Below are 224,601 nucleotides of genomic sequence, written 5' to 3'. Positions count from 1 at the left end.
ATTATAAAAAAATAAGTAATAAATTTTAATAACATGGTTATTAATAAGGATGTGGATAAATACGTAAAAAACTATTCTTATATATTATATAAATAGTTATCAACAATATCAACATATATTTTTAATAGGCGAAAAAATAGTGATATAAATATAAAATGAAGTAAGGTTAAACAAAAACATGAAGTTATTCACAATACTATCCACAATCTGTGTATAAAAAAGAATAAAGTGAATAAATTTATCAAAGTTATTCACAAACAAAACTATAATACCAAATATAGAAAAAAAATTCAATAAAAACTATAAAATTATCCACATATCAAGATAATGTGAATAGTCTTGTACACAATATCTTAATACAGCTTTTTTCTTGACACATGTCAACAATATAGTTATAATCTATTTGTAGTATGTTCAAAAATAGGTTTTTAATGTACTAATTTGCATATGCCTACTAGCTTATATCATTATATAGAAGTACTTCAGTAGTGCTCGAAGAGGGGGTGTACTTGTGAAAAGAACATATCAGCCAAAGAAAAGACAAAGAAGTAGAGAACATGGATTTAGAAAAAGAATGAAGACGAAAAATGGCAGAAATGTATTAAAAAGTCGTAGACTAAAAGGCAGAAAGAAATTGACAGCATAAGGCCGCACTATGTGGCCTTTTTCTGTAGTTATGTTTATTTTCCTTTTATAGTTTATAGTGCTATAGCAGATTGTGGGGAAGATAGATAGGAGGAGAAGCATGGAGGCTGCCAATAGACTTAGGAAGAACGAAGATTTTCGAAAAGTGTATAAAGAAGGGAACTCTATAGCTAACAAGTTGCTCATTTTGTATATAAAGAAAAATGCTTTTGATTATAATAGGGCAGGCTTCACAGTTTCAAAAAAAGTAGGAAAAAGTGTTATAAGAAGCAAGGTAAAACGACGAATGAGAGAAAGCTATCGATTGAATGATAGTAAACTGCTACAAGGCTATGATTTGGTCTTTGTTGCTAGGCAGGGATGTAATGAAGCTACTTTTCAGGAAATAGAGAGTGCATTACTTCATTTAATAGGAAAGAAAAAACTATTGAAGAAATAGAGAAAACGATTTTATTTGGAGAGTAAAAAAATGGCAAGTTTTTGTATATGGATCATCTCTTTTTATAGAAAATGGATTTCTCCTCTAAAAGCACCAACTTGTAGATTTTATCCCAGTTGTTCTCAGTACAGTATAGAGGCTTATAGTACCTATGGCTTTTTTAAGGGAACTTACTTAACTTTGAGAAGAATATTAAGGTGTCATCCTTTTCACCCGGGAGGATATGACCCTTTAAAAAAATAATATATTATAGGGGGTTTTACTTTTGGACATTATTGCACAACCGTTGGGTGCACTGCTGAGACTAATCTATCAACTAGTGGGGAACTATGGTTTATCTATTATATTATTCACTATTGTAGTGAAGTTAATTATGGTTCCTTTAACGATTAAACAAACAAAATCTATGAAAAAAATGCAGGAAGTTCAACCAAAGATAAAAGAAATTCAGGAAAAGTATAAAAATGATAAAGAAAAAATGAATACCAAAGTCATGGAACTGTATAAAGAGTATAATGTTAGTCCATTTGGAGGGTGTTTACCTTTATTAATTCAATTTCCAATCATCATTGGATTATTTTCAGTATTAAGAAATCCTCTAGATTATGGTTTTGCTCAAGAAGTAGTAGAGGCTGGTTTTTTGTGGTTACCAAGTTTATCTCAAGCAGATCCTTTAATACTACCTTTGTTGGCAGGACTTACTACCTACCTATCTAGTGCAACAATGACTTCAGCTGGCGGTAAGCAAGATCCAACACAAAACATGATGAAGTATTTCTTTCCAGTTATGATTTTTATATGGGGAAGAAGTTTTCCTTCTGGACTTACGCTGTATTGGGTAGTAAGTAACGTGTTCCAGGTAGTACAGCAGGTAATTATTAATAAACCCTATTCTCAAATAAAGGAGGGTTCCAATTAATTATGAAGTCAATAGAATCAACTGGTAAAACAATCGAAGCGGCTATTCAACAGGGGCTTGATCAATTAGAAAAGAGCAGAGAACAAGTAGATGTGAAAATTATTGAAATACCATCGAAAGGATTTTTAGGCTTAATTGGTACAAAACTAGCAAAGGTAAGGTTGACAGTGGTTGATCGTCCAGAGGATGATGTTAGGACATTCTTACAGGATTTATTTAAGGGAATGGATATCGAGGTGCAAATAGATATTGAGGCTAAGGGAGATACTTTAAATATTCATTTAGAGGGTCCTAATATGGGTGTTATTATCGGTAGAAGAGGACAAACACTAGATTCCGTACAATATTTGGCAAGTTTAGTAGTAAACAAAAATAGAGAAGATTACTTAAAGGTATTCATTGATACTGAAGACTACAGAAGAAAACGGGAAGAAACTTTAATAAAATTGGCAAATAAAATGGCTAGAAAAGTAAAAAAAGTAGGAAGAACGATTACATTAGAACCTATGAATCCTTATGAAAGAAGAATTATTCATTCTACACTGCAGGGGAATCCTTTTGTACAGACCTATAGTGAGGGGGAAGAACCTTATAGAAAGGTAGCCATTACCATTAAGAAATAAAATTTATCCGAATAATTTATTACCCTCATTTATATAAATGGGGGTCTAATAAAAGAGAAACCCAGTTTATATGCTGGGTTCATTTTTTTACTGTATTGGAGCATGAAAAATTTGGTATAATAACAGTTAATAAAAATTTCTTATAGATAATCGGTTATCTATAGCAAAATACTAATATAGAGGTGAAGTAACATGTACATAGATGATACGATAGCTGCTATAGCGACAGCTCCTGGAGAAGCGGGTATAGGCATCGTAAGAATTAGTGGAAATAAAGCTTTAGATATTGTAGATACAATTTTTCAATCAAAACCTGGGAAAAAGTTAAGTGAATTTCCTGTTAGAAGAATGACCTATGGCCATATTGTTGATCCAGATACGGGAGAAAAAATAGATGAGGTGCTAGCTTATTATACAAAGGGACCTTACACTTATACGAAGGAAGATGTGGTGGAGATCAATTGTCATGGTGGTGTAATTCCTGTAAAAAAAATATTACAGTTGGTGCTAAGAAAAGGAGCACGTGCAGCTGATGCAGGAGAATTTACAAAAAGAGCTTTTCTTAATGGAAGAATAGATTTAGCACAAGCGGAAGCAGTAATGGATTTGATCAGTGCTAAAACAGACAAAGGTTTTGATGTGGCTTTGGATCAGTTAGAGGGAGCTTTGTCCAAACAGGTGAGTAATACAAGAAAAAAACTTCTAGATATGTTGGCTCATATAGAGGTTTCTATAGACTTTGCAGAAGAAGATATTGATGAAGTTACTTTAGATTACTTATTTAACAAGGGCACAGAGGTTCAAAGGGAAATAGAGCATTTATTAAATACTGCAGATGCAGGCAAAATCTTAAGAGAAGGATTAAACACTGTTATTGTAGGAAAACCCAATGTAGGAAAATCCTCTTTACTAAATGCTTTATTAAGAGAATCAAGAGCTATTGTCACAGAGGTGCCAGGCACCACCAGAGATGTTATTGAAGAACAGTTAAATATAAGAGGGATTCCTTTAAAAATCATGGATACAGCAGGCATAAGGGAAACTGAAGATATTGTTGAAAGAATAGGTGTTGAAAAGTCTAAAGAGTTCTTTAATAAGGCGGATTTGGTTATTTTTATGTTGGATATATCAACAGAGCTTACAAGAGAAGATCTAGAGATTATGGAATTAATCCAAAATAAAAAGGCTCTGATACTCATGAATAAAATGGATCTATCTCAACGGGCGGATTTAGAGAAGATAAAAACTTTAATGGAACATAAGAAGGTTATAAAAATTTCTTTGATAGAAGAAAAAGGGCTAGAGGAAGTGGAAGAAGCTATCGAGGACTTAGTATATAAAGGAGAGGTTAGAGCAAAAGATCGGCTTTTAGTAACAAATGTAAGGCATAAAAATGCTCTAGAAAGAGGATTAAAAAATATCGGAGAAGGTATAGAAGCTATTACAAAAAAAATGCCTTTGGACTTTATTGAAGTAGATATAAAAAATACATGGGAAACATTAGGAGAAATCACAGGAGATACAGTAGCAGAAGATATTATTGATCATATTTTTAAGAACTTCTGTATTGGAAAGTAAAGTCTTGAAATTAAAGACAGTACAGAGAAAAAAATCAGTACAAGTGTTGATTTTTAACACTGTATTTAATAATTGAGCAGCTCAGATCAATATAAAAATAAAGACAAGTTATACGGAGGGGTTAGAGATGAATATTCAATATGATGCGGGAAGTTATGATGTTATTGTAGTGGGGGCAGGTCATGCTGGCTGTGAGGCCGCTCTTGCTACCTCTAGAATGAAAAAACAAACTTTAATGCTAACAACAACCTTAGATGCGATTGCCATGATGCCTTGTAATCCATCCATCGGAGGAACTGGTAAAGGGCACCTGGTAAGGGAAATTGATGCACTAGGAGGAGAAATGGGCATCAATATAGATAAGTCTTTTATTCAAAGTAAGATGTTAAATACCGCAAAGGGACCAGCAGTACATTCTTTAAGAGCTCAAGCAGATAAATTGAAATATCATGTGGAAATGAAAAAAACCATAGAAAATCAAGAGAGCTTAGAAGTAAGGCAAGCTGAAGTTGTAGATTTAATTGTAGAAGATGGTCAGGTAAAGGGTGTTGTTACTAGAACAGGGGCTGTATACTACAGTAAAGCTGTTATTTTAGCAACAGGTGTTTATCTTAGAAGTAAAGTTTATATGGGTGAAGTAAATTATGAGTCTGGTCCCAATGGTTTATTTCCCGCGAAATATCTTTCAGAAAAATTAGTAGCTTTAGGATGTAATATGAGAAGGTTTAAAACAGGAACCCCTGCAAGAATACATAAAGATAGTATTGATTTTTCCAAAATGGATATTCATGCTGGAGATAAAGAAGTGGTGCCTTTTTCCTTTTTGAACAGTAAGTTAGAGATCGATCAACATCCATGCTGGTTAACAAGAACCACAGCAGAAACTCAAAGGGTAATTACAGAAAATATTAATCGTTCTGCTATGTATAGGGGGGATATGGAGAGTATAGGTCCTAGATATTGTCCTTCGATAGAAGATAAAATTGTTCGGTTCCATGATAAACCTTCTCACCAACTTTTTATTGAGCCAGAAGGACTTGATACAAAAGAAATGTATATTCAGGGGATGTCTACCAGTTTGCCGGAGGAAATTCAGCAACAAATGATTAGAACAGTAATAGGTTTAGAAAATGCCAAAATCATGCGACCAGCATATGCTATTGAGTATGACTGTATTGATCCTACACAATTAAAACCTTCACTAGAGACTAAGCATATTCAATACTTATTTTGTGCTGGGCAGTTTAATGGCTCATCTGGATATGAGGAAGCAGCAGCCCAAGGCTTGATGGCAGGGATGAATGCTACCTTAAAAATTGAAGAAAAAGATCCTCTTATACTAGATCGGTCAGAAGCTTATATTGGTGTGTTGATTGATGATTTAGTTACAAAGGGAACCAATGAACCCTATCGTATGATGACCTCAAGAGCAGAGTATAGACTAATATTAAGACAGGATAACGCCGATTTAAGATTGACGCCTAAGGGTTATGAGGCAGGGCTGGTTACAGAAGAAAGATATGAAAGATATTTAAATAAAAAACAACAAATAGAGTCGGAAATGCAGCGATTAAAAACAACAGTTGTTTCACCCGATAAGGCCAATCCTCTACTGGAGACTTTAGGTAGTTCTCTTATAAAGACAGGGATTTCTCTTTATGATTTATTAAAAAGACCAGAGGTTTCTTATGAAACAATATCTGCTATCGATTTTCATAGAAACGAAGAAATATTGAAGGACGTAGTAAAACAGTGTGAAGTTGTTATAAAATACGAAGGTTATATCGATAAGCAACTGAAACAAATTGATCAGTTCAAAAAATTAGAAAATAAAAGACTTACTGAAGACATTAATTATAGCGAGATAGATGGACTAAGGCTAGAGGCAAGGCAAAAACTTAATGCTATTAAACCTCTTTCAGTTGGACAGGCTTCTAGAATCTCTGGTGTTTCACCAGCTGATATTTCTGTTTTGTTGGTCTACTTAGAGCAAAGAAGAAGGCAAAGAGGGGATGGGGAGTAAAAGATGACATTAGCAACATTATTAAAAGAAGGAAGCAAGGAATTAGGAATAGAACTTAGTGAAAAACAAATAGATCAGTTGTTAACATATAAAGATATTCTATTAGAATGGAATAAAAAAATGAATTTAACAGCGATTGAAGATGAGCAGGAAGTGATTATAAAACATTTTTTAGATTCTATATCCTGTATAAAAGTCCAACAACTAAAGAATAACGGAAAAGCAATAGATGTAGGTACTGGAGCAGGGTTTCCTGGTATTCCTTTAAAGGTAATTTTTCCTCAATTGAAAGTAACACTACTAGACTCTTTAAACAAGAGGATTAACTTTTTGAAAGAAGTATGCCTTCAACTAGAACTTGAAGATATGGAATTTGTTCATGGTAGAGCTGAGGATTTTGGTCAGGACAAAGGCCATAGAGAAGTTTATGATTATGCAGTGGCTAGAGCAGTAGCTCCTTTAAATATTCTAGTAGAATATTGTTTACCTTTTGTAAAAGTAGGAGGCTTCTTTGTTTGTCAAAAAGGTAAAGCTTTGGATGAAGAGTTACTTGAAGGAAAAAGAGCGATTGAAGTTTTAGGAGGTAAAGTAGTAGATCAACAACATATAACATTACCTTTTAGTGATATAACCCATAGTATTTTGGTAATAGAGAAAATAAAACAAATTCCAACAAAATATCCTAGAAAGGCTGGTAAACCTTCAAAAAACCCTCTTTAAAACCTGATAAAAAGAAGTATTTTGTAAAACAAAAAAATATTTTTCTGTTTAATAGTAGGAGGAGTCAAGGTTTTTTTATAGAATAAGTAGTATTATGAAATTTCCTTATTTAAAGAAAAGAGGGATCGGGATGAGTGTTACTGAAAGAAAAGTTCTAGAGATATGTATCGATTCTGTTATTTCCAACCCTTATCAACCTAGAAAAACTTTTTCTCAGGCAAGTTTACAAGAACTGAGTCAATCTATAAAAGCGTATGGAGTACTACAACCTATAAGTGTACGGCAAATAGGGGAAGGAAAGTATGAATTAATAGCTGGAGAGCGAAGAGTAAAGGCGGCAAAATTGGCTAACCTAAAAACAATACCTGCTATTGTTAACAATCATTTTAACGACAAAGATTCCGCTATTTTAGCTATTATAGAAAATCTTCAAAGGGAAGATTTGAATTTTATAGAAGAGGCTGAAGGATACTTTAATTTAATTGAAGATCATGGATTGACGCAACAGGAGTTGGCGCTATGTGTAGGCAAAAACCAATCTACTATTGCTAATAAACTAAGGATTCTTCGGTTGAGGGAAGATATTAAGCGAAAATTACTAGAAAACAATTTAACAGAGAGACATGCTAGAGCTTTACTAAAGCTTCCTGATGATGAATTAAGAACTTTAGTTTTAGAAAAAGTAATAAAAAACGACTATAACGTTAAAAAAACGGAAGAACTTATACAGAATATGCTGGAGGAAATAACAGCAGCAGAAGAACCTAAAAGACAACAAAAGATTAAAAGTTTTATGAACTATAAAATATATATTAATACAATTAAACAAGCCTACGATGCTATTAAAGATAAGCAAGAGAAGGCTGAATTTAAGCAGGTGGATAAGGGAGATTTTATAGAGGTAACGGTTAAAATACCAAAGGGATAATAGACAAACAAAATATAAGTTAACGATAAAAGATTACTAGAAGATACTTAGTAATCTTTTTTTATATAGGTATCATAGGTATTAAATTAATAGGAATTAAATTAATACAATTATTTCTAAAACTCTATCTAAATGTCATCCTGAGGGTAGCGAAGGATCTTGGAGTAACGAAGAATGACAAATTACGGTGCAGATGAACACCTATGACATAAATGTTAAATTTTTCCTGTTAAAGTAAGAACACCTATAACAACAAAAGCCACACCAGCAGCTGTTTGTAGATAGTGGGTAGGAATATATTTCGTAAGAAATGCTCCAGCACAAACCCCTATAAGAGAGCTAAGAATTAGAGCTAAAGATGCTCCTATAAATACTGGCCATATAGACTTACACTGTGTTGCCAACAACATTGTTTGGAGTTGGGTCTTATCTCCTAGCTCCGCAATAAATACAATAAAAAAAGTTGTCATAATCATACGTAACATTAAATAAACCTCCTCAGTAAAATGTTTATAGTAAAAAATTTTCTTTGATTTATTTTATTTTTCTTTATAGATTATGTTTATAAATCATTATATTCCTTTTAAATTTGTATTATTAGTGAAATATCTTGAAGAGCAGTATAAAAAATAAAAATCAAAAAAATATATGAAATATATTTTTTTTAAAAGGAAAATTCAAAACTTTTTAGAAATTTAATAGAGAGTAGATTGGCAGCGTCTTAGTTATCTGCTTACTAAACTAGATTATTTATATAGAGTAACAAAAGTTTTTACTAATTGTTAAAAGGGGGTAGCGGTAAATGGCTAAAATAATAGCAATCTTTAATCAAAAAGGAGGCGTAGGTAAGACTACCACAAACGTCAATCTTAGTGCTTGTATAGCTGATAAAGGTAAACGAGTATGTGTCATAGATATTGATCCTCAAGGTAATAGTACCAGTGGCTTTGGTGTAGATAAAGACCAGTTGGAATATAGTATTTATGATGTTATGTTAAATGAAGTAGATATAAAGAAGGTTATTATAAAAACAGAGTACAGCAATATAGACTTAATACCCTCTAGTAGTGAACTAGCAGGAGCGGAAATAGAACTGGTTTCCACAAAGGAAAGAGAGACAATTTTAAAAAGGGCTATTCATACAATTAAAGATAATTATGACTATATCTTTATAGACTGTCCCCCTTCCTTAGGACTACTAACAATTAACTCTTTGTCTGCAGTAAATAGTGTACTTATACCTATTCAATGTGAATACTATGCTCTTGAAGGAGTAAGCCAACTGATGAATACGATACAGCTAGTCAAAAGTAGTTTGAATTCAGAGTTAGAAATTCAAGGGGTGGTTTTAAGTATGTTTGATGGTAGAACAAATCTATCTATACAGGTAGTAGATGAAGTAAAAAACTATTTTAAAGGAAAAGTATATACCACAATTATACCTAGAAATGTAAGGCTTGCTGAGGCTCCTAGTCATGGACAACCAGTTATTTACTATGATAAAAAATCTAAGGGGGCAGAGGCTTACTTAGAATTAGCGGAAGAATTTATAGAATTAGAAGAGGATGTGATTTAAATGACCAAACCAGTAAAAAGAAAAGGATTAGGTAAAGGATTGCAGGCCCTCATACCCCAAATAGATACGATACAGCTTGTAGAAGAATCGGTTCAAGAGAATAAAGTCCAAACAATAAGTATTAACAGCATATACCCTAATAAAAATCAACCTCGTAAAGAGTTTAATGAAGAAGCATTAAAGGAATTAGCAGAATCTATAGAAAGATATGGGTTAATACAACCTATCGTTGTTACAGAAAGAGAAGAAGGGTTTATGATTATCGCTGGTGAAAGGCGATGGAGGGCTACTAGAATTGCGGGACTAAAAGAAATACCCTGCATTATAAAAAAATATAGTGAACAACAGCTAATGGAAGTTGCCATTATAGAAAACATCCAAAGGGAAGATCTTAATATTATTGATGAGGGAAAGGCATACAAGTACTTAATTGATAAATATCAAGTGACACAAGATCAACTGGCAGAAGCAGTTGGTAAAAGCAGACCCTACATAGCCAATATTTTACGATTATTACAGTTAGACCCTAGGATCATAGACATGATTAAGGAAGGCAAACTTACAGGAGGCCACGGAAGAGCTCTTCTAAGTATTCAGGACTCAGAAAAACAATATGAAATTGCTTTGAAAGTAGAAGCGGAGAATTTTAATGTTCGACAAGTAGAGGAACTGGTAAGGGCGATTGTTGAACCTAATAAGAAAAATAAAGAATCAGCTAGTAAGAAGAAGGATGTTGTTCTCTTTGAAATAGAAGAAAATTTAAAAAGTTTTTTTGGAACAAGAGTTACTATTGTAAATGGAAAAAAGAAGGGTAAGATTGAAATTGAATATTACAATGAAGAAGATTTAGAAAGAATAATAAGTTTATTGGAAACAAGCAGTTAATGTTTCATGTGAAACTTCGACAAGAAAAAACAATAAAAAATAAAAATTTTTATTAATAGAGAACATAATATAGGAAGAAGAGTATGGTATAATAAAAGTTAGATTTATAACCTAGCATAAAGGAGAGATTTGTTGTGATTTATTTGGATAATGCTGCTACTTCCTTTCCAAAACCGGAAGCGGTATATGAAGCTGTTATACACAATATGAAAAACTTTGGTGCAAATCCAGGACGATCAGGACATAAGATGGCATTAGAAGCGGGAAGAACCATATTTAAAGGAAGAGAAATGATTTGCAAGTTATTCAATATAGATGATCCAATGCAAGTTGTATTTACCTCCAATGCTACAGAAGCTCTTAATTTAGCTATTAAGGGGATATTAGATCAAGGAGATCATGTAATTACCACCAGTATGGAACATAACTCTGTGTTGAGGCCCATTAAAAGAGTAGAAAATAATGGTGTAGAAAATACCATTATACAATGTGATGAAAGAGGAGAATTAGATCCAAAACTTATAGAGCAGGCTATAAAAAGCAATACAAAGCTTATTGTTACAACCCACGCCTCTAATGTAACAGGAACAATTATGCCTATCGAAGAGATAGGTAAAATAGCTAAAGAGCATGGCATTTTATTTTTAGTAGATGCAGCTCAGACAGCAGGGATATATGATATCAATGTAAGTAGTAACAACATTGATCTATTAGCAATGGCAGGACACAAAGGTTTAATGGGTCCCCAAGGAACAGGAGTACTATATATTAGGGAAGGTATAGACGTAAGACATTTTAAAGAGGGTGGCACAGGAAGTAAGTCTCAAGAACTAGTTCAGCCTCTAATGATGCCGGATCGATATGAAAGCGGTACCCCAAACACTCCAGGTATAGCAGGGCTAACAGCGGGAATTGAATTTATATTAGAAGAAGGCTTGGATAAAATTCGTAAACACGAAGAAGAACTTACCAGCTATTTTATAGAAGGTCTAAAAGAGATGAAAAAAGTAAAGATTTATGGACAACAAAATGCAAAAAAACAAGCATCAGTTGTATCTATCAATATAGAAGATGAGGATTCCTCAGAAATAGGTTATATTTTAGATAAGGTATTTGACATAGGGGTAAGACCAGGCCTTCATTGTGCTCCGATGGCTCATAGAACAATAGGCACCTTAGATCAAGGGACTGTAAGATTTAGTTTTGGTTATTTTAATACAAAAGAAGATATAAACCAGGCTCTTGAAGCGATAAAAAATATATGTGAACAGATATAGTTAGTCTCTTCAAAATTATAGCAACAGTCATTCTATTTAATAACTTGAGTTATACAATTATTTAATGTCGTTGAGGGGAGAGTCTTTATGCAACAAATTTTGTCAATAATAGATGCCAATTCTTTAACCTTTATATTTACTAGCTTAGTAATGAATTTGGTGTTGGTTATTTTACTGGTAATTAACTATAATATTACTGATAATTTAAGAGAAAAGTATAAGCGCTTAGTCAAGGGTTCTAGTGGTAAAAACATAGAGGGTATATTAGTAGACCATATAGAGAGAGTAGAGGGAATACAAGAAGAGTTTAAACAGTTAAACTCTAAGTTAGATGTGCTGGAAAATCGCATGAGTTTTTCTATGCAGAAAGTAGGAATTGTTCGATATAATGCTTTTGATGACGTAGGAAGTGATTTAAGCTATTCTATTGCTTTGCTGGACGGTAATAATAATGGAATTATTGTCACTGGAATACACAGTAGAGTAGAAACTGTCTCTTATGCAAAACCAATAAAAGATGGAAAGTCTAATTATCATCTTTCCGTTGAAGAGTTACAGGCTTTAGAGAGAGCAAAATCTAATGATCTTGATAAAATAAGTATCAAAGGTAGTAGAAGTAGCAAAGAAAGTGAGTAACTTGTCCTAAAATTCCCAAACTCACTGACGTTATAAATTGCACAAGCCGAGGGAGTAAACTTAATTTTTGGAATGAAAAAAGCACCTTTTTGGAATAATACTCCAAGGAGGTGTTTGCTTTTGAAAAGAATTGCTATACAAGATGATTTGCAACAGTTGAAAACTCATCTAGAAGAAAAAGGGTATGAAGTGGTTAGTTTTCAGGACCAGGGACATATTGATGCTATTGTCTATACTAACGATTACGGAGGATTTAGAAATCTAAATGATACTGGCGAAACCAATACTTATGGTGCTATACTCATCAATGCGAAAAATAAGTCAGTAGAGGAAATACAATATATTATAGAGACAAGAAGATATGGAAGTTTATTTGGTTAAAAACAAAAAACATAAGACAAAGCCACTGATAAAGTCTAGATTGTGTCACTTTAAATGAGACGATCTAGACTTTATCAGTGGCTTTGTTAGAGTTGATGGTTAAAGATTGATTTTAATTAGGATAGTAACTTTTCTTTGTTAAGTTTCCAAAGAGAAAATCTAATACCGTCGGCAATAGTATCTGCCATTTTCATTACTAATTGAAGTCTAGTATTTTGTAAAATCATATACTCCATATAACCACCTAAGTTTACAATTCCCATGATGTGTAGATCTCCTACAGAGGGTAGTTGCTTATTTACACCTGCTCCAGGATTTAAGGGGCCTGCCCCGATAGTAATGTAGCCTACTCGATCTATTTTACCTAAACAAGCATCGATAGCTATAACAAAGGGATTTGTAAAATTGGTATAGATAAAATCAATTTGTGATTGTAAGTTTTTTGCATGAACCGGGTCCTCTAGTGTTCCATAAACGTGAATATTGCTATGTTTCTCTAAAGGTTTTGCCAGCTTATGTCCTACTAGAGGACCTAAAGCATCTCCTGTAGAACGATCTGTTCCAATACATAAAAAAACAAGTTCACCATAAGTGGAACAATAATGTTTTTCTATATAATTTGTGAAACTACTACTGAAGTCTATAGAGGCCATAGTATTGTTTATATTGATGGAATTAGATGGCTCACGATAAAATAAAGACACCTCATCTCCTCCTATAATGTTATTTTAATAAAGCTTTCCCTAAAAAATAATATTCAATACAAATTGATTGAGTTCAATACAAAATGATTGAGAATATCTTCTTAGTAAAGAGAAATATACTATTTCTAAGGGGGGATTTGTGTGCAAAGAAGAAGATCTACTTTTATTTTAGCAAATACATATATAGGAACTATTATTGGTGCAGGTTTTGCTTCAGGCCAGGAGATATTGCAGTTTTTTGGCATATATGGTAAATATGGAATATTAGGTGTAATCTGCGCAACGTTTTTATTGGGTTTTATTACTTTTAAGGTATTAAAAAATGTCTATCACAAAAAAATTCATAACTTCGAAGAATTTATAGCTTATTATTATCATAAAAAAATTTCGTCATACATCAATGTATTAATGGCTTTTTTCTTATTAGCTATGTATGTTGTTATGTTGGCAGGTAGTGGTGCTGTTGCTGAAGAACACTTTCAAATACCTGCTATCTATGGAATACTGGCCATGACTTTTTTAAATTTTATTATTTTTACTTTTGGTATTAAAGGAGTTACAAAAGCAAACAGTGTTATTGTTCCTTTCATGATCGTTGTTATTTTCTTTGTAACTTTCCTTATCATAAAAGACAATAGATTGTTATTTAGTGGATTACATACAAAAACCTTTTTAGACTTAAGGGAAGTAGCAGCAATGAATATGAAAATAAATATGAAGGAAGCTTTCTTAGTAAACCAAAGGTGGTTGTGGTCAGCGGTAGTATACGCTTCTTATAATAATATAACCCTTATCGTTATAATGACTTCCTTGCTACCTTTTATTTATGATGAAAAAGCTGCTAAACAAGGAATTTTATTAGGAAGTATAGGTTTAGGGTTCATGGCACTATTAATTTTAGCTAGCTTGTTAACTTTATATACTGACATTATAGGGCTAGAAGTACCTATGGTAGCTGTAGCTCGCTCTTTAGGAAAAATCCCTAAGCAAGTTTATAGTATTACTTTAATTTTAGCGATGTTTACCACATCTATTGCCAATGGATATGGAAGTATATTAAGTTTCTCCTTCATAACAGGAATTAAGAAGGAGTGGATTATTATCCTTGTCTGTACAATCACGATACCTTTGGCAACCTTAGGTTTTAAAAACTTAGTAATGTTTTTTTACCCTCTCTTTGGATATATAGGATTTTTCTTTATTAGCACAATCTTGTTAAAGAAAAGCAGATAATTATCTATTTCCTTGGAAATAGATAGAGGAGTTTTTAATTATTTGAGGAATACAATACATAGATATATAAGTTGCAATAAAACTTTTATAACTCAATATGAGATAGCGGAGTCGTGGGGAGGGCAGAATGGGTCTTGAAGGTCTAAAACGCAAGATTCTTCGGTCATTACCTCCCTCAGGACGATAAAATAGTATTTTCATAACAATGATAAAAAACCTGAACAAAGTTAGTTTTTACGCAGTTTGACGGTTCCTCTGGCACGCATGTTTTTTATGTGCCAGAGGAACCGTCCCCGTGGCGTAGCGGATGTATACAACTTAAGTCTATTTGTTTCGTGTGAAACAGGGAGGTGGCCTATGATAAACAAAAGAAAAAAGTTTACTTTACTGATCATAATGGTCTTGGTGATTGTTAGTCCTCAGATAATAAGTAAGATAAGATTTGTAATGACCTCTTCTGAAAAAATTGTATATTTAATGGGAGAGATAGAAACAAATCATAGCAGTGATATTATTTATGGGAAGTTAGAAGACGGAATTGTTCAATACTGGGAGGGAATACTGTATTTTTATGATACAACTGGAGCACAAAAGTGGCACCTTAACCTAGGTGTTGTTAATCCTATGCTAAAAACTAATGCAAAAGATATATATGTAGTAGATAATAGTAAAAACCAGCTGATTAGGATAGATAAAGGAGGCAACATCGTCTATAGATATACAATGGAGGGTTCTCTAAGCAAACTTGCAATAGAAGAAGATAACTATCTTCTTCTTCAGTACCCGACAAAAAACAATATGACAGAATTAGTGGTTTTAGATAATGAAGGAAGAAAGCACAGCAGTATCTTGCTAGGGGAAGGACAAGTTATGAATATAGCTATATCAAAACCCCACGACCTCATAGCAATCAATACAGTTACTACAAAAAACAGTCTAGAGAGTCATCTTTTAACCTATGATTTAAAGGGTCAGCTCATAGCTTCTAACCATTTAGAAGAGGAATTTATATTAAATTTTTCCTATGATGCAAAGGGAAATTTAGTTGTTATAAAAGAAAAAGAGATTATTGGTATAAATAGAGATAACAAAGTTATATGGGATATCTTTTTAGAAAAGATAAAAGTATTTAAAGAGTCCCCATTGCAGCACATGATAGTTTACAGTGGAGAGGAAAGTAGAAATAGATTAATTTATAGAAGAGAAGGAGAAGGAATCAGGATTGTACAATACAATGGAAAGGTTGCAGGAAAAACTAAAGTAGATGAAGATTTATTAGGTATAGACAGCTACGGTGAAGAAATACTGCTATACTCTCTTAGAACAATTTACTTGGTAGATAAAAAAGCAAATATACTTGTGGAGTATAAATATTCTAGTGATATAGAAGAAGTATTTATTTTTCCAAAGGGGCATGTAGTGGTGGCAACCAGGGGAAAGCTATCCTTCTTGAGAATATTGGAAGCATAAGAAGGGATGGATTGAAATGAAGTGGGTTGATTTATTAATAGTGGCAACACTTCTAATAAATACGATGTTAGGATATAAAAAAGGTCTTATATTGACGCTATTTAGTTTAGGCAGTTATATTGTAGCAGTACTGGTTGCAAAAACTTATTACGTACAATTAGCAGCATGGATAAAAAACAGTCCCAGTTTTGGTGGTAGAATACAACAATTTGTGGAGGGTCAATTAAGCTTTTATTTACCTAAAGGAGTAGGTACAGTTAGTGAATTTTCAGAGAAAAAAATAGTTGAAGAAATAGGATTTCCTGATTTTATACAGAATTATCTTTTAAAGGAATTTTCTATAGAAACCTATACCAACCAAACGATGGAAATAGCAAAATTGCATTTTCAGAGTTTGGTGGTAAACCTTTTTATCAATATTATTAGTATGATTATCTTATTTATTTTAGTTAGAACACTTATTTTGGTGATAGGCTATCTAATAAACGGAGTCTTTGAAATACCTATATTGGAAACAATGAATAGGCTAGGGGGAGGAATTTTAGGTATTATAAGAGGTGGTGTATGGGTAGGCGTTGTTGTATTGGCTATGACTGTGATGGCTATGATCAATCTAGAAGGAGTTATTGCACTAGGAATCAAGGAGTCAGTATTGTTTCCTATAATCACTAACTTTTTTACTGGATTTATATTAAAATGGATGTAGGCTTAGAAGTATGTTATAATAATAAATGCTTTAGAAAAGCACAATGGTATAAGGCTAGAGTCTTTTATACTTATTGAGTAAATAAATGAAGGTGATTTCATGGCATATAAGGCATTATATAGAAGGTTTAGACCTCAGGTTTTTGAAGATGTCATCGGGCAGGATGCTATAACGATAACATTAAAAAATCAAATAAAATCCTCCAATATTTCTCACGCCTATTTATTTTCTGGTACTAGGGGAACGGGGAAAACCTCCACGGCTAAAATTTTTGCTAGGGCAGTAAATTGTTTAGAACCTGAAAACTTCAACCCTTGTAACGAATGTGAGGTTTGTAGAGGAATATTAACTGAAAATATTATGGACGTTATTGAAATAGATGCTGCTTCTAATAATGGTGTAGATCATATAAGGGAGTTAAGAGAAAATGTAAAGTATCCTCCTTCTAAAGGGCGGTACAAAGTATATATTATTGATGAGGTACATATGTTAAGTTCAGGGGCATTTAATGCCTTGTTAAAGACTTTAGAGGAGCCACCAAATCATATTATTTTTATACTGGCTACTACAGACCCTCAAAAACTCCCTCCTACTATTTTATCTCGATGTCAAAGATTTGAATTTAAGGCAGTTACCACAGAAGATATAATGAAGAGGTTAAAAGAAATAGGTAAAAGGATAGAGGTAGAAATAGAAGAAGAGGCACTAAGAACGATAGCAAATAATGCTGGAGGTGCTTTGAGAGATGCTCTTAGTATCTTAGAACAATGCATTTCTTTTAATGGAAGTATAATTACTTATAGAAATGTTGTAGATACTTTAGGTATTGTTAACTATGAGGTGTTATTTAACCTTATACAGTGTATAGCCAATAAAAACTTGACGGAAGCAATAGGGATTATTCAAGATATTATAGGTGAAGGGAAAGATGTTCTTCAGCTGATAAAGGATTTAATCAATCATTATAGGAATTTAATGATGGTTAAGATAGAGGTTCAGTTGGATGCTTTGCTGAGTTTATCAAGTGAGGTTTTAGAAAAACTTAAAGACCAAAGTAATTTTTTTTCTATGGAAGATATGATCAAGGCGATACACATCTTATCAGAGGTAGAAGTTAAAGCAAAGTATGCGCATCAACCTAGAGTTTTGTTGGAGGTAGCGGTAATTTCACTATGTGAAAATAGAGAAAAAGATTTGCTAATAGAGTTACAGGAAAAAGTAAATCGATTAGAAAATATACTAAAAACAGGAATAGCAAAAGAAGGAATACAAGAAACTAAACCTATAGAAGAGACTGAAGAGGTTAAAATACTTCATAAAAAAGAGTCCCCTCAAGAAGATTTGGTAGAACTTGAAGAGACATTGCCTGCTAAGGCCGCTAATTATGAAGAAGTAAAAAGCAAATGGAATGAAATCAAGGATTTTATAAAAAAAGATAAAAAAGCTCAAATAGAAGCTATGTTAAAGGAAGGGGAACTTGTTGATATAAGAAAAAACACTTTAATTATTAGCTTCAAGGAGGGCTATGGTTTCCATAGGGATACCCTTGATAGAGATAAGAATAAACAGTATATTGCAGAAGCTGTTGAAAAAGTTACGGGACAAAAGCTAAAGCTTTCGATGGTAATGGAGGAAGAAGTTTTTCAAGGGAGAGAAAAAGAGGAAGAAAACTTTATTGAAAAACTTAAAAAGTCAGTACCAGAAGGTCTGCTAGAGATTTATGATGAATAATAATTAATAAAAAATCTATGATATAATAAGGAAAAAATAAAAATCAAGGAGGAAATATTATGGGTAAAAAAGGTTTCCAAGGTATGGGTGGAATGCCTAATATGAATAATATGATCAAACAGGCACAAAAAATGCAAAAACAAATGCAGGAAATGCAAGCTGAGGTAGAAAAAAAAGAAGTTGAAGCCAGTGCTGGAGGCGGAGCTGTTGTTGTCAAGGTAACAGGAAAAAAAGAAATTGTTAGTATAGATATTAAGCCAGAAGTAGTAGATCCTGATGATGTAGAAATGTTACAAGATCTAATCATTGCTGCTGTTAATGAAGCGATACGTTCTGCTGAAGAAATGGTGAGTAAAGAAATGTCCAAAGTAACAGGAAATATGAATTTACCAGGATTATTTTAATCAAAGATCCCACCTATGTGAAAGTATAAAGGTGGGTATCTTATATTTAGAAGGAAAAAAACTTAAAAGTAAAAGTCAACATACTGACATTTACTAAAAATGAAGGTGAAAACTTATGAATTATTATTCAGCACCAATAGCTAGATTAATTGATGAATTTACCAAGCTACCAGGTATTGGTAGAAAAACTGCCCAAAGATTAGCTTTTCATGTTATTTCTACCTCCAATGAAGAGGCACAAATGCTGGCAGAAGCTATTATTGAAGCAAAGAAAAGTATCAAATACTGTAATGTTTGTACAAACATTACAGATAAGGAAACTTGCAACATCTGTATAGATAAAAAGAGAGATTCCTCTATTATTTGTGTTGTTGAAGGTCCAAAGGATGTTGTAGCAATGGAGAAAACGAAAGAGTATCATGGTTATTATCATGTACTGCATGGTGCGATTTCTCCTCTAGAAGGAATAGGGCCTGAAGAAATAAAAATTAAAGAGTTGTTGGCTAGATTAACTAACAGTGAAGTAAAAGAAGTAGTTTTAGCAACTAACCCTAATATAGAGGGGGAAGCTACAGCTATGTACATAGCAAAACTATTAAAACCCATGGGTATCAAAGTATCAAGGATTGCCTATGGTATTCCTGTTGGAGGAGACTTGGAGTATGCAGATGAAGTAACTTTATCTAAAGCACTAGAGGGTAGAAGAGAACTTTAAATTTTTATTAAAAATTTATCGTAAAAGCATGGTTTTAAGGGGAGAAAAATCCTTCTTAAAGTCATGCTTTTTTATTGTTTTTATAGAAAGTATGATAAGGGAAAATTTTAAAAAAAGATATGCTTAAAAGAAAAAATAAATGAATAAAGACTATTTACAAGACATATTTAGTATGTAACCCTTCACGCTAGCATAGTATAGTTTAGAGCAGTAAATCATTAGCGTTAACTTAAACCATAATTTGTCATGCTGAGTGGAGTAAAGCGAAGTCGAAGAATCTTAGTATTAGCAGTATTAGCAAAAAATTTCCTTATTCCAAGATCCTTCGCTACCCTCAGGATGATAGCTCCACAAAATTTGGGAAATAATTGTATTAGCTTAACGCTTATGAAGCAGTAATGTTTTTAGCTTTCTTAGGCATAGGTATAAACCGACAAAAAATGGATAGTATAATAGGTAAAGTATAGTAGTGAAGGGGAGGGTATTGATGAACGAAGAAAATCAAGTTACTAAAAGAGAAGGTATGTTAGAGGGGATTGCTACCATCTTTAGTGGATTACACAATAAACTCCAACACTTTTACGAAACCGAAAAGGACGAAAATCAAGAATTTGTTGAGGTAATTAACAAAGCCCGTGCAGACTGGGAAAGTGCAGAAAAAACCTTTCATAGCGTATCAGATCCAGATCTTATAGATTATGCTATATATAATGTAGAAGCCACAAAAGCCAAATATATTTACTTGCTAAAAAGAGCTAAGGAAATGGGGATAAAGACGAACTTTTAATAGGAACTTTAGGTTGGAGGAATCGATAAAGTTTATAAACAGAGCTCTTTTATAGGATACAATATATTAAATAAACCGTTGGTCATAATACTGAGCACCATATGATATAATGTAAGGAGTAGTATATAGTACTACTCCATTTAAATTATTTCAAAAATCTTAAGAAAATAGAGGTGAGCGTTGATCATGGGTTTTGAATTAAGTATCATACTAGCCTATGCTTTTGGACTAATCCTATTATATATAGTAGGATGGATTTTATTAATACCTATAAAACTTATTATAAAACTCATATGGAATGGTGTTATAGGGGGGGCAATGTTGCTCTTAGTAAATCTAATAGGTGGAATTTTTGGAATAACTATCGTTATTAATCCTATCAATGCTTTGATAGCAGGTTTTCTAGGAGTCCCCGGGGTAATACTATTGTTGATCTTACAATATATTTTATAACTTTTGAAAAAAGGCTTTATTCTATTCCAAGTGCTTCAATACATTGAACCTTTTTACTCTTTTACAAATTATACAAGGTCTTTAGAAAAATATAGGATTGTTTTGAAAAATAGTATATAATAGTAAAGAAGTTAGATCTTAGTTATTACATAAGATTTTTAAGAGGAAAGGTGAGAACTATGAAGATTGGTCTTAGGACCATAAAAACGGGTATTGCTGTTACAGTGTCTTTGATTATCGCTAATATTTTAAGAATAGAAAGTCCTTTTTTTGCAGCTATTGCAGCTATTATTGCTATGCAGCCCACTGTATCTGATTCTTGGAAAACAGGAGTAAATCGTATATTAGGAACGATTATTGGTGCCGTTGTAGGAGCTATTTTTGTTGCAATAGCACCCGCAAACCCTTTTTTAGGGGGACTAGGTGTGGTTAGCCTTATTATTATCATGAACAAGCTAGGGTGGCAAGAAGCTATTGCTATAGGAGGCGTTGTCTTTACAGGTATCTTTTTAAATACCAATGAAAATCATGTAACCTATGCGCTTCATAGACTGCTGGATACTTCCATAGGCATTGTTGTTGCGGTAGTGATTAATTATACAATTTATCCTCCAACCTATGATTTAAAAGTTGCTGGAGAGATAAAAAATATATCTAAACATATTTTAAGATACAATATAAAAACCTTAGAAATATTGTTGCAAGAAGAAGAACAAAACATGAGCTTCTTGGAAGAACAGATTGAAGAAATAGAAAAGGAGCTAGAACTATCGGAAAAGTTACTAGATCTACAAAAAAAGGAAGAAAAAATAAAGGTTCATGGAGGTATTAGACACAAAGAGATGTTTATTAGTTTAAAGCTAGAAAAAGAAACCTTTGAACATCTTAGAAATATGCAAAATGTTTTGCAAAAAGGAATTGGTAGAGAGATTATTGACCTTGCTAAAGAGGATCTTTATAAAATAAAAGAAGCTCTTAAAGAAGTGCAGTGTAAAGAAAATGAAGTATGCGATATTTATAATCAGAAAAACAAGGATGATATAAACTTAGAGTATATTATAGAAGACATAAAAAAAGCAAAAATGCAGTTAAAAAACAAAGAAGATATTAACAATTATCCTACAGATGAAGTAGTAAAAATGCTTGTTTTTTTATATAATTTGCAAGAAGTGCTACAAAAGTTTAATATGATCATCTGTTGTTAAGCATCGAAATTCTTCGAGTGCTTCTTTTTTTCATAGGGAAATTCTACAGATGGCGAAGGAAAATCGATAATTAAATAGAATATCTGTATAGTACATATAATAGTAGATAAAAGATTTAAGGGTAAAAGGAAAATCAGGGGGAATGAAAAATGCTACCAAACAGTAATAATGATATTAGTAGAAACTTAAAAATGATAGACTTTTTAAAGTGTGAGCTGCTAAATACCATAGCTTTATTATTTGAAACAATGATAAAGGGTATAAAAGATAGACAAGAGTTGGTGGCAGAATGTTTAGTAAATCTTCTTTTAGCCACATATACTTTAGGAAAAAGATTGGGTTTCGATTATGAAACACTTGATAAAAAATTGCAGGATAAAGTTAAAATTAGTATATTAGAAGAACACCATTTAGAAAAATGGTATGGGGATTTGTCAGAACTAAATCAACATATAAGTAATCATGGTAAATAAGCCCTTAGGAGTGATTTTTTAGTGAAGGATTTTAGTAATAAAAAGGCATTCATTGAAGCAGCATTAATGGTAACTATTACATGTTTTTTTGTAATAAGCACTTTATATATTCCATTTTTATCTGTTTTACTATTTGTTTTACCAGTTCCTTTTATGATTTTATCATGTAAGTATAGTACAAGTTATACAGTAATCTCCCTTGTTGTAGCTAGTTTACTTATCGGCTTACTAACAGGGATGCTCTATACAGTGTTTATTTTTGTGATAATAGCACCCATTGCCCTAGTTATGGGACACTATATGAAGTATGAAAAAAACCCTTTTCAAGTTATAGGAGTAGGTACAGCAGCATCGGTATTTTCGATTTTTTTAATAATACAAATTATTTCTATGATTAGTGGAATACATATTATCGAAGAAATGGGTAGAATGATTGGAGAAGTATTAGATCATCAGGTAGAAATGCTGAGGGCAGTGAACGTAAGTTCTGTAGATATTCATGAGGCAATTAACTATTTCATGATGATTTTGCCGGGTTTAATTATTATTCAATCTATAATAGGAGCCTTCATCAATTATTATTTAGCAGTAGCTATTATGAATAGACTTAAGTTTAGTCCCTATAAGTTGGATGGATTTGAAGGGTTTAAACTTCCAGGAAATATTGTGTTAGGATCATTCATTATTTTTCTTTTATCTTTGATGACAAGATATATTGAAGGCATTGATCATAATAGTTTGATTGCTAATGCTACGCTTATTTTTGTAGTAGTTTTCTTTTTACAAGGTATATCATTTATGAATTATGTATTAAAAAAAAGAAACTTTCCTAAATTTTTAAGGATATTTATCTTAATACTACTGATTTTTGTTAGTCCGCTAATGACATTGGTAGCTATGATAGGACTATTAGATGCTATGATAGATATGAGAAGGATTAGGAAAAGAAACGATTAATATTTTGTGGGAGGCAAAGGCAGATGAAAAACTCAAGATTTTTTAAAATGTTGGTGCCGGACACGCGAATATATATTTTTATTATAGGATTTCTTATTGCTATCATTTCCTTCTATAATTATATCATAGGTTTAGTAGGAATATTTGTATTGAGCTACTTGATTTACTATAATCTAAAAACTACTAACATTCGAAGAGAAGAATGGACCCGTTATATAGAGGGGCTATCCTCTGACATTGACTCAGTCACAAAACAATCTATTTTGAATATGCCTATACCATTGACAATGGTAGAGATCGATGGAACGATTAAATGGTATAATCGAAAGTTTTTAGAAGTTATGGATAACCAAGGATTATTAGATAAAAATATAGAAGATATTGTAGCCAACTTTGAGCTTCAAGATATTTTACAATCAAAAAATAATATAGTAAAGAAGGCAAATATTAACAATAGAAATTTCAATGTTTTATATAATATTATAAAGTCAGAAAAAAATCATATAGCTACCTATGTTATTATGCTATACTGGATTGAAGAAACTGACTATGAAATTTTGAAGAAGAAATATAATGAAGAAAAAATAGTAGTAGCATTAGTGCAAGCCGATAACTTTGATGAGGTAATGCAAGGTACAGAGGACGCTCACCGACCTTTAGTGATTGCGGAAATTGATCATAAGCTAACTTTATGGGCCAATAGGATCAATGGTTTTATAAGAAAATATGCAAATGATAAATATATTGCAGTTTTTGAAAAGCAGCATTTACAAAAGTTAGAAACTAAGAAGTTTGATATTTTAGATGAAATTCGAGAGATTAATGCAGGAAACAAAATTCCTATTACCTTAAGCATAGGGATAGGGACAGAGGGTAGCACTCCTCTACAAAGTTTTGAATTTGCTAATGCAGCAAAAGACTTGTCTCTAGGAAGAGGCGGAGACCAGGCAACGGTAAAGAAAAATGATAAAATAAGTTTTTATGGTGGAAAAACAAAGGCAGTAGAAAAGAGGACAAAAGTAAAAGCTCGTGTGATTGCTTATGCATTAAGGCAGTTGATAGAACAGAGCCATAATGTTTTTGTCATGGGGCATAAATATGCAGACTTAGACGCTTTGGGCTCTGCCATGGGGATTTACCGAGCTGCTAAGAATAGAAACAAGGAAGCTTATATCGTATTGAATGGGAACAATCCTGCTATAGGGTGTCTTTATGATAAAATTTTACAAAACGAAGAATATAAAAAAAATATTATTACTTGTGAAGAAGCGAAACTAAGGGTTCATTCTACTTCTTTAGTAGTGGTGGTAGATACGCATCGACCTAATTTCACAGAGTGTCCTGAGCTACTAAAACAAACGGATAAGATCGTAGTAATAGATCACCATAGAAAAGGAACTGATTTTATTGAAAATACAGTACTAAACTATCATGAAACCTATGTATCCTCTGCTAGTGAATTAGTAACAGAAATACTCTTTTATATGGATGATAAAATAAATATAGAGCTGCTGGAAGCAGAAGCACTTTTAGCAGGGATTGCTATTGATACTAAGAACTTTACTTTTAAAACAGGAGTGAGAACATTTGAAGCTGCTGCTTTATTAAGAAGAGCAGGGGCAGATACCACTTCTGTGAAACAATTGTTTCAAGATGATTTAAATACCATTATTTCAAAAGGAGAAGTAATCAAACGAGCAAAGGTTATTAAAGAAATGGTTGCTATATCTACTTATGAAGAAGAAGGAGAAGATTCTCAACTTATTGCTGCTCAAGCAGCAGATGAACTCCTAAATATAAAAGGTATAAGGGCCTCTTTTGTTTTGGGAAGGAAAGATGATACAATGATAGTTATAAGTGGTAGATCTATGGGTGATATCAATGTACAGGTGATTTTAGAAAAGCTGGGGGGCGGAGGTCACTTAACCGTGGCAGGTGCTCAACTGGAGGGTGTTACTATGGAAGAAGCATTGAAACAATTAGAAACTACCATACAAGAATATTTTGACGAGGGGGAAGAGTAATATGAAGGTTATTTTATTACAAGATGTAAAAGGCCAAGGAAAAAAAGGTGACATTGTTAACGTTAGTGATGGTTATGCAAGAAATTTTTTATTCCCTAAAAACTTAGCAGTAGAAGCTACTGGTGGAAATATGAAAACATTGGAACAGCAAAATAAAGCGAAAGAGCAAAAACAACAAGAAGAGTTGAAAAAGGCAAAAGACTTAGCTGCTAAAATTGAAAAAATTACGGTAGAATTAAAGGCAAAGGCGGGGGAAGGTGGAAGACTTTTTGGATCTGTGACCTCCAAAGATATTAGCGAACTGGTAAATAAAAAGCATGGTATTAAACTAGATAAGAAAAAAATTGTTTTACCAGATCCTATAAGAGAATTGGGCGTAAAGTACCTGGAAGTAAAAATACAACCTGGTGTTACTGCAAAACTAAAAGTTCATGTTATAGAGGAGTAAAACTTAAGGGTTGGAGAGAATCTCCAACCTTTATTTAGGAGGAATTTTTATGGAGGGAATGAATACACTTAAAGTACCACCCCATAACATAGAAGCAGAACAATCGGTTTTAGGTTCTATGCTGATGGATAAAGAATCTATTATCGTGGTTTTAGAAGTAATTAAGCCAGAGGACTTCTATAAGGAAGCCCATAAAGAAATTTTTGAAGCTATGTACACCCTCTTTAATAGAGAAGAACCAGTAGATTTAATCACCCTAACGGAAGAGTTGAAAAAAAGAGGAACTTTAGAGGCTATTGGGGGAATACCTTATATAAATAGTTTATCAGAGGCGGTACCTATTACCACAAATGTAAGGTATTATGCAGATATTGTAGAAGAGAAGGCCACCCTAAGAAGGCTGATTCGGTCTTCCGAAGAGATTATCAACTTAAGCTTTAATCCAGATATGGAAGTACCAGAAGTACTGGAGTTAGCACAAAAAAACATCTATGATATTTCTCAGAACAGATATCAAGAAGGTTTTACTCCCATTAAAACTGTACTATCTCAAACCTTTGATAAAATTGAAGAACTATATGAAAACAAAGCAAGTATTACTGGATTAACAACAGGTTTTGCTGATTTAGATAAGAAACTAAGTGGTTTTCATAAATCTGACTTAGTATTGGTAGCAGCTAGACCTGCTATGGGTAAATCTGCTTTTTCCTTGAACTTAGCCCAGAATGCTGCTATCAAAGCATCAGCAGCTGTAGCTATATTTAGTTTAGAGATGTCTAAAGAACAGTTGATGCTAAGAATGTTAGCGGCAGAGTCTATGGTAAGTTTAAATAAAATACAAAATGGAAATTTAAATGAGGACGAATGGACAAAGCTTGCAGCTGCCATGCTGCCTTTATCTCAAGCCAATATCTACTTTGATGATACTGCTGGTATTAGTATTACAGAGATGCGGTCAAAATGTAGAAGATTAAAACTGGAGGCAGGATTAGATTTAGTATTGGTGGATTACCTTCAATTAATGCAGGGAGATGGGAGAACAGAAAATCGTCAGCAGGAAATTTCAGCTATATCTAGAAACCTAAAGGTAATGGCAAAAGAATTAGATTGTCCCGTGATTGCTCTATCTCAATTATCCCGAGCACCAGAGCTAAGAGCAGACCATCGACCTATTTTATCAGATCTAAGGGAATCTGGAGCTATTGAACAGGATGCAGATTTGGTGATGTTTCTATATAGAGATGAATATTACCACCCCGATAGTGATAAAAAAAATGTTGCAGAAGTCATTATTGCAAAACATCGGCATGGTGAAACAGGATCTGTAGAACTTTACTGGGCAGGAGAATATCAAAAATTTTTAAACTATGATGGCTATAGGTCAGAAGAATGACTTTAGGCGGAGGATAGAAATGATAATTGTTGCTAGGGGGAAATTAACTTATATTACAGAGATTGAAAGACAGCAGGTAGATGCTATGCAGCTTTGGGGAAAACATGAAGATCCACTATTGGGAAGCTATAACTTTCCTGTGATGAGCGAACTTCAACGAGAATATTGGTATAGAAATAAAAAGTATACTTTATCTAAAAAATGTTTTGGCGTTTGTAATTTGGAAAATCAGTTTGTTGGATATATAGCTCTTAGAAATATTAAATGGATTAGAAGAATAAGTGAATTAGGCATCGTATTTGATCCTAATTACATAAATAAAGGGTATGGTACAGATGCTTTAAAAGGTTTTTTAGAATACTATTTTGATAATATGAAAATGAGACAGTTAAATTTAAAGGTAGCAGTATTTAATAAGCGAGCTCAAAAATGCTATGAAAAGTGTGGATTTCAGCTACAGGAAATAAAATATGATGAATTTGAAGATCAAAACTTGGAAGTTTTTGACAGAGAAGATCTAGAAGAATATCAACAATTTTTTAAAAAAGAGGGAACAATATTACTAAGTCAGTATAAACATATGTGCATAACAAAAGAAGCACATTATGCAGAACAACTAACATAATTATCCACACTATCCACCATAAGAATGTGTATAATTATGGAAAATGTGGACAATATCAGAAGAATATTGAAAAAAATCCACATAATAGTTGATAAAGTATGTCAAAAATGGTAACATTAAAAATGTATATAGTATAAAAGATTACAAAAACGCTATTTTTATACAATTAACGGGATTTGGAGGAGGAATGAGTTATGGCTAAAATTACAGAAAACATGACTATTATGCAGGTACTACAACAAGATCGAGATAGTGCCGCTGTCTTCATGAAGTATGGATTACATTGCCTTGGTTGTCCAGGTGCAACAATGGAAAGCATTGCAGATGCTGGAAAAGTACATGGAATTGATGTAAGTAAATTAGTGGAAGACTTAAATAAGTTTTTTGAATCAAAAGGGGAATAATAGTAGAAAATAAGGTCTAGGTGGATAAACACCTAGCCTTTTTATTTTTATATCCTTAGCGTTAACTTAAGCCATAATTTGTCATCCTTGGCTACTCCAAGATCCTTCGCTACGCTCAGGAGGACAGTTTAAGAGAAATTTAGTAATGATTATATTAAGTTAACGCCTATGATTTTTATATACAAACTAATTTATAATAAGTTGCAATAAGATTTTTACAAGTCAGTGTGCCGTAACGGATAGATCTAGAGCATAATTTTTTTGCCTAATTCGAATGTTATTACAAATGACCTTATTAACATTCGTATATTTGTTGACTATACTCTGAATATATGATAATATTAATACGTGTTGTTCGATACATAAAGAACAATAAGAATAAAATTTTAAAGCGGTAAAAATTTATAAATAAGATGAAGATCTATAACAAAAAACTTTTACGCAATAATAGTTATAATGTTTAAAATTTTCTATTTATTATAAATATTAAAAAATCACAGCAAAAAGAAACGGGTATTTAGTCCTTTTAGAGAAGAGGTTGACTTGTTTTCTTATTAGTTATAGATTCATTAGAACAAAGTCTTCCTTTGGAAGATTTAAAGGGTGACTTTGTTGAAACCAATAACGGAAATTATAACTTATCCACAATTTATAAAGTGTATAATTTCCTATTGGTTATAAAAAATAAAGAGATATAGGGGTGGGAAGTATGCCGTCAGTGGTTGTAATAGGAGCCCAGTGGGGTGACGAAGGAAAAGGAAAAATTATTGATTATTTGGCAGGTAAGGCGAAAGTTGTGGTAAGAGCGCAAGGGGGAAATAATGCAGGACATACAGTTATTGTAGAAGATAAAAAATATGCATTTCATTTACTACCTTCGGGTGTTCTATACAAAGATAAACTCAATATTATTGGAAACGGCGTGGTTTTTGATCCTGAAGGCTTTTTAAAAGAAGTAGAAATTTTAGAGGCACAAGGAATTGATACTTCTAATATAAGAATAGATGAAAGGGTACATGTTATTTTCCCTTATCATAAAAAACTAGACGCTTTAGAAGAAGAGGCAAGGGGAGAAGATCAGATTGGAACAACAAAAAAAGGAATAGGTCCTTGCTATATGGATAAGATAGAACGCTCTGGTATACGTTTAGGAGAAATGATTGATAAAGAGATTTTTAAAGATCGATTATTTCGTCAGGTAGAAAGAAAGAATGAAATTATTGAAAAAATTTATGGTAGCCAAGGCTTTGATCAAAGCGTAATTTATGAAACCTACTGTGAATATGCAGAAAAACTTAAACAATACGTAGCCGATACTACGATTCTTGTACATGAGGCTATGAGTGCAGGAGAAAAGGTTTTGTTTGAAGGAGCCCAAGGAACACTATTGGATATCGATTTAGGGACTTATCCCTATGTTACTTCTTCTCACCCAACTTCAGGAGGATTTTGTATAGGAGCTGGTATAGGGCCAAATAAACTACAAGAAATTATTGGCGTAGTAAAGGCATATACAACAAGAGTAGGATTAGGACCTTTTCCTACTGAGTTAGACAATGAAGTGGGAGACTTAATTAGAGTAAAAGGAAATGAGTTTGGCACTACAACAGGAAGACCAAGAAGATGTGGGTGGTTTGATGGGGTAATGGTGAAATATACTACTAGAATTAATGGACTTACAAGTATTTCTCTTATGCTATTAGACGTACTAAGTGGCTTTGAAAAAATTAAAATATGTACAGGATACGAAATCGATGGAAAAGTAACAGAGCATTTTCCTGCTAACTTAAAAGCATTAGGAAAAAGCAAGCCAGTTTATGAAGAACTTGATGGATGGGAAGAAGATATTACAAAAGTTGAAAGATACGAAGATTTACCAGAAAACGCTAAGAAGTATATAGCTAGAATAGAGGAGTATGTGGGACTACCAGTAAAAATCGTATCTGTAGGACCTAAGAGAAATCAAACGATTGTAAGAGAATCTATTTTTTAGAAGGTAAAGGCACTTTTTAAAAGTGCTTTTTTCTTTTTCGACAAAAATCGTTGACAGATGTCCTTTTTTATATTATTATATATAACTGTGAGCAGGATTTGACCCATTAGCTCAGTCGGTAGAGCACCTGACTTTTAATCAGGGTGTCCCGCGTTCGAGTCGCGGATGGGTCACCATTAAGCCAAAGTATTCGGCAGAGCTTGGTGAGGAATACTGGGTTTTGCTGAATTTTATTGGCCCCTTGGTCAAGCGGTTAAGACACCGCCCTTTCACGGCGGTAACAGGGGTTCGATTCCCCTAGGGGTCACCAATTAAAAAAAACTTACATCTATATTAGATGTAAGTTTTTTTTATTCCCATCGTAGATCTTTGCCATAGAATTTTAATATCGTGTACCTTGAGAAGAGACGAGAAGAAATTCTATCATCATATCGATCAATAACTTCCTTAGGGGTTAAGTTGGTAGAAATAAGGGTTTTTTTATTGGCCAACAGACGGCTGTTAATAATATTAAAAAGTTCACTGTTAGTAAAGGTATTTGTCATTTCTGTGCCTAGGTCATCGATAATAAGAAGATCCGCTTCAAACAAAAGGTGTACTTTTTCTTTATCATTGGCATTGTGGAATCGGAGGTCCTCAAGTATCTCTAAAATTTTAAAAGCTGTTTGATAGACAACCATTTTACCCTTATCTAGTAAGGCTTTTGCAATACAGTTAGCTAAAAAAGTTTTCCCTAAGCCTGTAGCACCATAAAAAAGAAGATTTTCTTCATTATCCTTATCAAAGTTAAAGACAAATCCTTCACAAGTATTCAAAATATGCAGCATATTCTCTCTAGGAGATTGCTGTTGACCTTCAAAGGATTCTTCAGTGAATAAATCAATATTAAAGGTATGAAAGTTCTCTTTCTCTAGTGACTTTGTAAGATTTGACATGGAATAGGTATAGTTAATGAGCTGTTGTTTAAAACAGGTGCATTTATCTCCCGAGGCTGAAAAACCTGTATCTTTACACTGACTACAATGAAACTGATCCTGTAGATATTCTAAAGGAATATTATTTTCTGTCAAAAGAATTGCTTTTTCTTGCTTTAACTTCTCCAAGATAGTTTTTAACTCAAGCAGAACTGTTTCGGGATTATTGGGCTCATTGATCAGTATTCTAGATAAAGAAAGTGCTGTTTTTTTAATTTCTTCATCTATTTTTTTTATTTCAGGTACTTTCTGATATACTTCCTGAAGACGATTTTCTTTTGTTTGTTTATTATGATCTCTTTTTCTTTCATACTGTTTTAAAATATCTTTAATAAATTGGTTCTTCACAAAGATTCACCTCTATTGTTTGTTTTTAGAACGATTTAACAATAGTTCTTCTAATTCTTTAGCATCATACCTTGAGCCTCTGCTTTCCGATAAATGAAACTTGGTCTTTATTTTTTGCTGCGTTTTAGATGAAGAAATAGGCAAAGGTTCTTTTTTCTGTTCTTTTTGCTTTTCTTTTTCTGCATCTATATCCTCTACCTTTGCAATACCTTTTTTGTGCCAATCTGATAAAATACTATCAATATAATTAATATTAGGATTAGATGTTTTACTGCAATTTTCACAAGCCTTCAATATAACATCTATAGTAAATTGATGGCTATCCAACCATTTATCCATAATCTTCATTTCAACTTCGGAGGGCTCTCTATACATAAAACCCATAGCTTTAAATACACGATCATATAGACTATATCTTTCCCCTTGGTTTGCAAGATGTTCCTGAAGCTGTTCTACTGTTGTGATATTTTGATCATACCAGTTTCTAATAACACCCGCTACATATTTTACGTTGCGGACATTTTTTTTATAACGGCAATAGTTATAGGCTTTGATCACTAAGGGCGGATCAATGTTATACTGATGAAACCATTCTAATATTTGCATTTTTTCATTGGGTACAAGAGAGCGGTTAATAATTTTGTTGATTTCTATAAACATTTGCTTAATCTCAGGCACCTTATTGGCTTCTATTAATTCTCTTGTAGAACAGGTATAGGATGTTGGTTCTGAATCCTCTTGATTCAAAGTTTGAAGGGATTTATAGTTATTGTCTATGTATAGTTGTTTTAGATTAAAAAACTCTATCGAATAGTCCCATTCATTTTCTGTAGACAAAGGAATCTTTTTAATGATTTTTTTGTTTTCCCAAAAGTCCCAGGCTGCTAATACATCAGATAAAGGAATATCAAGATTTTTAGCAATGTTTATATTGTTAGCATTTTCCTTCATATCTCTATCACAGGCATATTTGTATGCAAGCAAATAGACTTTTACAAAAGTACCATTGGCAATTGGCATATAGACATCGATAAAAATATTTTCTATAGGGGTATCTCCTAAATCTATAGAATTTGTAGTTTTTATAAAACCCATGATCATCACTCCAAAATTTTTTATCTACTTTAATATTATATCATATTTATTATAAAATTTCTTTTAGGTGACAGAACCAGTACTTCTTCACCTAAAAGAACATTATATAGTAATTTTTATAAAAATCAATATGTAGTTCATAGGCGTTAGCTTAATACAATTATTAGCAAAATCCTCTCGAACTGTGATTTTACTAAGACTAAGATCCTTCGGCTCCTCTTTGCTCCACTCAGGATGACAAATTATGGTTTAAGTTAACGCTAATGATATGTAGTTAACATTATAACTATAAGTAGGCGATTTATAAACGGATTTTTGTAATAAAATCTCGAATATAAAATAAAATTTTAATAGCTTATGAAGTCTTGAATTAGGAGGTAAAAAATTGAAGATTAATAGAAAATTAAAATTAATTGTCTTAGTTTTTGGTTTGTTATTTTTTACCGTATCTCTTCACTATGTATGGGATACTACCCAAATCCAAAGGGTTACGACGTCTTATCATGGAGAAGAAAATTTAACAGAATATACAATGACAGCAGTCTTTATGGAAGAGAATATGAGCGTAGAATGTAGTCAAAAAATTGTTTATAGAAATCAACAGGGAGGAGAACTTGCAGATATTTATCTGCACCTCTATCCAAATGCCTTTAAACAAAAAGAACAGGTTCCTTTTGAAGAAAAAGAAATGCAAAGGGCTTACCCCAATGGTTTTAATCCTGGATATATAGAGATTATCAATATAAAGCAGGGAAGAAAACCTATTGAGTATAAAATCATGGGAGAAGCCGATACTGTTTTAAGAATAACTCCTGAAAAACCTTTACAACCAGGAGATACACTACAGCTTTTTATAGATTTTATAGTGAAGCTGCCAAATGCTGTGGGTCGAATGGGTTATGGAGAAAATACTGTTAATATTACCAATTGGTTTCCTATCATTGCGGTATATGATGAAAAAGGATGGAATCTGGATCCTTACTATGCTATAGGAGATCCCTTCTATAGTGAAGTAGCTAAATATAATGTTGAGATGTCTATACCAAAGGAATATAAAATCGCTGCAACAGGAAATATTATAAAAATACAAGAAGGAAAGGATAAGAATACTTATAAAATAGAAGCTAGATTGGTTAGAAATTTTGTAATGATTTTAAGTCAATTTTTTGAAATACAAGAAGCCACTCTAGGTGATACGAAAGTGATTTCCTATTCTATTGAAGGTCACAAGGGGGAGGCTGCACTGCAATATGGATTGGATTCTTTAAAAATATTTAATAATCTTTTTGGCATCTATCCTTATAAACAATTATCTATTGTAGCAAGTGATTTTTTTATAGGAGGAATGGAGTATCCTAATGTAGTTATGATTGGTCAAGAATTATATGAGATGAAGGAGGATTTTCCTTTAGAATATGTAGTAGCTCATGAGGTAGCTCATCAGTGGTGGTATGGCATTGTAGGGAATAATGAGGTAAAAGAGCCTTGGTTAGATGAAGCTTTGACAGAATATACAACTTTAATGTATTTTGAACAAAAATATGGACACCATATAAAAGATCAAATTTACGAAAAAATGATTAAAGCACAATATGAAAATTATATAGATGTTGAATCAGATGGGGAAGAAGGAATTTTAAGAAGTCTTAAGGAGTTTGATAGTTCATGGCAATATAGCAGTATTGTCTATAGTAGAGGTGCTATGTTTATCAAAGAACTAAGAGATCATATGGGAGATGAGGCATTTTTTAAAGCTTTGAGGGAATATTTTGAAGCCTTTAAGTTTAAAAATGCTACTACGAAAGATTTTTATGATATCTGTAGAAAGAATACTGAGAAAGATTTAAGTGAACTGTTTCAGCAATGGTTGAATATAAAACTATGATAAATTGTAATAATATTTTACAAAAAAGGCTATAATACTGAAGAAATAACTCGAAGAACATAAGTTTGGGGTTGTGTAACAGTAAAACGTTAGTATATAATAGTAAAGGATATTATTACAGACATGTTACAAAAGTATAAACAAATGATGAAACTATCCTGTTACACAGGATTTGACCCACGAGAGGAGATCTCAGGATGGAAATTTACCAAAGATTATTAAGCCTTTGTGGTAAAGTGAAAAATTATGGTGAAAACTTACTTAAGAATAAACTTGATAAAAAAGCTGCTACAGTTACTGTTATCCTATGTACCATAATTGCTGTAGGATTTATACTAACCGCGGGGAAAGCCTATGAGGCACAATTGAATGGCAAAGTTTTAGCAGTTGTAAAACATCAAGAAGAGTTTGCTGAAGCTATAGAGGATGTAAAAAAAGAAGTTCAAACTTTATATGGTCATGAATTTCTTGTTCCAAATGATATTGAATGGATAGAGACAAAAGCTAAAAAGCAAGAGTTGACAGATAAGCAAGCGATTATCCATAATATTAAAAGATTGTTGGATATGAAGGTAAAGGCGACAGCTATTGTCATTGAAGGAGAAGAAATAGCTTTTGTGAAGGATGATTTGACAGCAAAGGCCATATTAGACGAAATAAAAGGTTTATTTACCAATGAAGAGTTAGCGTATGATTACATAGGATTTAATGAAAAAGTCCAGCTTAAAGAAGTCGGGGTTAACCTTGCAGAGGTTAAAAACAAAGAAGAAGTTTTCCAACTGATTACAAAAGGAACTAATGAAGTAAAAACTCACGAAGTAGCCTCTGGAGAAAGTGCTTGGGTCATAGCACAGCAGTATGACTTATCAATGGAAAATCTTACTGCGGCAAACCCAGATATTAATCCAGAACGTCTTCAAATCGGGCAAAAAATTAATTTAGTGGTGCCAAAGCCTTATGTAACAGTAACAACAAAAGAGTATATGGAGTTAGTAGAAACGATTCCCTTTGAAACAGAATATGTTGAAACAGAAGCTCTCTATAAGGGAGACAAAAAGATTACTGTTCAGGGTGAAGAGGGAAAAAGAGAGATCAAAGGTTATCAAGTAAAGGAAAATGGTGTTTTTGCTGGCCACGAAGTGCTAGAAGAGATCATATTGGAAGAACCTGTTACAAGAGTAATCGCAGAGGGTATAAAGGAAAGGCCAGCGACGGTTGCTACAGGAGCTTTTGTACGACCTACTAGAGGGACACTTACTTCTGGATTTGGAACCAGATGGGGAAGAAGACATGAAGGTATTGATATTGGTGCTCCTACAGGAACTTCGATAACGGCTGCTGATGCAGGAAGGGTTTCCTTTGCTGGTAGTAGAGGTGCTTATGGCAACCTTGTTATTATAGATCATGAGAATGGGTATCAAACTTATTATGCCCATGCAAGCAGGATTTTGGTAAAACAAGGAGATAGAGTATTCAAAGGCCAGGAAATAGCTAAGGTAGGCAGTACTGGAAGAAGTACGGGGCCTCATCTGCACTTTGAGGTAAGAAAAAATGGTGTGCCTATTAATCCACTACAGTTTGTAAAATACTAAGCGACCAAAAGGTCGCTTTTATTTTTTTATTATAAAATTAAAATCAATATTACAATTAAGATAACAAAGAACCAACCATCAAATATGGAAAATATACCTTTAGTATTTTGTTGCCTATCTTGAGGAGTTCTTTTAGGAGGTTGAGGAGAGATCTTTGACTTGCTCATGATATCTTTAATATCTAATAAGCCTGCTCCTTGAACCTCTGATCCATAACCTAGGTTTACACAACTTTCCGTCATCATTCTTTTTACCTGTGAGGGGGTAAGATTAGGATTGTTTTCGTATAATAGGGCAGCACAGCCGGCTACAATGGGGGTAGCCATTGAAGTCCCAGATAGACTGTGGTATCCATTGCCCTTATTACTTAAAGAATTGATGTTTACACCAGGGGCTAAGATATCAGGTTTTTTTAAGCCATCAGGTGTAGGACCTCTACTGGAAAAATCGGCAATTTTACAATCTCTAGGAGTACTGGCAGTACGGTCATTGCATGCGCCTACTGCTATTGTATTGGGGCTAATAGCAGGAGAATTAATTGTAGAGGCTTCGGGTCCACTGTTTCCAGCAGCTACAACGACTGTAATACCATGACTTTCGGCTTTATCAACAGCTCGGCATAAAGGATCTTCTTTATAAGAAACTTTTGCTTTTGTACCTAAAGACAGTGTCACTACACTAATATTATAGCGTTGTTTGTTATCAATGACCCACTGAATACCGGCAATAACGTCAGAGATATTACCGCCTCCATCTTTATTTAACACCTTTACCCCAACAATATTAGCATCAGGAGCAATACCCATATATTTTCCCTGAGAAGCAAATCCATTTCCAGCAACGATTCCTGCAACATGGGTACCGTGACCATCGTCATCGTAGGGTGCTGTTTTTTTATCCACAAAATCTACAAAGCCTACGATCCTGTTATTAGGTGTGGTTAAGTCGCTATGGGGGTGTACCCCTGTATCCACTACGGCTACAGTAACACCTTTACCTGTAAGACCATGTTCATTAGCATAGTCTGATGCTACTGTAACTGATGCAACATCCATTAGTTTAAATACCATATCATCAAAATGAACTTTGTTGATGGTTTTATCTCTAGCAACACTTCTTACGCCAACAGGAGGAATATAGGCAGCTACAGCGTTAATAATAGATAATCTATGTTTAACAACGCCGCCTAATTCTTTAATACACTTTTCTAAGTCGTCACAACCGCAATTATCTCCGGTAATAATAACAGGGATGTGTTCTCCATTAGAATTCATTAACCTTTCAATTACAAGATCTTCCACAATATTTGAATAACTAAACACATTATGTCCCCCTTTTAAACTATTGATAAAAATATAATGTTAACCAGTTGTCTGGTTAAGTGCATATTTTCAATACTAAAGAAACTATTCTTCTTATACTAAGTTATGCAAACAGTCGAAAAAAGTGATAGTCTAATAGGAAGAAATGCCATTAATTCTCAAGGATAGGGCTTAGGTCTTTATGGTATAATGAAAGGGCAGTTTACCCCACAAATACATTTCTTAGATAGACAAAAAAGGGGGTATTTGTATGATGAATATAGACAAAAAGAAGTTTTTTTCTATAAACTTCTTTTTGTTTGGTATTGCCTTATTAATGATGGGGTTTGTATTTTACCATGGACAACAAAACAACTTAGTTACTGCCTTTCGTCCTATGGTGAGAGATGTTGAAAATAGAATTGTGTCCTATAGAACCCGTAGCTATGACTTTGTTACTACAGATCACTTCATTATTCGATATGATGATGGGATTGATGAAGAAATTATTGATTTAGTAACAATGACAGCAGAAGATAAGTATGGGTCGGTGGTAGAGGCTTTTCAGTACAAACCTCAAGAAAAAATCATGATCTTATTATATGATGATATAGGTGCTTTTATGGATATTACAATGCAGGGTAAGGGAACACCTCCAATGGGGGTTTACTATGGGAATACAATTCACCTTTTAAATCCAAGACAATGGGTGAGAAGTGATGAAGACATGACAAGAGCTTTTTATTCTGAAGGACCTTTATTACATGAATTGGTTCACCTTTTTACAGACCATGTTGGAAAAGGAAATTTTCCCATTTGGTTTACTGAAGGTGTAAGTCTTTATTTTGAATATAAGGTAGATGGTTATGAGTGGGGTAAAGAAGTTACAGAAATAGACTATACAATAGAAATGCTAAGAGATGAGTTTTATCAGCTTGATGAATATTTAGCTTATACGCAGTCATTTAGAATAGTACGAAACTTTGTAGAAAACTATGGAGAAGAAGCTTTGATAGAGATCATAGAATCCTTAGGTGAAGGAAAAAGCCTACAAAGTTTCATGCACTTGTTTCGATAGCTGTGATAGCGGAGAACACAAATTCTCCGCTTATTAATATATAGGATAAACTTTTACAAAAATCAATGTGAATCTTTTGCAGGAAAAGAAGTAAAAAAGTAGAACTTATTAACATTATAATCTATGTAGGGGGATGTAAGATGGAAGCAAAGATATTAATCGTGGAAGATGAAAAGCCGATAGCAGATATTTTAAAATATAATTTAGAAAAAGAAGGTTATAAGATTGAAATAGCTTATGATGGAGAGGAAGCTTTACATAAAGTAACCAATAAAAATCCAGACCTTATTTTACTAGATGTTATGCTTCCTAAACTAGATGGCTTTCAAGTATGTCGAAAAGTTCGGGAATGTTTTTCTACACCTATATTAATGTTGACGGCTAAGGAAGAAGAAGTCGATAAGGTACTGGGTTTGGAAATGGGAGCAGATGATTATATAACGAAGCCCTTTAGCATGAGGGAGCTACTAGCTAGGGTTAAAGCAAACCTAAGAAGAAAAGATACCATCATTGGTGAAAAGAATAATGCCATCATTACTTCAGGCGGATTAGTGATTGACTTCAATAAGTATGAGGTAAAAAAGGAGAACACTGTTATAGAACTAACTTCAAGAGAGTTTGAACTGTTAAAGTTTTTGTCAATACAAGCAGAACAGGTGTTTTCTAGAGAACAACTCTTAAAAGAAGTGTGGGGGTACGAATATTATGGGGACATAAGAACGGTGGATGTAACCATAAGAAGGCTTAGAGAAAAGGTGGAGGATCTTGCTAGTAGTCCTAAGTATATACTGACCAAAAGAGGAGTGGGTTATTACTTTAGGAGGGCATGATATGTTTAAAAGTATACGGTTTAAAATGATAACTATCTATTTTCTATTAGTATTCATTGCAATGGTTATTGTAGGTGTGTTTATTATACAGCAATTTGAGCAGTATCACTTAGGGGTAGTGAAGGGAAACCTCACGCAAATTGCTAGTAGTTTTATGACGACCCTAGAGGAAATAGATTGGCAGAACAATAAGGACGAAATACAAAAAAATATCAGTCCCTATGAAAAAATGGGTATGGAGATTTATGTAATAGAGAAAAACAATGACTTTACCATTATTTCTAGCACAAATTTATCCTATTGGAATCAAAATGCTACGTATATATTAGATTCTGATTTGATTTTAGCTGGATTCCACGGAGAAATTAAGGATATTGTATCTCAGCAAGAAGGGCCCAGGAGTTCAAAAGATATGGTGTTTCCTCTTTATGATGAACATAGTCGTATTACGGGAATTATTTACTTACGACAAAATCTTGAAGATATTTATAGAACCTTAGATCAATCTAAGTTTATTTTAACAAGAGCAATTATACTGGCACTGTTGATCACTATAGTTTTAGGATATTTTATAGCTAAAAGTATTACAGGGCCTATTAATGATGTAACCATCAAGGCAGAAAAAATGGCAAAGGGAGACTTTGATCAGGTAGTAGAAGTGAAGTCCGATGATGAAATAGGCCAGCTAGCCAGCATGTTTAACCACTTGACAGCACGACTAAAAGCTGTGTTGCTGGAAGTATCTAATGAAAAGAAAAAAATGGATACGATTATTAATAATATGGCAGACGGATTAATTGCCACTACTGCTGAAGGTAAGATTATTCATGCCAATCCAGTGGCCATAGAAATGTTAAAAATAGATGAAAAGACGTTAAAGAAAAAGAGTTTTGACGAACTTTTTTTACCGTTAAACAATAAGTTAACACTTAATTACTTAAGTACAAAAGAAAAATGGTATGGTAATGAAACCATTGATATGCAAGAAGGATTGAAGCTTAGAGCCAAGTATGCTCCAATCATAAGAGAAGATGATTATTTGGAAGGAATAGTTGTGCTATTACAAGACATTACAGAGTATGAAAAATTGGAAAATATGAGAAAAGAATTTGTTGCCAATGTTTCTCACGAGCTAAAAACCCCTTTAACAACGATTAAAAGCTATACGGAAACCTTGTTGGATGGAGCGATAGAAGACAAACCTTTAGCAAAACGGTTTTTAGATGTAGTAGTAAGTGAATCTGATCGTATGACTAGACTAGTACAAGATTTGCTACAACTATCTAATTTAGACTACAAGCAAGGCAAGTGGAATAAAAAGGAAATCGATATAAATGATATTGTTAAGAATGCTGTACTAAAATTAGAAGTTTCAGCTAAAAATAAAAGACAACATTTTAATTATACAATTTGCGATGATACGGTGCATGTTTTTGCTGATAAGGACCGCATAGAACAAGTTATCTTAAATATTCTTAGTAATGCCATTAAATACACTGCTGAAGAAGGACAAATAGAAGTGCAGGTTGAACTAAAAAACAATTTTGTTCAAATTATTATTAAAGATAATGGAATAGGCATACCTAAGAAAGATTTACCAAGAATATTTGAAAGATTCTATAGGGTAGACAAGGCTCGTTCTAGAGAAATGGGGGGCACGGGTTTAGGCTTATCTATTGCAAAACAAATTGTAGAAGCTCATGAAGGTAGTATAAAAATTTTTAGTGAAGAAGAAAAACAAGGAACGACGGTAATGATTACTTTACCAACAGTAGATGAGGAGAACTTAGCACTTAGCTAAGTGTTTTGTAGGAAAAAATATGTAATTTATTTTTAATTTCTATGTAATATGATTGTAATATAAATTTTGTATAATAATTATGAACACATTTAGCTGTTTGACAGGAGGTGTCCATATGATGAAAAAATTAATCGTCAGTACAGTTGTACTTTTAATAATTGGTGGATCAAGTGCAGTAGTTTATGGTAACAATGATACATCAACTGCACAGGAGGCTAAAGTAGAGCAGGAAACCTTAAAAATTCTCACTCCTAATAGGAATATAGTAGCTAGTGATAGAAATATGGTTTTGTCTTTTACTGCTCCTGAAGGTACGACTGTGACAATAGACGTATATTACAATACTAGTGTAGCTACTAGTAAACAAAATTATGTTGCTGCCTACGATCCTATAGAGATAAAAGTAGGAGCTTTGCAAAGAGGTTGGGCAGAGGTGGAACTGAGAAAAGGATTAAACAAAATAGACTTTACTGCAGTTTATAAAGACGGTCGGGAAGATACTATAAGCCGTACAGTAGAGGTAAAGGATATTGATGATGTAAAAAAACAAGTGGAACAAAGTATTGCCAGTACATCTTCTACAGAAAGGTTAAAGAGTATTGTAAATACAGAAAATAAGTAATCGTTTTCGGAGTGATTATAATGAGTAGGGAAAAAATGAAAACCCTTATACTAGCTATATTGATCATAATGAGCATTGTATTCACTCAAAAGATATGGTTCTACTCACCTATAAAAATGTTACAGTCAGAAGCTTCATTTAAAGAAAAACAAACAGCAAAAATCACAGAAATACGTAATGAATTAGTTATACCAGAAAGAGTTGAAGTTAGTTTTGGTAACAGTTATTATACGATTATTTCTTCTGATGTAGAAAAGGTTTGGGAAGCTAGTAGGAGCATTTTGTTTCAATATTTTACAGCAGATGTAGAGGTAGTACCTACTACTTTAGAAAGATATAAAGAGAATAGTTGGTTAAAGTCCGTTGAGTTGGAGTTTGGTAGAAATATTCCTTCTGTTTTAGTAGCTTCTGTTTTTGATACAGTAGATAATAAGATTGTCAACAATATTAAGGAAATCAGAAAAATTTTAATTCCTACCTTAAACAGAGGTGTTATCTATATTGTTGGAAAAGACAATAATGTATTTGAAGTTAGGATGGAAAACTATCAAGAAGACCGACAATTGTTAAGCTTTTTAGATAAGCTACAAGATAGTAGTTATATTAGATACTATCCTCTTTTTATTGATGTAGGCAACCCTACTTTGATGCCCTTAAGCTATGATGTTGCTATCCCAGAAATTTTTGTAGAAAGTGAAATAGATGTCAAAGATGAATCTATGGTCACAGAAAAAGTAAAAAGTTTTTTTGATGACAGTTTGGATTTTGTTAAGACCATCAAAGAAACCAGTGGAGCTACTGTATTTATGTATGGATATGGGGAAAAAGGCGTTCGAATTAACAATAGAGGTCGCCTAGAGTATAACGAAGAAGTTAGGTCTATCTCTAGTAGCAATGTGGTGAATGCTTTAGATGTGGCTATTGAGTTTGTGTTGCAGCAGGAAGGCGGTTTTCCAGAAGGGGCCTATCTAAAAGAAATTAGGCAAGTTAATAAGGGATACTACTTAGGCTTTAATTATAGGATCGATGGATTACCAGTAGTTTTTCATACGAATAATATGACACACCCTATAGAAATAGAGGTTTACGGAAATAAAGTCAAAAGCTATAGGACCTTTACTAGGAAAAAAATGAATTTTCCAGATGTACCTATAAACAGTAAAATCTTATTGCCTCAACAGATCATTGAAGAGCATATTGACTTATTAAAGTATAATTATTTAAAGGATCAAGATGTAGAGGAGCCAAAAAGTGATAAGGAAGTGCTGAGTTACATAGAAAGGAGTATTACTAAGACTGAAGTTTTATATTATGATACTATCGAGGAAGCTAGCACACAATTACTAGTACCTGTATGGAGAATAAAAATAGATGCAAGAGAATATTATTTCAATACTTATGACGGTAAATTACTATATAGCAGCCTTGTAAACTAACGGCGGTGAAATATTATGGACTGGTCAAGGGCGAAAAATGCATTGATTGTGGCCTTTATTCTAACAAATATCTTTCTCATTTATCACATACAAAAAGATATGTTTAATAAAGGAGATCTTCAGATCATTAGTGATACCTATATAAAGAACGCAGAAAACTATTTAACAGATAACGGTTTGCAGCTAGATATAGAAATTCCTCGAGAAGTGATTTCATTACCAGTTTTAATGGTAAAGTATAAGGTTTTTGAGCCCTATGAACTAGCAAGAAATTTTTTAGGGGAAAACTTTGAGTTGCTGGAAGGAAATATTTATAAGGCAGCAAATAAAAAACTTGAAATTATCAGCAACAAAAAGTTTGTTTATAAAAACGTTACTGAAGATAAAAAAAACTATCCACTTGATGAAGAAGCAGCTATTGATATAAGCAATAACTTTCTTTATCAGCATAATTTTCTGCAAGAGGATTTAGTGTTAAGACAAATATACTTTGGGCTAATTGAAGAATTTGGAGAAATACCTCTTTATAAATTAGTCTATCATCAAACTTATAACGGTAGATTTTTAGGTGAAAGTTATGTTCATGTTTATGTTAGTCATACAGAGGTTGTAGGTATGGAAGCTATGCTGCTAGAACAAGAGAACATCTATGGACAAAAGAAAAGAGTAATACCAGCAACGGAAGCTCTTTTAAGAAAAATGAATGAAATTTTACTGGATAATAAAGAGGATAAAGGCATTGCAGTAAAAGAAATGGAAATAGGGTATTATTTTAATCCTGCAGATTTTAATTTTACCACTTGGGATACCATTATATCTGGAACTGCCTTCCCATCATGGAAAATTGTATTAAATAATGGGAAAATTTATTATGTAGATGCTTTAAAAGATTAAGTTTCTGCAAAAAAATAAAGGATTTTTATAAACAAAGGTAGAAAGAGTATTAGTAGTGCTTTTTCTGCTTTTTTTTGTGTGATAAGATATTTTAACTATAATTTCCACAGTAAAGGTTCTTATCAAATTCCTGAAGAAATGCTATAATGAATAACAGCTAAAAAAATTTAGTTTTATAGAATAAGAAAATAACAAAGTTTGTTGAATTAGATAAATAAATAGTTAAACTATACTTAGAAGGTGGTGACCACTGACGTTTGTCAGAAGCTCTATGGAAAAATTAATCATTGAAGGCGGAAAGAAACTACAGGGGAAAGTTGAAGTTAGTGGTTTTAAAAATGCAGCTGTAGCAATCATACCTGCGGCAGTATTGGCAGCAGATGTTTGTACTATAGAAAATCTGCCAAACATTAGTGATGTTCAGATACTGTCAAAACTTTTAACGGATCTAGGAGCGAAGGTTGTAAAAAAAGGATCTAATACTTTAGAGATTGATACAAGCCAGATAAATAATTGTTTTATAGACTATGAATCTGCCAAAGACTTAAGGGCTTCTTACTATTTTTTAGGGGCTGCTTTAGGGCGTTTTAAAAAAGCAAGAGTTGTATATCCAGGAGGGTGTTGTATAGGCAATAGACCCATAGACCAGCACGTTAAGGGATTTGAAGCATTGGGAGCAAAAGTTAATATTGAGCATGGTATTATCTCTGTGGAAGCTGAAAAATTAGTAGGAGCAGAGATTTATTTAGATGTAGCTAGTGTAGGGGCTACTATCAATATTATGTTAGCTGCCACGATGGCAGAAGGGGTAACTATTATTGAAAATGCCGCTAAAGAACCGCATATAGTAGATGTCGCTAACTTTCTGAATTGCATGGGAGCAAAGGTTAGAGGTGCTGGAACTGATACAATTAAAATACAAGGTGTAAAAAAGTTGAAGGGATGCCAGCATAGTGTTATACCGGATCAAATAGAAGCAGGAACCTATATGATCGCTGCTGCTGCTACAGGAGGCGATGTAGTTGTAAGTAACGTTATTCCTAAACACTTAGAGGCTATTACAGCAAAACTAAGAGAGATGGGGGTAGAAATCATAGAGAACGGAGACTCTCTTCGAGTAAGAGCGATGCATCCTTTGAGAAATGTTAATATAAAAACTCTGGTTTATCCAGGTTTCCCTACAGACTTGCAACAGCCGATGAGTAGCTTACTAACGATTGCAAAGGGGACGGGGGTTATAACAGAAACTATTTTTGAAGGAAGATTTAAACATGTAGATGAGCTGAAACGAATGGGAGCGAATGTAAAGGTAGAAGGAAGAGTAGCTATCATTCAAGGAGTACAAAAACTAATGGGAGCAAAGGTGGCAGCTTCTGACTTAAGAGCCGGAGCCGCTTTAATTGTGGCAGCTTTGACAGCAGAAGGTGCAACAGAAATTGAAAATGTCCATTATATCTATAGAGGGTACGATCAAATTTGCGAGAAATTTGCAGCATTAGGAGCTAAGATAAGCAAGACATATTAATACACACCTTTTAGGTGTGTATTACGTTGGAGGCATTTTTATGACGACTTACTTTTGTTCATTAGCAAGTGGAAGCAGTGGTAATTGTCATTTTCTTACTAATGAAGAAGAGCATCTTTTAATAGATGCAGGATTAAGTGGAAAGAAAATTCAAGGCAGGTTGCAAGAAGTTGGTTTTGATGCGAAAAGTATAACCGGGATTTTGGTGAGTCATGAGCATAATGATCATATCTGTGGAGTAGGGGTATTATCTAGACGCTTTAATGTTCCCATCTATGCCAATGAAGCTACATGGGAAGCCATGAAGGATAAAATTGGAAATATAGCATCGGAGAATATAAAGCTCTTTGAAACAGAGAAACCTTTTTTTATAGGGAAGTTAAAGGTTTTAGCCTATAGTACTTCTCATGATGCGGCAGAACCAGTAGGGTTTACCTTTGAAAGCAGTCATGCAAAAATAAGCGTTGCCACTGATTTAGGCTTTGTAAATAAGGGTATAATAGATAAAATAAAGAATTCTAACCTAGTGGTATTAGAAGCGAACCATGATGAGGATATGCTAAAGGCAGGGAGTTACCCCTACTACTTAAAGCGTAGAATACTATCAGATATTGGACATTTGTCTAACGAAGCGGCAGGAAATGCTATTGTAGATTTAGTAAAAAAAGACGTAAAAAATGTTTTGCTAGCTCATCTGAGCAAAGAAAACAACTTTCCAGAGTTAGCAATGATAACTGTAAAAGGTATATTACAAAGGCATGAAATTAATATAGGGGAAGATGTCTCTATTGACTTAGCTTATAGAGATAAGGCAAGTACTGTTTATGCCTTTGAAGGATAAGGAGGGAGATTTATGAACTTTTATGATGACCATCATGAAGAAGAGAAGGAAAAAAGCGAAGCTAATGGGACCAGTGATCAGGAGTTATTGGAGAAAACCAGTGTTTTTCCTAATGAGGAGCTTAGACAAGCACCGCCTCCTCCAAGATACCCGAAACCAAAAAAACCTTCTAAGTTCAAATACTTTATCGTGGCATTGATGGGAGCCATTCTAGGAAGTAGTATTTCTCTAGCAGCAGCCTATATGTATTTACCAGAAATATTACAACAAAGGGGCATGGTGAATCTACCAGCTCCTAATGTGGTGATAGAGCCACAACACGATCTGACTGTATATACAGCAGTAGCAGAAAAGGCGATGCCTTCTGTTGTCGGTATCACAACAGTAACATTACAAAGAGATGTTTTCTTTGGTACAAGAAGAGCGTCAGGACTAGGTACAGGAGTTATCGTAGATGCCAGGGGATATATTTTAACCAATTCCCATGTGGTAGGGGATGGAGACGTAGAGGAAGTCATGGTGCTTTTCCATGATGGTACCAGCCAGCCTGCAGAAGTTCTTTGGAATGAAAGAACGCTGGATTTAGCTATTATCAAAGTAGAAGGAGGCAACTTAGTACCTGCTGAACTAGGTAATAGTGATGAACTGCGGGTAGGGGAAATCGCGGTAGCTATTGGGAATCCTTTGGGTTTAAATTTTGAAAGAACTTTAACACAAGGGGTTATAAGTGGGTTAAATCGTAGTATTCCTTTAGGACAAGGACAGACAATAGAAGATTTGATCCAAACAGATGCATCTATCAACCCTGGTAACAGTGGAGGACCTCTCTTGAATGCATTAGGACAGGTGATAGGAATTAATACTGCTAAAATTCAAACTGGTGAAGGGTTAGGTTTTGCTATACCTATTAATACAGCAAAACCTATCGTAGATCAATTTATAGAAAAAGGTGAGTTTACAAGAGTTCTTTTAGGTATCCGAGGGATTAATGCTGATGCCTTTGAAGGTTTCACTGGAACAAGATTAACCGTAGATACTGGTGTATATATAGTGGAGGTAGAAGCTAACTCCATAGCAGAAAGATATGATCTAAAGCCAGGAGATGTCATCATAGGTATAGGAAATAATGAAGTAGAAACAATGGGACACTTAATTCGAGAACTTTACCGCTATCGACCAGGAGATAGTACTACAATAAGAGTTATTAGAAATGGAGCAGAAGTACAAATAGAAGTAGTGTTATAAATACACCCCAAGGCTATACCTTGGGGTGTTTCATGTGAAAAAAGACAAACCCGTTGTAATAATACATATTTTGGTATATAATGAATAAAATCAAAGATAAAATTAAAGATAAGAGATAAAAGAAAAAGATCCAGTGTATGAACTAATAAAATAAACAAATACTATAATTAGTTAGGCATTAGCGTTAACTTAAACCATAAATTGGAATTCTTTGTTATTCCAAGATCCTTCGCTACCCTCAGAAGGACAGTTTCAGAAAAATTTGGTAATAATTGTGTTAAGTTAACACCTATAATTAGTTAGTATAGTTATTTGAAAAGATGGAGTGAGAAATATGTATGTTGTATGTAATCAACATTTAGATAATGCTATAGAGGAGTTTGTAGAAGTATATGAACAACCACCGGACTTATATGAACTAGAAGCAGTATCCTTTACGGATTGGGCTGCTCCAAAAACCTGTCACTTTTGCGAGCATGTTCCAAAATATTTAGTTGTTTAAAGAAAAAAAGCTTTTATTAAAACGTTATGTTTCAATAATAGAGGCTTTTTTTGTTATGTATAAATAGCACTTTATACTTGATGTCAAAGTGGTAGACGGATAGGTATAAGAAAAAGGGGGAAATTCATGGGTTTAGATTTGAGGGTTTTGGAATTTGTCTATAGATATTTACAAAACGCTACACTGGATGTATTTATGGTTTTATTATCTAGACTAGGAGATTATGGTTTGCTTTGGTTAATTATATCTCTAGGACTTATGATCAGTAAAAAGCATAAAAAACTAGGATACATGAGTCTATCCTCCATATTATTAGGTTTTATTACTGGAGAGCTCATCTTAAAAAACATCATCCAAAGGAATAGACCTTTTCTAGTAATAGAAAATATTAATCTAAGTATTGCTGCACCACAATCTTTTTCCTTTCCATCGGGACATACACTCATTGCATTTGCCACAGTAGGGGTCATTATAAGGATGATAGAAAGTAAAGTTTATAAGAAATTATTAATAGCACTAGCTTGTTTAATGGGCTTTTCTCGCGTATATCTTAGGGTACATTACCCTACAGATGTCTTAGCAGGCGCTGTTATTGGGCTTATGGTATCTTTTATTATATACAAGATATTTGCTTGGAAAGAAGGAACAAAAAAAGTCTGAGGAAGATTCTAGTGGTTTCAGAAGAGAGCAAAAGCATAAATAAAGAAGGAAGAAGTTATCTTTGAAGGGTAAGTGTTTCATGGGTTATATATATATAGAAAACACATAGGGAAGTGTTAATGATGAACATTACAATTATAAGCGTAGGAAAAATAAAAGAAAAGTACTTGAAGCTAGGAATCGATGAGTATAGCAAGCGGTTATCTAGATACTGCAAATTAAACTTTGTAGAAGTCCCAGATGAAAAAGCACCAGAAAACCTAAGTCCAGCAGAGGAAGAAAGTGTGAAGGACAGAGAAGGAGAAAGCATTATAAAAAACATTAAGGAAGGTATGTATGTAGTAGTACTTGATTTAAAGGGCAAATTATTAAGCTCTGATGCATTAGCCCAAAAACTACAGGATTTAGGACTAAGGGGAAATAGCAATATTGCTTTTATTATAGGAGGCTCCCTTGGTCTTTCAGAAACTGTCATAAATAGAGCAGACTATCGCCTATGTTTTTCACCCATGACCTTCCCCCACCAGCTAATGAAACTGATTTTATTAGAGCAGATTTATAGGGGGTTTAGGATTATTCGGAATGAACCGTATCATAAATGACTGCGGTTTTCACCCACCTCAGTAAGCCAAAGGGGTTTGATGAAAATGTAAAATCATATGGATAGGGACATTGGAAAGGCCATGAAATAAGCCCAGAAAAATTAAACTGGATATAGCAGACAAACGAAATGCCTGTATGATAGTGAGTAGCCCTTAAATAATTAAATTAGAAAGAGTGATTACACGAAACATATTTAAAAGCAACTAAGTTGTTAGATTTTGAAACCTCAGTATAGGCTATGGGATTTCTGTAGAGGACTTAATACTAGGTTTGGAGATGTTCAATTTAGGTGGCTTTAATATGAAGCTAGGGGTTTTTATTGCCTGGATATCAGGACTTTGGTATACTATTATTAGTAAGGTTTGTATGTCTAAACAAGACGTGCCGATGGCACCACAAGCATTGTATGGAATGATACTCGAGGAGGCAATAGGATGAGTGAATGCATTTGTAGTAGTTGTAAAAATCTTAAAAGCATTATTGATGAAAACGATATGAATCAAAACGGCATCGCTGAAGAATATGAATGTGAATATGGCTACCCATCTAACAAGTGTTCGGATTGTGATGAGGATATGTGTGAGGTAATTTGTGACAAATATATTAGTGATTGTGAAGAAGAGGAACTTATAGTTTCAAAATGTGTAAAGTGTGGGAAGGAATTGAAGTTTGTATCAGGCAATAATGAAGATGGAGAAGTATATTGCGTTACTTGTTATTTGAATAAATAATAGAGAACTATAAAACATAATAAAAGCAACCTCAAATTGCCGCCGCTAATTAGGTGAGTCTATAGAGTTTTGTTCGTGCATAGGTTGATGGTGATTTACCCTCATAAGTTAAACCCACTACCTCTGATAGTTTATCAGAGGTAGTGGGTTATTTAAGTTTATAGAAAAGAAAAAAGAGCTCAGTCACGAACATAGCTAAAGTTACGACTAAGAAAAGTTAAAACAGATATTTTATATGGGGAAGTGAGTTAGTTTATTTTTAGAGAATACTCGTGTTTGGTGTACTAAATCTGATCAACATAATAGTTGTTGACGGAGGGGCTGGAATGAAAAACCGCTGTTACAATGTTACGGTGAACCGTACCATAAGTAAGAGTGATTTTTTATGTAAAGATATATGCATGTTATAAAGGAAAAATATAGTATAATAAAAATTGAATCAATGAAAAAGCTTTTATGTCATTGATTAGAGACTAATAATTAGTAGGCAAGGGGGGATTCAAAATTACTAAAATATTAATTGTTGAAGATGATATTTCATTAAACAATGGTATTGTTTTAAGCTTAAAACAAGAAAACTATGAATTTAGACAGTGTTTCACTGTGAGAGAAGCAGAAAATCATCTATCAGAGGCAGCGTTTGATTTAATTCTACTAGATGTGAATTTACCTGATGGAAGTGGTTTTGATCTCTGTAAAAAGATTAGGCAACATTCTTCTGTACCTATTGTCTTCTTGACGGCAAATGATATGGAAATTGATGAGGTAACTGGCTTAGAGCTCGGAGGGGATGATTATGTAACTAAACCCTTCAGTTTAATGGTATTGCGTGCAAGAGTATCTGTGCTACTACGACGGGGAAAAAAAGAGAACAAGGATGAAAAAATCAACCTTGGAAATTTTTATTTTGATTTTAGTTCTATGAGGTTTTATAAAAATGATATGAAGATTGAATTGAGTAAGACAGAACAAAAACTCCTTAAAACCTTGGTGGTAAATAGAGGAAATGTGATGGAACGATCAACTTTAATAGATAAAGTTTGGACAGATGATGCAAATTTTGTTGATGAGAATGCTCTATCAGTCACCATAAAACGTCTGAGAAATAAACTAGAGGATAACCCTGTAAAACCACAATACATACAAACTGTATATGGTATAGGCTATATATGGATGGTAGATAAGAATGAATAAAAGCAATATTATACTTACTGGATTTACCATAGCTTCTTTTGTTACTGCTCTCGTGACTATTGTTGTATATAGATATAAAATTAAAGCCAACATAAATAGAATGAATGATATGTTGGATCGTGCAATAAGCGGAAGTTTCTCAGAATCTTCTTATGATGAATCTAGGCTATCAGCATTAGAAGCAAAGCTAAGTAGATTTTTAAGTATGTCTCTATCTTCTGAAAATAATCTTGCTACAGAGAAAGAAAGAATTAAAGGGTTAATATCTGATATCTCCCACCAAACGAAAACTCCTATTGCTAATATCCTTCTCTATTCACAGTTATTAAATGAGCAGGAAGACCTTCCTAATAGTTGTTCAGAAATGATGAATCAGATCACAATACAGTCTGAAAAACTTGATTTCCTGATACAAGCTTTGGTAAAAATGTCTAGATTGGAAACAGATATTATTTCTGTGATACCGAAGCTTAACTCTGTTTTGAACTTAGTCACTGATGTTTATAATAAAGTAAAGAAAAAAGTAGAAGACAAGAATTTAAAAATTAATACAATAGATGAAGATTGTATGGCTATTTTCGATAAAAAATGGACAGAGGAGGCGCTATACAATATTATAGATAATGCCATTAAGTATACACCAGAGGGAGGCGATATTTCAGTATCAGTAATCCCTTATGAAATGTTTTATAAAATTGATGTTGTAGACAATGGAGTAGGCATTAGAGAGGGAGATATTAACTCTATTTTTAAGAGGTTTTATCGTTCTATAGATGTAAACGAATATGAGGGTGTAGGCATTGGGTTATTCCTTGCAAGGGAGATTATTACAAAGCAAGGTGGATACATTAAAGTTTCTTCTATTGTAGGAAAGGGCTCCACCTTTTCTATCTTTCTACCAAAATGAAGCAAATCTTTCAAAACTGTTATATTTCAGAAAGATTTGAGAAAGATTGGTTTGTTATAGTTTATACCATAGGAAGGTATAAACTATATTTTTTATATGGAGGTTAATTCATGGGGATTTTAGAAACCTATAACTTAAGTAAGTATTACGGTGAAGGACCAAACTTAGTAAAAGCTTTAGATGGTGTAAATCTTTCGGTACAACGGGGAGAGTTTGTCTCAATTGTAGGCACATCAGGTAGTGGCAAATCTACTTTGCTACATATGTTAGGAGGTCTTGATCAAGCTACTAAGGGAACAGTAAAGGTAGACGGGGTTGAGTTACTTACACTAAAAAAAGATGAACTAACTATTTTCAGAAGGAGAAAGATAGGATTTATATTTCAGAGCTACAATCTTGTGCCTATATTAAATGTATATGAAAATATTACGCTACCTATTGAGTTAGATGGCAATAAAATTGATAAGATCTATATTGATGAAATTATTAGTACCTTAGGCTTAGAAACAAAGCTTCAAAACCTACCAAATAATCTTTCTGGTGGACAACAACAACGGGTAGCCATTGCAAGAGCATTAGCTACTAAACCAGCAATTATACTGGCAGATGAGCCTACTGGAAATCTAGATAGCAAAACAAGTCTGGATGTTTTAGGACTACTAAAAGTAACCAGTAAACGCTTTAATCAAACGATTGTCATGATCACTCATAATGAAGAAATAGCTCAGATGGCTGATGAAATCATTCGTCTTGAGGATGGGAAAATAATAGGCGGTGTAACAAATGATTAAGGTGAAGAACAAAAGAATTATCAGGAACCTAGCTTTTAAAAGTTTTAGAGCAAGCAAAACTAGAAATCTAATGGCGATTATTGCAATAGCCTTGACAACAGTATTATTTACAAGCCTTTTCACCATTAGTATGGGTATGGTAGAGTCCTTTCAAAAACATACCGTAAGGCAGGCTGGTGGAGACGGACATGCTGTACTAAAATATATAACTGATGAGCAGTATAACAATATGAAAGGCCATCCTTTGATTGATGAAATAAGCTATAATAAAGTCGCTGCAGATCGTGTAGATAACCCTGAGTTTTTAAAACGTCCTGTAGAAATGTACTATATGGACGAAATCGCTATGAAACTTGGGTTTTGCCAACCCACTACAGGAGATGTTCCAGTAAAAGCAAATGAAATTATCACTGATACGAAAACTTTGGACTTATTAGGGGTTCCTCATGAAACTGGAGCTCAAGTTCCTCTTACATATACAATAAAGGGAGAGCACCTACAAACTACTTTTATATTATCAGGCTTCTGGGAAAGTGATCCTGTTTTTAATACAGGATTTATCATTGTTTCTCATGGGTTTATGGATTTATATGCTGATAAATTTGAAAATACATTTAAGGTTGATGGTAATATGACGGGGTCTATCAATGCTTATATTATGTTTAAGAATAGTTTTAATATAGAGGAAAAACTATACAGGGTAATTAGTGATGGTGGCTATACAATTCCTAAGGATAATGAAAAAAGTGAATTGATACCTACTGATATAGTGAATAATGTAAACTGGGCCTATCTATCAAGTAATTTTTCAAAGGCTGACCCAGTAACGATGATCTCTGTACTTATTTTATTGCTATTAATCATGAGTACAGGTTATTTGATCATTTATAATATTTTTCAAATTTCCGTTATTAAAGATATCAAACTATATGGCTTATTAAAGACAATCGGTACAACATCCAAACAAATCAAAAGAATGATCTCATGCCAGGCCATTTTATTAGCTGTAATAGGTATCCCAATTGGTCTTTGTATAGGATTTTTACTTGGCAAGGTATTACTACCAATGGTTATGGGTGTTACAAGTTTTGGTGGTGAAAATGCTATTGTTTCCTTAAACCCTTTCATTTTCATAGGTGCTTCAATATTTGCTTTAATAACAGTGTTTATTAGTATTCAAAAGCCTGGTAAAATTGCAGGGAAGGTTTCGCCTATAGAGGCGGTACGATATAGCGAAAACAGCCAGAAAACAAACAAAAACACTAAGGAGACCACCGATGGTGGAAAGCTATGGAAAATGGCGCTATCTAACCTTGGGAGAAATAAGAAAAGAACCATCATCGCTATTATATCTATGACCCTGAGTTTGGTACTACTCAATTCGGTGTTTACAATCTCTAGCGGTTTTGATATGGACAAATATATCTCCAAATTTGTGGATGCTGATTTCCTCATCGGCCATGCCAATTATTTCAATCTGAACCATTTTCGATTTGAAGAAGATGAACTTAGTGAAAGTTTTATATCTGAAGTAGAGAAAGAAGAGGGCTTTGAAGAAGGCGGTAGGATTTACTATAATATTTATGTTGGTGATTGTTCCATATACCGGGAAGATCCTAATGAACTTAGCTATTTTGGGGATCCGTTAAATGAAGCTATGGATGGACAGCCAAAATTAGACTTATATGGTATGGAGGATTTTCCCCTTTTACGATTAGATATTGTGGAAGGAAAACTGGATATAGAAAAACTGAAAAGCGGAAAATACATCATTGAGGGAGTTCATGAAGGTGACCATGGGGATATACTTTGGAATACATCCCATTATGGGATAGGGAACACTGTCAAGATAACAGTAGATGGTAAAGAACATGAATACGAAGTTATGGCAAAAGCTAGAATAAAAACATATTCTATGTCTACTCGTTTCTTTGATGAATTTGCTATGTATTTACCAGAAGAAGAATACTTAAAGATAGTTACCAAACCTGTTGTTATGACTTATGCATTCAATGTGGAGGATGGCAAGGAAGAGGATATGGAGAAACTTATCAAGGAATACATCAATAAGACAGAACCTCTTATGAATTATGAATCTAAGCAAACCTATGTAGATAACTTTAAAGACCTTCAAAACATGCTAATTGTGGTTGGAGGTATACTTAGCTTTATAAATGGTTTAATCGGGATACTAAATTTTATAAACGCTATGTTCACTAGCATATGGGCAAGGAGAAAGGAATTTGCTATGTTACAAAGTATAGGTATGACAGGTAAGCAACTGAAGAAAATGCTATGTTTTGAAGGTCTATATTATGCTGGTTACACCATGATTCTTTCGTTGATATTAGGAATTATATTTTCTGTAGGGGTAATTTGGGGCATTATCAGTGAATTATGGTTCTTTAGTTATAAGTTCATTGTATCTCCATTATTAATTACCTATCCAATACTGATTGCACTATCATTAGTTGTGCCTTATGTTGCATTTTACAGCATTAAAAAAGGAAGTGCTATAGAAAGGTTAAGAGAAATAGAATAATCTATTTCCTAAAAATCAACTTATCCTTCTTTTTTCCAAAAGATATGTTGCAATAGGGATTAAATTAGAATCCACATTTTCAAGACTCAGAATTCTTTGAAATGAAAAGTTATTGTGGGATAAAGCCAACTCTAAGATAAATAGGAAAATTCCCATATCTATTGAATTATAAAAAGGCACTTTTTCTTTTGGCATAATTGATTTTATTTGAGTTGTTCGATATATTTTTAAGGTGTTATTCTCACAAAGAACTCTCCAAGGTTGAGTGTTGCAAGCACTTGGAGCATATTTAACAAAATCGCCTATTTCAAGACTTAAATCACCTTTCCATATAAGACTTGTTTCTTTTCGCTTGCTTTTTCTGTAGTCTTTTCTGAATTCTATTTCTTTCGCCTTTCCTAGAGCCATCATTATTACATATTTTAAGTTGTTGTATTGAGGCTCTTTTACTTTTCCCATTCCATACCAACACACGCCTATATTCTTTGATGCTAAATATAGATCCAATTGTTCAAACATATAACCAATGTTTAACAAGTAATGATCTTTTTCTTCACTATAAATAAGTAAACAGTATTCTCCCCGTTTAGATGTTGTTTTTTCTCTTGGAACAGCTTTGCATCTTACTTCTATATTATTTACAAGAGGAATTAAGCTTTTTATTTTTTTGCGTATAGCTTTCAGCTCTTCTTCTGAAAGAGTTAAAGAATCATCAAACCTTCTAAAGGACTTTCTTTTAAAAATCATATTGTATAATTGTTCCAAATCATAATCATCCTCCAATCCTTTTCTCAACTCAAATGATATTTGATTATAAAATATTTTTCAATGCAAATTTTAAAAATATGATAAATTCTATTTACTAGAAAATAGGTGTGAGATTTCACCTTTGGAAAGCAATACATGAAGTAACTTGGGTTACAATTCAGTGGGAGGAAAAACTTCCCCTAAATTAAGTCTCATTTTATGAGGAAGTAAGAGCAGATACTAAAGATTACTAAAAATAGCTAAAAGAAGTGTTCTAAGACACTCCTTCTAGAGAATTACATACTTAATGAAGCTAATAAAGTGGTGATATTGGAGTACTGCATGGGGGAAATGGAAGTACATCTCGGATTTGGTATAGGGGATAGCGTTTCAATGCAAACTGAGTATGATATAAATACTCCAACAAGTAGATTTCACTATGAGTTATACTACATAATATACCTGAAACACCTGTACCGTCAGCTAGAGATACGCCAACGGGCTGGTTTATCAAGTACTGCATAGTCATTTGCCAAGGCATAGTAGCTCACCTCCTACTATAGATTATTCGATATTATAATTTAGAGTGCTATATACTAGGAATATGACTAAGGTTAGCTCCAAATTTTAAAGTACTATCTAAAAATGGCTGCGGTTTATCAATGCAATTTCTGACTTTGCAACCCATAGTGATCCTACTAGAAGGATATTGTATCTATGTGCTATTCTATCAAATAGTCTAAGGTGATATATTATGCAAAAAATGTTGTTTATGAAGATTTAGAATTTTTGTCTAGCTCATTATAGGCCATTAAATGACAACAATGGAGAGGGAGGATATCATCTATAAGCATCACAGGTAAGATTTTAGTGGCCAGGTACATTGTTCCACAACATAAAGATAAAGGGAGGCCAGACCTTGCAGAAATGGTGGCTGTGAAAAGTGGTGGAACTGGGAAAATATTTAAAGAATTTTATTGGGGAACTTTTCTAAGATTTTACCGTCTAAATAGGTAGAAGAACTTTGTTTCATAATATACCAATAGATCAAATTTGTTAAAGGAGGATGACTATGAAAAAAACAATCGGACTATTGCTAGTTTTGCTAATAATAATGGGGGGCATGATGGGCTGTAGCACTGATACCACCAACAGTGATGATAAGCAACCTCAAGAGGAGCAACAAGATATTAGCAAGGACGATGAGGATAAAGATAAGGATGTAGATGAAGTTGAAGACCAAGATTCAACTGCAGAGTTGAATTTTCTAGAGGAAAAGGAAGGAACGATTTTAATAGAGGGAATGGAAGAAGATATTACATTATACCTGCTAGACGGCAGGGCTAATGGTTTTATAACCTATATTCCTGAAAATTTTATAGTGGAGACAGTAAGTTCTGGCGAAGGTGATGCTTACAATATTTTCTCAAACTTCAGTGGTGTAAAAAGAGAAGATGTTTATATAAAGTTCTTCTTTTTTTCAGAGACTTTAAAAGAAAAGCCTGTCTTAGTTGGTGAAAAAGGAATGTTTACAGCTTCACAACTAGATATGCAAAAAGTAACAAATGGTGAAAAAAATCATAACTGGTCAATTGAAGAATATATCAGTAGAGACGGGGAAACCTTGGCTGCTTTAGGGAACCATGAAGGTCAATACTTTCTAGTAACTATCAGCTATCCAGTTGAATTTGGAGACGGTGTAGTTCCTAGAATAAGAAAAATTTTGGATGAATTCTATTGGTTAGATACACAAACCCATCTAGTAAAAAATAATTAAAAGAAGGAACATTTTACAGGGACGAGAGGACAGGTACATTGTCCCAAGATAGATGGATTACTTCAATAGAAGCATTTTTTCCTTCCTGTTTGAGATGATACTAAGAGAAGCTGTAGAGATAGATGTACTATGTCGCTAAGAAAGATGATATTTCCTTTGACCACTTTGACTTATAAAACCGCAGTCACAACGATACGGTGAACCTTATTATAAGTAACAAAAGCCTATTAAAATTTCAAATCAGACCGAGGGATAATAAAGTCCCTCGGTTTAGACATTTATAGAATAAATTTATTCTATAAATATTTCTTGCTTCAAGTTATAAAGGTGGATCAGATCATCAACAGTAAGTGCCACTGAGAATCGATAACCTGCTATAACGGATGTAGGCTTTAAATCAGGTAGTTCAGTATGAGGATGATGGAATATCTCCATAGAAGCTTCTCCCTTCCAGATAGAAGATATTCTTACATCTCGTGATTTAAGTTGAACAAGCTGATGTACTGAAGGTTTATCGTATTTATCCTTGATAAGCTCTGGAAAATATCTTACATTTACAGCAGATGCAAATGCTGGAGAAGGAAGGGAATTGCTCTCTTCAAGGAGTGTTATTTTTGTCTCTGCCAGCCGGCGACCCCCAACTGATAAAGCTGCACCAAATCTTCCTCCTTTTCCTAGAAGGGGAGAAGCCTTAGAATCTACATCATAAGAACGAGTCATCCAAGTTTCTCCCATTTGTTTGGGCCAGCCTTGAATTAACCCCCGCATAAGAGCTTTGTCTTGATCAACCCAAATGAAGGGGCAATAAGATACAGGAGTATCATTATAGCTTGCTGATAATAAAACAATTGTCTCTCGATATTGGCTGCAGACTGGATCTAGATAAACCTCTTCTAAATCATTTGTGTATTGCCATTCGATAAAGTAAATAGCACATTGATTGGAAGCTAGTGTGAGTCCTTCTGGCAAAAAAGCCGCAACTTTCTCATGGTCTGCTGTATACTCTACAGCTAATACATTGCCTACATAATGCCAAGGTGGGCTTGGCACAAGACTAGATTTACCTTTAGGTGTCCTTGGAAGGGTATATCCTTTAATCATTTTTCTCCTCCTTTGGATAGATATAGAATACGCTTATAGTATACAAAGAAATAGGGTAGGTGTATTGTAAAAAATTGCAGTGGATAGCAATATAAAGAGCTAAAGTAGTGATATAATGAATTATACATTTTATGGAGGAGGATGCTCATGAAGGGGATCCATTATTATCGGACAGATGCCTGGAATATGATTGAGGTTAAAACCTGTGCTAATGATATGCATGCATACAAAGATCATCTTCATCAAGAGTTATCAATAGGTTATATAGAAAAAGGAGCAACAAAACTGTATGTCAGTGGAAAAAATTATGATATTGGTGCTGGTGAGGCAGTAATTATGTATCCCTACGTAAGTCATAGGTGCCAGCCTTTAGATATTAATGAGTGGCAATTTACAATGATTTATATAGAGAATGAATTTTGCAAGGGGATATTTGATGATTTAGAGGAAAAACATTCTATTGGCATAAAAAAGCTAGGGGAGCAGGAATTTAATCAGATTAGATACTTAGCTGATGTTTTAAAAAGTGATGTTAGTGGATTTCATAAGGAGGTTGAACTGATTAGTACCCTCATTCAGTTATTTAGCACATGTGATGTAGGGATAAAGCTTGAAAGTGTTGGGAAGATCAATGAAATTAAGACTTACATAGAGGGTCATTATCTTCAGCACTTGAACCTGAAGGATATGGAGAAACATTTCAGCATCAATAAATTTGCATTAATTAGAGGTTTTAAGAATAAGTTCAATACTACCCCCAGTGCCTATCAGCTACAGCTTAAAATTAATTATGGGAAATATCTATTAAAGAGCAGCAATAATATAGCAGACATCGCTCTAAAATCGGGTTTTTATGATCAAGCTCATTTTACAAAGGAATTTAAAAAAGCCTATGGTGTGACCCCTCTACAATATTATAAATCCCTATAGCTTTAGGGCAATTTTATACAATAAAAAAATAATAAATACCTCTATAATCATTTTATAAAGGAGGTATTTATATATGAAATGCGTTATGATCATTGATGGAAGCTTACCAGCCGGTATAATTGCAAACACCACTGCAGCTCTAGGTATTAGTCTAGCTAGCGAAACAAGAGATTTAATTGGTAATAAAGTGGTAGATAGGGATGGAAGAGTTCATGAAGGTATTACGAATATACCTATCCCAATACTAACCTTATCTAAAGAAGAGATTAGAGAAAAATATGACGCATTATTAGAGAATGATGACCCAGAGATTAAGGTGATTGGCTTTAACGAAGTAGCACAGAAATCCTTAAGCTATGATGATTATGAAATAAAGCTACATTCCACAGAAAAACAACAAATAAATTATCTGGGATTATGCCTTTATGGACCAAAGAAAAAAATTAACAAAATAACAGGCAGCTTAAAAATGCTAAGGTGATAGGAGAAAAACAGACGATTCTAACACTTATATTTCCGGTTGAAGTAACAAAAATTTTCAAGAGGACATCCAAAAGTGAGGCTTTTCAAGTATGGAATTAATTAAAAATGCATTACAAAAAAAGCAGATGGACAGGTGGAGAAGGGGAAACTCTTGGAGGAAGTTCAAAAGATGTTGTCGCTATTGGATTTAATTTGGATGGGGGAGACATCACCTGTGCTTATGCTTTTTTATGGGGTGTTTTGAGAAATGTCGACTGTAAAGTAAGTGTAGTTACTATGCCAGACTATTGGGAAACCTCCGAAAATACAATTGCCTTCTGTGGTGATTGGGGGGAGGTTGCCCCCGGTCAATTCTATCGGTTTTTATCTTTGGAATGGAAGATTTCTATACGGAAGGATTTTAAAGAAAGTAAGAAGGTAGAAGAAAGTAGGGAGGGTCTTTGATTGCTAGATTCACAAAAATATAAGTATGCATGATAGAGATTACTGTTATATAAAAAGCACATTCCACGGGTAAATATAAAAAAACCCCAGTTACAACGATACGCTGAACCATATCATAAGTAAGAATGATTTTTTGTGTAAAGATATATCCATGTCATAAAGGAAAAATATAGTATAATAAAAATTAAAAGAAAGTTCATATAAAGGAGTGGATATATGGATATTTTTCAAACACAAATAGGAGTTTACAAGGACCAAGACGTGATGGCTTATACAATGGTTAATGACCACGGGATGACAGTTGAAGTCCTGAATTTAGGAGGCATTATAACTAAAATCTTAACGCCAGATCAGCAAGGAAGGTATGAAAATGTTGTTTTGGCCTATGAAAACATAGAAGACTTCTATATTAATCCTGTGTATTTTGGAGCCATCATAGGTAGAACTGCTGGAAGAATTGCTAATGGATTTGTAGAAATTGAGGGTGTAAGCTATAAGCTCTACATTAACAACAATAAAAATACCCTTCATGGGGGGAAAGAAGGCTTTCATCTAAAAATGTGGGAAGTGAAAACAATGATCGATGAAACAAGTGTCGGATTGAAGCTCACCTATCATAGTTCTCATTTAGAAGAAAACTATCCTGGTAATTTGGAGGTGGAGGCTGTTTATACATTAAACAACCAAAATGAATTGGCAATAGAATACAAAGCCAAAACGGATCAAAAAACCTTAGTAAACCTGACGAATCACACCTATTTTAATCTTTCCGGCAATGGAAAGAGAGATATTCTAGGCCAAGAACTTCGCATTAATGCCGATAAATTCTTAGAACTGGATGAAGAATTGATTCCTACAGGTAGGATTATTTCAGTGGAAGGCACGCCTTTTGATTTTCGAAGTGCAAAACCCATTGGAAAAGATATCGAAGAAAGGTGTCAACAGTTGCTATTTGGGGCAGGATATGACCATCCTTGGATATTGAATTCAGATAATGAAGGGGCACTATCCTTCTATGATCCTGTTTCTACAAGAGCTATGGACATTGAAACTAACCAAAAAGCGGTTATTTTTTACTCCATGAACGAAGCTAATGAAAAAGTTTTAGCAGATGCCGCTAAAGGAATCAAAAGAAACGCAGCTTGTTTTGAAACCCAAGGATTACCTATTGGTCCCAATCAGATGTTTGCAGAAGAGGTTATACTCAGTCCTGAAGAAACCTATTATCAAAAAACCATATTTCGCTTTTATAACAAGTAAACTTCTTGAATCCATTTGACAGGAAATAATTAAAATAAAAATAAATACAACGTGTTATTTGATAATAGACTTTGTATGCTTTGATGGTAGATTCTTTTGTAAGGAGGTTTCAAAGTTTACATGTTTAATTGAAAACTTTTTAAACCCATTTTAAAAATACTTTTTAAGATGGGTTGATAAAGTTTCAGAATTATTTTATAATTATAATAGAGTCATTTATGAGAAAAAGGAGTTCATTTTAAAAATAATTAGATGAGTAGTGCGCAATACGAGTCAATTATTAAAAATGAGCTCCTTAAAACTGTACAGAATGACATTTGTTTTGACTCACTTTATTTTAAAAGTAAATTTAGGGGGGTCCATTGAATGAAAAAGTTTGCTTCGTGGTTATTGATTTTGGTTCTACTGGTTTCTATGTTTTTTATGTATGGATGTACACAACAGACCAGTAATCCTGGCGACTCGGGAACGACAGAGGGTGATAAGCTTATTGGTGTAGCAATGCCTACAAAATCATTACAACGATGGAATCAAGACGGAGATAACATGAAGAAAATGCTTGAAACTGCAGGTTATAAAGTTATATTAGAATATGCTGACAACAAAGTAGAACAGCAGGTTACACAACTTGAAAACATGATTACTCAGGGGTGTAAGGTAATTGTAATTGCTTCTATAGACGGCACAGCTTTAAAGGGCGTGCTGGCAGAGGCTGCTAAAGAAGGTATCAAAATTATTGCCTATGACCGTTTAATTCTAGACTCGCCGGATGTAGATTATTATGCAACCTTCGATAATTACCTTGTAGGTAAAATTCAAGGAGAATATATAGTAGGGGCTCTTGATCTTGCCAGTGGAAAAGGTCCTTTCAATTTAGAGGTGTTTGGCGGTTCTCCAGATGATAATAATGCCTTCTTCTTTAATAACGGTGCTATGGATGTTCTACAGCCATATATTGATAAGGGGCAACTGGTAATAAATTCTGGTCAAGTAAAGATGGAGCAGGTAGCAATCCAAGGCTGGAGGTCTGAAGGTGCTCAAGCTAGAATGGATAATCTCTTAACAGCAAACTATAGTGATAAGAAGGTTGATGTAGTACTGTCACCTAATGATAGCTTAGCCCAAGGTATAGTGGCTTCATTAAAAGCTGCTGGCTATGGTTCAGCGGATAAGCCATTCCCAGTCTTGACGGGACAGGATTGTGATGTCACCAATGTAAAAATGCTGATTGCTGGAGAACAATCTATGTCAATTTTCAAGGATACTAGAACCTTGGCATCACAGGTTGTTGAGATGGTTACTGCGATTATGGATGGCAAGGAAGTTCCTGTAAACGATACCACGACCTATAATAATAACATTAAAGTAGTTCCTTCCTTCTTGTGTGAACCTGTATTTGCAGATAAGGACAACTATAAAGAATTATTAATTGATTCAGGTTATTATACTCTAGAGCAATTAAAGTAATTTAAAAGAGCTGTTAGCTTACTTGTACAAGGTAATCAATATATGCTGTGGTAGAAAACTACCACAGCATATAATTTGAAAAAAGGAGTAGGGGATATGACCAATAATATTCTTGAAATGAGAAATATAATAAAAGAGTTCCCTGGAGTCAAAGCCCTAAACAACGTTAATCTGCAAGTGAAAAAGCGACAGATTCATGCCTTAGTAGGAGAGAATGGAGCAGGAAAATCAACATTGATGAATGTACTTAGCGGAATATATCCATATGGAGCATATTCCGGAGAGATTGTTTTTGATGGTGAGGTTTGTCAGTTTAAACATATTAAGGAGAGTGAAGGTAAAGGAATCGTAATCATTCATCAGGAATTGGCCCTTAGCCCCTATTTAACAGTTGCTGAGAATATATTTCTAGGCAATGAACGTCATAAAAAAGGTATCATCAATTGGTATGATACCCAAGAAAAGGCTAAAAAGCTCATGGAACGAGTGGGATTACAAATAGAGCATGACGCATTGGTAAAGGATATAGGGGTTGGGCATCAGCAGCTTGTTGAAATAGCAAAGGCATTGGCGAAGGATGTGAAACTGCTGATTTTGGATGAACCTACTGCTGCTTTAAATGATGAAGATTCCAACAGTTTGCTGGAGCTTTTGAAGGAGCTAAATGAAAAACAGGATATTACCTGTATCATCATTTCACATAAGTTAAATGAGGTTACAAAAATAGCTGACGAGATAACAGTGATACGTGATGGAACAATCGTAGAAACTTTAGTTAAAGGAAAGGATGAAATTTCAGAAAATCGAATCATTAAGGGAATGGTTGGAAGAGAGTTGACGGATAGGTATCCAAAAAGAGTTCCCAATATAGGGGAAGTAGCTTTTGAGATTGAGGACTGGATGGTTCATGATCCATTAGATGAAGGCCGGGTAAAGATAAAAAATGTTAACTTCAATGTGAGAGAAGGAGAAATTGTTGGTATAGCAGGGCTAATGGGCTCAGGCAGAACAGAGCTGGCTATGAGTATTTTTGGCCAGTCTTATGGGAAAAGTATCAATGGCAAAATCAAAAAATCTGGAGAAGTATTGCTTGTTACCAGTGTAAGTCAAGCAATTCAGGAGGGGCTTGCTTACTTAACAGAGGACCGGAAAAATGCCGGCTTGGTTCTTGATGATGAAATTCGGAGGAATATTACTTTAGCGAAATTGAAGAAAATCAGTAATCGTGGCGTTGTGAATTTGAATGAGGAGATTCGGGTTGCTGAAGAATTCTGCAAAAAACTGAGAATCAAGGCCTCAGATATATATCAGAACACAGGAAATTTATCCGGGGGTAACCAACAAAAGGTTATCATTGCAAAGTGGCTATTTTCAGAGCCAGAGGTCCTTATTCTAGATGAGCCAACCAGAGGTATAGATGTAGGGGCTAAGTATGAAATATACACCATTATAAACGATTTAGCAAATCAGGGGAAATGTATTATTGTCATTTCATCAGAATTACCAGAGCTGTTAGGGATATGTGACAGGATTTATATCATGAATGAAGGAGAATTCGTAGGCGAAATGCCAATACACGAGGCCAGTCAGGAAAGTATTATGCGTTGCATCATTCAAAGCTCAGACAGAAAAAAGAATGAAGCAACCAGTAGGTATTAAGGGAGGATTGGACTGATGGAAAATATAAAAATCATCATCAGGAGAAATATGCGGCAATACGCTATGCTGATGGCTCTGATTGCAATCACTATTTTGTTTCAAATATTAACAAAGGGAATCCTTTTAAGACCAATCAATGTACATCGTCTTATTCTACAAAACAGCTATATTCTTATACTTTCCATAGGTATGATGTTCTGTATCTTATCTGGAGGAAATATAGACCTTTCTGTAGGATCAATTGTTGCACTCATAGGAGCAGCATCAGCACTGTTTAGTGTTTCAATGGGTTTACCAGTTACTTTGTCTATTTTTTTATCACTGCTGCTGGGGGTACTGGTTGGCATGTGGCAGGGCTTTTGGATTGCATATGTTAAGATCCCTTCTTTTATAGTAACTCTAGCAGGGATGCTGGTATTTAGGGGAGTAAATAACCTGATACTAAATGGTGAGACGATAGCTTTACCAGCCCTATATGTGAGGATTGCATCTGGATCCATCCCGGATTTTATAGGAGGCGGCGGTAGATTACATATAACAACTATACTCATTGGACTCATATGTTCCATCATTTATGTCGCACTTCAATATGTAGAACGAAGAAATAAAATCAGATACAACTTTCAGGTGATGCCATTTAGTGGCTTCGTTATACAGTTATCTGTTGCATTTATTACAATAAACTTGTTTGCTTTATGGTTGGCAAGAGCAAACGGGCTACCTTATATCATCATTATATTAATGGTGTTAATACTAGTTTATTCATTCATTGCTAATAAAACCGTTGTTGGGCGACATATCTATGCTATGGGAGGCAACGCAAAAACTGCTGAGCTTTCAGGTGTTAAAACGAAAAAGGTATTGTTTTGGGTCTATGCAAACATGGGATTACTGGCAGCAGTTGCAGGGATTGTATTTTCAGGTCGCTTAAATTCAGCTTCGCCAATTGCCGGGGATGGCTTTGAATTGGATGCAATTGCAGCATGCTTTATCGGAGGGGCATCTGCATCTGGAGGTATAGGAACAGTTCCAGGAGCTATTATTGGTGGATTTATCATGGGTATTCTCAATAATGGTATGTCTATTATGGGGATTAGCGTTTTTTGGCAGAAAATTGTAAAAGGGCTGGTACTGCTTCTTGCTGTGGCATTTGATGTCTACTCTAAATCTAAGTCTAAATCAAAAATATCATACAAAATGGGGGGAAAGAAAAATGAGAGAATACTTCGCGGGAATGCATAAAATAAAATTCGAGGGTAAAGATTCAACCAATCCTTTGGCATTTAAATATTACGATGCTAATCGTATCGTTGCAGGCAAAAAGATGAAGGATCACTTTAGATTTGCCCTCAGCTATTGGCATACCCTGACGGGTGATGGAAATGATCCCTTTGGGCAACCTACTATGGAAAGAAGCTACGATGGATTAGAAGGTATGGCGTTATCAAAGGCAAGGGTTGAAGCAGCCTTTGAACTTATGACAAAGTTGGGGATTGAATTTTTCTGTTTCCATGATTTAGATATTGCACCGGAAGGAAGCTCCCTCCAAGAAAAGCTGGATAATTTAGATGTTATTGTTGAACTCATAGAAGAAAAAATGAAGGAGACAGATATTAAATGTTTATGGGGTACCACCAACGCCTTCGGACATCCTCGCTTTATGCATGGGGCTGCGACATCACCAAATGCGGAGGTCTTCGCCTTTGCGGCGGCACAGGTAAAGAAGGTATTGGAGATTACACATCGTTTGGGAGGAGAAAACTATGTTTTCTGGGGCGGTCGTGAGGGCTACGAAACCCTCCTGAATACAGACGTTGCTCTTGAAAATGACAATCTAGCTAAATTTTTAAGAATGGCAAAGGACTATGGAAGAAGCATTGGTTTTAAGGGACAATTTCTGATTGAACCAAAGCCTAAGGAGCCCACAAAGCATCAATATGATTATGATACAATGACGGTTTTGGGCTTCTTAAGAAAATATAATCTAATCGATGATTTCAAATTAAATATTGAAGCAAATCATGCTACATTAGCAGGTCATACCTTTCAGCATGAATTAGCCTTGGCTCGTATAAACGGGGTATTAGGCAGTATTGATGCAAATCAAGGAGATATGCTTCTAGGATGGGATACGGATCAATTTCCAACCAATATCTATGACACCACAATGTGTATGTATGAGGTCCTTAAAAACGGTGGCATAGCTCCAGGTGGATTAAACTTTGATGCAAAGGTGAGAAGAGGGTCCTTTAAGCCGGAGGATTTATTTATTGCTTATATTGTTGGTATGGACACCTTTGCTAAAGGCTTACTGGTGGCAGAAAAGCTGCTTTCGGATGGGGTTCTGGAAAACTTTATGAAAAACCGTTATGCAAGTTATACTGTTGGTATTGGTAAGAAAATTGTAGAGGATGCAACGAGCTTTCAGGAGCTGGCAGAATATGCATTAAAGCATGATAAGATTGTGCTTGAATCAGGCCGACAAGAGATGTTGGAGGATATTGTCAACCAGTATATCTATAGATATTAGAATAGAAAATAGAAGGAATTTCATATTCATCCATTGACTTCAATCTGTTTTCCCACCATGTTAAGATAAATAAAGTCAATGACCTATATAAATCCTATAACTTAGTCATTAGCGTTAACTTAAACCATAACTTGTCATCCTTCGTTATTCCAAGATCCTTCACTACCCTCAGGATGATATTTGGAGAGAACTTTGGTAATAATTGTGTTAAGTTAACGCCTATGATAATTTAGTTAGCGTATTGATATATTAACATAAGAAGGAGCTTCAGCCATGATAAACCTAGAGACATTTAGTCAGGACCAGATTAAAGAAATAAATCGATCAAATATTATTAATATTATTAAACAAAAAGGAGAGATAACCAAACAGGAAATTGCTGTTGCGCTTAAGTTGAGCATTCCCACCGTAACCACCAATATAAATCAATTGATAGAGGAAGGGCTTATTGAAGAAGCAGGGGTTGGAGATTCTACTGGAGGAAGAAAGCCTATAATTCTCAAGTTTATTGAAAATGCAAGGTTTTCAGTTGGTGTGGACGTTTCTCCCGATACAGTTCGAATAGTGTTAATTAACTTAAATAACAAAATCATTGATGAAGCTTCTTTTCCCTATATAAAAAACTTTTCCTTTAAAGAAATATTAGAAAGTCTAAAGGTTGAAATAGACAGCCTCCTGTCACGCAATCATATAAATAAAAATAAGGTTTCAGGTGTAGGTTTTTCCTTGCCTGGATTGGTTGATGAGGATCAGCTTATTCTAGAGAATGCTCCTAATATAGGCGTAAGGGATTTTGATTTCCAAGAATTTCAGAGTAGCTTACAACTGAAGGTATTTATAGAGAATGAAGCAAATATAGCTGCATATGCAGAAACAGAAATAGGTAAAACCACAAGCATGCGAAATGGCGTCTATGTATCCATCACTGAAGGTATTGGTACCGGTATTATTATAAACCAGCATATTTTTAAAAGCTCTAATAAAAAGGCTGGGGAGTTTGGACATATGAGAATATCAGATGAAGCCAAAGCCTGTAATTGTGGAAGGACCGGTTGTTGGGAGCTCTACGCTTCAAAAAAAGCGCTATTTAGATACTATGAGGAGTTTACTGGGCTAAAAGCATCCTCTTTGGATGAAATTTTTTCTGAAGAAAGCTTTAATACGCTTTTAGTTAGAAAGTCGATTGAAAGGTATATTGATTGTCTCTTTATAGGAATCGAAAATATTATTTTAGCTTTGAATCCTGAATTTGTGATTATTGGAGGAGAGCTGGGAAAGTATGAAAAAGAAATGTTGGCCTTAATAAATCGTAAAAATAATATGAAGAGCAGTTTTGTAGAGTATGAAGGAACCAAAATTGTTTTTTCTGCCCTTAAGGATAAGGGTTCATTAATTGGAGCGGCGCTGTTGCCCTTTGAAGATTTGTTCAACTATACAAAAAATATTATTTAGCAAAAAAATTTATGGTAAATATCATTCAAAGGAGAGACTGTACCATGAATAATAAGCAAGTTCTGCCGAAAGTAATTAAGCCTAAGCTGATAAACGGTATTGAACAAACGAGTATGAAAATTATTGATGTTGAAGATGAAGCTACTATTAAGAATATTTATATATCAGACTGCGCAATGGAAACACGAGAAGCTAACAAAGTAGACTTTGAAGGTGTGATTTTTAATAAAGTGGATTTTAAAGGTATCATATTAAATTCATTAGAGCTTATTGATGTAAGATTTGAAAACTGTGATTTGTCAAATGCAAATTTTGTTGGAGCAATTATACATAGAACTGAGTTTATCAACTGCAAGCTAATGGGTTTAAACCTCAGCGATGCTACACTTCAAAATATTTATATGAATAACTGCAATGGTCAATTTATTCATATGAATTATATTCAAATGAAAAATGTAATCCTATCAGATTGTATATTTGAAAATAGTAATCTTCAACACAGTAAATTAGATAAGGTTGAGTTTAGAAAATGTAATTTTATATTAAGTCAAATGTCTGGAACTAGTTTGTCAGGAATAGACTTGAGTAATTCCAATTTTGAAGGAGTAAGTATACGACCTGAAGATATTAGAGGTGCAATAGTTTCTCCCATGCAAGCAGTAGACTTTTCGAAAATATTTGGACTTATTATAAAGGAGTAAATAGTGAGAAGAGGACGAGGGTAGGGACACAATTAATTACATGGCATAATCTGCTTTGCTCAAGTTATATATTACCGATAAAAAACCGCAGTTACAGCGATACAGTGAGCCGTACCATAAGTAATGATGAGGTTTAATAAAGTAAAGCACTTACAATCTTTACGGCTAACCAAGGGGGCAGATATGAAGTATTTGAAAAAAATTTTATTAAGTTTACTATCTATTTTATTATTGATTATATCGCTTAGCTTTTTATTGCCAGCTAGAACCCCTTATATTACTGGGAAAAATAGTGTTGCTACCTTAGAGAAGGTTACTTTAGGCGGAGTAGAACAATTTATACTTATTAGAGGACGAGATGTTTCTAATCCAATACTACTTTTTTTACACGGAGGACCTGGATATTCACAGATATCGTATGCAAGAAAGTATCAAAAAGGATTAGAGGAAGAGTTTGTAGTGGTAAACTGGGATCAAAGGGGATCAGGAAAATCTTATTCTAGAAATATTCCTAAAGAAACAATGACTCGTGATCAACTAATAGAAGATACAAAGGAGCTAATAGACTATCTATGTGATAGCTATGATAAGGATAAGATATACCTGATTGGGCATTCATGGGGAAGTGAGGTAGGGGTTTTTGTTGTAGATAAATATCCTGAGAGGATAGAAGCATATATTGGTATTGGTCAAGTAGTCAATGGAATAAAAGGTGAGAGGATATCTTATGAGTATGCCATGGAAAAAGCTAAAGAAGACAATAGCAAAAGGGCTATTAGAGAATTAAACGCTATTGGAACTCCACCATATAAAAACATTATAACTGACACCAATACTCAAAGAAAATGGCTTGCCAAATATGGGGGAGTGGAAAAGCAAGTAAATACATTGAAGGATATTATTCTAGGCAGTATTTTTGCACCTGAATATACAGGAATGGATGGAATAAGGATGGCAATAGGAAGTAAATTCAGTTTTGATAATTTATGGGGCAGTCATTACAGTTTGAACCTTATTGAACTTATACCCGAAGTTAAGGTGCCTATATATTTTTGCATTGGTAGGTATGATTATACTATACCATCGCAACTTGCTGTGCAATATTATGAAAGTATAATAGCTCCAGACAAAGAACTATTTTGGTTTGAAAATTCCAGCCATTTTCCCCAATTTGAAGAGGTTGAAAAATTTGAAGAAGTTATGAAAAGAATAAAACAAGATAAACTTCCCAGGTGAGGCAGCAGTACTATTATTTTGATTTACTTATTTGACAAACAAAACCGTCGATACAACGGTACGGTGAACCGTATCACAAATTATGCTTATTAATAAAGACATGAATCAATTTGCTTTAGAATTTGCAGATGGCAGAATAATTGTTGTATCTAACGAGATATATCAGAAATATACGAAAATGTCATGGACCTGGAGATAGTATTGTTAAATAAGTATTGTCTTAGATGGTTCATATGGTACATCATTTTTATATTATGAAGAATAAGGGATAGAAATTAAGTGACTGAGGTCCTGTCAGCCTTTGAGCTTTTAAGGCGCGGGACTTTACATAACAATGTGTTCGGTGTGGCTTGCAAGTTATATAATATGTAGTAATATTTAGTAGGAGGTCAGATTTTTATATGGATAATAGTATTTCATGGTATATTCAAAAACAAGTTGAAAGAACAATTTGCAACCTTGAAAAGCATAATATCTCGGGCTTCTTTGTAGCAGATGAGAAAGGATTAATACAAAAATTACAAGAACTTATATCCGAGAACGCTACTGTTACAGTTGCGGATTCTATGACTCTCTTTGAGACAGGTGTGATTGATTTTTTGCGAAACGGCAAGTATGATTTTTGGGATAAACATAAGGAAGGTATTACAAAAAAAGAGAAGAAGGAAATATATAGGAAAAGTTTTAGTGCGGATACGTTTATGTGTAGTACAAACGCTTTGACAGAGGAAGGTGAGCTTTATAATATTGATGGTAACGGAAGTCGGGTAGCAGCAATGATTTATGGACCAGACCAGGTAATTATTGTTACAGGTATTAATAAAATAGTTAAAAATTTAGAGGAAGCAGAAAAACGGGTAAGACAATATGCTGCCCCACTGGATGCCAAAAGGCTAAATAAAAATACTCCATGTGTAACTTTGGGGTATTGCATTGATTGTAAAAGCGAGGAAAGAATTTGTAATGATTTCGTTGTTATAAAGCGCCAGTTTACCAAAGGGAGAATTAAGGTAATTATTGTAGGAAAGCATTTAGGATACTAATTTTAATTAAGTACATTTTATATGGCTTAATAATACGTATTATTTATATATTATAAAATATGAGGGATGCAAATTAAGGGGATGACGTCCTGTCAGCCTCTTGTTACAGAGCATTCGTTTAATGTAACGAATGGTTTAAATGAAAAATTAATAACTAGAATGAAATTTTAAATTTTATTCTAGTCTATTAAATTAACTACGTAACTTTTGTACAAAGATCTAATGCTAGTTTGGATAAATTACCATTGGGATATACCCCAAAAATACCTTAAGCCTATCGAAGTAGTATTTTTCCCACAAAAACTCTACGAAAGGCGGTATTATCTTATGAATAAGATAACATTTCACCAGAGTAATTGCAAGGAAGAAACTGCTTCAGCATGGTTGGTTTCATTATTGAAGTTTGCTTATGAAACTGAGTATTTTAAAAAACTACGGGACTTTAAACTTCTAATGATTAAAAAGGATTACACCATTTACCAGAAGTTTTAGAGCAATTTATGATTAATAAGTTAGGTTTATTATTTATATGGATAATTCATAATTAGAAAAATATAAGGGTATCATCAATGACTACTGTATTCTAAAATTCAGTAGTCAGGTCAATTAGACAATGATATCTAACGAATAAAATAAGCAAAGAAAGTTCTCGCTTATTTTGTTTACTAATATTAGCGTATTACAGTATAGTAGTTATCAGGCAAATGGGGACGGACCTTGCTTACTATACACATGTAGAGAATAGAGAAATGGGGTAGGAATAGTATATGCTTCTGACTAAATATAAAGTGATAGAATCATAAGGACAAAAGATAGTATAGTTAGTAATCAATAGTGATTAAATAGAAGGTCATCGGTCTTTTTGTGAACTGATGACTTTTTTCAATTTTTATAAAATATTGTAGTGTTTTAAATTAAAAAAAGTGTGATAGATTTCTATAATATTCGTATTACTACATGAAAGACTTAGCTAAGTGAAATAAAAAACCAACAGAAAGTAAGCAGAAGCAAGATTTATAGAGACAGGGGAGGTGATTGCGGTTGGGAAAAGAAGTGTTTATAGAGATCTTTGAAAATTATCATAGACGTGTATACAATTATATTTATTATCGAATTAGTAATTCCTATGATGCTGAGGACTTAACCAATCAGGTATTTGAAAAGGTGATCAGCAGATATCAAACTTATCAACCGAGTAAAGGACATTTTGAAGGCTGGTTATTTGGTATTGCCAAAAATTGTGCAAATGATTATTTGCGTGAAAAAAAGAAGTGGGGATGGATTCCTTTTGATTTTGAAAGTAGAGTAGGATTAAATTCTTCGCAAAAAACACCAGAAGAAGAGGTGGTTATTGAAGAAAGCAGTTGTCAACTGATCAAGTTAGTCAACAAATTAAGTCAAAGAGAAAAGAATATTATTGCTTTAAAGTATGGAGCTCAACTGGCGAATGTAGAAATCGCAAAGTTAATGAATATATCGGAAACAAATGTAGGGAGCATAGTCTATCGCATAATAAAAAAGCTACGAAAGGAAATAGAGAAGGAGGATGTGTTATGTCTAAAAAGAGTATAGAGCAGAGCTGTGAAGAGCTACTAGAAATAGAGCAGGGTCTTCTAGAAATGGACTTTAGTACAGGGGAAGGAGTAGAAAGAATGCGAGAGAGATTTTTAGCTAATTTAGAGAAATGTGAAGAAGAAAAAAAGAAGCATGCTTACAGAAGATTTAAAAAGCCAGCAGTGGCAGTTGCTTCTTTGTTTATCATGGGAATACTTGCATTACAAACTACTTTTGCACAAAATCTAGTGCAAAGTTTTGTGCAACGTATCTCATTGGGGAATATAGGTGCTGAATATTTAGACCTCAGGACTGGAGAGTCTGTGCCTGCCGAATATAAAGGAAAACTTTTTGATAGCAATGGAAATCCTATTGAAATAATGCCGAAAACCATTGGAGAATTATATACAGCAGAGGGAGAGCAAGTTATAGCCTTTGTTAATGAAGATGTAGCAAAGGATGGCATTCTAACTGCATCCCGCGAAAAGAAATGGATAGAGACGAATTCTATAATAGTTGCAAAGGATGAAGAAGAATCCTTTAAAATTACAGATGCTAGCACACTTAGCAAATATACTTGTTTTGAAGTAAAGATGCCAAACTATTTGCCAGAAGGTTATGTTTTCGATTATGCAGAACTATATCCTGAAAAAGAAGGGGAACGATTAGAAGAAATAAAGGATCATAAAATTATACATCTTTACTTCACAAAGAAGGGGGAAGAGGGTTATATTCTTATCTCGCAACGATTTAATTGTGAAGAAACAGCAGGAGAAGCAGGTGCAGGGGAAAAACCAGTTAAAATTGATATCAATGGCAACCCTGGTATCATGTATGATAACGCTGTAGCTTGGACAACAGAAGAAGTTAATTATATGCTAAGCGATTGTGTTGATATAGGTAGAGAGGAGTGTCTCAAAATTGTCCGTTCTATCCAATAATTATAATCGCTGAATGAATCGTGCAAGGTGTGTTTTAGGATATATTTGTTGGCATAAATATAAAAGATCTATCCAACTTATTTGTAGAAAAAGCTAAAGGTTGACAAAAGAAGCACGTTATTAGACAAACTATACTTTGGTTGGTGTAAGAAACAAAGGCTAGCGAGGACCATACAATACTTTGTGTAACTGCAAAAGGAGAAGCTGTGAAATTTTACAAAAACTTCTATGATAAAATAAAAATTATCATAGAAGTTTTTTACTTTTTATCCAAAGATTATAAGAGAAAAATGCTACTAGGTGCGTAGTAATATATGAAGGATTGGTCATAAAAGATAGAGAAGGAGGTAAAGGATTTGGAGTATTCACAGAGTACACTTGTAGAGGGAATAAAGGCTAAGGATATGAGGGCTTATAACTCTATGATAGAGAAATATACAAAGGTCGTCTATTGTTTAACCTACAATATTTTATCACCATCACTTAACAAAGAAGATATTGAAGAGTGTGTTTCTGATGTGTTTTTAGATGCATGGATGAAAATAGATATATTTGATCAAGAGAAAGGGAACTTTAGAACATGGCTTTTAGTTTTAACAAAGTATAAGGCACTTACATATAAACGTAAGAATGCAGGAAAAAATGTTGTGGATATTGAGGGATTTCAAGTAGAAGATAGTTATAATTTGGAACAATTATTCTTTTTAAGGCAAGAGCAAGAAAAGGTCATAGAAGTAATAAATTCTTTTAATCAAATAGATAAGGAAATATTTTTTAGAAGATATTTTTTTGATGAAAAAATAAATGATTTAGCAAAAAAATTTAATTTATCCAGAACTGCTATAGATAATAGACTTTTGAGAGGTAGAAAAATTATAAAGGAGGTATTAAATTATGAATGAAGATAAATTAATGCAGTTATTGAATAGCTTGGATGATGACTTGGTTGAAAAAGAAATTAATAAACTACTGGAAGGAGTAGAAATAGATATGAATGCTATAAACAAAAAAGCCCATCAAAAACTAGGTAGAAAAAACAAAAAAATTTTCACTAGAAAAAAACTTACATATGTAGCGGCGGCTTGTCTATGTATATTAAGTATAACTGCTATATATGCTGATGATATCTCCCAAACAATAAAGTCTTTCTTTAACAAAACACCAATATACTCAACGGTTGTTGATGGAGAAGCTTATTACTTAAAAGAACCTCATTCTTTAAATGATTATATTACCCTAGAAAGTATAATGGTCCATGAAGGGAAACTAGAAATGGAATTAACAACAGATTTAGAGATAGAGGATGAATTAGCCAATATAAGTATCATACCTAAAAACAATCCTAGCGTAGTCTATTATCTAGGTGGTTACGGCAAAGTTTCAGAGGAAAAAAATAGATATCTTTTCTCCTTTATGAATGGAGTAGAAGAAAATTATCATATTAAACCCTTTAAAGATTTTATATTTAACATTACAGGGAATACCTACGAAGTCTCGCTAGATAAAGCTAAAAGCTTAGATTTAAATAGCAACATCTATACTGCTAATGCTGCAGAAAAAAGGGTGGCAGGTGTAAATATTGGCGCTAAAATTTTAGAGGAAAGTGAAAAGTTAAATATTCAATTAATCACATCCTTTGAAGATAAAGATTTGAAATTAGCTGCACTTGGCAAGCTAAAAGAAACAAATTTTTCATCAACATTCGAAAATCTTGGGGAAAAGGGCTTGATAGGTTCAAGTACTGCATTGATGACAGAGGATCTTTATGTATCTGATGAAACAGGAAAGGAATACAAGCTAGAAATTCCAAAAAATCCAACGGGTCGACCAGTAACAATATTTGAAACAAATGCACCTAAAGACAAGAACCTGACACTAGAGATACCTACAATTGTTGTATCCTATCATGAAGTAGTAGACTCTTTTTCATTCAATATCCCCGATGAAGGGGAAGTAAATTTAAATCAAGAAATTGATTTTAGGATACAAAAAGCTATTGTGAAAAAAATTAAAAGACTAACAGCAACAAAGGCTGAAGTAGAATTTCAGTTAAATACAGGGGAAAATGAAAATGCTCATATAAAATCCTTTAGCTTCTATAGCCCTGATATAAGAAAGATGGCTGTTGAATTTAATAAAGATAAAGCTATAATGACCTTAGAATTTGATGAAAATCTTACTGCTGCGGATATGGAAATAAGCTATCCTAACATTGAGATGAATGGAAATTGGGCAATTGATATAGAGTAAGCATAATAGGGATAATAATCAGTAAATTATAGCAATAATTAATAGCATATCAGTAGCAAATAGCAGTAACCCATACTATGGGTTACTGCTATTAAGTCTCAAAGGGGGATGGTCCTTGCTTGCTATGCTTATCAGTATCTAAAAATAGCAGCAAAGGGTTTGCCTTCAGGGATGTCTTCGGCTTTAATGATAAAAATATCGCCACCTGTGAGAAAGGTGTTAGAGGCTGCGAAGTCTATTAAATCTATAGAGTCGTTATTCTCCTCATGGTGAAAAGTCACAACATTTTTTTCAGGTACAAAGGAGCCCCATTCATGGAAACCTGTGGAAATCATAAGTTGTTTGATCCTGCCATTATAGGCTGCAGGCACAATTTCGTCAATGGCGTTAGATGCTTGACCTGTTCCAGCAAGTTGTCTGTAAAGATCTATTGCCCGCTTTTGTTCTTCTTTAAAGTAAGGTTCTACTATAGCCCAGGCTTCATCGCGGAGTTTTTTTGAACTTAATTCTTCTGGGTTGCCTGTCAGTCCCTCCTGTAACAATCCTTGATAAACATTTGCTTCTTTATAAATTGATAGCAGATAATCTACGCCTGCCAGAACTAGAGGTACTTTATAATCGTTTAGATAGCTAACAATGCCATTATTGATTTGTCTAAAATATCTTAAGATAGCATTTTTATGGTCAATGTCTTGCCCATGGTACATGCCAGAACGCTCACTTCCATGACTACCTCTTGGGGTGCCAGTATGAAACTGAAGTTGTTTTTCTGGGTCATCATACTGTAGTGCTTCTGCCATATTAGATGGTACCCCTTCTAACTTGATTTCATGAACATCATACCGGGTACATTGTAATAGCCTTACCTCTTGCTGGCTTAGGGCAAGGACATAGAATTGACCATTGTTATTAAATAAAGGTAAGAGGGGCTTAATGTGAAACCTATTAGAGACCACAGTTAACTCATCAAACTTAAGGGGTAATTGATAGTAGAAGAAGTTATCTTTGGATATAAAAACAGCTAAACCTTCATTTTGATAACTCCAGAACATACTATCATTCACAAGTTTTTCAAGGGGTTCCAATAACTTAGGAATATCCTTATCTAACATGGAAGTTTTCTTTAGCTTCTCTTCAGATTCTTTGATTAAGTTTTTTAGTCTTATTCTACTTTGATCTATCTCATTACCAGCCCTTTCGGTGGGAAGAAAGATAGAAACACGAGGATCATTACTTGTTTGTATCAAACTTCTTAATTCATCCTTAGTTAGCAAATTCATTAAGTTAACCTCCTTTTTATTATCAAAACATTTATTTGTATTAAAGTACTTACCCGTAGGAAAAAGGAATAAACGTTATGATCTCTTGCCATGAGACAAAGTGATAGTCTCTGTAAGCCAAAATTTAAAGACTTTTTTTACATATCCTTTTAAGTCGGTATCACATAGACAATTTGTTGTATATGAATAATAAAAAATCAAAGGTAATATAAAAGTAACTTTCGTTTGAGCTCGACTATTTTTCTTGATATAATAAAAAAACATATAAGCAACCAATAAAAATATCTGCAGAAATAAAACCTCTAAACCACGCTGAAATAACCTACAAGACCAACTTTGGGGAGGTTCCAAAGGGAGATATAAATTTTTGAAAGAGAACAGGAGATGGGTTTGTTGTCTCAATCGTAATAATAAAAATCAGAAAAGGAGAACTAATTAATGTTAAAAATAGGTTGCCATTTATCCGTATCCAAAGGATTTTTGCATATGGGAAAAGAAGCACTTAGCATTGGTGCTAATACTTTTCAATTTTTTACACGTAACCCAAGGGGAGGGAAAGCAAAGGCTATCGACGAAAGGGATGCATTTGCGTTACGTGATCTTGCCAAGGAGAATAATTTTACGACTTTTTTGGCTCATGCGCCTTATACGCTAAATGCCTGCTCTGCTGACCAAAGAGTAAGAGAGTTTGCACTTGAAATAATGGAAAATGATTTGAAACGAATGGAGTATCTTCCCAACAGCTTTTACAATTTTCACCCTGGTAGTCATATTAATCAAGGGGTAGAGGTGGGCATTAACCACATCGTAAATATGCTTAACACTTTATTAAATATTGAGCAGACTACGATTGTTCTTCTTGAGACAATGGCTGGAAAAGGAACTGAGATCGGAGGAACCTTTGAAGAATTAAAACAAATTTTAGATGGAGTAATTCTTTCAGAAAAAATGGGGGTTTGTTTAGATACCTGTCACATCTATGATGCTGGCTATGATGTCGTCAATGATCTGGAGGGCGTTCTTGGAGAGTTCGATAAAATTATTGGACTGGACAAACTTTATGCCATTCATTTAAATGATAGTAAAAATCCTTTCAATAGCCGTAAAGATCGACATGAAAAAATTGGAGAAGGTTTTATTGGATTAGAAGCGATCACAAAGATTATCAACCATCCAAAGCTTCGAAATTTACCTTTTTTTCTTGAAACCCCGAATGAACTTTCTGGTTATGCCAAGGAAATTAGCTTACTAAAAGGTTTGTACAAAGAATGAGTATTAAGGGGGTCACTGTAAAATAGGATATCTAACATGAAAAAATCTAATTTTAAGTTGTGTTTTTTCTTGACATAAGGCCACAATTTGATTATGAAGAAAAAGACTATTAAATAAAAATACAATTAATACCTAAATAGTATATAAGGAAGGCTAGAAAATAAAGATATGTTTTTTTAAGAGCCATAGACAGAGGTCTAGGGCTTTTTGTGCTTCGATTTTTATGCAATTAATGGTGCTTTTTACCTTTGTTTGGTGGGGGGAGACTTTGCTATAATATACGTATACTGCAAATATATATGCAAAGAGGAAATAACTGTGAGTAAAAAATCAATAATTATTATTTTAATTACAATGCTTCTAATTACCTTTTCAGTAATAAGAGTGGCGGACGACCTTGTTTCAGTAAATAAGGCAAGTCAAGCTAAGCTGGGTGTATTAGATTTGAGCAACCATGATTTTACCCAAAGTGGGCCTATTGGACTGAACGGTGAGTGGCAGTTTGTTCCTGGGAAACTTGTAGACTCAGATTATTTTAGTGCGGGATTTGAGGCTATGTACGTAGTAGTTCCCTCATTATGGACAAAGCACAAAGTCAATGACGAATTTATCCCTCAATTTACAAGTGGCACCTATCGATTGTTAGTAAAAGTATCTGCCAATGAAGAGATACTAGGTATAAAAACGACGAATATTCGGATGTCAAATGTCATCTATGTAAATGGAAGGAAAATTGGTGAAAGTGGTGTACCTAAAGAGAATTCTAGTTACTCTCCCCATAATACGCCATATATCTCTTTTTTCTATAATGATGAGGATCTTATAGAGATCATTGTACACGTAGCTAACTTTAACTATGCCACAGGTGGTGGAATTGTTGGGAGTATTTATCTAGGAGATGAAGGAGATATCCTTGCTTTAAGGCAGCGGTCATTAACCTTCGACTGGATAACTATTGCAGCCTTTTTTATGGCGGGAATGTATTTTTTAGGATTTCATATTCATTTTCGAAAAGACACTAGTCTCTTATATTTTTCGTTGTTTTGCTTTTCTGTGGCACTATACTCAGCAACCCATAATGAAAAAATTCTACATTATATGTATCCCCAAATACCGTATGCTATATTTCAGAGGCTTCAATCTGCCTCTAATTTAGTAGCATTATCTTTGGTGGCATACTTTCATAGAACGTTAAAGGAGTTTTCAAATATAAAGGCAGTAAAATTTATTATAGTATTAGGAATAGTTGTAGCCCTAACAACTTTATTACCGATTAAGATAAATTCAAAGCTAGAATCCTTGTATACTGCCTACTTTATGTTAGCGATAATTTATATTATATATCTTCAAATAAAAGCAATTAATAAGGGGACGACCGGTGCAGTACACTTACTAATCAGTTCATTAGGGTTAAGTATATATGCCCTTGTGTCAGCTTTAAATATTACTGGGAAGATTAAGTTACACATATTACCTCCTGTTTTTCCGTTTTTTTATTTGATGATGTTATCTTTATATATGGCAAATAGGTTCACTGATACTTATCAAAAAAACGAGGAATTAACACAGCAACTACTACAGGTAGATAGGTTTAAAGATGATTTTTTAGCTAAAACCTCCCATGAGTTTAGGACACCCTTATATGCTATTATTGGGATTTTACAGACAATATTAAACAATAGTACCCCTAGTACTTTGGTTTCCCAACAGGAAGAGAAGATAAAATTAGTTATACAAAAATCAAAACGTCTATCAAGTTTGGTACAAGATGTATTAGATCTTGCGAAGCTAAAAAGAAAGGAATTAGAACTAGATTTTAAGCCAGTTGACCTATATGTCACTACATTTGTTATAGTTGAAGTTTTTCAATATATTATAAAGAAAGATATTAAAATAATTAATGAAATTTCTAAAGGGACACCATTGGTACATGCAGACGAAAATAGACTAAGACAAATACTATATAATCTTATTGATAATGCAATAAAGTATACCGAAAAAGGGGAAGTAAGAATATCTGCAATACTAAAGGATGATAAAATGATTATTGCAGTAAAAGATACAGGAATAGGTATAAAAAAAGATAAACTAACTACTATATTCAAGGAGTATGAGCAGGCAGGGGATTCACACCAAGAAATTCATGGAGTTGGACTGGGACTTAGCATTACAAAACAATTAGTAGAGCTCCAAGGGGGAGCGGTTTGGGTTAAGTCTGAGTTAGGAAAGGGCACAACCTTTAGCTTCAGTCTGCCAGTGATAAAGGGCGAAGCCTTGAAGGGTTCTTCAATAAGTAGATTTAAATATAATAATACTGAGTATCACACTAAATATACCTTTCCCTTTGTTCTTGGAAACCCTAAAAACAAAAAAATTATTATTGCAGATGATAACCATTCAAGTCTAAGAATATTGATGGAGGCATTAGAGTCAGAAGAGTATTGTATTATAGCAGTGGATAATGGATATGACGTATTAGACCAATTGAATAGATATATTGATATAAATTTAGTTTTGCTGGATATCATGATGCCGGGACTTACAGGATATGAAGTCTGTCAGAAAATACGTGAAAACTATAGTTTAACAGAATTACCTGTATTAATGCTTACAGCAGCTATATTACCTGAAGATATGGTAGCTGCTTTCCAGTCTGGGGCCAATGATTTTCTTCATAAGCCAATTGACATAACAGAGTTAAAGATACGGTTAAATAATCTTATTTCTGTAAAAGAGGTTGCCCAAACAGCTACTAATATGGAAATAGCGTTCTTGCAAGCACAAATAAAACCCCATTTCATTTATAATGTACTGAATTCTGTCATGTCATTAAGTTATATTGATATTGAAAAAACTCGAGAGTTATTATTAGACTTTGCCAGTTTTTTACGAAGTAGTTTTGGCTTTATTAATACGCATAAACTTGTCCCATTACAAAATGAGCTGTCTTTGATTAATTCTTATGTACAAATTGAAAAGGTAAGATACCCAGGAAAATTCGATTTTTATATAGAGATGAACCTACAATCAGATTGTATGATACCACCATTGTTAATTCAGCCATTGGTGGAGAATGCTATTATACATGGTATTAGCAGCAGGCAAAATGGAGAAGTAAGGGTCGTAATAAATGAAATTGGTAATCAGGCTGTAATCTCAGTTGACGATAATGGAAATGGAATAAAAAAAGAGATAGTGGAGGAGATATTTAGTGGATCACAAGACTATAAAGGTGGGGTAGGGTTGTTAAACACTGTAAAAAGAATTAAGCAATATAGTGGAGCTACTATATCGATAAAAAGTGAAGAGGGAGTGGGTACGAGTATAACTATGGTTTTACCTATTCAATCACTTAAAGAAGAGGATGAGGGTTATGCTGAAGGCCATAATAGTTGATGATGAAATATTAGCTGTCAAACTTATAGAAAACCTATTAAGAGAAAAAGAAGAAGTTGAAATAGTAGGGGTATGCAACGATGCTAAGGACGTAATTAAAATGGTTGAAAGGCTGAACCCTCATATCGTTTTTTTAGACATAGAAATGCCTGGTGACAATGGAATTACAGTGGCTGAAGAAATAACAAAAACTGATGAAAATATAGAAATTATATTTGTTACAGCATATGAAGGTTATGCTATTGAAGCTTTTAGAGTTCATGCAGCTAACTACTTATTAAAGCCAATTAATAAACAACACCTATATCAAACAATTAATAGAATAATGAAAAGAAAGAATATACATAAGAATATACCAAAGGATAATACTCTTCTAAAGGCTCAAATGATGGGTAACTTTATACTATACAATAAGCTGGGTGAGCCAATAAAGTGGAGAACAAAAAAAGTCAAAGAACTGTGTGTATTATTATTGCACTATAGAAAACCAATACACAGAACACAAATTATAGAAAATTTATGGCCAGAATACTCTCTTGAAAAGTCAACAACAATATTGCATACAACTGTTTATCAACTCAGAAAAGAATTAAAAAGCTGTGGTTATAGTGAACCAATACTGTATTCTAACGAGTGCTACTCTTTAAATATTAGTATTCACATTGACGAGAGCATGTTTCCTCTAGAATTAGATTATGCTATTGATAGCGAAGAACTCCTAAGTTTAATAGATAAAGCCATCAAGGGATACTTAGGAGATGAGGATTATATCTGGACCATAGGCTATGGGGAAAAAATTAAAGAAAAGACGAAGCAGATTTTTGATAAATATGTTATCTATCATATAGATTCAGATAAGAGGCCGAATCAGTGGAGAAGTATTTTAGAAAAACTAATTGAATTTGATTCTTTTGATGAGATGTATTATAGAGAATTAATTAAGTACTATATAGAAACACAAAATATAAGTAAAGCAAATTTGATTTATAAAAGGTTAGAAACATTACTTTGGAATGAGTTGAAGACCAAACCTTCGGAAGAAACAGAAAAAGTTTTAAAACAAATGAAATAGATACCCTCAACGCCCGATATAAATTGGGTGTTTTTTTGCGAAAAAAATGTCGAAATTGTTCAGAAAATGTTTAGACCAATGTATTAAAATAGAATAGCTTAGAAAATTTATCATTATACCAAGCATCAAACAAAGATAAAGTCCTGCTATATGTAGGCGTCTGCTCAAGTATTTATCCAAAAAACTAATGAATGGAGGAACACAAGTGAAAGCAAAAAGAATTTTAGCATTAGTACTGGTAATGACATTACTATTACCTGCATCATTTACCTTTGCATCAACTGGAAGTCCGTTGACGTCTTTAGCGATTAGGGACGGGTCAGGGACAACTTATTTAAACGTAACTGATGCAAATCCTGGAGAATACAGCGTGCAAGTACCTTATGGTACAGAAAAAGTACACCTGGACGTAACAAGGCGTAATATACAAGATATAGTAATCATAGGCAAGGACTTCTTAGAAGACGGCCAAGCCTTTGAACTAAATGTATCCCCAGGAGCTGATGGGAATACATTCCTACTGATGGTAGAAGATGGAGAGAGTACAGAATTCTATGACATCATAATATATGTTCTCGACGCACCACCACTATCAGAGCTCAGCGAAGTAGAGGATCTAACAGCCTTAGTGGGTGGGGTAAACGTAATTGAGTTTCATCCAGATATTTTAACTTATGAAGCAATCGTTGATTTCAAACATGAAACTGTAACATTCGGTGTAACAACTACTGATTTAATGAATGATATTATTTTTATAAACGACATGACTGGACAAGTAGCTCAACAACTATCTCTTATAGTTGGATTAAATACATTTAAAATTGAATTATTTTACAATAATGAATCAGTAAGTGAGCATACTGTTAGTATTATAAGAAAACCAGATATATCAGTTCTAGAAGACTTAATAAATGAGATGGGAGAACTGTACAACAATACGGAAGCAGGAGAAGAAGTAGGGCAATATCCTTTTGACGCTAAATTAAGATTCGATAACGCAATAGGGGCAGCAGTACTCGCTAGAGATACTGCTACTACACAAGAACAAATATATGACGCCATAGATAAATTATCAGATGAATATTATATTTTCATCGCTTCAAGAAATCTAGAAGTAGTTGATAGAGAAGACCTACTAGGTGCTATCTATGAAGCTGAGGATGCCTTAGCTGTTGCAGTAGAAGGAAACCTTCAAGGTCAGTACCCAGTTGGAAGCAAAGCTATACTGCAGGCTGCTATCAATGAAGCTTACTTAGTTTATCAAGACCTATATGTAATACAATCTGAGCTAGACGCCGCAGAAGTGGTGCTATACGGGGCATTAAATACATTCCTAAATGGTGTAATAACTGGATCTCAAACACCAAGGATACTACAATACATTTACAGACCTTCTAATGAAGTTTCCGTGGAAGTAGGTAAAACAATAAAGCTACAATTCCTTGCTATGTATGATACATATGAGGTAGTCGATGTTACAAATGAAACCCTTTGGAGTTCTCGAAATGCAGAGATAGCTTCAGTCAGCGCTGGAGAGGTAACAGGTTTATCCATAGGACAAGTACTAATAGATGTAGACCATAACGGATTCCAAGTATATTTCACGGTAAGAGTAAGAGCAGCCCAAGTAGAAAAAGTTGAACTGTTAAGTAAAATTCAAGAAGCTGAGGGTTTAGTCTCATTCTCAGTAGAGGGAGTACTGGAGGGACAATACCCGTATGGCTCAGTAGCAGTATTGCAAGCAGAAAGAAACACTGCATTATGGGTATACCATGACGCACAAGCTACACAAGTAGAAGTAAACGAAGCTAAAGGTAGGTTAGAGGAGGCAATAGAGTATTTTAAGAGTTTAAGAATCAGTTCTCAATTACCTGAGCTAAGAAACTATAACAACTTAGATTCATTATATGGGTCCACAGCAATAACACCAGCATTTAATCCAGATGTTTTAGAGTACAACATAAATGTGGGCAATGATATAGAAGATTATACAATCCAAGCCGCAACCTCTAATGGTGCCACGATCAGAATTAACGGGGAGGTAAGAAATGCTGCGGTGGTGCCTTTAGAAGTCGGAGAAAATGCCATTAGCATTGTAGTAACAGCTGAAAATGGAGGAACAAAGACCTATACAGTAAAAGTAAGTAGAGATGGGGCAGGACAACAACAGCCATCATTAGATGACAATACAGAGTTACCTCATATTTCAATAGAAAATATGCTATTTATGTTTAACCCAGATTTAACAGAATATAATCTATATGTAGGTAATAGTATAGATTCGTTAAATCTATTAATCACACGTAGGGCTAGCACAACAGTAATATTAAACGGTACTGCTGTTGAAGGTCCTAGAAATGTTCCTTTGAGTGTTGGAGAAAATATTATTACCATTGTGGTAATAGCAGAAAACGGTGTAGATACTAGAACCTATACAATCACTGCTACAAGACAAGCAGCATCAGTAATAACACCACCAGTTACTAATGAAAACAATAATGGAGGCAGCACAGGTGGTAGTTCAGGCGGTAGTTCAGGTAAATCGTCAGGAGGTGGTGGTGGAGCTGCATCGACACCACAACAACCAGCACAAAATAATCAAAACAATCAAAGTCAACAAACACCAGTTCAACAACAATCAGTGGTACAATATGAATCAAAGATTACCGATGGTTTATCTACAGTAGAAGTAGGTAAAGGTACAGTAGTGGCTAATAGTAACGAAATTAAAAACATTATGGAGTCTGGAAAGCCTGTAGTATTAGAATCAGCCATAGCAACAATTGATTTTGGTAAAACGGCATTAAATACTCCAGAAGTGAAAAGTGCAGCAGTTGGTTCAACACTTGAATTAGGAGCTAAACTAACAGAAACAGTAATAACAGAAAAGGTAATTTCTTCAGCTAGATTAAATGAATCAGGCTTATATGTCTTAGGTGGCAGTGTATTAGATTTAGTGGCTGAATTAAGACATATTGATGGGACTAGTACAAGAATCCGTAGCTTTGCAGAACCAGTTAAGGTAATATTAAACTTAAGAGAATTAGGTTTAGTTGGAGAAAACATGGACAACTTAACAGCAGTAAGATTTGTTCCACAAGGCGACGGAACATACAAAGCGGTTAAGCTAGGTGGAGAGTACGACAGTAAAAATGAAACATTTGAGTTTTACACAGACAGCTTCAGTTTATACAGTATTGTAAGAGCTGACAACCTTACTCAAATTAAATTAGCAATAGGGGCCAATGACTACTTAGTAAATGAAAACAGTAAAGTGACAGATGTTCCTGCATTAATTGAAGATGGAAGAACACTAGTACCTTTAAGAGTAGTAGCAGAAGCCTTAGGTGCAAAGGTAGAATGGGAATCTTCTACAAGAACTGTTACCATTAAGTTAGATGGCAAGGTATTAACATTAGTGGTAGATCAAACTATAGAGGGTATGGATGTACCTGCAAGAATATTAGAAAGTAGAACAATGGTACCAATTAGATACGTATCTGAAATGCTTGGGGCGTATGTTCTATGGTTTGGAGAAACTCAAACTATTCAAATAATTAAATAATTTATGAAAACTGTTAGCCTGATTCAAGGGCTAGCAGTTTTTTATTTTTAGTTATGCCAAGGAAATTAGCTTACTAAAAGGTTTGTACAAAGAATGAGTACTAATGGATCGCTATAGAATAGGATATTTTAAAATTATTGATAAAATGCACCTCAAATGTTAGATATGACGTTTAACACTTTGAGGTGCATTTTTTAAGACAAGGAAAGTGCTGAAAAAGAGATTTGGTCCATAGACAAAACTATATCAACATTTAGAATTATAACTACTTATTGGTCTTACCTTATAGCTTGTTTCCGAAATCTTAAAATATATGATATTAACTATTGGAAGAAGGTATAAATAAAAAGCATATGGAATAAAACCTATACTACTTACGTTCATTGTGCTGGTAGGTACAAAAGCCGCTATATTCCAAGGAATAAGAGCTGCTAGCACGATTCCTGTATTTTCTAGATCAATAGCTAACGCATACTTATCAACATTTTTTTCTTTATAAGTGTTTGTCATAAGCTGATTAGTTAAAACGGCTGCAATAGATTGATTACATCCGAAAGCAGCGGTTAAAATACTTACGCCGGTTGTATAAGAAAAAAGTTGAAATCGTGTTTTTGCTTTCATTAAGATATTTTCTACACTTTTTAGCATATTTGTTCCATCGAATACTCCAGCAAGAGAACAAGATACAAACACAACCAACGAAGCTTTCCACATAGAAACAATTCCTCCACCTTTAATTATTGTATAAAGTGGACTAGCTGAATCTAAGTGAAATCCTAGCAACATATACCTTAATATCTGTGGAAGAGTCTGCTGTTGCAGTGATACACTAATAATAGATGCTGCTAAAATGCTAAAGAGCATGGATAATTTAACGTTAACTTTAAGTATTGACAAGACAATGATAATCAGAGATGGTAATAGGACATACCAGTTTATAGTAAAAATTTTTACTATCTCATTATCAATGCTACTTCCAATAAAACTCAATGGTTGTTGGAAAGAAATTATTGTATATAAAACCATTGATAGCAACAGAGGTATAATTGACGTTTTAAACATGTTTCTTATATTGATATAAAGATTCGTCTCGGTTAAATTTGCAACTAAATTTGCACTTGAAGACATTGGTGAACACCTATCACCAAAATATGCCCCTGCAATAATTGCCCCCGCAGCTATATTTGGATCAACATTTCCACTTTTAGCCATTACAATTAAGGCTAAACCTACAGTACTAACTGTTCCTAAAGATGTACCAAGTAAAAAAGATACCAAAGAACTTATCAAGAAGGTATATAGGATGAAAAAGTTAGGATTCATAAACTTAATACCATAGTAAACTATTCCAGGAACAGTTCCCGCTGCCATCCATATAGCTGTAATAGCACCTATTAATACGAATATCTTTAAGACAACAAATGCTTTTTTTCCTCCAGTATATGACATGATAAGGATCTCACTTAATGAAAAGCCTCTTCTCAGTGAAATGTAGGAAAAAATTAAAAAACCCATCAACAATGGATAACCCACAAAAATTCCCTTATAAATAGAAAAAATTAGCACACAAAATGTAATTAACATACCAGCAATGATGTCCACACTAAGCACTCCTTCACACTAAACTAGTTTTTTTGTTTTGGTAAAAATAAGATTTCACCATTAAAATACATATCGATATGTATAGATTCATGTTAATATAAATTGTGCTATTATACAAACAAATTATTTCTATAAATATAATCGGATGTGCCGCCTTGTCTACATACATTGATTGCTATATAATATAACTCAAAGATGATGTTATGGAGGAACTGTTATGGCAGTAAAAATCAGTAGTCTATTAAAATATATTTCAGACTTTAAACCAGCTTCTACAGGTTACTGCTGTCATGAAGTACGTACTTTTCGTTTGCTAAATAAGCATCTAAAGGATTTTCACTCAGATTGTATATATATAGGAAAAAGTTCTCAGTTACCATCTGTTCCTCCCCCTGCACCGACTACATTTTTATTGATAAGAGATCATGATACTTCTGCCTATGATTCCTTACATGCAAACTGCAATTGCATTTATGTCGCACCTAATACGGATATCAGCGGATTACTTAACGCAGTACAGGACTATTTTGATAATGCGATGTATATCTCTGAATGTGCACTTAAAATTATGCGGCTAAATAAAAATACTTCTAATTTGCAGGAAGTGCTTGATCTAGGCTTTGAGTTGCTAGGCAATCCTCTTTTATTAGTAGATGTTTCTCTTTGTTTTATTGCCCATGCCGGCGGAAATACCGTTAACAATGAACCTTTATGGGAATGGACATTATCCAAGGGGTATGTAACTGAAGACTATGTCAACTCTGTCATGATGGACGGCTTAGCTGATGAAGGACGATACCCGCAAAAACCCCTTCTAATCTGGGAAAAAGGTATACTAAATCATAATCAGTTGGTTTTTCGTATTTTATCAAACAATGTTCCAGTGGGGTATCTCAAAACATTGGCATATAATAAGTCAATATCTGAAACCGACCAACAGCTTATTACAATTATAGGAAATTGTCTGTCTCAATTTTTAACCAATAACTATGCAGAACATGCTTCCTGTTCTCCGCTTATAGAATCATTTTTAATATCTTTATTGAATGAAAAACTATACGATCACGATGCAATTGATGAACGGATACACCAGTTTAATATAAAGCTATATGATAATTTGACATTAATCGTTATTGAGCTAAAAGATTCATTTCTGCAGGATAAGGCTAAAGCTATCTTATTTAAACGAAAGCTTCAAAACTTTCTAGGACGGGATAATATTGTGTACTATGATGGCCACCTGGTAGCCCTCTATGACTCTAAAACAATACAGCCCTTCACAGAATCAGAGTGGACTAGTTTTGAAGCGCTGTTAGATTCCTATGATTGCCGTGCAGGGATTAGCTTATTATTTCACAAACTACATTCCTTACCCGAACATTATCGCTCTGCTTGCGAGGCACTTCATACCGGTGGGAGGCTGCATTTCTCTCAACCAATTGTTCGGTATTCTGATATTATGCTGCAGCATGTTTTTTTGATCTATGGCAGCGAAAGGGATTTAACGCCTTTGATCCATCCGGCTATAAGGACCTTGCAAGAAATAGAGTCTGATAAATATCATATGTTTTTAGAAACGATAAAAGCATACATTGACAATGGACTAGAAATCCCATCAACTGCTAGAGCGTTATTTATTCATTACAATACAATGAAATATAGACTCAACCGTATTGTAGAATTAACAGGATTAAACTTTATGGATGCACAAACAATTTTCCAACTGCAGTTATCCTTTTTGATTATGGATATGCAAGAAAAGCTCAAAAAACCTAGGGAATAAATGCTACACATAAGATAATCCCATAAAAAAACACTCCCAGAAACTTCACTGGGAGTGTTTTTTTAATCGAATCTAAAGGGTTTAAAAAGGATACAGCATTTTATTGGTAATCATCATATAAAGTCTCTAATAGTGTGATGACATCTTGCTCTGTAATTGTTCCGTCGAATGTCATACAAAGGGGCTCTTGGTAAATCATTGGTTTTGCTGCTAGTACCTGTTCTTTTGTTAGTCCTTGTTCTTTTAAAGAAGGGATTCCTATTTCTTTGCACAACACCCTAACTGCATTTCCTACTATTTTTCCAATGTTTTCTGGAGTTTCTGGGGAAAAACTAAGACCCATAATTTCTCCGATCTTCTTCATCTTTTCAGGATATGCTTTGGCTGAAAATTCTATAATAGGCGGAGTGACTAATGCACAGCATATACCATGAGGAATATGATACATATGTCCTAATGCATGAGCTGTTGAATGTCCCATATGTACGCCTGATTCGTTAAACGCAATTCCTGCAAAATTGCTTGCCAAGGCTAGATTTTCCCTAGCTTCTAAGTTATTTATATCTTTTACAGCAATTGGAAGCCATTTTGATATTAGCCGAATAGCTTCATAAGCTAACAAGTCAGAGTGAGGTGTGTTTTTTACTTCTGTCAATGCTTCGCTGGCATGGGAAAATGCATCCATTCCTGCAAATGCGGTAATAAATGCAGGAGACCCCACGGTAAGTTCTGGATCTACAATTCCATAGTTAGGCGGACACGGAAGCCCAATTTTACATTGCATTGTTTCTGAGGATACAACGGATACAAAGGTGCTTTCCGAACCGGTTCCTGCAGTAGTAGGAATCAACATCAATGGCAACGGTTGGACAGCATATCTCTTCTGACCAGTTAGATAGAGTACAATTTCCTGCAATACTCCATCTCCATTTGGAATTACTGCTGCAATTGCTTTTGCAGTATCCAATACACTACCACCGCCAACACCTATAATACTGTCTACAGCTTTTTCTCGTCCTATGGCTGCCGCTGCTGCTACTGTATAATCGGGGCAGTCTGTTTCTACGCCATCCCACATTACTACGTCAATACCTTCTGCCTTAAGGACGTTCACTACTTTTTCTGCGTGACCAGTATCCAAAACTCCTTTATCAGTAACCAGTAATACTTTTGTCATATTTAAATCTTTTGCCTTTTTGCCTGCTTGTTGAGAGGTTCCGTTACCAAAAAGTATTGGTGCTAATTGTGTATAGACTCCTGACTTTAACATATTCATCTCCCCCTCTTCTGATTTATTATTCTTATAATTCAAATGCCGCTTTATATCCGCTGCCAATAGCCCCTTCAATACGTCCTACTTTTGCTGCATCTCCAAGCAATACAACCTTATCAAACACTGTCTGCATTTCTTCCAACAGCTCTGTATTCGATGCTGTTCCCAGTGAAACGATTATGGCATCAAAATTGAAGATTTTAGCTTCTTTAGTATCTGTAGTTTCCATGGTTACAGTAGTTCCCTCAATTTTTATCAATCTATGCTTTGGGAATAATTTAACGCCATACTCTGTAATTCTCCCCATAATATCGATCAAGCTTTGGAAAAAAACTCCCGGTCCTATCTTATCTTCCATTTCAAAAACAGTTACTTCATTGCCCTGAGCACCTAATAGTTCTGCGGTTTCAATTCCTGTCATTCCTGAACCAATGACAGCTACTTTTTTGTCCCTAAGTGTTACTTTTCCACTCAATATATCAATAGGAGTAAAAATCTTCTCTCCTTCAATTCCTGGAAGAGACTTTGGCATTATTGGAATAGATCCTTGTGCTACGAACACTGCATATGGATTTAATTCTTTTAGTTCTTCTAGCGTAGGTGCATGATTTAATCTTATTTCCACACCCAAGTCTTCTAACTGTGCTTTTTGATAATCAGTTAGCCAAGCTGTTTTTCCCTTTTTTGGAGGCTTAGAAGCATATAGAATTTGTCCCCCAACTTCATGATTTTTTTCAAATACAATGGGGTTGAATTTCCGCTTTGCTAATATCCGAGCTGCTTCCATACCTGCCGGTCCGGCACCAACAACTGCAACTACACGATTTTTACCATCCTGCTTGAGATGAGCATCGCCAAAATGTGTTTCTTTGCCTCCTTCATAGTTGATGGCACATGCCATAGGCATTTGATTTATATCTGTCATCATTAATGATTCCATACAATGTAGGCAAGAGATGCATTTTCTAATAGATTTTTCTTTTCCTTGTTGTGCCTTATTTCCCCATTCAGGATCAGCAAAAAACTGTCTGGCAGACCCAACAAAATCAACTTTTCCTTCTTGTAAAATCTGCTCTGCATATTCTGGCTCACGTATAACAGACACACCAATTACTGGAATAGAAACCGCTTCTTTCACTCGGGTGGGAATGTGAATTTTCCAGCCCTGATCGAAGCCCACCGGCTCCCATGCGGTATTCATTGTTTCATAAATACCACAGCTTACATCAAGAGCATCAACCCCTTGGGCTTCTAAATGTTTTGCAATTTTAATTCCATCCTCTAAATTTAACCCCAACTCTGGATGCCCTACATAGCTCATAAACTCATCTGCAGAATATCTCACAATAATAGGATAATTTTTTCCACATTCTCTGCGGATTCCTGCAATAATCTCATCTAAAAATCTCATGCGGTTTTCAAAACTTCCACCATATTCGTCTGTTCTTTTATTTGTGTAGGGGCTTAAAAATTCACCGATCAAATAGCCATGTGCACCATGAACTTCCACTGCATCAATTCCTGCCTTTTGTAATCTTTTCGCCCCCTGAATGAATCTATCAATGGTATCATTAATTTCTTCTTTTGTCATCTCATGAGTTGGTTGATGAACTGCCTGACATTCTGTTGCACTGGGTGCTTGCATGGTTGTATTTCCATTAATTGCTGCTATACCCTGACGTCCAGGATGATAGATTTGAACAGCTATTGCTGACCCGTACTTATGAATTTCATCCGCTAGTTTTTTTAAGCCTTCAATATGTTCGTCATTATCCACTGCCATCTGGTGGCAATTTCCTTTTCCAATTTCTAAATTAATACAAGCACATTCAGTGATGACAAGGCCTACGCCCCCCTTTGCCCGTGCCCCATAAAATGCTATATCCGCATCAGAAACACAGCCATCTGCCTCTGCCAGGTAATTTCCCATTGCTGTCATAACGATTCGATTACGGACTGTCATGGTGCCTATCTTTTTTGGCGAAAATAGTTTTCGATACATATTATCTCTCCCTTCATCTAGTGAGACTATTTCATAAATAATTGTATCATGATCCTACCTCGATACGCATCGTAGAAAAGTGAAGTTGTTAAATAATCGACATCAAATATATTACATGCTCTTTTCATAATTTTTTATAGATATGACCCTCTATATTTGTAATAAATTGCAATAAGTTTTTAAAGCAGAAAAAGCCCGGTATTTCTTAGTAGAATGAAAAACCCTGATAGAGGTAGCGATATTATGTTATCATAGGCATTACTAAACAGCCTAACAGTATAGATATAGAAATATGCAAAAGATGCTTGATACAAGAGGAAATCAGATGTTTTTTTTATGTCAGAAACTTGCCCTCAAAAGCAAAGACTTCCTTTAAATTTAAAATAGGATAGATATATTGCATATATATAGAAACTACTATATAATATCGATAATTAAAAATTAAAGAAAAGCAGCATACTGTTAGATGAATCCTATGACTTTTATACAAAGTGTGGAAAAAGATAAATGGAGGCAGACAATGGCTATCGTTGATTTGATAATAAAAACAGATTTAAAACTTCAGATAAAAGAAATACTTTGTATTGGCTCAAGTAAAGGGTGGTTTCACGATGAAACAAGGAGTCATCTGATAGGTCAAAAAATAGACGATGTATTGGGGACAAGCAACAAACAGGATGAAGGTGTAGTAGAGATACAAGGATACTTTTTCAAGTATCAGTGGGTTGAGGAATCCAAGGGTGGAGCCTTATACTTAAGCCGTGATAATCTACTTCTGGAACTTTTCCAACAAACGATTAAGCATGTGGAGGAAGGGATTCAGATTTATGATCGAAATGGATACTTTTTACATGCTAATCCTGCCAGTGAAAAGCTGGAGATGTTCAACATAGATGATTTTAGAGGAAAACATTTGTTGGATTTATATGACCTAAAGGAAGAATATAGTACTGTCTTGACAGTGTTGAGAACACAAGAGCCTGTTATCAATCGATGTGATCGTTTTAAAAGTATATCAGGCAAAAGCTTAACCACTATTAACAACGCTTATCCTTTGATAATTAATGAAAAAGTATATGGGGCGGTTGTTTTCGAAAGTGATTTATCGCTGTTAAAACAAATAAAAAATAAGTCTTTTAATAGTGAAGCATATTTAGCGGATGAACATTCTAAAAAAAAGAAGAATCTATATACCTTTAATGATATCATTCATCAATCAGGGTGTATGAAAGAAACCATTCATTTTGCGAAGAAAGTATCTCTGACAGATTCTAGTATCATGATTGAGGGAGCCACGGGAACAGGGAAAGAGCTGATCGCCCAGAGCATACATTCTTTTGGACATAGAAGATACAAATCATTTATAGGAGTCAACTGTAGCGCCATACCTCATAATCTCTTTGAAAGTACTTTTTTCGGAACAGAGAAGGGCGCGTTTACAGGAAGTGTTGCAAAGCAAGGGTTGTTTGAGATGGCAAATGGAGGAACATTATTCTTAGATGAAGTAAACTCTATTATACCAGAGATGCAGGCAAAGTTATTGAGAGTACTGCAGGAAAAACGGTTTCAAAGAGTTGGAGGCAGTCAAGAAATCCGATGTGATGTACGAATCATTGCTGCAGTTAATGAGGATACTGATGAGCTGATTCAACAGCAAAAAATCCGAAAGGATTTTTATTATAGGATATCTACGGTAAAAATCCAGGTTCCTTTTTTGCAGGAAAGAAAAGAAGATATCGCTACGCTTGCCCAACACTTTTTAGATGGCTTATGCAAAAAATATAATAGGCGGAAAGCTACTTTTGATAAAAACACTATTGATATATTTATGCAGTTTGATTGGCCAGGAAATGTGAGAGAACTGGAACATGTGGTAGAATATGCATTCAATCATGCTCCTGAAAATACCGAACAATTTGCACAGGACAATCTTCCCAACTATCTACAGACATTAAAAAGTGTAACCCATAGAACTGAAACCAGGAACATATCTCAAAATATAAAAGTTAGTTCTACAGGCACATTTGATGAACGTATGGAAGAAGTTGAAAAGGCCATCATTGAAAATACTCTTGCCGAATATGGAGGAAATATTACCCACAGTGCAAAAGCATTAGGTATGAGTAGGCAGAATTTACAATATAGGGTGAAAAAACTAAATATTTTCAACAGATAAAGCAAAATAATTTTGCATATGCGCCAATTTTTTTGGCGCTGTTTTCATGGCTTTTTTTAATAAAATATACAGAGGAAGCATTAATGTGCAAATTTTTTTTGCACATTAAAAATTTATTATTTAAAATGCAATAGAATAAATCTGTAAATTTCAACTGTTTCACCAAAATGAAAAAAACAAAAAAGTGGCACTATTCTTGCTACTTTAATAAAGCAAAGGTAACATTATTATTGAATGGACCAATGGATTTAATTCTATAATAATGAAGATTTCTAAACGTGGAGGTGAAGGTCGTAGTTTAGTGTATATTAGAATCACAAATAATGAATAAAAGGAGGAAAACTGGATGCAAACAAAAGTAAAACCTGTATCAAGACCAATACGTAAAGGCGTATTCTGGCCATCTATTCTTGTAATCGGCGGGTCCGCTTTATTAGGATTATTTAATAATGAAATGTTGACTACAGTTGCTACAAATATTTTTCTATGGTCCCTTAGAACCTTCGGGTGGCTTTATCAGATTATTTCTGTTGTTGCAATAATCCTTGTGGCTATTATCACCTTCTCGAAACTCGGTAAAATTCGTTTTGGAGGAGAAGGTGCTCAACCAAAGTATTCCTTTGGAGCTTGGTTTGCCATGGCCCTTACCGGTGGAATTGCAACCGGTGTAATCACATGGGGTGTTAATGAACCAATTATTTATTTTGGAAACGTATGGGGTGAATTGTCTCAAACTGGAATCACTGCTGGCTCAGCAACTGCAGCAGTATTTGCTCTTGGCAGAGCATTCTATAACTGGACTTTTGTGCCTTATGCAATGTATTCATTATGTGGGCTTGTAGTAGCTTATATGTATTTTAATCGAAAAAAACCACTATCTGTTACAGCCTCCCTTATTCCTTTATTTGGGGACAAAGTTACAAAGGGTGTCTGGGCAGATATTATTGATACACTAGCTGTTTTAGGGATTGCGTTAGGATTGTCTGCTTCCCTTGGTGCAGGACTAACATTAGTAAGTAGTGGGTTAGAGATGACTTATGGTATTCCACAGAATGCTATGGTTTGGTTAGTTTTATCAGTGGTAATCACAGTTACCTTCACTATTTCATCTTTATTAGGAATCGATAAAGGAATCAAATGGTGCTCCAGTGCAAATTCAAAAATATTCTATGTTTTATTGATTTTCTTATTTATCGTTGGACCTACATTATATATTTTAAGACTGACTACAGCGGGTATGGCTTATTGGCTGCAGAATTTCTGGATATGGGGGCTAGATCCTATTGATATAGGCGGAGAAGCATTAGTCATGTGGTGGACACTATATGACTGGGCTATCTGGATTGCTTATGCACCGTTGATGGGTATATTCCTTGCCATTATTTCTTACGGAAGAACAATTCGTCAGTTTATGATCATTAACTGGATTATGCCATCACTGTTTAGTGTTGCTTGGTTTGGTATCTGGGGAGGAACTGCAATTTACTGGCAGACAAATGGCACTCTGGATTTAGTAGCTACAATTAATGATCATGGTGCAGTTGCTGCCCTGTGGGCATTCCTCGGAAACATACCATTTGGCGCTGCTATTATACCAGTAGTAATGATTACACTAATTCTATCCTTCTCAACAGCTGCCGACTCTATCAATAGAACTGTTGCTTCCTTGTGTACGAAAGATATTGATCACGATGAAGAACCTGCTACTTGGCAGAAATTGCTTTGGGGGATTTCCGTTGGTACAATTGCCTACCTAATGGTAGCATTTGCAGGTGGTTCTCAAGGTGTTGACGGTGTTAAGTTTCTCTCAGCAGCAGGAGGTTTTGTGGTACTATTTGTATTTGTTCTTCAAGTGGCTTCCTGTTTCAAAATGTTCTTTATTGATAAGGTTGAGAAATAAAGGCCTTACGGTGGAATTGTTAGGAAGAGGAGCAAATGCTCTTCTTCCTGATTAAATCCAAGGAGGAAATAATGATGGATAATAGAGGCTACTTAGATGTAGTAAAATATTATGAAGTACCTGAGTTGTTTTATCACTTAGTTAAGGTAATGTTAACAGAAGATGAAATAAGACTGATAAGCCTCATGAAGAAAAACCAGTTTACTTACAGTGGATTGATAGAATTCATTCATGAAAATTTTGATAGGGACAGTAGTTTATTTTTAAAGAATTGTTATAAAAGGGCAGTAATTAAAAAAATTGAAAAGCATAAAAAGACGTATTATACAACGGATACTTTCTACACAAGGTTATCTTATTTTGCCCAATATGAATTAGACAAATGGCAAGGAGTTGCTGAGGATGACAGAAAGAAGCTGGATGTGTGGTGTTTTGGCACTTATGTAGATAAAATACGAGGGACGATTGAGAAGAAAATTAGGGGAAAAAATATACCCCTTCACAATAGTGATATAATAACTTTAAAAAAAGCACAAGAAATGATTGATTCTATGGAAAAAGAAATTTATTTGCAACCTTGCAACTGTAGATCTATAGCACAGGCCTGTGATAAGCCTAAAAATGTATGTATTCAGTTTGGATGTGAAAACAATACGCCTGCTGATAGAGGATGGGGAGAACAACTGACAAAGGAGCAGGCAAAACAGATTTTGAAGGAAGCAAATAAACAGGGGCTTATCCATTCTGGAGAAGAGGAAGCCTTGTGTAACTGCGACAGATGTTGTTGCTATCCCTTTCGAGCAGCAGAAATATTGGGTTCCAAAAAAATATGGCCCAAAACAGAGTATGTCATCCAGTGGGATGAAGCGTCCTGCATTCATTGTAAAAAGTGCATCAAAATCTGTAATTTCGGTGCTTTCTACAGCTTGAAAGAGAATGAGGTAAAATTTGATAGAGAAAAATGTTGGGCCTGTACCATATGTGCAGAAAATTGCCCTAAACATGCAATCGCTTATTATAAAGCAACAGATGTAATACTATAGAAACAATAAAAACATGCAAGATACACAGGGGAGGCATACAAATTGACAAAGCATATACCGGCTAAAAGGATTGATAAGGTTATTCTTGGTGGTCGAATTACTATAGAGGAGTTTGTGGCAGTAGCAAGATATGGTGCTGTTGTGGAATTTTCTGATTCTTACATTGAAGGTGTCAAGAAGTCAAGAAGTCTTGTTGAAAAATGGATTGATGAAGGGCGTGTTATGTATGGTGTGACAACCGGTTTTGGCGCTCTATGTACCCAGGTAATCTCTAAGGAAGACACAGCTAAACTGCAAAGAAATATTATTCTGTCCCATGCTACTTCCGTAGGAGAACCCCTTTCTATTGAGGAGGTGCGAGGAACCATGCTGATGATCTTACAGAATGTAGGGCAGGGTTATACAGGAGCTCGAATCGAGACGGTGGAATTATACAGACAATTTCTGAACCGAGGTATTACACCTTTTGCCCCTAAGGAGGGCTCTGTAGGATATCTCAGTCCTGAAGCCCATATGGCAATGGTCTTGATGGGAGAAGGCAAAGCTTATCTACAGGGAGAACTTCTTTCTGGGGAAGAGGCGTTGAAAAGAGGGGGTGTGGAACCCACCGTACTATCTGCCAAGGAGGGTTTGACACTGGTATCTGGAACCACCAGTGTTACGGCTATAGGGGCACTAGCCCTCCATGATATGTTAAAGGCATCGAAAGCAGCGGATATAATCGGGGCTATGACTTTGGAAGTCCTCAAAGGGACCATCAGAGCCTTTGATGAACGATTGATGGGGGTGCGTCCCCATGAAGACCAATCCAATACCGCTGAAAACGTAAGAAAGATTCTTGGTGATTCTAAGATTGCTAAACATTTCCAGGATTATCGTCTACAGGATGCATTATCCCTTCGATGTATTCCTCAGCTTCACGGTGCAGCGAAAAAAACACTAAAGGATGCGTTAAAAACCATTGAAATAGAGATGAATGCCTGCTGTGACAATCCCATTATCTGGCATCAGGAAGAGGATGGGGAAGCAATCTCAGGATGTAATGCAGATTCTTCTTATATAGGAATAGAAATGGACTCAGCCTGTATAGCCGGCACCATGATTGCAAAGATGTCAGAACGGAGAAACAACCGATTGGTGGATGGCAACTACTCTGAATATCCTTCCTTTCTTGTTAAGAATCCAGGGTTGAATTCAGGGCTGATGGTCCCACAATATACTCAGGCAGGCTTAATAAATGATATGAAGATTCTTTCTCATCCCGCTACAGTGGATGGTATACCAACCTGTGGCAATCAAGAGGATTATGTGGCGATGGGCTATAATGCTTCTAAAAAAGCAAGACAGATTGTAGAAAAGCTGGAATATGTTTTAGCTATTGAGCTATTGTCTGTATGGCAAGCCCATCAATTTATGGAGGAAGGGTTATTGCCCAGCAGTGCTTCCAATGCAGTACTAGATGAAATTGCTTGTACGGTACCCAAGATGGAGGAAGATCATTATCTTTATCCCCATATCAATACTTTAAGAGACTTAATTCACTCAGGTAAAATTATAGAGTTGGTGGAAGAAAAAATCGGAAAGTTGGTGTAAAATGAAAGTAGAAATGGATATTAGAAAGATTTTTTTAACACCCCCATCAACGATGGTTGAGCGTGTTATATTACTTCTTCTAATGGTTGTTACCTTTATCCTGTTTTTCAGTCCCCTTCGTTTTTCTCCAATATCTCCCCTGGAAGCGGCACTAACAGCAGCTGTTCCTTCCTTAACGATTTCTTGGGGATGGGTGGTATTTCTTCGATCTGTTTTTAAGAAAAGAGAATTTTGTAAAAAATAGATATAGAGAATAAGTCATGCTTGAAGAAACGAGAGTAGTCCATGTAAGGGCTGCTCTTATTCAATATCGTGAGAAGATAAGACTGCAGGATAATAAAGGTGAGATGTCTGGTGTGAAATAATGATGAAACAATTTTATATGCTGATCTTAAGGAGATTAAGACGGTATAATTAAAAAAATAGAGTATCATATAGGTGGACAGCAGCTTAAGGAGGAATGGATATGTATTTAGAGTGTACCGTTAATGGAGAAGGACATAGGCTAGAGGTAGATGCACGAGCTAGATTATTGGATGTACTAAGAGATAAGCTGGGTTTAACAGGAACAAAAGAGGGCTGTGGTGAAGGAGAATGCGGGGCTTGTACGATAATCATGAATGGACTAGCCATTAATGCCTGCCTTGTATTGGCAGCTCAAGCCAATAGGAAAGAGATACTAACGGTAGAAATTTTAGAACAAGACGGAGAATTAGATGGTTTGCAAAAGGCATTCATAGAGAATGGTGCTGTACAATGTGGATACTGCACCCCTGGAATGTTGATGTCCTGCAAGGCGTTACTGATGCAGAACCCTAATCCTAATGAAAAAGAAATACGTAGGGCAATAGAGGGGAATTTATGTCGTTGTACAGGCTATACAAAAATTGTTAAGGCAGTAAAGGAAGTTGCAGAAAAGAAATAAGAAGCTGTGATAAAGGAGCGTTATTCATGAGTGATATCGTAATAAAAAGGCCAAAGGATATGGAGACTTTAGTCAAAGAACTATCCAATGCAAATGATCAGACCTACCTGTTGGGGGGAGGAACAGATCTTATGATTAAACTGCAAAAACATAGGATATATTCTGGAACAATTATAGACTTAACGGGTATTGAAGAGCTCAATTATATTCAAAGAGAAAAAGGTATGATGAAAATAGGAGCTGTTGCTACCTTTACAGAGATTAGCAACTATCCCATGATCAAAAGGTATGCCAATTGTTTAGCGGAGGCTGCCAGAAAGGTTGGTTCAACACAAATAAGAAATATTGCCACTATAGGAGGAAATATAGGAAATGCAGCACCCTGTGCTGACACAGTTACTGCATTAATGGCTTTAGATGCAAAAATAAAGGTTATTAATGGCATGGGAGAGATCATGATAAAGCCTATAGATGAAGTTGTTATAGGATCAGAGCAAAATGCATTGAAGAAAGACGAAGCAATAATTGAAATTCTTTTTCCAATAGTAGATAAAAACTGGAAAAGTGCCTTTGCTAAATTGGGTAGCAGATCAGCAGTAACAATATCTAAGTTAAATATGGCTATTGTATTGGAGGTTAATGAGAGTAATATTATCCAGGAAGTAAAGGCAGCTATTGGCGCTCTTGGTCCAAAGGCCTTTAGATCGAAGGTTGTTGAAGAGGCTTTATTAGGAAAAAAAGTCTCTCAAGCCTTATTGATAGCATTACAGGAGGCGTTAATCAAACAGGTGGATCTCTCTATATCAGGAAGAGGTTCCCATCCCTATAAAAAAGATGCTGTTGGAGGGATTGCAGATGAAATATTTCATAGTCTACTTTCCCATGATGATGCAGGAGGTGAGGAAGCATGCAGCAGAAACTAAAATATGTCGGCGAAAATGTTCCTATACATGATGTAAAGGAAAAGGTAACAGGAAAAATTAAATATGTTGGGGATATGCTGCTGCCTGACATGCTATATGCAAAGCTTGTATTAAGTACCATCCCTCATGGAAACATAGTAAAAATTCACACCTCAAAGGCAGAGGCTGTACCAGGAGTAGTAAAGATATATACCCATCATAATACCCCCTCCACCCTTTATAATAGCCATAAGTGGATTGCAGGTCTAGAGGTAGTAAAGGATGAGCGGCTGTTCGCGGAGAAGGTGAGACATGTTGGAGATAGGGTAGCTGCGGTGGTTGCCAAGGACAAAGAAACAGCAGAATATGCAGCTTCCTTAATTGAAGTAGAATACGAGGTGCTGCCATCTATTATAGATCCCTTAGAGGCATTGAAGGAAGACTCGGTTAAGATACATGCAGAGGGTAATAAAATTGTAAACAAAGAGATAAAATGCGGTGCACCAGAAGAAACTTTTGATGAGACAGAGATTATGGTAGAGAGTCAATTAACCACTCAGAAAATACATCATGCTGCCATGGAGACCCATGTGTGCCTTGCGGCAGTAGAAGCCAACGGACATTTGACGGTATGGGCTCCCTGCCAAGTGGTGTATCAAGTGCGTCTCATTATTTCAGAGGTGCTGGGATTGTCGGTAAATAAAATAAGAGTGATTAAACCCCCAATGGGAGGCTCCTTTGGAGGAAAAGGCATACCTACGTTGGAACCTGTATGTGCTTTTATATGCTATGATTTAGGCAAGCCTGTAAAACTACAAATGGATAGAAGAGAGAGTATTATAGCTACTAAAACAAGAAACGCTACAATAGGTAAAGTGAAAACTGCTATTGATAGAGAGGGCAATATATTAGCAAGGGATATAGAGATGTTGGTAGATGGTGGAGCATATTTCACCAATGCTGAAGCTGTAACCATGGCCATGGGGAAAAAAGCCTTTAGATTATATAAAATAGATAACCAGCGATATAGAGGGGAAGCGGTGTATACCAATACCCCTGTAGGAGGCGCCTGTAGAGGCTACGGTTCTCCACAAATTCATGCTCTTACAGAAATCAATATAGACGCTGCAGCAAAAAAAATCGGAATGGATCCTGTAGAATTCAGATTAAAAAACCTAGTTAAGCCCTTTGACAAGGATCTCATAGGAGGTCCGGATTTAGGCAATGCACGAGTCATTGACTGCGTTAAAAAAGGTATGGAGGTCTTTGAATGGAAGAAAAAATATAATCGTACAAAGGATACCGGAAGATTTGTAAGGGGAGTAGGCATGGCCTGTGCAACCCATGGCAATGGCTACTATGGTGCTTATCAAGATTTTATAACCATGGATTTACGGCTTACAGAGGATGGAGAAGCCATATTAAAATCCGGCATTCATGACTTGGGGTGCGGCACTGTTACCACCATGAAGCAAATCGTTGCAGAGGTCTTGGATATTGAGCCTAATGAGGTGCTGGCAACGGAAGGGGATACCCTGTTGAGTCCCTTTGATTCGGCTGGCACACAGGCCAGTAGGGTAACCTTTGTATGCGGTGGTGCAGCTATGAAAACCGCGGAGCTATTAAAAGAAAAACTTCTTATAAGTTCAGCCAAAGTATTAAATTGTTCTCCGGCAGAAATCATCATTGAGTCAGGAGAAATATGGAATAGAAATCATTGTGAAGAAAAAATCAGCTATGGTGAGATGGTAATTAAACTACAACGAGCCTTTAAGGAGGATATGCATATCAATTATACCTATCAATCCAAGGGAAATCCGGCTGTATATGCTGCCAATTTCGCTGAGGTAGAAATAGACACCTTTACAGGATTAGTGAAAGTCTTAGATGTAGTAGCCGTTCATGATATAGGCAAAGCCATCAATCCGGGCTTTGTCGAAGGTCAGGTACAGGGGGCTATTCAGATGGGCATTGGATTTGCACTGACGGAGGAAATTACAGTGAATGAGGATGGCAAGATTGGGGCTGATAATTTCAGCAAATACCATGTTGTAAATGCTCCTGATATGCCGGATGTAAGGGTACTGTTGGTTGAAGAAGGAGAAGAACATGGGCCCTTTGGAGCAAAAAGCGTAGGCGAAGTCTGTACAGTACCAATAACACCGGCTATTCTCAATGCCATCAATCATGCCTTGGAAATCAACATTCATTCCTTACCGGCGACTCCGGAAAAAGTTTTACAAGCTTTAAGAGATAAAAATATAGGTTAGGGGTGTAGCTTGAGATGGAAAACAAATCAATTGTTCTTGATGGGAAACATTTAACCATTGATGAAGTTGTGGAGATAGCACGGGAAGGGGTAACAGTAAAAATAGAGGAAAGCACCATGAGGATCGTAGAAGCCTCAAGGACATTGGTCTATGAATTGGCCAATAGTGATGTGCCGGTTTATGGGTTTAATAGGGGTGTAGGGTTAAACAAAGACAGAGAAGTGGTTGCAAAGTACTATTCAGAATACAATCGCAATCTTATCCTAGCACATTGTGTGGCGGTAGACCCGGAGGCAAGCCAAGAAGATGTAAGGGCTATCCTGTTAGCTCGTTTGAATACGCTGTTGCTTGGTTGTACAGGGATACAACCAGCAATTGTAACAATGTACAAAGATTTTCTAAACCATAGGATTCATCCCATTATTCCGGAAAGAGGCTCTATCGGGGAAGGAGATATCACTTGCCTGTCCCATATTGGCTTGGCTATGATTGGAGAAGGAGAGGTTTATTATCAAGGTGTCAGAATGATGGCAGCAGAGGCATTGGAGAAAGCAGGGCTAAAACCCATTGTTTTAGGTCCAAAGGATGGCTTGGCAATTGTATCCTCCAATGCTTTAGCAGCAGGACCAGGTGCAATGGTACTAAAGGATGCGGAGGACTTGGTGGAGATGGCAGATATCGTATATGCTTTAACCCTGGAAGGCTTTCGGGGGAATGTAACCCCCTTAGATCCGAAAACCTATGAAGTAAGACCTTTTCCTGGGCAAGCCTGCAGTGCTGAAAAGGTAAGAAAATACCTAGAGGGAAGCTATCTATGGTTGCCAGGAGTGACGGAATCATTACAGGACCCATTAAGCTTAAGGGGTTCTTGTCAGGTTCACGGCTCTGTCAGGGATGCCTTGGAGTATGTAAAAAAATATATGGATATACAGCTTAATTCTTCTGATGATAATCCCTGTGTTCTGCTAGATGAAAAAAGAATGATATCCTGTTCCAATTATGAGGTGACAACTTGGGTTTTGGGCTTTGAAATGTTAGGGATTGCCTTAAGTCATCTATCCAGAAATGCCTGCTACAGAACCATCAAATTAGGGACCCCTAAGTTCACCGGACTATCGAGGTTTCTAACACCAGCTGATACCAGTGTAATCGCTTATGGAACTATTCAAAAATCCTTTACATCCTTGGATACAGAAATAAGGCACCTATCAAATCCAGCAACAGTAGATTACTATTCTTTAGCTGGAGATATAGAGGATCATGCCAATAATTCACCCTTTGTGGTGAGGAAAACAGCAAAAATCTTAGACAATCTATACTATATATTAGGGATGGAAGCGATGCATGCAGTGCAAGCAATAGATTTAAGAAAAGCAACCCGATTAGGAAAGGGTACAAGGACCGCCTATGAAGTCATGCGTACAGAAATACCTTTTTTAGAAAGGGATAGGAATCTTTCAATTGATATCAAAAAAGCTTATAATATAGTAAAGTCCAAAGCAATTTTGAAGGCGGTTAAAGAAGCTGTAGAGGATAGATAAAACAAAAGCGACAACCGTCGCTTTTGTTTTATCTAAAAGAGAGGGGAAAAAATCATATCTATATAGGGAATACAAGGGTTAGAGCCTAAACACTATCTTTTTATCAGCCCCTGGTATTGAGCTCTTAACTGATTTAACTTTTCTAAATGCCTCACGGATACTTCAGATTTCATGGCAATTTTTATAATTAAACAGTCCACAACAGACATCGGCGCAACCATAGAGTGATATTCAGCTTGTTCTCCTCGATAACTATAAATAAAGGCATCACATTTTTCGTGTAAGCTATGAGATAAAATATCGGTGAATATAATTAAAGAAAAATCTATATTTTCTTTTTCATTCAATATAATGGATATTTCAGAAAGAAGACGACTGTAGCAAAAAACTATAACAAGATCTTCTTTATTAATATTGATTAGATATTCATATATTGATGAGCCGCCAGAAATCAAGATAAACTCTATACCCAGTCTTCTGAGGCGATATTCCATGATGTTAGCTATACCCAAGGAAGCATCGGTGGCAAAAACATATATTTTTCTATGTAACAAAATCAAGTCGGCGGCAAGATCTATTTTATTGTAGTCTAATAATTCTAAAGTCTTTTCAATAGTTTTTATATTTTTAATAAAAACCCCATCTAAATCTTCATCTCTTTTCTTTATCTCCTGCAGGGTATTTTTAATTTTTGATAAAGGCGTAGATTCAACTTTTTCAACCATATGCTTCTGAAAATCCTTTATGTTAGTGTAGCCTATCTTTTTCCAAAAACGACTTATCGTTGCATTGCTAATTCCGGTTTTTTTCGAAATTTCATCAGAGCTTTCACAATATAGTTGTCTTTCATTTTTTAAAAGATAATCTAAAACAATGTGATCATTTTTAGATAATTTTGTTTTGTCAATTTCATCCAATCCTATCATGGATATCCTCCTTTATTATTTAATGACTACAGTATATAAAAACCAAACCATAAATGCAAATAAATTTTCATAATAATAATACGAAAAATTATTAACATTAAATTAATAGTATTATAACTTCCTTTTAACATATTACATGTAGAATGTTTCTATGGACGGGAGGGAGGAACCTATGAAAAATATTTATATCTCATCTAATTTAATGTGGGATGCATCCCTGGAGGAAATGTTCCAAGTGGTGGAAACCTACGGCCTTGGAGGTATAGAGTTCTGGGCACAGCACATGGAAGCCAAAGATTACGATATAGAAGTCTGTAGAAATAAATTAGAGCAATATCAATTAGCGTGTATCGTGCATGGGAAAAGCTGGGACTTAAATATAGCATCTTTAAACAAAGAAATAAGAAAAACTTCTTTAATGGAAATAAAAAGCTCCATTGATTTAGCCGCTAAGCTTGGTGCAAAAGAGGTTACAATTCATCCTCCAAGAGAAACCATTGGAGGGGATAGGGAAACCTGTGTCAAACTGGCTAAACAAGGTCTCAAGGAGTTAATAGCTTATGGAGAGGAAAATGAGATTAATATTTCTTTAGAAATTATGGAAAACATTCCAAAAGAATTGATTACAAATGCAACAGAGCTTATAGAAGTAATGGGTGAAGAGTATAAAAGAATTTCTTATACACTGGATTTAGCACATTGCGAAAGTATTGAGGCGTTTAACATATTGCATGATGCCCTTTATCAAGTTTCAAAGATACACATAAGCAATAGGCAGGGCAACAAGCTGCATACTCCTTTATCCAAAGGAGACTATAATTTTTACGAACTAATGCCATTATTGGAAAGCAAAAAAGTGCCGTTAGTTATTGAAGGATTTGAAAGGGGCAATGAATTTAAGGATTTAAAGGAAAATATTAATTTATTAAAAAAAATAAAGGAGGATTTACCATGTCTTTAAAAACAAAAATTATGGCAGGTGTTTTAGCAGGAGGACTTATTTTGTTAGGAACAGGATGTCAAAAAAAGGTAGAGGTCCAAAACCCAAGTACTGAGGCCCTAAATGGAGTATTGACGGTATATACTTCCCAACCTGAGGCAGATATCCAAGCTCTGGTTGAAAGCTTTAACACTGTTTATCCAGACATCAAAGTAGATATTTTTCGAAGCGGAACAGAAGAGGTAGTAAGTAAAGTACTGGCTGAAAAGGAAGTAAATGCAGTTCAGGCAGATGTATTGCTTGTTGCAGATGCTCCTACTTTTGAGATGTTAAAATCAAAGGATTTGCTAATGAGCTATGCATCACCTGAATTGGCAGGTATCAGTGATGATTTCTACGATGAAGAAAACACTTATACAGGTACGAAAATAATTTCTACAGGAATCATTGTAAATACTGATGTAGTCAATGACAAAGTAGAATCCTTTGCTGATTTAACAAAGAAAGAGCTTGATGACAGCTTAATAATGCCAAGTCCTCTTTATTCTGGAGCAGCAGCATATAATTTAGGTGTATTAACCAGAACCGAAGGGGTAGGATGGGAATTTTATGAATCCTTGAAAAGCAATGGAATTATTGTAGAAAAAGGAAATGGTGCTGTTCAAAGCGCAGTGGTGTCTGGACAAAAAGGTGCAGGAATAATTATTGATTACATGGCTCTCCGTGCTAAGGCTGATGGGGCTCCTGTAGAGTTTGTTTATCCCAAAGAAGGATCACTGATTATTACAGAGCCGGTGGCAATTCTTAAAAACACCAAAAATGAAGAATTAGCCAAGACTTTTGTAGACTATATTTTATCTGTAGAGGGTCAAAAAGCAACTGCTGCCATTGGCTATACCCCCATCAAATCAGGGGTAGCTGCACCAGAAGGCTTTAAAACAGCAGATGAGATAAAAAACCTGACCTATGAATTATCAATATTAGTAGAAAATAGGGACACCGATAAAGAAAAGTTCAGTCAAATGTTTCAATAGATTCAGTTAATGAAGGGAAAGAAAAGGCATGTATGGAGGATATTATGAGGATAAATAGAAAAGCATCTAAAAAAATCATTACAGGGTTATTCTACTGTTCGGTTATATTTGTTTTTATTTTACCATTAATTAGGCTATTGATTATGAGCTTTACAATTGGCGATGGCATTGGATTAAACCACTATCGTGAACTCCTTCATGAGGAAAGGACTATGAATTCCATTAAAAATACGATATTCATTGCCATTGGAGCAACCCTAGTTTCTGTTATAGCAGGAGGGATTTTGGCATTTCTTCTTGCTTATACAAACATTAAGAGAAAAAAGACAATAGAGGTTTTTATTTTATCTCAATTCATAATACCTTCTTATATTATAACTTTGGCATGGAGTAATTTACTTCAAGCAAAGGGGAGCATCAATCAAATCATGATGTATTTACATTTACCGATGTTTAATATTTATTCCATACCTGGAATTATTTTCATACTGGGTCTTTGCAATACCCCTTTGGTTTATATGATTACATTACACATGCTGAGAAAGATTCCTAGAGATTTGGAGTGGGCAGCTAGGGTTTCAGGCTATAGCCAATGGCAATCAATGATAAAAATCAATCTGGTACAAGCACTCCCAGCCCTGGTCAGTGGAGGCATACTGTCTTTTCTTTCTGCCATGGACAATTTTTCAGTGCCGGCATTTTTGGGAATATCTTCTAACATTCCCGTTCTCAGCACCTATATCTATGAAAAGGCTATAGGCTTTGGGCCCAGTGCATTTTCTCAAGCAGCAGCTTTATCAGTTATACTCTCCATCATAGCCATAACAGGTACCATATTCCAGGGCAGCTTTGTCAGAAAATCCTCGAGTATGGATAGTATTAAAGAGGATGCTTCCCTACGGGTGGTGCTTCAACACAAAACAAGAAGAATTGTAGAATGGGTTGTACTACTGATATTTGCTTTTATCAATATAGTACCTTTAACCAGTATGATCATTACTTCCTTCCAAAAATTTTTCGGAGGAAAGCTGTTGATTTCTAATATGACAATTAGAAATTATGCATTTGTTTTCAGCAACAGAGGAGTAAGGACTGCAGCCTTTAACAGTCTAGCTTTGGCTTTGATTACATGCATCATTTGTATTGTCATTGGGACAATCATTGCTTACATGAAAGTAAGAAAAAATTCAAAGTCTGTAAAATTAGTGGAAATAGGGGCATCCTTGACCTATGGCGTTCCTGGGATTGTACTGGCACTGGCTATGATATTCCACTGGGCCAGGGTTCCCAATGTTTATGGAACCATAAGAATTTTGATGATATCTTATATCACCAGATATTTAGTCCTTCAAATCAAAGGTAGCACAACGGCGACTTTATCCGTTGAACCTTCATTAGAAGAAGCATCCGCAATATCTGGAAGTAGTTTATATAGAACCTGGAGAGAAATTATCATTCCATTAATCAGCAAACAGGTGTTAGTCAGTTCTTTCTTTATTTTTATTTCCTCAATGACTGAACTTACCCTATCTTCAATGCTGGCGGCTGCAGGAACAAGAACCATAGGTCTAACTGTTTTCAACCTGCAGCAAGCCGGCACCTATAATATTTCTGCAGCGTTATCGGTTATTATTGTTGCTTTTATATTGACGGGATATCTGGTATCCGTACTCATACAAAAATTAAGCATAGCAGCCATATATAAAAAATTGAAAACACCTAAAGTTTTTACAGAAAAAATAAAGAAACCATGTTTTGAGGAAAGGTGATGGAGATGAGTCTAATAATCAACAATCTAACGAAAGAATTTGGAAAAACAAGGGCTTTAGACAATATCTCTGTTGAGATAAACAATGGAGAATTTATTGCAATACTTGGACCCTCAGGCTGTGGGAAAACAACTCTTTTAAGAATTATTGCAGGATTTCTTGAACCAACCAACGGCGTAGTAAAAATGGATGGAAGGATATATTCCGATGGAGAAGCTAGTCTTCCTATTGAGGATAGAAATTTAGGAATGGTCTTTCAATCCTTTGCTTTGTGGCCCCACATGAATGTAAGAGAACACATAGAATTTCCTTTGAAAAGCAAAAGAAATAAAGCTGTTGCCGAGGATATAAAAAAGGACCTTGTAAACAAAGCAATGGAAAGCACAGGTTTAAAAAAATTAGCCTATAGGCTGCCAGGAGAGCTATCGGGAGGGCAGCGACAGCGGGTTGCTTTAGCAAGGGCCATTGTATCCAAGCCAGATATACTATTGATGGATGAACCTTTAAGTTCTTTAGATGCTGAGCTTAAAGTAAATATGAGAAAAGAAATTCAAGATATTCACAGGATGACGGGTACAACCATTGTTTATGTTACCCATGATCAAAGCGAAGCTTTAGCAATGGCAGACAGAGTTATCATTATGAAAGATGGAAAAATAGAGCAAATTGGAACACCAGAAGAAATATACGAAAAACCCAAAACAGAGTTTGCAGCGGTTTTCGTAAGTAAGTGCAATATAATAAAGGGAGAATGGAAGGATGATATCTTCTATCTAAGAAATTATGACGTAACCTATAAAAGGTGTGATGTTGACAGGTACTTCATTGAAAAAAATCTATATCCAATCAGACCAGAAGGGTTAGAAATTATTAAATTTAATTCAAAGGTCAAAGGAATACAAGGTACTATAATCAATAAACAATATAATGGCAGAGAAATTCACTACACAGTGCAATGTAAAGAAGATAATTATATTGTCTACACAGAAGCAAATAAGTGTATAGAATTAGGAGAAAAAGTTACGTTGATAAAAAAAGAGGAGACTATAAATTGAATGCATTGATAGATTTACACACACATACTATAGCAAGCGGGCATGCCTACAGTACCCTGAAGGAGAATATTGAAGAAGCATCCAGGAAAGGAATCCTGGTTTTAGGAACAAGTGACCATTCCATCTGCATGCCGGGAGGTCCAAATGAATTTTTTTTTGAAAATTATAAAACCATAAAAAATCAGATTATGGGGGTACAAATTTTAAGAGGAATTGAAGCTAATATCATTAACTATGATGGGAACATCGATGTAAATCAAAAAATGATTAAATATATAGACTATGTTATAGCAAGTCTACATTCCCACTGTATAGACAGCGGTTCAATACAAGAAAATACCAGAGCTATAGTTGGTGCAATGAAAAATCCTTATGTTAAGATTATTGGACATCCAGATGACGATAGATTTAAAATAGATTATGATATTGTCGTTGAAAGTGCTAAAAAATATAAAGTGGCTTTAGAACTTAACAATTCTTCTCTTCTGGATCATTCTGCAAGACTAAATGGAAGGAAAAATGCAAAAGAAATGCTGCTAAAAGCAATTAAAAATGAAGTCTATATCATTATGGGAAGTGATAGCCACATTTATTATGATGTGGGAAGGTTTGATGAAGCGCAGGCTCTGCTTAGGGAAGTTGAATTTCCTGAAAGGTTTGTAATCAACTACAATTTAGATAGATTAAAAGAAGTGTTAAGGCAAGCGTCTGGATAGTCAGCGGATGGGGTTGCTATGCAGTGGGGTTGGGTATCTATATTAAGATCATAAAAGGATCTTTAACAATATAGTAAAAGTAATTAACGAAAGCAATGTAGTTGCTGATACAATAAGAGTTGCATATTCTTTTTCTTTATCAAAGCTTTCTGCTAATATTGAAGTCATGGCAGACATAATAATGATTGTATTTGCAGCTTTTGATGGACTTCTCAGCAACAAAGAGAACAAGTAGATTATGGCGGCATCATAAGTATAAACGATAAATATTATCTAATAATAAAAATTTTCAAACAATAAGTATTGAAAATTTCCAGGGTCTGGTATAAAATAATTACAAATCCAATCAGTATAAGGGTACACTATAACTGCAGCTTTGTTTTGACACAATAAAAATTATTAAGGAGGACTTTAAAATGAAAGTAACTGAAATTATGAAGAAAAAAATGAGTTTTTCCTTTGAGGTATTTCCACCTAAAAGTGAGCAGCCATTAGAGCCTCTTTTAGATACACTGGAGCATCTTTATAAATTCAATCCTGATTTTGTCAGCTGCACTTATGGGGCAGGAGGATCAAATGCAGGAAGAAACATGGAGATTTGCAAGGCTATTAAGGATAGCGGAAAATCAATACCTGTTACCCATTATACCTGCATCGGAAATACAAAGGAAAAGATAAGAGAAGAATTAGAGACATATTTGGCTATGGGAGTAGACCATATCTTGGCTTTGCGTGGAGATTTCCCCAAAGGATGGGAAGGTACAAGAGGGGACTTTAATTATGCTAATGAATTAGTGGCATATATTAAAAACAACTTTCCTGAGTTTACCATTGCCGTTGCAGGAAATCCTGAAAAGCATTTTGAAGCTGCATCCTTCGATGCTGATATTACTCACCTACGGATGAAACAGGATGCGGGTGGAGACTATATCATGACCCAGTTGTGTCATGATGTAGATCAGTATTCTTGGTGGGTAGAAAGGATACGAAAGGCAGGTATTACTATGCCTATAGATGTAGGTATTATGCCAGTTCTGTCGAAGGACCCTACTATTCGAATGGCAGTATCTAATGGTAGTGCTGTACCTCGGGATTTAGCAGAAATTATCGGAAGATACGGCGATAATCCTGATGACTTTAAAAAAGCAGGAAAAGAGTATACCGTTAAACAAATACACAAATACATAAATGCTGGAATAGATGGACTGCATATCTATTCATTAAATAGATGGAAGGATGTCTCTGACATTATTCAAGCTGCAGGCTTAAGATAGATTGCTTCAGCATAGAGATAACCAGCTACAGAACTTAATTTTCATAAACCAAGGGCTGCATTTGCAGCCCACGTTTTTTGTATAATATAGCTTTTATTTTGTGTAGTTATCAAAATAGCCTTGGATATATACTACAGGGGTTCCCTTGTCTCCGCTGCCTGAGGTTAAATCGCAAAGAGAACCGATGAGATCGGTAATTTTTCTAGGGGTAGTACCTTGAGCCACCATGGCACCTGTAAGGTCTGTATCCTTATTCTTAATATACTCAGAGATTGCTTTTTTGAGCTCTTCTCCTCTTAAATCAGCAAAATTATTATCCGCTAAGTACTTAAGTTTCACTTCATTAGGCGTGCCCTCAAGACCTGCGGTATAAGCAGGAGATACAACCGGGTCTGCTAACTCCCATATTTTTCCTATAGGGTCTTTAAATGCTCCATCTCCATAAATCATCACTTCTAGATTCTTGCCTGTTTTTTCTCTAAGAATTGTCTGGATTTTGTCGACGATAGGCTGACAATTACGTGGAAATAGTTTGACACTGTTTTCAGTTGCTTTGTTTGAACCCAGGAGACCATAAGCTTCATTGTATCCGCTGCTATCAATCGATGTAGATAGGATTTCATCAAGACTATAAACCTTGTCCCCACCATTTGCTTTTAATATTTTCTTTGTCCTAAACCTTGTATGGATGTCACAGGTAAGAACATTTTTAGTATAGTCTAGGATTGTTTTAGGATTGTTTGAAAAGATAATCTCACATTCAATGCCATACTCTTCAATTAAAGACTTATAATAATCGATGTAATCAACACCTGTAAAGGGGTGTTTTATATATCCAAAATAGTCTCGGTATTGTTTCTCCGTTAAAACATCTGTCCAGGGATTTACTCCCTTTTCATCCAACAGTTCCATATCTACTAGATGATTACCTACCTCGTCTGATGGATAACTAAGCATTAATATAATTTTTTTAGACCCCTTTGCAATACCACGAAGACATATAGCAAAACGATTACGGCTTAAAATTGGGAAGATGACACCTACAGTATCTTCACCAAATTTCATGTTTATATCTTTGGCGATAGCATCAATACTTGCATAGTTTCCCTGAGCACGGGCAACAACAGACTCTGTGATGGCAACAACATCTCTATTGTGTATATCAAAACCGTCTATTTCAGAAGCCTTTAATACTGTGTCTACAACAATTTCTTCTATATGGTCCCCTTGATTGATAATGGGAGTACGGAGTCCTCTAACCACCGTTCCTACGATTCTTTCCATTGATAATCTCTCCTTCAATATTTACTTGTATTTAAGTTAAACACACTATACTTGTACTATACATTATTTTTAATAAACATGCAAAAAGATATGTTACAAATAAATCCAATCACAAAATTTGATTGTATTTCCTGGATGGACATGATATAATTTATTCATTATTTAGTAGAAGGAGCTTTCCTATGGTAGTTAAATTTAATGCAATACATACAAATAAATATTATTATTATTACTATTATAGATAAAGTTTGCTGAGATGAAAAAATTCATAGATGCAAACTTGTAAATTGTTTTTAAAATACAGTTTGTATCTATGATGGTATATTGATAATGCAAAAAACCACGTAGATGCCCTATGTGGTTTTTCTTATGATAAAGCTTAAACCACATGGTATAAAGTCCACGTGGTTTTTCTGTTTTATAAATAGCATAAGGAGGTTGACAAAAATGGGCGTTAGCAAAATTGATGGAATTCATGAAAGGGAGGGTTTTAATAGTAAACTGGGATTTATACTATCCTGTGTAGGTTCAGCAGTGGGGTTAGGGAATGTATGGATGTTTTCATGGAGACTAGGTAGATATGGGGGGGCGGCCTTTCTTATACCTTATTTCTTATTTGTTTTTGTACTAGGAACAACAGGACTTATGGGGGAATTTGGATTAGGTAGAGCCAAGGGCAAGGGTTCTATGGCAGGGATTAAGGAAATACTAAAAGATAAAAAGATTGCAGGAGCATCTATTTTATCTATAATACCTACCTTAGGTGTAGCTGGTATTTTTTTATTTTATAATGTAGTAGTGGGCTGGGTTCTAAAATACTTTTCAATGAGTGTTGCTAATAACTTTAGAAATATAAGTGTAGAAACCTATTTAGATAGTTTTTTAGGAAGCGGTCAGACGATTTTTTGGATGGCATTGGCTATAGGAATAACAACGATTATATTGACCTTTGGTGTAAGTAAAGGTATAGAAAAGGCTAATAATATTATGATGCCTACGCTTTTTCTGGTATTTATTATTTTGCTAATAAGGGCATTGACACTGCCAGGGGCTTCTGAAGGGATTAAATATTTATTAATACCTCAATGGTCTTACCTATTAGACCCTATAACTTGGGTAATGGCACTGGGACAAGCATTTTTTACGGTATCTTTAAACGGAGCAGGTATGGTGGTGTATGGAAGTTATGCTGATAAAAACCTAGACATACCCTCATCAGCGGTTAATACAGTATTTTACGATGCCTTAGCAGCAATATTAGCAGCCTTTATTATCATTCCAGCAGCCTTCGCTTTTGGCTTAGATCCAGCTGCTGGACCAACGCTTTTATTTATAACAGTACCTACTATATTTAAATCTATGGCAGGGGGACACTTGTTTGGCACTATATTCTTTGCAAGTATTGTATTTGCTGCTATATCCTCTACGATAAACATGATGGAAGCCACCTCGGAAGCTTTTATGTCAAAAACTAATTGGAATAGAGGAAAAAGTGTGATTTTCATAGGAATAATATCCTTTTTCATTGCTATTCCCCTAAGTCTAAACATGAATTTATTTGGAGTGTTTTCTGATATTGTTACTATTTATATAGCACCTTTAGGAACACTTATTGCAGCAATAACCTTCTTTTGGGTGTATGGCGTAGAGAAGGCAAGAAAAGAAATAAATCATGGGGCAAAAAAACCTGTAGGTAAGTGGTTTGAATCTTTAGCGAAATATGTTTTTGTACTAGTTTCATTTATAGTCATTGTTTTAGGAATTGCCTATGGAGGGATTGGTTAGTCATATAATAAGCACAAGGGAGCAGGTTTTTGGTATGCTTCCTTGTGCTATTTTCATTTACTATAACTTACGTAAATATTCTTTAGGCGCATTAAAAGGATTTTATCTTATAAGTAGAGAAACTAATTCGCATACTAAAGATAAATTTTATGTAGAGGTGACTTTTATGGGTTTATGTGAAATTTATATAAAAGTTAAGAGGGGGATATAGTGGAGGACAAAAGAAAAAGTTTAGATTTATTGAAGGGAAATATCGGAAAAACCTTTATTTTACTTGCAATACCTATACTAATGGCTATGCTAATGCAAACTTTCTTTAATATTGTGGATACTTATTTCGTGTCAAGATTAGGAACGGATGCTATCGCTGCAATGGGACTAACCTTTCCGATTTTTATGTTAAGTATCTCCTTAGGGTCAGGTGTATCCATAGGGATTAGCTCTTTAGTAGCTAGAAGCATAGGAGCAGGAGAGAGGGAAAAGAGCTTTTTAGCAGCAGCTAATGGATTGTTGCTGGCAGTAGCCGTGGGTTTGTTCTTTTTTGCTTTTGGAATAACCATTGTAGATCCTATGCTGAGATTTATTGGAGCGGAAGGGGAGGTTTTTAGGATGGCAAGAAGCTACATCGTGATTGTAGCTATCACTATGCCCATCAAGTTCCTATTGGCTGCTATCGACGGGATCTTTCGAGGTGAGGGGAAAACAGGACTTTCAATGGTGGTTTTAGTAAGTGGATCGGCAGCAAATATTCTACTGGATCCTTTACTTATTTTTGGGCTAGGACCTTTTCCCAGGTTAGAAGTAGCTGGTGCTGCTGTAGCAACAGCAATTGCTTGGGCAATAGGAGTCATTATAGGAATTCTGTTTATTTTAAAGAAAAAAAGCAGCATAGTCTTAAGACCCCATCATTTTCGATGTAAATGGGAGTACATAAAAAATATTCTAGCAGTAGGACTACCTTCTTCTGTAGCACAAGGTGCGATTGCCTTTACAATGGTATTTGTCAATAGGTTTGCCATGGATTTTTCTCGGGAGGCAGTTGCAGCCTATGCCTTAGGTTTTCGAATAGATAGTATCGCTATTTTACCTGGAGTGGCTTTTGGAGCAGCCACTATTGCTATGCTGGGACAGAACTTTGGTGCAAAAAACTACCGTAGGGTAGAAGGTATCTTCAGAAAAGCAACAGTTTTTGGGATGTTGGTAATGGGGGCAATAGCAATTCTAGTCTGGATTTTTCCAAAGCCCCTATTAATGATTTTTTTAGAAGAATCTGGGGAAGGCGCTAGTGAAGTATTAAGACAGGGTACAAGCTATTTGCGGATTATGGCCCTAAGCTACATTTTTGTAGGGATGGGGATGGTAAGCAATGCTTCTTTTCAAGCTGTGGGAAGAGGAATACCTACTTTTGTAACAACGGCTATTCGTTTTTTTATTTTAGCTATACCACTAAGCTATACCCTAGCCTATTTATTTGGGCTTAAAACCATAGGAATATGGCTGGGGTTGTCTGTTTCAAACGTTTTTTTTGGTTTTGTGTCTAGATACTGGTTTTTATATTCTTTTTCTAAAGAGTACCGTTTGAAGAAGGATTTCCAATAGAAGAAACTTGCATACTTATCCTGAAAATCCTGAGAGAGAATGAGTTGTGATAATTTCGGATAGAAAGTTTTTTTCCTCTACAAAAATAGGCAAAAAGATATATGAGTGATATTATTTAAGAAAAAAATTGGATAAGTAAGCTATGGAAGGGGGTAAATCGATTGAAACGAATTTGTTTTATCGCTCCATATGAAGAAATTTTTCAGTTAGCACATCAGGTTAGAGAAGAATCAAAACTTAATTTCACGATTAAGAAAGGCAATTTGGAAGAAGGCATTGAACCTGCTATGGAAGCTGAGAAACAAGGGGCGCAAGTCATCATAAGCCGAGGTGGCACTGCATCCTTTATAAGGCAAAACGTTAATATACCGGTGGTAGAAATTAGAGTAACTGGTTATGACGTGCTAAAAAGTTTATATCCCTATAGAAACACAAAAGTCATTATCGGGATTGTAGGTTACCAAAGTGTAGTAGATGGCTGTCATACCGTAAGCAGTATTTTAAATATACCGATCAAAGAAGTAATTATTCCTAACGTTGAGGAAGCAATAGATTGGAAAGTTGTTCAGCAGGAGGTGGCTGCGTTAATTGAGCAGTATGATATCAAAGTACTTGTTGGAGACACCACCATAATAAGCAGGTTAACATCCTTAAATATTGATGTCAAACTAATTACTTCTGGTAAGGAAGCAGTAATACAGGCTGTTGAAGAAGCTTTGCATATTCTTCATGTAAGAAAGGTGGAGAAAGAGAGAGGAAAAAGATTTGAGGCAGTGTTAGACTTTGTTAATGACGGTGTAGTAGCGACAGATGAACATGGTGTGATTACGGTAATCAACCCTGCGGCAGAAGATATATTCAAGGTTAAAAGGGAAGAAGCCCTCGGTTATCCTGTGAAGGAAATTATTCCAAATACCGAGATTATGAAGGTGTTAGAGAGTAAAAGTGCTGATATTCAAAAACTACAAAAAGTGTCTAATGACTATATTATGACCAACCGTATCCCCATTATAGTAGATGGCTTGGTTAAAGGTGTTGTTGCTACCTTTCAAGATGTTTCTACAATTCAAGGGGCGGAACAGAAAATTCGGCAAAATCTCTATGCCAAAGGTCTAGTAACCAGATATAGTTTTAAGGACTTCTTAACTAAAAATCAAAGAATGAAGCGGTTAATCACTGTTTCAGAAGACTTTGCCAAAACAGATGCCACCGTACTTATCGAAGGAGAGAGCGGAACGGGTAAGGAAATGTTTGCTCAAAGTATTCACGCGTTAAGCCTGCGTAAAGAAGGTCCTTTCGTAGCGGTGAACTGTGCCGCATTGCCCCCTCAACTACTAGAAAGCGAATTGTTTGGGTATGTAGAGGGAGCCTTTACTGGAGCAAAAAAGGATGGAAAGATTGGGCTTTTTGAACTAGCACATAATGGAACTATTTTTCTCGATGAAATAGGTGAAATGGATAAAAGCCTCCAGGCTAGGCTGCTAAGGGTACTTGAAGAAAAACAAGTTATGCGTCTAGGTTCGGATAAAGTAATCCCAGTAGATATTAGAGTAATAGCAGCTACCAACGCTAACTTAAAGAATCAAATCAAGCAGGATGAATTTCGTATGGACTTGTACTACCGACTTAATGTTTTAAAGCTACAAACCATCCCTTTAAGGGAAAGAAAAGAGGATATTGAATACTTAACCAACTATTTTATAAGGACAATCAACAAAAAATATGGACGTCAAGTAGAAAAATTTACTTCAGAAGTTATGACCCTCTTGATGAAATATTCTTGGCCAGGGAATATACGAGAACTAAAAAATATTGTTGAAAGGTTAGTATTGTCTGCTACCAAAGACTATGTTAGGTTAGAGGATACTGAATTTTTAATGGAAGAATTAAAGGATGATTTTACTTTGAAAGAAGAAGAAGATAAATTCAGTATATTAGAGGGAACGATGCAAGAAATAAAAAGAAAAGTGATTTTAAAGGTGTTGGAGGAAGAAAGCTATAACAAAAGTCGTACCGCAAAACGCTTAGGAATTGATCGATCAACAGTTGAAAAATATTTACAATGATGGATTTTCATACACATATGCGGAAAAAAACCACACTTTACTGTGGTTTTTTTGTTGGAAAAAGATACCTGGGCTTTGTGAAACCTAGGAATGAGGAGATTTGATTAAATTGGCATAGGTCTTGCAATATAATTTATACGTGATAAATAATAATGGACTCAAAGGAGGATGTACAAGTATGGTGAAACAAGCTGTTGTTATCAAAGAAAATGACAGTGTAGCTACTGCTACTCTTGACTTAAAAAAAGGTACTAAAATAAGCATGTTTATTGGAGAAAAGGAACTTGACGTTGTAGTGAAGGATGATATTCCTTTTGGTCACAAACTTGCCATTAAGGATATTGCTATAGGAGAGCATGTTCTTAAATATAGTGAATCAATAGGAAAAGCTACAAAAGATATCAAGATTGGTGATCATGTACACGTCCATAATGTTGAAAGTGCTCGTGGACGCGGTGACTTATAATTTAAATAATAATTTTCGGAGGTGTCAGTAATGAAATTTTATGGTTATAAACGTCCAGATGGTAAGGTTGGTATTCGTAACTATGTGTTATTATTGCCTACGAGTGTTTGTGCAACTCAGGTAGCAACAGAAATTGCTAATAAAGTAGAGGGCTGTACAGTAGTCAATAATCAATTTGGCTGTTGTCAAGTGGCTGGTGATGCGAAATTGACCTATAAAACGGTAGTTAATGTTGGTAAGCATCCTAATGCTGGGGCGGTAATTGTTGTTGGTTTAGGTTGTGAAGGTGTTGAACCTCATAAAGTAGCAGAAGAACTGAAGGATACTGGAAAGCCTGTTTCTACAGTTGTTATTCAAGAAGAAGGAGGTACCTTAGGTGCATTTGCTAAGGGGTGTGAGATTGCTCGTGAATATGGTCAAATGCTTTCTCAACAAACTAAGGAAGCGTTTGATGTTAGTGAACTGATTTTAGGTATTGAGTGTGGAGGATCTGATACTACTTCTGGACTAGCTTCAAATCCAGCCTGTGGAGTTGCTTCTGATATTTTAGTAGCAAATGGTGGTACTTCTATGTTGTCTGAAACTACTGAACTAATTGGTGCTGAGCATGTCTTAGCTCGTCGGGCTGTAAGCGAAGAGGTTTCAAACAAATTGTTAAAACTTGTTAACGACTGTGAAGAGCGAGCGAAAGCACTAGGGGAAGATATACGTGGAGGACAGCCTACACCAGGTAATATTGTAGGGGGCTTGACTTCTATTGAGGAGAAGTCCTTAGGATGTATTCATAAAGCAGGCTCTGCTCCTGTACAAGATGTATTAGAATATGCAGATATCCCTGTAAAAAAAGGCTTACATGTTATGGATACTCCTGGTCAAGATATTGAGTCCATCTCAGGTATGGTAGCAGGTGGTTCTCAAGTCATTATTTTTACTACTGGAAGGGGTACTCCTACTGGAAATCCTCTAGCACCAGTAATCAAAATTACTGGTAACAGCAATACTTATGAGAAGATGAAAGCAAACATTGATATAAATGCTGGGGATATTATATCGGGTGCTAAGAGCATCGAGGAAGTAGGTCAAGAAGTTTTTGATGAAATAATTAAGGTTGCAAACGGTAAAAACACGAAAGCAGAACAGCTTGGACATAGAGAGTTTTCTATTTATAAAAGTGCGCCAACCTTCTAAGAAGCCTATTGTTTGGGGCTCGGCTAATAGAGCCCCTTTCATCCTATATTTGCAATGGATTATTAGTAACTAGATCATAGATAGAGGGGGAGCTAAATAATGAAAATAAAAAAGTCTATAGAAAGAATTCCAGGGGGGTTAATGGTAGTGCCACTTCTCTTAGGGGCAATCGTTAATACTCTTTGGCCAGAAGTCCTTGAAATTGGAGGCTTTACAACTGCGATTGCTAGAGGTGCTATGCCTATTCTAGGTGTTTTCTTGTTTGTTATGGGTTCTCAAATGACTTTTAAGGCTGCACCGAAGGCTTTGAAAAAAGGTTTTAGCATTACTTTAGGTAAATTTTTAGCAGGGGTGGCTGTTGGTCTTGCAGTTCAGTATATTTTTGGAGAAAGCGGGTTTTTAGGATTGGCTCCACTAGCCATTATAGCTGCAATGACCAATACAAACGGTGGTCTTTATGCTGCTTTGACAGGAGAGTTCGGAGATGAAACAGATGTTGGCGCTATCTCTATTATTTCAATAAATGATGGACCCTTCTTTACATTGGTGGCTTTGGGGGCTGCGGGAGTAGCACAAATTCCACTTATGACGTTGGTAGCCGTAGTACTTCCTATTGTACTTGGTATGATTGTGGGTAATCTAGATGAGGAAATGAGAGAGTTTCTAGGGGCTGGTGGAAATATGTTAATTCCTTTCTTTGCTTTCGGTCTAGGTACTGGAATCAACTTCGGCATGTTAATTCAGGCGGGTATTCCCGGTATTATTTTAGGTCTAATGACAGTTGGGATTACAGGGCTTGCATGTATTTTTTCAGATAAAATTGCTGGTGGTTCAGGTGTTGCTGGAGCAGCAGCAGCTAGTACAGCCGGTAACGCTGTAGCAACACCTTTAGCTGTAGCATTAGCAGACCCAAGTTTACAGGCAGCTGCAGAGATTGCTACTGCTCAAGTTGCGGCTTCTACTATCATTACTGCGCTACTTGTTCCAGTTTTAACCACTTTTGTAGTGAAGAGAAATAAAAAGGTAAAAAATAAAAAAGAGAATGAAATCGTTATCTAGAAGTAAAACAATCATCTTCAAAAAATTTTTATACTACGCATTAATATTTATTCTAAAATAAGTTTTAATTCTATTGATGATAATTTACAATTAAAGATGAGAATAACTCGTCAAAACTAAAAATAATTTAAGTCTATAGAGAAGGATACAGGAGTAAACATCGGTAGATCAGGTGGAGCGTCTACGCTACCTGATTGAAAAAGATACATTAAAACAAGAGGAGTAGCTGGCAACAGAGCTACTCCTTTATTTTTCTAATGAGAAACCACTAATATAGAGGATAGTATGGAAAAAAATAGATAAAAGTACTATAATACAAGAATATAGTACTTTTATCGGCATAAGGTCATTAATAGGATCAAAAAAGGGTATGCATTAGTATAACTATAAGGTTAATGATCTGTTGGTAGGTTTTCTAATAATAGTATAGTAAAAAGTGGTTGATAAGGAGGAGTATGATTTATGAAAATAATAGCTTTCAATGGAAGTCCTAGAAAAGATTGGAATACTGCAACTTTGCTTCAACAGGCTCTTGACGGAGCTGTTTCACAGGGTGCTGAAACAGAATTAATTCATTTATATGACTTGAATTTCAAAGGTTGTATAAGTTGTTTTGCCTGTAAGGTGAAGGAAGGTAAGAGCTATGGAAGATGTGGCGTAAAGGATGAGTTGCAACCTCTGCTAAAGAAGGTAGAGGAGGTAGATGTTATGCTTTTGGGCTCACCCATTTATTTTGGGAATGTATCAGGAGAAATGAGATCTTTAATGGAGAGATTATTATTTCCTTATTTGATGTACAGCAAAGTCGATCCACGGACGCTTTTCCCTAAAAAACTACATATAGGACTGGTTTATACAATGAATGTGCCAGAAGAAGCTCTAAAGCAAGTAAAATACGATGAGTTATTTCAGGCTAATGAAAACCTGTTTAAAAGGATTTTTAGAGGTGATGTTGCCTCCTTATATAGTACGGATACCTATCAATTTACGGATTATACGAAGGTTGTAGCAGATATGTTCGACTTTGAAGCAAAAACAAAGAGACGTCAAGAAATATTTCCTATAGATTGCAGGAAAGCCTATGAAATGGGAGTAAAATTCGGGAAAATGCGAGAGTAGACCCCTGTGTAATCATGCCGCAAAACTGTATAGATAAGAAAAGCCCTAGCAATAAAAAAACAACTGTGTAAATTATACCACAGTTGTTTTTTTAATAAGAAATAGTTTGTTTAAATGAAGTCGCAGAACCTGTAATATAGAGGAACACTATCAATTTGTAAAGCTATTCTAAAGCTCTTTAGATAAATCCGCCAACAATTGGGTATTGGCATTAAGCTCCTCTAAGGCACCTAGTATTTGCTCAGCATTTTCCGATTGTATCTTAGTAGCCCCAGTGGTAGTTTCAATAACTTCATGCATCTTACTTACGGATTCCTTAATAGATTGCAGAATATTATTAATATTTGTAACAGAGTTGGTTGTTTCTACGGAAAGCTTCCTGATTCTTTCTGCTACAACAGAAAAACCTCGTCCTTGTTCTCCTGCTTTTGCAGCTTCAATTGCAGCGTTTAGACCTAAGAGGTTAGTTTCATCAGAGATATTTTTAATATATTTAAGAATTGTATCACTTTGGGACATTTGGAGCATTGCATTTTTACTTTGGGTACTTGTTTCTTCAGAAGAAACAGCGATTTCATTGGCTGAACTAGAAATTTCATCGATGTTGGCGGTGATTTCTTCAAGGGCGGCAGCAATGTTTTCTATGAGCTCTGTGTGTCTATGTTGACGCTTTAAACTTCTACCAATGCTGATGGTACCAACGGGATTTCCTTGATGATTTTTAATGGGAATAGTCACAGATTTAAAAGGAATACCAAAAATTTCTTTGGGAATGATTTCTACAATTTTTTTGTTTTCTTGGAGGCAACGATACATGACATCTCCCTTTTTTAAGGGAGCCCCTTCCACTGCTTTTACATCTAACTCTTTGCCAGGAAGATACTTTAAAAATGTTTCTGTATCTCCAATACCTATAATACAATCTTCATCGATTAAGTCTTGAAGGTAGGTGCTCATTTCAATGAAATAATTTAGTGTCTTTTCATTTTCAGACATGATAGTCAGCCCCTTATAAAGTTATTAAGATGATTTACAACATTGTAATAATTCCACTAATTTATGAAATATCCTGCAATTTAGAGCAAAAAAATTTAGGAAATAAGGCTGTTTCTTGATTACCAATAATTTTTTTGGTAGGCAAAAATAAGGAAAAATCAATAATCAGGAGGACGGTCGAAGAGAGTTTGGTAATAATTGTGTTAAGTTAACTTCTATAAGAGTGAAATTAGGATAAAGATAGGATTTGGTCAGATAATAAAATAGATACAAACTTACTATCAAAACGATGAATTCTAGGAATGAAAATGAACCTTAAGAAAATTGTTATCTAGATTATTGTAGAAAAAGCACACTTAAAATAGAAAAGGAGTAATAAAAATGGAGGTAAGTTTACAGCAAAAAGTATTAATCATAGGAGATATACATGGATGTTATGATGAGATGATAGAACTGATTGATAAGTCACAGATTGATTTATCAAGAGACTGGGTCATATCTGTAGGGGATATCGTAGATAGGGGCATGAAGACACCAGAGGTTTTTAGTTTTTTTCAGAACACCCCTCATGCACTAATGATATTAGGAAATCATGAAGCAAAACATCTTTTCCAACATCATAAGAAAAAGGTGGATTTAACTGATCCTTCCGTGGCCATTCAAAAGAGGATGATAGAACCTAACCAATACAGTGTCATGTTAGATTATCTGAGAAGCCAACCCCTATATCAATCTGTTGAATACCCCAATAAAAAGTATCTCATTTTACATGCAGGTATTACAGAAGATATTGATCTTCAAGATATGCCTTTATATCTTCCAGAGGATTATGTGAAGGATGAAAAAATCAAGACAATTATTGGAAGAGGATCTAGAAGAAGAAAAGGCTTTGACGAAAAATCAACGCCTTGGTATGATGAAATATCTTCTGCGTATACTATTGTTTTTGGGCATCAAATAACACAAGAGGTTATTCGGGGAGAAAATAAAAATGTTTATGGCATTGATACAGGTTGTTGTAGAGGTGGTAAGTTGACGGGTTTGTTATTGCCAGAGGAAAAAAATTTTCAGGTAGAGGCCAAAAAGAATTACTATGATGAGATAGAGAAGAACTATTTGGATAGTTATTACTTGGAGGTATTTGATTTACTAAGTGAGAAACAGAAAGAAACGTTGTTACAGCAAGATAACATTGAAAAAACAAAAAAGAAAATTCAGCAGGAAATGAAGGAATGAAGTCAAAAATAAAGGATAGAAGAATAGTAGTATTGAATAAATAGGTTAAATGAAAGGGGATGGAATATGAAAGTACTAATCCTTTATGCCACAAAGCACGGTGCCACAGAAAAGTGTGCTAAAATCTTGGCGGGTAAACTTAGGGGAGAGGTTGATTTATGCAACCTCAAGGCGATGAAGAGTATAGACTTTGCACAGTATCAAAAGGTCATCATTGGAGGATCCGTTTATATGGGTAAGATTCAAAAAGAAGTAAGTGAGTTTTGTTTGAAAAACATGAATGTTTTAAAGGAAAAGGAGATAGGGCTATTTATATGCTGCATGAAGGATAAGGATGATGCAGTAACACAATTGCAGAGTTGTTTTCCACAGGAAGTTCTAATGAAAGCCTCTGTCAAAGAATGTTTTGGAGGAGAGTTTATCTTTGGAAAAATGAACTTTATCGAAAAGTTTATTGTTAAGAAGGTAGCAAAAACAGATAAAGATCTATCAAAAATTTCTATTGAAAGTATTGATAGGTTTGCACAAGCTATGAACGGGGATGTAAGACCTAATAAATCAACAAAATAAGCTCATAAAAAAACCAACAGTAAAAAGCTGTGGTTTTTTTATTGCAAAAAACTTCTGTTTTCGAAAAACTTTTATTCCAGCTAGAGGGTATATTATATAAAGATACAAAAAAGGTGGTGATATAGTGCAACAACTCATAAAACAAATAAAAGCTGGTGACAAAGAAGCCTTTAAGGCTTTGTATGATCAATATGCAGAATACACACTAAGAGTGGCTACCGTAATTACTAAAAACAGGAGCTATGCAGCAGATGCAGTTCAAGAGGCTTTCATACGAGTTTATAAAAACATCAATAGCTTTGATGAGAGTAAACCCTTTGAGCCTTGGCTTTATAAAATTCTTATAAACGAATGTAATAGAATCTTAAGGAATCAATCAAAAACCATCCCTATAAGTGATTACCTAGAGAACCATTCAACAATGATAGAAGAGGACTCTTATAGGTTTGAGGAATATGAGGAGCTGTATGCAGCGATTGAGGGATTAGAGGATATAAATAGAGTGCCTATCCTATTAAAATACCTAAAGGGGTTTACAGAGCTTGAGATAGCCAATATTTTAGAGCTTAATGTAAATACAGTAAAATCTCGATTGTTCAAAGGCAGAGAAAAGTTGAGGAAGATTATAGGAGGATTTGAAGAAGGGAGGAATAACAGTGAAAAAAAACTTTGATGAAAAAATAGAACAATCGCTAAAGCAAGGAACAGATTCGTCTGTAGAGCTTAAAGAAGAGATATGGAACAAGATTGAGAGTAGAATTAATGACAATAATATGGAGGTAAATATGAAAATGGAAAGACAAAAAAGAAGCAAGAAAAACTTTTGGGGAGTAGGGACTATAGCTGCTGCCTTAGCCATCATGTTTCTAGCCGGTACAGCACCAGGACATGCTACAATCGATAGAATCAAAGAATTATTTACACCGGAAAAAGTCATTGTAGAAGAGATCGAGGGAATGGAAGAACAAAGTGACGTAACTTTGCAGAGAAGTAAATTAGGATATGTAATTTATTTTGATGAGGAAAGATTTGCACTAGAAACGATTGACGGCAAAGATAAAATTGCTCCAAGAGAACAAGCAGACTATGTGCCAGAAGTTTTTATGGAAATACAGCATGTAGAGGGAAGAGATGTTAAAAGTCTTGTTCCAGAAATACAGAAATCTTTAGAAGAAGAGTATGGGGTAAGTATTAGTAGGGAAGAGGTAGCAAGTCCTGTAGAGGGGACTGTCCTACACGGGACAGAGGGAAGAAAATGGGACGATATCGTTGTACGATGTTACTTGGTAGATGATACACAGGGGGGGACCTTTGTTATTAAGCAGCAGTACTTTTTAGAAGCCGCTGAAGGATTTGGTCACAGATTTAATAACATGCTAAAAGAATTTCAAATCATTATGCTAGAGGAGTAGTCTGTTATAGATGGGCGGTATTATACTTGAAATTTAATATATTAAGGGCTACATTTGTGACCCTTGATCTTGTGGGGGAAACCCTAGACTATATATATTAAAATTCTTAGCCACACATCAATGCTAAAAACCCTTTGTCCTTTGAAGTTGACACTATTGTAAAAGTATGTTAAAATTTTAATTAACAATAGGGCAATGAATGCTTTATTGAACTTTTAAGAATAAAAGTAAATGTAAGTAAGCGTAGATATATAAGAAATTAAAAATAAATAATAATGAAAAAATATAACCATGAAGGTTTACTGCGATACAGAAGTGTTGCGGCTAATTTTCGTGGTTTTTTATTTGTTTTAAAACCTTTACTTCACACAAACTAGGGGGAATAACGTATGGGAGAGCTTTTAGAAAAAGTAGAAAAGTATTGGGATAAAAGAGCGGATGGTTATTGTCAAGTGAATTTAGAGGAACTCAACAGCTTTAAAAGAGAAGCTTGGACAAACTTAATCAATGAGTATGCACCAAAAGTAACAAAAAGAAAATTAAAAGTACTAGATATAGGAACGGGACCAGGTTTTTTTGCAATCATTATGGCCAGCTGTGGTTATGAAGTTACCGCTGTCGATTATACAGAAACAATGTTGCAAAGGGCTAAAAACAATGCAGGTATTTACAGAGAGAGTATTACTTTTAAAAGAATGGATGCCCATGCTTTAGGTTTCGAAGACAACACCTTTGATTTAATCATTACTAGAAATTTAACATGGAATCTTGAAAGGCCTCAAGAGGCATACAGGGAATGGCATAGGGTGTTGGCTCCAGGAGGAAGACTATTAAACTTTGATGCCAATTGGTATCTGCATGTACATGATGCTGAGAAAAGAAAACAATATGAACAGGATCGAGAAAACACCAAGGAAAGAAACTTAGAAGATCACTATGTCAACACAAATATTGAGGCGATGGAAGAGATAGCAAGAAACCTTCCTTTGAGCAAGGAGCACAGACCTCTATGGGATACAAAGGAAATGCTACAAATTGGATTTAAAAAGATCATATTGGACACAGAAATTGGAGATAAGGTATGGGATGAAGAAGAACGTGTAAACTATGGTTCTACACCTATGTTTATGGTGGCAGGAGAAAAATAAACTTATTCTGCTGATATTTCAGTAATAAAAAAGAGGGATAATCTTTTTAAAGGTTAGCCCTCTTTCTTCTTTCCAAAAACATGTTTCAGCAGTATAATTGATATATTATATAAGATCTAGTAGGAGGATGTCGGATGGAGGATAGACAATTCAAAGATAATACAAGATTGATAGGAGTACTTTTAGCACTTGGAGCCGTACTATTATGGGGGCTCCTGCCCCTTTACTGGAAACTACTGAAGGAAATCCCTGCTGATGAAATATTGGCCCATAGGGTTTTTTGGTCCTGCATATTTTTATTTTGTATTCTGGCTTACAAAAAAAAGCTTTCTAATATTAAAGAGGCAGCAAAAAATAAAAAAAATTTGATGTTGGTAGCTATCGGAGCTATTACAGTTTCTGTTAATTGGGGTTTATATATATGGTCTGTTAACTCTGACTACTTAGTAGAAGCCAGTATGGGGTATTATATTAATCCTCTGATCGTTGTAACTTTAGCAACGGTAGTACTAAAAGAAAAGTTGAACAGATGGCAGGTTGTATCGATTATGGCGGCGTTGGTAGGTGTAGCTATTTTAACGATACAATATGGTCAAGTTCCCTGGATATCCTTAGCACTAGCATTAAGTTTTGCTCTTTATGGATTATGCAAAAAACTGACAACGATAGATTCCTTGACAGGCCTTATGCTGGAGACTTTGCTGATTATGCCAATAGCTCTAGGATATATTCTTTTTAAGGAGTACCAAGGAACAGGTTCCTTGAGAGTGGTGCCCTATACTACCTTGGTGATCCTCTCTCTTGCAGGAATCGCTACAGCTACCCCACTGATGATGTTTGGGGAGGCCGCTAAAAGAGTACCATTATCTTTGATGGGCTTTGCTCAATACATTACACCTACCATTAGTTTAATTCTTGGAGTTTTTGTGTATCATGAAGAATTTACAAGAACGCATTTTATCAGTTTTGGATTTATTTGGTGCGGTCTGCTAATTTTTTCTTTGTCTCAAATAGTGGGAATGAGAAAACTTCATCCAAAGCAGGTACCTAGCTAAAAAATTTCAAAGAATATAAATCTTCTTAATTTGGCATCATATTTAAATGATATGTAATTTTAAAATATTCCTTTCTGACGGATTTATAAATTCCTGTTAGAAAGGTTTTTTTGTATATTTTTAAGAAATTTGTAAGAATTATAATAGTAGAAACTTAAAAAGTCTGTGCTATGATAACTATAAGAGATATCTCTAAAGGGTTTAGGAGTGATGCTATGTACAATATTCTTGTTGTTGACGACGAAAAAGAAATAACCGATGCTATAGAAATTTATTTAAAAAACCAAAACTATCATGTTTTTAAAGCCTATGATGGAGAGGAAGCACTGGAAATCTTTGCAAGAGAAGAGATTCATCTAGTACTTATAGATATCATGATGCCAAAGCTAGATGGCACAAGTGCTACCATAAAAATAAGAGAAAAGAGTACAGTGCCAATTATTATTCTTTCTGCAAAATCAGAAGATATGGATAAAATATGGGGACTAAATGTGGGGGCAGATGACTATATCACTAAGCCTTTCAACCCATTGGAATTATTGGCAAGAGTAAACTCCAATCTTAGAAGATATACCAGTTATTCAAAGGTGAAAGAAACAAAGGAAAATCTCATAAAAATAGGCGGTATTGAGCTGAAGGATGAAAGCAAAGAAGTACTAGTGGATGGTGAGGTAGTTAAAACTACACCACTAGAATATAAGATTCTCTATCTTTTGATGAGTAATCCTAATAAAGTATTTTCCATAGAAGAAATCTATGAAAAAGTATGGAAGGAACCAGCATATAACCCAGATACGGTGACAGTGCATATAAGAAGAATTCGTGAAAAAATTGAAATTAATCCGAAGGAACCAAAATATTTAAAGGTGGTGTGGGGGATTGGATACAAATTTGAACAATGATAATATGGAAGAAAAAAATACCATAGATGTGGAAGATGCAAAAGATGAAGAGATGCAAGATATACAAGGGAAATTTGATAAGATTGAAGAAGAAAAACATATGCCCATAGCTAGAGAAAATCAGGATATCGATGCTGCAAAAGCTCCCAAAAGGTTAGTGGCCTCTACAGTAGCTATCTTAATGATACTATTAATATTTGCAGCTGCTTCAGTAGCTAGTTATGGACCCATGAAAGACAGTCTATTTGCTACCAAGGATAATACAAAAACCTATATGGAAAGCTATGAGTTTCCCCATACATTAATCCGTTTAACAAGATATCTAAAGGAAACCAAGATTCAAGAAGGCAATGATTGGTATGACCCTTGGTACGAAAATGCAGAAAGTATTTATTATTATATCAGTGACAGGGAAAAAACCTTTAGTATAAGTAATGTGGATGGGATTACAGAGGATAAACTGCAAGATGAAATAAAAAATAGCCAGTTTTATTTGCGTGCAAGCTTTGATGAAAGTGGTAATGTAGAAATAGAGAATTCGTTGGGAAGGAGATTTCATAAAGATATTTTTATAAATGGGCTAGGGCTCTCAAATGAAGACAAAGTAGAATATGCTAATCTAGATATAGTGTATATCGTACCAAAGGATTTTGAGAAACATAATGATTTTCTTGCCTATAATATGAAGCATTTTCATGTTACTCCTAACTATTTTTTACTGATTTTAGCAATAGGAGCCGTAAGTATTCTTATTCTAATGATAATGGCTTTCGCAATACCCTATAGCTTTCAAAGTAAAACGGGGATGTGCAGGCTTTTTAATAAAATGTTTTTAGAATTCAAAGCTTTGCTTTGGTTAGGATTTGGTATCATACCTCTTTTGGGAATATCTTTACCTAGTTACTACAGTGCTAATAGTTTCAATGTAGTCGATGCAATTTACTATCCTAATATATACTTTTACCTTATCGGTATACCTGTGACCTTTGTACTATATCTGCTGACCTATTTAACCATTGTTTATATCAAATATATTTACCATACAGGATTCAAAGAAGGCTTAATATGTAACAGTGTTCTAGGAAAGCTAAGTTTTTATATGCTTGGAAGTGTTAAACAACTACTAAGACAGGCTATGGAGATAGATGTAAGAAAGGATTGCCATAAAAAGCTTTTTATGACTTTGACCATCAATTTATTTATATTATGGATCATTGCACTATCTAGATTCTTTGGTGTTATCTTGGCTATTGTTTATAGTATCTTCCTATTCAAATATTTACTAAAAATGATAGATAGGGTTAAGGCTTTAGAGGGTGCCAGCAATCAATTAGCAGAAGGAAACTTTGCTATTACACTTGATGAAGACATGGGCATACTAAGCCCCATTTCTGAAAACCTAAACAATATTAAAGACGGCTTTCAGTTGGCTGTAGATAAGGAAACAAAAAGCCAAAAAATGAAGGCAGAGCTTATTTCAAATGTATCTCATGATCTAAAAACCCCTCTCACATCTATCATCACTTATGTAGATTTATTGAAAAAAGAGGACAATACACCAGAGGCTCAAAAAGAATTTATAGGAATCCTAGATAAAAAATCAAAAAGACTTAAGGTACTGATTGAGGATTTGTTTGAAGCCAGCAAGGCAAGTAGTGGGAATATTGAACTTTCTTTAGAAAATTTAGACGTTGTTGCTTTGTTTAGACAGACATTAGGAGAATTAGAGGAAAAAATCAATGATAGTACCCTTCAAATGAAAATAAATACACCAGAAAATAAAATTATCTGTAAACTTGACGGCAAGAGAACCTATAGAATATTTGAAAATATTATGAGCAATATTCTAAAGTATGCCATGCCAAACTCAAGGGTCTATATAGACCTTGTAGAGAGCCAACAGGAAGTACGCTTTATATTCAAAAATATTTCTGCTTATGAAATGAATTTTGATACCAGTGAGATTACAGAACGCTTTACAAGGGGAGATAGGTCTAGACACACAGAAGGATCAGGACTAGGGCTCTCCATAGCCAAAAGTTTTATAGAACTACAAAAAGGAAGGCTAGAAATAAATATAGATGGGGATTTATTTAAATTAATTGTCACATTTCCCAAAGCAGGGTAAGTTTTGATAGGAGATTTTATAATTGAATTTTAGTAATAGGGGCTATAATTTCTGTTTTTAGCTAAAAACTTAGCTAAGGGTTGAAAGTATAGCCTTTGTTTTATTAAATACTTAAACTTGGCACTAATGTACCCAAAGGAATTAAAATATTGTTGAAATACCTAAAAATATTGACAAAACGAATTTGAAAACATATAATACATAGTAACGATAATTATTATCATATATTACGTATTTTCAAAAGGAGGGTTGTCTGGAGAATATGGGTTTGGAAGTGTAGGCTTTGTATACATAAACATAAGTAGGCGTAAAAATCTCATATCATCAAAGGAGGATTTCAATGAAAAAGTTTATTTCTGGCTTACTGGTAGGAGCCACCTTAATGACCGGTATAGCTTATGCCACTGGAACACAAATAGAAGTATCCTTTAGACCATTAAAGTATTATGTTGAGGGGGTAGAAAAAACACCACCTGCTGATCAAGCTGGGTTTATTTATAATGGAAGAACTTATGTGCCATTAAAATTTGTATCAGAAACCCTTGGTAAAGAAGTAAAGTGGGATGGTGATACTTCTTCTATTTATATCGGTGGTCAGCCCCAGGCACCACAAACCAAGCACATACATAACTATGAAAACGGAACCTATAGAGGTATATTTGCAGATAGAGGAGATATTCAGGTTTCTGTTGAGTTTAAACTAGAAAATAATATTGTAACAGACATTAACTTTAGGCAGCTTTATCATGGTGGCAAGGATTATCGAACAGAAAAAGAAGATCAAGTAATGATAGGATTAAGAGAACAGCACGAGCAATTAATTCAACATCTTGTAGGAAAAGATATTCGAGAAAGTTTGCACCACCTATATGAGCCAGGTAATATTGTAACAGAAGATGTAGATACTTTTACAGGAGCTACCCTTAGAGCAGGAAAAATCATCTCTGCTGTTAGAGATGCCCTTAATAGAGGTGTTTATAAATACTAATTGGAGTTAACTATTTAAAATAATGTTTTGATTAAATAGGAGCCACTTTAAAAAAAATTAAAGGGAGGCTCCTATTTTTATAGAGAAAGAAGGTACAAAATTAGCACTCCTTTAAAGAGAGTGCTAATTTTGTATTGACTAAAAATTCATATAGTTGTAATATAGATTTGTACAAAGAATATAGAGATACCTCTAGGAATTTTAATGTTACGGAGGATATCTATCACGACAACGCTTTGTACCTATAAATAAAACTACTACATAAATCATGTTAAGTGATAAGGAGGATATTATAATGAATAAAGAAAAAGGAAATTTATCAATTCACAGCGAGAATATTTTTCCTATCATTAAAAAATGGTTATATTCGGATCAGGATATCTTCATCAGAGAGCTAATATCAAATGCTTGTGATGCTATCACTAAAGTAAAAAGATTAAATAGCTTAGGTGAGGCAGATTTAAGGGAAAATGCAGATTTTCAAGTAAAGGTTGTTTTAGATACAACAGCAAAAACACTAAAATTTATTGACAACGGTATAGGTATGACAGAGGAGGAAGTGAAGAAGTATATCAATCAAATTGCTTTCTCAGGAGCAGAGGATTTTCTACAAACCTATAAAGACAAAGGAGACATAGATCAGATCATCGGACACTTTGGTCTTGGATTTTATTCTTCCTTTATGGTAGCTGAAACGGTAGAAATCGATACCTTATCCTATAAGCAAGATGCTATAGCAGTTCGATGGCGTTGTGATGGTAAGACAGAATTTGAGATGGAGAGCAGTAATAAAGTTACCAGAGGTACAGAAATCACCCTATATCTAGGAGAAGATGGGGAAGATTTCTTAAAAGAGTATACGGTAAAATCTACTATTGAAAAGTACTGTTCCTTTATGCCCTATCCCATCCACTTTGAGGTAGCCGACAAGGAACCAGAAAAAGATGAAGATGGAAATATCATTATTGAGGAAGCCAAAGCTTTAAATGACGTAGCACCTTTATATACAAAGCAGCCAAATACTTGTACAGATGAGGAGTATAAAGAATTTTACCAAAAAACTTTTAGAGACTTCCAAGAGCCTCTTTTCTGGATTCATCTTAACATGGATTATCCATTTAATTTAAAAGGAATTTTGTACTTCCCTAAGTTGAATACAGAGTTTGATACAATGGAAGGGCGTATCAAATTATATAATAATCAAGTTTTTGTGGCAGATAATATTAAAGAAGTCATTCCAGAGTTTTTACTGCTTTTAAAGGGTGTAATTGATTGTCCAGATTTACCCCTAAACGTCTCCAGAAGCTTTTTACAAAATGATGGATTTACTAGAAAGATATCTGATTATATTACCAAAAAGGTAGCAGATAAGCTAAATAGTCTATTTAAATCAGGCCGAGAGGGTTTTGAAAAATTTTGGGAGGACATCAGTCCCTTTATTAAATATGGTATACTAAAAGACACTAAGTTTTATGATAAGGTAGAATCTATTATTCTGTATAAGACCACAAAACAGCAATACGTTACACTTGAAGAATACCTTGAAAACTATGGAGAAAAAACAAACAAGCAAATCTATTATGTTTCTGATGATGTACAACAGGCACAGTATATTAAGATGCTGCAAGAACATGATTTGGAGGCTGTGATTTTAGACCATAATATTGATTCCGCCTTTATATCCCATATGGAGATGAAAAAGAACGAGATCAGTTTCAAAAGGGTAGATTCAAATGTTACAGAGCTAATGAAGGATAAGGATCAAGCAGCAGATGAAGAGGTTAGTACCAAAGAGACAGAAGCTTTAACAAAGGTTTTCAACAAGATACTTAATAAAGAAGACTGTAAAATTCAGCTGGAAAGTTTAAAATCTCAGGAAGTTGCAGGAATGATTATCCTTGCAGAAGAAAGCAGAAGAATGCAAGAAATGATGAAGAGATATAGTATGGGTGGCTTTAATCCTAATACAATTCCAACAGAGGAAATACTTGTACTGAACAAGAAACATCCTCTTGTTCAATACATTTTAAAACACGCTGAGGAAGAAACAGAGATATTGAATTTCATCGTTCATCAAGTATACGATTTGGCAGTGATGAGTCATAAACCTCTTTCTCCTGAAGCCATGGGCAACTTTATTAAAAGAAGCAACGAAATTATGAAGCGATTAATTGTAGAGTAGTACTATAGATTAGCTTCTAGTAACAATGTGGCAGAGTTTGATGTCTGTCACATTGTTTTCGTTTTTCCACCGTATGCAATGCCACACTTAGGGAAAAATATCAGTAGTTACAAAGCAGATAGCTAGTTATAAGCGTTAAATTAATACAATTATTACCAAAACTTTTTCGAACTGTCATCCCAAACGTAGCGAAGGACCTTGGAGTAACGAAGGATGACAAATTATGGACTAAGTTAACGCTAATGAATAGCTAATTAGAGTAATTTTTAGTGAATAAAATTAATAAGAGATATTTGTAAACCAATAAGCAAAGAGGGTAATTTCAATGAGAATTAATAAATTTATTAGTGAAACAGGCATATGTTCTCGGCGAGAAGCTGACAAGTTGATTGGAGCAAAAAGAGTAACGATTAATGGTGTAGTTGCAGAACTTGGCAGTACTGTAGAAATTGGAGATCGAGTACATATTGATGGAAAATCTATTGGGACTAAAAAAAGTGCAATTTACATTGCATTGAATAAACCCGTAGGAATAACCTGCACTACGGAAAAACATGTGGTAGGAAATATTGTGGACTTTGTCAATCACCCTGAGCGAATTTTTCCTATAGGAAGACTAGACAAGGATTCCGAAGGTCTAATTCTACTTACCAATGATGGAGATATTGTAAATAAAATTTTGCGTGCAGAAAATAACCATGAAAAAGAATATATTGTAAGGGTCAACAAACCAATCACTAAGAACTTCATGCAAGGTATGGCCACTGGAGTAAAGATTCTTGGACAACAAACAAAACCCTGCAAGGTAAAATATATGAGTGATAAAGTATTTAAAATCATTCTTACGCAAGGATTGAATCGACAAATTCGAAGGATGTGCCAGGCTTTTGGCTATAGGGTTGAAAAACTTCAAAGAATCCGAATTATGAATATTAAACTAAGAGGGTTAAAGATAGGAGAATGGAGGAACTTAACAAAAGACGAAATGAACCAACTAATAAATTCTCTTAAAGAATAAGTCTTTTTTTCTTAAGAAAAGTCTGAACTTCGTTTGTTCTAAAAAAAAACATCATGTTTTCGAAAATTTAGAATATTACATATTGCAAATCTATTTCACTTTTGTTATAATTCATTATTATACATTGCACTTTGTATAAATTATACTAAAGTAATTTGCTTGCAAGCATTTTTATTACTTAATCTAAATTAGGAGTTTGATAGCAATGAAGTTATTAGGAAATATTATGGAACAAGTTATTAAAAGAAATCCAAATGAACCAGAGTTTCATCAGGCAGTAAGAGAAGTTTTAGAATCCTTAGAGCCCGTAGCAGAAAGACACCCACAGTGGGTAGAAGCAGGAATATTTGATAGAGTTGTTGAGCCTGAGAGACAAATGATTTTTAGTGTGCCATGGGTAGACGATCATGGTAAAGTTCAAGTAAATAGAGGTTTTAGAGTTCAATTCAATAGTGCAATAGGACCTTATAAGGGTGGGTTAAGATTCCATGCTTCCGTTTATATTGGTATTATAAAATTTTTAGGATTTGAACAAATATTCAAGAACTCATTAACTGGGCTACCACTAGGTGGCGGCAAAGGTGGAAGCGATTTTGACCCTAAAGGAAAGTCGGATGCAGAAATTATGAGATTCTGTCAGAGTTTTATGTCAGAACTTTACAGACATATAGGGGAAAACACAGATGTTCCAGCAGGTGACATTGGTGTTGGTGGACGAGAAATTGGTTATTTATATGGTATGTATAGAAAAATCAGAAATGACTTTACAGGTGTATTAACTGGTAAGGGATTATCTTGGGGTGGAAGTCTTGTAAGAACAGAAGCCACTGGCTATGGTCTTTGCTACTTCATGGAGGAAGCAATGAGGGCGATTAAGGGTAAGTCCTTTGAAGGTGCTACTGTTGCTATTTCTGGTTCTGGTAATGTTGCTATCTATGCAGCGGAGAAGGTATACCATCTAGGAGGCAAGCCTGTAACTGTAAGTGATTCCAATGGATATATATATGATCCTGATGGTATTAATGTAGATACTGTAAAGCGAATCAAAGAAATTGAAAGAAAAAGAATAAGTGAATATATAAAATATCATCCAAATGCAAAGTATACAGAAGGCTGTCAAGGTGTTTGGTCAGAGAAGTGCGATATTGCCCTTCCTTGTGCTACTCAAAATGAGCTTGATGAAGAAGCGGTAAGGACACTTATTGCTAATGGCTGCTTTGCAGTTGGTGAAGGTGCCAATATGCCAACTACCCCTGAAGCAGTAGAAATACTGTTAGAAAATGGCGTTGTATTTGGTCCTGCGAAAGCTGCTAATGCTGGAGGCGTTGCTACTTCAGGCCTTGAAATGTGTCAAAATAGCATGAGATACCCTTGGACATTTGAAGAAGTGGATGCTAAACTCAAGGAAATCATGGTAAATATTTATACAAATGCAAGTAGTGCTGCAAAAGAATATGGTTATGAAAATAACCTTATGGTTGGTGCTAATATAGCTGGATTCCTAAAAGTTGCTGATGCAATGTATGCTCAAGGTATACTATAATACATATTAAAAGTATAAAAATCTTCTATATGTATTACATTATAAATATATCTATAATTCATAAACGTTAACTTAATACAATTATTTCTAAAATTCTGTCGAAGTGTCTTCCTGAGCGTAGCGAAAGATCTTGGAATAACGAGGAATTTTGCTAATTCTAAGATCCTTCGACTACGCTTTGCTCCGCTCAGGATGACAAATTATAGTTTAGGTTAACGCTAATGATTTATAAGTACAAGCTAACTTCCTCGATAAAAATAAAATACGCTGACTCGTAGTGTGGATGCTCTACGAGTCAGCGTACTTTTTTTCATTCTATTTTTCTTCTAAAAAACACACTACCTCCTGAGATAGAACATCTGACATAAGCACTAAGTCTCGATCAGTGAAATCATATACCTTGATAATACCTTCAAATTGCAGTTTGTCAGGACACAGCTGATTGAAAATATTTTGTTGTCGGTTTATAAAGCCATGATTAAAGAACACATTGTTTTTTTCAGGAAATAAAGCAGTGTAAAATATATCTGTTTCTACTAAGTCTTGAAAAAAATGAGTTCCAAAGGACAATTCTGGTATAAGTCCTGCACTTGAAAATGAGATCTCAACCATCACCGCCATATGATTAATCTCTGAAAAAGCTACGGGAACACCTAAAGAAGGATTGCTGGTACCCCATCTTCCAGGCCCTGCTAACATTGTCGGTAAATTTTTTCTATCATGTATTTGTTTGTTTAGTCTTCCTACGATACGAGCAATTTCATACTTCTCCGATAGATTAAGGATACTATATTTCTCAGGGTCAACATAAACAATTCTTTTTAGGGATTGAGATATATTGCCCCCCATGAAATGACCTTTAGATTTGAAGAGGATTCTTTCTTCTTGAATATCGTAAGGTATAAGCACTCTGCTTTTAAGCCCTTTTGTTTGCAAGGGTCGACATTGTAGTAAATTAATATTAGGACCTTGATCTTTAGAGAAATTTATAGCAAATTCTATGTCTACGGGGTATTGGTAAGCCGACTTAATGGTTTTCAGCATCCTACGCATAATTTGAGGAAAAGCGGTGGTTGTCATAAGATTGTCGAAGGTTAATGTCCAAAGATCTGGCCCCTTTATCCCTAGTTCCTTCATACGCTTGTTTGCTTCATAATCTCTTACACCAATAAGTGCCATTAAATCCCTGCGATTTTCATAATCCATTTCATTTAATGAAACAACCTCCAACTGGTTTGAGGCTGTATTTAAGACGTCAACCTCGTGTTGAGAATACTTCCGCAAATCATCAAGTCCTGCATGAGGTCGCAGTAAAGGTTTGTCTAGAGCTACGATTCTTGGGTAATCTCCTTCTACACGATCTACGGCTCTTGTGCCCAAGCCATGTACCAGTCGAAGCATACCAGCATGAGGATCAAGGTCTTCCTTCCACACATAGGTATTGTAGGAAACGCCTACCCCTGCAAGGTCGGGAAAAAAGTATTGGTTATGATGGGCACCAGAAACCCGCTGCACAAGAATAGCCATTTGCTCATCTCTTTTATCCAACCTTCTTTGTAGACGATAGGCAAGGGCATCTTCATTCATGGTACTTGCATAAACCTTCCTTACGGCGTCTTCAAACTGCTGGTATCTTTCAGCAGGTGTTCCTTGATTTACACAAAAAATACTTTCATACTTTCCAGCAAAGGCATTGCCAAAAGCGTCTTCCAGCAAGCTGCTGGAACGAACAATGATAGGGGACTGTCCAAAATACTCTAACATTTGTTGAAATTGTTCTTTCACGGCTGCAGGAAAAGAACCCTTATGCATTTTTTCCTTTAAATCAGAAGCTACTTGAAAATAGCCTTCACTGCTGCGCTGTTGCATTCTTAACTTCCACCAGCCATTTTGCACAATATAGGAGTAAAAGACATCAGAACCTATGTAGTAGGAGTCATGAGGCTCCAGATAATCATTCCAATGGAAATCATTATCTTTTAATAAGATAGATCTAGCTATAAGCATTCCTACAGCCTTTCCTCCTATGTACCCAGAGCCGATGAGTCTTGCCTTTATATCCAGTAGGTCTTTGAGAGAAAGATATTTCTTAGCTAGGGATAAAATACGATGGTCTCTTCCAATAATCAGTTTGCATAATTGTTCTATCACTTTTCCCTCTTCAGCAGCAGTTTCTTTTCCCTCCAACATAACTTTATATACCTCTATTGCATTGAGAAATAGCTTATCCCAGTAGTCTAGATTTCTCCTTTCATTTTCCATACATATATTAGGCATAATGGTAAAGAGCCTAGCAGCATCTACACTGCTGGTGATGGGGCTTAGAAGATCCCCTTCCAAGGCATGGGGTAAAAACATAGTAGGAGAATAACGGTCCCAGACCTTCAAGGGATGTACATAGTAACGGCCTTCACAATTGTATAGATCCATCAGGAGCTGGGTAGTTTCACGTATGCGGGCTACGGTTTGAAAGGAGTGTTTATTTCTCAATAGGGTAAAGTAGGCAATGGTGTCTAATTCATAAAGATAGGGACAGGTGATCATAAAAAAGTTTCCTATCATAAGATCATTAGCCCATGCAGTAAGCAAATCCGAAAGGCAGTCAAATACATAAAAGACCTCTTTGCCCTCTCGGGAGACGATATCATATACTTGTGTTGAAAAAGATTCAAAGCCTCTACATGCATCTAATTGATATATAGTGACCTCTCCAGCTGCTTCCTCAATGAGGGAGTCATGCTGTGCAAATCGCATGTAAACAACCCTTCTGTTTGCTGTAATAGCATTTTTCACAAAAAGGTTGACGAAGTATTTGTAATCATTGATGGCATCTACCTGCCAAACTACGTTATCTCCTAATCTCAAATAATCAACTACCTCATCTAAACTCTTCATCCCAGTACTTGCTTTTGTAATGCTGTCCATAGATTTTCTCCCTCCGTTTTTTTTAAAAAATTCTACGCCTGTAGAAACTTTTGCTTATAAACATATGCTCATACACCGTAATATATTAAGAATTACATTATGAAGTTCGAGACTGCACTTTTCAGATAGAACAAAATCTTCAGCAGAGTATATTAAAACGTAACATTAGCAACAGATATCTATACATACAAATCAAAAATATTAAATTTATTAAAAGTTTTGAAAAATCAATTATTTTTATTATAGCACATAACAAGGAAATGTAGTTTCTGATAGATTAAAATTGCTAGGGATACTTATGCTTTTTATATCATATTTATCCCCCTAAAAAGTTAACACACTAAACTTTAACTGCACATATACTGATGGTAAAGGTTAATAGAACTTCCATGTTTTATGGAAAAGCTATTACTTAGAAAGTTTTATACAATTAACATAAACGTTAACTTCATCCTAATTATTTGCAAAATTCTCTTAGACCTGTGGCTTTCTTAACCCGAATATCCCTTCATCCGCTTTGCTTTGTTCAGCATGAGAAATTATGGATTAAGTTAACGTTAATGATACAAATATAGAGTAGAGGAGGCTATAGAATATGAATAATGAAAAAGGCAGTTCAAATAACAACAAAAAACTTGCTTGTCAACCAAGTTCTTCGTTGTATATAACAGAAAAAAAAGCACCTAACTCATATGCTGTACGGAGAGCTGGACAGGGAGAATTAAAAGCTTCTTTTTTAAATTTAAACAAAAATGTAAATTCTTGCCCCTATCCGCCAGGCGCAAAAGTACAAGTTAGTGAGGTGGATGTTATTGTAGAGGGTTGTCCACCTTTACGGTTAAAAGCACCAAAAGGTCCAGCAGGTCCAGCAGGTCCAGAGGGTCCAGCAGGTCCAGAGGGTCCAGCAGGTCCAGCAGGTCCAGAGGGTCCGGAGGGTCCAGAGGGTCCGGAGGGTCCAGAGGGTCCAGAGGGTCCAGAGGGTCCAGAGGGTCCAGCAGGTCCAGAGGGTCCACCGGGTGCTGGTATCACTGATTATGGTTATATCTATAACACTTGTGAGCAGGTAGTGCTTGAAGAAGCAAATGTTACATTTGATTCAAACGGTATAATTGTTGGAGAAATAGGTCATATAGTTGGGAATGAGGAAATTTTTATTAATACACCTGGTGACTATGAAGTAAGTTTCTATATATCGGGAGGAAATGCTAATCAGTTTTCATTATTTTTGAATGGGCTTTTGGTTGAGGGAACCACTTATGGGTCACAGGATGGAAGACAAATAAATACTGGATATGCTATTGTATCTGTTATAGAACCCAGTGTTCTTACCTTAAGAAATCATACTTCTGATTCTCCTGTAATATTACAGTCATTGGCGGGAATACAAACAAATGTTACTGCTTCTCTTTATCTTGAAAGATTAAGTCTTCAAACAGCAGCTTCAGCTTCTACAGCATTAGAATTGATTTCTTTACTAAATGATCCTACCATCACGACTATTAATTTAGAGGCAAATATATTTGATTTAAGTATGGAGCCTCCAATAAATAGAACAACCGCTGTAAGGCTTATGGGAATGGCTCCTGGTGCTGAAATTAACTTTGCTGCAAATCAGGATATTAGCTTTATTACTATTGGGGGAAACATCACTTTATTGGATCACCGAATTTATAATTCCAACGAAAAATTATTTTATACAACGATAGATGCAGCTATCACAGCAGCATCACCTGGAGACACTGTACTTGTTTTTCCTGGAACATATAACCAAGCTTCATTTCTTTTGATAGATAAACCGCTGACCCTACGAGGATTTTCAGCAAACGATACTGTGGTCACATTTCCAAATACGCTAGATAATACCTCTAGCCTACGAATTATGGCAGATAATGTTACCGTAGATAATATTCACTTTATTGGACCTACATCTGCTACCGAAGGGCTTAATGCTCTCATATCTATACCAACGAAAACCCCTATTGGTATAGATATGCCCGTGGAGCTTTTTGATCATATTACAATTAGTTGTTGTATTATGGAAGGTGGAAGAAGGAATGCCTTTATTACGGGTCAAAACCTTTCTATTTTAGGAAATCAGTTTATTCATACTGGTAATAGTCATTCTTTAAATATTATTGCTTTAGATGGAAGAACCATGATATCAGGGAATACTTTCACTGGAGGGACGACTAGTCTGAGGGCTATTCTAGTGGAGGGAAGCTCTAATACTACTTTTTCAGGAGATATTATTGTTCAAGATAATAACGCCACTAGCTTTACAGGCTTCACACTATTTAATACAAATTCAAACGTTATTATCTTTTTTGGTCAACCGACTCCTATTGGTTTTCAGGATGCCACTATTTTAGTGCAGAGAAACTATATTGACCATCAAGGTCGCTCCGGCAGTTCCATTATCTTTTTTGTGCCAGGGCCTAACGATTTCAGTGAAATTCACTCCATTAGAATTAGGGAAAATGTAATTATTAATCTTAATGTCAATCGTCTGGCAGTATATATGGATTATTTTCCACCAGGTGGAACTTCTATACCAGCAAATGAACAAATAAAGGTTTCTGAAAATGTATTTGATGTTGCACTTCCTTGGGGCTCTGCAACAGATACTGTTGATCCTAATTATCCTGTTGGATTCGATATTGATGCACCTGGTGGTGTTAACTTAGATAAGTTTGAGTTGGTTCTCAATACAGTGTTAAATCTACCTTAGGATCGGCACTGGGTTAAAGTAAACCTTTAATGACTTTAGTGAAAAGTAGTAGTTTATTGAAAATATCGATGCCTATACTATATACTGTTAGGATTTTATATATTATTATAGAATGAAGGGTAAAAGTCCACGCTACTGAACAAAGGACATAATTTGACACAATAGAATAGGTACTCCAAGACGGAGAAAAAACCATAAAGGAAGATATAACTGTATATTTCTTTGATGGTTTTTTATTTTTTTGCTAGGAGAGAGGATAAAACTAAGTAGAAATAGAATTAAAAAAGGTGGAAGTTGTATATCCTAAAAATAAAAACACGGAGGATCACTATGAAACTTATTTCTTGGAATGTCAATGGTCTTAGAGCTTGTGTAGGCAAAGGATTTTTAGACTATTTTAAAGGGGTAGATGCAGATATATTTTGCCTTCAGGAAACCAAGTTACAGGAAGGTCAAATTGATTTAGATTTAGAAGGATATCAGCAGTATTGGAATTACGCAGTGAAAAAGGGTTACTCTGGAACAGCTATATTTACAAAAAAAGAGCCAGTATCTGTTAAGTATGGTATGGGGATAGAAGAGCATGATCAAGAGGGAAGGGTGATCACTTTAGAGTTTGAAGAGTTTTATCTAGTGAATGTATATACCCCTAATTCTCAGAGAGAGTTGGCAAGACTTGATTATAGAGGAATTTGGGAGGATGCCTTTAGAAATCATCTAAAAAACTTAGATGCAGTAAAGCCAGTGATTTTATGTGGGGATCTCAATGTAGCCCACAAGGAAATCGACTTAAAAAATCCCAAAACCAATAAAAGAAATGCAGGTTTTACAGATGAAGAAAGACAAAAGATGACAGAATTACTTGATACAGGGTTTATAGATACGTATAGATATTTTTATCCAGATCAAGAAGGAGCCTATACTTGGTGGTCCTATATGGGAAAAGCTAGGGAGAGAAATGCAGGTTGGAGAATTGACTATTTTATTGTATCTGAAAGGCTGAAGGACTTACTAAAGAAGGCAGAAATTCATTCAAGTATTATGGGCAGTGATCACTGTCCTGTAGTATTAGAAATAGATTTTTAGTTTATTATTAAGAGCTACATTTGCAACCCATTAAGGCGAAGGTTAAGTACATAAAAGACATAAAAATTAGGGAGTAGACCTCAGGTCCACTCCCTAATCGTATATAGTACACTTTTTTTCTCCAGAAACTAGCACTCCGTCTCTAAGTATTGGGATAGGTAGGAAGGAGTTGCCTATGCCGCCTGTTTAGAAGTTGTAGCTAATGAAGAAGCAGCCAAAGGCGGTTTAATCATTAAACTCATCAGACCACCTATAATTGCTAGTATGGCAGCAATTATAAAGCTAAGTTTAAGATCTCCTACATAAGTCACCACCATAGGTCCAACTAAAGCAGATAAACCATAGGCTTGATAAACAATACCATAGTTGGCACCTAAATTTTTCATCCCATAGAACTCTCCTGTAACAGTTGGAAGCACTGCTAGGAATCCTCCGAAGCAGAAGGTAATGGCAGCAACATAAATAAAGAAGGTGACGAAGCTTAATGAAGTAATGCTCATCATAATCATACCTACAGCAGTTATTGCCAACATCATAGACACGACCTTTATTCTACCTAATTTATCTGAAAGGCTGCCCCATACAAGTCTTCCGCTGGCGTTAAAAAAGGCGATCATAGCAACCGCATTAGCGGCAGTATGAGGCTCGAGGTTAGCCAATTCAATACCTATATCTTTTGCAAGACCTATCACCAGTAAACCACTGATGGTTGCAAATAGGTACATTACCCAAATAAGATAGAAGGACTTGGTTCTAAGCATTTCTTTTACTGTAAAGTTAATTTCATCAGAAGAAACATTGACTTTCTTAATCGATGCAGCATACCCTTCTGGAGGAACTTTTAAAAATTGAGCTCCTGCTACTACAAGAACCAGATAGATGATTCCTAAGTAAAAAAAGGTTGCAGAAATCCCCTTGGAATCAAGGAAAAACTCAATGATGGATTTAAAAACTAAGCTCCCCAGTCCAAAGGAGCCTACAGCAATACCAGTAATAAATCCCTTTTTCTCGGGAAACCACTTTACACAGGTGGATAGAGGGCATACATAAGCAAAACCAACTCCAATACCGGCAACAATACCATAATAGAGATATAGCTGTATAATAGAAGTGGCGGTAGAGGTCAGCAGTAAACCAGTACCATATAATATCCCTCCAATGGTGGCAACCTTTTTTGGCCCGATCTTGTCTTGAAGCCTGCCAGAAAAAATGGTTGTAAAAGCAAATACGAAAACAGCTATGGAGAAAGTAAGAACTACTTCATTACTTTGCCAGCCGAAGGTCTGCATAAGAGGTTCATTAAACAAACTCCAGGAATAAATAGAACCTATACATACTTGCAAAAGCACAGCACCTAGTACTACAAACCAACGATTTGGTGTCTTTTTTGCCATTGAGCATCCCCCTTAATCATATAATTACTGTAAATGTCTATTTAATTTTAAAATCCTCCTAGGCTCTCTCCTCCCCTGAACATCTTTAACAGTATAGATTATCTTCAATATATCTGCTAAATACTGGATTTTAAAGCTCTGATATCTTTTGAATTTAGATTAATAGTACTATTATAGAGGGGAATGGAGTAGAAGGCAAGAAAAATTTATAGAAATTTAGAAAATTTTAAATAGTGATTTTTGGTAATTATATAATTAAAGAAAAAACTAGAAAGTCAACAGCCTTCAGACTGTTGACTTTCTAACTAAGACTCTTCACGAGTAGGAATAACGGCTCCTCTAGAAGCAGAGGTAACGATATTCGAATATACATGGAGGTATCCTTTAGACTTGTTTTTAGGCAGCTGAATTTTTTCTTTTAGGCGGTCTTCAAAGTCTTCAGATAATACTTCTATGGACCCACCCTCTACATCTACGGATATGACATCTCCGTTTTTGACGTAAGCGATGGGACCTTCAACAGCAGCCTCTGGACAGATATGGCCAACAAAGCAGCCATTATTGGAACCGGAGAAACGACCGTCAGTAATTACACAAACCTTACTGCCTAGATTCATGCCTACAAGCATTTTCATTGCCTTATACATTTCCGGCATACCAGGTCCACCCTTAGGACCTTCATTTCTTATGACGAGAACATTACCAGCTTTTACTTTATTGGCAGCAATTTCTTCTAAAGCTTCTTTTTCACTTTCAAAAACTACTGCTGGTCCAGTAAATTTCAAGGCATCCTTAGGTATGGCAGAAGGTTTTGTTACTGCTCCTTCAGGTGCCAAGTTTCCCTTCAATATAGCAATACCACTGCTGGTGGTAACGGGATTACTTAAATCTCTTATAACGTCTTTATTTAATACTTTTGCATGCTTTATGTTTTCTTGAAGCTTATGCCCTGTTACCGTCATGGTATCTAAATCAAGAACTGTTTCTAGTTGTTTCATGATGGCAGGGATACCGCCGGCTTCATAGAAGTCTAAAAGGGCATAAGGTCCTCCGGGAATCATAGGGGAAAGATGGGGAACTTCTCTGCTGATACTGCCAAAGTCTTCTAAGGTTAAGTCTATTTCTCCTTCATAAGCGATGGCTAATGTATGAAGAACAGCATTAGTGGAGCCTCCTATAGCAGAGTTCACCTTTATGGCATTGATTAAAGCCTCACGGGTAATGATTTGTCTAGCTTTAATTCCTTTATTGATCAACGTCATAATAGCTTTACCACTTTGAAAAGCAACAGCCATTCTATGACTATAAACCGCTGGTATTACAGCACTTCCTGGAAGGGACATACCCATGGCTTCGGCTAAGCAGCACATTGTGTTAGCCGTTCCCAGCATAGCGCAGGAGCCAATAGTAGGGCAAGCATTGTCCTCTAACCACATATATTGATCCCAACTCATGGTATTGGTATTAAGAGAACCTAAGGACTGCTGAATAATAGAGTGATCGATATGCTCTCCTCCATAAGGATTATTTTCCTTCATTCTTCCTGGAAGGGTTGGACCACCATTAACAAAAACAGCGGGGAGGTCTAATCTAGCCGCTGCCATCAACATACCAGGTACAATCTTGTCACAAGATCCAAGAAGCACCATACCATCTAGTCGATGGGCCTCCATCATCATTTCTATATCATTTGCAATTAACTCTCTTGTGGGAAGGATATGACGCATACCTTTATGCCCCATAGCCATACCATCACAAGCAGCTATTGTGCCAAATTCCACTGGAGTACCGCCAGCAGCTCGAATTCCTTCTCTTACATATTGTGTAAGATTGTTTAAGTTGTAATGACCTGGACAAATGGTATTAAAGGAGTTAACAACAGCAATAATAGGCTTCTCTAATTCTTCATCAGTAAAACCGTTAGACTTATACAAAGCCCGTACATTAGACCACTCTGGTTGATTTAAGATGTCTTTACTACGATGAAACATGGTTACACCTCTTTCTTGTCATAAATGATAAAATTTGTATATAATAATTACTAAAAAAGTTTTAAACTGTATTTGTGAAAGAATCGAAAAATAATTAATTCTACAGATAATTTTAGCATATATAAAGAATACTTACAAAGCCATAGTTTGGAATGAGTTGACTATTGAAAGAAACAATCAGAAAGGGTATAATAGACTTAATTTACAATTATTGTTAGAATACGTAGGCAAACAATAGTTAAAATTTTAACATAGTTATTCTTATTTAGAAATTGTTATTCCGCCGCAACAACTTTTGTGGAGATACTATTATGTACACGACGGGACAGTTTCTCAGACACATAAAAAACATACATGCTAGAAGAATCGTTAGACTGCGTGAGAATTGTCACCCTGAGGGTAGTGAATGGATCTTAAATTAAGGTTAGTTTTTACCTAGTCTGTCATCTCCATGACTCCGCTTTGCTTCCCTCAGGATGGCAAACTATGGTTTAAGTTAACGTTAATGAATAGGAAATAACAAATATGAAAAGGGGGTAAAAATTGTGAAGCACACACTAAAAAAAGCTTTAGCTTTACTGATGGTGGTAATTTTGATGATGGGGATAGTTGCTTGTACTAAGGAAGTATCTCAACAGGAGGATACGCTCGAGATTAACCAAGAACTATCATTGCGGATTGCTGCTTTAAAAGGTCCTACTGGAATGGGGATGGCGAAGCTAATGGAGGACAATGAAGAAAAAAATACTGCTATAAACTATGAATTTTTGCTAATGGGAAGTCCAGATGATTTAGTAGGAAAAATCATTAATAATGAAGTAGATATAGCAGCGGTACCAACGAATTTAGCACTTACTTTGTACAATAGAATGGAGGGTGAGGTTCAATTAGTGGCTATCAACACATTAGGTGTTTTATATCTTCTTGAAAATGAAGACAATATCCATAGCATAGAAGACTTAAGAGGGAAAAAAGTAAATACCAGTGGTAAAGGTACTGCCGCGGACTATATATTCCAGTATATTTTAGAGGAAAATCAATTGGCAGTTGATGAAGATGTGCTGCTGGACTATAAATTGCAACATACAGAACTAGCTGCTGCTTTAATAGAAGGCGATGTAGATCTGGCGTTATTACCGCAGCCCCATGTATCTACAGCATTGATGCGTAACAAAGATTTAAGGATTGCTTTAGATATTACTGAGGAATGGAATAAAACGGTGGGGGAAGAAGGTAAACTAGCTATGGGCTGTATCATCGTGCAAAGGAAATTCGCTGAAAACAATCTAGAAGTACTAAATATATTTTTAGAGGAATATAAGGATTCGGTGGATTTCGTTAACCAGCAAGTAGAGGAAGCAGCAGAACTTATAGCAAAATACGAAATTTTACCTAATGCAGCTATTGCAAAGGAGGCAATTCCTTACTCAAATATTGTCTACATAGAGGCTGAGGAGGCAAAGGTAATTTTACAGGATTTTTATCAAATGCTATTTGACTTTGAACCTAAGTCCATCGGAGGGAAATTAGCAGATGAAGGATTTTACTATACGAGGTAAGAGAAAGATTTTGAGCCAAATCTTTATTTTCCTATTTTGGATCATTATTTGGCAAATAGTATATGGCATCCTTCAAAGAGATATTTATCTGCCATCTCCCTTCAATGTTTTTATGCGATTAAAGGAGTTGGTATTCTTAAAAACTTTTTGGCAGGCTATTGCTTCCTCTATAGGTCGTGTAGCCATGGGTGTATTTTTTTCTATAGTAGTAGGAACCATCTTAGGAATTATTTCTAGTATGAATGATTTTATTTACAACTTAATTAATCCATTGATAGTTGCTATTAAATCTACGCCAGTTTTGTCTTTTATTATGATTGCTTTAATGTGGTTTTCATCTTCAAATGTTCCTACTTTTATTTGTTTCCTCATGTGTTTTCCTGTTATTTGGACCAATATTGTTGGAGGGCTTGCAAATATAGATAGGAAGCTTTTGCAGATGGCTAAGATCTATCGCTTGAAGAAATGGGTGGTTATTAAAAAAATCTATCTGCCCTCCATCTTGCCCTATTTTTCTGCTGCATGTATAACTTCACTGGGGCTGGGATGGAAGGTTAGTGTAGCAGCTGAAGTTTTGAGTCATCCTAGAAATGCCATAGGCAGTCACCTTTATAGTGCTAAGATCTATCTAGACTCCAGCGACCTATTTGCTTGGACACTGGTGGTAATTTTCTTCAGCCTCTTATTTGAAAAGGTTTTTGCCTATTGTTTAGAGAAAATCACTATAAAAAAATCATCAAAGGTGAGTAAAGGATGTGTCAAGGTTGGAGCTAAGAATTAAAAACCTCTATAAAGCTTACGGAGAACTTCAAGTTCTTTGTAACTTTAACATGAACTTGGTATATAACAAAATTCATTGTATTTTTGGACCCTCTGGATGTGGCAAGACGACTTTGCTAAACTTAATCACTAAGCTTAGTCCTATGGATGAAGGTGCTATTGAAGGAATAGAAGAGAAAAACTGCTCTTATATTTTTCAAGAAGATAGGCTATTACCTTGGGCAACAGTAGAAGAAAATATCTTACTAGTTTTGGGGAGTGGTTATAAGAAAAGTGAAAAGCAGGAAATACTAGATAGCTATTTGTCTTTAGTAAATTTATCAGAGTTTAAGAACTGTTATCCAGAAGAATTGAGCGGCGGCATGAAACAGCGGACTTCCATTGCTAGGGCCTTCGCCTATGGAGGGGATATTCTTGTGATGGATGAGCCTTTTAAAGGGATACATTTAGAGCTAAAAAAAGAATTAGTGCAACATATAATGAACTACAAGAGGCAGAAAAACAGACTGCTTATTCTTGTTACCCATGATATAGAGGAAGCTATATATATGGCAGATGAGATACATATTTTTCAAGGACCTCCTTTAATCCTAGAAAAACAAATCACCATTGACATTCCCCAAAATCTTAGGGTGCATTACACAGATAAAATGAATGAATATAGAGAAATTCTTTCAAATAAAGAAGTAAATCAAAGGACCACATAATAAATATGTGGTCCTTTGATTTACTAAAAACATAAACTATTGATAAAAAACATGATCCCCTATTCTCGTTACGTAACTTTTGTTTGATACAATCCATTGTCCCGTTGCTTTGTCGGGATTAAAGAAATATGTGGCGTTGCCAACAGGCCTTGAACCCCTTAGAGCATCTTGGGCTGCCTGTATACTTTCTTGAGAAGGGGTGTTATAGATGGTGCCTTCTGCTACAGGGCTAAACTGAGGAATATTTTTATAATATTCAAAGATAACATTATAAATGGTGTTAGGAAACTCCCTAGAATTTACCCTATTGAGAACAACGTTTCCTACTGCTACTTTTCCTTGGTAGGGCTCTGCTCCTGCTTCAGCATGAATAATCCTAGAAAGCCAGTATACATCTGAGTCTTGGCTTCTAGCTGGGGTACTACCCCTAGAAACCGTCACCGGTGCAGTCTCATAAAGCTTACCCTGTGTTTGTCTTCCAGCGATACCGTCAATGACTAGATTGTTGGCTCTTTGAAAATTGATAACAGCATTTTCTGTTAGCTTACCATAGATGCCGTCAACCACACTGTTGTAGTAACCTTTGTTTTGTAGTGCTTGCTGAAGTCTTACAACCTCACTTCCTCTACTGCCAAATCTTAGGGTAGTGGAAGAAGTATTAGAAGTCTGTAGGGAAACTGTCTCATAAAGTCTTGATTGAGTTTGTCTACCAGCGATGCCGTCAATGGTTAAATTGTTGGCTCTTTGAAAGCTAATAACAGCATTTTCTGTTAGCTTACCATAAATACCATCAACGGTACTACTGTAATGACCTCTACTTTGTAGTGCTTGTTGAAGTCTTACAACTTCATTTCCTCTGCTACCGAATCTTAGGGTTACATAAGAATCGTTAGCAAATACCCCTGTGACTTGTATCGATAGAAATAATAGAATCAAAACTACCGCTACAAACTTTTTACTGTTTCCCTGCATAAATAAACACTCCTTCCATAATAGCGCTTCCGAAGTTAGCTGACGGGTGCGGGATAGAAGGCTCCCTACCATAGACATGGATTAACCCCGAAATTGGTTCCTCCGTACCTGTGAAAACACAGGATTCAGCAGCTGCAAGGTAATACAATAGAGTTATTATATAAGAAAAGGAATGTTATGTAAACCAATTTTGAATAGATACCAGAAAATACAAGTATAATAAGTTTTGAGGCAGGTGGAAAAATATTGTATATATACTGATAAAAATTATGGGAAGGTATGTTAGAATAGGATCATAAAGAAAGGAAGTGAAGTCAATGGAGAAGGGTATGACCCTAAAGGAAATGGGAAAGCAGGTAGATGAATATATTTCACAGTTTAAAGAAGGCTATTTTAGCCCTTTAGCACTGATGGCTAGATTAACGGAAGAAGCTGGAGAGCTGGCTAGAGAAGTAAATCATTATTATGGAGAAAAACCTAAAAGATCGGATGAGGCTGAAAACACCATTGATATGGAATTGGCAGACTGTTTGTTTATTTTACTTTGTTTTGCTAATTCATTGGATATCGACTTGGAAGAAGCTTTTAAAGCTATGATGCATAAGTTTAATACACGGGATGCCAATAGATGGACAAAAAAAGAAGAGATAGATTCCTAACGTTAACCTAAGCCATAACTTGTTACCCTGAGACGAGTGGAAGGATCTTAGAATTAAGAAAAAACTTCGTTATTTCAAGACCCTTCCCTATGCTCAGGATAACAGTTGGCGAGGAAACTTTTCTAAGCCTTTGCAGAAGATCTTTTTTTACGGAAGTGAAATACCAAACTAATTCCTATAAAAACAAAGATGATAGCGGCTATTCTTAACCACTTACCACGAGAGCTTGTAGTAGCTACTGGGTCGCCTATGTTCCATGTCACCATATGACCTAATCCATCGTCAGCAACAAGATAGGCTACACTGTCGTTCTCATCATAATAGAAATACCCGTCAGTATCTAACTGTCCTCTAAAAACCTCCTCATTATTAGCGTTGTACGCCACTACCTCCGTTCTCTCTGAAAAACTTCCGTCTGCATAGATAACCCTGACAATCCCCGATTCTATGGGTTCTATCATCATTTTGTGGGCATATACGGGTACTGATAATAGTAAAAAGACTACCATAACAAGTAAAAAAGTTTTTATTTGTTTCATCGATTTGCCTCCTTAAATATATTTAAGCTAATCTCCCAAAAAGTTTCTTGCTTTTGTAAATGCAAGATAAGTTGGTAGGATCTTAGCTTCCTACTTTCCTACGAAGGTGGATTTAATAGCTTATTTAATGCCTCTCTTGCTTCACCTATCGTTTTAGGCTGCATGTTGGTATCATGAAAAATTTGACATAGACTAGGGACTTTTAACCGAGCTTTCTTCATTAAAAGCTGGTCTTCTAACAAATCCATAGGTCCTTGTGCCAATACTTTTCCTTCTTTTAAGAGAATACATTCATCCGCCCATCCATAGGCAATATCCACATCGTGGGTAGTGATAAGTAATGTATGACCTGCATCATAAAGATTATCCAGTAGATAAATGAATTGCTCAAGGGAGTAAGGATCTAATCCTGAAAAAGGCTCATCAAAAACCATAATCTCAGGTTCCATAGCCACAACCCCTGCAATAGCAACCTTCTTTTTTTGACCAAGGCTTAAGTTATAGGGTGGGCGATGGGATAAATCTTGAATGTTTACCAAAGAGATAGCTCTTTCAACACATTCCTGTACTTTTTCTTCTGTATATCCTAGATTTCTAGGACCAAAAGCAATATCTTCATAAACAGTAGTAGAGAACAATTGGTCTTCAGGATTATCAAAGACAATACCTACTGTTTTTCTAATGAAAGATAAGTTCTTTTTACAAATTATAGTATCCTTGATGCTGACTATACCTGCCTGCGGTAAAATCAACCCATTTAAATGCTGTAGCAAAGTAGATTTGCCGCTACCATTGGCTCCTAAAATTGCTATCTTTTTTCTTTCTTTTACAGAAAAAGATATTTTTTCTAATGCTGCTGTTTGATCTGAGTAAGTATAGCTTAAGTCTTTAATCTCTAAAATTGTCATTAAAGCCACCACTTTTCGATAATATGAAGAAACATAACACTGCTGATGATAAAAATAGATTTGAAAACATCTAGTGTCGTAATAACTTTAGGCGATGCAGTAGGCATTTTCCCATTGAAGCCTCGGGAAAGCATAGCCTTATGTATTTTTTCTGAACTATCAATAGATCGAATTACCATTCCCCCCATAATTTCACCGTAAATTTTAAAGGATTTAGTATGAAAGGATGGTTGAAACAATCGGGCCTTTAGTGCTTTGTAAAATTGGTTCAGTTTTTCCCAAAGAAGAAATACGTAGCGCCAAGATAAAAAAACGATAGAGATGAAAAAAGGCGGCAATTTCATATGAGACAAACCATTTAATAATACAGGCATAGGTTGACTAAAAAACATGATAAACATAATAAGCAGTGCTGATAAGCTTTTAAAAAGTAAAAGCAAGGCCAACTGAAGCCTTTCTTGACTAATAGGCAGGCCGCCCCCTACTAGAATAGGTACTGTCATTAGCAACAAAAATGGAGAGAAAAAACCTATTCGGATAATAATTTGTTTAGGGGAAATACCCATAGATAATACAATTAAAGTCAGTAGGGCAAAAGACAACATAAGTAATTCTGGTGTCTTTAAGGATACCAAGGCAAAAGTCATCATAATGCAGGTGGAGGCTTTGATCCTAGTTTCCCAACTGTGAACCCAAGAACTTTTTCTAGTACTTGGCAGGCTGTTTTTAATTGTAGGTATAGATTTTAACGCCATAATTTCACGACTCCTTTAAATAGATAAAGCCTAGGATATATAAGTCCCTAGCATATTGGGGCGTATACGATGTATAAAGCCTACAGCAAAGGCTGTAAGAAAACCTTCAATAACTAAAAGCGGTAGATGACTTAGTACTAAAAGATTGATAACAGAAAGAAAACCTTCACTGTAGGTGGCATTGGAGAAAAATAAAACCACCACCAGCAGTAAAACAGATAAAACGGTAGCGAAGCTTCCTATAAAGCTCCCCAAAATATAAACAGAAATTTTCTTACTGTATAGTGAGAAAATTTTGAAGGAAACCATTGCTGGCAAAGCGATTAGTAACGTATTCATTCCTAAAGTCGTCAATCCCCCATGCTGGAAGAAAAGAGCCTGCAATAAAAGTCCTACAAATATAGCAATACTGCTACGCCTGCCTAGAACAATCCCCAGTAGACCTGCCAGTAAAGGATGTACTGAACTAGGGCCAATAGGAATGCTGATTAAAGAAAAAGTAAAAAAGGTAGCTGTCATAAGGCTAATCTTAGCTATTTCTTCTTCTTTAATACCCTTCATTGAGTGAAGCAGCATACCACCAGCTGCTATAGAGGTAACAGTGACCGCGGGTAAGCTCAAAACACCATCCGATAAATGCATAAAATCACCACCTAACAAGTTTTAGTATATTAAAAATAACCTGCACATCAATGTACAGGTTATTGAGAATAAGACAATACATCCCAAATCCATACATCGTGAATTTGAACGATTTAAAGTTATACAAGCAGGTATCCTGGCTCAGGTTCATAACTACTTTACGCCTTCCCAGATTCTTCCAGTGGCATCTGTGTAAAGTAACTCCCCATTACAGTGACGAGATCGCGTTGGATTTTCACCAAACTTCCCTTTTCATCTTAACGAAACTTGCTTAACAAGATATTCATTTTGCTTAAAGTATAGCATGGAGAAGAAATAAAATCAACCCAATATATAGAAATTACTAAAGGTTGCACTGAAGCGATAAAGAATTTTATAGCTTCAGGAACCAGCTGATCATATTGGGTAGTAAAAATAGTAAAGAAGTGTTGTTGATTGTCGACACATTCTTTTTCGGAGCAAGGGTTGAAAAACTCAGGAGTCACCTCTGCTGTAAAATTTTTCAAGCTTATAATTGTATAGAATATTTAAATGATCTATTGTGATGAATATTTAATTGTGTTATACTTTAAACAAAGTTACAATTCAAACAAGTGTCAGTGTCAATATGATTTTCTGCAAACGGTTGTTTTTTATTTAATTAAAATATTTAGAAAAAAATAAAAAGTATAAAAAAAGAAGGATATTTAAAAAAAATGTCGAATATGTATTTATGACAACAAATATTGTTGATTGTCGACAATCCCCCATCTTCTTCAATTAGAATACTTAATAAGGGGATTAGGCCCAAAGGGAAACTTTCAAGAAAGCTGTTTATGAGGAGGTGAAGGAAATTGCTAGTAAAGACAGCTGATTATCAAAAGGAAAATTTATGCAGCATTGTTGTTGATTATATTAGAGAAATGATTTTGTGTGGTGTATATAAAGAAGGCGACCACATTCTGGAAACAGAAGTTGCTAAAAACCTAGGTATAAGCAGGGCACCGGTAAGAGAAGGAATAAAAGAACTTCAGAACGAAGGAATCGTAACAGTTATTCCTCGAAAAGGTACTTACATTACAAAGTTTACACTAGAGGATATAAAAGAAGTTTTTGATATAAGACTTTTGCTAGAAAACAATATTCTTGAGATCTTAATTAGTGAAAACAAGCTGTCAGAAGAAGATTTCCTCACTTTAGAAAATATTGTAAGCAGCATGATTCAGGTAGTGAATGGACCTGAGGATATAGAAAAAAAAGCAATGATTATCAACATGAAGGATATGGAGTTCCACAGGTTTATATGGAAAAAATCAGGTAGCTCTAGAAGAGTAGAGATTTTAGAGGGGATTTTTTTTCAGCTCAGGATGGCTATGTTATATGATACAAATGAGACGGGCAACCTACTAGTTACAGCAACAGATCATTATGAGATCATTAAACACTTGAGGAGTAAAGATTTAGAAAGATGTAAAAAGGCATTACGAGAACATATCGTATCCTATAAAGATGGAAGATTTTAAAGACAAAACATTTTTTTATTCAGTAGATTGTCGACAATTGACAATCTACAACCGAGGATAATAAAACTTTTGATAAAGAAGGGAGATATTAAGCAATGGAAAAAACCTTGTATTTTCAGGTAGAAGAGTATAAGGAAAGGCTCAGAAAGACACAGCAAAGAATGATTGAAAATGGTGTTGAAGTGCTTATTGCTACAGATCCTGCAAACATGAATTACCTTACTGGTTTCGATGGATGGTCCTTCTATGTACATCAGTGTATTATTGTAATGGCTGATCAAGAGGAACCTATTTGGGTAGGTAGAGGCCAAGACTCTAATGCAGCTAGACTAACGTCATGGCTTAGAGAGGAAAACATAAGACCCTATACAGATGATTATGTACAATCTTTAATTAAGCACCCAATGGATTTTGTTTCTGATATCATTAAAGAAAAAGGGTATGACAACAAGATTATTGCTACAGAGATGGATACCTATTATTATACTGCAAAATGCCAAGAGAGATTGGCTTTAGGACTACCAAGTGCCAAGTTTAAAGATGGAACAAACCTAGTAAACTGGGTAAGAATTGTTAAGTCTGATATGGAAGTTGAATATATAAGAAGAGCAGCTAGAATTGCTGAAAAGGCAATGGAAGCAGCGTTTAAGAGTGTTGATAAGGGTGTTAGACAGTGTGATGCTGCGGCAGACGTGTATCATGCACAGATCAGTGGTACAAAAGAGTATGGGGGCGACTATTCCGCGATTGTACCTCTTATGCCAAGTGGCATTAGAACCTCTACGCCTCATTTAAGTTGGACAGACGAACCTTATCAAGATGGAGAGACTGTTATTCTTGAATTATCAGGTTGCTATAGAAGATATCATTGTCCTCTGGCTAGAACCTTAATCATTGGAGATGCGCCACAAAAGGTAAGAGATCTAGAAGCTGTAGTAGTAGAAGGTCTTAGTAATGCTTTAGAAGCTGTAAAGCCTGGCGTAACTTGTGAAGACATAGAAAGAGTATGGGCGAAGAGCATAGCTAAGAGTGGATTTATTAAAGACTCTCGTATAGGGTACGCTATGGGGCTTAACTACCCACCAGATTGGGGCGAGCATACAGCTAGTTTCAGACCAGGGGATAAAACAGTTTTACAACCAAATATGACCTTCCACATGATTCCTGGTATTTGGTTATCAGATTTTGGTGTAGAAATTAGTGAATCCTTTAGAGTAACTGAAAACGGTTGCGAAACTTTCACAAACTATCCAAGAAAGTTATTGGTTAAGTAAAAAGTCTATAGAGATTTAATAGTAAAGAAAGGGGCATAGGCTTTTAGCAGAGCTGAAAACCTTTGCACAGTATTAGCCTATGCCCTAACTAATTCAGTCTTCATAGGCCTAATGGCGCGAGGAGGGAAATTAATGAATAAGTTCTTTAATCAAACTTTATCAAAATTTGAGGAATTTGTTTTAAGTTTTGCTATCATTGCTATGGCTATATTGCTTATCGTCAATGTATTTATGAGAACAGTAATGAATAGCAGTATAACATTTACAGAAGAAGTAGCACAAGCTTTACTGGTTTTGGTATCTTTTTTCGGTCTTGGATATTGTGCCAGAACTGGAAGACACATTACAATGTCGATTTTATTTGATATGGTAGGTAACAAGTACAAGAAAATAGCTATGATGATCATCTCTTTTGTTTCATCAGCAGCTATGATATACCTTGGAACCTTAGCATATAGGTATGTTTTATCTGTGCAGAACTTAGGAAGAGTTACACCCGCATTACAAATACCAATGTATCTTATCTACGCAGTAGTTCCTCTAGGATTTTTCCTAGCAGCCATCGAATATCTTAGAACATTCATATTCAACATTAAAGAGAAAAACGATCTATATATAACAAGTATCATTAAGATACCAATGGATCAAGAAATAACAACAGATCTAAATAGCTTTATCGATGCGGTATCAGAAAATACTAGCGAGGAGGAGGTATAGAGATGCTTTGGATGTTGATGGGTATCATGTTCACTTTGTTTTTATTAAATTTCCCAATGTTTATAGCCATGATCTTGGCACCATTAGCAGTAATCGTGACGTACTTTCCAAATCTAAATCCACTTCTTGCAACACAGCAGTTAATAGCAGGGGTATCCCCTATCGTCCTTTTGGCAGTACCGATGTTTATCTTTGCAGCAGATATCATGTGTGCCGGACAAACATCAAATAGACTGCTAGACTTCGTAGATACCTTTGTAGGTCATATTCACGGTGGAATGGCCATCACAACAGCGGCAACATGTACAATATTTGGAGCAATCTCAGGGTCTACTCAGGCAACAGTAGTAGCCATAGGTAAACCTATGAGGAACAGATTGCTTTCTTCAGGCTATGAGGATGAAGATACTACAGCCCTAATTATTTGCTCTGCGATTATAGCACTATTGATCCCCCCCAGTATTTCAATGATCATGTATGCTGTTGTAACGGGGGCCTCTGTAGGAGACTTATTTATAGCGGGGGTTCTACCAGGACTTCTGATCCTATTGTTCTTCTGTGTATATAACTACTTCATGGCAAAGAAAAGAAATATTCCAACAACAGAGAAAGTTGACTTTAAAGGAAAAGTAGAAGCATTTAAAAAGGCGATTGGCCCTTTAGGATTTCCAGTTGTTATCTTCGCTGGAATATACTCAGGTAAGTTTAGTCCTACTGAGGCAGCAGCTATAGGTGTTTTATATGCAGCAATTTTAGAATTATTTCTTTTTAAATCAATTAAGATTAGAGATTTTAAGAGTATTGCTCTATCTACAGCTGTAGTAACAACAGCAGTATTTATATTAGTTGCAGCAGGAAGCTTATTCTCATGGGCGATATCCTATGCTAGAATACCACAGATGATAACACAGTCTGTATTAGGAACAAATCCTTCTGCAGTAAAGATCTTGGTGACAGTAACGATATTCTTCTATATTGCAGGTATGTTCGTTGACTCTATCGTAGCCATTGTTATCTTAACACCGATCTTTTTCCCACTTGCTATGCAGGCAGGGATTCATCCAATACATTTAGGAATTATCGTTACATTACAAGCAGCTTTAGCTTCAGTAAGTCCACCTTTTGGGTGTAATATATTTACTGCCAGTGCAATATTCGATATACCTTTCTTAAAGGTAGTAAAGAGGTTGCCAGCTTATTTATTGATGCTAGTTGTTATTTCCGTAATAATTATTTTTGTTCCACAGCTATCTCTATTGCTTGTACCTTAAGGATTTTACTAAAAAGATGAAAACTGAGGTGTGTACAATATGATTGACTTAAAAAAGGAGATACAGAACTTAGAAGAAGAACTCATTGATCTAAGACGAGATTTTCATATGCATCCTGAACTAGGGTATGAAGAATTTAGAACATCAAAAATTGTCTATGACTATCTTGAAGGTCTCGGTTTGGAGGTAAAGAAAGTTGCCAAAACTGGCGTGGTAGGACTTTTAAAAGGAGACAAACCAGGAAAAACTGTGATGCTAAGGGCAGATATAGATGCCCTGCCTCAGAATGAAAAAACAGACTTGGCTTTTCAATCTACTACTCCAGGCGTGATGCATGCCTGTGGTCATGATGCACATACAGCAATGCTACTGATAGCAGCAAAAGTACTCACAAAGTATAAAGACAGCATAGAGGGAAATGTAAAGTTTGTTTTTCAGCCGAATGAAGAGGAAGCAGGAGCATTAGACATGATTAATGAAGGGGTTTTAGAAAACCCTAAAGTAGATGCAGCCTTTAGTACCCATATATGGACACCTGTGGAAAGCGGCAAGATTGGTTTATCCAGTGGCCCAGTTATGGCGGCAACAGAGGAGTTTGAACTAAGCATTATCGGTAAAGCTGGACATACATCAGCACCACATACCGCGCTAGACCCTATTTTAGCCAGTGCGAATGTGATACAAGCTCTGCAATCTATTCAGACAAGGGAAGTCAATCCTCTATTACCTATCACTATTATGATCGGTAAGGTTCACGGTGGTAGCGGCCGTAACATTATTGCAGATAGAGTAGACATAGGGGGAACCATAAGATTTTTATTTCCAGAAGAAGAAAAAGAGAAAAAGATTCTGCTAGATAGGTTTGAAAGAGTTATCAAAGGAACCTGTGATGCAATGGATGTAAAATACGAATTAAAGTATATTCCTAGCAATCCATCGCTTATGAATGACAGTAAGATGGTAGCCCTTGTAAGAGAGGCATCTAAGGAAACCTTTGGTACTGAAGAAAATATCCAGGAGTATAGATGTTTAGCCGGAGAAGACTTTGCAGAATTTACCCATCGGGTGCCTAGTGCATTTTACTTCTTAGGTACAGGAAATGCAGCGAAAAATACGCATTATCCTCATCATCATCCAATGTTTGATATTGATGAAGAAACGTTGAAGTATGGAGTAGAAATCCATGTAAGATCTGTTTTCAATTATTTAGGTCTATAATTTTTCTTGTCGACATTCAACAGTTGACAGGAAGGTAAATAATAAAATTAAGGGGGACAAGTAAATGAAAAAGATAGTTTCTTTAGCTGTGATTGCAGCACTAATGTTGACATTGTTAACTGGTTGTGGTGGTAATCAAAATTCAGGCGGTAATGCTACAGGAGAAGAAACCTACAGCTGGAGGTTTGCTCATGAAGAGATCGATGGGGATGTACAAGATGTATATGTAAAGAAGTTTAAAGAAATAATCGAAGAAAAATCAAATGGACGAATCAACATTGATATTTATCCAGTAGGGCAAATTGGAGATGCAACACAACAAGCTGAATTATTACAAAACGGGGGAATCGAGTTTGCTATCGTATCTCCTGGTAATACAGGAACATTAGTTCCAGAGAACCAATTATTCTCTTTACATTTCTTATTTACAGATGATATGGACAAAAATGCAGAAATCTTTAAAACAAGTAAGGCACTTAACGAATTGTTATCCAGCAAGTATTTAGAAAAGAACATCAAGGTATTAGCTTACTGGACAGAAGGTGCTATGCAATGGACAAGCAATAAGCCAGTAAACACACCTGAACAATGGAGAGGTATGAAGATGAGAACCATGCCTTCACCAATGATCGTTGCTGCTTACCAAGCTTATGGTGCTAACCCAACACCAGTTCCATACATGGAAGTGTACAGTGGGTTACAATTAAACATGATTGAAGGTCAAGAAAATCCATTATTTGCTATCGATCAAATGAAATTCTATGAAGTACAAAAATACTTAACATTAGCAAACTCAAACCTATATGTAACAACAACTGCTGTAAACCCTGACTTCTTCAATGGGCTACCAGAAGATATTCAAGCTATGGTTATAGAGACAGTAGAAGAGCTAAGAGACTATTCTTTTGAAATACAAGAAGAACTTAACGGTGGAGCGCTAGATAGAATCAAAGCTCAAAGTAATATTGAAATTGTTGAGTTAACAGAGGAAGAAAGAGAAGTATTTAGAGCTGCAAGTAGATCTGCTTATGACAAGTATGTTGAAATGGTAGGACCTGCTGGTAAAGAAATTTTAGAGACATTAATCGCAGAAGTAGAGGCAATAGAAGCAAGATAATAGGTTCTTTATTAAAAGGTGTCCCAAGGGAAAGTAATTTCCCTTGAGACATTTTAAAGTAGGATATTTTCGACAATAAATATAGACCAAAAGGAGGGGGAACATATGAATCTGTTTCCTGAGGCAAAAATATTAGACGTAGATTTATCAACTGGAACAATCACAACAAAAACCCTGCCTGGAGAAATTTATAGACTTTACCCAGGTGGGTCAGCACTGGGGCTTTATTTAGCTCTACAGGAGATAAAACCAGGAATAGATCCATTATCACCTGAAAATATGCTAGTGTTTTCTGTATCAGCCTTGACGGCTTTACCTATCAGTGGTATCAGTAGATTAAATGTTACAGCAAAAAGTCCTTTGACAGGAACCATGGGAGACAGTCAAGCTGGAGGATTTTTCCCAGTGCATTTTAAGGCCAACGGTTGGGATGCTGTTATGTTCCGTGGAAAGTCAGACAAGCCGGTATACCTGTACATTAACGGAGATCAGGCAGAGCTGAAGGATGCCTCAAAGGCATGGGGTAAAGTAACTGGAGAAGCAGAAGATGTGATAAGAGAAGAAATTGGGGATAAAGATATTGAGATTGCTCAAATTGGTCCCGCTGGTGAAAACTTAGTAAAGTATGCTTGTATTATTAATATGTGTAACAGAGCTAATGGAAGAAATGGTATGGGAGCAGTAATGGGTTCTAAGAACTTAAAGGCTGTGGTTGTAAAAAAAGGAAAGGCTATGAAGGCCTATGATAGTGAGAAATTTCAAGAATTAGCTAAGAGTGTTAAGGAAAGATTAGAAGAAAATGAAGCTGTAGCAGGTTTAGGTAAATATGGAACAGATGGAGATTTAGAAGGTTTCCATGAAGAAGGTTTTTTACCTACAAACAATTGGACAACAGGACATTTCCCAGAAGGGGCAAAAAATATCACTGGTTCCACAATGTATGATACGATTTTAAAGGAAAGAGATACTTGTTATGCATGTGCAGTGAGATGTAAAAGGGTAGTAGAGATCCCAGGGGTAGTAGATCCTCTTTATGGAGGACCAGAGTATGAAACCTGTGCTACATTTGGTTCTTACTGTGGGGTTACTAGCTTAGAAACTGTGTCGTTAGCAAACCAGCTTTGTAATATGTATGGTCTTGATACAATTTCATGCGGAGCCACGATATCCTTTGCAATGGAATGTTATGAGAAGGGACTAATTACTGATAAAGATACGGATGGTTTAGTATTGAAGTTTGGTAATAACGAAGTAGTTCCTGCTATTGTTGAGAAAATTGCCAAGAGAGAAGGTTTTGGAGACTTATTAGCGGAGGGTAGTTATAGAGCTGCACAAAAAATTGGAGAAGAAGCCATTCCCTTCAGTATGTCTGTAAAGGGACAAGAATTGCCAGCTCATATGCCTCAGTTCAAGCCTGCTGTTGGTTTAATATATGCAGTAAATCCTTTTGGCGCAGATCATCAATCCAGTGAGCATGATGTATTCTTAGTAATGCCAGAAGACAGTAGAGAAAGACAACGACTAGCTCAGCTAGGGGTATGGAAGGGATACGATAATCCTTTCGTAATAGATGAAGAAAAAGTAAGGTTCGCATTAGACAGTCAAAAATATTTCTCTGTATTAGATACTCTTTGTTTATGTCAGTTTGTTTGGGGTCCATCATGGGAACTTTATGGCCCAGATGATATGGTAAACCTATGTAAGTATGGTTTAGGATGGGATACCTCTATCTATGAGCTAATGATGGTAGGCGAGAGAAGAATCAATATGATGAGGTATTTTAACGCAAGAGAAGGCTTCACCAAGGAAGACGATCAGTTACCACAAAGAATTTTTGAGCCTTTTAAAGATGGTCCTTCCAAAGGTGTTTGTGTAGATAAAAAAGCCTTTGAAGAAGCCAAAGAGCTATATTATGCATTGGCAGGTTGGGATCAAGAAAAAGGAAACCCAACAGATACAGTATTGAAAAAGTTATCTTTGGGTTGGTTGCTTGAAAAGAAAGAAGGAAAAAATTCAGTAAACTAAATCGGAGGGAAGGTCATGGAAATACAAGTAAACAAAGAAGTTCTTTGTATTCCCCCTGATTATACGATAGACATGCTTTTAAAACACATTAACTATACCCACTATGTGGCTGTATTTGTAAATGGCAAACAACTACTGATGAAGGAATATACACACTATAAGTTGCAGGAAAAAGATCAAGTAAAAATTATCAGGCCATTAGGTGGCGGTTAGAAAGTACTATATTTATTGAAGGGGGACATGACAATGTTCAAAACCACAAGGGATATCGATAATCTTTTAAAAAAACATATCAGCTATAGAGAAGGATGCTTAAACTTAATTGCTTCAGAAAATTATGCAAGTGAAAAGGTGCGTGGCTATTTAGGAGGAGACTTTGGTAATAGATATGGCTGTTATGCTACGCTGAAGCCAGAAGAAAGAGAGTATACAGGCAATAAGTATATTCATGAATTTGAGATGGCTACACAAGAACTTGTAAAGGAAGTATTTCAAGCAAAATATGCAGATTTAAGACCTATTGGAGGTCACATGGCAGGGATGGGGGTAGTACTTGCTCTGCTGGAGCCAGGGGATTTGGTCATCGAAGTTAGTTTAAGTGATTGGGGACATGGCCTAGTTGGTCCAATGTGTCAAGTAAGACAATTTGATGAAACTATCAAAGTAGAATATATGGTATTTGATGAAAATAGAGCCGTAGACGCTGAAAAGCTTAAAAAGCAAGCTTTAGAAAAGAAGCCTAAAATGATCATTTTTGGTGGATCCGGGACATTGTTCCCAGAGCCAGTGAAGGAGTTAAGAGAGCTGGCAGATCAAGAGGGAATTATATTAGCTTACGATGCTTCTCATGTTACAGGATTAATTGCTACAGGCGTATTTCCAAACCCATTAAACGAGGGCGCAGACGTGATGTTCGGAAGTACACATAAATCCTTCCCAGGACCTCAAGGTGGATTTGTAGTATCAAATAATATTGAAATTATTGAAAAAATAGGAAATACTTTATCTCCTTCTCTAGTAACAAGTCATCACCTAAATCGTCTTCCAGCTTTAGCTGCATCTATACTAGAAATGAAAGAGTATGGAGAAGCGTATGCAAAGCAAGTGGTAAAAAATTCTAAAGCACTAGCGCAGGCTTTAGCAGACTGTGGGTTTAGTGTGCTAGGAGGAGGAAAAGGCTATACAGAAAGCCACTTATTATTAGTAGATGTAGGACAGTATGTTGATGCAGCTCCTGCAAAGCATTTAGAAAAGGCAAAAATCCTATGTTCTGATGATTTCTCAGGAAACAGCCCAGAAATCAGAATAGGAACACCAGAAGCAACAAGAAGAGGCATGAAGGAAGAAGAAATGAAGATCATCGCTAGCTTCTTTAAGAGAGCACTAATTGACAAAGAAGCACCAGAAACAATTGCAAAAGACGTAGAAGCTTTTAGCAGACAGTTTGTTGGATGCCAGTATTCCTTCTAGTTAAAAAGTGACAAAGAAATAATTTTTTCCAAACGGTACTAAATGTTTAGTACCGTTTTTTTATGTGCGAAATTTTCTAAATGGATTTCCTATATTTCATCAAGTGGTTTATTAAATCCTTCTTTAACATAGGCTAGCTCTTTTAAAAACAAAGGTATAGAAGGATTGGTATTCTTCTTTCTCCAAGCAATCACCAACTCGTCTTGGGCCTCTTCACCTTCAACGTCAAGAAAGCGAAGACTAGGACTCGAATGAAGCTGCAAACTTTTAGGAAGAATAGCGATTCCTATCCCAGCCTCTACTAATAGCAGTACTGTATTAAGAAGTCTAGGCTCCGCAACAATATTAGGAGAAAAACCACTGCTGGCACACATCAGCAGGGTTTTATTAAACCCTTGAGGAGATTCTCTTCTGTTGACAGTAATAAATCGTTCTTCAGATAATTCACAGATATTAAGCTTACTTTTATTTGCAAGAGGGTGGTCACAATGCATGACTACCGAAATCTTTTCCGTAAATATGCTTTTCTTTTCAATACCTCCAATATTATCAAGACCAAATGCAAGTGTGAAAACTACATCCAACTCTCCAGTCTTGAGGGCTTCTATCAACATACCATGATGAAATTGATCCAAATACAGGTCTACTTTGGGATGGGTGCGACGAAATTGTCTAATGAGAGAAGGTAAGAAATTTCTTTCTGCATAGCCTAAAAAGCCTATTTTCAAACCTCCAATAATACCTAAGTCCGCTTGGCGGGTTTTTTCTATAGCTTCTTCAGATTTACTTATAAGACGAAGTGCTTCTTCTAAAAAAACAGCCCCTGCGCTGGTGAGTTTTACGGAACGTTTATTACGAAGAAATAGCTGTACGCCTATCTTTTTTTCCAAATCAGCAATCTGCTGACTCACAGCAGACTGGGCAACAAAAAGATGTTTAGCAGCCTCTGTAAAGTTTAAATGCTCTGCAACCGCAATAAAGTAGTGCAATTGTCTTAACTCCACACAACCCTCCTCCAATCTAATCATAGGCTATTTAACCCACTATCGCATACTAAGCTGTAAAAGTTTTATTGCAACTTATATATCAAATACTTTATTGAGTAAATAATAACATTTAGCATTAGTATGATCAAGATAAATCGCTTTTACTTATTACTGAGATAGTATTCAAATATTTCACAATTTCTAAAATATTATATATTCTAGTATTAAGAAGAAATTTTATTGTTTAAAATTTTTTTGCAATCTATTTTTTTAACAATACAAGAAAACGTTTTCCAAGACCGATAGATAAGCAAAAATATTTAAAGTTACTAAAAGTAACTTTAAGAATTTTTCAACAGCACATTTAATCGTGAATACTTTAATTAGACATAGAAAAAGGAGACGGTAGATATGAAATTTTCAACAAACAGAGTATTAGTAATTAATCCAGGTGCCACCTCTACAAAAATAGCTGTATATGATGAGGAAGTGGTACTTTTAAAAAAAACAGTGGAACACCCTATACAAAGTTTAGAAAAATTTCCTCGACTCATTGATCAATATTCCTATCGCTTAGATTTAATTTTACAAATTCTTAAGGAGGAGAAAATTTTTCTTGAAACCTTGACAGCAGTAGTAGGTCGTGGAGGATTACTGAAACCTTTAGCTGGTGGAACTTATGCAGTCAATGAAAAAATGATAGAGGATTTAAAAAAAGCAGAACAAGGAGAGCATGCTTCTAACTTAGGAGCGGTGATGGCTGCAAATTTAGGAAAATCATTAAATATTCCGGCCTTCATCGTAGATCCTGTTTCTGTTGATGAGATGGAGCCAGTGGCTAGGGTTTCTGGATTGGCGGATATAAAAAGAATTAGTTTATCTCATGCTCTAAATATGAAGGCTGTGGCGCGTAAGGTAGCAAAAAAAATGAATAGGAGATATGAAGAAGCCAACTTCATTGTTGTTCATCTAGGTTCAGGTGTTTCTGTTACTCCCCACAAAAAAGGAAAAATGATTGATGTCAATAACGCTAAGGCAGAAGGTCCTTTTTCACCAGACCGTTGTGGGGGATTGCCAGCGGATCAGCTAGTAAATTTATGTTTTTCGGGAAAGTACACCCATGAGGAATTAAAGAAAAAGTTACTTGGTAAAGGCGGGCTCTATTCTTACTTTGCTACCACAGATGTTCGTCAGGTAGAGGCAATGGCAGAGGATGGAGATGTGCAGGCAGATATCGTATTGGAGGCATTGGCCTATCAGGTGGCCAAGGAGATTGGTGCCATGGCTACGGTTTTGATGGGGGAGGTAGATAGGATAGTTCTAACAGGTGGCATTGCTTATTCACAAAGAATCGTTGCTGATATTATGAAGCGAGTTAAGTTTATTGCTCCTGTAGAAGTTGTAGCAGGAGAAGAAGAATTGGAGTCCTTGGCACTAGGTGCTTTAAGAGTACTACGGGGAGAGGAAGCAGTAGCTCAATATAGTTAGTAAGCATTAGCGTAAACTTAGGCCATAATTTGTCATCCTTCAACATCCTCAGGATGACAAATTGAAAGGGTTGATAGAGATAATTAGCTTAGTTTAACGTCTATAAGCTAGTAATTAAAGGAGGGATTGCTGTGGCAAAGGTGAGTATATTGGAGAAGTATTGTAAAAGCTGTGGTCTTTGTATTGATGTCTGTCCTAAAAAACTCTTAGAGATTGGAGATAAAAGCAATCAAAAAGGATATTTCACAGTGATTTGTAAGGATCAAGATAAATGTACAGGGTGTGCCCTATGTGGTATGGTTTGTCCTGACGTAGCGATAGAGGTCTATAAGTAGAGATATATTAAGAAGGGAGATAAAATCAGCTATGGAAAGAATACTCATGAAGGGCAATGAAATCATTGGAGAAGCTGCGATTCGTTCGGGATGTAGATTATTCTTCGGATATCCCATCACACCCTCAACAGAGGTGGTAGAATATTTATCTAAACACTTGCCACAGCAGGGGGGAACAGTATTGCAGGCAGAAGATGAAATTGCAGCTATTAGTATGTGCTATGGGGCTGCGGCTACAGGGTCTAGAGTAATGACGGCATCATCAAGCCCTGGAATTAGCTTAAAACAAGAGGGAATTTCCTATAGTGCAGCAGCAGAACTTCCTATAGTGATTGTAAATGTTAACCGTTGCGGTCCAGGGTTAGGGGGATTAGGTCCAGCTCAATCTGATTACTTCCAATCAACAAAGGGCGGTGGTCACGGGGATTATAGATTGATTGTATTGGGTCCCTCCAATGCCCAAGAGCTCTATGATTTTACTATGGAGGCCTTTGATTTAGCAGACAAATATCGCAATCCAGTTTTGATTTTGTCCGATGGTTTTTTAGGACAGACGATGGAACCCATCATTTTAAAGGATAGGCCTAAGATGCCAGAGCTAGATAGAAGCTGGACAGTAGGAGGCTGCAAAGGTAGAGAAAAACGTATTGTAGCAAGTTATTCTTTAACCAATGAAATCGGTGAAATGAACAATCAGAGGTGGGAGGCAAAATATAAGAATATTGAAGAGCGGGAACAGCGGTGGGAGGCTTTTTATACTGAGGATGCGGAGTATCTTTTGGTGAGTTACGGAACAACCGGAAGAATATGCAAGAGTACTGTGCTAAATGCACGTAAAAAAGGAATAAAACTAGGGTTGATTCGCCCAATTACCCTATGGCCGTTTCCTAATAACGCTTTTCTGCCCCTTATAGATAAGATAAAAGGAATCGTAACAGTCGAGTTAAATACAGGACAGATGATCGAAGATGTTAAGCTTGCTGTAGCGTGTAAAATGCCAGTGCATCTTTATCGCAGGCAGGGAGGCATGCTGCCGACAGAACATGAAATACTGGATTATTTACAAGATACATTTGGTGAATTAGGGGAGGTGTAGTAATGGAAAAGGTATTTACTAGAACAAAGGGCTTAACCGAGGTGGCTTTTTCCTTCTGTCCAGGCTGTACCCATGGTATTATTATGAGATTGATTGCAGAGGTACTGGAGGAGTTAGATATTATTGAAGATACAATAGGAATTTCCCCTGTAGGGTGTGCAGGCTTCTGTCAGGATTTCTTTAGCTGCGATTTTATAGGGGCTCCCCATGGTAGAGCACAAGCAGTGGGAATAGGTGTGAAGCGGGCACTGCCGGATAAAACCGTTTTTACTTACCAAGGAGATGGTGATATTGCCGCCATAGGAACACAGCATGCTATCCATGCTGCAGCAAGGGGAGAAAAAATTACTTCCATCATGGTGAACAATGCCATCTACGGTATGACAGGAGGACAGATGGCCCCCACCACATTAGAAGGAATGAGGACATCTACTAGTCCCTACGGGAGAAACCCTCTGACGGATGGTTTGCCTATGGACTTTCCAAAGCTTATTGCTAATCTTGAAGGGGCCGTATATGTAGCTTCTGTTTCAGTAGATTCGCCAAAACATATTATCCAAACGAAAAAGGCTATTAGAAAGGCCTTTAAGGTACAACAGGCAGGATTAGGCTTTGCATTGGTAAGTGTCTTATCAACTTGTCCAACCAATTGGGGTATGACACCCTCAGACAGCTTAAAGTGGTTAAGGGAAAATATGATGCCAGTGTATCAAATGGGAGAGTTAAAGATGACAAAGGAGGTTGAAGGTTTATGATGGATAAAATCATACTCGCAGGATTTGGTGGTCAAGGGGTTATGTTTTTAGGTAAGGTACTGGCTTATGCAGGGATGGGCTCTAATTTGGAGATTTGTTGGATTCCTTCCTACGGACCTGAAATGCGGGGAGGTACTGCTAACTGTTCTGTCATACTATCCGATGAAGAGATTAATTCCCCTGTTATCGACTATGCTGACTGTGCTATCCTATTAAACAAGCCAGCCTATGACAAATTTGCTTCCCGTATAAAGCCAGGAGGTGTACTGGTTGTAAATACTTCTCTAGCTAAGTTAGATCATGTCAGAGGAGATATAAAAATCATTGAGATTCCTGCCACTGATGTTGCTAATCAGATAGGTAATGCCAATATTGCCAATATGGTTTGCCTAGGGGCCTTACTGCCAAATCTAAAACTGATTGATGTAGAAAAGGTAGCAAAAGCTATGGAGCAGCTGACAAAACAAAAATCAGAATTACTGAAAATCAACTTGGATGCAGTCAATGAGGGAATTGCATATGTATGTGGAAACAATAGAATTGTATATACATTAGAAAAAGATAACTTTACGTGCTTGCTTGAATTGCAGAATAAGTAAATAAGTCAGTCCATCTCCAGCCTAAGGTGCTGGGATCACTATTTAAGATACTTTGTGTTATTTTGTTGACAATACAAATAAAATAGAATAATATGGAAATGATAACATTTCTCACTCGGTGCTTCCTATAAAAATTTCATAAGCGTTAACTTAAATAAGATTATTTGAAAAATTCTGTCGAACTGTCCTTTTGTTAGTTCATGAGATCCTTCAACTAAGCTTTGTTCCTCCTGGGGTGACAAATTATGGTTTAGGTTAACGTCAATGATAAAAGTTTTAAACTATTCTCAGTAAACCACGAAGTTAGCAGAGAGATAGAAAAAACAGACTAAAATAGCTGGAGGTGGGCAGTATTTTATGTAAAATAACGCAAGAACAAGAAGTGGCTATGTTACGTGAGAGAATTGATAAATTAGAAAGTAAATTACGGGAGCAATCTTTTTTAGTAGACATGACAAACATTTTAATTAAGGGACATGATTTAGATACTACCATTAAAAGTACTTTGCAACTAGCTATGGAAATTACCCATAGTGAGGCAGGGTGCTTGTACATAACAGATCCTAGTATCAGTAAACTAAAAACAGTGGAGGTAAATGGGTGTATATCAGAAAAGCTGGTAAGGGCATTTAGCAGACTGAATGAGCTTATGAATACGAAGGAATTAAATAAAATAGTAGAAGTCGATGAAAAAGATGAAGTTTTTAAAAAATTTGCTGCACTAGATAAAAGACTAGTAGCATTTATCATTATTCCTCTGGTTGTTAGTTATAATACGATAGGATATGCAGTGGTTATGCACCTTCATGATGAGGAAGATACCCATCCAAACTGCTATTCTCCTCAGGATTTAACAAATCTTAAAATCTATTCCCATCAGGCAGCTTTATTATTAGATAATACTAGGGTGAAAATCGAACAGGGAAAGAAAGAGTTCTATTTAAAAACCATTGCCAGCCTAGTAGCTGCTATTGATGCAAAAGATATCTATACCCAAAATCATTCTTCACGGGTAGCCAAAACTACGGTAATGTTTTCTAAAACCCTGGGTCTGGCAGAAGATATGATAGAAAAGATGCACTATGGAGCACTATTGCACGATATTGGAAAAATTGGTATAGCGGATGCAATTTTAAATAAACCCTCTTTTTTAACCGATGATGAATTTAACTTAATTAAAGAGCATCCCCTAAAAGGTTTTAGAATATTAGAACCCATGGAGCTTGAAACAGAGGTTTTAAACATCATCAAATATCATCATGAGAGATATGATGGTAGTGGTTATCCAGAGGGATTACAGAAACAGAAGATTCCTTTGCCAGCACGAATTGTTAGTATCGTGGATGCATGGGATGCCATGACCAGTAACCGGGCATATAGAAAAAGCTTAACACGAGAACAAGTTTTGTATGAGTTAAAAAGAGGTAAGGGTTCTCAATTTGACCCTTACTTAGTAGAAGAGTTTATTGCATTAGTTGAAAAAAACCAAGTAGATTTCTCTAGTGAAAGCTAGATTCTTCACTACCTTTAGAATTCACACGTGTTACCCACACCACGATAAACGAAAGTGTCATTCTGAGCACAGCGAAGAATCTTAAGATCCTTCGGTCGTTACCTCCTTCAGGACGACAAAGTACTACTTTCATAACAATGACAAAAGTATGAACAAGATTAGTTTCCACACAGTTTGACGTTGCTATACTTTAACAATAACAAAGAAATAAATAGAAAATTTAAAACTATTTAACTGTTGAAAAATTTGCTATAGACCTATATAATAGGAATATAATATTTTCTATCTAAAGAAATATAGACCAAATGAGAATAACGAGAGATATCTTTCAGTAGATAGCCGAAGAAGCAATATAAAAAGAGGCATCTTTTTATAGAAACTTTCAGGCAAAAGGATCGTTATTTGATGGAACTCTGGAGAGTCCGAAAAATCGGCGCCGTAGGAGAAACACATTCACGAATGTAAAACTCTCAGGCTAAAAGACAGAGGAGCATGATGACATATTTTATTGGTATGTCATCATGCTCCTCTTTTGTTATTGCATAAAAGAAAATCTGGTTTCTAAAAATAAGCAAAGAAAAACATTGATGTAGCTGATAATTCATATGAAATTATAAAAAAATAAAAACTTCATCGTAAGGAGAGGATGAGAATGCACAGATATATACCCAATACAGAAAATGATATTAACCGCATGTTACAAAGCATAGGGGTAAAATCCATCGAAGACTTATTTCAAGATATACCTAAAGAGCTAAGGCTAGAAAGAGAGTTAAACCTAACAGCCCCTTTGTCTGAGATAGAGCTTACAAAACATATGAAATACTTAAGTAATAAAAATAAAAACATAGAGGATTTTACCTGCTTTTTAGGGGCAGGTGCTTATGATCACTATATTCCCTCTGTTATAAAACACTTAGCGATGCGTTCTGAATTTTTTACAGCTTATACCCCTTATCAACCGGAGATTAGTCAGGGCACACTACAGGCCATATTTGAGTATCAAACAATGATTTGCAATTTGACAGGCATGGATATAACCAATGCTTCTATGTACGATGGTGCCACTGCTGCTCTAGAAGCAGGCATGATGGCGGTTGAAAACACAAAAAGAAAGACATTGTTGGTTTCTAAGACTGTACATCCTGAGGTGAGGAAAGTCCTGGATACCTATATAAAGTTTAGAGATGTGAATATGGTAGAGATAGATATGGCAGAAGGTGTTACCGATATAGATCACTTAAAGTCTATGATAGATACAGACACAGCCGCAGTCCTTCTACAGAGCCCAAACTTTTTTGGAGCAATAGAAGATTTAGCAGAGGCGGAAAAAATCATTCATCAAAATAAGGCAATGTTGATTCATTATGCAGATCCTATTTCTTTAGGTATATTAAAAAGCCCTGGAGAACTGGGAGCAGATATTGTTGTGGGGGAAGGACAATCTTTAGGAAACCCTCTAAACTTTGGTGGGCCATATCTAGGATTTTTAGCCACTACATCTAAACTGGTAAGAAAAATACCTGGAAGAATCGTCGGGCAATCTGAAGATGTAGATGGAAAAAGAGCTTTTGTTCTTACATTACAGGCAAGGGAACAACATATTCGCAGATACAAAGCTACTTCTAACATTTGTTCTAATCAAGGATTAAATGCTTTGATCGCTACCATTTACTTAGTAACGATGGGAAAAAAAGGGCTAAAGGAAGTAGCAATGCAGAGTACACAAAAATCCCACTATGCATTAAAACAAATAACAAAAAGTGGTAAATTCAAACCATTATTTAATCAACCCTTCTTTAAAGAATTTGCAGTAAGCAGCGAAATAAGTAGTACAAAAGTCAATCAAGAACTAATGAAGCATGGAATACTAGGAGGATATGCCTTGGATCAAGACTATCCTCAGCTGAAAAACGCCTTGCTGTTCTGCGTAACGGAGAAAAGAACGAAGGAAGAAATAGATAAATTAGTTGAAATATTGGAGGTGTTATAAATGCAGGCTTATGATAAATTAATTTTTGAAGTTTCAAAGGAAGCTAGAACCGCCTATAGTCTTCCAAAGTGCGATGTGGAGGAGGAAGTTTTAGAAGAGATAATTCCTAAAGCGTTCTTAAGAGATGAAGAAGTTGATTTGCCGGAAGTTAGTGAACTACAGGTGGTAAGACATTTTACACAATTGTCCAATAAAAACTACGGTGTGGATACAGGTTTTTATCCTTTGGGTTCCTGCACTATGAAATATAACCCTAAGATTAACGAAGATATGGCCTCTTTAGGTGGTTTTACAGGACTACATCCCTATCAGCCCCAAGAAACAGCTCAAGGTGCTTTGGAGATGATGTATGGATTAGATGAAATGTTATCAGAAATATCTGGTATGGATAAGGTTACTTTACAGCCAGCGGCCGGTGCCCATGGAGAGTTGACGGGCTTGATGATGATAAAAGCCTATCATAAGGATCGGGGAGAGAATAAGAGGACAAAGATCATTGTTCCTGATTCAGCCCATGGAACCAATCCAGCCACTGCAGCAGTAGCAGGTTTGAAGATTGTAGAAATTAAATCAGATAAAAATGGAGCAGTAGATATAGAAAGCTTAAAGGAAGCTTTAGATGATGAAGTGGCGGGTCTTATGCTAACAAATCCTAGTACACTAGGTCTTTTTGAAGAAAAGATAAGAGAAATTGCAGATTTAGTTCATGCAGCTGGAGGACTATTGTATTACGATGGTGCTAATATGAATGCTATTATGGGAATGACAAGACCAGGAGATATGGGCTTTGATGTAATGCATTTTAACTTGCATAAAACCTTTTCCACTCCTCATGGAGGAGGAGGTCCAGGCAGCGGCCCAGTAGGAGTAAAAAGCAAGTTAGCAAAATATCTCCCAGTGCCGGTTGTAGAAAAGAGAGGGAATGATTACTTATTGGACTATGATCGTCCCCACAGTATTGGTAAAATGAAGAACTTTTATGGTCACTTTGGCATCATGATTAGGGCCTATGCCTATATACTGACGATGGGTGCTGCTGGTCTAAAAGAAGTAAGTCAAAGAGCAGTGGTGAATGCAAACTATATGATGCACAAATTAAAAGAGTATTATCACTTACCTATAGAGCAAGTATGTAAACACGAATTTGTCTTGGGAGGCATTGCAAAAAACGCAAAAGAAACTTCAACGATGGATATTGCAAAACGGATGCTGGACTACGGCTATCATCCTCCAACCATCTATTTTCCTTTAATCATAAAAGAAGCTATCATGGTAGAGCCTACAGAAACAGAAAGCTTAGAAACCATGGATGAGTTTATAGAGGTTATGATCAAAATTGCTCAAGAAGCAGAGGAAAACCCAGAACTATTAAAAAATGCACCTTATCATACACCTGTAAGAAGGATCGATGAAACAAAGGCAGCTAAGAATCTTACAGTAAAGTGGGAAAGAAGTAAGGAATAGCAGCAAAAGTTTTAGAAGGATTTATCTTCTCGCTGTCGTATTTGTTTTTGTATAACTATTATAGGCGTTAACTTAACACAATTATTGCCAAAATTCTCTGGAACTGTCATCCTGAGCATAACGAAGGATCTTGGAATAACGAAGAGTTCTGCTAATACTAAGATCCTTCGACTCCACTTTGCTCCCCTCAGGATGACAAATTATGGATTAAGTTAACGCTATAGATGTGCGCCCCTAAATTTTAATATACTAAGGGCTACATTTGCAGCCTGCGGTTTTGAGGCGAAACCGTAGACCGTGTATATTAAAATTTAACTTTAGAAGCGCATATCTATAATGCTATAACTATCTAAAAACTTCTACAAAAACAAAGAAAGTAGGTACTGCAATGTTGATTGATGCACATGTACATGTAGCCTTGAACCCCTTATATAACAGACAGACATGGGAAGCTGCCGATAGGGGGAAGAAAGTAGCTTGGTTAAGGGAAATTTTACAGCAGTATAAGAGGCGTGGAATTTATATCTTAAGAGACGGTGGAGATAGAATTTTTGCTTCTAAATTAGCTAGAGAAGTTGCTGAAGAAGAAGGGATGATTTATAAGTCTCCTATATATGGCCTATATAAAAAAGGGCATTATGGTTCTTTTTTAGGAAAACCTATAGAGGATTTAGGGGATTTTAAAAGGGAGTTTAAACTTCTTTTAGAACACCAACTAGATCATTTAAAAATTATCTTGACAGGTATGGTAAACTTCCAAAAATATGGAGATGTTGGAGAAACCACCTTTACCTTAGAAGAGCTAAGATACATGGTGCAGCAAGCAAGGGCCTACAATCTACCTGTTATGGTACATGCCAATGGCCCAGACGGGGTAAGCAAAGCCATAAAGGCAGGGGTCCATACAATAGAGCACGGCTACTTGATGTCGGCGGCAGAAGTTGATGCTATGGCTGAAAAAGATATCATATGGGTACCTACTTTAGCGCCATTAGGAAATATTTTGGCAGCTAACGAGGATAGATTCAAACAGGAAAGAGTAGTCATCCAAAAGGTATACGATGGACAGTTAAAAAATATAAGAAGGGCTATTGATGCTGGAGTAAAGGTAGCCTTGGGTAGTGATGCAGGTTCTTATGGTGTTCATCATGGCAGTGGGCTACTGGATGAAATACAGCACTTTCAAGCAATAGGTATAGAAAAGAAAGAAGTAAAGAAAATTGCTTTTGAAAATGGCTTAAAGGCACTGAATATAGATACGGATACTTTAGAAAAAAAACCTTCTTACTATTTATAAGAAGGTTTTTTTGACACTTTCTACTATCCAACTGCAATTTTTATGATAAATAACACCACAATGATATACATTAAGGGAGAAATTTCTTTTCTTTTTCCAGCTAATAGTTTTAGTACTAAATAGCTCATCATACCAAAAATGATTCCCTCAGAGATGCTATAGGTAAGAGGCATCATAATTATCGTTAAAAAAGCAGGGATAGCTTCAGTGAAGTCATCAAAATCTATATCTTTTATAGGAGAGATCATAAACAATCCTACTAACACTAATGCAGGTGCCGTGGCCGCCGCAGGAATCATGATAAATAGAGGGGATAAAAACAGTGCCATCACAAACATAAAAGCTGTAGATAAGGCTGTAAGTCCAGTTCTGCCCCCAGCCGCAACACCAGCTGCACTTTCTACATAAGTCGTTACAGTGCTTGTACCAAATACTGCTCCCATAGTAGTACCTACTGCATCCGCAAATAAAGCTTCTTTTGCTTTGGGAATATTTCCCTCTTCATCCAGCATATTTGCCTTAGCTCCTACCCCTACAAGTGTGCCTACAGTATTAAACATATCAACAAATAGAAATATAAATAATAGGACTAAAATGTCTAGTGAAAATAAATTAGAAAAATCAAATTGAAATAGAATAGGACTCAAGGAAGGTGGTGCACTAAATAACCTTAATCCTTCAGGTAACTGTGTAACCCCCATAGGAATTCCTATAATCGTAGTGGCTAAGATACCTAATAGTAACGCACCTTTGACCTTCCGCGCCATAAGAAAACCTGTAAGCAGTAATCCTATGCAAGCCAGTAAAGGAGAACCGGAAGTAATATTACCGATGGCCATAGGCACACCGTCTAATACACCCTCTCCTATATGAAACATGCCGGTAACAACGATGCCAGAATTATATAAGCCTAGAAAAGCAATAAACAGTCCAATTCCCACCGACATAGCTTTTTTTACTGTCAAGGGTATAGCATGAACAATCGCTTCTCGAATGTTAAAGAAGGTAAGAAGTAGGAAAAGAATACCCTCTAAAAAGACAATTGTTAAGGCTGTTTCCCAGGAATAACCCATACCTATAACCACAGTAAAAGCAAAGAAAGCGTTAGGTCCCATAGCAGGAGCTAGTGCATAGGGCAGGTTTGCATAAAGTGCCATTACTAGGGTAGCCACGATAGCAGATAATGCGGTGGCAGTAAATAGTGCCCCTAGGTCCATACCGGTTGCTGATAAAACACTGGGATTGACAACGAGAATATAAGCCATTGTCATAAAGGTGGTAATGCCTGCCATTACCTCTGTTTTTACATTGGTATGATTTTCTTTTAATTTAAAAATTTTTTCCAAAGGGGATAGAGAATGATGTAACTTTGAGATTTCCATAATGTGCCCTCCTTGTAGTAGTAGACTTTCTTTTGAATTTGCGAAGCTCGCTGAGACGATTCATTCAAAATAAAAGTCTATAGTCAGGCAATTTACGGTTGGCCGGTAGAAACTTCGTGACCTTATTACACGAATTATATTAGACTTGAAGTGATTATTCTAATTTTTTTCATATTCATACTTGAGTCTCTACCTGAAATTTTTCCGACGGGTAGGACTTCTTTATTTTGTCCCAACAAGCTTGCTGTAGGACTTTACTATAATAATATATTTTCTATCTAAAAGTCAATAGATTTTACGAACTTTTTTAGGTAATGCAGCATTATATTCAAAACGTGTAAGAATAATATGATTAAATATATATATATTTGTTCGTGATAGTCACCGAAGGAAACGACCTCTCTTAGAAGGAACAATCTGTAAAAGCTCTTTATCTTTGATGGGTAAAAGAGTGGTCATAATCCTTCTTATTAAATAAAATTACCTCCGTAAAGAGTAAAGGCTACTGAAAAAATGGTGCTTTTTCAGTAGCCGCTAAAGTATTTACGAAGGTGATTTTCTAAACAATCTTAGTTGTCCAGGTTTCACAGTTCCAAACATCCGTAACAACATCTCGATAAAATTCTGGTTCATGGCAAATCAAAAGAAGACTGCCTTTATAGGCTTGCAGGGCACGTTTCAGTTCTTCTTTTGCTTCTACGTCTAAATGGTTGGTAGGCTCATCTAGAATCAGTAGATTGGTTTCTTTATTGATTAGCTTGCACAATCGCACCTTTGCCTGTTCCCCACCGCTTAGCACCACTACCTTGCTTTCTATATGCTGTGTGGTTAATCCGCATTTTGCTAAGGCAGCACGGACTTCATACTGTGTATAAGAAGGAAAGTCCTGCCATACTTCATCTATACAGGTCTTATAGTTGGCCTCTTTGATTTCCTGCTGGAAGTAGCCTATATGGAGGTAGTCACCTAGTTCTACTGATCCAGAGATGGACTTAATTTCACTGAGAATACTTTTTAGTAATGTGGTTTTACCTAGTCCATTGGCTCCCATTAATGCTATTTTTTGTCCCCGTTCCATTCTTAGGTTTAATGGTTTGGAAAGGGGTTCATCGTATCCGATAACAAGCTCCTTTGTTTCAAAAATAAGTTTACCAGAGGTTCTTGATTCCTTAAAATTGAACTCTGGTTTGGGTTTTTCTCTTGCCAGTTCAATTACTTCCATTTTGTCCAATTTTTTTTGTCGGGACATAGCCATATTTCTAGTGGAAACTCTAGCTTTATTTCTAGCAACAAAGTCTTTCAGTTCTTCAATTTCCTGTTGTTGTTTTCTATAAGCAGATTCTAGCTGCTGCTTTTTCACATCATAAACCTGAAGGAAGTTGTCATAATCACCAACATAGCGATTTAACTCTTGATTTTCCATATGATAGATCAAGTTAATGACACTATTAAGAAAAGGAATATCATGAGAAATCAAAATAAATGCATTTTCATACTCCTGGAGGTAACGTTTTAACCACTCTATATGTTGTTCATCAAGATAGTTGGTGGGCTCATCTAAAAGAAGAATATCTGGTTTTTCCAACAATAGTTTTGCCAGCAATACTTTTGTTCGTTGTCCCCCACTTAAGTCATGAACATCTTTATCAAGGCCGATATCCTCTAATCCTAGACCACGACCGATTTCTTCTACCTTTGAATCAATAGTATAAAAATCATTATTGGTCAAGGTATCTTGAATCGTACCCATGTCTTCTAATAGCTGCTCTAATTCTTCTGGAGAAGCTTCTCCCATTTTGTCACAAATTTCATTCATTTGGGTTTCTAAATCAAAAAGGTATTGGAAGGCACCCTTTAGCACAGTACGAATTGTCATACCTTTTTGAAGAACTGTGTGTTGGTCTAGATAGCCAACTCTAACTTGCTTTGCCCAATCTATTTGCCCTTCGTCAGGCTCTAGTTTTCCAGTAATGATGTTCATAAAGCTAGATTTACCTTCACCGTTTGCACCGATAAGACCTATATGCTCACCCTTTAAAAGTCGAAAGGAAACATTACTAAAGATTGCTCGGTCTCCGAAGCCATGACTCAAGTTTTTTACCGTTAAAATACTCATTTAAATCCCCTTCCTAATGTGATACTTCCTGTGTTTTTTACTTGCTCAATATATTTCTATTAATATACATTAATTACCTAGCATAAAAGTATCAAGTTTACTTAGAAAATACATAAACATACATAATAGATTATATATTAGATAACTGTTGTTTGAAAGTGAAACTTTTAAAATCTTAGAAGGAAAGTTTAGGAGAGAGAGTTGTTATTGAATATATTGGAAAACTATGATAAAGTTTCATTAAATACAATTTTATATAGTTTTTGGTGAATCTTTCACAAATAAGGTCTCATCATCTTTGTCTAGAGAATTACAGGAAAAAATTTTAAACGAGTGCCTAAAAAACATATGAGCGAGGTCATTAAAATGGAGCTGCTAAAGAACTTAAAGATAAGGACAAAAATATCTGTTGGATTTGGACTAGTATTGATTGTACTGGTAGTATCCATTTTATTTCAATGGCTTGGTTTAAATAGGTTGAATAAGGACTTTTCAAAGTATAGGGAGATAGCTACACAGGAAGTGCTAGCTGGGAGAGTACAAGCGAATTTCTTTAAAACCCATATTGCATTTAAAAACTTTATACGTTTAGAAGAGGCTTCACAGGAAAAGGTTTTCCAGGAGAATTTTTTAAAAATGGAGGGCTTTATTTCTGAACTAAATAGCAAGATCGACCACGAGGAACGTAGAGAAAGTATAGAAACTATCGCTAGGCTTGCTAAGGAATATAAAGAAAACTTTAATAAAGTTGTAGCATATAAAGCTGAGAGGCAGCAGATATTTCAAGTGCTTGCCAGCAAAGGACCTGAAATAGAGAAAAATTTATCGAAGATGATGGAGGTTGCCTATAACAGTCAAGAAGAAGACAAGATTTATGGTGGCAGTAAGGCCCTTAATCATTTGATGTTGGCAAGATTGGAGATTTACAGTTTTTTAAGAGACTATGATAGGACGAGGGTAGAAAAGGTAAAAAATGAACTTTTGGAGATGGATCAATGGATAAAATTCACTGAAGATGTTTTTCATACTTCTGGTGACAAAGCCCTCATAGAAGCAATAAAAGAAGATAAGGAAATGTACTTAAATAGCTTTATCCAGATAAGTGAGGTAGTAGAGGAAACAAATGCTACGATAGGGTATTTGCATGAGATAGGGCCAGAGATAGCAAATTTGGCGGAGAATATTAAACTTTCTATTATAGAAGAGCAGGATATTTATGGACCGAAGGTAAAGCGAGATAATCAAAGAGCCTTAATAAGATTAGGTTTTTTATCGGCATTGGGATTAATCATATCGGTGATTGTATCAATAGCAATTGTTAAAATTGTTACTTTCCCTGTAAATACAGTTACTAGTACTTTTAAAGATATTTCGGAGGGAGAAGCAGACTTAAAAGTAAGATTAGAGGTAGAATCCACTGATGAGCTGGGAGAAATGGCAAAGTACTTTAATAGGTTTATGGAGAAGTTACAGAAGATTATGAATGAAAATAAGGATCAAAATTGGATTAAAACGGGACAAGCAGAGTTAAATGAAAAAATGCGAGGCCAAGAAGATATGGCGACTTTAAGTCATAATATCCTATCCTATGTTGCTACATATCTAAAGGCACAAATTGGTGCTATCTATATCAAAAATGGGGAAGATACCTATAGGCTGTTAGGAAGTTTTGCTTATAAAAAAAGAAAGAATTTGTCAAATGAATTTAAGTTAGGAGAAGGAATTATTGGTCAATCGGCAGTAGAAAAGCAAGTTTTCATTATATCCAATGTCCCAGATGATTATATTAAAATAAACTCAGGAGTAGGAGAAGCTGTTCCAAAAAATATTGTTGTTGTCCCTTGCTTACTTGATAAAGAAGTGAAGTGCCTTATTGAACTAGGGTCCTTTCATGAGTTTACTGAAATACAAATAGAATTTTTGAATCAAATCAGTCAAAACATTGCCATTAATATACACGCAATAGAGGCTAGAATAAGGATGGAGGAGCTGCTTGACAGAATGACTGCACAGTCTGAAGAACTTAAAGTGCAGCAAGAAGAGCTGAGACAAAGTAATAGAGAACTTGAGGAGCAAACCCAAGCATTGAAGGAGTCAGAAGCACAACTGCAATCTCAACAGGAGGAATTGAGAGTCATCAATGAAGAGCTAGTAGAGCATACTAAAAACTTGGAGTTACAAAAAAGTGATATCGATAAGAAAAATCAATACCTAGTAAATGCACAAAGTGAAATTCAGGAAAAGGCCAAGGCCCTTGAGATCGCTAACAAATACAAGACTGAGTTTCTGGCGAATATGTCTCATGAGTTGAGAACCCCTTTAAATAGTATCCTTGTTTTATCTCAACTGCTTGCAGAAAAAAAAGATCGGACACCTCTTACAGAAAAACAACTGGAATTTGCAGGCACAATACATGCAGCAGGTTCAGAGCTGTTAAGGCTTATTAATGATGTTCTAGATCTGTCTAAAGTTGAAGCAGGTCAGGTAGATATCAATTTAGAAGATATCAAACTACGAGATTTAGCAGAAAGTATGGAAAAGTCCTTTAGGGAAATTGCAAATAGTAGGAATTTAGATTTTCATGTTCTAGTAGATCAAGAGGTACCAGAAACAATCTTCACTGATGTCCATAAGCTTCAACAGATTCTTAATAATCTTCTTTCCAATGCATTTAAGTTTACTGAAGAAGGAAGTGTTACTTTAAAAATTTCTTGTTCTGAAAAAGAATTTTTATCTAGTGCAGAGACAAGTTTAAAAAATCCAGTAATTATTTCGGTAGAAGATACAGGGATAGGGATTTCACCAGAGAAGCATACTGTGATATTTGAGGCTTTTAAGCAGGCAGACGGTACCACTAGTAGAAGGTATGGTGGTACAGGTTTAGGTTTATCCATTACCAAAGAGCTTGTCAAGGTATTGGGAGGAAAGATTCATATAAAAAGTCAAGAAGGAGAAGGAAGTACTTTTACTTTAATTCTTCCTATAGTTCCTGGTGAGAAAATAGACTATGAAGAAGTGGCAACTTCTAGAGAAGATAAGTGTGATCTATCTCATCAGGTAGAAGATCTAGAAAATTTCAAAAGATTGCTTGTGGTCGGTATGGATAGGGCTGAAAGCTATAAAATAGTAAAAACCTTAGAAAAGAAAGATAGGGTAATTTCATCGGTAGAAACTGGTATGGAGGCAATCAATCTATTAAAAACTCAAGAAATCCACTGCATGATATTGGATGTAAAACTTAAGGATATGTCAGGTTTTGAGTTTTTAGAAAAGCTGAAGGTACAAGAGATTGTAGAAATTCCTATCATAGTATACACAGAAAAATCCCTTACCCTCGACGAGGAGACATTACTACACCAGTATGTGGAAAGTATCATTATTAAAGGTGCTAGGTCTACAGAGAGATTGATTGGCGAGATAGATTTATTCTTGTCAAATCTGAAGGAAAGAAGAGAGCATAAAAGTCAAAAGACAATTCGAACAAATGAAGAAAAAGAAGAAACTTTGATAGGGAGAAAAATCCTTATTGTAGATGATGATATGAGAAATGTATTTACACTTTCGAATATGCTAGAAGAAAAAGGAATGGAAGTAATTGTAGGGAGAAATGGAAAAGAAGGCGTGGATAAGCTGCAAGAAAATGCTGATATAGATCTAATTCTCATGGATATTATGATGCCAGAGATGGATGGGTATACCGCCATAGAGAAGATTAGAAGAGATAAAAAGTTCTTTAAGATCCCTATTATTGCTCTAACTGCAAAATCAATGAGGGAAGACCGTCAAAAGTGTATTGAAGCTGGAGCCAATGATTATTTAACAAAACCAATTGAAACAAATAAACTATTGTCACTTTTAAGGGTGTGGTTATATAGATGATGAAAGAGAAATCTTTATATAATTTACATAATCAGGATATCGAAACAGAACTTTTACTGGAAGCAATATTTTTGAAGTATGGACACGACTTTAGAAATTATTCACGAGCCCATATTAAAAGACGGGTTTTAAGGCGACTTTCCATTTCTAAGTTAAGCAATATTTCTGAAATGCTTTATAGGGTGCTTTATGACAGAAAGTTTTTTGAAGTATTGCTTATGGATTTTTCTATTAATGTCACAGAAATGTTTCGCGATCCATCCTTCTACAGAGCAATCAGAAAAGAAGTCATTCCTGTTTTAAAAACCTATCCTTATATAAAAATATGGCAAGCAGGCTGTGCTACCGGTGAGGAAGTATATTCAATGGCGATCCTTCTGAAGGAAGAGGGTTTGTATGAAAGGGCTCAAATCTATGCTACTGATTTTAATGAGAAGGTATTACAGAAAGCAAAGGAAGGGATATATCCCATTGACACAATAAAAGAGTATACTTATAATTATCAACAAGCTGGGGGGACAACATCATTTTCTGATTATTATACTGCAAAGCGTGACTTCGTCACATTGGATGAAACCCTCAAGAAAAAAATGATTTTCGCAGATCATAACCTTGTGATTGACGGAGTATTTGGTGAAATGCACATGATCATATGTCGAAATGTACTCATATACTTCAATAGAGAACTTCAAAATAGGGTCATCCATCTTTTTTATGAAAGTCTATGCTATGGTGGTATTTTATGCTTGGGTTCTAAAGAAAACATAAAATTTTTGAACTGGGAAAAAAAGTTTCAAGTAGTAAATGAGAAAGAACGAATATTTCAAAAAAATTAATCACTAATAAAGGACTTGGCATGGAGGGATAGTAATGAAATATGAAGCTGTGGCTATAGGTGCCTCTACTGGAGGTATACGGGCCCTTAAGATGATTCTTAGCACCTTACCTAAGCGTTTTTCAGCTTCTATACTGATTGTTCAACATCTAAGTCCTTATTCAGATAACTTTCTTATACAGTATTTGAAGGACTTATGCAAAATTCAAGTAAAAGAGGCCAATGAGAAGGAGCTAGTACAGAAGGGATGTGCCTATATTGCACCTCCTAATTATCATCTGATGATAGAAAAAGATCGACACTTGTCACTATCGGTGGAGAAGAAGGTTAATTTTTCAAGACCGTCTATTGATGTTTTGTTTGAGTCAGCGGCAGATGCCTACGGTGATAGATTAATAGGCATTATTCTTACTGGTGCAAGTTGTGATGGGAGTAAAGGTTTAGAAGAAGTAAAGGCGAGGGGCGGATTGACGATTGTAGAAGAACCTAAGTCTGCTGAAGCGTACATTATGCCTAGTGCAGCAATAGCTAGAACAAAGGTAGACTATGTACTTCCGCTAGATAGGATAGGGCCATTATTAAATGATTTGGTGGGATGATTAAATGAAGAACAATAAGATAAATGATGAGATAAATATACTTATTGTAGACGATCGAGTAGAAAATCTTTTGGTGCTTGAAGGATTACTTGAATCGATAGATTGTAATATTATTAAAGCAACTTCTGGTAATGAAGCATTAGGACTAATGCTAGAACATGATATAGCTTTGGTATTACTAGATGTTCAAATGCCGGAAATGGATGGTTTTGAAACAGCTGAGCTTATGCGGGGAAATGATAGGACACGTCATGTGCCTATTATATTTGTTACCGCTATTTATAAAGAGAAAAGGTTTATTTTCAAGGGATATGAAATCGGAGCTGTAGACTATTTATTTAAACCTATAGAACCAGTCATATTAAAAAGTAAAGTAAATGTATTTTTAGATCTTTATAGGCAAAAAAAGCTATTGAAGGAACAAGCTCAATTACTTGAGGAAAAACTAAAGGAAGTTCTAGTACTGCAGGAGGCTAATGGAAGGCTTCATTCCCTTTCAAACCTTGATGGTCTTACAGGAATACCAAATAGAAGAAGCTTTGACGAGTACATGAAAAGAAGTTGGCGTGATAGTATAAGAGAGCAACAACCCATATCAATTATTATGATAGATATTGACTGCTTTAAGGCCTATAATGATCATTATGGACATATAAAGGGAGATGAGTGTTTAATAAAGGTGGCCAAAAGCCTAGCTGCTTCTGTCAAAAGACCCATGGACTTCGTAGCACGTTATGGTGGAGAGGAATTTGTTGCTATACTGCCTAAAACAGATGGAAAAGGGGCAACTTTAGTAGCAGAAGACTTAAGAAAAACCATTCAGCAGTTGGCTATTGAGCATAAATATTCTCAGGTAATTCCTTATATTACCGTTAGCCTAGGGGTGGCCACTATCATCCCAAAGGAATCTTATTCTATCGAAGCATTTATAGATAGTGCAGACAAAGCGTTATATCAAGCCAAGTTAGGCGGGCGAAATCGAGTAATTAGCAGCGGCATAAAGTGATTATGCTGCTGTTTTTATGTTTAAACTCAATCCTGCATGGGAAGTAGCAAAAATTGGTTTACATAAATTCTGTAAAATTTATAGGAAATAAGCAGTATTTATCGTATCATTAAAGATAATATATAAAATATTTATCATCTTAGGGGGGCAATCTTAGATGAAATATATAAGGGGCTTAACCATCCTATATGCTGGGCAATTTTTGCTTTTTTATATTACAGTCTTTTACCTGCTTTCCCAGGGGCAAGTAAGGTATTTTATAGGACAATATATAATTTTTATGATAGTATTCAATGCTTTATCAAAAAGAAGGAGTTTTCTTCTACTAGTGGCCTATAACCTACTGAGTATTGTAGTCTTTCTTATCGTGGGGTTTATAAAAGAATGGCAGACAGTTATGCAGGTAAAGGTAATTTTTCACCATCTTGTTTTCATAGTAAATATGAGTATGATCTATGGTAGCGTGTATTTATCGAAGGAGTTAGAAGAGGAAAACAATGCTTTGAGAAGGAAAGTAGAAACATTAGTTCAATATGTAGGAAATTCGGGATTATTGACTAAGAAGGAGTTTGAAGAAAGAAGCAGTTTAATTAAGAAATCGATGGAACGTAGAGGGGAAGCAGGCTATGAGATTCGTTTATGCTTAAGAAAGCAAGATAATTACGCTTATTCTGCTACATTTCATACATTGACCAATATGGCACTGGAAACCTTTAGAAGTCATTATGACTTAGTAGGCAAATGGGATGAGAACTCCTTTGTTGTGTTGTTACAGAACACTGATAAAGAGGGAATGGAGATTGCCATAAACCGCTATCTTATTAGTGTAAATCAAAAACTTCAGCTAAGCCAAGGAGAGTTAGATGTAGATATTCAAAGAATAGATCCTCAAAAGAAGGAGGTGAAAACAGCTTGAGATATATGTTATTTATAACTTCTTCTGTATTTGGTGTTGTAATTTTGTATTATTGTATCTTAACAGTTTTTGGTGTATATTATCGAGGCAAGCATAGGGAGAATCCAGGTTTAAAGTATTACCCAAGTGTAGATATCCTCATACCTGCACATAATGAAGGTAAGGTTCTGCAAAAAACTTTAGAAGCGATGGTGGGGTTAGCATATCCAGGGGAAGTGTATATTTATTTGTTAAACGATAACTCACAAGATGAGACAGCGGAAATTGCAGAAAGTTTTTCTAATAAGTTTAAAAATTTATATCACATACCCGTACCTGAAGGGGAACCTAAAGGAAAGTCTAGGGTTTTAAACTATGGGCTTCAGATTTCAAAATCGGAGTATTTTGTTGTCTATGATGCAGATAATCAGCCGGAGCCTGAAGCACTAAGAAGATTAGTAGAAGCGGCAGAAAGCATACCTAATGCAGTGGGGGCTGTAGGCTATGTAAGAACCATCAATGAAAATACCAACTGGCTTACACGAATGATTTCCCTAGAGTTCCAAATTTTTCAGTTATTGATGCAGTCAGGAAGGTGGACTTTATTTAAGACCGGTTCTTTGACTGGCACCAATATGCTTTTAAGGAGATCTACTCTTGATAAGATTGGAGAGTACGATGTGTATGCATTGGCAGAGGATGCAGAGTTAACGCTGCGAATTACTAAGGCGGGAGGGCTGTTACCTATTATCCCTGAAGCAGTTACTTGGGAACAGGAGCCTCAAAAAATTAAGATATTAATTAAGCAAAGAACAAGATGGCTTCAAGGTAATTTATATTTATTGGAAAAGATGTTTTCTTCCTTCGAATATTATAGAGGGAAAATGTTAGTACATACATTACAGCAGGTTTTGGTCTATGTTATTTTTTTAGTTTTTCTAGTGATTTCAGATGCGTGGTTTATAGCAGGATTATTGGGTCTGGTTAGGATGGATACATCCATTCCCATGATGCTGATATGGTATACCTCATATGTCTTATATACATCTCAACTATTTAGTGCACAGATCATGGAGAAGACCATCTCTCCATTAAATATCTTCATAGGTTTTATTATGTATTTTACCTATGCCCAGCTCTTCATTTTTCTCTTCTTTAGAAGTCTATACTACTATATAAAGGCTAAGAAAAAAAGACAAATCATATCGTGGGAAAAGACTATACGCTTTTAAAGAAAAAATTCTTCAACAAGAATTTTTTCTTTTTTTTTATGACAGTAATTACTTTCTTTTTTTAGTATAAACTATAAGGAGGATGTGTGATAGTTAATAGATTAAGGTTTTACAAATTTTTAATATAAAAGCCCTAGTCAAGGGAGAAGAAAACTTGTACAATATAATTAAAGAAAAAAATATTGTTCGACATAAGTCGAACTATTGGTTTTTATGTATAATAAAAATTCGATTTTATTTATTTTATAGGAGATGAGGATATTGAAATATGATGTAATTATTGTAGGGGCTGGCCCTTCAGGAATTTTTACTGCACTAGAGATGGTAAGGCAAAAGTCATCTAAAAAGGTTTTAATTATTGAAAAGGGAAGAGCCATAGATAAACGCCATTGCCCCAAGGAGGAAACTAGAAGCTGTGTCTATTGTAAGCCCTATTGTGATATAACCACAGGCTTTTCAGGAGCTGGAGCCTTTTCTGATGGTAAACTGTCTTTAAGCTATGAAGTGGGAGGAGACTTGCCAGATAAAATCGGGTCTGACCAGGCGCAGCAGTTCATTGATTATACCGATGGTATTTATCTGGAGTATGGAGCGGATACCAAGGTGGAGGGAGTAGAAAATTCTGGTGAAGTCAAGGAAATTAGAAAAAAAGCAATAGAAGCTGGACTAAAACTAGTAGATTGCCCTATCAGACATTTAGGTACGGAAAAAGCTCAAGAGATATATCTGAAGTTGCAGCATACTTTACTAGAGGCTGGGGTAGAGATTCGATTTCATACAATGGTTAAAGACTTCATTATAGAAGAAGGGAAGGCAAAGGCGGTTATTATAGCAGATGCAAAGACCAAGAAGGAGGAAGAAACACTGCTATCTGACAGGATTATTGTGGCTACAGGTAGAAAAGGAGCGGATTGGCTTCAGGAGATGTGTTTAAAGCATAACATTAACCATAGTGCTGGTACAGTAGATATTGGGGTTCGGGTAGAAGTAAGAAACGAGATTATGGAAAGGGTCAATGATGTACTATATGAGTCAAAGCTAATTGGTTATCCAGCTCCTTTCAAAAACAAGGTAAGAACCTTCTGTCAAAACCCTGGAGGTTTCGTTAGTCAAGAGAATTACGATAATGATTTAGCCATCGTTAATGGACACTCCTACAAAGACAGGAAGTCTAGTAATACCAATTTAGCCATATTGAGTTCCCATAATTTCTCCCATCCCTTCAATCAGCCAATCCAGTACGGAAAAAAGGTGGCAGAACTAGTAAATATGTTGGGAAATGGTAAGATTTTAGTGCAAAGATACGGTGATATTCTGGATGGCAAGAGGACTTGGCAGCATGAGTTGCAGCAATCCAACGTAAGACCTACGCTGCCGGATGCCATCGCTGGAGATTTGGCCTCTGCAATTCCCTATAGACCTTTATTAAATATACTAAACTTTATTAAGGCAATGGATATTGTAGTTCCGGGATTTGCCAGCAGGGAAACACTACTATATGGCCCTGAGATAAAATTCTATAGTAATAAAATCAACTTAGACGAAAACTTTCAAACTAATATCAAGGGATTATACTGTCTGGGGGATTCCAGCGGTTGGACAAGAGGTCTTATGATGGCTTCAGTGATGGGGGTATTGATGGCACGTGGGCTTGAAGGTTAAATAAAAGTTACCTATACAAGTTACAATAAAATTTTTACAACTTAATTACTACAACAATAAAGCAGATGCCCTAAGCCTTCCTATGTGAACTTAGTAAGTATCTGCTTTATCATGCTCTAAAGGTTAGTGTAAGCGGGATTCTCAATCAGGTGGAATAGACTTTCCACTTGATTTACTGATGTTGGTTTTAGCTGTAGAAGTTCACATTCTTTACTGAGGTTTACTTATAAACAGCTGTGTAAATATTTGACCATATCGGCCACTGGGTTTTACACCTATACCAATGTGAGTAAAATCCGGACTGAGAATATTTTTTCTATGCCCGCTGGAGTTCATCAGTGAAGTATGTGCATCTTCCACTGATGGGTTACCAGCAAGATTTTCTCCAGCGTGTAAGTATTTTATGCCAAAAGAATCCAGCATCTCAAAAGGACTTCCATAGGTTGGAGAATAGTGACTAAAATAGTTTTGGTCCACCATATCCTGAGATTTAATCCTTGCAACTCTAGTGACCTCTAAATCTACTTGTAGGATAGGAAGATTATTTCTTTCTCTTTCTTGGTTTACCAAGTTTATCATTTGTTCCTCAACAGCACTTAGCCCTTCAATGGCAGTATCCCTTGCGGGAGCAGCTTGGGGAGCAGGAGACTGGGTTTGGGGCTGTGCTTCTGCTTCAGGGGGTTGGTCCCCAGCCTGCACTTCCGGCACTGCATCCTCTATCTGAGGTTCTCGATCTGGGTCCATTGTTTGGAGCTGCTGCACATTTCCATCACGCACAACAGGTGTAGCATCTGTAGTATCTATGCTGCCGACTTCGTTGTTGTCAAGCTGTACAACATACCTATCATCCACCTGGCTTAATACTCTTATAACATCATCTCTGTTAAGGGTCTTAATGGTATTAAAATCATTACCAATACCTGCTTTTACATCCGCTGTATCAGCAGTAATTCTGCAATATTCTACTTCTCCCATGCCAAAGATGGAAGATTCATCGGTTTCCATGCGCTCATCCATTGGGTTTCTACAGGAGACCAATAGAAAACATAAAAACAATAAAAAAAGTACTTTCTTCTTCATAGGATACCTCCATCTTATATAGATGATTTTAGACAACTCCAACTATAGTATTGACAGATTCTTTATAAATATAAGCGGTGCTGAAGATAAATGATAATACTCTGAAGAATGTTATCATCACTGCTGTCAACCAAGATCCTTCAAGACGACAAAGTCTTCAAAAGTAAAAGCTTGCCTTTTTACGGCAAGCTTTTAATATGAATATGTACCTATGTAATTTACTTTACCTTTACAATCCATCCTTCAGGAGCGGTTACATCCCCGAATTGAATACCATAAAGGGTATCATAGAGTTTTTTCGTTACAGGGCCGACTTCAGTTTCGCTATGGAAAACATGAAGTTTTCCTTTATATTCAATACCGCCTATAGGTGTAATTACAGCGGCGGTACCGCAGGCTCCAGTTTCTTTAAATTCATCTAAATTATCCACCAACACGTCTCTTTCTTCTACCTCTATGCCAAGATAGTCCTTTGCTATATGCATCAAGGAATACTTTGTGATACTAGGTAAGATAGAAGGAGATTTTGGTGTGATAAATTTATCATCTTTTGTAATACCGAAGAAGTTTGCTGCTCCTACCTCTTCAATCTTGCTATGGGTAGCTGGATCTAGATAAATACAATCTGCAAAACCTTTTTTAACCGCTACTTCATGAGGATAAAGACTAGCAGCGTAGTTGCCTCCAACCTTTGCCGCTCCTGTACCATAAGGTGCCGCTCTATCATATTCAGAAACAGTAAAGTTTACAGGGGCTAGGCCACCTTTAAAATAAGGTCCTACAGGAACACAAAATACTGAGAATATGTATTCAGGTGCAGGCTTTACACCAACATTATCACCAACACCAATCACAAAAGGTCTTAAATACAAGGTTGCTCCTGTACCATAAGGCGGTACATAAGCTTCGTTTGCTTTCACTACTTGGATACATGCATCTATGAATTTTTCTACCGGTACTTCTGGCATTAAAACTCGTCTACAGCTGTCCTGCATACGCTTGGCGTTTTCATCAGGTCGGAAAAGCTGTACACCGCCATCCTTAGTACCGTAGGCTTTCAATCCTTCAAAACACTGTTGTCCATAGTGAAGGGCTGTGGAAGCTTCGCTTATAGCAAGCTGATTATCTTCTACCAGTTCTCCTTCATCCCATTGACCATCCTTCCATCGAGAGATGTAACGAAGATCTGTTTTGATATAATTAAAACTCAGTTTACTCCAATCGATATTCACATTTTTACTCATAAGGCCCCTCCCATATACAAATTTTTAATCTATTATAACATATTATATAGTATGTATGTAATTATAGCATAATAATACTAACTGTTATAGAAAACAAATTTTAATTTTTTTAGCAGGATTTTAGGAAAAAAAGTATAAATTATAGATAGTCTATTTTATAGATTAAAAAGATATCTAATCATTTATAATTTTACACAAGTTATCAAATAATAACAACTACCTTTGAAAACAGTAATATATTAAGTTGCAAAAGTTTTATTGCAACCTACATAGTTGTTTTTTCTTGCAGACAAAAAATGCTATAATGATGGCATAGGCGTTAACTTAGTACAATTATTACCAGAATTCTCTTGAACTGTCATCCTGAGGGTAGCGAAGGATCTTGGAGCAGCCAAGAATTTTACTAACACTAAGATCCTTCGACTCCGCTTTGCTCTACTCAGGATGACAAATTGTGGCTTAAGTTAACGCTAATGATAATGATGTCAAACAATATAGTAAGATAAAAAAAGTATATGGCTTTACATGGAAGGCTACTTAAAATCCACAATATTATATAAGAAATATGGAGATGAGATTTATGAAGAAATGTTCTATTTGTAATAAAAACACAGCAGTGGTTTTTGCAACAAAGTTTGAAAATGGAAAATCGGAGATGAAGGGGATTTGTATACCTTGTGCCAAAAAAATGGGTTTGCCGGTTGTGGATCAACTGATGCAGCAAACGGGGATGACGGAGGAAGAGATAGAAAATCTTACAGAGGATATCAGTGATTCTTTTGAAGAGGAAGAAATGGATATGGATGTGGATATGGATATGGGAGGACTAGAAAATCATCCTTCATTGATGAACTTGTTTAATAATACTTCTTCTCCAAATGACGATAGTAATACTTATACTTCCAAAGCTTCAGAATATGGGGATGGAAATGTTAAGAAGAAAAAATCTAAGGGAAAAAAGAAAAACTTAGATACCTTTGGAACCAATCTAACAGAAAAAGCTAAAAATAATGAAATAGATAGAATTATTGGAAGATACAGGGAGATAGATCGGGTAGTTCAAATTTTAAACAGAAGGACAAAAAATAATCCGATACTAGTAGGAGAGCCTGGCGTAGGAAAAACTGCTATTGCAGAAGGGTTAGCCCTTAGAATTATAGAAAAGCAGGTTCCTGCAAAGCTGTTTAATATGGAAGTATATCTCTTAGACCTAACCGCTATCGTAGCAGGAACACAATTCCGAGGTCAGTTTGAAGGACGTATGAAGGCAATTATCAAAGAAGCACAAGACTATGGAAATATTATTTTAGTGATTGACGAAGTGCATAATATTATGGGGGCGGGAGAGGTTCATGGTGGTGTCATGAATGCTGCTAATATTTTAAAGCCTGCATTAGCCAAGGGGGAAATACAGGTCATTGGTGCCACGACCCTTGAGGAGTATAGAAAACATATTGAAAAGGATACAGCTTTAGAGAGAAGATTTCAGCCGGTTACAATAGAAGAGCCTACAGTAGAAGAAACTATTGAAATTTTGAAGGGGATAAGAAGCTATTATGAGGAATATCATAAGGTGGAAATATCTGATAAGGTAATAGAGGCAGCAGCGAGACTATCAGAAAGGTACATTACTGATAGATATTTACCTGATAAAGCGATTGATGTTATAGATGAAGCAGGTTCTCGGGCGAATTTAAAGAATCAAGGCTTAGTAGAGTTAGAAGCTTTAAGAGAAGAATATAAAAATGTGCAGTGTAAAAGGGAATTAGCAGCAGAGGGAAGTAATTATGAAAAGGCAGCAGAATATAAGGTGGAGGAATGTAGACTGCTAGATAAAATCACACTTCTTGAGGACTCTTGTAGTCATATAGAAATCACAGAGGAGGATGTTGCCTTTGTCATAGAGACTTGGACGAAGATACCTGTACAAAAAATTACAGAAAAAGAAGCTCAAAAACTCCTTAAGCTAGAGGATCAGTTGCATCAGCGTATCGTAGGCCAACAAGAAGCTATTAAAAGTCTGGCTAGAACGATACGGCGTAATCGCTCAGGATTTAGAAAAAAGAAGAAACCTGCTTCCTTTATATTTGTAGGACCTACGGGAGTAGGGAAGACAGAAGTAGTAAGGGCTTTAGCAGAGGAACTTTTCGGTAGTGAAGAAGCAATGATTCGCATGGATATGTCAGAATATATGGAAAAGCACACAGTTTCTAAATTAATCGGGGCACCTCCAGGATATGTAGGTTATGATCAGGGAGGACAATTGACGGAGAAGGTAAGAAGAAGACCTTATTCTGTAATTCTTCTAGATGAAATGGAAAAAGCACATCCCGATGTATTTAACCTACTATTACAAATTCTTGAGGATGGTAGACTGACAGATAGTCAGGGAAGAACTGTTTATTTTGAAAACAGCATTATTATTATGACTTCTAATATAGGGACCCAACTAAAATCCACCGGCATTGGTTTTGGGAAGGATCATTATGAAGCTTTAGAGAGCCGCATAAAAGAAGCACTAAGAGAAACCTTTAGACCAGAGTTTTTAAACAGAATAGATGAAACGATTGTCTTTACTAAACTGAATAAGGAAGAACTTTATAAGATTATAGACTTAATGCTGAAGGAAGTATTAGAAGAGGTGAAGGAGAAGAATATGACGATAGAGGTTACTGAGGAAGTAAAATCCTTTATCTTAGAAAAGGGTTATGATGAAAAGTACGGTGCTAGACCTTTGCGAAGAGCCATTCAAAAGTATATTGAGGATGAAATTGCCGAAGATTACTTGCAAAATAAGTTTGTTGAAGGAGATCATATTAAGATCGACTTAAAAGAAGGAGAAATTATACTGAAGACAGCACTGTAGAATAATATAGGTAAGTTGTAGGTCTGGCAGTGGGATATAGAAATCTTTCCTATAAAAAAGACGATAGGGCAAGTAAAAGCTCTATCGTCTTTTTTAACAAAATTATTAATTTTTAAAGCTATGGACAGGTGCAGGAATTCTACCTCCACGCTGAATAAAGTCATCACTGGAAAACTTACTTACAGCCATAATAGGTGCTGTTCCTAATAAACCGCCAAACTCTGCCTCATCTCCTATTGTTTTACCATGAACAGGAATAATTCTAACGCCTGTTGTTTTATTATTGATAACACCGATGGCAGCCTCATCAGCAATGATAGCAGATATTGTAGATTCCGGTGTGTCTCCAGGAATCGCCACCATGTCTAAACCTACAGAACAAACACAGGTCATGGCCTCTAATTTCTCAAGATTTAATGAACCAGCCTTTACAGCAGCAATCATGCCTTCATCTTCACTAACAGGAATAAATGCTCCACTTAAGCCCCCTACATGAGAAGAAGCCATGATGCCTCCTTTTTTTACAGCATCATTTAAAAGAGCCAGGGCAGCAGTTGTTCCATGACAGCCACAGCTTTCTAAACCCATTTCCTCTAAAATTCTTGCTACACTATCTCCTATAGCAGGAGTAGGTGCGAGGGATAAATCTATGATGCCAAAAGGAACACCTAGTCTTGAAGCCGCTTCATTGGCTACTAATTGACCAGTTCTTGTAATTTTAAAGGCGGTTTTTTTGATGGTTTCTGCCATAACATCAAAGCTTTGTCCTTTTACAGTCTCTAGAGCACATTTTACAACTCCTGGACCGCTGATACCAACACTGACAACGCACTCCCCTTCTCCTACACCATGGAAAGCCCCTGCCATAAAAGGATTATCCTCTACCGCATTAGCGAAGACCACTAATTTAGCACAACCGATACTGTCCCTTTCTTTTGTTAGATAAGCAGCTTGCTTTATAATTCTGCCCATATCCTTCACCGCATCCATGTTGATTCCTGTTTTTGTACAGCCGACATTGATGGAAGAACATACTTTTTCTGTTACTGCCAAAGCTTCAGGGATAGACTCGATAAGGATCTTATCTCCCCGTGAGTAGCCTTTTTGAACGAGGGCTGAGAAGCCTCCTATAAAATTAACACCTACAGTAGCCGCTGCTCGATCTAATACTTCTGCAAAGGCTACATAGCTTTTGTCTTCACTGGCTTGAGCTATAAGGGCCATAGGCGTAACGGAAATTCTTTTATTGATGATAGGAATACCATATTCTGTTTCGATTTCTTCTCCTACTTTTACCAGATTTTCTGCATATCTTGTAATTTTATCATAGATTTTTTTTCTAGCTTGTTCGCCTGAAGTATCACAACAATCTAAAAGAGAAATTCCCATAGTAATCGTTCTTATATCTAACTTTTCCTTTTCAATCATTTTGATGGTTTCCATGATGTTATGAAAATTAATCATTCAGTTCAACCCCTAACTTTTTTTAGATATTATGCATGGTATTGAAGATATCTTCATGCTGGATTTTGATAGCAACACCTATTTCTTTGCCAGCATCAGCTAAGTCGTCTTTAAGCTGTTTAAAATCGATGGTCATTTTTTCAAGGTCCACCAACATTACCATGGCAAAATTATTTTGAAGCAGTGTTTGATTGATGTCTAAAACATTCACACTGCTTTTTTTCAATACAGAGGTTACGCCATGAATGATACCAATTTTATCTTCACCTACTACACTAATAAATGCTTTCATTTTATTCATCACTCCTTTATAAAAATAGTAAATTTTTTGCTACAAAAAAAGACAAAAGACCAAATAAAATTATCTAGTCTCTGGCAACAAGGATTTTAAATGCAAGAAAACGCCATTATAGGGCTATGGGAATAGCACAAACAATGGTTCCTTTTCTAACACTTAAAATCCCCTGTCCTTTTACCTGAGAGTTTCACCTTTAAAAGGCTTTCCCCTTCGGTGCTCATTAGAGTCTCTCCAGAGGCTCGTCCAATAACGGTCTATAGAAAAATATTCCGCTATCTTCATTCGACTTCAACAATATTCATAAAATTAATAATCATCATTTTAACATGAGTTGTTACTAAAAAGCAATAAAAACTTTAGAAAAAAATGTTAAGATGTCTTTAAAAGAATTTTTTACCATCTTTACAAAGAAAGAATACTATCCTATAATGAAACTATTAATTAAATAATTTCGCTAGGGGTGCCTTTGGGCTGAGAAGGAAAAATCCTAACCCTTGAACCTGATGTAGCTAATACTACCGTAGGAAAGCAACTTTAACGAAGACATGAAATGGTTTAGATATTTAGATATCTTAAACTTTTTATCTAAAGGAAGCTTCTCTATTGGGGAAGCTTCCTTTTTCTTTGGAAATACATCTAAGACCCATTCGCTATCCTCGGAATGACAATTCTCATGCAGGCTGCTTCCTAATTTGTCATCCTGAGGGAAGCAAAGTGGAGTCGAAGGATCTTAGTGTTAGTAAAATTCTTGGCTACTCCAAGATCCTTCGCTACGCTCAGGATGACAGTTCAAGAGAATTTTGGTAATAACTGTGTTAAGCCAACGCCTATGTATATTATTTTTAAGGAGGGAAAGAAATGATTATCAATGGTAAGGAAATGAATTTGCCAGGAGGTCTCACAATTATAGAACTGCTAGAAAAACTTAACTTACATAAAGATAGAGTTGTGGTAGAAGTCAATTATGAAATTGTTGCAAAGGAACAGTATGTTGAAACCATTTTAAATGCAGGAGATCAAGTAGAAATTGTAAGCTTTGTTGGAGGCGGATAAAAATGAAGATTCTTTTAAACGAGGAGCCAGTATATATAGAAGAGGACTTGACAGCTTTTAAACTAAAAGATCAGGTAAAAGAAGATGCGGATGTTGTTATTCTTAATGGTTTCATCATTAAAGAAGATATGTTGTTAAAGGAAGGGGACAGTGTGAGTTTTATTAAAAAAGGTGAGATCCCCAGTCATGAGGAGTTGGAAGCCCTCTTGGTGGCTAGACACACCCCAGGCGTACATGAAAAAGTGAAAAAGGCTGCTGTAGGTATTGCAGGGCTAGGGGGCTTGGGCTCAAATATAGCCATTTCTTTAGCAAGAGTAGGTATAGGAAAGCTAGTATTGATAGACTTTGATGTGGTGGAGCCTAGCAATTTAAACAGGCAGCAGTACTTTGTAAGCCATATAGGGATGCCGAAAACAGAGGCGATAAAGGAGATCATCTCTCTTATCAATCCTTTTGTAAATGTGGAGATAAAGAACCTTTATCTTGATGCAGGAAATATCCAAGACTGTTTTGCAGGGGTGGACATTATTGCGGAGGCCTTTGACAATCCTTTGTGTAAAGCAGAGTTAGTAAACACAGTATTAGAAAAACTTCCCCAAACACCTATTGTAGCTGCCTCTGGTATGGCAGGATATTTTTCCAGTAATACAGTTCAAACAAAAAAAGTGATGCATAACCTTTACTTAGTGGGGGACGAAGTTTCAGAAGCAAAGCCAGGTTGTGGGTTGATGGCACCAAGGGTAGCAATAGCAGCCAATCATCAAGCAAATATGGTTTTAAGATTGATTTTAGAAGAAAGAGAAGTTTAATGAGGAGATGATAAAATGGATGCATTAACAATTGGAGGGGTCTCTTTAGAGAATAGGCTTTTTATTGGTACTGGCAAGTTTTCAAATAACAAAATTATGCCAGAGGTGATCAAAGGCTGTGGTACCCAAGTAGTAACGATGGCACTGAGAAGAGTAGATCTTGAGGGGGGAGAAGAAAATATTCTTGAGTATATTCCCCAAAACTGTATTCTCTTGCCCAACACTTCAGGAGCTAGGAATGCAGAGGAAGCAGTTAGAATAGCGAGATTAGCTAGGGCAATGGGATGTGGTAACTGGATCAAGATTGAGGTAATTTCCGACAACAAATATTTATTACCAGATAATCAAGAAACCATCAAAGCCACAGAAATTCTAGCGAAGGAAGGATTTATTGTCCTACCCTATATGAGTCCTGATTTGATGGCAGCAAAAAGAATGGTAGAAGCAGGGGCGGCAGCTGTGATGCCTTTAGGCTCTCCTATTGGAACAAACCGTGGAATTCGTACAAAGGAGTTAATAGAAATCTTAATAGAGGAAATCCCTTTGCCTATTGTTGTGGATGCAGGAATCGGCAAGCCCTCAGAGGCGGCAGAAGCTATGGAGATGGGGGCTGAAGCAGTTTTAGTGAATACTGCTATTGCTACATCAGATGATCCGATAAGAATGGCAGAGGCCTTTTCTTTAGCTGTGAAGGCAGGAAGACTTGCTTATCTTTCTAAGATGGCACCAGAAAAAAGGTGGGCCCAAGCCTCTTCACCCCTTACAGGTTTTTTAAGTGAAGGTGATCGATCATGAGTTTTGAAACCTACTGCAACCAGTACATAGATTTTGATTTCGATAGTTTTTTTCAGCAGGTTACAAAAGAGAATGTATATAATATTATCCATAAGAATAGGATTAGTGATTATGAATTTTTAGCACTATTATCTCCAGCTGCTTCAGATTGCTTAGAAGAAATGGCCCAAAGGGCGCATCAGTTATCCCTACAACACTTCGGAAAATCTATATTATTGTATACCCCTATTTATTTAGGCAACTACTGTGTAAATCGATGCAGTTACTGTAGCTACAACATAGATAATGATATTAGAAGAGGAAAACTCACCCTAGAACAGATCGAGGAAGAAGCTAAAAATATTGCTGCCACTGGCTTAAAGCACATCCTAGTTTTGACAGGGGAATCCAAAAAAGAGACGCCAGTTTCTTATATCGTTGAAGCTGTCAAAGTACTGAAAAAATACTTTGATTCTATTTCTATAGAAGTGTACCCCTTAACAGAAGAAGAATATAGAGAAGTTATTGAGGCGGGGGTAGACGGTTTAACCATCTATCAAGAAGCTTATGACAAAGAGGTCTACGATCGTGTTCATTTATCAGGCCCTAAGAAAAATTATTCTTTTAGAATAGAAGCTCCAGAGCGGGCGTGTAGAGCAAAAATACGGAGTGTTAACATCGGAGCATTGCTGGGTTTGAACCATTGGAGAAAAGAAGCTTTCTTTACAGGGATTCATGGCGGCTATCTTCAAAATACATATACCGATGTAGAGGTAAGTGTATCAGTACCTCGTATCAGACCTCATGAAGGCTCCTTTGAAGACATTTCTGTAGTAAGAGATAGAGATTTAGTACAAATTATGTTGGCATTAAAAATCTTTTTACCCTATGTAGGTATTACTATATCTACTAGAGAGAGCAAAGAACTTCGTGATCATTTGATTCCACTAGGGATTACCAAAATGTCTGCCGGGGTTTCTACAGAGGTAGGAGGCCACAGTAATGCTTCCAAAGGAGATAGCCAATTCGAGATCAACGATACAAGAAGCGTAGAAGAGGTCAAAACAGCAATTTTACAAAAAGGATATCAACCCATTTACAAAAACTGGATGCATATATAAAAAATTTACTTTGAGGGAGATGAATAAAAATGATTTATACAACACAAATGGACGCTGCAAAAAAAGGAATCATCACGAAACAAATGGAAATTGTTGCTGCGAAAGAAGGAATGGTGGTAGAAACTTTAAGAGAACTTGTGGCACAGGGAAAGGTGGTTATTCCTGCCAATAAAAATCATACATCTTTAGACCCTGAAGGCGTGGGAGAAGGTTTAAGAACCAAGATCAATGTTAATTTAGGGGTATCTAAGGATTGTCCTAATATTGAAGTGGAACTAGAAAAGGTACAAACGGCACTGGACATGAAGGCGGAGGCTATTATGGACTTAAGCTCCTTTGGAAAAACTGAAGAGTTTAGAAAAAGACTTATAGAAATGTCACCAGCTATGATTGGAACAGTACCTGTTTATGATGCCTTAGGTTTTTATGACAAAGAATTAAGCGAGATTACTTCAGAGGAATTTTTACAGGTAGTACAGAAACATGCTGAAGATGGAGTGGACTTTGTTACCATCCATGCGGGGATCAACAAGGAGACAGCAGAGGTTTTTAAAAGAAATAAAAGGCTTACGAATATTGTCTCTAGAGGCGGTTCTTTAATGTATGCATGGATGGAACTGAATCAGAAGGAAAACCCTTTCTTTGAGCATTATGACGAGTTATTGGATATCTGTGAAAAATATGATTTAACTTTAAGCCTTGGAGATGCCTGCAGACCCGGCAGTATTCATGATGCCACTGACGCCAGCCAAATAAAGGAGCTGATGATTTTAGGTGAACTAACCTTGAGGGCTTGGGAAAGAAATGTACAGGTAATTATTGAAGGGCCTGGACATATGGCTATTAATGAAATTGCCGCCAACATGACCCTTGAAAAAAAGCTTTGTCACGGTGCACCTTTCTATGTATTAGGTCCAATTGTTACAGATGTAGCACCAGGATATGACCATATTACCAGTGCCATTGGAGGAGCCATTGCAGCTAGCCATGGAGCGGACTTTTTATGCTACGTTACTCCGGCAGAGCATTTAAGACTTCCTAATCTTGAGGATATGAAGGAAGGTATTATTGCCTCTAAAATTGCTGCCCATGCAGGAGATATAGCAAAAAATATTAAAGGTGCTAGAGAGTGGGATTACCAAATGAGTACTGCAAGACAACAGTTAAACTGGGAGAGAATGTTTGAATTGGCAATAGATCCTGAAAAGGCACGAAGATATAGACAAGAATCTATGCCAGAACACGAAGATAGTTGTACAATGTGCGGTAAAATGTGCTCTATGAGAAATATGAACAAAATTATGGAGGGAAAAAATCTAAATATCTTGAGAGAGGATGAATAAATGCTTTATTTCATCACCAATAGAAAACTAGCTACCTCAAGGAATCTATTAAGTGTTGTTAAAGAGGCGACACGAGGAGGGATAGATGCCATTATTTTAAGAGAGAAGGATTTATCCTGCGAAGAGTTGTTGCCATTGGCCAAAGAGATGAAAAAAATTATTGAGGGTACTGCTACTGCCCTTATTATTAATCGTAATATAGAGATAGCTAGAGAGATAAAAGCAGAAGGATATCACACAGGATTTCAGGAATTTATGGAAGCAAAACCTTCTTTTGAAGGGCTTTTGGGGGTGTCCGTCCATAGTGTAGAGGAAGGTGTCTTAGTCCAAAGACGAGGGGCTCATTACTTGTTAGCAGGACATATTTTTGAAACTGACTGCAAAAAAGGGATGAAACCCAGAGGCTTGAAGATGATTGAAGAAATGAAAAAGAAGATTAATATACCCATTGTTGCCTTAGGAGGTATTACACCAGAAAACGCTCAACAGGCTGTTGCAGCAGGTGCTAAGGGGATTGCAGTGATGTCTTCTATGATGACAGCAGAAGATCCTTACACTTTAGTTCGGATTCTTAAAAATAAGTTAAAGTAAAGACATCAGACTGCGCAAAAACTAACTTTATTCGTGGTGTGTCATTGTTATGAGAGTATTGTTTTTGTCCTCCTGAGGCAGATAACCAGCGAAGGATCTTAAGATTCTTCGCTGTGCTCAGAATGACACTTTCGTTTATTGTGGTGAGGTCAAAGGGTGGGAGCTCTGAAGGGAGTGGACCCATACGCTCCCCCTCAGGGTGATTGTCACGCAGTCTGATGTTTCATTAGCGTTAACTTAAACCACAATTTCTTATATTGATCTCATTAGCGTTAACTTAAGCCATAATTTGTCATCCTGAGTGGAGCAAAGCGGAGTCGAAGGATCTTAGTGTTAGTAAAATTCTTGGCTACTCCAAGATCCTTTGCTACGCTCAGGATGACAGTTCAAGAGAATTTTGGTAATAATTGTACTAAGTTAACGCCTATGATATTGATCTATTATTTATATTTTGTCAATGGCTTCAATGCAGGGCCTTCAACGATATCCCCTTCACAGGAGAATCTAGAACCGTGACAGGGACAATCCCAGGTTTTTTCGGCATCATTCCACTTCACTTCGCAGTACATATGAGTGCATGTAGTATCTACTAAGTGTAGTTCTCCCTTTTCATCTCGATAGGCTCCTACTTTCTTTCCCTCTATTTCTAAAACCTTAGCTTCGTTTGGCTGAAGGTTTTGATCTGCTGCAGCAGGTAAGATTTTACCAGAAACAAAATTTATTGCTACATCTATATTTTCTACAATGAAATTAGAGGCTGACGCAGCAGGGGTAAAGCGAGATGGATGATATACTGATGCCCAAGGACTGTCTCTCTTTACGATAAGGTCTTTCAAAAGCATAGCAGATACAGTGCTATTGGTCATGCCCCACTTTTGAAAGCCTGTGGCTACATAGATGTTGGAAAGACTTGATGTCAGTTGCCCTATATAGGGAAGTCCATCTGGCGTGGAGTAATCCTGCGTGGACCATCTAAAGAGAATATCTTCCACTTCAAAATTCTTATTAGCAAATTCCTCTAAATTTTTATAGTGGGAAAGAGTACTCCTGCCATGACCTGTTTTATGGTGTTCACCGCTGAGAAGGATCAGTTCTTTGTCTTCAAAAACCTGAGAGCGCAAAGAACGGGTGGGCTCTTCAGCACTGATAAACATGCCGCCGGGGAACTTTTCTTTGACCTGTAGCCCCAGTACATAAGACCGCTCTGGATAAAGTCTTGAAAAATAAAATCCGGGCTTATCATAGAAGGGGTAATGGGATGCAATGATAACATTAAAAGCAAATATTCTATGCCCCTTATCTGTAGTAACAATAGCAGGATTTCTTTCTTCAATATCAACTGCCTTTGTGTTTTCGTAGATATAGCTTCCATCACCAGGTATTTCTTTGGCAAGGGCTAATAAGTATTTTCTGGGGTGAAACTGAGCTTGTCCTTCGAAGCGTACAGCTGCTTTAATAGGAAAGGGTAGAGGTAAGTCCTCTGTATAAGTCGCTTTAATACCTAAGGAGGCAGCAGTTTCTACTTCATTTTGAATTTTTTTTACATAAGCATCTGATTGTGTATAGACAAAGGCGGGCTGCCAGGAAAAATCACAATCAATATCTTTTTCTTTGACTAAGTCAGCAATTAGATGGATAGCGGATTCGTTTGCAGCAGCGTACTGTCTAGCAAGCTCTTCTCCCACCTGACCTTTCATTTTATCGTAGATAAGACCATGTTGAGAAGTAATTTTGGCAGTAGTGTGGCCAGTAGTACCTTGTAAAATACCATCCGCCTCTATAATAGCCACCTTGAGCCCCTCTTTTTTTAATAGCAGGGCAGTAGTAATGCCTGTCATGCCACCACCTATGATGGCAACATCTACCTTTAAATCTTCCTGTAGCGTAGGATAATCTGTTTTGTCTGTGGAGGCAAGCCAGTAGGATTGGGGAGTAATGTTTAAAAAATCTTTTTTCATTGTATTCCTCCTAAGATAGGTTTATAATGCTGCAAAGAAAATCCCCTACAATGTAAGCAAAATACTTTTTAACAGGAATTTTCTACAGATATTTTGTTCCTTTCTTTAAAAAAAATACATTCTATGGGCTTTTATAGTAAAATATCTGTAGGATACATGGAAAAAAATCAAAATATGTGATATATTTATTTCAATATAGAGGATAATAGATAACAAAATAGAAAAGGAAGGGGAACAAAATGGAAAACAAACCTACCAGTTCAAACTTTATAAAAAATATTGTTCACCAGGATTTGCAAGTAGGGAAACATAAAGAAATCATTACTCGTTTTCCACCAGAGCCTAATGGATATTTACATATAGGGCATGCCAAGTCTATTGTATTGAATTTTGAGTTAGCAGATGAGTTTAAGGGTAAGACAAATTTACGTTTTGATGATACAAATCCGGCTAAAGAAGATACGGAATACGTTGAGTCTATTAAAGAAGATGTAGCATGGCTGGGTTTTCAATGGGAGAACCTTTACTTTGCCTCCGATTACTTTGAAGAAATGTATCAGAGAGCTGTCTTGTTAATTAAAAAAGGAAAAGCCTATGTCTGCGACTTATCAGCAGAGGAAATAAGAGAATATCGTGGAACCCTAAAAGAAGCAGGAAAAGAAAGTCCCTATAGAAATCGTTCTGTAGAGGAAAACTTAAATTTATTCGAGGGCATGCGTAAAGGGGAGTTTCGTGATGGAGAAAAGGTGTTAAGAGCAAAAATTGATATGGCTTCCCCCAATCTAAATATGAGAGATCCAGTGCTTTATCGGATCCTTCACGCAAGCCATCATAATACAGGAGATCAGTGGTGTATTTATCCAATGTATGACTATGCTCATCCATTGGAGGATGCCATAGAAGGGGTAACCCACTCCATTTGTACTATGGAATTTGAAGACCATCGACCACTGTATGACTGGGTGATTCAAGAATGTGAAACAGAAATCCAACCACAGCAGATTGAATTTGCGAGATTAAACTTAACCAATACTGTTATGAGTAAGAGAAAACTAAAACAATTGGTAGACGAAGGGGTTGTAGATGGGTGGGATGATCCAAGAATGCCTACCATTGCTGGTCTTAGAAGAAAAGGCTACACGCCAGAAGCTATAAGAAAATTCTGTAGAGAAATAGGTGTCGCAAAAAGTCATAGTGTTGTTGATGTTCAAATGTTAGAACATTTTATCCGAGAAGACTTAAACGTAAAGGCACCTAGAACAATGGCCATATTAAAACCTTTAAAAGTGATAATCACCAACTATCCAGAGGATCAGGTAGAAATGTTGGAGGCAGAAAATAATCCAGATGATCCTGCTATGGGAGCCAGACAAATTCCCTTCTCCAGAGAAATCTATATTGAAGAAGAAGATTTTATGGAAAACCCACCGAAAAAGTACTTTAGATTGTTCCCTGGCAATGAGGTGAGATTAAAGCACGCCTATTTCATTACATGTAATGAAGTCATCAAAGATGAAAATGGTAAGGTAGTAGAACTCCACTGTACCTATGATCCTGAAACAAAAAGTGGCAGTGGCTTTACTGGAAGAAAAGTAAAGGGAACAATTCATTGGGTAGAGGCTAAAAATGCAGTGCCTGCAAATTTCCGTTTATACGAGCCTTTGATTTTAGAGGAAGAACAGGAAGAAGAGAAAAGTTTCCTAGATCAAATTAACCCCAATTCCCTTGAAATTATAGAAGGTTTTGTAGAGCCTAATATGAAGGAGGCAAAGCCTCAAGATAAGTTTCAATTTTTCCGACATGGCTACTTCAATGTAGACCCTAAGGATACAAAAGAAAATAAGATGGTATTTAATAGAATTGTATCACTAAAGAGCTCTTTTAAGCTTTAATCTAACTTTACCTTCTATCTATGAGAGAACTTCCTAAGGTAGAAGTAGTAAAGCACCCTTAAAACTGAAATATGCCACAAATGAAGAATAAGAGATCTGCTGAATCACATCAGCAGGTTTTTTTATTGTATTTTTACAAATATTTCTTATATCTAGTAATTTTCATGTCTAGTATAATAAGTTGTAAAGAGTAATTTCACCTGAAATAGTATGGTTTTACAGGCGATTACTATAAACTCAGTATAAAAAAGGAGTAGGATGAAGATGCGTCATAAAAAAACACTTGCCTTTATAACAACCCTTATTTTATGTATGATGACGATTGTAGTTTTTGCTATGTATAAACCCTTTGTAGAAGAAAATAGTGTGCTAGTAGATAATAGTACATATCTTACAGAAGATTTTTCTACTCAGTCACACAATCCTCTACCAGCACAGAATAAAGTGAAGAAACAGTTGTTACTGGAAGAAAAGGAAACAGACTATAGCATAGCGGGAGTGCAGGAAGAAGAAGAATCTGAAGAATCTAGAGAAGAAATAAAAATCGAAGACGAGAAGGAAAGTGCAGAAGCAGCTGAAAAGAAAGAAGAACAGATAGAAAAACAGAAAGAAATAGCAGAACAGGTCAGTCAGGTGGAGGAACAAACAGTACCTGCACCACCAGCAATGGATAGAAATTTAAGTCAACATTTAAATCCATATGTTTTAGAAGCAATCAAAGGCTACAACATGGGTGGGGGGAGGTACCCTTACCTACTGAATAATGATTATGCTAATTATAATGGAGTAACTACAACACTTCATTATCAAGATCAAGTACTGCTAAAGGCCCATCCTAGCGGTAATAGGGCAAGTCACTGTTCGGGGATTACCTTTGAAGTCTTTTTTAAGGCAATGCAGGCTAGGAACAGGCAGTTAGGTATTTCTCCGGATCATTTCAATGGTATGACATGGGATGAGTTATATGATTTTGTTCTTACTTGGTACGCAGCACAAGGGCCTAAGCACCAGAACAATATAGCTGTTGCTGTAGAAAAATATGGAATAGGTCAGCGAATACGCAACCTTGAAGAAGCTGCGGCGGGGGATTTTATTGACATAAGCAGAGAGAATAATACAGGACATACAGCTGTATTTCTAGAGTGGATTAGAGAGGGTAATCAAATTATAGGCTTAAAATACTGGTCCAGTCAAGACTCTACCAGAGGTATTCAATACAATCAAGAATACTTCAATGTAAGGTCTCCTGGTGGGAAGAAACATGGTAATGTTATGATAGACCGTGTATATATTGCACGAATTCTTCCCGTAAATCAGTACAAGCCCTTCAAATAAGCTGTTTTTTAGCGAGGAGGCCTCACCTACAAATTATACGAAGGTGGGGCTGTTGTTTATAAAAAATATTCTAAAGATTTCGCCAACCGCCAGATAAAATATAGTATAATAAAAACTAAATAAAGATATATAGGGGAGGGAGTATTGTGACACTGCAAAGATATGAAAGAAATATGAAAACACTGTCTGAAGAGGAGAATCGGCAGTTAAAAAATCATAAGGTATGCGTTATTGGGTGTGGGGGCCTTGGGGGCTACATTATTGAAATGCTAGGAAGACTAGGCATAGGTTACATAACAGCGGTAGATGGGGATGTTTTTGACGAAACAAATCTGAACCGACAAATCCTATCCAATGAAGAAACTTTAGGAAAGAGCAAATCTCAAACAGCTAAGTCAAGAATGGCACTGGTAAATCCACATGTACATGTAAATGCAATCGTTGGCAGGCTGACTAAGGAAAATAGCGAAGAAATCCTACAGGGACATGATGTAATCATCGATGCACTAGACAATATAGAAACTAGGTTTGTTTTACAGGAGACTGCAGAAAAATTTGGGATACCTTTAGTCCATGGAGCCATCGCTGGATGGTATGGACAAGTAACAACAATTCTTCCAGGAGATAGGACATTAGATAAAATCTATACGAAAAAGGATATAAAGGGAGTAGAAAAAGAATTGGGAAACCCTTCCTTTACTCCCGCATTAGTGGCTTCAATAGAAGTTAGCGAAGTGTTGAAATTACTTATAGGCAGAGGAGAACTCCTTAGGAAGAAAATTCTATTCATTAACACCTTTGAACTGGAATATAATACTGTAGAATTAGGCTAAAAATCAACTGGTTTCAGCAAGCTGAAAAGCCCACCTACACCAACGCTTAGAGGTAGGGGTCTTAACCCTAAAAGAAAAAGTTCAGATAAAGGGTAATTTAGTAGAATTTAAGATCCCGATCCATAGGCCCTGCTCCCCAAAAGTTTAAGGTACAGTTATTGTGGGCTAGAGTATTTTCAGTAGTAAAAGGTTTAGGATCTTTGGAGGCTTTTTCTACTAAAGATAACTTTTCTTTAGTTTTTATAGAAGTAGTTAATGTATTTTTTTCTTTTTGATTTTCTATTTTTTTACAAAGCATGGATATCATCCTTTTCCCTTAAAATTTTAATAGTTAATTAATTTTTTTAATACAAAATTAAATATTATTTAATAAGTATTATAACAGCATCAATAGATGCTGTCAATATAATTATCTAAAAAATTAAACTATTCTAAATATTGGATATTGATTCAGAATAAATCAATTGAGAGTAAGTTTGATAAAAATTAGGTAATAAATTCAACCTATTTGTCACTTTGAGGGAACCGGAGATCTTAGGAAAGGACCAGAAAAGTTAAGATCCTTCGCTATGCTCAGGATGACATAAAAACACCAATATTACTTTAAATAAACTTGTAATAAGTTTGAAAAGAAAAGGAGAGTACAGATATACTATATCTATTCTCTCCTTTTCTTGTACATGATTATCCTTGATAATTTTTAAGCCTCAGTAGAGATTCATTATTCTAACAAAGCACATTCGTTTGTTAAAGCTTCTATTTTGAAACTTCATTAATATTATAAGGTGTTTGTTGGTAAACATAGTAATTTAGCCAGTTAGAGAATAAGAGATTGGCGTGACTTCTCCAATTCACTACAGGTGGTTTTGTAGGATCGTCATTAGGAAAGTAGTTTTTGGGTTTTTCTATTTCTTTTCCAGCCGTTACATCTCGGTCGTATTCTGCTTTTAAAGTTAGTGGTTCATATTCTGAGTGTCCTGTTACAAAAACCTGTCGTCCATCTTTGGTAGCTACGATATAAATTCCACTTTCCTCTGATTCTGACAAAATTTCAAGCTCTGGAACTTTTTCGATATCTTCCCTTCTTACTTCAGTATGTCTAGAATGAGGTGCTACAAAGATATCATCAAAACCCCTGAGAAGCGGCACATTACTTTTTGCCACTGTATGGGGAAATATACCAAACATTTTTGATGGTAAAGTATACTTTGGAACACCAAAGTGGTAATACAAACCAGCTTGGGCCCCCCAGCATATATGGAGGGTGGAGGTTACGTTATGAAGCTGCCATGCCATAATTTCTTTGAGTTCCTCCCAGTAGGCTACCTCTTCAAAGGCTAAGTGTTCTACCGGTGCACCAGTGATAATAAGTCCGTCAAACTTCTCCTCCTTTATATCATCAAAGGTCTTATAAAAAGAGGTTAAGTGCTTTTCTGGAGTATGTTTCGATCTATAACTCTTAGGATGCAGAAGCACAATGTCAACCTGCAAAGGGGAATTGCCCAGCAACCTTAAAATTTGAACTTCTGTCGTAATCTTTGTTGGCATTAAATTTAAAATACCAATTTTTAAGGCACGAATATCTTGGGTAAGGGCACGACTTTTTGTCATGGCAAAGATATTTTCCTTATTTAAAATTTCCGTAGCTGGCAGGTGATCAGGTATTTTAACAGGCATTTAAATCTTTTCCTCCTTTATATTATCTACTTACAGCCTTTTGCAAAGCTTGGTCTAGATCCTCAATTAAGTCCTCAACATCCTCTATCCCTACAGATAGTCGAATCATATCAGGCGTAACACCAGCGCACTTTTGGTCTTCCTCCGATAACTGTGCATGGGTAGTGCTGGCAGGGTGAATGACAAGGGATTTTGCATCTGCTACATTAGCCAGCAGAGAAAAAAGCTCTAAACTATCGATAAACTTTTTACCAGCTTCTACGTCTCCTTTGATACCAAAGGTAAAGATAGAACCTGCACCTTTAGGGAGATACTTTTGTGCTAATTCATAATATTTATTTCCTTCTACGCTAGGATAGTTTACCCAAGCTACAAGAGGATGTTTACTTAAAAATGCTACAATTTTCTTTGTGTTCTCTACATGGCGTTGTACACGAAGAGAAAGTGTTTCTAGTCCCTGTAGAAACAGGAAGGAATTAAAAGGACTCAAAGAAGCTCCAGTATCTCTTAGAAGTTGTACTCTAGCCTTAATAATATAAGCTAAAGGACCGCAGGCTTCTACATATTTTACGCCATGGTAGGTTGGATCAGCTTCTATTAGGCCAGGAAAACGCCCGCTTTTTGCCCAATCGAAGTTTCCGCCATCAACGATGACACCTCCAATAGAGCTTCCATGACCACCAATAAATTTTGTAGCAGAATGTACTACAATATCTGCCCCAAACTCTATAGGGCGAACCAGATAAGGTGTACCAAAGGTGTTATCAACAATAAGGGGCAGGCCATTTTCATGAGCAATATGTGCTACAGCTTCGATATCTATTAAGTTAATACCTGGGTTACCTATACTTTCTATATAAACAGCCTTTGTTTTTTCATTGATAGCTTTAGCAAAGTTTTCAGGATCATCAGGATCTACAAATATTACTTTAATTCCTAGCTTAGGTAGGGTAGCTGCGAACAAATTATAAGTACCGCCATATAAAGTGCTGGCAGCAACAACTTCGTCTCCTGCTTCAGCAATATTTAAGATAGCATAGGTAATGGCAGCAGAGCCAGAAGCTACAGCTAGGGCACCTACCCCACCCTCAAGAGCTGCAATTCTTTGTTCAAATACGTCAGTAGTAGGATTCATTATTCTTGTATAAATGTTTCCCGGCTCTTTAAGGGCAAATAAGTTGGCTGCATGATCTGCATTGTTGAATACATAGGATGAAGTTTGATAAATTGGAACAGCACGAGAACCTGTTGTTGGATCTGGGCTTTGTCCAGCGTGAACCTGTAATGTATCGAATCGAAGTTGTTTTTTGCTCATGATTAATCTCTCCTTTTGGTCTAGTTTAGTCTAATAAAAAAGCTTCTCCAGAGATTGGAGAAGCGCATAAGTATTTTGATTACCTATCCTCTCATCTCGTAGGTACAGCATTACCTACAGGAATTAGCACCATGCACCTTATGTGCTGGTTGCCGGGTTTCACAGGGCCAGTCCCTCCACCTCTCTTTATAAGAGTAAAGTATAAAATTTTCTGATATCTAATTTATCACTAAAGAAAAAGAATGTCAAGAAAAATTTTGATTATTCAAAAACATATTTTTCAGTTGCCTATTTCATTGTTACTGTATATTTATCTCTTAGCTCATTAGCTTTTTGGAGATATAATTGCTGTTGCTTTTGACCTAATAGCTGTTGGGTTAATCGATCTTTTACTTCATTAAGGGGCTTAATATCCTCTTTTTTAAGATCAAATAACTTAATAAGATGATAACCAAATTGAGTTTTTACAGGTTTACTTATCTCGTCTTTTTCCATATTAAAAGCAGCCTCTTCAAACTCAGGAACCATTTTTCCTTTTGAGAATTCACCTAAATTGCCCCCCTGGGCCTTAGAAGGACAGCTTGAATACTTAGATGCAGCTTCTTCGAAAGAAAGGCCTTCATTGATCTCTTTTAAGATTTCTTCTGCCTTTTCTTCACTATCTACTAAAATGTGGCTAGCTTTAGCAGTAGCAGGACTCTTAAAATAGTCTTTATGATCTTCGTAATAATTTTGTAATTCCTCATCCTCAACTTTAGCATCTTTTATTAATCGATTGATAGCATATTGCTTTAAGAAGTTTTCAGAAATTTTCTTCAACTCTTTTTGATAAGCTTCTTCTTCCGTTAAGCCGCTATCAATTGCATCTAGGTACATTAACTCATGGTCGATGATTTCCTCTAATAACTGTTGTTTACCTTCTTCTGTGTGAAACTGTACAGCACGCTGAGGATCAAGACTTTTTATAATAGCTTGTACGTCTCCTTCAGTAATTTCACGATTTCCTACTACCGCTAAAACTTTTGTATTATCCATAAAATAAAACGCTCCTTTATTATTATATTCTAGGCTATCATATCAAAAATTATACATTATGTCCAATTGCAGAGGTTCATGGAAATTTCTTATAAAAATAACAATAAAATTAATAAGAATAGGTGTTTGAAAAAACTCTTTTTAAAGAATAATAAATATATGGAATAGTGTTTTTATATAAATAGACTTTATTTTAAAGAGGTGGAAATATTGAAAAAAATATTAGTAACTGGCTCATTAGGACAAATAGGCTCAGAACTAGTTATGTATTTAAGAAACACCTATGGTACTAACAATGTTATATCTAGTAGCAGAAGTAAGAAAGAAGACTCAATAGCTACATCAGAGCCTTTTGAAATCGTGGATGTTACAAATGCACAACAAATCGCTGATGCTGTTAAGAAACACAAAGTCGATACAATTCTTCATTTGGCAGCAGTTTTATCTGCTACTGGGGAACAAAACCCAGCAATTGCATGGGACATAAATATGAATGGGCTTTATAATACACTGGAAGTTGCCAGAGAAAATCAATGTGCTGTGTGTGTACCTAGTTCTATTGCTGTATTTGGTCCCTCTACACCTAAGGATCAGACACCACAGGATACGGTGATGCGGCCTACGACGATTTATGGTGTGACAAAGGTAGCAGGAGAACTTCTTTGTGACTATTATTATCAAAAATACAATCTTGATACACGAGGTGTACGTTTTCCAGGAATTATTTCCAACGTAGCACTGCCGGGGGGAGGAACAACCGACTATGCAGTTCATATTTACTATGAGGCCCTTAAAAATAAAAAGTACTCCTGCTTTTTAGATAAAGGTACTTATATGGATATGATGTACATGCCAGATGCTTTGGAGGCCATTGTACAGCTAATGGAGGCAGACCCTTCTAAACTGATTCATAGAAACGCCTTTAATATTACGGCTATGAGCTTTGATCCCGAAGGAATAGCCGCAGAAATTAAAAAACATGTACCAGATTTTGAAATGCACTATAATGTAAACCCTGATATACAGAAAATCGCTGAATCTTGGCCAAATTCTTTAGATGATAGTGAAGCAAGAAAACAATGGGGTTGGAACCCTAAATATGATTTAGCTTCTATGACAGTAGATATGTTAGATAAATTAAGTAAAAAACTGAATATTCAATACTAAGGACAAAACCCTCTCGCTAACAACTGAGAGGGTTTTGAAGATAAGTGCAAAAATTTTTAGTTTTAGAAAGTACTTTCAATACAAAGGAGAAAGGGATTGATATAGTTAAGGCAGCATCAACAGCCTTTAAATGGATAGATTCACCTAAAAAATTATAGAGATGAAAGATTGGTAATAAAAATTTATAGTTGTATATTACTGGCGTAGAGGCATAGATAAACCTATGTTAAAAAAAAGACAAAAAAAGTCGGAAAGTTGCTTTTTTTTTGTTGAGGCTTTAATCAATTTCATGTATAATGTATCAAAGGGACAGACCAAGCAAACTTATTGATGTCCTTTTGTCGGAACAATGCACATAAATTCTAGCTTCTCAGTGCCAACATTTCTAAATTGATGAATTACTTCAGAAGGTACATATGCGAAAGATCCGGCTTCAATGATATAATCTTTTCCATCAAGATGTAAACTTCCTTTCCCACGAATGACATAATTAATATGGGGCCAAGGATGAGTATGTCTAGGGGTATGACCGCCTTCTGCTAATTCAAATATACGCATTACATGACTTTCCCAACCAACGTTAGGGGATACTAATACCTTCATTAAGGCATTTTTTGCCTCGGGATGTGTAACTTTGATGTTTTCTAAATCTTTTTCATGACCAACAATCATTTATAAGACCTCCTATGAAAAATATATTTAATACAGTATTATATTATAATTAGAATCTTATTCATAGTACTTATTCATGGAGGGCAGGCTTAGACATTAGAGGCTGCCATGGAAGGATGGTATAGTTATAAATGTATTTATTTAGAGGAGCAAGAAAAAAATTGGTTAATGAAAGATGAATAAATATTACTACATTTTCAAATATTTAAAAATTTTCACCACTATTATTGTGAAACCTTTAAAATATCAAGAAAAAAGCATTTGCTGCAATAATAATTGAAGATTTCTAAAAAATTTTACTGTTAATCATCAAGGTATTTAGATATAATTATATCGTATACAGGATACATTATCCTAAAATATACATTATACGACTATATCTTTTGCATTATAATTAAAATAAGGGAGGCTATCACACATGGCAAGAAAGATGAAAACAATGGATGGTAACGCTGCAGCGGCGTATGTTTCTTACGCTTTTACTGATGTAGCAGCCATTTATCCTATTACTCCTTCTTCTAACATGGCAGAAAATGTTGATGAGTGGAGTTCTGAAGGACAAACAAACATATTTGGGCAGACTGTAAAGGTTGTAGAAATGCAATCAGAAGCAGGAGCAGCGGGAGCTGTACACGGTTCCTTAGCGGCGGGGGCTTTAACAACTACTTTTACAGCTTCTCAAGGTTTACTATTGATGATCCCTAACATGTATAAAATTGCAGGGGAATTACTTCCAGGTGTATTTCATGTAAGTGCTAGAGCTTTAGCTGGACATGCACTTTCTATCTTTGGAGATCACTCTGATGTTATGTCTACGAGACAAACAGGATGTGCTATGTTAGCATCTGGTAGTGTTCAAGAAGTTATGGATCTTGGTGGTGTAGCTCACTTAGCAGCTATCAAAGGTAGAGTACCTTTTGTACACTTCTTTGATGGTTTTAGAACTTCTCATGAAATGCAAAAAGTTGAAGTGATTGAATATGACGAATTTGCTAAATTAGTAGATTGGGACGCTATTCAAGCCTTTAGAGATAGAGCTTTAAACCCAGAGCATCCAGTACTTAGAGGAACAGCACAAAATCCTGATGTTTTCTTCCAAGCAAAGGAAGCTGCTAATAAATACTATGATGCTATTCCTGATATGGTAGCTGATTACATGAAAGAAATTTCAGCACTTACTGGAAGAGATTACAAGCCATTTAATTATTATGGAGCAGAAGATGCAGAAAATATCATCATTGCTATGGGCTCTGTAACAGATACAATTGAAGAAACTGTGGATTACTTATTAGCAAAAGGAGAAAAGGTAGGGGTAGTAAAAGTACACCTATATAGACCTTTCTCTGAGAAATACTTCTTTGATATCCTTCCAAAAACTGTAAAGAGAATCGTTGTGTTAGATAGAACAAAGGAGCCAGGATGTCTTGGAGAGCCATTATACCAAGATATTAGAACAATGTTCTTTGACAAAGAAAATGCCCCAATGATTATTGGTGGTAGATATGGTCTTGGATCAAAAGATACAGTACCAGCTCAAATTTTAGCTGTATATGATAACCTAAAGGCTGAAGAACCTAAAAATGCCTTTACAGTAGGTATTGTAGACGATGTAACCAATACATCTTTAGAGATTAAAGAAAAGGTTTCAACAGCGCCAGCTGGAACGATCAGATGTAAGTTCTGGGGGTTAGGTGCTGACGGTACAGTAGGTGCAAATAAAGAAGCTATTAAAATCATCGGAGATAATACTGACATGTACGCACAAGCATATTTCTCTTATGATTCTAAAAAATCCGGCGGGGTTACTATATCTCACTTGCGTTTTGGTAAAAAACCAATCAAGTCACCTTATTTAATTGATGAAGCAGATTTTATTGCTTGTCATAACCAAGCTTACGTGAACCAATACGATTTATTAAAAGGTTTGAAAAAGGGCGGTACATTCCTATTAAACTGTATGTGGACACCAGAAGAGTTAGAGGAAAAACTACCAGCAACCATGAAGAAATATATTGCTGAAAATGATATCAATTTCTACACCCTTAACGGAACAGCCATCGCTGCAGAAGTTGGTTTAGGTGGAAGAATTAACATGGTTATGCAATCTGCCTTCTTTAAGCTGACAGAAGTTATTCCTGTAGATGATGCAATTAAACACTTAAAAGAAGCGGTTATCAGTGCTTATGGTAAAAAAGGTGAAAAAATTGTTGAAATGAACCATAAAGCAGTAGACCGTGGTGTAGAAGCTCTTGTAAAAGTAGATGTACCTGCAAGCTGGAGTGGTGTAGTAGAAGAAACAGCAGTTGCAGTAGATGAGCCAGATTTCATTAAGAATATTTTAAGACCAATGAATGCACAAGCGGGAGATGATTTACCTGTAAGCGCATTTGCAGGCGCAGAAGATGGAACCTTCCCATTAGGAACCAGTGCTTATGAAAAACGTGGTATTGCTATAGATGTCCCAGAGTGGATTTCAGAAAACTGTATCCAATGTAATCAATGTTCTTTTGTATGTCCTCATGCTGCTATTAGACCTTTCTTATTAAATGAAGAGGAAGTAAAGAACGCACCTGAAGGATTTACTACATTAAAAACAATCGGTAAAGAGTTTGAAGGATTACAATATCGTATACAAGTAGCTCCGCTAGACTGTACAGGATGTGGAAACTGTGCTGATATTTGTCCTTCTAAGAAGAAGGCATTAGAAATGAAGCCGGTTGAAGTTCAAGTTGCAGCACAAAACGAAAACTGGGCATATGCAACTACGATTACAGATAAATCTGCATTAACAAATATAGAGACTGTAAAAGGCAGCCAATTTGCTCAACCATTATTTGAGTTCTCAGGAGCTTGTACTGGTTGTGGTGAAACACCATATGTTAAGTTAATTACTCAATTATTTGGTGACAGAATGATGATTGCCAATGCAACTGGTTGTTCTTCTATCTACGGTGGTAGTGCGCCGTCTGTACCATACTGTACAAACAAAGAAGGTAAAGGTCCAGCTTGGGCAAACTCCTTATTTGAAGATACTGCTGAATTTGGTTATGGTATGATGTTAGGAACAACTCAAATTAGAGAAAAAATTGAAGCTCTAATGAAGGAAGCTTTAACACTAGATATCAATGCTGAGTTAAAGGCTGCTTTCCAAGAATGGATTGATGGTAAAGATGAAGGAAAAGCATCTAAGGCTGCAACCTATAAAATTCTTCCATTACTTGAGGCAGAAGCTTCAAATCCAGTAATTAAAGAAATTATTGCTAGAAAAGACTATTTAATCAAGCAATCTCAGTGGATTTTTGGTGGAGATGGTTGGGCTTATGACATCGGATTTGGTGGATTAGACCATGTAATCGCATCTGGTGAAGATGTAAACATCCTTGTAATGGATACAGAGGTATATTCTAATACTGGTGGTCAGTCTTCTAAGGCTTCTCCAACAGCAGCGATTGCAAAGTTTGCAGCAGCTGGTAAGAGAACTAAGAAAAAAGACTTAGGTATGATGGCGATGAGCTATGGCTATGTGTATGTTGCTCAAGTAGCTATGGGTGCTGATAAAAACCAATTAATGAAGGCTGTTAAAGAAGCAGAAGCTTACAAAGGACCATCTATCATCATTGCATACTCACCATGTATCGCTCACGGAATTGGTGCTGGTATGGGTAAAACACAAGAACAAGCGAAAAAAGCTGTAGAATCTGGATACTGGCATTTATATAGATTCAACCCAGAATTAAAGAAAGAAGGTAAAAATCCATTTATCATGGATTCTAAGGAACCAGCAGCTTCCTTTAGAGACTTCTTATTAAGTGAAGTACGTTATGCTTCCTTAACAAAGGCCTTCCCAGAAGTAGCAGAAGCGTTATTTGTAAAGGCTGAGGAAGAAGCAAAAGAAAGATATGAAAGCTATATAAAGTTAGCATAATAATAAAATAGAATGATGAAAGGCGAAGTCCTATGTTTAGGACTTCGCCTTGTTTTTTTATCTTGATATCACTAACATTAAGTTAAACCATAATTTATCATCCTTCGTTATTCCAAGATCCTTTGCTACCCTCAGGATGACATTTGGAGAGAATTTTGGCAATAATTGTGTTAAGTTAACGCCTATGATCTTGATATTTTACTTTTGAATATAAGGTTCCATATTCAAGGTTTAGCGTATAATAGATATAACACTATAAAATGTTATGGTAAGATTATTTTTATAGCTTTATTAAACCTATAAACTATTGCTTAAGTGAATCTGAGGATGATAAATATAGTATTGATAAACTTTTATAAACTAAAGGAGGGGAAGAAATGCTAGGATTGACCCTAGAGGGTGGTGGAGCTAAAGGTGCTTATCAAGTAGGTGCATGGCAAGCTTTTAGGCAACTAGGTTTGGAATTTCAGGGAATTACAGGAACCTCTGTGGGGGCTCTAAATGGCGCATTGATGATTCAAGAGGATTTTGATATAGCTTATGATATATGGTACAATATTACTCCGCATATGGTGATGGATATAGATGACCGAATTTATGAAATGCTGTCAGGAGCTCAAATTAATAATAGAAGCATACATATTTTTCTGGAGGAAATACGAAAATTTGTAAAAGGTTTTGGCTTCGATGCAAGGCCCTTGGAAAATCTTATTAAAGATACCATTAAAGAGGAGAAGATTATACAGTCTCCAAAGGAGTTTGGCTTTGTTACTGTATCTTTAACAGACTTTAAGCCTTTAGAAATTTATAAGGAGGAAATACCTTCAGGAAAAATTGTAGATTACCTTATGGCTTCTTCTTATCTGCCGATTTTTAAGTCAAAGAAATTGGATGGCAAAAAGTTTTTAGATGGGAGTTTTTATAATAACCTTCCTATAGATATGTTGTATAATAAGGGGTATAAAAAAATAGTGGCGGTACGTTTATTAAGCATAGGAAGGATTAAAAAGGTAGAGAAAGAAGACTTAGAAGTTATTTATATACAACCTTATCGGGATTTAGGAGGCGTCATGGACTTTACCAAAAAAAGAGCCCGATATAATATGAAGCTCGGTTACTTTGATACGATAAGGGTACTAAAAGGATTAGAAGGTAAGAAATATTATATTAAAAACGGTCTTTGTGAAGAAAAAGCATTGAAGTTTTTAATGAGCGGGGAAGAAAAAATGATAAAATTATTGGCAGAATTATATCACCTATCTCCTATAAAACCCCTCAACAGACTACTACTAGAGGAAATTATACCTAAATGGGCACTACTGATGGATTTAGGAGAAGGCTGTAGCTATGCTGATATTGTTATTGGGTTAGTAGAAACATTGGCAGAGTATAATGATATTAATCCTTTTTATGTTTACACTTTAGAAGGACTTTTAAGAAGAAGTATAGAAATTTATTGTAAAGATAAACAAAAGGTAGAAGATAAACAAAAAAAACTTTTACCAAGTGCAGATTTTTTACCTACAATAGGCAGAGAAAAACTATTAGAAAAGACAATAAAGGTTTTACTAAGGCATCATGAGGGGTTACTTTTAGAATAAGTCTCCTGTGGATATGCAACTATGAACATGATCATTAACGTTAAATTAAACCATAATTTGTCATCTCTTCGTTATTCCAAGATCCTTCACTGCCCTCAGGATGACATTTGGAGAGAACTTCGGAAATAATTGTATTAAGCTAACGCCTATGTGAAGGTTATTATAGATAAGCAAGTTCAAAATTAAGTCCTGATGCTGTTTATCTATATATTAAGATAAATTATAAATCTTGAATAGGAAGGTTTATATAGAGGTGTATATCTATATATAAAACCTATAGGAGAGAGTGAAATGAATATTTTAAATATATTTGCTGTATTATTTACTATAACAACTATACTAGTAAGCATATTGATTATACTAGACAATAGAAATCCTTCTAGAACTGTGGCGTGGCTTTTACTATTAATATTTTTACCAGTAGTAGGAATGTTTTTCTATCTGTATATAGGTCAAAATCACAGAAAGAAGAGGACTTTTATCAAGAAAAGGAAGCAGGACTACAAAGTAATCCATAGTTTGCTTCATCACCAGATCGCTTTTACTGGATACGGAGAATTTTTAAAAAAGAATTTCACCGATACCCGAGGCAAAGTAGCACCTCTTTTATTAAACAATTCAGAAGCCCCTATTACTGTAAACAACGAGGCAACTGTACTGATCAATGGTTATCAAACTTTTCGCGAAATGTTAAAATCTATTAGGGATGCTAAACATCACATTCATATGGAGTACTTTATTATTAAGGATAGTGATATAGGCAGGAGATTCCAAAGAGCATTAATCAAAAAAGCTGA

The 224,601-nt window shown here is 35.5% G+C and carries 190 protein-coding genes, 2 tRNA genes and 8 riboswitches (1 of these 200 running past the window's edge); of the genes, 155 read left to right on the top strand and 37 right to left on the bottom strand.

Annotated elements, in window-relative coordinates; translation table 11 throughout:
• Window positions 1-511: 511 nt before the first annotated feature.
• From rpmH to noc, 9 genes are all read left to right on the top strand, one after another.
• The gene (gene rpmH / locus CACET_RS19245) at window positions 512-646 is read left to right on the top strand and encodes a 50S ribosomal protein L34 (RefSeq protein ID WP_044825687.1); all 135 of its coding nucleotides are present in this window, start codon (window positions 512-514) and stop codon (window positions 644-646) included.
• Window positions 647-745: 99 nt separating this feature from the next.
• Complete coding sequence (gene rnpA / locus CACET_RS19240) at window positions 746-1,084, top strand: ribonuclease P protein component (protein ID WP_044825686.1); 339 nt, start codon at window positions 746-748, stop codon at window positions 1,082-1,084.
• Between the two features lie 30 nt (window positions 1,085-1,114).
• On the top strand, window positions 1,115-1,327 hold the full coding sequence (yidD, locus tag CACET_RS19235; RefSeq protein WP_044825685.1) for a membrane protein insertion efficiency factor YidD: 213 nt from the start codon (window positions 1,115-1,117) through the stop codon (window positions 1,325-1,327).
• 22 nt (window positions 1,328-1,349) lie between these two features.
• Complete coding sequence (locus tag CACET_RS19230; RefSeq protein WP_044825684.1) at window positions 1,350-2,003, top strand: YidC/Oxa1 family membrane protein insertase; 654 nt, start codon at window positions 1,350-1,352, stop codon at window positions 2,001-2,003.
• Window positions 2,004-2,005: 2 nt separating this feature from the next.
• Entirely contained in the window at window positions 2,006-2,626 is a 621-nt protein-coding gene (gene jag, locus CACET_RS19225) for an RNA-binding cell elongation regulator Jag/EloR (RefSeq protein ID WP_044825683.1), read from the top strand.
• Window positions 2,627-2,818: 192 nt separating this feature from the next.
• Window positions 2,819-4,204 carry a tRNA uridine-5-carboxymethylaminomethyl(34) synthesis GTPase MnmE gene (gene mnmE / locus CACET_RS19220; protein ID WP_044825682.1) on the top strand — a complete coding sequence of 462 codons (1,386 nt, stop codon included), beginning with the start codon at window positions 2,819-2,821 and terminating at the stop codon, window positions 4,202-4,204.
• Window positions 4,205-4,331: 127 nt separating this feature from the next.
• On the top strand, window positions 4,332-6,227 hold the full coding sequence (mnmG, locus tag CACET_RS19215) for a tRNA uridine-5-carboxymethylaminomethyl(34) synthesis enzyme MnmG (RefSeq protein ID WP_044825681.1): 1,896 nt from the start codon (window positions 4,332-4,334) through the stop codon (window positions 6,225-6,227).
• 3 nt (window positions 6,228-6,230) lie between these two features.
• Window positions 6,231-6,947 carry a 16S rRNA (guanine(527)-N(7))-methyltransferase RsmG gene (gene rsmG / locus CACET_RS19210; protein WP_044825680.1) on the top strand — a complete coding sequence of 239 codons (717 nt, stop codon included), beginning with the start codon at window positions 6,231-6,233 and terminating at the stop codon, window positions 6,945-6,947.
• Window positions 6,948-7,077: 130 nt separating this feature from the next.
• The gene (noc, locus tag CACET_RS19205) at window positions 7,078-7,875 is read left to right on the top strand and encodes a nucleoid occlusion protein (protein WP_044825731.1); all 798 of its coding nucleotides are present in this window, start codon (window positions 7,078-7,080) and stop codon (window positions 7,873-7,875) included.
• A 215-nt stretch (window positions 7,876-8,090) separates the two neighbouring features.
• On the opposite strand, the gene CACET_RS19200 is transcribed toward noc, so the two are convergent.
• Window positions 8,091-8,360 carry a TMEM165/GDT1 family protein gene (locus CACET_RS19200; RefSeq protein WP_044825679.1) on the bottom strand — a complete coding sequence of 90 codons (270 nt, stop codon included), beginning with the start codon at window positions 8,358-8,360 and terminating at the stop codon, window positions 8,091-8,093.
• 317 nt (window positions 8,361-8,677) lie between these two features.
• Here CACET_RS19200 and CACET_RS19195 point away from each other — a divergent pair, with 317 nt between their 5' ends.
• From CACET_RS19195 to CACET_RS19175, 5 genes are all read left to right on the top strand, one after another.
• Window positions 8,678-9,451: a ParA family protein gene (locus CACET_RS19195; protein WP_044825678.1), complete on the top strand. Its 774-nt coding sequence runs from the start codon at window positions 8,678-8,680 to the stop codon at window positions 9,449-9,451.
• Entirely contained in the window at window positions 9,452-10,336 is an 885-nt protein-coding gene (locus CACET_RS19190) for a ParB/RepB/Spo0J family partition protein (protein ID WP_044825677.1), read from the top strand.
• A 134-nt stretch (window positions 10,337-10,470) separates the two neighbouring features.
• Complete coding sequence (locus CACET_RS19185) at window positions 10,471-11,613, top strand: aminotransferase class V-fold PLP-dependent enzyme (protein ID WP_044825676.1); 1,143 nt, start codon at window positions 10,471-10,473, stop codon at window positions 11,611-11,613.
• Between the two features lie 87 nt (window positions 11,614-11,700).
• Window positions 11,701-12,249, top strand: a complete 549-nt coding sequence (locus tag CACET_RS19180; protein WP_044825675.1) for a DUF4446 family protein — start codon at window positions 11,701-11,703, stop codon at window positions 12,247-12,249.
• Window positions 12,250-12,369: 120 nt separating this feature from the next.
• Window positions 12,370-12,630, top strand: coding sequence for a YkuS family protein (locus CACET_RS19175; RefSeq protein WP_044825674.1), 261 nt, complete (start codon window positions 12,370-12,372; stop codon window positions 12,628-12,630).
• Window positions 12,631-12,746: 116 nt separating this feature from the next.
• On the opposite strand, the gene yyaC is transcribed toward CACET_RS19175, so the two are convergent.
• Window positions 12,747-13,334: a spore protease YyaC gene (gene yyaC / locus CACET_RS19170; protein WP_082058269.1), complete on the bottom strand. Its 588-nt coding sequence runs from the start codon at window positions 13,332-13,334 to the stop codon at window positions 12,747-12,749.
• A gap of 141 nt (window positions 13,335-13,475) precedes the next feature.
• Between yyaC and CACET_RS19165 the strand changes: the two genes are divergently transcribed.
• The 19 genes from CACET_RS19165 (at window position 13,476) to CACET_RS19075 (ending at window position 30,665) form a co-directional block, all read left to right on the top strand.
• Entirely contained in the window at window positions 13,476-14,567 is a 1,092-nt protein-coding gene (locus CACET_RS19165) for a YkvI family membrane protein (protein ID WP_044825673.1), read from the top strand.
• 357 nt (window positions 14,568-14,924) lie between these two features.
• On the top strand, window positions 14,925-16,037 hold the full coding sequence (locus CACET_RS19160; protein ID WP_044825672.1) for a DUF5711 family protein: 1,113 nt from the start codon (window positions 14,925-14,927) through the stop codon (window positions 16,035-16,037).
• A gap of 16 nt (window positions 16,038-16,053) precedes the next feature.
• Window positions 16,054-16,743, top strand: a complete 690-nt coding sequence (locus tag CACET_RS19155) for a CvpA family protein (RefSeq protein WP_044825671.1) — start codon at window positions 16,054-16,056, stop codon at window positions 16,741-16,743.
• A 99-nt stretch (window positions 16,744-16,842) separates the two neighbouring features.
• On the top strand, window positions 16,843-18,474 hold the full coding sequence (gene dnaX / locus CACET_RS19150) for a DNA polymerase III subunit gamma/tau (RefSeq protein ID WP_044825670.1): 1,632 nt from the start codon (window positions 16,843-16,845) through the stop codon (window positions 18,472-18,474).
• A 59-nt stretch (window positions 18,475-18,533) separates the two neighbouring features.
• The gene (locus CACET_RS19145; RefSeq protein ID WP_044825669.1) at window positions 18,534-18,878 is read left to right on the top strand and encodes a YbaB/EbfC family nucleoid-associated protein; all 345 of its coding nucleotides are present in this window, start codon (window positions 18,534-18,536) and stop codon (window positions 18,876-18,878) included.
• Window positions 18,879-18,993: 115 nt separating this feature from the next.
• Window positions 18,994-19,593 carry a recombination mediator RecR gene (recR, locus tag CACET_RS19140; protein WP_044825668.1) on the top strand — a complete coding sequence of 200 codons (600 nt, stop codon included), beginning with the start codon at window positions 18,994-18,996 and terminating at the stop codon, window positions 19,591-19,593.
• Window positions 19,594-20,080: 487 nt separating this feature from the next.
• On the top strand, window positions 20,081-20,380 hold the full coding sequence (locus CACET_RS19135) for a YaaL family protein (protein WP_052661510.1): 300 nt from the start codon (window positions 20,081-20,083) through the stop codon (window positions 20,378-20,380).
• A 186-nt stretch (window positions 20,381-20,566) separates the two neighbouring features.
• The gene (locus tag CACET_RS19130; RefSeq protein WP_201774961.1) at window positions 20,567-20,833 is read left to right on the top strand and encodes a pro-sigmaK processing inhibitor BofA family protein; all 267 of its coding nucleotides are present in this window, start codon (window positions 20,567-20,569) and stop codon (window positions 20,831-20,833) included.
• A 179-nt stretch (window positions 20,834-21,012) separates the two neighbouring features.
• On the top strand, window positions 21,013-22,038 hold the full coding sequence (locus CACET_RS19695; protein ID WP_052661509.1) for an FUSC family protein: 1,026 nt from the start codon (window positions 21,013-21,015) through the stop codon (window positions 22,036-22,038).
• Between the two features lie 149 nt (window positions 22,039-22,187).
• Window positions 22,188-22,511, top strand: coding sequence for a MazG-like family protein (locus CACET_RS19120; protein WP_044825666.1), 324 nt, complete (start codon window positions 22,188-22,190; stop codon window positions 22,509-22,511).
• Between the two features lie 21 nt (window positions 22,512-22,532).
• The gene (locus CACET_RS19115; RefSeq protein ID WP_044825665.1) at window positions 22,533-23,468 is read left to right on the top strand and encodes a YybS family protein; all 936 of its coding nucleotides are present in this window, start codon (window positions 22,533-22,535) and stop codon (window positions 23,466-23,468) included.
• Window positions 23,469-23,491: 23 nt separating this feature from the next.
• Complete coding sequence (locus CACET_RS19110) at window positions 23,492-25,492, top strand: DHH family phosphoesterase (protein ID WP_044825664.1); 2,001 nt, start codon at window positions 23,492-23,494, stop codon at window positions 25,490-25,492.
• 1 nt (window position 25,493) lies between these two features.
• Window positions 25,494-25,940, top strand: a complete 447-nt coding sequence (gene rplI, locus CACET_RS19105; RefSeq protein ID WP_044825663.1) for a 50S ribosomal protein L9 — start codon at window positions 25,494-25,496, stop codon at window positions 25,938-25,940.
• A gap of 49 nt (window positions 25,941-25,989) precedes the next feature.
• Complete coding sequence (gene dnaB / locus CACET_RS19100) at window positions 25,990-27,333, top strand: replicative DNA helicase (protein ID WP_044825662.1); 1,344 nt, start codon at window positions 25,990-25,992, stop codon at window positions 27,331-27,333.
• Window positions 27,334-27,352: 19 nt separating this feature from the next.
• Complete coding sequence (locus CACET_RS19095; protein ID WP_242846948.1) at window positions 27,353-27,958, top strand: GNAT family N-acetyltransferase; 606 nt, start codon at window positions 27,353-27,355, stop codon at window positions 27,956-27,958.
• Between the two features lie 194 nt (window positions 27,959-28,152).
• On the top strand, window positions 28,153-28,362 hold the full coding sequence (locus tag CACET_RS19090; RefSeq protein WP_044825661.1) for a DUF1858 domain-containing protein: 210 nt from the start codon (window positions 28,153-28,155) through the stop codon (window positions 28,360-28,362).
• Between the two features lie 709 nt (window positions 28,363-29,071).
• On the top strand, window positions 29,072-30,355 hold the full coding sequence (locus CACET_RS19085) for an adenylosuccinate synthase (protein ID WP_044825660.1): 1,284 nt from the start codon (window positions 29,072-29,074) through the stop codon (window positions 30,353-30,355).
• Window positions 30,356-30,455: 100 nt separating this feature from the next.
• Window positions 30,456-30,531: transfer RNA gene (locus CACET_RS19080), tRNA-Lys, on the top strand.
• 59 nt (window positions 30,532-30,590) lie between these two features.
• Window positions 30,591-30,665, top strand: a tRNA-Glu gene (locus tag CACET_RS19075).
• 40 nt (window positions 30,666-30,705) lie between these two features.
• Here the strand turns inward: CACET_RS19075 and CACET_RS19070 are convergent.
• On the bottom strand, window positions 30,706-31,677 hold the full coding sequence (locus tag CACET_RS19070) for an ATP-binding protein (protein WP_044825659.1): 972 nt from the start codon (window positions 31,675-31,677) through the stop codon (window positions 30,706-30,708).
• Between the two features lie 12 nt (window positions 31,678-31,689).
• Window positions 31,690-32,772, bottom strand: coding sequence for a DnaD domain protein (locus CACET_RS19065; protein ID WP_044825658.1), 1,083 nt, complete (start codon window positions 32,770-32,772; stop codon window positions 31,690-31,692).
• Between the two features lie 385 nt (window positions 32,773-33,157).
• Here CACET_RS19065 and CACET_RS19060 point away from each other — a divergent pair, with 385 nt between their 5' ends.
• Both CACET_RS19060 and CACET_RS19055 read left to right on the top strand, forming a co-directional pair.
• On the top strand, window positions 33,158-34,657 hold the full coding sequence (locus tag CACET_RS19060; RefSeq protein WP_044825657.1) for a M1 family metallopeptidase: 1,500 nt from the start codon (window positions 33,158-33,160) through the stop codon (window positions 34,655-34,657).
• A 197-nt stretch (window positions 34,658-34,854) separates the two neighbouring features.
• A complete protein-coding gene (locus tag CACET_RS19055) occupies window positions 34,855-36,249 on the top strand; it encodes a M23 family metallopeptidase (RefSeq protein WP_044825656.1) in 1,395 nt (464 codons plus the stop codon).
• Window positions 36,250-36,278: 29 nt separating this feature from the next.
• On the opposite strand, the gene CACET_RS19050 is transcribed toward CACET_RS19055, so the two are convergent.
• Window positions 36,279-37,571, bottom strand: a complete 1,293-nt coding sequence (locus CACET_RS19050; protein ID WP_044825655.1) for a S8 family peptidase — start codon at window positions 37,569-37,571, stop codon at window positions 36,279-36,281.
• Between the two features lie 250 nt (window positions 37,572-37,821).
• Here CACET_RS19050 and CACET_RS19045 point away from each other — a divergent pair, with 250 nt between their 5' ends.
• The 18 genes from CACET_RS19045 (at window position 37,822) to CACET_RS18970 (ending at window position 55,752) form a co-directional block, all read left to right on the top strand.
• The gene (locus CACET_RS19045) at window positions 37,822-38,628 is read left to right on the top strand and encodes a peptidase MA family metallohydrolase (protein WP_044825654.1); all 807 of its coding nucleotides are present in this window, start codon (window positions 37,822-37,824) and stop codon (window positions 38,626-38,628) included.
• Between the two features lie 140 nt (window positions 38,629-38,768).
• Window positions 38,769-39,458 (top strand): response regulator YycF, encoded by a 690-nt coding sequence (gene yycF / locus CACET_RS19040; RefSeq protein WP_044825653.1) that lies wholly within the window; start codon window positions 38,769-38,771, stop codon window positions 39,456-39,458.
• Window position 39,459: 1 nt separating this feature from the next.
• Window positions 39,460-41,259, top strand: coding sequence for an ATP-binding protein (locus CACET_RS19035; RefSeq protein ID WP_044825652.1), 1,800 nt, complete (start codon window positions 39,460-39,462; stop codon window positions 41,257-41,259).
• Between the two features lie 115 nt (window positions 41,260-41,374).
• Window positions 41,375-41,881 (top strand): hypothetical protein, encoded by a 507-nt coding sequence (locus CACET_RS19030; protein ID WP_044825651.1) that lies wholly within the window; start codon window positions 41,375-41,377, stop codon window positions 41,879-41,881.
• A gap of 20 nt (window positions 41,882-41,901) precedes the next feature.
• Complete coding sequence (gene yycH / locus CACET_RS19025; protein WP_044825650.1) at window positions 41,902-43,317, top strand: two-component system activity regulator YycH; 1,416 nt, start codon at window positions 41,902-41,904, stop codon at window positions 43,315-43,317.
• 15 nt (window positions 43,318-43,332) lie between these two features.
• Window positions 43,333-44,211, top strand: coding sequence for a two-component system regulatory protein YycI (gene yycI / locus CACET_RS19020; RefSeq protein WP_044825649.1), 879 nt, complete (start codon window positions 43,333-43,335; stop codon window positions 44,209-44,211).
• 271 nt (window positions 44,212-44,482) lie between these two features.
• On the top strand, window positions 44,483-45,736 hold the full coding sequence (locus tag CACET_RS19015; protein ID WP_044825648.1) for a UDP-N-acetylglucosamine 1-carboxyvinyltransferase: 1,254 nt from the start codon (window positions 44,483-44,485) through the stop codon (window positions 45,734-45,736).
• Between the two features lie 40 nt (window positions 45,737-45,776).
• Entirely contained in the window at window positions 45,777-46,577 is an 801-nt protein-coding gene (locus tag CACET_RS19010; RefSeq protein ID WP_044825647.1) for an MBL fold metallo-hydrolase, read from the top strand.
• A gap of 12 nt (window positions 46,578-46,589) precedes the next feature.
• Complete coding sequence (gene htrA, locus CACET_RS19005) at window positions 46,590-47,822, top strand: serine protease HtrA (protein ID WP_082058268.1); 1,233 nt, start codon at window positions 46,590-46,592, stop codon at window positions 47,820-47,822.
• A gap of 334 nt (window positions 47,823-48,156) precedes the next feature.
• Window positions 48,157-48,324 carry a CxxH/CxxC protein gene (locus tag CACET_RS20035; RefSeq protein ID WP_082058267.1) on the top strand — a complete coding sequence of 56 codons (168 nt, stop codon included), beginning with the start codon at window positions 48,157-48,159 and terminating at the stop codon, window positions 48,322-48,324.
• Window positions 48,325-48,450: 126 nt separating this feature from the next.
• Entirely contained in the window at window positions 48,451-48,984 is a 534-nt protein-coding gene (locus CACET_RS19000; protein ID WP_044825646.1) for a phosphatase PAP2 family protein, read from the top strand.
• Between the two features lie 122 nt (window positions 48,985-49,106).
• Window positions 49,107-49,586 (top strand): 23S rRNA (pseudouridine(1915)-N(3))-methyltransferase RlmH, encoded by a 480-nt coding sequence (gene rlmH, locus CACET_RS18995; protein WP_044825645.1) that lies wholly within the window; start codon window positions 49,107-49,109, stop codon window positions 49,584-49,586.
• Window positions 49,587-49,887: 301 nt separating this feature from the next.
• Window positions 49,888-50,025 (top strand): hypothetical protein, encoded by a 138-nt coding sequence (locus tag CACET_RS20660; protein WP_158386139.1) that lies wholly within the window; start codon window positions 49,888-49,890, stop codon window positions 50,023-50,025.
• Window positions 50,022-50,318: a hypothetical protein gene (locus tag CACET_RS18990; protein ID WP_044825644.1), complete on the top strand. Its 297-nt coding sequence runs from the start codon at window positions 50,022-50,024 to the stop codon at window positions 50,316-50,318. Before CACET_RS20660 ends, CACET_RS18990 begins: the two co-directional genes overlap by 4 nt.
• Before the next feature lie 504 nt (window positions 50,319-50,822).
• Window positions 50,823-51,512: a response regulator transcription factor gene (locus tag CACET_RS18985; protein ID WP_044825643.1), complete on the top strand. Its 690-nt coding sequence runs from the start codon at window positions 50,823-50,825 to the stop codon at window positions 51,510-51,512.
• Window positions 51,505-52,419: a sensor histidine kinase gene (locus CACET_RS18980; protein ID WP_044825642.1), complete on the top strand. Its 915-nt coding sequence runs from the start codon at window positions 51,505-51,507 to the stop codon at window positions 52,417-52,419. The genes CACET_RS18985 and CACET_RS18980 overlap by 8 nt, the downstream gene beginning before the upstream one ends.
• A 110-nt stretch (window positions 52,420-52,529) precedes the next feature.
• Window positions 52,530-53,210 (top strand): ABC transporter ATP-binding protein, encoded by a 681-nt coding sequence (locus CACET_RS18975; RefSeq protein ID WP_044825641.1) that lies wholly within the window; start codon window positions 52,530-52,532, stop codon window positions 53,208-53,210.
• Entirely contained in the window at window positions 53,203-55,752 is a 2,550-nt protein-coding gene (locus tag CACET_RS18970) for an ABC transporter permease (RefSeq protein WP_044825640.1), read from the top strand. Before CACET_RS18975 ends, CACET_RS18970 begins: the two co-directional genes overlap by 8 nt.
• Window positions 55,753-55,767: 15 nt before the next feature.
• Here the strand turns inward: CACET_RS18970 and CACET_RS18965 are convergent, their stop codons facing one another.
• Window positions 55,768-56,517 carry a nitroreductase family protein gene (locus CACET_RS18965; RefSeq protein ID WP_044825639.1) on the bottom strand — a complete coding sequence of 250 codons (750 nt, stop codon included), beginning with the start codon at window positions 56,515-56,517 and terminating at the stop codon, window positions 55,768-55,770.
• 295 nt (window positions 56,518-56,812) lie between these two features.
• Window positions 56,813-57,040, bottom strand: coding sequence for a hypothetical protein (locus tag CACET_RS18960; protein WP_044825638.1), 228 nt, complete (start codon window positions 57,038-57,040; stop codon window positions 56,813-56,815).
• 531 nt (window positions 57,041-57,571) lie between these two features.
• Between CACET_RS18960 and CACET_RS18955 the strand changes: the two genes are divergently transcribed.
• Window positions 57,572-58,276 carry a hypothetical protein gene (locus tag CACET_RS18955; RefSeq protein ID WP_044825637.1) on the top strand — a complete coding sequence of 235 codons (705 nt, stop codon included), beginning with the start codon at window positions 57,572-57,574 and terminating at the stop codon, window positions 58,274-58,276.
• A gap of 291 nt (window positions 58,277-58,567) precedes the next feature.
• On the opposite strand, the gene CACET_RS18950 is transcribed toward CACET_RS18955, so the two are convergent.
• Window positions 58,568-59,377, bottom strand: coding sequence for an acetoacetate decarboxylase family protein (locus tag CACET_RS18950; protein WP_044825636.1), 810 nt, complete (start codon window positions 59,375-59,377; stop codon window positions 58,568-58,570).
• 147 nt (window positions 59,378-59,524) lie between these two features.
• On the opposite strand from CACET_RS18950, the gene CACET_RS19690 reads away from it, so the two are divergent.
• The 17 genes from CACET_RS19690 (at window position 59,525) to CACET_RS18870 (ending at window position 77,327) form a co-directional block, all read left to right on the top strand.
• Window positions 59,525-60,307 carry an AraC family transcriptional regulator gene (locus CACET_RS19690; RefSeq protein ID WP_052661508.1) on the top strand — a complete coding sequence of 261 codons (783 nt, stop codon included), beginning with the start codon at window positions 59,525-59,527 and terminating at the stop codon, window positions 60,305-60,307.
• A 73-nt stretch (window positions 60,308-60,380) separates the two neighbouring features.
• A complete protein-coding gene (locus CACET_RS18940) occupies window positions 60,381-60,788 on the top strand; it encodes a DUF2000 domain-containing protein (RefSeq protein WP_044825635.1) in 408 nt (135 codons plus the stop codon).
• A 107-nt stretch (window positions 60,789-60,895) separates the two neighbouring features.
• Window positions 60,896-61,234, top strand: coding sequence for a hypothetical protein (locus tag CACET_RS21025; protein ID WP_044825634.1), 339 nt, complete (start codon window positions 60,896-60,898; stop codon window positions 61,232-61,234).
• Window positions 61,235-61,450: 216 nt separating this feature from the next.
• A complete protein-coding gene (locus CACET_RS18930) occupies window positions 61,451-62,494 on the top strand; it encodes an aldose epimerase family protein (protein ID WP_044825633.1) in 1,044 nt (347 codons plus the stop codon).
• 366 nt (window positions 62,495-62,860) lie between these two features.
• Entirely contained in the window at window positions 62,861-63,961 is a 1,101-nt protein-coding gene (gene chvE, locus CACET_RS18925; RefSeq protein ID WP_044825632.1) for a multiple monosaccharide ABC transporter substrate-binding protein, read from the top strand.
• 96 nt (window positions 63,962-64,057) lie between these two features.
• Window positions 64,058-65,620, top strand: coding sequence for a multiple monosaccharide ABC transporter ATP-binding protein (gene mmsA / locus CACET_RS18920; RefSeq protein WP_044825631.1), 1,563 nt, complete (start codon window positions 64,058-64,060; stop codon window positions 65,618-65,620).
• 15 nt (window positions 65,621-65,635) lie between these two features.
• The gene (gene mmsB, locus CACET_RS18915; protein WP_044825630.1) at window positions 65,636-66,862 is read left to right on the top strand and encodes a multiple monosaccharide ABC transporter permease; all 1,227 of its coding nucleotides are present in this window, start codon (window positions 65,636-65,638) and stop codon (window positions 66,860-66,862) included.
• Window positions 66,834-68,150, top strand: coding sequence for a xylose isomerase (xylA, locus tag CACET_RS18910; protein WP_044825629.1), 1,317 nt, complete (start codon window positions 66,834-66,836; stop codon window positions 68,148-68,150). Before mmsB ends, xylA begins: the two co-directional genes overlap by 29 nt.
• A 273-nt stretch (window positions 68,151-68,423) precedes the next feature.
• Window positions 68,424-69,602: an ROK family transcriptional regulator gene (locus CACET_RS18905; RefSeq protein ID WP_044825628.1), complete on the top strand. Its 1,179-nt coding sequence runs from the start codon at window positions 68,424-68,426 to the stop codon at window positions 69,600-69,602.
• A gap of 44 nt (window positions 69,603-69,646) precedes the next feature.
• Window positions 69,647-70,303: a pentapeptide repeat-containing protein gene (locus tag CACET_RS18900; protein ID WP_044825627.1), complete on the top strand. Its 657-nt coding sequence runs from the start codon at window positions 69,647-69,649 to the stop codon at window positions 70,301-70,303.
• A 183-nt stretch (window positions 70,304-70,486) separates the two neighbouring features.
• On the top strand, window positions 70,487-71,539 hold the full coding sequence (locus CACET_RS18895; RefSeq protein WP_052661507.1) for an alpha/beta fold hydrolase: 1,053 nt from the start codon (window positions 70,487-70,489) through the stop codon (window positions 71,537-71,539).
• Window positions 71,540-71,940: 401 nt separating this feature from the next.
• The gene (locus CACET_RS18890) at window positions 71,941-72,582 is read left to right on the top strand and encodes a lactate utilization protein (protein WP_044825626.1); all 642 of its coding nucleotides are present in this window, start codon (window positions 71,941-71,943) and stop codon (window positions 72,580-72,582) included.
• Between the two features lie 327 nt (window positions 72,583-72,909).
• Entirely contained in the window at window positions 72,910-73,074 is a 165-nt protein-coding gene (locus tag CACET_RS20655) for a hypothetical protein (RefSeq protein WP_158386137.1), read from the top strand.
• 549 nt (window positions 73,075-73,623) lie between these two features.
• Window positions 73,624-74,154, top strand: a complete 531-nt coding sequence (locus CACET_RS18885; RefSeq protein ID WP_052661506.1) for a sigma-70 family RNA polymerase sigma factor — start codon at window positions 73,624-73,626, stop codon at window positions 74,152-74,154.
• On the top strand, window positions 74,136-75,077 hold the full coding sequence (locus CACET_RS18880) for a DUF4367 domain-containing protein (RefSeq protein ID WP_044825624.1): 942 nt from the start codon (window positions 74,136-74,138) through the stop codon (window positions 75,075-75,077). The genes CACET_RS18885 and CACET_RS18880 overlap by 19 nt, the downstream gene beginning before the upstream one ends.
• A 356-nt stretch (window positions 75,078-75,433) precedes the next feature.
• The gene (locus CACET_RS18875) at window positions 75,434-75,979 is read left to right on the top strand and encodes a sigma-70 family RNA polymerase sigma factor (protein ID WP_044825623.1); all 546 of its coding nucleotides are present in this window, start codon (window positions 75,434-75,436) and stop codon (window positions 75,977-75,979) included.
• Window positions 75,972-77,327, top strand: coding sequence for a hypothetical protein (locus tag CACET_RS18870; RefSeq protein ID WP_044825622.1), 1,356 nt, complete (start codon window positions 75,972-75,974; stop codon window positions 77,325-77,327). Before CACET_RS18875 ends, CACET_RS18870 begins: the two co-directional genes overlap by 8 nt.
• Before the next feature lie 131 nt (window positions 77,328-77,458).
• On the opposite strand, the gene CACET_RS18865 is transcribed toward CACET_RS18870, so the two are convergent.
• Window positions 77,459-78,607 (bottom strand): baeRF3 domain-containing protein, encoded by a 1,149-nt coding sequence (locus CACET_RS18865; RefSeq protein WP_044825621.1) that lies wholly within the window; start codon window positions 78,605-78,607, stop codon window positions 77,459-77,461.
• A 438-nt stretch (window positions 78,608-79,045) separates the two neighbouring features.
• Here CACET_RS18865 and CACET_RS18860 point away from each other — a divergent pair, with 438 nt between their 5' ends.
• The 4 genes from CACET_RS18860 to CACET_RS19685 all read left to right on the top strand — a co-directional run bounded on the left by CACET_RS18860 (window position 79,046) and on the right by CACET_RS19685 (window position 87,912).
• A complete protein-coding gene (locus tag CACET_RS18860) occupies window positions 79,046-79,879 on the top strand; it encodes a deoxyribonuclease IV (protein ID WP_044825620.1) in 834 nt (277 codons plus the stop codon).
• Between the two features lie 318 nt (window positions 79,880-80,197).
• Window positions 80,198-83,275, top strand: coding sequence for an ATP-binding protein (locus CACET_RS18855; protein ID WP_201774960.1), 3,078 nt, complete (start codon window positions 80,198-80,200; stop codon window positions 83,273-83,275).
• On the top strand, window positions 83,253-84,347 hold the full coding sequence (locus tag CACET_RS18850; protein ID WP_044825619.1) for a response regulator: 1,095 nt from the start codon (window positions 83,253-83,255) through the stop codon (window positions 84,345-84,347). The genes CACET_RS18855 and CACET_RS18850 overlap by 23 nt, the downstream gene beginning before the upstream one ends.
• A 205-nt stretch (window positions 84,348-84,552) precedes the next feature.
• Window positions 84,553-87,912, top strand: coding sequence for a stalk domain-containing protein (locus CACET_RS19685; RefSeq protein ID WP_052661505.1), 3,360 nt, complete (start codon window positions 84,553-84,555; stop codon window positions 87,910-87,912).
• 246 nt (window positions 87,913-88,158) lie between these two features.
• Here CACET_RS19685 and CACET_RS18840 read toward each other — a convergent pair whose 3' ends face one another.
• The gene (locus CACET_RS18840) at window positions 88,159-89,514 is read right to left on the bottom strand and encodes a Na+/H+ antiporter NhaC family protein (RefSeq protein WP_044825618.1); all 1,356 of its coding nucleotides are present in this window, start codon (window positions 89,512-89,514) and stop codon (window positions 88,159-88,161) included.
• Window positions 89,515-89,731: 217 nt separating this feature from the next.
• Here CACET_RS18840 and CACET_RS18835 point away from each other — a divergent pair, with 217 nt between their 5' ends.
• On the top strand, window positions 89,732-91,297 hold the full coding sequence (locus tag CACET_RS18835) for a PucR family transcriptional regulator (RefSeq protein WP_044825617.1): 1,566 nt from the start codon (window positions 89,732-89,734) through the stop codon (window positions 91,295-91,297).
• A gap of 100 nt (window positions 91,298-91,397) precedes the next feature.
• On the opposite strand, the gene CACET_RS18830 is transcribed toward CACET_RS18835, so the two are convergent.
• Both CACET_RS18830 and CACET_RS18825 read right to left on the bottom strand, forming a co-directional pair.
• On the bottom strand, window positions 91,398-92,567 hold the full coding sequence (locus CACET_RS18830) for an iron-containing alcohol dehydrogenase (protein ID WP_044825616.1): 1,170 nt from the start codon (window positions 92,565-92,567) through the stop codon (window positions 91,398-91,400).
• Window positions 92,568-92,598: 31 nt separating this feature from the next.
• Window positions 92,599-94,572, bottom strand: coding sequence for an oxidoreductase (locus tag CACET_RS18825; protein WP_044825615.1), 1,974 nt, complete (start codon window positions 94,570-94,572; stop codon window positions 92,599-92,601).
• A 520-nt stretch (window positions 94,573-95,092) separates the two neighbouring features.
• On the opposite strand from CACET_RS18825, the gene CACET_RS18820 reads away from it, so the two are divergent.
• The 9 genes from CACET_RS18820 to CACET_RS18780 all read left to right on the top strand — a co-directional run bounded on the left by CACET_RS18820 (window position 95,093) and on the right by CACET_RS18780 (window position 106,922).
• Window positions 95,093-96,748, top strand: coding sequence for a sigma-54 interaction domain-containing protein (locus CACET_RS18820; protein ID WP_052661504.1), 1,656 nt, complete (start codon window positions 95,093-95,095; stop codon window positions 96,746-96,748).
• 346 nt (window positions 96,749-97,094) lie between these two features.
• Window positions 97,095-98,648: a BCCT family transporter gene (locus CACET_RS18815; protein WP_044825614.1), complete on the top strand. Its 1,554-nt coding sequence runs from the start codon at window positions 97,095-97,097 to the stop codon at window positions 98,646-98,648.
• Window positions 98,649-98,722: 74 nt separating this feature from the next.
• A complete protein-coding gene (locus CACET_RS18810; RefSeq protein WP_044825613.1) occupies window positions 98,723-99,691 on the top strand; it encodes an ATP-binding protein in 969 nt (322 codons plus the stop codon).
• A 42-nt stretch (window positions 99,692-99,733) separates the two neighbouring features.
• Window positions 99,734-101,284 carry an HAL/PAL/TAL family ammonia-lyase gene (locus CACET_RS18805; protein ID WP_242846947.1) on the top strand — a complete coding sequence of 517 codons (1,551 nt, stop codon included), beginning with the start codon at window positions 99,734-99,736 and terminating at the stop codon, window positions 101,282-101,284.
• Window position 101,285: 1 nt separating this feature from the next.
• The gene (locus CACET_RS18800; RefSeq protein WP_044825612.1) at window positions 101,286-101,528 is read left to right on the top strand and encodes a hypothetical protein; all 243 of its coding nucleotides are present in this window, start codon (window positions 101,286-101,288) and stop codon (window positions 101,526-101,528) included.
• A gap of 222 nt (window positions 101,529-101,750) precedes the next feature.
• On the top strand, window positions 101,751-102,209 hold the full coding sequence (locus tag CACET_RS18795; protein WP_044825611.1) for a (2Fe-2S)-binding protein: 459 nt from the start codon (window positions 101,751-101,753) through the stop codon (window positions 102,207-102,209).
• 26 nt (window positions 102,210-102,235) lie between these two features.
• Window positions 102,236-103,132: an FAD binding domain-containing protein gene (locus tag CACET_RS18790; RefSeq protein ID WP_044825610.1), complete on the top strand. Its 897-nt coding sequence runs from the start codon at window positions 102,236-102,238 to the stop codon at window positions 103,130-103,132.
• The gene (locus CACET_RS18785; protein WP_044825609.1) at window positions 103,117-105,381 is read left to right on the top strand and encodes a xanthine dehydrogenase family protein molybdopterin-binding subunit; all 2,265 of its coding nucleotides are present in this window, start codon (window positions 103,117-103,119) and stop codon (window positions 105,379-105,381) included. Before CACET_RS18790 ends, CACET_RS18785 begins: the two co-directional genes overlap by 16 nt.
• 14 nt (window positions 105,382-105,395) lie before the next feature.
• Complete coding sequence (locus CACET_RS18780; RefSeq protein ID WP_044825608.1) at window positions 105,396-106,922, top strand: HAL/PAL/TAL family ammonia-lyase; 1,527 nt, start codon at window positions 105,396-105,398, stop codon at window positions 106,920-106,922.
• Window positions 106,923-107,014: 92 nt separating this feature from the next.
• Here CACET_RS18780 and CACET_RS18775 read toward each other — a convergent pair whose 3' ends face one another.
• Window positions 107,015-107,848, bottom strand: a complete 834-nt coding sequence (locus CACET_RS18775) for a MurR/RpiR family transcriptional regulator (RefSeq protein ID WP_044825607.1) — start codon at window positions 107,846-107,848, stop codon at window positions 107,015-107,017.
• Window positions 107,849-108,020: 172 nt separating this feature from the next.
• Here CACET_RS18775 and CACET_RS18770 point away from each other — a divergent pair, with 172 nt between their 5' ends.
• The 5 genes from CACET_RS18770 to CACET_RS18750 are packed head-to-tail and all read left to right on the top strand — an operon-like array spanning window position 108,021 to window position 113,362.
• A complete protein-coding gene (locus tag CACET_RS18770) occupies window positions 108,021-108,809 on the top strand; it encodes a sugar phosphate isomerase/epimerase family protein (RefSeq protein ID WP_044825606.1) in 789 nt (262 codons plus the stop codon).
• Window positions 108,800-109,822 (top strand): ABC transporter substrate-binding protein, encoded by a 1,023-nt coding sequence (locus CACET_RS18765; RefSeq protein WP_052661503.1) that lies wholly within the window; start codon window positions 108,800-108,802, stop codon window positions 109,820-109,822. The genes CACET_RS18770 and CACET_RS18765 overlap by 10 nt, the downstream gene beginning before the upstream one ends.
• A gap of 44 nt (window positions 109,823-109,866) precedes the next feature.
• Window positions 109,867-111,591, top strand: a complete 1,725-nt coding sequence (locus CACET_RS18760) for an ABC transporter permease (protein WP_144414811.1) — start codon at window positions 109,867-109,869, stop codon at window positions 111,589-111,591.
• A 5-nt stretch (window positions 111,592-111,596) separates the two neighbouring features.
• Window positions 111,597-112,646: an ABC transporter ATP-binding protein gene (locus CACET_RS18755; RefSeq protein ID WP_044825717.1), complete on the top strand. Its 1,050-nt coding sequence runs from the start codon at window positions 111,597-111,599 to the stop codon at window positions 112,644-112,646.
• Window positions 112,643-113,362, top strand: a complete 720-nt coding sequence (locus CACET_RS18750; RefSeq protein WP_044825605.1) for a phosphatase — start codon at window positions 112,643-112,645, stop codon at window positions 113,360-113,362. The genes CACET_RS18755 and CACET_RS18750 overlap by 4 nt, the downstream gene beginning before the upstream one ends.
• A gap of 48 nt (window positions 113,363-113,410) precedes the next feature.
• Here CACET_RS18750 and CACET_RS20650 read toward each other — a convergent pair whose 3' ends face one another.
• A complete protein-coding gene (locus CACET_RS20650) occupies window positions 113,411-113,584 on the bottom strand; it encodes a hypothetical protein (protein ID WP_158386135.1) in 174 nt (57 codons plus the stop codon).
• A gap of 194 nt (window positions 113,585-113,778) precedes the next feature.
• Here CACET_RS20650 and CACET_RS18745 point away from each other — a divergent pair, with 194 nt between their 5' ends.
• Window positions 113,779-114,636 carry a methylenetetrahydrofolate reductase gene (locus CACET_RS18745; protein WP_044825604.1) on the top strand — a complete coding sequence of 286 codons (858 nt, stop codon included), beginning with the start codon at window positions 113,779-113,781 and terminating at the stop codon, window positions 114,634-114,636.
• 93 nt (window positions 114,637-114,729) lie between these two features.
• Here CACET_RS18745 and CACET_RS18740 read toward each other — a convergent pair whose 3' ends face one another.
• Entirely contained in the window at window positions 114,730-115,920 is a 1,191-nt protein-coding gene (locus CACET_RS18740; protein ID WP_044825603.1) for a coenzyme F420-0:L-glutamate ligase, read from the bottom strand.
• Between the two features lie 447 nt (window positions 115,921-116,367).
• On the opposite strand from CACET_RS18740, the gene CACET_RS18735 reads away from it, so the two are divergent.
• The 7 genes from CACET_RS18735 to CACET_RS18700 all read left to right on the top strand — a co-directional run bounded on the left by CACET_RS18735 (window position 116,368) and on the right by CACET_RS18700 (window position 125,202).
• The gene (locus CACET_RS18735; protein WP_479722645.1) at window positions 116,368-117,705 is read left to right on the top strand and encodes a sodium-dependent transporter; all 1,338 of its coding nucleotides are present in this window, start codon (window positions 116,368-116,370) and stop codon (window positions 117,703-117,705) included.
• Between the two features lie 210 nt (window positions 117,706-117,915).
• Window positions 117,916-119,304 carry an MATE family efflux transporter gene (locus tag CACET_RS18725; protein WP_044825601.1) on the top strand — a complete coding sequence of 463 codons (1,389 nt, stop codon included), beginning with the start codon at window positions 117,916-117,918 and terminating at the stop codon, window positions 119,302-119,304.
• Window positions 119,305-119,465: 161 nt separating this feature from the next.
• Window positions 119,466-121,370: a sigma 54-interacting transcriptional regulator gene (locus tag CACET_RS18720; protein WP_044825600.1), complete on the top strand. Its 1,905-nt coding sequence runs from the start codon at window positions 119,466-119,468 to the stop codon at window positions 121,368-121,370.
• A 178-nt stretch (window positions 121,371-121,548) separates the two neighbouring features.
• Window positions 121,549-121,836: a UxaA family hydrolase gene (locus CACET_RS18715; RefSeq protein WP_044825599.1), complete on the top strand. Its 288-nt coding sequence runs from the start codon at window positions 121,549-121,551 to the stop codon at window positions 121,834-121,836.
• Between the two features lie 30 nt (window positions 121,837-121,866).
• On the top strand, window positions 121,867-123,024 hold the full coding sequence (locus tag CACET_RS18710) for a UxaA family hydrolase (RefSeq protein ID WP_044825598.1): 1,158 nt from the start codon (window positions 121,867-121,869) through the stop codon (window positions 123,022-123,024).
• 99 nt (window positions 123,025-123,123) lie between these two features.
• Window positions 123,124-124,083 (top strand): 2-keto-3-deoxygluconate permease, encoded by a 960-nt coding sequence (locus CACET_RS18705; protein ID WP_044825597.1) that lies wholly within the window; start codon window positions 123,124-123,126, stop codon window positions 124,081-124,083.
• Window positions 124,084-124,545: 462 nt separating this feature from the next.
• Entirely contained in the window at window positions 124,546-125,202 is a 657-nt protein-coding gene (locus CACET_RS18700; RefSeq protein ID WP_044825596.1) for a flavodoxin family protein, read from the top strand.
• A 168-nt stretch (window positions 125,203-125,370) separates the two neighbouring features.
• On the opposite strand, the gene CACET_RS21200 is transcribed toward CACET_RS18700, so the two are convergent.
• Window positions 125,371-126,198 (bottom strand): methyl-accepting chemotaxis protein, encoded by an 828-nt coding sequence (locus CACET_RS21200; protein ID WP_044825595.1) that lies wholly within the window; start codon window positions 126,196-126,198, stop codon window positions 125,371-125,373.
• Between the two features lie 381 nt (window positions 126,199-126,579).
• Between CACET_RS21200 and CACET_RS18690 the strand changes: the two genes are divergently transcribed.
• The 12 genes from CACET_RS18690 to gdhA all read left to right on the top strand — a co-directional run bounded on the left by CACET_RS18690 (window position 126,580) and on the right by gdhA (window position 140,380).
• Entirely contained in the window at window positions 126,580-127,434 is an 855-nt protein-coding gene (locus CACET_RS18690; RefSeq protein ID WP_044825594.1) for a metallophosphoesterase, read from the top strand.
• A gap of 66 nt (window positions 127,435-127,500) precedes the next feature.
• Window positions 127,501-128,004, top strand: a complete 504-nt coding sequence (locus tag CACET_RS18685; protein WP_044825593.1) for a flavodoxin domain-containing protein — start codon at window positions 127,501-127,503, stop codon at window positions 128,002-128,004.
• 124 nt (window positions 128,005-128,128) lie between these two features.
• Window positions 128,129-128,677, top strand: a complete 549-nt coding sequence (locus tag CACET_RS18680; protein WP_201774959.1) for an RNA polymerase sigma factor — start codon at window positions 128,129-128,131, stop codon at window positions 128,675-128,677.
• Window positions 128,661-129,416, top strand: a complete 756-nt coding sequence (locus tag CACET_RS18675) for a hypothetical protein (RefSeq protein ID WP_044825591.1) — start codon at window positions 128,661-128,663, stop codon at window positions 129,414-129,416. The genes CACET_RS18680 and CACET_RS18675 overlap by 17 nt, the downstream gene beginning before the upstream one ends.
• A 389-nt stretch (window positions 129,417-129,805) precedes the next feature.
• Window positions 129,806-130,564: a class I SAM-dependent methyltransferase gene (locus CACET_RS18670; RefSeq protein WP_044825590.1), complete on the top strand. Its 759-nt coding sequence runs from the start codon at window positions 129,806-129,808 to the stop codon at window positions 130,562-130,564.
• Between the two features lie 134 nt (window positions 130,565-130,698).
• Window positions 130,699-131,619, top strand: a complete 921-nt coding sequence (gene rarD / locus CACET_RS18665) for an EamA family transporter RarD (RefSeq protein ID WP_044825589.1) — start codon at window positions 130,699-130,701, stop codon at window positions 131,617-131,619.
• A 215-nt stretch (window positions 131,620-131,834) separates the two neighbouring features.
• Window positions 131,835-132,521 (top strand): response regulator transcription factor, encoded by a 687-nt coding sequence (locus tag CACET_RS18660; protein ID WP_044825588.1) that lies wholly within the window; start codon window positions 131,835-131,837, stop codon window positions 132,519-132,521.
• Entirely contained in the window at window positions 132,499-134,649 is a 2,151-nt protein-coding gene (locus CACET_RS18655; protein WP_242846946.1) for a sensor histidine kinase, read from the top strand. Before CACET_RS18660 ends, CACET_RS18655 begins: the two co-directional genes overlap by 23 nt.
• A 340-nt stretch (window positions 134,650-134,989) precedes the next feature.
• Window positions 134,990-135,637 (top strand): stalk domain-containing protein, encoded by a 648-nt coding sequence (locus CACET_RS18650; protein ID WP_048407558.1) that lies wholly within the window; start codon window positions 134,990-134,992, stop codon window positions 135,635-135,637.
• Window positions 135,638-135,932: 295 nt separating this feature from the next.
• Complete coding sequence (htpG, locus tag CACET_RS18645; RefSeq protein WP_044825587.1) at window positions 135,933-137,819, top strand: molecular chaperone HtpG; 1,887 nt, start codon at window positions 135,933-135,935, stop codon at window positions 137,817-137,819.
• A 325-nt stretch (window positions 137,820-138,144) separates the two neighbouring features.
• The gene (gene rluF, locus CACET_RS18640; RefSeq protein WP_044825586.1) at window positions 138,145-138,837 is read left to right on the top strand and encodes a 23S rRNA pseudouridine(2604) synthase RluF; all 693 of its coding nucleotides are present in this window, start codon (window positions 138,145-138,147) and stop codon (window positions 138,835-138,837) included.
• 205 nt (window positions 138,838-139,042) lie between these two features.
• On the top strand, window positions 139,043-140,380 hold the full coding sequence (gene gdhA / locus CACET_RS18635; RefSeq protein WP_044825585.1) for an NADP-specific glutamate dehydrogenase: 1,338 nt from the start codon (window positions 139,043-139,045) through the stop codon (window positions 140,378-140,380).
• A gap of 315 nt (window positions 140,381-140,695) precedes the next feature.
• Here gdhA and CACET_RS18630 read toward each other — a convergent pair whose 3' ends face one another.
• Window positions 140,696-143,305 carry a PEP/pyruvate-binding domain-containing protein gene (locus CACET_RS18630; RefSeq protein WP_044825584.1) on the bottom strand — a complete coding sequence of 870 codons (2,610 nt, stop codon included), beginning with the start codon at window positions 143,303-143,305 and terminating at the stop codon, window positions 140,696-140,698.
• Between the two features lie 595 nt (window positions 143,306-143,900).
• Between CACET_RS18630 and CACET_RS20025 the strand changes: the two genes are divergently transcribed.
• Together CACET_RS20025 and CACET_RS18620 are read left to right on the top strand one after the other, a co-directional pair.
• Complete coding sequence (locus CACET_RS20025; RefSeq protein WP_201774958.1) at window positions 143,901-146,033, top strand: right-handed parallel beta-helix repeat-containing protein; 2,133 nt, start codon at window positions 143,901-143,903, stop codon at window positions 146,031-146,033.
• 330 nt (window positions 146,034-146,363) lie between these two features.
• A complete protein-coding gene (locus CACET_RS18620) occupies window positions 146,364-147,119 on the top strand; it encodes an exodeoxyribonuclease III (protein WP_044825583.1) in 756 nt (251 codons plus the stop codon).
• 173 nt (window positions 147,120-147,292) lie between these two features.
• On the opposite strand, the gene CACET_RS18615 is transcribed toward CACET_RS18620, so the two are convergent.
• Entirely contained in the window at window positions 147,293-148,513 is a 1,221-nt protein-coding gene (locus CACET_RS18615) for an L-lactate MFS transporter (protein WP_044825582.1), read from the bottom strand.
• A 305-nt stretch (window positions 148,514-148,818) separates the two neighbouring features.
• Window positions 148,819-150,504 (bottom strand): dihydroxy-acid dehydratase, encoded by a 1,686-nt coding sequence (gene ilvD / locus CACET_RS18610; protein ID WP_044825581.1) that lies wholly within the window; start codon window positions 150,502-150,504, stop codon window positions 148,819-148,821.
• Window positions 150,505-151,049: 545 nt separating this feature from the next.
• Here ilvD and CACET_RS18605 point away from each other — a divergent pair.
• From CACET_RS18605 to CACET_RS18595, 3 genes are read left to right on the top strand one after another with little or no spacing between them, the layout of a single operon-like run.
• Window positions 151,050-152,063: an ABC transporter substrate-binding protein gene (locus tag CACET_RS18605; RefSeq protein ID WP_144414809.1), complete on the top strand. Its 1,014-nt coding sequence runs from the start codon at window positions 151,050-151,052 to the stop codon at window positions 152,061-152,063.
• Window positions 152,038-152,844 carry an ABC transporter permease gene (locus tag CACET_RS18600; RefSeq protein ID WP_044825580.1) on the top strand — a complete coding sequence of 269 codons (807 nt, stop codon included), beginning with the start codon at window positions 152,038-152,040 and terminating at the stop codon, window positions 152,842-152,844. The genes CACET_RS18605 and CACET_RS18600 overlap by 26 nt, the downstream gene beginning before the upstream one ends.
• A complete protein-coding gene (locus CACET_RS18595) occupies window positions 152,828-153,550 on the top strand; it encodes an ABC transporter ATP-binding protein (protein ID WP_044825579.1) in 723 nt (240 codons plus the stop codon). Before CACET_RS18600 ends, CACET_RS18595 begins: the two co-directional genes overlap by 17 nt.
• A gap of 36 nt (window positions 153,551-153,586) precedes the next feature.
• Here CACET_RS18595 and CACET_RS18590 read toward each other — a convergent pair whose 3' ends face one another.
• Complete coding sequence (locus CACET_RS18590; RefSeq protein WP_201774957.1) at window positions 153,587-154,522, bottom strand: peptidoglycan-binding protein; 936 nt, start codon at window positions 154,520-154,522, stop codon at window positions 153,587-153,589.
• Between the two features lie 7 nt (window positions 154,523-154,529).
• Window positions 154,530-154,663: riboswitch (cyclic di-AMP (ydaO/yuaA leader) on the bottom strand.
• A 176-nt stretch (window positions 154,664-154,839) separates the two neighbouring features.
• On the opposite strand from CACET_RS18590, the gene CACET_RS18580 reads away from it, so the two are divergent.
• Entirely contained in the window at window positions 154,840-155,181 is a 342-nt protein-coding gene (locus tag CACET_RS18580; protein WP_044825578.1) for a nucleotide pyrophosphohydrolase, read from the top strand.
• A gap of 122 nt (window positions 155,182-155,303) precedes the next feature.
• Here the strand turns inward: CACET_RS18580 and CACET_RS18575 are convergent, their stop codons facing one another.
• From CACET_RS18575 to CACET_RS18560, 4 genes are all read right to left on the bottom strand, one after another.
• Window positions 155,304-155,720: a hypothetical protein gene (locus CACET_RS18575; RefSeq protein ID WP_044825577.1), complete on the bottom strand. Its 417-nt coding sequence runs from the start codon at window positions 155,718-155,720 to the stop codon at window positions 155,304-155,306.
• A 98-nt stretch (window positions 155,721-155,818) separates the two neighbouring features.
• Window positions 155,819-156,628 carry an energy-coupling factor ABC transporter ATP-binding protein gene (locus CACET_RS18570; RefSeq protein ID WP_044825576.1) on the bottom strand — a complete coding sequence of 270 codons (810 nt, stop codon included), beginning with the start codon at window positions 156,626-156,628 and terminating at the stop codon, window positions 155,819-155,821.
• A complete protein-coding gene (gene cbiQ / locus CACET_RS18565) occupies window positions 156,628-157,383 on the bottom strand; it encodes a cobalt ECF transporter T component CbiQ (RefSeq protein WP_044825575.1) in 756 nt (251 codons plus the stop codon). Before cbiQ ends, CACET_RS18570 begins: the two co-directional genes overlap by 1 nt.
• Before the next feature lie 30 nt (window positions 157,384-157,413).
• Window positions 157,414-158,025, bottom strand: a complete 612-nt coding sequence (locus CACET_RS18560) for a CbiM family transporter (protein ID WP_044825574.1) — start codon at window positions 158,023-158,025, stop codon at window positions 157,414-157,416.
• A 109-nt stretch (window positions 158,026-158,134) separates the two neighbouring features.
• A riboswitch (cobalamin riboswitch) is annotated at window positions 158,135-158,311 on the bottom strand.
• A gap of 547 nt (window positions 158,312-158,858) precedes the next feature.
• Here CACET_RS18560 and CACET_RS18555 point away from each other — a divergent pair.
• From CACET_RS18555 to CACET_RS18515, 9 genes are all read left to right on the top strand, one after another.
• A complete protein-coding gene (locus tag CACET_RS18555) occupies window positions 158,859-159,527 on the top strand; it encodes a GntR family transcriptional regulator (protein ID WP_044825573.1) in 669 nt (222 codons plus the stop codon).
• A 95-nt stretch (window positions 159,528-159,622) separates the two neighbouring features.
• Complete coding sequence (locus CACET_RS18550) at window positions 159,623-160,801, top strand: M24 family metallopeptidase (RefSeq protein ID WP_044825572.1); 1,179 nt, start codon at window positions 159,623-159,625, stop codon at window positions 160,799-160,801.
• Window positions 160,802-160,933: 132 nt separating this feature from the next.
• Entirely contained in the window at window positions 160,934-161,518 is a 585-nt protein-coding gene (locus CACET_RS18545; protein ID WP_052661502.1) for a TRAP transporter small permease, read from the top strand.
• Between the two features lie 2 nt (window positions 161,519-161,520).
• Window positions 161,521-162,789, top strand: a complete 1,269-nt coding sequence (locus CACET_RS18540; protein WP_044825570.1) for a TRAP transporter large permease — start codon at window positions 161,521-161,523, stop codon at window positions 162,787-162,789.
• 39 nt (window positions 162,790-162,828) lie between these two features.
• Complete coding sequence (locus CACET_RS18535) at window positions 162,829-164,007, top strand: M20 metallopeptidase family protein (protein WP_044825569.1); 1,179 nt, start codon at window positions 162,829-162,831, stop codon at window positions 164,005-164,007.
• Window positions 164,008-164,071: 64 nt separating this feature from the next.
• Window positions 164,072-165,124, top strand: a complete 1,053-nt coding sequence (locus CACET_RS18530; protein WP_044825568.1) for a TRAP transporter substrate-binding protein — start codon at window positions 164,072-164,074, stop codon at window positions 165,122-165,124.
• 105 nt (window positions 165,125-165,229) lie between these two features.
• Window positions 165,230-167,149 (top strand): aldehyde ferredoxin oxidoreductase family protein, encoded by a 1,920-nt coding sequence (locus CACET_RS18525; protein WP_044825567.1) that lies wholly within the window; start codon window positions 165,230-165,232, stop codon window positions 167,147-167,149.
• Window positions 167,150-167,164: 15 nt separating this feature from the next.
• Window positions 167,165-167,362, top strand: coding sequence for a sulfur carrier protein ThiS (gene thiS / locus CACET_RS18520; RefSeq protein ID WP_044825566.1), 198 nt, complete (start codon window positions 167,165-167,167; stop codon window positions 167,360-167,362).
• Between the two features lie 33 nt (window positions 167,363-167,395).
• Entirely contained in the window at window positions 167,396-168,619 is a 1,224-nt protein-coding gene (locus CACET_RS18515) for a serine hydroxymethyltransferase (protein WP_052661501.1), read from the top strand.
• 89 nt (window positions 168,620-168,708) lie between these two features.
• On the opposite strand, the gene CACET_RS18510 is transcribed toward CACET_RS18515, so the two are convergent.
• On the bottom strand, window positions 168,709-169,623 hold the full coding sequence (locus tag CACET_RS18510) for a LysR family transcriptional regulator (protein ID WP_044825564.1): 915 nt from the start codon (window positions 169,621-169,623) through the stop codon (window positions 168,709-168,711).
• A gap of 393 nt (window positions 169,624-170,016) precedes the next feature.
• Between CACET_RS18510 and buk the strand changes: the two genes are divergently transcribed.
• The 9 genes from buk (at window position 170,017) to CACET_RS18465 (ending at window position 180,145) form a co-directional block, all read left to right on the top strand.
• Window positions 170,017-171,093: a butyrate kinase gene (gene buk / locus CACET_RS18505; protein ID WP_044825563.1), complete on the top strand. Its 1,077-nt coding sequence runs from the start codon at window positions 170,017-170,019 to the stop codon at window positions 171,091-171,093.
• A 131-nt stretch (window positions 171,094-171,224) separates the two neighbouring features.
• Entirely contained in the window at window positions 171,225-171,428 is a 204-nt protein-coding gene (locus tag CACET_RS18500) for an indolepyruvate ferredoxin oxidoreductase subunit alpha (RefSeq protein ID WP_044825562.1), read from the top strand.
• A 31-nt stretch (window positions 171,429-171,459) separates the two neighbouring features.
• Entirely contained in the window at window positions 171,460-172,524 is a 1,065-nt protein-coding gene (gene vorB, locus CACET_RS18495; RefSeq protein WP_044825561.1) for a 3-methyl-2-oxobutanoate dehydrogenase subunit VorB, read from the top strand.
• Between the two features lie 2 nt (window positions 172,525-172,526).
• Window positions 172,527-173,279 (top strand): thiamine pyrophosphate-dependent enzyme, encoded by a 753-nt coding sequence (locus CACET_RS18490; protein WP_044825560.1) that lies wholly within the window; start codon window positions 172,527-172,529, stop codon window positions 173,277-173,279.
• A complete protein-coding gene (locus tag CACET_RS18485; protein WP_082058255.1) occupies window positions 173,276-173,878 on the top strand; it encodes a 2-oxoacid:acceptor oxidoreductase family protein in 603 nt (200 codons plus the stop codon). Before CACET_RS18490 ends, CACET_RS18485 begins: the two co-directional genes overlap by 4 nt.
• Window positions 173,879-174,221: 343 nt before the next feature.
• The gene (locus tag CACET_RS18480; protein WP_158386133.1) at window positions 174,222-175,391 is read left to right on the top strand and encodes an HD-GYP domain-containing protein; all 1,170 of its coding nucleotides are present in this window, start codon (window positions 174,222-174,224) and stop codon (window positions 175,389-175,391) included.
• Between the two features lie 305 nt (window positions 175,392-175,696).
• Window positions 175,697-175,799: riboswitch (glycine riboswitch) on the top strand.
• Window positions 175,800-175,802: 3 nt separating this feature from the next.
• A riboswitch (glycine riboswitch) is annotated at window positions 175,803-175,879 on the top strand.
• A gap of 164 nt (window positions 175,880-176,043) precedes the next feature.
• Window positions 176,044-177,384: an aminomethyl-transferring glycine dehydrogenase subunit GcvPA gene (gene gcvPA, locus CACET_RS18475; protein ID WP_044825558.1), complete on the top strand. Its 1,341-nt coding sequence runs from the start codon at window positions 176,044-176,046 to the stop codon at window positions 177,382-177,384.
• Entirely contained in the window at window positions 177,385-178,848 is a 1,464-nt protein-coding gene (gene gcvPB / locus CACET_RS18470) for an aminomethyl-transferring glycine dehydrogenase subunit GcvPB (RefSeq protein WP_044825557.1), read from the top strand. It begins immediately after the preceding gene.
• A gap of 388 nt (window positions 178,849-179,236) precedes the next feature.
• Entirely contained in the window at window positions 179,237-180,145 is a 909-nt protein-coding gene (locus CACET_RS18465) for an amidohydrolase family protein (RefSeq protein ID WP_044825556.1), read from the top strand.
• Window positions 180,146-180,168: 23 nt separating this feature from the next.
• On the opposite strand, the gene CACET_RS18460 is transcribed toward CACET_RS18465, so the two are convergent.
• Both CACET_RS18460 and CACET_RS18455 read right to left on the bottom strand, forming a co-directional pair.
• A complete protein-coding gene (locus tag CACET_RS18460) occupies window positions 180,169-181,527 on the bottom strand; it encodes an NCS2 family permease (RefSeq protein WP_144414808.1) in 1,359 nt (452 codons plus the stop codon).
• Window positions 181,528-181,587: 60 nt separating this feature from the next.
• Window positions 181,588-181,690, bottom strand: a riboswitch (purine riboswitch).
• 396 nt (window positions 181,691-182,086) lie between these two features.
• A complete protein-coding gene (locus tag CACET_RS18455) occupies window positions 182,087-183,643 on the bottom strand; it encodes an ABC-F family ATP-binding cassette domain-containing protein (RefSeq protein ID WP_044825555.1) in 1,557 nt (518 codons plus the stop codon).
• Window positions 183,644-184,009: 366 nt separating this feature from the next.
• Here CACET_RS18455 and CACET_RS18450 point away from each other — a divergent pair, with 366 nt between their 5' ends.
• The 7 genes from CACET_RS18450 to CACET_RS18420 all read left to right on the top strand — a co-directional run bounded on the left by CACET_RS18450 (window position 184,010) and on the right by CACET_RS18420 (window position 193,751).
• Window positions 184,010-187,522, top strand: coding sequence for a response regulator (locus tag CACET_RS18450; protein ID WP_052661500.1), 3,513 nt, complete (start codon window positions 184,010-184,012; stop codon window positions 187,520-187,522).
• Window positions 187,519-188,358 carry a CheR family methyltransferase gene (locus tag CACET_RS18445; protein WP_242846945.1) on the top strand — a complete coding sequence of 280 codons (840 nt, stop codon included), beginning with the start codon at window positions 187,519-187,521 and terminating at the stop codon, window positions 188,356-188,358. Before CACET_RS18450 ends, CACET_RS18445 begins: the two co-directional genes overlap by 4 nt.
• A 34-nt stretch (window positions 188,359-188,392) precedes the next feature.
• Entirely contained in the window at window positions 188,393-188,956 is a 564-nt protein-coding gene (locus CACET_RS18440; RefSeq protein WP_044825554.1) for a chemotaxis protein CheB, read from the top strand.
• A gap of 4 nt (window positions 188,957-188,960) precedes the next feature.
• Window positions 188,961-189,962 carry a GGDEF domain-containing response regulator gene (locus CACET_RS18435; RefSeq protein ID WP_044825553.1) on the top strand — a complete coding sequence of 334 codons (1,002 nt, stop codon included), beginning with the start codon at window positions 188,961-188,963 and terminating at the stop codon, window positions 189,960-189,962.
• A gap of 157 nt (window positions 189,963-190,119) precedes the next feature.
• On the top strand, window positions 190,120-190,878 hold the full coding sequence (locus CACET_RS18430) for a hypothetical protein (protein WP_044825552.1): 759 nt from the start codon (window positions 190,120-190,122) through the stop codon (window positions 190,876-190,878).
• A gap of 5 nt (window positions 190,879-190,883) precedes the next feature.
• Complete coding sequence (locus CACET_RS18425; protein ID WP_044825704.1) at window positions 190,884-192,089, top strand: glycosyltransferase family 2 protein; 1,206 nt, start codon at window positions 190,884-190,886, stop codon at window positions 192,087-192,089.
• 252 nt (window positions 192,090-192,341) lie between these two features.
• Entirely contained in the window at window positions 192,342-193,751 is a 1,410-nt protein-coding gene (locus CACET_RS18420) for an NAD(P)/FAD-dependent oxidoreductase (protein WP_479722644.1), read from the top strand.
• A 210-nt stretch (window positions 193,752-193,961) separates the two neighbouring features.
• Here the strand turns inward: CACET_RS18420 and CACET_RS18415 are convergent, their stop codons facing one another.
• Together CACET_RS18415 and CACET_RS18410 are read right to left on the bottom strand one after the other, a co-directional pair.
• Entirely contained in the window at window positions 193,962-194,831 is an 870-nt protein-coding gene (locus tag CACET_RS18415) for a CAP domain-containing protein (RefSeq protein ID WP_044825550.1), read from the bottom strand.
• Window positions 194,832-195,049: 218 nt separating this feature from the next.
• Window positions 195,050-196,075 (bottom strand): branched-chain amino acid aminotransferase, encoded by a 1,026-nt coding sequence (locus CACET_RS18410; protein WP_044825549.1) that lies wholly within the window; start codon window positions 196,073-196,075, stop codon window positions 195,050-195,052.
• Between the two features lie 580 nt (window positions 196,076-196,655).
• On the opposite strand from CACET_RS18410, the gene CACET_RS18405 reads away from it, so the two are divergent.
• Entirely contained in the window at window positions 196,656-198,941 is a 2,286-nt protein-coding gene (locus CACET_RS18405) for an ATP-dependent Clp protease ATP-binding subunit (protein WP_044825548.1), read from the top strand.
• Between the two features lie 105 nt (window positions 198,942-199,046).
• On the opposite strand, the gene CACET_RS18400 is transcribed toward CACET_RS18405, so the two are convergent.
• Both CACET_RS18400 and CACET_RS18395 read right to left on the bottom strand, forming a co-directional pair.
• The gene (locus CACET_RS18400; RefSeq protein ID WP_044825547.1) at window positions 199,047-200,405 is read right to left on the bottom strand and encodes a PFL family protein; all 1,359 of its coding nucleotides are present in this window, start codon (window positions 200,403-200,405) and stop codon (window positions 199,047-199,049) included.
• A 22-nt stretch (window positions 200,406-200,427) separates the two neighbouring features.
• Complete coding sequence (locus tag CACET_RS18395; RefSeq protein ID WP_044825546.1) at window positions 200,428-200,697, bottom strand: ACT domain-containing protein; 270 nt, start codon at window positions 200,695-200,697, stop codon at window positions 200,428-200,430.
• Between the two features lie 162 nt (window positions 200,698-200,859).
• Window positions 200,860-200,948: riboswitch (glycine riboswitch) on the bottom strand.
• Between the two features lie 201 nt (window positions 200,949-201,149).
• Window positions 201,150-201,247, top strand: a riboswitch (TPP riboswitch).
• A gap of 314 nt (window positions 201,248-201,561) precedes the next feature.
• Between CACET_RS18395 and thiS (CACET_RS18390) the strand changes: the two genes are divergently transcribed.
• Genes thiS (CACET_RS18390) through CACET_RS18365 form a run of 6 tightly spaced genes read left to right on the top strand, consistent with a single transcriptional unit; the run spans window position 201,562 to window position 206,394 of the window.
• On the top strand, window positions 201,562-201,756 hold the full coding sequence (gene thiS, locus CACET_RS18390; RefSeq protein ID WP_044825545.1) for a sulfur carrier protein ThiS: 195 nt from the start codon (window positions 201,562-201,564) through the stop codon (window positions 201,754-201,756).
• 2 nt (window positions 201,757-201,758) lie between these two features.
• Window positions 201,759-202,565 carry a sulfur carrier protein ThiS adenylyltransferase ThiF gene (gene thiF, locus CACET_RS18385; RefSeq protein ID WP_044825544.1) on the top strand — a complete coding sequence of 269 codons (807 nt, stop codon included), beginning with the start codon at window positions 201,759-201,761 and terminating at the stop codon, window positions 202,563-202,565.
• A 15-nt stretch (window positions 202,566-202,580) separates the two neighbouring features.
• On the top strand, window positions 202,581-203,360 hold the full coding sequence (locus tag CACET_RS18380) for a thiazole synthase (protein ID WP_044825543.1): 780 nt from the start codon (window positions 202,581-202,583) through the stop codon (window positions 203,358-203,360).
• The gene (gene thiH, locus CACET_RS18375) at window positions 203,357-204,460 is read left to right on the top strand and encodes a 2-iminoacetate synthase ThiH (RefSeq protein WP_044825542.1); all 1,104 of its coding nucleotides are present in this window, start codon (window positions 203,357-203,359) and stop codon (window positions 204,458-204,460) included. The genes CACET_RS18380 and thiH overlap by 4 nt, the downstream gene beginning before the upstream one ends.
• 29 nt (window positions 204,461-204,489) lie before the next feature.
• Window positions 204,490-205,803: a phosphomethylpyrimidine synthase ThiC gene (thiC, locus tag CACET_RS18370; protein WP_044825541.1), complete on the top strand. Its 1,314-nt coding sequence runs from the start codon at window positions 204,490-204,492 to the stop codon at window positions 205,801-205,803.
• The gene (locus tag CACET_RS18365) at window positions 205,804-206,394 is read left to right on the top strand and encodes a thiamine phosphate synthase (protein ID WP_044825540.1); all 591 of its coding nucleotides are present in this window, start codon (window positions 205,804-205,806) and stop codon (window positions 206,392-206,394) included. It abuts the gene before it with no gap.
• A 440-nt stretch (window positions 206,395-206,834) separates the two neighbouring features.
• Here CACET_RS18365 and CACET_RS18355 read toward each other — a convergent pair whose 3' ends face one another.
• On the bottom strand, window positions 206,835-208,352 hold the full coding sequence (locus tag CACET_RS18355) for an FAD-dependent oxidoreductase (RefSeq protein WP_044825538.1): 1,518 nt from the start codon (window positions 208,350-208,352) through the stop codon (window positions 206,835-206,837).
• Window positions 208,353-208,591: 239 nt separating this feature from the next.
• On the opposite strand from CACET_RS18355, the gene CACET_RS18350 reads away from it, so the two are divergent.
• From CACET_RS18350 to CACET_RS18340, 3 genes are all read left to right on the top strand, one after another.
• Window positions 208,592-210,244: a glutamine--tRNA ligase/YqeY domain fusion protein gene (locus tag CACET_RS18350; RefSeq protein ID WP_044825537.1), complete on the top strand. Its 1,653-nt coding sequence runs from the start codon at window positions 208,592-208,594 to the stop codon at window positions 210,242-210,244.
• 264 nt (window positions 210,245-210,508) lie between these two features.
• A complete protein-coding gene (locus CACET_RS20015) occupies window positions 210,509-211,579 on the top strand; it encodes a hypothetical protein (protein WP_044825536.1) in 1,071 nt (356 codons plus the stop codon).
• A gap of 146 nt (window positions 211,580-211,725) precedes the next feature.
• A complete protein-coding gene (locus tag CACET_RS18340) occupies window positions 211,726-212,412 on the top strand; it encodes a HesA/MoeB/ThiF family protein (protein WP_479722643.1) in 687 nt (228 codons plus the stop codon).
• 97 nt (window positions 212,413-212,509) lie between these two features.
• On the opposite strand, the gene CACET_RS18335 is transcribed toward CACET_RS18340, so the two are convergent.
• The 4 genes from CACET_RS18335 to CACET_RS18320 all read right to left on the bottom strand — a co-directional run bounded on the left by CACET_RS18335 (window position 212,510) and on the right by CACET_RS18320 (window position 216,439).
• Window positions 212,510-212,710, bottom strand: coding sequence for a hypothetical protein (locus CACET_RS18335; RefSeq protein ID WP_044825535.1), 201 nt, complete (start codon window positions 212,708-212,710; stop codon window positions 212,510-212,512).
• A gap of 458 nt (window positions 212,711-213,168) precedes the next feature.
• Window positions 213,169-214,089, bottom strand: coding sequence for a homoserine O-acetyltransferase MetA (gene metA / locus CACET_RS18330; RefSeq protein WP_044825534.1), 921 nt, complete (start codon window positions 214,087-214,089; stop codon window positions 213,169-213,171).
• A 22-nt stretch (window positions 214,090-214,111) separates the two neighbouring features.
• Window positions 214,112-215,404: a homocysteine synthase gene (locus tag CACET_RS18325; RefSeq protein WP_044825533.1), complete on the bottom strand. Its 1,293-nt coding sequence runs from the start codon at window positions 215,402-215,404 to the stop codon at window positions 214,112-214,114.
• Window positions 215,405-215,492: 88 nt separating this feature from the next.
• Window positions 215,493-215,599: riboswitch (SAM riboswitch) on the bottom strand.
• 93 nt (window positions 215,600-215,692) lie between these two features.
• Entirely contained in the window at window positions 215,693-216,439 is a 747-nt protein-coding gene (locus CACET_RS18320; protein ID WP_044825532.1) for a peptidylprolyl isomerase, read from the bottom strand.
• 210 nt (window positions 216,440-216,649) lie between these two features.
• Here CACET_RS18320 and CACET_RS18315 point away from each other — a divergent pair, with 210 nt between their 5' ends.
• The gene (locus CACET_RS18315; RefSeq protein WP_044825531.1) at window positions 216,650-217,606 is read left to right on the top strand and encodes an L-threonine 3-dehydrogenase; all 957 of its coding nucleotides are present in this window, start codon (window positions 216,650-216,652) and stop codon (window positions 217,604-217,606) included.
• A gap of 324 nt (window positions 217,607-217,930) precedes the next feature.
• Here the strand turns inward: CACET_RS18315 and CACET_RS18310 are convergent, their stop codons facing one another.
• Window positions 217,931-218,278, bottom strand: coding sequence for a cupin domain-containing protein (locus CACET_RS18310; RefSeq protein WP_044825530.1), 348 nt, complete (start codon window positions 218,276-218,278; stop codon window positions 217,931-217,933).
• Between the two features lie 418 nt (window positions 218,279-218,696).
• Here CACET_RS18310 and nifJ point away from each other — a divergent pair, with 418 nt between their 5' ends.
• From nifJ to cls, 3 genes are all read left to right on the top strand, one after another.
• Window positions 218,697-222,203 carry a pyruvate:ferredoxin (flavodoxin) oxidoreductase gene (nifJ, locus tag CACET_RS18305; protein ID WP_044825529.1) on the top strand — a complete coding sequence of 1,169 codons (3,507 nt, stop codon included), beginning with the start codon at window positions 218,697-218,699 and terminating at the stop codon, window positions 222,201-222,203.
• A 377-nt stretch (window positions 222,204-222,580) separates the two neighbouring features.
• Complete coding sequence (locus CACET_RS18300) at window positions 222,581-223,804, top strand: patatin-like phospholipase family protein (protein WP_044825528.1); 1,224 nt, start codon at window positions 222,581-222,583, stop codon at window positions 223,802-223,804.
• 291 nt (window positions 223,805-224,095) lie between these two features.
• Window positions 224,096-224,601 carry the 5' end (the start) of a cardiolipin synthase gene (gene cls / locus CACET_RS18295; RefSeq protein ID WP_044825527.1) on the top strand. The gene runs 934 nt beyond the window's last position, so 506 of the gene's 1,440 nt are visible here — the first part of the coding sequence; it begins with the start codon at window positions 224,096-224,098; its stop codon lies beyond the right edge, outside the window.

Origin of the sequence: Clostridium aceticum, from assembly GCF_001042715.1 — a bacterium.
Taxonomy (GTDB): Bacteria; Bacillota; Clostridia; order Peptostreptococcales; family Natronincolaceae; genus Andreesenella; species Andreesenella acetica.
This window is presented reverse-complemented; position numbering and strand designations above follow the sequence as displayed.

Excerpts from the sequence above, each read along its gene's own strand:
- rnpA (WP_044825686.1), top strand. The coding sequence starts at position 746 with ATGGAGGCTGCCAATAGACTTAGGAAGAACGAAGATTTTCGAAAAGTG.
- yidD (WP_044825685.1), top strand. The coding sequence starts at position 1,115 with ATGGCAAGTTTTTGTATATGGATCATCTCTTTTTATAGAAAATGGATT.
- jag (WP_044825683.1), top strand. The coding sequence starts at position 2,006 with ATGAAGTCAATAGAATCAACTGGTAAAACAATCGAAGCGGCTATTCAA.
- mnmE (WP_044825682.1), top strand. The coding sequence starts at position 2,819 with ATGTACATAGATGATACGATAGCTGCTATAGCGACAGCTCCTGGAGAA.
- mnmG (WP_044825681.1), top strand. The coding sequence starts at position 4,332 with ATGAATATTCAATATGATGCGGGAAGTTATGATGTTATTGTAGTGGGG.
- rsmG (WP_044825680.1), top strand. The coding sequence starts at position 6,231 with ATGACATTAGCAACATTATTAAAAGAAGGAAGCAAGGAATTAGGAATA.
- noc (WP_044825731.1), top strand. The coding sequence starts at position 7,078 with ATGAGTGTTACTGAAAGAAAAGTTCTAGAGATATGTATCGATTCTGTT.
- CACET_RS19200 (WP_044825679.1), bottom strand. The coding sequence starts at position 8,360 with ATGTTACGTATGATTATGACAACTTTTTTTATTGTATTTATTGCGGAG.
- CACET_RS19195 (WP_044825678.1), top strand. The coding sequence starts at position 8,678 with ATGGCTAAAATAATAGCAATCTTTAATCAAAAAGGAGGCGTAGGTAAG.
- CACET_RS19190 (WP_044825677.1), top strand. The coding sequence starts at position 9,452 with ATGACCAAACCAGTAAAAAGAAAAGGATTAGGTAAAGGATTGCAGGCC.
- CACET_RS19180 (WP_044825675.1), top strand. The coding sequence starts at position 11,701 with ATGCAACAAATTTTGTCAATAATAGATGCCAATTCTTTAACCTTTATA.
- CACET_RS19160 (WP_044825672.1), top strand. The coding sequence starts at position 14,925 with ATGATAAACAAAAGAAAAAAGTTTACTTTACTGATCATAATGGTCTTG.
- CACET_RS19155 (WP_044825671.1), top strand. The coding sequence starts at position 16,054 with ATGAAGTGGGTTGATTTATTAATAGTGGCAACACTTCTAATAAATACG.
- dnaX (WP_044825670.1), top strand. The coding sequence starts at position 16,843 with ATGGCATATAAGGCATTATATAGAAGGTTTAGACCTCAGGTTTTTGAA.
- CACET_RS19145 (WP_044825669.1), top strand. The coding sequence starts at position 18,534 with ATGGGTAAAAAAGGTTTCCAAGGTATGGGTGGAATGCCTAATATGAAT.
- recR (WP_044825668.1), top strand. The coding sequence starts at position 18,994 with ATGAATTATTATTCAGCACCAATAGCTAGATTAATTGATGAATTTACC.
- CACET_RS19135 (WP_052661510.1), top strand. The coding sequence starts at position 20,081 with ATGAACGAAGAAAATCAAGTTACTAAAAGAGAAGGTATGTTAGAGGGG.
- CACET_RS19130 (WP_201774961.1), top strand. The coding sequence starts at position 20,567 with ATGGGTTTTGAATTAAGTATCATACTAGCCTATGCTTTTGGACTAATC.
- CACET_RS19695 (WP_052661509.1), top strand. The coding sequence starts at position 21,013 with ATGAAGATTGGTCTTAGGACCATAAAAACGGGTATTGCTGTTACAGTG.
- CACET_RS19120 (WP_044825666.1), top strand. The coding sequence starts at position 22,188 with ATGCTACCAAACAGTAATAATGATATTAGTAGAAACTTAAAAATGATA.
- CACET_RS19110 (WP_044825664.1), top strand. The coding sequence starts at position 23,492 with ATGAAAAACTCAAGATTTTTTAAAATGTTGGTGCCGGACACGCGAATA.
- rplI (WP_044825663.1), top strand. The coding sequence starts at position 25,494 with ATGAAGGTTATTTTATTACAAGATGTAAAAGGCCAAGGAAAAAAAGGT.
- dnaB (WP_044825662.1), top strand. The coding sequence starts at position 25,990 with ATGGAGGGAATGAATACACTTAAAGTACCACCCCATAACATAGAAGCA.
- CACET_RS19095 (WP_242846948.1), top strand. The coding sequence starts at position 27,353 with ATGATAATTGTTGCTAGGGGGAAATTAACTTATATTACAGAGATTGAA.
- CACET_RS19090 (WP_044825661.1), top strand. The coding sequence starts at position 28,153 with ATGGCTAAAATTACAGAAAACATGACTATTATGCAGGTACTACAACAA.
- CACET_RS19085 (WP_044825660.1), top strand. The coding sequence starts at position 29,072 with ATGCCGTCAGTGGTTGTAATAGGAGCCCAGTGGGGTGACGAAGGAAAA.
- CACET_RS19065 (WP_044825658.1), bottom strand. The coding sequence starts at position 32,772 with ATGGGTTTTATAAAAACTACAAATTCTATAGATTTAGGAGATACCCCT.
- CACET_RS19055 (WP_044825656.1), top strand. The coding sequence starts at position 34,855 with ATGGAAATTTACCAAAGATTATTAAGCCTTTGTGGTAAAGTGAAAAAT.
- CACET_RS19045 (WP_044825654.1), top strand. The coding sequence starts at position 37,822 with ATGATGAATATAGACAAAAAGAAGTTTTTTTCTATAAACTTCTTTTTG.
- yycF (WP_044825653.1), top strand. The coding sequence starts at position 38,769 with ATGGAAGCAAAGATATTAATCGTGGAAGATGAAAAGCCGATAGCAGAT.
- CACET_RS19035 (WP_044825652.1), top strand. The coding sequence starts at position 39,460 with ATGTTTAAAAGTATACGGTTTAAAATGATAACTATCTATTTTCTATTA.
- CACET_RS19030 (WP_044825651.1), top strand. The coding sequence starts at position 41,375 with ATGATGAAAAAATTAATCGTCAGTACAGTTGTACTTTTAATAATTGGT.
- yycH (WP_044825650.1), top strand. The coding sequence starts at position 41,902 with ATGAGTAGGGAAAAAATGAAAACCCTTATACTAGCTATATTGATCATA.
- yycI (WP_044825649.1), top strand. The coding sequence starts at position 43,333 with ATGGACTGGTCAAGGGCGAAAAATGCATTGATTGTGGCCTTTATTCTA.
- CACET_RS19015 (WP_044825648.1), top strand. The coding sequence starts at position 44,483 with ATGGAAAAATTAATCATTGAAGGCGGAAAGAAACTACAGGGGAAAGTT.
- CACET_RS19010 (WP_044825647.1), top strand. The coding sequence starts at position 45,777 with ATGACGACTTACTTTTGTTCATTAGCAAGTGGAAGCAGTGGTAATTGT.
- htrA (WP_082058268.1), top strand. The coding sequence starts at position 46,590 with ATGAACTTTTATGATGACCATCATGAAGAAGAGAAGGAAAAAAGCGAA.
- CACET_RS20035 (WP_082058267.1), top strand. The coding sequence starts at position 48,157 with ATGTATGTTGTATGTAATCAACATTTAGATAATGCTATAGAGGAGTTT.
- CACET_RS19000 (WP_044825646.1), top strand. The coding sequence starts at position 48,451 with ATGGGTTTAGATTTGAGGGTTTTGGAATTTGTCTATAGATATTTACAA.
- rlmH (WP_044825645.1), top strand. The coding sequence starts at position 49,107 with ATGAACATTACAATTATAAGCGTAGGAAAAATAAAAGAAAAGTACTTG.
- CACET_RS20660 (WP_158386139.1), top strand. The coding sequence starts at position 49,888 with ATGAAGCTAGGGGTTTTTATTGCCTGGATATCAGGACTTTGGTATACT.
- CACET_RS18990 (WP_044825644.1), top strand. The coding sequence starts at position 50,022 with ATGAGTGAATGCATTTGTAGTAGTTGTAAAAATCTTAAAAGCATTATT.
- CACET_RS18980 (WP_044825642.1), top strand. The coding sequence starts at position 51,505 with ATGAATAAAAGCAATATTATACTTACTGGATTTACCATAGCTTCTTTT.
- CACET_RS18975 (WP_044825641.1), top strand. The coding sequence starts at position 52,530 with ATGGGGATTTTAGAAACCTATAACTTAAGTAAGTATTACGGTGAAGGA.
- CACET_RS18970 (WP_044825640.1), top strand. The coding sequence starts at position 53,203 with ATGATTAAGGTGAAGAACAAAAGAATTATCAGGAACCTAGCTTTTAAA.
- CACET_RS18960 (WP_044825638.1), bottom strand. The coding sequence starts at position 57,040 with ATGCCTTGGCAAATGACTATGCAGTACTTGATAAACCAGCCCGTTGGC.
- CACET_RS18955 (WP_044825637.1), top strand. The coding sequence starts at position 57,572 with ATGAAAAAAACAATCGGACTATTGCTAGTTTTGCTAATAATAATGGGG.
- CACET_RS18950 (WP_044825636.1), bottom strand. The coding sequence starts at position 59,377 with ATGATTAAAGGATATACCCTTCCAAGGACACCTAAAGGTAAATCTAGT.
- CACET_RS19690 (WP_052661508.1), top strand. The coding sequence starts at position 59,525 with ATGAAGGGGATCCATTATTATCGGACAGATGCCTGGAATATGATTGAG.
- CACET_RS18940 (WP_044825635.1), top strand. The coding sequence starts at position 60,381 with ATGAAATGCGTTATGATCATTGATGGAAGCTTACCAGCCGGTATAATT.
- CACET_RS21025 (WP_044825634.1), top strand. The coding sequence starts at position 60,896 with ATGCATTACAAAAAAAGCAGATGGACAGGTGGAGAAGGGGAAACTCTT.
- CACET_RS18930 (WP_044825633.1), top strand. The coding sequence starts at position 61,451 with ATGGATATTTTTCAAACACAAATAGGAGTTTACAAGGACCAAGACGTG.
- chvE (WP_044825632.1), top strand. The coding sequence starts at position 62,861 with ATGAAAAAGTTTGCTTCGTGGTTATTGATTTTGGTTCTACTGGTTTCT.
- mmsA (WP_044825631.1), top strand. The coding sequence starts at position 64,058 with ATGACCAATAATATTCTTGAAATGAGAAATATAATAAAAGAGTTCCCT.
- mmsB (WP_044825630.1), top strand. The coding sequence starts at position 65,636 with ATGGAAAATATAAAAATCATCATCAGGAGAAATATGCGGCAATACGCT.
- xylA (WP_044825629.1), top strand. The coding sequence starts at position 66,834 with ATGAGAGAATACTTCGCGGGAATGCATAAAATAAAATTCGAGGGTAAA.
- CACET_RS18905 (WP_044825628.1), top strand. The coding sequence starts at position 68,424 with ATGATAAACCTAGAGACATTTAGTCAGGACCAGATTAAAGAAATAAAT.
- CACET_RS18900 (WP_044825627.1), top strand. The coding sequence starts at position 69,647 with ATGAATAATAAGCAAGTTCTGCCGAAAGTAATTAAGCCTAAGCTGATA.
- CACET_RS18895 (WP_052661507.1), top strand. The coding sequence starts at position 70,487 with ATGAAGTATTTGAAAAAAATTTTATTAAGTTTACTATCTATTTTATTA.
- CACET_RS18890 (WP_044825626.1), top strand. The coding sequence starts at position 71,941 with ATGGATAATAGTATTTCATGGTATATTCAAAAACAAGTTGAAAGAACA.
- CACET_RS20655 (WP_158386137.1), top strand. The coding sequence starts at position 72,910 with ATGAATAAGATAACATTTCACCAGAGTAATTGCAAGGAAGAAACTGCT.
- CACET_RS18880 (WP_044825624.1), top strand. The coding sequence starts at position 74,136 with ATGTCTAAAAAGAGTATAGAGCAGAGCTGTGAAGAGCTACTAGAAATA.
- CACET_RS18870 (WP_044825622.1), top strand. The coding sequence starts at position 75,972 with ATGAATGAAGATAAATTAATGCAGTTATTGAATAGCTTGGATGATGAC.
- CACET_RS18865 (WP_044825621.1), bottom strand. The coding sequence starts at position 78,607 with ATGAATTTGCTAACTAAGGATGAATTAAGAAGTTTGATACAAACAAGT.
- CACET_RS18860 (WP_044825620.1), top strand. The coding sequence starts at position 79,046 with ATGTTAAAAATAGGTTGCCATTTATCCGTATCCAAAGGATTTTTGCAT.
- CACET_RS18850 (WP_044825619.1), top strand. The coding sequence starts at position 83,253 with ATGCTGAAGGCCATAATAGTTGATGATGAAATATTAGCTGTCAAACTT.
- CACET_RS18835 (WP_044825617.1), top strand. The coding sequence starts at position 89,732 with ATGGCAGTAAAAATCAGTAGTCTATTAAAATATATTTCAGACTTTAAA.
- CACET_RS18830 (WP_044825616.1), bottom strand. The coding sequence starts at position 92,567 with ATGTTAAAGTCAGGAGTCTATACACAATTAGCACCAATACTTTTTGGT.
- CACET_RS18825 (WP_044825615.1), bottom strand. The coding sequence starts at position 94,572 with ATGTATCGAAAACTATTTTCGCCAAAAAAGATAGGCACCATGACAGTC.
- CACET_RS18820 (WP_052661504.1), top strand. The coding sequence starts at position 95,093 with ATGGCTATCGTTGATTTGATAATAAAAACAGATTTAAAACTTCAGATA.
- CACET_RS18815 (WP_044825614.1), top strand. The coding sequence starts at position 97,095 with ATGCAAACAAAAGTAAAACCTGTATCAAGACCAATACGTAAAGGCGTA.
- CACET_RS18810 (WP_044825613.1), top strand. The coding sequence starts at position 98,723 with ATGGATAATAGAGGCTACTTAGATGTAGTAAAATATTATGAAGTACCT.
- CACET_RS18800 (WP_044825612.1), top strand. The coding sequence starts at position 101,286 with ATGAAAGTAGAAATGGATATTAGAAAGATTTTTTTAACACCCCCATCA.
- CACET_RS18795 (WP_044825611.1), top strand. The coding sequence starts at position 101,751 with ATGTATTTAGAGTGTACCGTTAATGGAGAAGGACATAGGCTAGAGGTA.
- CACET_RS18790 (WP_044825610.1), top strand. The coding sequence starts at position 102,236 with ATGAGTGATATCGTAATAAAAAGGCCAAAGGATATGGAGACTTTAGTC.
- CACET_RS18785 (WP_044825609.1), top strand. The coding sequence starts at position 103,117 with ATGCAGCAGAAACTAAAATATGTCGGCGAAAATGTTCCTATACATGAT.
- CACET_RS18780 (WP_044825608.1), top strand. The coding sequence starts at position 105,396 with ATGGAAAACAAATCAATTGTTCTTGATGGGAAACATTTAACCATTGAT.
- CACET_RS18775 (WP_044825607.1), bottom strand. The coding sequence starts at position 107,848 with ATGATAGGATTGGATGAAATTGACAAAACAAAATTATCTAAAAATGAT.
- CACET_RS18770 (WP_044825606.1), top strand. The coding sequence starts at position 108,021 with ATGAAAAATATTTATATCTCATCTAATTTAATGTGGGATGCATCCCTG.
- CACET_RS18765 (WP_052661503.1), top strand. The coding sequence starts at position 108,800 with ATGTCTTTAAAAACAAAAATTATGGCAGGTGTTTTAGCAGGAGGACTT.
- CACET_RS18760 (WP_144414811.1), top strand. The coding sequence starts at position 109,867 with ATGAGGATAAATAGAAAAGCATCTAAAAAAATCATTACAGGGTTATTC.
- CACET_RS18755 (WP_044825717.1), top strand. The coding sequence starts at position 111,597 with ATGAGTCTAATAATCAACAATCTAACGAAAGAATTTGGAAAAACAAGG.
- CACET_RS18745 (WP_044825604.1), top strand. The coding sequence starts at position 113,779 with ATGAAAGTAACTGAAATTATGAAGAAAAAAATGAGTTTTTCCTTTGAG.
- CACET_RS18740 (WP_044825603.1), bottom strand. The coding sequence starts at position 115,920 with ATGGAAAGAATCGTAGGAACGGTGGTTAGAGGACTCCGTACTCCCATT.
- CACET_RS18735 (WP_479722645.1), top strand. The coding sequence starts at position 116,368 with ATGGGCGTTAGCAAAATTGATGGAATTCATGAAAGGGAGGGTTTTAAT.
- CACET_RS18715 (WP_044825599.1), top strand. The coding sequence starts at position 121,549 with ATGGTGAAACAAGCTGTTGTTATCAAAGAAAATGACAGTGTAGCTACT.
- CACET_RS18710 (WP_044825598.1), top strand. The coding sequence starts at position 121,867 with ATGAAATTTTATGGTTATAAACGTCCAGATGGTAAGGTTGGTATTCGT.
- CACET_RS18705 (WP_044825597.1), top strand. The coding sequence starts at position 123,124 with ATGAAAATAAAAAAGTCTATAGAAAGAATTCCAGGGGGGTTAATGGTA.
- CACET_RS18700 (WP_044825596.1), top strand. The coding sequence starts at position 124,546 with ATGAAAATAATAGCTTTCAATGGAAGTCCTAGAAAAGATTGGAATACT.
- CACET_RS21200 (WP_044825595.1), bottom strand. The coding sequence starts at position 126,198 with ATGTCTGAAAATGAAAAGACACTAAATTATTTCATTGAAATGAGCACC.
- CACET_RS18690 (WP_044825594.1), top strand. The coding sequence starts at position 126,580 with ATGGAGGTAAGTTTACAGCAAAAAGTATTAATCATAGGAGATATACAT.
- CACET_RS18685 (WP_044825593.1), top strand. The coding sequence starts at position 127,501 with ATGAAAGTACTAATCCTTTATGCCACAAAGCACGGTGCCACAGAAAAG.
- CACET_RS18670 (WP_044825590.1), top strand. The coding sequence starts at position 129,806 with ATGGGAGAGCTTTTAGAAAAAGTAGAAAAGTATTGGGATAAAAGAGCG.
- rarD (WP_044825589.1), top strand. The coding sequence starts at position 130,699 with ATGGAGGATAGACAATTCAAAGATAATACAAGATTGATAGGAGTACTT.
- CACET_RS18660 (WP_044825588.1), top strand. The coding sequence starts at position 131,835 with ATGTACAATATTCTTGTTGTTGACGACGAAAAAGAAATAACCGATGCT.
- CACET_RS18650 (WP_048407558.1), top strand. The coding sequence starts at position 134,990 with ATGAAAAAGTTTATTTCTGGCTTACTGGTAGGAGCCACCTTAATGACC.
- htpG (WP_044825587.1), top strand. The coding sequence starts at position 135,933 with ATGAATAAAGAAAAAGGAAATTTATCAATTCACAGCGAGAATATTTTT.
- rluF (WP_044825586.1), top strand. The coding sequence starts at position 138,145 with ATGAGAATTAATAAATTTATTAGTGAAACAGGCATATGTTCTCGGCGA.
- gdhA (WP_044825585.1), top strand. The coding sequence starts at position 139,043 with ATGAAGTTATTAGGAAATATTATGGAACAAGTTATTAAAAGAAATCCA.
- CACET_RS18630 (WP_044825584.1), bottom strand. The coding sequence starts at position 143,305 with ATGGACAGCATTACAAAAGCAAGTACTGGGATGAAGAGTTTAGATGAG.
- CACET_RS20025 (WP_201774958.1), top strand. The coding sequence starts at position 143,901 with ATGAATAATGAAAAAGGCAGTTCAAATAACAACAAAAAACTTGCTTGT.
- CACET_RS18620 (WP_044825583.1), top strand. The coding sequence starts at position 146,364 with ATGAAACTTATTTCTTGGAATGTCAATGGTCTTAGAGCTTGTGTAGGC.
- CACET_RS18615 (WP_044825582.1), bottom strand. The coding sequence starts at position 148,513 with ATGGCAAAAAAGACACCAAATCGTTGGTTTGTAGTACTAGGTGCTGTG.
- ilvD (WP_044825581.1), bottom strand. The coding sequence starts at position 150,504 with ATGTTTCATCGTAGTAAAGACATCTTAAATCAACCAGAGTGGTCTAAT.
- CACET_RS18600 (WP_044825580.1), top strand. The coding sequence starts at position 152,038 with ATGAAGGATTTTACTATACGAGGTAAGAGAAAGATTTTGAGCCAAATC.
- CACET_RS18590 (WP_201774957.1), bottom strand. The coding sequence starts at position 154,522 with ATGCAGGGAAACAGTAAAAAGTTTGTAGCGGTAGTTTTGATTCTATTA.
- CACET_RS18580 (WP_044825578.1), top strand. The coding sequence starts at position 154,840 with ATGGAGAAGGGTATGACCCTAAAGGAAATGGGAAAGCAGGTAGATGAA.
- CACET_RS18575 (WP_044825577.1), bottom strand. The coding sequence starts at position 155,720 with ATGAAACAAATAAAAACTTTTTTACTTGTTATGGTAGTCTTTTTACTA.
- CACET_RS18570 (WP_044825576.1), bottom strand. The coding sequence starts at position 156,628 with ATGACAATTTTAGAGATTAAAGACTTAAGCTATACTTACTCAGATCAA.
- cbiQ (WP_044825575.1), bottom strand. The coding sequence starts at position 157,383 with ATGGCGTTAAAATCTATACCTACAATTAAAAACAGCCTGCCAAGTACT.
- CACET_RS18560 (WP_044825574.1), bottom strand. The coding sequence starts at position 158,025 with ATGCATTTATCGGATGGTGTTTTGAGCTTACCCGCGGTCACTGTTACC.
- CACET_RS18550 (WP_044825572.1), top strand. The coding sequence starts at position 159,623 with ATGGAAAAAACCTTGTATTTTCAGGTAGAAGAGTATAAGGAAAGGCTC.
- CACET_RS18545 (WP_052661502.1), top strand. The coding sequence starts at position 160,934 with ATGAATAAGTTCTTTAATCAAACTTTATCAAAATTTGAGGAATTTGTT.
- CACET_RS18540 (WP_044825570.1), top strand. The coding sequence starts at position 161,521 with ATGCTTTGGATGTTGATGGGTATCATGTTCACTTTGTTTTTATTAAAT.
- CACET_RS18535 (WP_044825569.1), top strand. The coding sequence starts at position 162,829 with ATGATTGACTTAAAAAAGGAGATACAGAACTTAGAAGAAGAACTCATT.
- CACET_RS18530 (WP_044825568.1), top strand. The coding sequence starts at position 164,072 with ATGAAAAAGATAGTTTCTTTAGCTGTGATTGCAGCACTAATGTTGACA.
- CACET_RS18525 (WP_044825567.1), top strand. The coding sequence starts at position 165,230 with ATGAATCTGTTTCCTGAGGCAAAAATATTAGACGTAGATTTATCAACT.
- thiS (WP_044825566.1), top strand. The coding sequence starts at position 167,165 with ATGGAAATACAAGTAAACAAAGAAGTTCTTTGTATTCCCCCTGATTAT.
- CACET_RS18515 (WP_052661501.1), top strand. The coding sequence starts at position 167,396 with ATGTTCAAAACCACAAGGGATATCGATAATCTTTTAAAAAAACATATC.
- buk (WP_044825563.1), top strand. The coding sequence starts at position 170,017 with ATGAAATTTTCAACAAACAGAGTATTAGTAATTAATCCAGGTGCCACC.
- vorB (WP_044825561.1), top strand. The coding sequence starts at position 171,460 with ATGGAAAGAATACTCATGAAGGGCAATGAAATCATTGGAGAAGCTGCG.
- CACET_RS18490 (WP_044825560.1), top strand. The coding sequence starts at position 172,527 with ATGGAAAAGGTATTTACTAGAACAAAGGGCTTAACCGAGGTGGCTTTT.
- CACET_RS18485 (WP_082058255.1), top strand. The coding sequence starts at position 173,276 with ATGATGGATAAAATCATACTCGCAGGATTTGGTGGTCAAGGGGTTATG.
- gcvPA (WP_044825558.1), top strand. The coding sequence starts at position 176,044 with ATGCACAGATATATACCCAATACAGAAAATGATATTAACCGCATGTTA.
- gcvPB (WP_044825557.1), top strand. The coding sequence starts at position 177,385 with ATGCAGGCTTATGATAAATTAATTTTTGAAGTTTCAAAGGAAGCTAGA.
- CACET_RS18465 (WP_044825556.1), top strand. The coding sequence starts at position 179,237 with ATGTTGATTGATGCACATGTACATGTAGCCTTGAACCCCTTATATAAC.
- CACET_RS18460 (WP_144414808.1), bottom strand. The coding sequence starts at position 181,527 with ATGGAAATCTCAAAGTTACATCATTCTCTATCCCCTTTGGAAAAAATT.
- CACET_RS18455 (WP_044825555.1), bottom strand. The coding sequence starts at position 183,643 with ATGAGTATTTTAACGGTAAAAAACTTGAGTCATGGCTTCGGAGACCGA.
- CACET_RS18450 (WP_052661500.1), top strand. The coding sequence starts at position 184,010 with ATGGAGCTGCTAAAGAACTTAAAGATAAGGACAAAAATATCTGTTGGA.
- CACET_RS18445 (WP_242846945.1), top strand. The coding sequence starts at position 187,519 with ATGATGAAAGAGAAATCTTTATATAATTTACATAATCAGGATATCGAA.
- CACET_RS18440 (WP_044825554.1), top strand. The coding sequence starts at position 188,393 with ATGAAATATGAAGCTGTGGCTATAGGTGCCTCTACTGGAGGTATACGG.
- CACET_RS18435 (WP_044825553.1), top strand. The coding sequence starts at position 188,961 with ATGAAGAACAATAAGATAAATGATGAGATAAATATACTTATTGTAGAC.
- CACET_RS18430 (WP_044825552.1), top strand. The coding sequence starts at position 190,120 with ATGAAATATATAAGGGGCTTAACCATCCTATATGCTGGGCAATTTTTG.
- CACET_RS18425 (WP_044825704.1), top strand. The coding sequence starts at position 190,884 with ATGTTATTTATAACTTCTTCTGTATTTGGTGTTGTAATTTTGTATTAT.
- CACET_RS18420 (WP_479722644.1), top strand. The coding sequence starts at position 192,342 with ATGAGGATATTGAAATATGATGTAATTATTGTAGGGGCTGGCCCTTCA.
- CACET_RS18415 (WP_044825550.1), bottom strand. The coding sequence starts at position 194,831 with ATGAAGAAGAAAGTACTTTTTTTATTGTTTTTATGTTTTCTATTGGTC.
- CACET_RS18410 (WP_044825549.1), bottom strand. The coding sequence starts at position 196,075 with ATGAGTAAAAATGTGAATATCGATTGGAGTAAACTGAGTTTTAATTAT.
- CACET_RS18405 (WP_044825548.1), top strand. The coding sequence starts at position 196,656 with ATGAAGAAATGTTCTATTTGTAATAAAAACACAGCAGTGGTTTTTGCA.
- CACET_RS18400 (WP_044825547.1), bottom strand. The coding sequence starts at position 200,405 with ATGATTAATTTTCATAACATCATGGAAACCATCAAAATGATTGAAAAG.
- CACET_RS18395 (WP_044825546.1), bottom strand. The coding sequence starts at position 200,697 with ATGAAAGCATTTATTAGTGTAGTAGGTGAAGATAAAATTGGTATCATT.
- thiS (WP_044825545.1), top strand. The coding sequence starts at position 201,562 with ATGATTATCAATGGTAAGGAAATGAATTTGCCAGGAGGTCTCACAATT.
- thiF (WP_044825544.1), top strand. The coding sequence starts at position 201,759 with ATGAAGATTCTTTTAAACGAGGAGCCAGTATATATAGAAGAGGACTTG.
- CACET_RS18380 (WP_044825543.1), top strand. The coding sequence starts at position 202,581 with ATGGATGCATTAACAATTGGAGGGGTCTCTTTAGAGAATAGGCTTTTT.
- thiH (WP_044825542.1), top strand. The coding sequence starts at position 203,357 with ATGAGTTTTGAAACCTACTGCAACCAGTACATAGATTTTGATTTCGAT.
- thiC (WP_044825541.1), top strand. The coding sequence starts at position 204,490 with ATGATTTATACAACACAAATGGACGCTGCAAAAAAAGGAATCATCACG.
- CACET_RS18365 (WP_044825540.1), top strand. The coding sequence starts at position 205,804 with ATGCTTTATTTCATCACCAATAGAAAACTAGCTACCTCAAGGAATCTA.
- CACET_RS18355 (WP_044825538.1), bottom strand. The coding sequence starts at position 208,352 with ATGAAAAAAGATTTTTTAAACATTACTCCCCAATCCTACTGGCTTGCC.
- CACET_RS18350 (WP_044825537.1), top strand. The coding sequence starts at position 208,592 with ATGGAAAACAAACCTACCAGTTCAAACTTTATAAAAAATATTGTTCAC.
- CACET_RS20015 (WP_044825536.1), top strand. The coding sequence starts at position 210,509 with ATGCGTCATAAAAAAACACTTGCCTTTATAACAACCCTTATTTTATGT.
- CACET_RS18335 (WP_044825535.1), bottom strand. The coding sequence starts at position 212,710 with ATGCTTTGTAAAAAAATAGAAAATCAAAAAGAAAAAAATACATTAACT.
- metA (WP_044825534.1), bottom strand. The coding sequence starts at position 214,089 with ATGCCTGTTAAAATACCTGATCACCTGCCAGCTACGGAAATTTTAAAT.
- CACET_RS18325 (WP_044825533.1), bottom strand. The coding sequence starts at position 215,404 with ATGAGCAAAAAACAACTTCGATTCGATACATTACAGGTTCACGCTGGA.
- CACET_RS18320 (WP_044825532.1), bottom strand. The coding sequence starts at position 216,439 with ATGGATAATACAAAAGTTTTAGCGGTAGTAGGAAATCGTGAAATTACT.
- CACET_RS18310 (WP_044825530.1), bottom strand. The coding sequence starts at position 218,278 with ATGATTGTTGGTCATGAAAAAGATTTAGAAAACATCAAAGTTACACAT.
- nifJ (WP_044825529.1), top strand. The coding sequence starts at position 218,697 with ATGGCAAGAAAGATGAAAACAATGGATGGTAACGCTGCAGCGGCGTAT.
- CACET_RS18300 (WP_044825528.1), top strand. The coding sequence starts at position 222,581 with ATGCTAGGATTGACCCTAGAGGGTGGTGGAGCTAAAGGTGCTTATCAA.